The organism is Tessaracoccus luoxuelianae, from assembly GCF_055326245.1.
The window spans coordinates 57,672-237,359 of the sequence record NZ_JBUZNO010000001.1; the positions used below are offsets into that span (position 1 = coordinate 57,672).

The 179,688-nt window shown below is 68.5% G+C and carries 160 protein-coding genes, 4 tRNA genes, 1 other RNA gene and 1 pseudogene (1 of these 166 cut by a window edge); 44 read left to right on the top strand and 122 right to left on the bottom strand.

Annotation, left to right across the window (positions count from 1 at the left end; genetic code table 11):
• From ACZK39_RS00250 to ACZK39_RS00260, 3 genes are all read left to right on the top strand, one after another.
• Window positions 1–102, top strand: partial view of a cupredoxin domain-containing protein gene (locus tag ACZK39_RS00250; protein WP_463612209.1) — the final stretch only. 264 nt of this gene lie to the left of the window's left edge; 102 of the gene's 366 nt are visible here — the last part of the coding sequence; its start codon lies off the left edge, out of view; it ends in the stop codon at window positions 100–102.
• Window positions 99–1,367: a hypothetical protein gene (locus ACZK39_RS00255; protein ID WP_182799726.1), complete on the top strand. Its 1,269-nt coding sequence runs from the start codon at window positions 99–101 to the stop codon at window positions 1,365–1,367. Before ACZK39_RS00250 ends, ACZK39_RS00255 begins: the two co-directional genes overlap by 4 nt.
• Before the next feature lie 148 nt (window positions 1,368–1,515).
• Window positions 1,516–1,914, top strand: coding sequence for an Rv3235 family protein (locus ACZK39_RS00260; RefSeq protein WP_459054334.1), 399 nt, complete (start codon window positions 1,516–1,518; stop codon window positions 1,912–1,914).
• A 79-nt stretch (window positions 1,915–1,993) separates the two neighbouring features.
• Here ACZK39_RS00260 and secA read toward each other — a convergent pair whose 3' ends face one another.
• The 14 genes from secA to prfB all read right to left on the bottom strand — a co-directional run bounded on the left by secA (window position 1,994) and on the right by prfB (window position 17,026).
• Window positions 1,994–4,756 carry a preprotein translocase subunit SecA gene (secA, locus tag ACZK39_RS00265; RefSeq protein ID WP_463612210.1) on the bottom strand — a complete coding sequence of 921 codons (2,763 nt, stop codon included), beginning with the start codon at window positions 4,754–4,756 and terminating at the stop codon, window positions 1,994–1,996.
• A 133-nt stretch (window positions 4,757–4,889) separates the two neighbouring features.
• Window positions 4,890–5,498, bottom strand: coding sequence for a ribosome hibernation-promoting factor, HPF/YfiA family (gene hpf / locus ACZK39_RS00270; protein WP_182782876.1), 609 nt, complete (start codon window positions 5,496–5,498; stop codon window positions 4,890–4,892).
• Window positions 5,499–5,665: 167 nt separating this feature from the next.
• Window positions 5,666–6,292, bottom strand: a complete 627-nt coding sequence (locus tag ACZK39_RS00275; protein ID WP_459054331.1) for a ComF family protein — start codon at window positions 6,290–6,292, stop codon at window positions 5,666–5,668.
• A 61-nt stretch (window positions 6,293–6,353) separates the two neighbouring features.
• On the bottom strand, window positions 6,354–8,045 hold the full coding sequence (locus tag ACZK39_RS00280) for an LpqB family beta-propeller domain-containing protein (protein WP_459054330.1): 1,692 nt from the start codon (window positions 8,043–8,045) through the stop codon (window positions 6,354–6,356).
• A complete protein-coding gene (gene mtrB / locus ACZK39_RS00285) occupies window positions 8,042–9,499 on the bottom strand; it encodes an MtrAB system histidine kinase MtrB (protein ID WP_459056569.1) in 1,458 nt (485 codons plus the stop codon). Before mtrB ends, ACZK39_RS00280 begins: the two co-directional genes overlap by 4 nt.
• An 85-nt stretch (window positions 9,500–9,584) precedes the next feature.
• The gene (gene mtrA, locus ACZK39_RS00290) at window positions 9,585–10,286 is read right to left on the bottom strand and encodes an MtrAB system response regulator MtrA (RefSeq protein WP_370585736.1); all 702 of its coding nucleotides are present in this window, start codon (window positions 10,284–10,286) and stop codon (window positions 9,585–9,587) included.
• Window positions 10,287–10,332: 46 nt separating this feature from the next.
• The gene (locus ACZK39_RS00295) at window positions 10,333–10,893 is read right to left on the bottom strand and encodes a YqgE/AlgH family protein (RefSeq protein WP_255422242.1); all 561 of its coding nucleotides are present in this window, start codon (window positions 10,891–10,893) and stop codon (window positions 10,333–10,335) included.
• A 143-nt stretch (window positions 10,894–11,036) separates the two neighbouring features.
• Window positions 11,037–11,404, bottom strand: a transfer-messenger RNA (tmRNA) gene (gene ssrA / locus ACZK39_RS00300).
• Window positions 11,405–11,418: 14 nt separating this feature from the next.
• Complete coding sequence (locus tag ACZK39_RS00305; protein WP_182782889.1) at window positions 11,419–12,012, bottom strand: DUF1707 and DUF4870 domain-containing protein; 594 nt, start codon at window positions 12,010–12,012, stop codon at window positions 11,419–11,421.
• 64 nt (window positions 12,013–12,076) lie between these two features.
• Window positions 12,077–12,559, bottom strand: coding sequence for an SsrA-binding protein SmpB (gene smpB, locus ACZK39_RS00310; RefSeq protein ID WP_182782890.1), 483 nt, complete (start codon window positions 12,557–12,559; stop codon window positions 12,077–12,079).
• 19 nt (window positions 12,560–12,578) lie between these two features.
• On the bottom strand, window positions 12,579–14,021 hold the full coding sequence (locus ACZK39_RS00315) for a M23 family metallopeptidase (RefSeq protein WP_463612211.1): 1,443 nt from the start codon (window positions 14,019–14,021) through the stop codon (window positions 12,579–12,581).
• A 21-nt stretch (window positions 14,022–14,042) separates the two neighbouring features.
• Window positions 14,043–14,945: a permease-like cell division protein FtsX gene (gene ftsX, locus ACZK39_RS00320; protein ID WP_220489258.1), complete on the bottom strand. Its 903-nt coding sequence runs from the start codon at window positions 14,943–14,945 to the stop codon at window positions 14,043–14,045.
• A 12-nt stretch (window positions 14,946–14,957) separates the two neighbouring features.
• The gene (gene ftsE, locus ACZK39_RS00325) at window positions 14,958–15,644 is read right to left on the bottom strand and encodes a cell division ATP-binding protein FtsE (RefSeq protein WP_182782892.1); all 687 of its coding nucleotides are present in this window, start codon (window positions 15,642–15,644) and stop codon (window positions 14,958–14,960) included.
• 269 nt (window positions 15,645–15,913) lie between these two features.
• Window positions 15,914–17,026, bottom strand: a complete 1,113-nt coding sequence (gene prfB, locus ACZK39_RS00330; RefSeq protein WP_182782893.1) for a peptide chain release factor 2 — start codon at window positions 17,024–17,026, stop codon at window positions 15,914–15,916.
• Window positions 17,027–17,099: 73 nt separating this feature from the next.
• On the opposite strand from prfB, the gene ACZK39_RS00335 reads away from it, so the two are divergent.
• The 3 genes from ACZK39_RS00335 to ACZK39_RS00345 all read left to right on the top strand — a co-directional run bounded on the left by ACZK39_RS00335 (window position 17,100) and on the right by ACZK39_RS00345 (window position 18,592).
• Entirely contained in the window at window positions 17,100–17,555 is a 456-nt protein-coding gene (locus ACZK39_RS00335; RefSeq protein WP_182782894.1) for a GatB/YqeY domain-containing protein, read from the top strand.
• Window positions 17,556–17,633: 78 nt separating this feature from the next.
• A tRNA-Val gene (locus ACZK39_RS00340) sits at window positions 17,634–17,710 on the top strand.
• A 183-nt stretch (window positions 17,711–17,893) separates the two neighbouring features.
• Window positions 17,894–18,592, top strand: coding sequence for a hypothetical protein (locus ACZK39_RS00345; RefSeq protein WP_459054328.1), 699 nt, complete (start codon window positions 17,894–17,896; stop codon window positions 18,590–18,592).
• Window positions 18,593–18,613: 21 nt separating this feature from the next.
• Here ACZK39_RS00345 and ACZK39_RS00350 read toward each other — a convergent pair whose 3' ends face one another.
• From ACZK39_RS00350 to aceE, 3 genes are all read right to left on the bottom strand, one after another.
• A complete protein-coding gene (locus tag ACZK39_RS00350; protein ID WP_463612212.1) occupies window positions 18,614–20,824 on the bottom strand; it encodes a 6-phosphofructokinase in 2,211 nt (736 codons plus the stop codon).
• Window positions 20,821–21,216, bottom strand: a complete 396-nt coding sequence (locus ACZK39_RS00355) for a DUF3052 domain-containing protein (protein WP_182783108.1) — start codon at window positions 21,214–21,216, stop codon at window positions 20,821–20,823. Before ACZK39_RS00355 ends, ACZK39_RS00350 begins: the two co-directional genes overlap by 4 nt.
• Window positions 21,217–21,318: 102 nt before the next feature.
• Complete coding sequence (aceE, locus tag ACZK39_RS00360; protein ID WP_182799685.1) at window positions 21,319–24,111, bottom strand: pyruvate dehydrogenase (acetyl-transferring), homodimeric type; 2,793 nt, start codon at window positions 24,109–24,111, stop codon at window positions 21,319–21,321.
• A 189-nt stretch (window positions 24,112–24,300) separates the two neighbouring features.
• On the opposite strand from aceE, the gene ACZK39_RS00365 reads away from it, so the two are divergent.
• A complete protein-coding gene (locus tag ACZK39_RS00365) occupies window positions 24,301–27,084 on the top strand; it encodes a helix-turn-helix transcriptional regulator (RefSeq protein WP_463612409.1) in 2,784 nt (927 codons plus the stop codon).
• A 183-nt stretch (window positions 27,085–27,267) separates the two neighbouring features.
• Here the strand turns inward: ACZK39_RS00365 and ACZK39_RS00370 are convergent, their stop codons facing one another.
• From ACZK39_RS00370 to cobF, 3 genes are all read right to left on the bottom strand, one after another.
• Entirely contained in the window at window positions 27,268–28,284 is a 1,017-nt protein-coding gene (locus tag ACZK39_RS00370) for a PHP domain-containing protein (RefSeq protein WP_370585738.1), read from the bottom strand.
• Window positions 28,285–28,289: 5 nt separating this feature from the next.
• Window positions 28,290–29,696 (bottom strand): alanine/glycine:cation symporter family protein, encoded by a 1,407-nt coding sequence (locus tag ACZK39_RS00375; RefSeq protein WP_459054327.1) that lies wholly within the window; start codon window positions 29,694–29,696, stop codon window positions 28,290–28,292.
• A 90-nt stretch (window positions 29,697–29,786) separates the two neighbouring features.
• Window positions 29,787–30,524 carry a precorrin-6A synthase (deacetylating) gene (cobF, locus tag ACZK39_RS00380; protein WP_459054326.1) on the bottom strand — a complete coding sequence of 246 codons (738 nt, stop codon included), beginning with the start codon at window positions 30,522–30,524 and terminating at the stop codon, window positions 29,787–29,789.
• Between the two features lie 147 nt (window positions 30,525–30,671).
• On the opposite strand from cobF, the gene ACZK39_RS00385 reads away from it, so the two are divergent.
• The 5 genes from ACZK39_RS00385 to ACZK39_RS00405 all read left to right on the top strand — a co-directional run bounded on the left by ACZK39_RS00385 (window position 30,672) and on the right by ACZK39_RS00405 (window position 35,413).
• Window positions 30,672–31,763 carry a PucR family transcriptional regulator gene (locus tag ACZK39_RS00385; RefSeq protein WP_459056566.1) on the top strand — a complete coding sequence of 364 codons (1,092 nt, stop codon included), beginning with the start codon at window positions 30,672–30,674 and terminating at the stop codon, window positions 31,761–31,763.
• Window positions 31,764–31,863: 100 nt separating this feature from the next.
• Window positions 31,864–32,799 (top strand): ACP S-malonyltransferase, encoded by a 936-nt coding sequence (locus ACZK39_RS00390; RefSeq protein WP_459054325.1) that lies wholly within the window; start codon window positions 31,864–31,866, stop codon window positions 32,797–32,799.
• A gap of 7 nt (window positions 32,800–32,806) precedes the next feature.
• Window positions 32,807–33,796 (top strand): beta-ketoacyl-ACP synthase III, encoded by a 990-nt coding sequence (locus ACZK39_RS00395; RefSeq protein WP_182782903.1) that lies wholly within the window; start codon window positions 32,807–32,809, stop codon window positions 33,794–33,796.
• Window positions 33,797–33,840: 44 nt separating this feature from the next.
• On the top strand, window positions 33,841–34,086 hold the full coding sequence (locus ACZK39_RS00400; protein ID WP_182782904.1) for an acyl carrier protein: 246 nt from the start codon (window positions 33,841–33,843) through the stop codon (window positions 34,084–34,086).
• A gap of 70 nt (window positions 34,087–34,156) precedes the next feature.
• Entirely contained in the window at window positions 34,157–35,413 is a 1,257-nt protein-coding gene (locus tag ACZK39_RS00405; protein WP_182782905.1) for a beta-ketoacyl-[acyl-carrier-protein] synthase family protein, read from the top strand.
• Between the two features lie 13 nt (window positions 35,414–35,426).
• On the opposite strand, the gene ACZK39_RS00410 is transcribed toward ACZK39_RS00405, so the two are convergent.
• Window positions 35,427–35,951 (bottom strand): DUF3145 domain-containing protein, encoded by a 525-nt coding sequence (locus ACZK39_RS00410; protein ID WP_182782906.1) that lies wholly within the window; start codon window positions 35,949–35,951, stop codon window positions 35,427–35,429.
• A 134-nt stretch (window positions 35,952–36,085) separates the two neighbouring features.
• Between ACZK39_RS00410 and ACZK39_RS00415 the strand changes: the two genes are divergently transcribed.
• A complete protein-coding gene (locus tag ACZK39_RS00415; protein ID WP_459054323.1) occupies window positions 36,086–37,921 on the top strand; it encodes an alpha/beta hydrolase family protein in 1,836 nt (611 codons plus the stop codon).
• Here ACZK39_RS00415 and ACZK39_RS00420 read toward each other — a convergent pair.
• Genes ACZK39_RS00420 through ACZK39_RS00440 form a run of 5 tightly spaced genes read right to left on the bottom strand, consistent with a single transcriptional unit; the run spans window position 37,915 to window position 42,664 of the window.
• A complete protein-coding gene (locus ACZK39_RS00420; RefSeq protein WP_182782908.1) occupies window positions 37,915–38,601 on the bottom strand; it encodes a YggS family pyridoxal phosphate-dependent enzyme in 687 nt (228 codons plus the stop codon). The genes ACZK39_RS00415 and ACZK39_RS00420 overlap by 7 nt on opposite strands.
• Entirely contained in the window at window positions 38,598–39,554 is a 957-nt protein-coding gene (locus ACZK39_RS00425) for a VWA domain-containing protein (RefSeq protein ID WP_182782909.1), read from the bottom strand. The genes ACZK39_RS00420 and ACZK39_RS00425 overlap by 4 nt, the downstream gene beginning before the upstream one ends.
• Complete coding sequence (locus ACZK39_RS00430; protein WP_182782910.1) at window positions 39,551–40,510, bottom strand: VWA domain-containing protein; 960 nt, start codon at window positions 40,508–40,510, stop codon at window positions 39,551–39,553. Before ACZK39_RS00430 ends, ACZK39_RS00425 begins: the two co-directional genes overlap by 4 nt.
• On the bottom strand, window positions 40,511–41,590 hold the full coding sequence (locus ACZK39_RS00435; RefSeq protein ID WP_182782911.1) for a DUF58 domain-containing protein: 1,080 nt from the start codon (window positions 41,588–41,590) through the stop codon (window positions 40,511–40,513).
• Window positions 41,591–41,599: 9 nt separating this feature from the next.
• A complete protein-coding gene (locus ACZK39_RS00440) occupies window positions 41,600–42,664 on the bottom strand; it encodes an AAA family ATPase (RefSeq protein WP_182782912.1) in 1,065 nt (354 codons plus the stop codon).
• Between the two features lie 127 nt (window positions 42,665–42,791).
• On the opposite strand from ACZK39_RS00440, the gene ACZK39_RS00445 reads away from it, so the two are divergent.
• Complete coding sequence (locus ACZK39_RS00445) at window positions 42,792–43,670, top strand: hypothetical protein (protein WP_459054322.1); 879 nt, start codon at window positions 42,792–42,794, stop codon at window positions 43,668–43,670.
• 39 nt (window positions 43,671–43,709) lie between these two features.
• A tRNA-Ile gene (locus ACZK39_RS00450) sits at window positions 43,710–43,783 on the top strand.
• 22 nt (window positions 43,784–43,805) lie between these two features.
• Here the strand turns inward: ACZK39_RS00450 and otsB are convergent.
• Window positions 43,806–44,633 carry a trehalose-phosphatase gene (gene otsB / locus ACZK39_RS00455; protein ID WP_463612213.1) on the bottom strand — a complete coding sequence of 276 codons (828 nt, stop codon included), beginning with the start codon at window positions 44,631–44,633 and terminating at the stop codon, window positions 43,806–43,808.
• 68 nt (window positions 44,634–44,701) lie between these two features.
• On the opposite strand from otsB, the gene ACZK39_RS00460 reads away from it, so the two are divergent.
• Window positions 44,702–46,096: an alpha,alpha-trehalose-phosphate synthase (UDP-forming) gene (locus ACZK39_RS00460; RefSeq protein WP_182782915.1), complete on the top strand. Its 1,395-nt coding sequence runs from the start codon at window positions 44,702–44,704 to the stop codon at window positions 46,094–46,096.
• 99 nt (window positions 46,097–46,195) lie between these two features.
• Here the strand turns inward: ACZK39_RS00460 and ACZK39_RS00465 are convergent.
• Both ACZK39_RS00465 and ACZK39_RS00470 read right to left on the bottom strand, forming a co-directional pair.
• Window positions 46,196–46,271, bottom strand: a tRNA-Asn gene (locus ACZK39_RS00465).
• 83 nt (window positions 46,272–46,354) lie between these two features.
• The gene (locus ACZK39_RS00470; RefSeq protein ID WP_459054319.1) at window positions 46,355–46,846 is read right to left on the bottom strand and encodes a hypothetical protein; all 492 of its coding nucleotides are present in this window, start codon (window positions 46,844–46,846) and stop codon (window positions 46,355–46,357) included.
• Between the two features lie 105 nt (window positions 46,847–46,951).
• Here ACZK39_RS00470 and ACZK39_RS00475 point away from each other — a divergent pair, with 105 nt between their 5' ends.
• Window positions 46,952–47,851 carry a sigma-70 family RNA polymerase sigma factor gene (locus ACZK39_RS00475; RefSeq protein WP_182782917.1) on the top strand — a complete coding sequence of 300 codons (900 nt, stop codon included), beginning with the start codon at window positions 46,952–46,954 and terminating at the stop codon, window positions 47,849–47,851.
• Here the strand turns inward: ACZK39_RS00475 and ACZK39_RS00480 are convergent.
• The 13 genes from ACZK39_RS00480 to ACZK39_RS00540 form a co-directional block, all read right to left on the bottom strand.
• Window positions 47,757–49,382 (bottom strand): monocarboxylic acid transporter, encoded by a 1,626-nt coding sequence (locus ACZK39_RS00480; RefSeq protein ID WP_220490941.1) that lies wholly within the window; start codon window positions 49,380–49,382, stop codon window positions 47,757–47,759. The two genes, ACZK39_RS00475 and ACZK39_RS00480, sit on opposite strands and share 95 nt — an antisense overlap.
• The gene (locus ACZK39_RS00485) at window positions 49,379–49,741 is read right to left on the bottom strand and encodes a DUF485 domain-containing protein (RefSeq protein ID WP_182782918.1); all 363 of its coding nucleotides are present in this window, start codon (window positions 49,739–49,741) and stop codon (window positions 49,379–49,381) included. The genes ACZK39_RS00480 and ACZK39_RS00485 overlap by 4 nt, the downstream gene beginning before the upstream one ends.
• A 116-nt stretch (window positions 49,742–49,857) precedes the next feature.
• Window positions 49,858–51,690 carry a DNA primase gene (dnaG, locus tag ACZK39_RS00490; RefSeq protein ID WP_182782919.1) on the bottom strand — a complete coding sequence of 611 codons (1,833 nt, stop codon included), beginning with the start codon at window positions 51,688–51,690 and terminating at the stop codon, window positions 49,858–49,860.
• 24 nt (window positions 51,691–51,714) lie between these two features.
• Window positions 51,715–52,779: an HD domain-containing protein gene (locus tag ACZK39_RS00495; protein WP_463612410.1), complete on the bottom strand. Its 1,065-nt coding sequence runs from the start codon at window positions 52,777–52,779 to the stop codon at window positions 51,715–51,717.
• 63 nt (window positions 52,780–52,842) lie between these two features.
• Window positions 52,843–54,129 (bottom strand): citrate synthase, encoded by a 1,287-nt coding sequence (locus tag ACZK39_RS00500; protein ID WP_459054318.1) that lies wholly within the window; start codon window positions 54,127–54,129, stop codon window positions 52,843–52,845.
• An 85-nt stretch (window positions 54,130–54,214) separates the two neighbouring features.
• Entirely contained in the window at window positions 54,215–54,454 is a 240-nt protein-coding gene (locus ACZK39_RS00505) for a hypothetical protein (RefSeq protein ID WP_182782921.1), read from the bottom strand.
• 2 nt (window positions 54,455–54,456) lie between these two features.
• Window positions 54,457–55,608: a tRNA dihydrouridine synthase DusB gene (gene dusB, locus ACZK39_RS00510; RefSeq protein WP_182799674.1), complete on the bottom strand. Its 1,152-nt coding sequence runs from the start codon at window positions 55,606–55,608 to the stop codon at window positions 54,457–54,459.
• Window positions 55,609–55,645: 37 nt separating this feature from the next.
• On the bottom strand, window positions 55,646–56,722 hold the full coding sequence (locus ACZK39_RS00515) for an ROK family transcriptional regulator (RefSeq protein WP_463612214.1): 1,077 nt from the start codon (window positions 56,720–56,722) through the stop codon (window positions 55,646–55,648).
• 1 nt (window position 56,723) lies between these two features.
• Window positions 56,724–58,868, bottom strand: coding sequence for an alpha-galactosidase (locus ACZK39_RS00520; protein WP_182799672.1), 2,145 nt, complete (start codon window positions 58,866–58,868; stop codon window positions 56,724–56,726).
• Between the two features lie 37 nt (window positions 58,869–58,905).
• Window positions 58,906–59,208, bottom strand: coding sequence for an antibiotic biosynthesis monooxygenase family protein (locus ACZK39_RS00525; RefSeq protein WP_182799671.1), 303 nt, complete (start codon window positions 59,206–59,208; stop codon window positions 58,906–58,908).
• 53 nt (window positions 59,209–59,261) lie between these two features.
• On the bottom strand, window positions 59,262–60,167 hold the full coding sequence (locus tag ACZK39_RS00530) for a carbohydrate ABC transporter permease (protein ID WP_463612215.1): 906 nt from the start codon (window positions 60,165–60,167) through the stop codon (window positions 59,262–59,264).
• On the bottom strand, window positions 60,164–61,156 hold the full coding sequence (locus ACZK39_RS00535) for a carbohydrate ABC transporter permease (protein ID WP_182782927.1): 993 nt from the start codon (window positions 61,154–61,156) through the stop codon (window positions 60,164–60,166). The genes ACZK39_RS00530 and ACZK39_RS00535 overlap by 4 nt, the downstream gene beginning before the upstream one ends.
• Window positions 61,157–61,231: 75 nt before the next feature.
• Window positions 61,232–62,548, bottom strand: a complete 1,317-nt coding sequence (locus ACZK39_RS00540; RefSeq protein WP_182782928.1) for an ABC transporter substrate-binding protein — start codon at window positions 62,546–62,548, stop codon at window positions 61,232–61,234.
• A gap of 175 nt (window positions 62,549–62,723) precedes the next feature.
• Here ACZK39_RS00540 and ACZK39_RS00545 point away from each other — a divergent pair, with 175 nt between their 5' ends.
• The 4 genes from ACZK39_RS00545 to ACZK39_RS00560 are packed head-to-tail and all read left to right on the top strand — an operon-like array spanning window position 62,724 to window position 65,778.
• On the top strand, window positions 62,724–63,665 hold the full coding sequence (locus ACZK39_RS00545; protein ID WP_255422207.1) for a metal ABC transporter substrate-binding protein: 942 nt from the start codon (window positions 62,724–62,726) through the stop codon (window positions 63,663–63,665).
• Window positions 63,652–64,404, top strand: a complete 753-nt coding sequence (locus ACZK39_RS00550) for a metal ABC transporter ATP-binding protein (RefSeq protein WP_463612216.1) — start codon at window positions 63,652–63,654, stop codon at window positions 64,402–64,404. The genes ACZK39_RS00545 and ACZK39_RS00550 overlap by 14 nt, the downstream gene beginning before the upstream one ends.
• The gene (locus ACZK39_RS00555; RefSeq protein ID WP_463612411.1) at window positions 64,404–65,390 is read left to right on the top strand and encodes a metal ABC transporter permease; all 987 of its coding nucleotides are present in this window, start codon (window positions 64,404–64,406) and stop codon (window positions 65,388–65,390) included. The genes ACZK39_RS00550 and ACZK39_RS00555 overlap by 1 nt, the downstream gene beginning before the upstream one ends.
• Window positions 65,377–65,778, top strand: a complete 402-nt coding sequence (locus tag ACZK39_RS00560) for a Fur family transcriptional regulator (RefSeq protein ID WP_182782931.1) — start codon at window positions 65,377–65,379, stop codon at window positions 65,776–65,778. The genes ACZK39_RS00555 and ACZK39_RS00560 overlap by 14 nt, the downstream gene beginning before the upstream one ends.
• Here ACZK39_RS00560 and recO read toward each other — a convergent pair.
• Complete coding sequence (gene recO, locus ACZK39_RS00565; RefSeq protein WP_182782932.1) at window positions 65,775–66,497, bottom strand: DNA repair protein RecO; 723 nt, start codon at window positions 66,495–66,497, stop codon at window positions 65,775–65,777. The genes ACZK39_RS00560 and recO overlap by 4 nt on opposite strands.
• A 37-nt stretch (window positions 66,498–66,534) precedes the next feature.
• Between recO and ACZK39_RS00570 the strand changes: the two genes are divergently transcribed.
• The gene (locus ACZK39_RS00570; protein ID WP_182783113.1) at window positions 66,535–67,293 is read left to right on the top strand and encodes an isoprenyl transferase; all 759 of its coding nucleotides are present in this window, start codon (window positions 66,535–66,537) and stop codon (window positions 67,291–67,293) included.
• 5 nt (window positions 67,294–67,298) lie between these two features.
• Here the strand turns inward: ACZK39_RS00570 and ACZK39_RS00575 are convergent, their stop codons facing one another.
• The 12 genes from ACZK39_RS00575 to ACZK39_RS00630 all read right to left on the bottom strand — a co-directional run bounded on the left by ACZK39_RS00575 (window position 67,299) and on the right by ACZK39_RS00630 (window position 81,757).
• Window positions 67,299–68,258: an acyl-CoA thioesterase gene (locus tag ACZK39_RS00575; protein ID WP_182782933.1), complete on the bottom strand. Its 960-nt coding sequence runs from the start codon at window positions 68,256–68,258 to the stop codon at window positions 67,299–67,301.
• A 70-nt stretch (window positions 68,259–68,328) separates the two neighbouring features.
• Entirely contained in the window at window positions 68,329–70,878 is a 2,550-nt protein-coding gene (locus ACZK39_RS00580; RefSeq protein WP_463612217.1) for a DEAD/DEAH box helicase, read from the bottom strand.
• A gap of 11 nt (window positions 70,879–70,889) precedes the next feature.
• Window positions 70,890–72,647, bottom strand: a complete 1,758-nt coding sequence (gene leuA, locus ACZK39_RS00585; RefSeq protein ID WP_463612218.1) for a 2-isopropylmalate synthase — start codon at window positions 72,645–72,647, stop codon at window positions 70,890–70,892.
• 155 nt (window positions 72,648–72,802) lie between these two features.
• Entirely contained in the window at window positions 72,803–73,669 is an 867-nt protein-coding gene (locus ACZK39_RS00590; protein ID WP_220490942.1) for a carbohydrate ABC transporter permease, read from the bottom strand.
• Between the two features lie 3 nt (window positions 73,670–73,672).
• Window positions 73,673–74,629 carry a carbohydrate ABC transporter permease gene (locus tag ACZK39_RS00595; RefSeq protein ID WP_220490943.1) on the bottom strand — a complete coding sequence of 319 codons (957 nt, stop codon included), beginning with the start codon at window positions 74,627–74,629 and terminating at the stop codon, window positions 73,673–73,675.
• A gap of 73 nt (window positions 74,630–74,702) precedes the next feature.
• Window positions 74,703–75,974: an extracellular solute-binding protein gene (locus tag ACZK39_RS00600; protein WP_463612219.1), complete on the bottom strand. Its 1,272-nt coding sequence runs from the start codon at window positions 75,972–75,974 to the stop codon at window positions 74,703–74,705.
• 150 nt (window positions 75,975–76,124) lie between these two features.
• A complete protein-coding gene (era, locus tag ACZK39_RS00605; RefSeq protein ID WP_182799667.1) occupies window positions 76,125–77,051 on the bottom strand; it encodes a GTPase Era in 927 nt (308 codons plus the stop codon).
• A complete protein-coding gene (locus ACZK39_RS00610; protein WP_463612220.1) occupies window positions 77,044–78,354 on the bottom strand; it encodes a hemolysin family protein in 1,311 nt (436 codons plus the stop codon). Before ACZK39_RS00610 ends, era begins: the two co-directional genes overlap by 8 nt.
• A gap of 47 nt (window positions 78,355–78,401) precedes the next feature.
• Window positions 78,402–79,655 (bottom strand): APC family permease, encoded by a 1,254-nt coding sequence (locus ACZK39_RS00615; protein WP_370586092.1) that lies wholly within the window; start codon window positions 79,653–79,655, stop codon window positions 78,402–78,404.
• Window positions 79,628–80,086: an rRNA maturation RNase YbeY gene (gene ybeY / locus ACZK39_RS00620; protein ID WP_182782939.1), complete on the bottom strand. Its 459-nt coding sequence runs from the start codon at window positions 80,084–80,086 to the stop codon at window positions 79,628–79,630. Before ybeY ends, ACZK39_RS00615 begins: the two co-directional genes overlap by 28 nt.
• Window positions 80,083–81,102 carry a PhoH family protein gene (locus ACZK39_RS00625; RefSeq protein ID WP_182782940.1) on the bottom strand — a complete coding sequence of 340 codons (1,020 nt, stop codon included), beginning with the start codon at window positions 81,100–81,102 and terminating at the stop codon, window positions 80,083–80,085. Before ACZK39_RS00625 ends, ybeY begins: the two co-directional genes overlap by 4 nt.
• 220 nt (window positions 81,103–81,322) lie before the next feature.
• Window positions 81,323–81,757, bottom strand: coding sequence for a DUF5709 domain-containing protein (locus ACZK39_RS00630; protein WP_182799665.1), 435 nt, complete (start codon window positions 81,755–81,757; stop codon window positions 81,323–81,325).
• Window positions 81,758–81,875: 118 nt separating this feature from the next.
• On the opposite strand from ACZK39_RS00630, the gene ACZK39_RS00635 reads away from it, so the two are divergent.
• Entirely contained in the window at window positions 81,876–82,598 is a 723-nt protein-coding gene (locus ACZK39_RS00635; RefSeq protein WP_463612221.1) for a queuosine precursor transporter, read from the top strand.
• Here the strand turns inward: ACZK39_RS00635 and tgt are convergent.
• From tgt to hrcA, 4 genes are read right to left on the bottom strand one after another with little or no spacing between them, the layout of a single operon-like run.
• The gene (gene tgt / locus ACZK39_RS00640) at window positions 82,580–83,803 is read right to left on the bottom strand and encodes a tRNA guanosine(34) transglycosylase Tgt (RefSeq protein ID WP_182799664.1); all 1,224 of its coding nucleotides are present in this window, start codon (window positions 83,801–83,803) and stop codon (window positions 82,580–82,582) included. The two genes, ACZK39_RS00635 and tgt, sit on opposite strands and share 19 nt — an antisense overlap.
• Window positions 83,800–84,534, bottom strand: a complete 735-nt coding sequence (locus tag ACZK39_RS00645) for a 16S rRNA (uracil(1498)-N(3))-methyltransferase (protein ID WP_182782943.1) — start codon at window positions 84,532–84,534, stop codon at window positions 83,800–83,802. Before ACZK39_RS00645 ends, tgt begins: the two co-directional genes overlap by 4 nt.
• The gene (dnaJ, locus tag ACZK39_RS00650; RefSeq protein WP_463612222.1) at window positions 84,531–85,691 is read right to left on the bottom strand and encodes a molecular chaperone DnaJ; all 1,161 of its coding nucleotides are present in this window, start codon (window positions 85,689–85,691) and stop codon (window positions 84,531–84,533) included. The genes ACZK39_RS00645 and dnaJ overlap by 4 nt, the downstream gene beginning before the upstream one ends.
• Window positions 85,692–85,722: 31 nt before the next feature.
• On the bottom strand, window positions 85,723–86,727 hold the full coding sequence (gene hrcA / locus ACZK39_RS00655) for a heat-inducible transcriptional repressor HrcA (protein WP_463612223.1): 1,005 nt from the start codon (window positions 86,725–86,727) through the stop codon (window positions 85,723–85,725).
• Between the two features lie 64 nt (window positions 86,728–86,791).
• Between hrcA and ACZK39_RS00660 the strand changes: the two genes are divergently transcribed.
• Complete coding sequence (locus ACZK39_RS00660; protein ID WP_182782946.1) at window positions 86,792–87,562, top strand: MBL fold metallo-hydrolase; 771 nt, start codon at window positions 86,792–86,794, stop codon at window positions 87,560–87,562.
• Between the two features lie 13 nt (window positions 87,563–87,575).
• On the opposite strand, the gene ACZK39_RS00665 is transcribed toward ACZK39_RS00660, so the two are convergent.
• From ACZK39_RS00665 to hemW, 7 genes are all read right to left on the bottom strand, one after another.
• On the bottom strand, window positions 87,576–88,355 hold the full coding sequence (locus ACZK39_RS00665) for an inositol monophosphatase family protein (protein ID WP_182782947.1): 780 nt from the start codon (window positions 88,353–88,355) through the stop codon (window positions 87,576–87,578).
• A 28-nt stretch (window positions 88,356–88,383) separates the two neighbouring features.
• Window positions 88,384–89,229: a DUF3097 domain-containing protein gene (locus ACZK39_RS00670; protein WP_182782948.1), complete on the bottom strand. Its 846-nt coding sequence runs from the start codon at window positions 89,227–89,229 to the stop codon at window positions 88,384–88,386.
• Window positions 89,230–89,243: 14 nt separating this feature from the next.
• The gene (locus ACZK39_RS00675; protein ID WP_182782949.1) at window positions 89,244–90,056 is read right to left on the bottom strand and encodes a hypothetical protein; all 813 of its coding nucleotides are present in this window, start codon (window positions 90,054–90,056) and stop codon (window positions 89,244–89,246) included.
• Complete coding sequence (locus tag ACZK39_RS00680) at window positions 90,053–90,754, bottom strand: ABC transporter ATP-binding protein (protein ID WP_463612224.1); 702 nt, start codon at window positions 90,752–90,754, stop codon at window positions 90,053–90,055. The genes ACZK39_RS00675 and ACZK39_RS00680 overlap by 4 nt, the downstream gene beginning before the upstream one ends.
• On the bottom strand, window positions 90,751–91,128 hold the full coding sequence (locus tag ACZK39_RS00685; RefSeq protein WP_182782951.1) for a GntR family transcriptional regulator: 378 nt from the start codon (window positions 91,126–91,128) through the stop codon (window positions 90,751–90,753). The genes ACZK39_RS00680 and ACZK39_RS00685 overlap by 4 nt, the downstream gene beginning before the upstream one ends.
• An 82-nt stretch (window positions 91,129–91,210) precedes the next feature.
• Window positions 91,211–91,771, bottom strand: a complete 561-nt coding sequence (locus ACZK39_RS00690; RefSeq protein ID WP_182782952.1) for a CDP-alcohol phosphatidyltransferase family protein — start codon at window positions 91,769–91,771, stop codon at window positions 91,211–91,213.
• Between the two features lie 40 nt (window positions 91,772–91,811).
• Window positions 91,812–93,002 (bottom strand): radical SAM family heme chaperone HemW, encoded by a 1,191-nt coding sequence (gene hemW / locus ACZK39_RS00695; protein ID WP_182782953.1) that lies wholly within the window; start codon window positions 93,000–93,002, stop codon window positions 91,812–91,814.
• Window positions 93,003–93,024: 22 nt separating this feature from the next.
• On the opposite strand from hemW, the gene ACZK39_RS00700 reads away from it, so the two are divergent.
• Both ACZK39_RS00700 and hrpB read left to right on the top strand, forming a co-directional pair.
• Entirely contained in the window at window positions 93,025–95,508 is a 2,484-nt protein-coding gene (locus ACZK39_RS00700) for a glycoside hydrolase family 31 protein (protein ID WP_463612225.1), read from the top strand.
• 66 nt (window positions 95,509–95,574) lie between these two features.
• Window positions 95,575–98,061 (top strand): ATP-dependent helicase HrpB, encoded by a 2,487-nt coding sequence (gene hrpB / locus ACZK39_RS00705; RefSeq protein WP_463612226.1) that lies wholly within the window; start codon window positions 95,575–95,577, stop codon window positions 98,059–98,061.
• Window positions 98,062–98,065: 4 nt separating this feature from the next.
• Here the strand turns inward: hrpB and lepA are convergent, their stop codons facing one another.
• A complete protein-coding gene (gene lepA / locus ACZK39_RS00710; protein ID WP_182782956.1) occupies window positions 98,066–99,895 on the bottom strand; it encodes a translation elongation factor 4 in 1,830 nt (609 codons plus the stop codon).
• 174 nt (window positions 99,896–100,069) lie between these two features.
• Here lepA and rpsT point away from each other — a divergent pair, with 174 nt between their 5' ends.
• On the top strand, window positions 100,070–100,330 hold the full coding sequence (gene rpsT, locus ACZK39_RS00715) for a 30S ribosomal protein S20 (RefSeq protein WP_182783118.1): 261 nt from the start codon (window positions 100,070–100,072) through the stop codon (window positions 100,328–100,330).
• Between the two features lie 69 nt (window positions 100,331–100,399).
• Here rpsT and holA read toward each other — a convergent pair whose 3' ends face one another.
• The 6 genes from holA to ACZK39_RS00745 all read right to left on the bottom strand — a co-directional run bounded on the left by holA (window position 100,400) and on the right by ACZK39_RS00745 (window position 109,217).
• Entirely contained in the window at window positions 100,400–101,368 is a 969-nt protein-coding gene (gene holA, locus ACZK39_RS00720; RefSeq protein WP_182782957.1) for a DNA polymerase III subunit delta, read from the bottom strand.
• 55 nt (window positions 101,369–101,423) lie between these two features.
• Window positions 101,424–103,766: a ComEC/Rec2 family competence protein gene (locus ACZK39_RS00725; RefSeq protein WP_182782958.1), complete on the bottom strand. Its 2,343-nt coding sequence runs from the start codon at window positions 103,764–103,766 to the stop codon at window positions 101,424–101,426.
• A 180-nt stretch (window positions 103,767–103,946) separates the two neighbouring features.
• Complete coding sequence (locus ACZK39_RS00730) at window positions 103,947–104,723, bottom strand: ComEA family DNA-binding protein (RefSeq protein ID WP_182782959.1); 777 nt, start codon at window positions 104,721–104,723, stop codon at window positions 103,947–103,949.
• A 60-nt stretch (window positions 104,724–104,783) separates the two neighbouring features.
• Window positions 104,784–107,249 (bottom strand): leucine--tRNA ligase, encoded by a 2,466-nt coding sequence (leuS, locus tag ACZK39_RS00735; RefSeq protein WP_370585741.1) that lies wholly within the window; start codon window positions 107,247–107,249, stop codon window positions 104,784–104,786.
• Between the two features lie 105 nt (window positions 107,250–107,354).
• Window positions 107,355–108,275, bottom strand: coding sequence for a carbohydrate kinase family protein (locus tag ACZK39_RS00740; RefSeq protein ID WP_463612227.1), 921 nt, complete (start codon window positions 108,273–108,275; stop codon window positions 107,355–107,357).
• A 45-nt stretch (window positions 108,276–108,320) separates the two neighbouring features.
• On the bottom strand, window positions 108,321–109,217 hold the full coding sequence (locus tag ACZK39_RS00745) for a DUF4192 family protein (RefSeq protein ID WP_182782962.1): 897 nt from the start codon (window positions 109,215–109,217) through the stop codon (window positions 108,321–108,323).
• 84 nt (window positions 109,218–109,301) lie between these two features.
• Between ACZK39_RS00745 and ACZK39_RS00750 the strand changes: the two genes are divergently transcribed.
• Window positions 109,302–109,946, top strand: a complete 645-nt coding sequence (locus ACZK39_RS00750; RefSeq protein ID WP_463612228.1) for a hypothetical protein — start codon at window positions 109,302–109,304, stop codon at window positions 109,944–109,946.
• 425 nt (window positions 109,947–110,371) lie between these two features.
• Here the strand turns inward: ACZK39_RS00750 and ACZK39_RS00755 are convergent, their stop codons facing one another.
• From ACZK39_RS00755 to ACZK39_RS00765, 3 genes are all read right to left on the bottom strand, one after another.
• Window positions 110,372–111,313 (bottom strand): DMT family transporter, encoded by a 942-nt coding sequence (locus ACZK39_RS00755; RefSeq protein ID WP_182782964.1) that lies wholly within the window; start codon window positions 111,311–111,313, stop codon window positions 110,372–110,374.
• Between the two features lie 101 nt (window positions 111,314–111,414).
• Window positions 111,415–112,560, bottom strand: a complete 1,146-nt coding sequence (locus ACZK39_RS00760) for a peptidoglycan-binding protein (protein ID WP_370585742.1) — start codon at window positions 112,558–112,560, stop codon at window positions 111,415–111,417.
• 169 nt (window positions 112,561–112,729) lie between these two features.
• Entirely contained in the window at window positions 112,730–113,425 is a 696-nt protein-coding gene (locus ACZK39_RS00765) for a M48 family metallopeptidase (RefSeq protein WP_182782965.1), read from the bottom strand.
• Window positions 113,426–113,580: 155 nt separating this feature from the next.
• Here ACZK39_RS00765 and ACZK39_RS00770 point away from each other — a divergent pair, with 155 nt between their 5' ends.
• Together ACZK39_RS00770 and ACZK39_RS00775 are read left to right on the top strand one after the other, a co-directional pair.
• Window positions 113,581–114,825 carry an inorganic phosphate transporter gene (locus ACZK39_RS00770; protein ID WP_182782966.1) on the top strand — a complete coding sequence of 415 codons (1,245 nt, stop codon included), beginning with the start codon at window positions 113,581–113,583 and terminating at the stop codon, window positions 114,823–114,825.
• Window positions 114,822–115,118 carry a hypothetical protein gene (locus tag ACZK39_RS00775; protein ID WP_182782967.1) on the top strand — a complete coding sequence of 99 codons (297 nt, stop codon included), beginning with the start codon at window positions 114,822–114,824 and terminating at the stop codon, window positions 115,116–115,118. The genes ACZK39_RS00770 and ACZK39_RS00775 overlap by 4 nt, the downstream gene beginning before the upstream one ends.
• A gap of 11 nt (window positions 115,119–115,129) precedes the next feature.
• On the opposite strand, the gene ACZK39_RS00780 is transcribed toward ACZK39_RS00775, so the two are convergent.
• Genes ACZK39_RS00780 through ACZK39_RS00790 form a run of 3 tightly spaced genes read right to left on the bottom strand, consistent with a single transcriptional unit; the run spans window position 115,130 to window position 118,076 of the window.
• Complete coding sequence (locus tag ACZK39_RS00780; protein WP_220489250.1) at window positions 115,130–116,134, bottom strand: LacI family DNA-binding transcriptional regulator; 1,005 nt, start codon at window positions 116,132–116,134, stop codon at window positions 115,130–115,132.
• A gap of 11 nt (window positions 116,135–116,145) precedes the next feature.
• A complete protein-coding gene (locus tag ACZK39_RS00785; protein ID WP_463612229.1) occupies window positions 116,146–116,898 on the bottom strand; it encodes an ATP-binding cassette domain-containing protein in 753 nt (250 codons plus the stop codon).
• Between the two features lie 5 nt (window positions 116,899–116,903).
• A complete protein-coding gene (locus ACZK39_RS00790) occupies window positions 116,904–118,076 on the bottom strand; it encodes an ROK family transcriptional regulator (RefSeq protein WP_182782969.1) in 1,173 nt (390 codons plus the stop codon).
• 258 nt (window positions 118,077–118,334) lie between these two features.
• Between ACZK39_RS00790 and mmsA the strand changes: the two genes are divergently transcribed.
• From mmsA to ACZK39_RS00805, 3 genes are all read left to right on the top strand, one after another.
• Window positions 118,335–119,891, top strand: coding sequence for a multiple monosaccharide ABC transporter ATP-binding protein (gene mmsA, locus ACZK39_RS00795; protein ID WP_182782970.1), 1,557 nt, complete (start codon window positions 118,335–118,337; stop codon window positions 119,889–119,891).
• A 22-nt stretch (window positions 119,892–119,913) separates the two neighbouring features.
• Window positions 119,914–121,212: a sugar ABC transporter permease gene (locus ACZK39_RS00800; RefSeq protein ID WP_182782971.1), complete on the top strand. Its 1,299-nt coding sequence runs from the start codon at window positions 119,914–119,916 to the stop codon at window positions 121,210–121,212.
• 136 nt (window positions 121,213–121,348) lie between these two features.
• A complete protein-coding gene (locus ACZK39_RS00805) occupies window positions 121,349–122,467 on the top strand; it encodes a substrate-binding domain-containing protein (RefSeq protein WP_463612230.1) in 1,119 nt (372 codons plus the stop codon).
• A 62-nt stretch (window positions 122,468–122,529) separates the two neighbouring features.
• On the opposite strand, the gene ACZK39_RS00810 is transcribed toward ACZK39_RS00805, so the two are convergent.
• Window positions 122,530–122,943, bottom strand: a complete 414-nt coding sequence (locus ACZK39_RS00810) for a thioesterase family protein (RefSeq protein WP_182799643.1) — start codon at window positions 122,941–122,943, stop codon at window positions 122,530–122,532.
• 103 nt (window positions 122,944–123,046) lie between these two features.
• Between ACZK39_RS00810 and ACZK39_RS00815 the strand changes: the two genes are divergently transcribed.
• A complete protein-coding gene (locus ACZK39_RS00815; RefSeq protein ID WP_463612231.1) occupies window positions 123,047–123,730 on the top strand; it encodes a ferredoxin--NADP reductase in 684 nt (227 codons plus the stop codon).
• Between the two features lie 49 nt (window positions 123,731–123,779).
• On the opposite strand, the gene ACZK39_RS00820 is transcribed toward ACZK39_RS00815, so the two are convergent.
• The 8 genes and pseudogenes from ACZK39_RS00820 to hemE all read right to left on the bottom strand — a co-directional run bounded on the left by ACZK39_RS00820 (window position 123,780) and on the right by hemE (window position 131,806).
• A tRNA-Ala gene (locus ACZK39_RS00820) sits at window positions 123,780–123,852 on the bottom strand.
• 93 nt (window positions 123,853–123,945) lie between these two features.
• The gene (gene hemC / locus ACZK39_RS00825; protein WP_463612232.1) at window positions 123,946–125,610 is read right to left on the bottom strand and encodes a hydroxymethylbilane synthase; all 1,665 of its coding nucleotides are present in this window, start codon (window positions 125,608–125,610) and stop codon (window positions 123,946–123,948) included.
• Window positions 125,611–125,645: 35 nt separating this feature from the next.
• Window positions 125,646–126,923: a glutamate-1-semialdehyde 2,1-aminomutase gene (gene hemL / locus ACZK39_RS00830; RefSeq protein ID WP_463612233.1), complete on the bottom strand. Its 1,278-nt coding sequence runs from the start codon at window positions 126,921–126,923 to the stop codon at window positions 125,646–125,648.
• 2 nt (window positions 126,924–126,925) lie between these two features.
• Entirely contained in the window at window positions 126,926–127,891 is a 966-nt protein-coding gene (gene hemB / locus ACZK39_RS00835) for a porphobilinogen synthase (RefSeq protein WP_463612234.1), read from the bottom strand.
• Complete coding sequence (locus tag ACZK39_RS00840; protein ID WP_463612412.1) at window positions 127,888–128,592, bottom strand: uroporphyrinogen-III synthase; 705 nt, start codon at window positions 128,590–128,592, stop codon at window positions 127,888–127,890. Before ACZK39_RS00840 ends, hemB begins: the two co-directional genes overlap by 4 nt.
• A 45-nt stretch (window positions 128,593–128,637) precedes the next feature.
• Window positions 128,638–129,522: pseudogene (gene hemC / locus ACZK39_RS00845) on the bottom strand (hydroxymethylbilane synthase); the annotation flags it as partial.
• Window positions 129,519–130,802: a protoporphyrinogen/coproporphyrinogen oxidase gene (locus ACZK39_RS00850; protein WP_463612235.1), complete on the bottom strand. Its 1,284-nt coding sequence runs from the start codon at window positions 130,800–130,802 to the stop codon at window positions 129,519–129,521. The gene ACZK39_RS00850 and the pseudogene hemC (ACZK39_RS00845), both read right to left, overlap by 4 nt.
• Window positions 130,799–131,806 carry a uroporphyrinogen decarboxylase gene (gene hemE, locus ACZK39_RS00855; protein ID WP_463612236.1) on the bottom strand — a complete coding sequence of 336 codons (1,008 nt, stop codon included), beginning with the start codon at window positions 131,804–131,806 and terminating at the stop codon, window positions 130,799–130,801. The genes ACZK39_RS00850 and hemE overlap by 4 nt, the downstream gene beginning before the upstream one ends.
• A 56-nt stretch (window positions 131,807–131,862) precedes the next feature.
• Here hemE and ACZK39_RS00860 point away from each other — a divergent pair, with 56 nt between their 5' ends.
• From ACZK39_RS00860 to hemQ, 3 genes are read left to right on the top strand one after another with little or no spacing between them, the layout of a single operon-like run.
• On the top strand, window positions 131,863–133,131 hold the full coding sequence (locus ACZK39_RS00860; RefSeq protein ID WP_463612413.1) for a glutamyl-tRNA reductase: 1,269 nt from the start codon (window positions 131,863–131,865) through the stop codon (window positions 133,129–133,131).
• Window positions 133,128–134,174 (top strand): ferrochelatase, encoded by a 1,047-nt coding sequence (locus ACZK39_RS00865; protein WP_370585744.1) that lies wholly within the window; start codon window positions 133,128–133,130, stop codon window positions 134,172–134,174. Before ACZK39_RS00860 ends, ACZK39_RS00865 begins: the two co-directional genes overlap by 4 nt.
• Entirely contained in the window at window positions 134,171–134,899 is a 729-nt protein-coding gene (gene hemQ / locus ACZK39_RS00870; protein WP_255422208.1) for a hydrogen peroxide-dependent heme synthase, read from the top strand. Before ACZK39_RS00865 ends, hemQ begins: the two co-directional genes overlap by 4 nt.
• Before the next feature lie 6 nt (window positions 134,900–134,905).
• Here hemQ and ACZK39_RS00875 read toward each other — a convergent pair whose 3' ends face one another.
• The 12 genes from ACZK39_RS00875 to ACZK39_RS00930 form a co-directional block, all read right to left on the bottom strand.
• Entirely contained in the window at window positions 134,906–135,922 is a 1,017-nt protein-coding gene (locus tag ACZK39_RS00875) for an LLM class flavin-dependent oxidoreductase (RefSeq protein ID WP_182782982.1), read from the bottom strand.
• Window positions 135,923–135,929: 7 nt separating this feature from the next.
• Window positions 135,930–136,628, bottom strand: a complete 699-nt coding sequence (locus ACZK39_RS00880) for a histidine phosphatase family protein (RefSeq protein ID WP_370585745.1) — start codon at window positions 136,626–136,628, stop codon at window positions 135,930–135,932.
• Window positions 136,544–136,948: a ribosome silencing factor gene (gene rsfS, locus ACZK39_RS00885; protein ID WP_463612237.1), complete on the bottom strand. Its 405-nt coding sequence runs from the start codon at window positions 136,946–136,948 to the stop codon at window positions 136,544–136,546. Before rsfS ends, ACZK39_RS00880 begins: the two co-directional genes overlap by 85 nt.
• Window positions 136,935–137,603, bottom strand: a complete 669-nt coding sequence (nadD, locus tag ACZK39_RS00890; RefSeq protein ID WP_182782985.1) for a nicotinate-nucleotide adenylyltransferase — start codon at window positions 137,601–137,603, stop codon at window positions 136,935–136,937. The genes rsfS and nadD overlap by 14 nt, the downstream gene beginning before the upstream one ends.
• A complete protein-coding gene (locus ACZK39_RS00895; protein WP_182782986.1) occupies window positions 137,600–137,737 on the bottom strand; it encodes a hypothetical protein in 138 nt (45 codons plus the stop codon). The genes nadD and ACZK39_RS00895 overlap by 4 nt, the downstream gene beginning before the upstream one ends.
• A gap of 598 nt (window positions 137,738–138,335) precedes the next feature.
• A complete protein-coding gene (locus ACZK39_RS00900) occupies window positions 138,336–139,577 on the bottom strand; it encodes a glutamate-5-semialdehyde dehydrogenase (protein ID WP_182799608.1) in 1,242 nt (413 codons plus the stop codon).
• A 123-nt stretch (window positions 139,578–139,700) separates the two neighbouring features.
• Window positions 139,701–140,303, bottom strand: coding sequence for an SWEET family sugar transporter (locus ACZK39_RS00905; RefSeq protein ID WP_182782988.1), 603 nt, complete (start codon window positions 140,301–140,303; stop codon window positions 139,701–139,703).
• A gap of 90 nt (window positions 140,304–140,393) precedes the next feature.
• On the bottom strand, window positions 140,394–141,491 hold the full coding sequence (gene proB, locus ACZK39_RS00910) for a glutamate 5-kinase (protein WP_182782989.1): 1,098 nt from the start codon (window positions 141,489–141,491) through the stop codon (window positions 140,394–140,396).
• Window positions 141,481–142,989: a GTPase ObgE gene (gene obgE / locus ACZK39_RS00915; protein ID WP_182799605.1), complete on the bottom strand. Its 1,509-nt coding sequence runs from the start codon at window positions 142,987–142,989 to the stop codon at window positions 141,481–141,483. Before obgE ends, proB begins: the two co-directional genes overlap by 11 nt.
• A 90-nt stretch (window positions 142,990–143,079) precedes the next feature.
• Complete coding sequence (rpmA, locus tag ACZK39_RS00920) at window positions 143,080–143,331, bottom strand: 50S ribosomal protein L27 (protein ID WP_182782991.1); 252 nt, start codon at window positions 143,329–143,331, stop codon at window positions 143,080–143,082.
• Between the two features lie 12 nt (window positions 143,332–143,343).
• Window positions 143,344–143,652 carry a 50S ribosomal protein L21 gene (gene rplU, locus ACZK39_RS00925; RefSeq protein ID WP_182782992.1) on the bottom strand — a complete coding sequence of 103 codons (309 nt, stop codon included), beginning with the start codon at window positions 143,650–143,652 and terminating at the stop codon, window positions 143,344–143,346.
• A gap of 122 nt (window positions 143,653–143,774) precedes the next feature.
• Entirely contained in the window at window positions 143,775–145,451 is a 1,677-nt protein-coding gene (locus ACZK39_RS00930) for a ribonuclease J (RefSeq protein ID WP_182782993.1), read from the bottom strand.
• 47 nt (window positions 145,452–145,498) lie between these two features.
• On the opposite strand from ACZK39_RS00930, the gene ACZK39_RS00935 reads away from it, so the two are divergent.
• Both ACZK39_RS00935 and ACZK39_RS00940 read left to right on the top strand, forming a co-directional pair.
• Window positions 145,499–146,026, top strand: coding sequence for a GNAT family N-acetyltransferase (locus ACZK39_RS00935; RefSeq protein ID WP_182782994.1), 528 nt, complete (start codon window positions 145,499–145,501; stop codon window positions 146,024–146,026).
• A 115-nt stretch (window positions 146,027–146,141) separates the two neighbouring features.
• Complete coding sequence (locus ACZK39_RS00940) at window positions 146,142–147,815, top strand: BCCT family transporter (RefSeq protein WP_463612238.1); 1,674 nt, start codon at window positions 146,142–146,144, stop codon at window positions 147,813–147,815.
• A gap of 23 nt (window positions 147,816–147,838) precedes the next feature.
• Here the strand turns inward: ACZK39_RS00940 and dapB are convergent, their stop codons facing one another.
• Complete coding sequence (gene dapB, locus ACZK39_RS00945; RefSeq protein WP_463612239.1) at window positions 147,839–148,579, bottom strand: 4-hydroxy-tetrahydrodipicolinate reductase; 741 nt, start codon at window positions 148,577–148,579, stop codon at window positions 147,839–147,841.
• A 136-nt stretch (window positions 148,580–148,715) separates the two neighbouring features.
• Window positions 148,716–150,917 (bottom strand): polyribonucleotide nucleotidyltransferase, encoded by a 2,202-nt coding sequence (locus tag ACZK39_RS00950; RefSeq protein ID WP_182782996.1) that lies wholly within the window; start codon window positions 150,915–150,917, stop codon window positions 148,716–148,718.
• Between the two features lie 211 nt (window positions 150,918–151,128).
• Between ACZK39_RS00950 and ACZK39_RS00955 the strand changes: the two genes are divergently transcribed.
• Complete coding sequence (locus tag ACZK39_RS00955) at window positions 151,129–154,476, top strand: bifunctional proline dehydrogenase/L-glutamate gamma-semialdehyde dehydrogenase (protein ID WP_463612240.1); 3,348 nt, start codon at window positions 151,129–151,131, stop codon at window positions 154,474–154,476.
• A gap of 68 nt (window positions 154,477–154,544) precedes the next feature.
• On the opposite strand, the gene rpsO is transcribed toward ACZK39_RS00955, so the two are convergent.
• Window positions 154,545–154,808: a 30S ribosomal protein S15 gene (gene rpsO / locus ACZK39_RS00960; RefSeq protein ID WP_182782998.1), complete on the bottom strand. Its 264-nt coding sequence runs from the start codon at window positions 154,806–154,808 to the stop codon at window positions 154,545–154,547.
• A gap of 205 nt (window positions 154,809–155,013) precedes the next feature.
• Between rpsO and ACZK39_RS00965 the strand changes: the two genes are divergently transcribed.
• Window positions 155,014–155,493, top strand: a complete 480-nt coding sequence (locus tag ACZK39_RS00965) for a GNAT family N-acetyltransferase (RefSeq protein ID WP_182782999.1) — start codon at window positions 155,014–155,016, stop codon at window positions 155,491–155,493.
• A 10-nt stretch (window positions 155,494–155,503) separates the two neighbouring features.
• On the opposite strand, the gene ACZK39_RS00970 is transcribed toward ACZK39_RS00965, so the two are convergent.
• The 5 genes from ACZK39_RS00970 to ACZK39_RS00990 form a co-directional block, all read right to left on the bottom strand.
• Window positions 155,504–156,391 (bottom strand): bifunctional riboflavin kinase/FAD synthetase, encoded by an 888-nt coding sequence (locus ACZK39_RS00970; RefSeq protein ID WP_459054270.1) that lies wholly within the window; start codon window positions 156,389–156,391, stop codon window positions 155,504–155,506.
• 14 nt (window positions 156,392–156,405) lie between these two features.
• The gene (gene truB / locus ACZK39_RS00975; RefSeq protein ID WP_463612241.1) at window positions 156,406–157,275 is read right to left on the bottom strand and encodes a tRNA pseudouridine(55) synthase TruB; all 870 of its coding nucleotides are present in this window, start codon (window positions 157,273–157,275) and stop codon (window positions 156,406–156,408) included.
• Window positions 157,272–157,712 carry a 30S ribosome-binding factor RbfA gene (gene rbfA, locus ACZK39_RS00980; RefSeq protein WP_182783002.1) on the bottom strand — a complete coding sequence of 147 codons (441 nt, stop codon included), beginning with the start codon at window positions 157,710–157,712 and terminating at the stop codon, window positions 157,272–157,274. Before rbfA ends, truB begins: the two co-directional genes overlap by 4 nt.
• Window positions 157,712–160,636 carry a translation initiation factor IF-2 gene (gene infB, locus ACZK39_RS00985; RefSeq protein WP_459054267.1) on the bottom strand — a complete coding sequence of 975 codons (2,925 nt, stop codon included), beginning with the start codon at window positions 160,634–160,636 and terminating at the stop codon, window positions 157,712–157,714. The genes rbfA and infB overlap by 1 nt, the downstream gene beginning before the upstream one ends.
• A gap of 198 nt (window positions 160,637–160,834) precedes the next feature.
• On the bottom strand, window positions 160,835–161,161 hold the full coding sequence (locus tag ACZK39_RS00990; protein ID WP_463612242.1) for a YlxR family protein: 327 nt from the start codon (window positions 161,159–161,161) through the stop codon (window positions 160,835–160,837).
• A 34-nt stretch (window positions 161,162–161,195) separates the two neighbouring features.
• On the opposite strand from ACZK39_RS00990, the gene ACZK39_RS00995 reads away from it, so the two are divergent.
• Window positions 161,196–161,774, top strand: a complete 579-nt coding sequence (locus ACZK39_RS00995; protein WP_463612243.1) for a hypothetical protein — start codon at window positions 161,196–161,198, stop codon at window positions 161,772–161,774.
• Between the two features lie 65 nt (window positions 161,775–161,839).
• On the opposite strand, the gene ACZK39_RS01000 is transcribed toward ACZK39_RS00995, so the two are convergent.
• From ACZK39_RS01000 to rimP, 4 genes are all read right to left on the bottom strand, one after another.
• A complete protein-coding gene (locus ACZK39_RS01000) occupies window positions 161,840–162,982 on the bottom strand; it encodes a resuscitation-promoting factor (protein ID WP_463612244.1) in 1,143 nt (380 codons plus the stop codon).
• A gap of 92 nt (window positions 162,983–163,074) precedes the next feature.
• Window positions 163,075–164,949 (bottom strand): LTA synthase family protein, encoded by a 1,875-nt coding sequence (locus ACZK39_RS01005; protein ID WP_463612245.1) that lies wholly within the window; start codon window positions 164,947–164,949, stop codon window positions 163,075–163,077.
• Window positions 164,950–164,961: 12 nt separating this feature from the next.
• Window positions 164,962–165,936 (bottom strand): transcription termination factor NusA, encoded by a 975-nt coding sequence (gene nusA, locus ACZK39_RS01010; RefSeq protein WP_182783122.1) that lies wholly within the window; start codon window positions 165,934–165,936, stop codon window positions 164,962–164,964.
• Entirely contained in the window at window positions 165,936–166,421 is a 486-nt protein-coding gene (gene rimP / locus ACZK39_RS01015; RefSeq protein ID WP_182799599.1) for a ribosome maturation factor RimP, read from the bottom strand. Before rimP ends, nusA begins: the two co-directional genes overlap by 1 nt.
• Before the next feature lie 65 nt (window positions 166,422–166,486).
• Here rimP and ACZK39_RS01020 point away from each other — a divergent pair, with 65 nt between their 5' ends.
• Complete coding sequence (locus tag ACZK39_RS01020) at window positions 166,487–167,416, top strand: hypothetical protein (protein WP_463612246.1); 930 nt, start codon at window positions 166,487–166,489, stop codon at window positions 167,414–167,416.
• A gap of 3 nt (window positions 167,417–167,419) precedes the next feature.
• Here the strand turns inward: ACZK39_RS01020 and ACZK39_RS01025 are convergent, their stop codons facing one another.
• From ACZK39_RS01025 to dxr, 5 genes are all read right to left on the bottom strand, one after another.
• A complete protein-coding gene (locus tag ACZK39_RS01025; protein ID WP_182783010.1) occupies window positions 167,420–169,189 on the bottom strand; it encodes a proline--tRNA ligase in 1,770 nt (589 codons plus the stop codon).
• A gap of 214 nt (window positions 169,190–169,403) precedes the next feature.
• Window positions 169,404–170,240 carry a GNAT family N-acetyltransferase gene (locus ACZK39_RS01030; protein WP_182799597.1) on the bottom strand — a complete coding sequence of 279 codons (837 nt, stop codon included), beginning with the start codon at window positions 170,238–170,240 and terminating at the stop codon, window positions 169,404–169,406.
• A 10-nt stretch (window positions 170,241–170,250) separates the two neighbouring features.
• A complete protein-coding gene (ispG, locus tag ACZK39_RS01035; protein ID WP_182783012.1) occupies window positions 170,251–171,393 on the bottom strand; it encodes a flavodoxin-dependent (E)-4-hydroxy-3-methylbut-2-enyl-diphosphate synthase in 1,143 nt (380 codons plus the stop codon).
• A 71-nt stretch (window positions 171,394–171,464) separates the two neighbouring features.
• On the bottom strand, window positions 171,465–172,751 hold the full coding sequence (locus tag ACZK39_RS01040) for a M50 family metallopeptidase (RefSeq protein ID WP_182783013.1): 1,287 nt from the start codon (window positions 172,749–172,751) through the stop codon (window positions 171,465–171,467).
• Entirely contained in the window at window positions 172,748–173,947 is a 1,200-nt protein-coding gene (dxr, locus tag ACZK39_RS01045) for a 1-deoxy-D-xylulose-5-phosphate reductoisomerase (protein WP_182783014.1), read from the bottom strand. The genes ACZK39_RS01040 and dxr overlap by 4 nt, the downstream gene beginning before the upstream one ends.
• Window positions 173,948–174,011: 64 nt before the next feature.
• Here dxr and ACZK39_RS01050 point away from each other — a divergent pair, with 64 nt between their 5' ends.
• On the top strand, window positions 174,012–174,704 hold the full coding sequence (locus ACZK39_RS01050; RefSeq protein ID WP_459054261.1) for a phosphotransferase: 693 nt from the start codon (window positions 174,012–174,014) through the stop codon (window positions 174,702–174,704).
• Window positions 174,705–174,869: 165 nt separating this feature from the next.
• Here the strand turns inward: ACZK39_RS01050 and gdhA are convergent, their stop codons facing one another.
• From gdhA to pyrH, 5 genes are all read right to left on the bottom strand, one after another.
• Window positions 174,870–176,210 (bottom strand): NADP-specific glutamate dehydrogenase, encoded by a 1,341-nt coding sequence (gdhA, locus tag ACZK39_RS01055; RefSeq protein ID WP_459054260.1) that lies wholly within the window; start codon window positions 176,208–176,210, stop codon window positions 174,870–174,872.
• Window positions 176,211–176,298: 88 nt separating this feature from the next.
• The gene (rlmN, locus tag ACZK39_RS01060; RefSeq protein ID WP_463612247.1) at window positions 176,299–177,420 is read right to left on the bottom strand and encodes a dual-specificity RNA methyltransferase RlmN; all 1,122 of its coding nucleotides are present in this window, start codon (window positions 177,418–177,420) and stop codon (window positions 176,299–176,301) included.
• Between the two features lie 24 nt (window positions 177,421–177,444).
• Complete coding sequence (locus ACZK39_RS01065) at window positions 177,445–178,305, bottom strand: phosphatidate cytidylyltransferase (protein ID WP_182799592.1); 861 nt, start codon at window positions 178,303–178,305, stop codon at window positions 177,445–177,447.
• On the bottom strand, window positions 178,305–178,859 hold the full coding sequence (frr, locus tag ACZK39_RS01070) for a ribosome recycling factor (protein WP_463612414.1): 555 nt from the start codon (window positions 178,857–178,859) through the stop codon (window positions 178,305–178,307). The genes ACZK39_RS01065 and frr overlap by 1 nt, the downstream gene beginning before the upstream one ends.
• A 31-nt stretch (window positions 178,860–178,890) precedes the next feature.
• Window positions 178,891–179,598 (bottom strand): UMP kinase, encoded by a 708-nt coding sequence (pyrH, locus tag ACZK39_RS01075; RefSeq protein ID WP_182783020.1) that lies wholly within the window; start codon window positions 179,596–179,598, stop codon window positions 178,891–178,893.
• Window positions 179,599–179,688 lie beyond the last annotated feature (90 nt).

Genomic DNA, 179,688 nt, shown 5'->3' on the forward strand with positions numbered 1-179,688 from the left:
GGGGTCCCCACCGAGATCGTGTTCGATGCCACCATGGCGGGCACCTACGAGGTGGAGTCCCACGTCACCGACGCCATCTGGCTTGATCTGGTGGTGAAGTGATCCTGCTGCACGGGATCGCCTCCAGAGGCGACCTTCCGCTTCCGTTCGAACTCGTGCTGGGCGGGGCCGCGGTGGTCCTGATTGTGACCTTCTGGGTGGCGCTCTATGCGTGGAGGACTCCGCGCTACCGCGACCACACCGGTATCGAGTTGCCCCGGCTCACCCGGGTGGTGGATTCGCCCTGGTTCTCGCGTCCCCTTCGGATCGCGGTGGGCCTGGTGTGGCTGCTGGCCGCGATGGCGCTCACCTTCGGCGTGGACCGCATCGACAACCCCGTCTTCGGATTCGTCTACGTTCTGTTGTGGGTGGGTCTGGTTCCGATCTCTCTGATCTTCGGCGGCGTCTACCGTCGGACCAATCCGCTCCGCCTTCTGCTGAGGTTCACCGGCGCCACCGCGGCAGCCACCCCCGGTGGGGCGCAGGGGTCGCGGCTGCCGGCCGCCGGGGCGTTGATGGCCTTCCTGTACCTCGAACTCGTGCAGCCCGATGGGGCGACGCTGCCTGTGCTGCGTGGGTTCGCCGCGGCCTGGGTCGCCTGGGTCGTCGTCGGGGTGATGGTGCGCGGACAGCGGTGGATAGCCCAGGCGGATCCCTTTGAGGCCTACGCCTCCTCTGTTGCGCGGCTCTCCCCCTGGGGTCGGAACGCCAGAGGAATCCTGCTCTGGATGAATCCCCTACGGAATCTGGCTTCCTGGCGCGCACCGGCACACCTGACGGTGTTGGCCAGCGTCCTGCTGGGGGGCACCCTGTTCGACGCACTGTCGAACACCGCGTGGTGGGTGCGCGCCACTCAGGACCTGGATGTGTGGGCCTGGCCCGCTGCACTGGCGGGTCTGCTCGGCAGCGTCGGAGCGATCTACGCGTTGTTCTGGCTCGGCGCCCGGGCGTACGGCCGGGGCCGCGTGGACGCGCTTGCGCCGGGCCTGATCCCGCTGGTGGCCGGCTACGCCCTCGCCCACTACTCGACGATGCTCTACCTGGAGGGTCAGCGCACCGTGATCCGCTTCAGCGACCCGATGGGTCTCGGCTGGAACGTGTTCGGACTGGCGGAGGCCGCGCCGGGCACCGGTCTGTTCGGCTACCCCACCGTGATCGCCGTCGTGCAGGTCCTCCTCATTGTCGGGGGGCATGTGGCCGGGGTGCTGGTCACCCACGACATTGCGTTGCGCACCCATCCTGGTCGGGTCTGGGCGCATGTGCCGCTGCTGTCGATGATGGTGGCGTTCACGGTCGGCGGCCTTGTCCTGATGTTCGGCGGCGGCTGAGGCCCGTTCCCGAACCTCCCGAGGTGTTGTCCGGTTCGCCCGAGGTGTTGTCCGAGTTTCCCGAGGTGTTGTCCGCAGGAACGGAGGTGTTGTCCGCCCGCCCGTCGAGCCTGGCCCCGTCGGCAGGCCCCGGCCTAGCGTCAGGGCCATGAACTTCCCGATGCCGATCACCGTCCTCACCAGGCCTGTCCTGGTCCCCGCACCGGCTCACCAACCAGCTCCTCCGCAGGCCATGAACCTCATCCGCGTGGTGGTGGAGGCCCTGATGGGTCGCAGGCCGCTCCATCAGGTCCGTCCCCACCTGGGGCATGCTGCGTTCGAGAATCTGTCACGCTACGTGGACAGTGGCGTCTTCAAGCGCATCAAGGTGGGCCGGGTGCGCTCCCAGATGCCTACGGTCAGGGCCGTCGAGGCCACCGTCTGCGTAGATGTCAACGGCCGGTCTATCAGCTGCGTGCTTCGTCTCGACGCGAGGCGGAACTCCTGGCGGTGCACGGAACTGATCGTGCTGGCCCCCGTCGGGGTGCTGGACCAGCTGGCGGCCTAGACGTCCATATCCAGATGGAGGGGTGCCAGATCGCCCGATCCGGTGCGCCGCAGCCGAGGCATGATTGTTCAGCAGGCTCCTAGGCCCCAGGCCGTCCGTGGCACATTTTGTACTTCTTCCCAGACCCACAGGGGCAGGGCTGGTTACGGCCCACCTTGTCCGTGGCGGTGGCCGGAGCTGCGCCAGTCTGGGTGACCTCACCGGTTTCGTCCGGCGCCGAATAGGTGAGGTTGGTGTCCGAGCGCCGTTCCAGACCCTTCGCGAGCGGCGCGTCGGGCGCCGGCGTGCTCGCCCCGACTGTGGGCACCTGGACGGGCGCTCCGGTCTCATCGGTGATCAGGCCGACGCTCAGCTTCGGCTCAGCGGGACGGACCGTCACCTCCAGGTTGAACAGGAAGCCCACCACCTCTTCCATGAAGGCATCCATCATCGCGGCGAACATGTCGCCACCTTCGCGCTGATACTCCACAAGTGGGTCACGCTGGGCCATGGCCCGCAACCCGATTCCCTCGCGGAGGTAATCCATCTCGTAGAGGTGCTCACGCCACTTGCGATCCAGGACGGTCAACAACACCTGGCGCTCCAGCTCGCGCATGGTGGTTTCGCCGAGCTGCTCCTCCCGTGCCGCGTAGGCCCGCAGCGCGTCGTCGGTGAACATCTCGACCAACTCGTTCTGCTCGGGAAGCTCCTCCTCGAGCGCCTCCATCGTGATGGTGACCGGGTAGAGGGTCCGCAGCTCGGTGAGCATGGTGTCCAGGTCCCAGTCCTCCGGAATGCCGGAGGTGTGCGCGCGGACCACATCCGTGACGACGCGGCTGACGCTGTTCTTCAGCTGCTCGGAGACATCCGCCCCGTCCAGGACCCGCCGACGATCGCCGTAGATCGCGTGGCGTTGCCTGTTGAGGACATCGTCGTACTTCAGCACGTTCTTGCGCATTTCGAAGTTCTGACCCTCGACCTGCTTCTGCGCCCCCTCAATGGACCGCGACACGGATTTCATGTCGATGGGGACGTCGTCGGGCACCTTCATCATGAGCAGCGCCCGCTCCAGAAGCTCGGGGCGGAAGAGCCGCATCAGGTCGTCGCTCAGCGAGAGATAGAACCGGCTCTCCCCAGGATCACCCTGGCGGCCCGAGCGGCCACGCAACTGGTTGTCAATGCGGCGTGACTCGTGGCGCTCCGAGCCGATCACATAGAGGCCGCCGGCCTCAACCACCTCGTCGTGCTCAGACTTCACCTGCGCCTCAAGCGAGGCCAAGGTCTCGGACCACTGCGCCTCGTACTCCTCGGGCGTCTCGTGTGGGTCCAGCCCGGCCTTGCGGAGCTGCAGGTCCGCGAGAAACTCGGGGTTGCCCCCGAGCATGATGTCCGTGCCTCGGCCGGCCATGTTCGTGGAGACGGTCACCGCCGCCTTGCGTCCGGCCTCCGCGACGATCGAGGCTTCGCGCTCGTGGTGCTTGGCGTTGAGCACCTCATGAGGGACGTTGGCTCGCTTGAGCAGCCCCGAGAGCAGCTCGGATTTCGCCACGGACGCCGTGCCCAGGAGGATCGGCTGGCCCTGAGCGTGGCGTTCCACGACGTCCTTGACGATGGCCTCGTACTTGGCCTCCTCGGTGCGGTAGATCAGGTCCGGCTGATCGAGCCGGATCATGGGGCGGTTGGTGGGGATCGGGATCACCCCCAGCCCGTAGATCTTCTGGAACTCGGACTCCTCCGTCTTCGCGGTGCCCGTCATCCCGGCCAACTTGTCGTACATGCGGAAGTAGTTCTGCAGCGTGATGGTGGCCAGGGTCTGGTACTCGTCCTTGATCCGGACGCCCTCCTTGGCCTCCAGCGCCTGGTGGAGGCCCTCGTTGTAGCGTCGACCGGCGAGTGTGCGGCCGGTGTGCTCATCGACGATGAGCACCTCGTCACCGGCAAGGACGTAATCCTTGTCTCGCTTGAACAGCTCCTGGGCCTTGATGGCGTTGTTGAGGTAGGAGATCAGAGGCGTGTTGGCCGACTCGTAGAGGTTCTCGATGCCCAGCCGGTCCTCGACCTTCTCGATCCCGGGCGCCAGCACGGCGATGGTGCGCTTCTTCTCGTCGACCTCGTAGTCCACGTCGCGGCGCAGGGTCCGGACAAGCTTGGCGAAAACGGGATACCACTCATGGGTGTCCTCTGCGGGACCGGAGATGATCAGCGGGGTGCGGGCTTCGTCGACGAGGATGGAGTCCACCTCATCGACGAGTGCGAAGTGATGTCCCCGCTGCACCAGGTCCTCCCTGCGGAGCGCCATGTTGTCGCGGAGGTAATCGAACCCGAACTCGTTATTGGTACCGTAGGTGATGTCTGAGGCGTAGGCGACCCGGCGCTCCTCGGGCGTCATGGAGGCCAGGATCGCGCCCACCTCCAGCCCCAGGAAGTGGTGGATGCGCCCCATCTGTTCGGACTGGTACTTGGCCAGGTAGTCGTTGGTGGTGACGATGTGGACGCCCTTGCCGGTGAGCCCGTTGAGGTACGCGGGGAGCGTGCCGACGAGCGTCTTGCCCTCACCGGTCTTCATCTCAGCGATGTTTCCCCAGTGCAGCGCGGCGCCACCCATCAGCTGGACGTCGAAGTGGCGCTTGCCGAGTACCCGTACCGACGCCTCCCGCACGGTGGCGAACGCCTCAGGCATGATGCGGTCCAACGACTCGCCGTCCTCGATGCGGGCGCGGAAGGTGTCCGTCTCGGCACGCAACTCGGGGTCCGACATGGCTTGGAACTCCTCCTCGATGGAGTTGACCTGATCGGCCACTTTCTGCAGCTTGCGGAGCTGGGCCCCGGAGCCTATGCCGCTCAGAAAATCCATGACACCCACAGGTCGGTTCCTCTTCATCTCGAAAACACCGCGACAGCTCGCGACGGTACCGCCAGCCATCCTAACGCCCGCCACCAACGCACGGCACACGGCGGCGCCCGGACAGCTCCGGGACGCCGCCGTGGTTCGGGCCTCAGGTGAGGTTGAGGTGGATCACGCCATAGTTGTACGCCTTGCGCCGGTAGACCACCGAGGGGCGGCCGCTGTCAGCATCCTGGTAGAGGAAGAAGTCATGCCCCACCAGCTCCATCTCATCGAGGGCCTGAGCGAGGGTGAGCGGCGCCGTGCTGAACTCCTTTTCGCGAACCACGAGGGGCCCATCGCCCGTGACCACAAGCCCGGCCACCTCGCGCGTCTCGACATCGTCGGACCCGTGCCCGTTGACCTCAGCCACCGGACGGACGATCTCGGCGATGTTGCCTGCGCGGAGCCCGCGATGGGTCTTCCTGCGGTCTGCCGCCTTGCGGAGCTGGCTCATGAGCCGCTCGAGGGCCATGTCGAAGGCGGCCGTCTTGTCGTTGGAACGCGCCTCGGCACGGATCACGGGCCCACGACTGCTGCGCAGGGTCAGTTGCACGACGACGGCGTCCGAAGGATCCTTCGTGCCCTCCGAGGCGTGGAACTCGACCTCGACGCGGATCACTCGATCCTGCAATCGCTCCACGGCGGCCAAACGCTCGTTGACCAGTTCCTTCAGCTCGGGATTGATCGTGCAATGCCGACCGGTGACGACGATATCCATGCTTCCTCCGTCTGTCGTGGGGCTCTCGACGAACCCGACTCGAACACCACCCCAGGGAGCGTCCCTGAAGCTGATGCACAGAGCCGCAGGTGATCTCTCCCCTGCGGCTCGTCCATGAATCAACGCTACCCCTCCGGGGCAACGCTGTCATGGACTTGCCCGACCATTCAGCGATAGTCGGCATCCGCCACCACCGCAGCTCCCACCACGGGCACCCCGGCCGCCCTCAGGCAACGGATGGTCTCCCGCAGTGAGGCCCCCGTGGTCACCACGTCGTCGACGACAAGGGCGCTTCCGTTCATCGGCCGCGCCTCCATGCTGGAGTGGAGGTTCTCGGCCCGCTCCTGACGGGTCAGCCCCTCCTGGTCTGAGCCACTGGCCAGGCGACGCGCCACCCGCTTCGCTGGCAGCCCCATTTCCCGGGCGGCGATCCTCGCCAGGCGGTACGCGTGGTCGTATCCCCGTGCCCGGGTGGAGGATGACATCGACGGCACCGGCACCACGACGGTGCCCGGCTCCGGGTCCACAGCCCTGACCGCCCGGGCCAGCAGGTGCCCAAGCACACGGTCCAGGTGCAGCGCTCCGTCATCCTTGTATCGGGGCACCACATGGGCGAGGATCGGCCGGTAGGGGCACGCGGCATACAGGGGCACCGGGAGATCGCGGTGCACCAGGCGGACCGGAATCTCCAGAGCGGTACGGCATTCGGCGCAGAGTCCGAACCAGGCTCCTCCACAGCCCGGGCAGGAAGCGCCCAGGAACAGGTCGGCGGCGGTGTGGAGGAGAGAGGTCATGGTCCATGATGGGAGCGAACACGCCCGATTTCCCGTTATCCACAGCTGGTCGACGGAGCACTCAGCTCGCGTAGGCGATGGCCGTGATCCCTTCGGCAAGCCTTGTCCATCGGGTCCGCGCCTCGTAACGCCACGTGACCCCGACGTCGGTGCGCAGCGCGATCGAACCACCACCGAGGCGGGCCATGGCGGTGAGCTCCTCCACAGCTCCGGTGAAGGGTCCCAGTTCCTCGACCAGCGAACCGTCGACCTCGACCGCGAACACCGACCTCACTCCCCCGGCGGAGCCGGCCACCGCGATCGACGTCTCGGCGTGCCAGGCGAGCGCCATCACGTCGCCGACCATGTCTCCCGAGGCCGCCATCATCGGTAGGGCGCGCCAGTCCACGACCTCCACCTCGCCGACAGGCACGACGGTGGCGATTCCCATCGTCCGGCTCCCCTCCCCGGACAGCAGGAGGGCCGCCCTGGCCTGGGCGGGCGACACCGCGAAGTCCTCGAGCTCTCGCCCAACGGGGAGAGACAGCTTGACCTCCGTCACCGAGCCCATGCGGTCCACCGTCAACAGCCTGGGCACGCCCTCCGTGTCGTCGCCCATCAGCCAGAGAGTCCCCAGAACGAATTGTGGCGATCTGAGGTTGGTGACGGGCACCGCAACCTCCCCGAACTCGCCGCGCATGCTGCCCATCAAGAGTGTGCTGCGGGTGGCGTCGATGAGCGCAGCGGTGTCGCCGTCCAGGGACACCGCCAGGTCGGCCGCGTCGGCGACCGTGGTGCCCCACGGCTCAAACCGGCTGTCGCCGGTCACGCGTCCCGGTGTTCCTTCCCTGATGCCGAAAAGGTCGACGGTGGCGGCGCGCGAAAGGATCTGATACCCCTGCTGGCTGGCCAGCTCGAGAGCCCCGTCGGCGCGGGCCCCCGGCAACGTGAACGGGACACCGTCGCTTGTCACTACGAGCCCCGTCACGCGGGGAATGGCAGTCAATGACCACAACAGCTGCGCTCCCAGCCTCCTGCGCGCATCGTCGCCCAGCCGGTCGAAGAGGCCCTCCAGGTTGACCGTGACCACGCCGGACTGCTCGATGGTGGCGCCCTCATCTGCGAGGCTGATTCCACTGGGCATGGCGTCGGTAACAGCCTGGTCAACAGCCTCCGACGGCCCGTTGAGTAGGGCCTCGACCACCGCCGTGGGTGTGACGAGCATCTCGGGCAGGTGGATGGGGTCTGGTACCACATGGGTTCCGGAGCGGCTCATGAAGTAGAGGGGCACCCGCTCGTAGTAACGCTCGAAGATGTAGCGCGACACCATCAGCGAAGGCAACGGCGAGTCGATGCGCCACTCCCCGCCCTGGCTGACCACCCCGAAGTCGTGCTCAAGGTCGCCGGGCTCAGAGGAATAGCGGCCGTGCTCGTCGATAGTGCCCAGCTGGGTGGCGTCCAGGGTCGCGGTGGCGGGTCCACCCACCACCAGGCCATCGAAGACCACGGCATCGGTGGGCTCCCACCGCTGTGCCGCGTCCTCGGTCAGGTACTGCCTGGCGATCGAGTAATCCCCCTCGGGGGACGCCATCGCCTGGAGGAAGCCGTCGACGAGGCGGGAGGGGAGCATGCCCGCGACGGGGGGTTGCGGCGCGATGTCGATCCCCCTGGGTTCGGCGGACACCGGCACCTCCTCGACGGGCCCCGCGGTGGGGATGTGGGTGCACCCGGTGGCGAGAATCACGCTCAGCAGGGCTGCCAGCAGCAGTCTCACCGGTGCACCTCCTTCGGCTTGTCGTCGACGGGGATGACCGACAGCGGTGAGATCGTGAGCTCATGACCGGGCGCCCGGGGAAGGGTCAGGCGGAACTGGGCCCCGCGGTGGGGACGGCCCCACGCCGTCAGCCATCCACGGTGGAGCCGTGCGTCCTCCATTGAAATGGCCAGGCCCAACCCCGAACCTCCCACGATGCGCGTCCGGCTCGGGTCCGCACGCCAGAAGCGGTCGAACACCCGCGCCGCGTCCTCCGCGGCAAACCCGACGCCATGGTCCCGCACCGTCACAGCGACAGCCTGGTCGTTCGAGGCCACCACCACCTCAACTGGTTGCTGCTCCGCGTGCTCGATGGCGTTGGTGATGAGATTGCGGAGGATGCGCCGGATTCTGCGTGAGTCCACCGAAGCCGTGGTGTCGGCGCTGCGCCGCTCCAAGACCAGTTCGACACCCACTTTCTCGGCCATCCGACGGGCCGCTGCGAGCTCAGCTTCGACGAGCGAGCCCACGTCCGTTTCGTCAAGGGTCAGGACCGCCGCTCCGGCGTCGAACCTGGAAATCTCCAACAGGTCAGCCAGCATGCCGTCGAACCGGTCGATCTCGAGACTCATCAACTCGGCCGAACGTGCAGTCAGCGGGTCCAGCGCGTAGCGGGAGTCGTAGATCATGTCCGAGGCCATCTTGATGGTGGTCATGGGTGTGCGCAGCTCGTGCGAGACGTCACTGACGAAACGTTGCTGGAGGGTTGAGAGCGTCTCCAGCTCACGGATGCGCTGCTGCAACTGGGCCGCCATACGGTTCATGGACTTTGCCAGGCTGGCCAGGTCGTCGGTCCCCCGCACCGCCATCCGCTCCCCCAGTTGCCCGGAGGCCAGCCGTAGCGCTGTCTGACTCGCGCGTCGGACGGGGCGAACGACCTGGTTGGTGACGAGGTAGGCCACCAGTGCGAGGGCAGCCACCAGAGCAATGCCCGTTCCGGACACGGCGCTCTGGAGTGCGCTGAGTGTCTGCGTCTCGGTGGTCATGGGGAAGATGTAGTACACCGGGTAGCGTTCGCCGTTGGCCCCGAGCAGCACCGTTCCGATGGCCCACCCTGGCTCCGATTCGGCCGTTGGATCGGTGAAGATCACCTCGGTGGGCGTGACGAACATCCCCTCGCTGTTCTCGACCTGCGCGATGAGGGGCTCCGGCACGGACTCCGGGCGGATTCCAGCGGAGACCAGGCGCGAGGCGGGCCCCTGGATCACCACCCGGTACTGGGCTGCCTGCGCGTCTGCGAGATCTGCCAACCGGTTCAGGGACTCGTGAACGGCCACGCCGCGATTCTCCGGACCGCGCAGCTGCGCCTGCATGAAGGCGAACACGCCCGCCGCCTCGTTCAGCGAGGACGCCTTCTTCGCTGCTACGACCCCGGCGGTGGCCTGCTGGAGGAGCACCATGCCCGCCAGCAACATGAGGACGATGGACAGCCCGAGCGTTGAGATGAGCACTCGGAGCGGCAGCGACCCCCACCAGAGCCTGCGGACTCCCACCGCGGGCTTACTGCGTCGGTTCACCGGCCCTGTATCCGATTCCTCTTACCGTGATGACGATCTCCGGACGCTCGGGATCCCGCTCGACCTTCGCACGGAGGCGCTGAACGTGCACGTTGACCAGCCGGGTGTCTGCCGAGTTGCGGTACCCCCATACCTCGTCGAGGAGCGCCTCCCGCGTGAAGACGTGCGTCGGCCGCTTCGCCAATGCGAGCAGGAGATCGAACTCCAGCGGCGTCAAAGGCAGGGGGGTGCCGCCGCGACGGACCACGTGGGACGACACCGAAATCGTGAGGTCTCCGACCATCAGTGTGTCGTCACCCGCATCGCCGCTGGTGCGGCGCAGCCGTGTGCGGATCCTGGCGATCAGCTCCTTGGACTTGAACGGTTTCGCCACGTAGTCATCTGCGCCGGCCTCAAGCCCACCGACCACGTCAGCGGTGTCTGATTTCGCGGTCAACATGATGATCGGAACACCCGATTCGGCGCGGATGTCGCGGCAGACGGCGACCCCGTCGCGACCGGGCAGCATCAGATCGAGGAGTACCAGGTCCGGGCGGGACTGCCGGAACTCCTGGAGGGCAACCTCCCCGGTGCTGCAGCGAACCGTGTCGAAGCCTTCCTGCCGCAGGACGATCTGCAGCATCTCCGAAAGCGCCGCGTCGTCATCGATGACGAGAATGCGGGCTTTGCCCTTGGCATCGGTCACCCAGGCCTCCTTGCTTGCCGGTTGTCCATGGTAGCCGCGCACATCACTAGTTGAGGCTCGGCTCTTCCGTCCACGTGGACCACCGGCCGGTGGCCCCGCCCAACCGGCGCAAGACCCGACGCCAGAGCCCAGCCGGGTGACCGAAGACATCCTCGGGTCTCGCCGGGGCCCTGAACCAGGATCCGCGGATCAACTCGCTCTCCAACTGCCCGGCGGCCCATCCGGACAGGCCCACGAAGAGGCGCAACTGACTGAATGAGGACTCCATGAGCTCGGGCGGGAAGTTGAGATCCACCACGCCGATCTCATCGATGACCCGTTCCCAGCCCGGCGGTGGGGCTTCAGCTGTGGCCGGCTCGCCCAGCACGATCGCGACATTGGGGTTGACGGGCCCACCCTCGAAGACGCGGGCCGGAGGGGTCAGGTGGTCCCGGAAGCTCTCCTGGATACTGTCTGCCGGAAGTTCGGAGAGGCGGTTGAGGCACACGCCGAGGCTGCCTTCCGCGGTGTGCTCCAGGAGCAGCACGACGGAGCGATCGAAGTAGCCACCTCGACCAGGCTGCGTGGCGATGAGCAGCTGCCCGACGCCGACTGCTCCCGTGTGCATCACGGGCCCCACTCTATCGGGGCCAGACGTCGACGTGCCCGCCTGCGCTACGCAACAGGGCACGTCATTGCCTGAAGGGTGGAGGTGCGGGAGTCTCCCCTGACAAGGAGAAAGGGGCCGCCAGCGAACTGACGGCCCCACGGGGGTGGAGGTGGCGGGAATTGAACCCGCGTCCTCGAGAGATGAACCAGGGCTTCTCCGGGTGCAGCTGACAAGGCGTTTTACTCGGCTCTTGCACTCACGTCAGCATGTCGCAAACGAGCCCAGTGGCAGTAAAGTCCCGAGCTACCCCTGACACACAGGAAGCTCAGCAAGCCTTCTAGATGAGGCCAGGAACCGGACGGAAGGCACGTCCGGGCTGACCCTTCGGTCGCTGATCAGGCAGCGAGAACGAAGTGAGTGCTCTTGTTTTCGGCACTTATTGGTTTCCATGCATCGTTTACGAGATAAGCATGGATCCTCGACCCGCTTCCCCTGGAACTACCGTCCCAAGTCGAAACCAGTCACCCCCCTGTTGAGTTGTACTCACCCATGATAGCGCGTCTGCTGAAGCTGACCACGCGGCGGCTGGGGACGGGCCAACAGGACCTTCTCGAACCGGCCGGTGCCGGACTGCCCGTTGAACGCGCGGACGCTCGCGGCGAGGGTGGCGGCGAACCAGGCCAGCCACACCAGGCCCATCAGGCCCTCGAACCCGAGGACCAGGCCGATCACCAGGGCGGCGAATCCTGCCACCATCATGGTCACCTGCAGGCTCAGTGCCCTCGCCGCCTCCCACCACACCCGCGAGCCCGGCGTGGCCACGGCCTTGACGACGGCGGGGCCGACGAACGAGGTGAAGAGGCCGGACAGTTGCGCAAGCCCGGCACCGACGTTGTCGGCGGGGGCCGGAATTCCAGGTGCGGGAGCGCGGAGCGCCGCAGGCGCGATGCGGGCCAGCCCCGCCAGGGATCGGTTGAGCTCCGCCCGGTCCCGAGCACCCAACGCCTGATCGAGCCGCCGGTCGAGATCCGTCTCGTTGAGCTGACCCTGCGCGTAGCACGCCTGCAGGTGGGCGATGGCACGGTCCCGGGCCGCCTCAGTGACGTGGGTGGTGGGGTGCTGGGGGTAAGCGGTCATGGGATCAAGTGTGGTGCCCAGTGGGGGTTCAGCACACCCGGAAGGCCCCTGACCGGACCCCGACTCACCCCCGGTTGTACCGGTTCCTGCTGGCCAGCGCCCGCTCGGCCTCACGCTTGGCGTCACGCTCGGCGAGGGTGTGCCTCTTGTCCCAGTCCTTCTTGCCGGTGCCGATGGCGATCTCCACCTTGGCGTACCCGTCGTTGAAGTAGATGGACAGCGGAACAAGAGTCTTCCCGGACCCGTCGAGTTCTCGAGAGATCTTGGCGATCTCCTTGCGGTGCAGCAACAGTTTGCGGGTCCGCCGCGCCGAGTGGTTGCGCCACGTGCCGAATTCGTACTCGGGGATGTGTGCGTTGATCAGCCAGGCCTCGCCGTTGTCATCGACGGTGGCGTACGCATCGAGGAGGGTGGCACGGCCGGCGCGCAGCGTCTTGACCTCGGTGCCGGTCAGCACCAGGCCGGCCTCGAACACGTCACCGATGTGGTAATCGTGCCGAGCCTTCTTGTTCTGCGCAATCAGCTTGCGCCCGATCTCCCTGGGCATTCGACCAGTATGGCACGGGTCAGCCGAACCACCGGGCCATCGGATTGACCACCGAACCGTTCTGCCAGACCATGAGGTGGAGGTGGCAACCTGTGGAGTACCCGGTGCTGCCGATGTAGCCGATCACCTGTCCACGCGAGACCCGCTGGCCCACGCCGACGATGTAGCGCGACGCGTGGTTGTACCCGGTGGTCACGTAGTATCCGTCCACCCGCCCGTGATCGATCATCAGGCGGTTACCGTAGCCGGCGTTGTAGTAGCGCTCCGAGACCACCCCGGAGGCAGCGGCGCGGATGGGGGTGCCGCACGAGGCGCCGAAGTCTGTGCCGTCGTGCAGCTTCCAGTATCCGAGCACGGGATGCAGCCGCATCCCGTAACTCGACGTGATGCGGGCGGCCACCGGGAACATGAACCCGGACCCGGTGGAGGTGCTGGTCTTCGCGGGCGCCGGTGCCGGGGCTGCGGCGGGGGCGGGTGCCGTGGTCTTGGTCGCACTGCGCGACGCTGCCTGTTGCTTAGCCGCCGCCTCTCGGGCAGCCGCTTCACGGGCGGCCTTCTCCGCCGCAGCCTTCTCGGCGGCCTGCTTGTCGGCCTTCTCCGCGGCCGCCTTCTGCGCGGCGATCCGATCCTTGATCCGCTGCTCCACAGCGGCGTTCTCCTGGGCGAGCGCGGCCTGTCGCCCTTCCTCGGCGGCCAGCTGAGAGGTGGCGTTGGCCTCCGCGGTGCTCGTCTGAGCCACCAGTCGAGCCACCTGTGCGCGCATTGAGGCTGCGGCCTCGGCCGCGGCCTTGCTTGCCGCCAATTGATCCGCGGCGGCCTCCCGCGCGGCCTGCGCTGCCTTCTCAGCGGCGTCGGCGGCCGCCTGAGCATCCTCAAGCATCAACCTGCGCATCTCGAGCTCGTCCAGCTCAAGAGCCGACGAATCGAACAGTGTCTCAGCGAGTTGGGCGCGCTGGTTGAGGTTGGCGACCGTTACGTCGGAGAACAGCATCGCCAGATTGAGGAGGCCGTGGCTCGTCTGAGTCGTGACGAGGATCTCCTCGTTCAGCCTGCCGTTGACCGCTTCCAGAGCGGCCACGGCGGCCGCCACATCTGCCTTGGCCTGGGCCAGCTCGGCCTCCGCCTCACTCAGTTCGGCTGCGCGCTGCTGGTCCAGCTCCGCGGCGGCACGCTCGGCGGCCTCGGCCTCGGCCAGCTGCGCCTCGGCGTAGGACAACTCATTGCGTGCAGCCTCGTGGGCCTGGACCGCCGAGGCCAGCTGGGCGTTGGCGCCCTCCACCACAGCGGCCTGCTCGGCCATCTGCTGACGAAGCTGCGCCTGCCGATCATCGAGCTCGTCTGCTGCCGAGTGCATCGCCAATGATGCGGTGAGCGCCAGTGCGAGAACCGCGGCTGCGAAACCGCGCGTGATCCTGGTGAATGGGCGTCGGACGTGGGGCAGGTCGGGAAGTTCCCGGGTCACGCTGGTCCCTCCTTTGGGCTGCTAAACGCGCAGGTACTTTCTGGTGGCCAACAGCGTGGGAATGACAGACAAGGCTATTCCCACAGCCGCGATGGCAAGAATGGCAGTGACCAGGTCACCCCAGCCAATCCAGGGTAAAGCCGTGATTGAGGTTTGCGCGTTCTGCACAATGACCACCCAGTAGCCCAGCGTCAACGCTCCGGCAGCCAGGATGATCCCGATCACTCCTGCCACCAACGACTCCAAGAGAAAAGGCAGCAGGATGTAGAGGTTGGATGCCCCGACAAGGCGCATGATCCCGATCTCGCGCCGTCGGGTGAACGCCGCCATCCGGATGGTGTTGGCGATCTGCAGGGAAGCGGCCAACAACAGAAGCACGCTCATGGTGATGGTTCCCCATTGGAGGGCGCCGAGCCACTTGAACATCGGCTCCAGCACGGTGTGGAGATCCTGTACGTTCTGCACGCCCTGAAGTCCCTGCGCCTCGCTGACCACACCGGCGTAGTTCTCCGGGTTGACCAGGCTGACCCGGAAGGAGTCCTGCATGTCTTCTGCGGTGCGCGACGCTACCACGGGCGAGTCCTTGAAGACCTCCTGGAACTCCTCGAACGCGGCCTCCTTGGACTCGTAGACCACAGCGCCGACCTCAGGGTTGGCCTCGAGCGTGGCACGAATCTCCTCCCGCTGTGCCTCTGTGGTGCCCTTGCCCGGCTCGCACCGGCCGCCCTGCGTGTTCTCGGTGCAGAGAAACACGGAGATCTCGATCTTGTCGTAGAGGCTCCGCTTGGCCAGGTCCACCTCCATCGAGGTCAACACGCCAGCGCCGAGAAGGGACAGCGAGACGCCCATTGTCACGATGACCGCGATGGTCATCGCCAGGTTGCGCTTGAGCCCGGACCAGGTTTCCCGTAGTGAATGCCGCATTGTCTCTCCTGCCTAGGCCGAACCGTAGACGCCCTTGGCCTGGTCACGCACGAGCTCACCGTCGCGCAACTCAAGGACCCGGCGGCGCATCTGATCGACGATGGACGAGTCGTGGGTGGCCATGATCACGGTGGTGTCGGCCTTGTTGATCCGGTCGAGGAGCTTCATGATGCCCACCGACGTCTCGGGATCGAGATTGCCCGTGGGCTCGTCGGCGATGAGGATCTTGGGCCGGTTCACGAAAGCCCTGGCGATCGCGACACGCTGCTGCTCACCACCGGAGAGTTCCTCGGAGGGCCGGTCAGCCTTGCCGGCCAACCCCACCAACTCAAGGGTGTCTGGCACGATGCTGCGGATCTCCCGGGCGGGCTTCCCGATCACCTGCAGTGCGAACGCGACGTTCTCGTAGACCGTCTTGCCCGGAAGAAGCCGGAAGTCCTGGAACACGGTCCCGATCTGTCGCCGAAGCGCCGGCACCTTCCACTGGTTCATCGTGGTGAGATTCTTGCCCGCCACGTACAGGGTGCCCTTGGTGGGCCGGTACTCCCGCAGGATCAGACGGATGAAGGTGGTCTTGCCCGAGCCTGACTGCCCGACGAGGAACACGAACTCGCCCCGGCCTACCTCGAGGTTGATGTTGCGCAGGGCAGCCCTGTCCTGCCCTGGGTAGAACTTGGTGACGTCCTCGAACGTGATCACGCGGCACTCCGACGGTTGGGGAAGATCCTGAGAAACTCTCAGTCGCAAGGCGAGTTTAGATCACGCGGACAAGTCGGCCTAACCCGACACGCAGGCGGCTGGCGCTAGGAGTGTGCTGAACAATGCTGTCTCCGGCGAGGACGTGCCGGGCGGGATGAGGTGGCACCACTACATCTGGTGCGTGTACTTGACGTCCATATCCAGCTGGAGGGGTGCCAGATCGCCCGATCCGGTGCGCCGCAGCCGAGGCATGATTGCTCAGCAGGCTCCTAGGCCTCGACCTCGGACCGTTTGCGCCAGCGGATACCGGCGTCGATGAACCCGTCGATGTCACCGTCGAAGACAGCCTCCGGGTTGCCCACCTCGTGCTCGGTGCGAAGGTCCTTGACCATCTGATAAGGGTTCATCACATAGGAGCGCATCTGAGCACCCCAGGAGTTCCCGCCGTCGCTCTTGAGCGCGTTGAGTTCCTTCTCCCGGTCCTGCCGGACCCGCTCCAACAGCCTCGACTGCAGCACCCTCAGGGCCGCGGCCTTGTTCTGGAGCTGGGACTTCTCGTTCTGACAGCTCACCACGATGCCAGTGGGCAGGTGGGTGATCCGCACAGCGGAGTCTGTGGTGTTGACCGACTGCCCACCCGGGCCAGATGACCGGAAGACGTCGATGCGGAGTTCGGCCTCGGGAATATCGATGTGATCGGTCTCCTCCGTGACCGGAAGGACCTCCACACCGGCGAAGGACGTCTGCCGGCGCCCCTGGTTGTCGAACGGGGAGATGCGAACGAGGCGGTGGGTACCCTGCTCGACGGAAAGGGTGCCGTACGCGTAGGGGGCCTTCACCGCGAAGGTCGCAGACTTCAGTCCGGCCTCCTCCGCGTAGGAGGTGTCGTAGACCTCGGTGGGGTATCCGTGCCGGTCCGCCCAGCGCAGGTACATGCGCATGAGCATCTCCGCGAAGTCGGCCGCGTCGACTCCCCCGGCCTCAGCCCTGATCGTGATGAGCGCATCCCGGGGGTCGTACTCACCGGAGAGCAGGGTGCGTACCTCAAGCGACGAAATGTCCAGGGCGAGCTTGCGAACCTCCGTGACGAGGTCTGCCCGGGCCTCGGCGTCGCCCTCTTCGTCGGCGAGTTCGAGCATCATCTCCGCGTCGTCGAGCCGCGAGCGCAGCCGCAGGAGCCGATCCACCTCACCCTGCTTGAATGAGAGCTGTGACGTGACGCGCTGTGCGTTGCTCTGGTCGTCCCACAGGTCCGGTGCGGCCACCTCCTCCTCAAGCGAGGCGATCTCGGAACGGATCTTCTCGATGTCCGCGACCGCCTCGATCGACGCTAGGGACCGACCGAGGTCTGAGAGCTGCTGGGAGAGGTCATCGTGAGCCACAATCGATCATCCTACCGGCAGTTGGCCTCCCTGGCCCTGACACAATGGGGCGCAACAGAGAAGAGGATGACGAATGGGTGCGACGAAAGACCAATTGAAGCAGGACCTCGCGGCAGCGCTGCGCGCAAAGGATGAGGCGGCCAAGACCACCATCCGGATGGTGATGGCCGCCATCGGCGTCGAGGAGGTGGCGGGGGAAACCGCACGTCAGCTCAGCGATGCGGAAGAACTGGCGGTGGTATCCAAGGAGATGCGCAAGCGCCGCGAATCGGCGGAGACCTACGCTGCTGCGGGACGCTCGGACTTGGCCGCCAGGGAGCAGTCGGAGGCTGAATTCATCGCCGGATATCTCCCCGCGCCGCTCAGCGAGCAGGATTTGGCGGCTTTGGTGGACGAGGAGATCGGGCGTCTCGCGGAGCCGCCCACGATCAAGCAGATGGGCGCGCTGGTGAAGGCGGTCACGTCACGCGCGGAGGGTCGCGCCGAGGGAAAGGCCATCGCTGCCCTCATCCGCAGCCGTTTGGTCTGACGGCGGAGACCCACTTCGTCGGCGTCCCACTTCCACGGTGGCTGGCCTCGCCGCCATTGGCTAGGGTTGGTCCACGCCGGGCGCATAGCTCAGTTGGTTAGAGCACCTGCCTTACAAGCAGGGAGTCGGGGGTTCGAGTCCCTCTGCGCCCACCACCGCCGGAGGGAGGCACCATGGACACCGGTCGGCGCGCCCTGCCCCCCGAAGGGATGCCATCTCCGCCCCCCACCCCCAGAAGAGGCCCTCTCCCCGACCCGCCGAGGAGCCACCCGCATCCCGGCCGTGCCCGACGCGCCGTCGCCACCCCGCCGGAGGACGAGGGGGCCAGACTCGCATGGATGTCGCTGGCTGCGCTGGGCGTCGCGATGACAGTGCTGATCGGTGGCCTCTATCTCATTCTCGGCCCCCGGAGCACCGGCACCACGTCCCCGGCACCCTCCCCGTCGTCGAGCAGGGTCGAAGCGTCGACCTCGTCCACGGAGTCCTCCGACGGCGGATCCAGCCCGTCGACGGAGCCGTCACCCTCCCTGGACGAGTCGTCCCCGGGCCCCTCTCCCCCCGCTGAACTGGACCTGGGCGATGTGCGCCTCACCGTCCCGGATGGATGGGAGGTGTACGCCGACGAGGTGGTGCAGGATGATCGCAGGCTGGTGCGCCTGCGCGAGCCGGCCACAGACGTCCGCGTGCAGGCTGTCACCCTGACCACCGTCGGGGAGGATCTCACCCAGGCCTGCCGCGATCTCGTGACCGACCAGCAGCAGGCGTTCACCGGTGTCGCCGAGTCGGTGGTCGTCGATGTGCCCCTCACCGGAGGTGCCAGCGGTGTCTCGTGCGCCTTCACGGGAACCCGCACCAGCGACACGGTTGCGGCGAAGGTGGAGTTCACGATCATCCGGCGCGACGCGGACGCTCAATCACTGGTCTTCCGCGACACCGTGCCCGACAGTGTCGCCGAGGGCTCACCCGTCCTGGCTCAGCTCGCAGACATGGAGTGCGCGGCCACGGAGACCTTCGGCGTGGTCGTCGGCACCTGTTAGTGAAGCACCGATTTCAGAGGTCTACTCCTGACCGGGGCGTCGGCTCAGCTTGTCGAACACCGGCCGGAGGCTCATCCACCACTGCTCGCTGGGCCGTTGCAGGTCCCAGTCCATCGCATCGGTCACCTGCCGGAGCGGCGCCATCAGCCCAGGAGTGGGGCTGTGCGCCGCCACATAGGTGGAGGTGCCCTCCCTCAGCTGCTGATCCAGGTTCACCAGGGCCTGGTAGGCGAGACGGGTGGCGTTGATGCGATCGAACGGCGAGGGGTTGCCCCCCTGCTGGATGTGGCCGATCACCGCCTTGCGGACGGAATACATACCGTGGCCTTCGGCCTCGAACACCTTGGCCAGGACATCCGAGGTGTAGTGCTCACTCGTCTCCTCCCCCATCACAGCAAGGTAGAAGCTGCGCCCCGTCTCGAATGCGTCGACCAACGCTTCCACGTCTGTCGACAGCTCTTCCAGGGAAATCCCGGTCTCGGGGAGGTAGGCCTTCTCCGCGCCGCCGGCGATGCCACCGAGCAGAGGGAGAAAGCCGCACGTGCGGCCCATGGTCTCAACGACGAAGGCCCGCTTGCTCGCCGAGGCGGACATGCGCACCATGTCGATCGAGTTCACCACGGTGTTGAGCGCAGTGTCGGCGCCGACGGCCATCGGCCACCCGGGCAGGTTGTTGTCGATGCTGGCGGGCAGGATGGCGACCGGGATGTTGAAGGCGGGGTAGCGACGACGCTCACGCTCCATCAGGTCCACCGTCGCGTAGGCATGGAACCCGCCCATCACCAGGAGCGCGTCGATCCGATGCTCCTCCAGTGATCGCGCCATCTGGTAGAGCTCGTGCTCCTGGGCCACGTAGCGCCGCGTCCCGAAGGAGGCCCCACCTGTGTGCGCCATGCCCTCGACGTCCGACCAGTTCACCTCGCGGAGGTCTCCGCCGACGAGGCCCGGCACGCCGCCTTGGACGGCGAACATCTCATGGCCGAGATCGAGGCCGGACCTGACCGCGACGCGCGCGAGCTGGTTCATGCCGGGCGCGAGGGCGCCGGCGTGCATGATGGCGATGCGCTTCGGCTCCGACGACGGCGCGACGCTGGGCCTGGCCTCAGAGAGCATCCGGTAGATGTCGATCATCGTGGTGAAGCCGTGGCCCCGGGCCGTCACCGCCGATTCGTACTGACCCTCGGCGATGAAGTTGCTGATCCGGTGGGTGGCTTCAACGGCGCCGAGAAGTGGCGTGCCGTCGACGCTGTCCCGGCGGACGCCCACGAGCACGGGTTCGCTCTCATCATCGGCCTCGAGCACTCGCCGGACCGCCTCGACGCCGCACGCCGTCGCCATCCAGCGGTCGTAGGCGGAGGGAGTACCCCCGCGCTGCACGTGACCGAGGATCGTGATCCTGGCCTCCTCGCCGGCACGCTCGCGCAGCACCGCCTGGATCCGGTCCGCCGTGATCGGGGCGCCTTCGCGATCCGCCGCCCCCTCCGCGACCACCAGGATGGAATCGCGACGTCCGGCGGCGCGTCCGCGGGCCAGCACCTCCACCATTCTGTCCTCCCACCCCGGTCTGGGCGGAGACTCCGGTAGGAACGTGTAGTCGGCCCCGCCCGCGATCGCGCTCATCAGGGCGAGGTAGCCGCAGTGCCGACCCATGACCTCGACGATGAAGGTGCGGCGGTGCGACTCCGCGGTGGAGCTGATCGCGTCGATCGCCTCGGTGATGCGGTGCAGCGCGGAGTCCGTACCGATGGTCATGTCCGTGCCGACCATGTCGTTGTCGATGGATCCCACGAGGCCCGCGATGTGAAGTCTGGGATGCGCCTCAGCCTGTTCCGGGCTGATCCGGCCCGCCTCGGCGAGTTCGGCCATGTAGGTCGGCCAGGCGACGCACAGGTTGCGCGCCCCGGTCAGCGACCCATCTCCGCCGATGACGATGAGCCTGTCGATTCCCCGCTCGACGAGGTTCTGCGCGGCCGTCAGCTGGCCTTCACGGGTCCTGAACTCCATGGATCGCGCGGTGCCGATCACCGTGCCACCCTTGTTAAGGATCCCGGAGACATCGCTCCACCCCAGTTGCGCGATCTGCGCACCACCCTCAATGGCTCCCTGCCATCCTTCGCGGATGGCGAACACCTCGGCGCCCTCGTGGATGCCGGTCCTCACGATGGCGCGCACCGCGGCGTTCATGCCCTGCGCGTCACCGCCGGACGTCATGACGCCGATGCGCGCGGTCATCTGCGTGAGCCCTTGGGTCGGACGACCTTCGTCGCCTGCCAGTCGGCCGCCACGTTGGCCGTCTTCGTCAGAGACAGGCCCGCAATCGTGACTGCCTCCGCCACCGAGCTGGGGCCGATGAATCCCGGCCTCCCGACCTTCGGGGTGAGCAGCCAGATGTATCCCGAGTCGGTCAGGTCCGTGAGCGCGTCCACAAGTCCGTCGACGACGTCGCCGTCCTCGTCACGCCACCAGAGCAGCACGACGTCCACGGCCTCGAGGGGCTCATCGATCATCTCCCCGTCGATGATGTCCATCACGCCGTCGCGAAGTGTCGCGTCGACGTCCTCGTCCCATCCCAACTCCTGCACCACCAAGCCTGGCTCCAGCCCCAGGAGCTCCGCTCCGGTCACTCCTTCGTTGGTCGATGCGAGGCCCTTGACTTCTGCGTTGTCCACAGGGCAAGCCTGCCAGAAGACCAGGGTTCTCGCATCACACCCCCTCGATAGCTGAGATCAGGCGTCTCCACCAGCGTTGCCTGAGGACCCGGCGGTGACGTCGTCCAGCCTGTACTTGGCCGCGGCCTCGGTGGCCCACTCCGTCGGGACCTCGCCTGCAACGGCGAGACGCTGGAGGACGGCCACTGCGATCGACGGTCCGTCGATGTTGAAGTAGCGCCGCGCCGCCGCCCGAGTGTCCGAGAATCCGAAGCCATCAGCGCCGAGCGTCATGTAGTCGCGAGGGACCCATTGCCGGATCTGATCAGGGACGGCGCGCATGTAATCGGAGACGGCCACCACCGGACCGGCGGTCCCACCGAGCTTCTGCTCCACCCAGGTGGGGCCGTGCTCGCCGAAGGGATCGGAGAACCTCTCCTCGTCCAGCTGCAGACCCTCGCGACGCAGCTCTCCCCAGGAGGTGACACTCCACACGTCCGCGACGATGCCGTAGTCAGCCTTGAGAAGGTCCTGAGCCTCGAGCGCCCATGGCAGAGCCACCCCCGAGGCGAGGATCTGCGCGCGGCGCGCATCCTCTCCCAACCCGTCGAAGCTACCGGTCCGGTACAGGTACATCCCGCGCAGAATGCCCTCAACCTCGACGCCCTCCGGCTCGGCCGGCTGGACGATGGGCTCGTTGTACACGGTCATGTAGTAGATGATGTTCTCCGGATCATCCCCGTACATCCTCCGCAGACCGTCCTTGACGATGTGCGCGATCTCGTAGCCGTAGGCCGGGTCATAGGAGACCACCGCAGTGTTGGTGGACGCCAGGATGGGCGAATGTCCGTCCATGTGCTGGGTGCCCTCGCCAGTGAGCGTTGTCCGCCCCGCCGTCGCGCCGATCAGGAAGCCGCGGGCCAGCTGATCAGCCGCCGCCCAGATCGCGTCGCCGGTGCGCTGGAACCCGAACATCGAATAGAACACGTAGATGGGCACCATCGGCTCACCATGGGTGGAGTACGCCGAACCGGCAGCCGTGAACGCACCGAGCGAACCCGCCTCGTTGATGCCCGTGTGCAGGATCTGTCCGGTCTTGGACTCGCGGTAGCTGAGGAACAGCTCATTGTCCACGGGAGTGTAGTTCTGGCCGTGCGGGTTGTAGATCTTGATGGTGGGGAAGAAGGCGTCCATGCCGAAGGTGCGTGCCTCGTCGGGGATGATCGGGACCACCCGTGGAGCGAACTCCTTGTCCCGCATGAGGTCTTTGAGCAGTCTCACGAAGGCCATGGTGGTGGCCACCTGCTGGTTGCCGGAGCCCTTGCGCGACGAGACGTACGCCTTCTCCGCCGGCAGCGAGATGAACTTCTTGTCCCCACGGCGGTCCGGCAGATAGCCGCCGAGCTCACGGCGGCGGTCCTGCAGGTACTTGATCCGGGGATCCTCCTGCCCGGGATGGATGTAGGGCGGGCGGTAGGGGTCCGCCTCGAGCTGCTCGTCGGTGACCGGCACGTCCACACGGTCGCGGAAGGCCTTGAGGTCATCGAGGGCCAGCTTCTTCATCTGGTGCGTCGCGTTGCGACCCGCGAAGTGCTTGCCCAGGAAGTAGCCCTTGATGGTGTGCGCCAGGATCACGGTGGGTGCGCCGGTGAACTCAGCAGCCGACTTGTAGGCCGAGTACACCTTCGTGAAGTCGTGACCGCCGCGGGTGAGGCGCCAGATCTCCTCGTCCGACCAGTCCTTGACCATGGCCGCGGTGCGCGGATCCCGGCCGAAGAAGTGCTTGCGCACATATGCGCCGTCATTGGCCTTGAAGGTCTGGAAGTCGCCGTCGGTGGTGGCGTTCATCAGGTTGACGAGCGCGCCCTCCGAGTCGTTGGACAGCAGCGGGTCCCAGCCCCTGCCCCACACGACCTTGATCACGTTCCAGCCGGCCCCGCGGAAGAACGCCTCCAGCTCCTGCATGATCTTGCCGTTGCCACGCACCGGTCCGTCCAGGCGCTGCAGGTTGCAGTTGACGACGAAGGTGAGATTGTCCAGCTCGTCGTTGGCGGCCAACTGAAGAACACCGCGCGACTCGACCTCGTCCATCTCGCCGTCACCGAGGAACGCCCACACCCTCTGCTGGGAGGTGTCCTTGATGCCGCGGTTATGGAGGTACCTGTTGAACTGGGCCTGATAGACGGCGTTGAGCGGGCCGAGCCCCATCGACACCGTGGGGAACTCCCAGAAGCTGTCGAACTGACGCGGGTGCGGATAACTGGGCAACGCCCTGAGCTCACCGTCGACGTAGTGTGAGCGTTCCTGGCGGAAGCCGTCCATGTCGTTCTCGTCCAGGCGGCCCTCGAGGAATGCGCGGGCATACATGCCGGGAGACGCGTGGCCCTGGAAGAAGATCTGGTCTCCGCCGCCCGGATGGTCCTTGCCTCGGAAGAAGTGGTTGAAGCCCACTTCGTAGAGTGTCGCGGACGAGGCGTAAGACGCGATGTGACCGCCAACGCCCACCCCGGGGCGTTGGGCCCTGTGCACCATCACGGCAGCGTTCCAACGCAGGAGCCGACGGATGCCTCGTTCCAGCGTCTCGTCCCCAGGAAAGGCCGGTTCGCTCACGGCCGGGATGGTGTTGACGTAATCGGTGCCCGTCAGTGACGGCACTCCAATGTGACGCTCACGCGCCCGCTCAAGCAACTTGAGCATCACGTAGCGGGCGCGGTTCCGGCCTCCGGCGTCGATCACCCCGTCCAGGGACTCGAGCCACTCCGCAGTCTCTGCGGGGTCGATGTCTGGCAGATTGGTGGGTAGACCGTTGAGGATCGGCCCGGCCTCGTTCTGGCTCACGAATGTTCCTCTCGATGAAAGAGTCGACGGCATGCGCTGATGGGCCCAATGCCGGATGCCCAACCCTAGCGCGACAATTGCACGCATTTCTCGGCTCCGGCCATCCCGGCTCGCAATCTGTTGATGCTGCCATTGCCGGGGTTTGTCCGCGCCGTAAGCCTCGCGTGCGGGAGAATCGTGGACAGTCACACGCAACGTAGAACGCGAGTCAGGGGGTGAGTGATGGGGCCACTGGTGGGTCGCGTCGAGGAGCAGCGTCAGATCGCCGCCCTGGTGGCCGCTGTCCGCGAGGGCCGCACGCAGGTTCTCTTCCTCACGGGCCCGCCGGGGATCGGCAAGTCCCGCCTCGCGGGCACCATCGCCTCTGAAATGCCCACCTACACCCATCTCCTACTCGAGGCCGAACGCGATGTGCCTTTCGGTGCGATCGACCGGCTGATCGACGAGCAACTCCCTGAGACCGCCCCCGAGCTCATTGATCTGCGCAACCGCGCAGGGGTCCCCACCTTCGCCATCGGTGTGGTGAACCTCATCGAGCGGCTCGACGGTCCCTTCGCGATGATCATCGACGACCTGCATCACCTCGACGAGCCGTCCCAGGAGGCGTTCTGGCACGTGATCAGGAGGCTGGACACGGTGCCGGCGCTCTTCGTCGCCACCAGCAGGACCACGACGGGGTGGTTCGCGGAGCGCATGATCCAACACGTCACCGTCGGAAAGAGGGGGCGCCATCTCGAGCTTGGGCCGCTCAACGAGGACGGGGTGCAGGCCTTCTTCCGCAGCATCCTCTTCGCGCCCCTCAACCCGCGCCAGCTCCGCATCGTTATGGAGGCCACGGGGGGAAACCCCGGGCTGGTGGACGAACTGACGGCTCGCCTCCGCCGCGGAGGCGCCACCCTTGCCTCTGCCATCGCCGAGCTGGGAGACAGAGACAGCGCCGAGGTTGTGATGAGGATTTCCCGGTGGCTGCGAGAGGACCCGAGCCCGCACGACGTTGCCGCGGTGCTCGCCCTGGCCCTCGGCGGTCCGCTCCCCCCAGCCCAGCTGGACCGGGTCATGCGCGATCTTGGCCATGGACGCGCAGATCTCCAGGCCCTACGTGCTGCCCGCGTGCTGGCCGGCGATGATCAACGACCCAAGGTGCCCGCCGCCGTCGCGTCGTACGCGGCGCCAGCCACCATCCTGGCCACCCATCGGGCTCTCGCGGATGCGCTGCCCGGCGTCGAAGGACTCCGTCACCGCGTGTTGGCCCTCGACGGTGCACGCGATGACGCCCTGCTCACCGAGTTGCTGGCCAGCGCTCGCGCAGCAGCCCAGGTCCGTGACCTCGAACTCGCTTCGCAGCTCATGATGTGGGCCTGCAGTCTCGATGACGCCCAGCTCCCGTTGGCGTGCCTCTACGCGCTGCGCGCACGCCGTGCGGGGGTCATCAACCAACTCGAACCCCGGATCAGGGCAATGCTCCCAGGAGTGGCGCGCTCGGTTCTCCAGTGCGCAGTAGACGCCACCGCTGTGGGCGTGCGGAGGCTACCCCTGGCCGATGGACTCCCCCTCGCAGACCTGGACGACACCCTGCTGCTGCTGCTCGCCCACTCGTTCGAGCTCCTGGGCCGCAGCCGCGCCTCCATCGGCGCGCGCGACATGCCCGCGGCAATGGCTTCCGTGCGCGACGAACTGGGGCGCCGGATCGAGGCGGGTCGTGGTCGGAGGGGGCTGTCGGACGCCGACCCATCGGAGGCGGCCGACCTCCACGGGCTGCTGACGATGTGGCTGTCGTTCGCCGCGAAATGGGCCACACCCGTTGGGACGGAGCAGGTGCCGGGTCTGCAGGCTCCCTCGCTGACCGACCTGGCAGCGGACTCGGCAGCCCACACGGCTGCCCTGTCGGTGGCCGCCTCCCTGGATCTCAGCGCGATGCGCAACCTGGCTGCTCAGAACCAGCTTGATCGACTGCTCCGGATGGCGACGGCACCTCCCGGCTACGAACTGTGGCCCTCCTTGGTACGGCATCGGCTGGGCTTTCTCAGTGGCGAGTGGGATGCCGCTCAGTCCTCCATCGAGCCGGGACTGACGATTGCCCTCGAAGACCTCCGAGACGTGGGCGCTCTCCATGCGCAGGCGATTGCCGCGCTGATCCCTGTCTGTCGCGGCGAAGAGCAAGGATCACGGATGCTCGCTCATGTGGCCGAAGTGGCTGGCCCCCGCGGCTTCAACTCCGCCATGGGCGCGGTGATGGTCGTGCGTGCATTCGCCGCCACAGCCGAGGGCGACCCTTGGACCGTGGCCGAGACCCTCGGCCAGCTCTGGAGCAGTCCACTCACCGGTCAGTTCCCGGGGGCGGCCACCTCAGTCCTGCGGGTCCGTTCCCACGTTGCGATCGACGATCTCGCAGCGGCGAAGATGGCGAGGGACCAGGTGTCTGCGCTCGACGTCGCCCCGGGTGCATTGGCGTATCTCCATCACCACATGGACGCGTTGCTCGCCGTAGGGTCGCGAGACCATGCCTCTGCGTCGGCGTCGTTCGCTCTGGCCCATGCGGCGTTGCAGCGGCGACGGGAGGAAGATACGCCTCGCGGGCTCCAGTTGCTGGGTGCCGTCCTGGCTGAGGACTGGGCCCAGTTCCTCGTCGGCACCGGCGAGTGGGCTGACGACGCGGGCGTATGCCTGGGTGAGCTGGGCGCCGCCACCGCTCTTCTGGTGCAGGCGGGTGCGCGGTCGTGGGCTGAGCGACTGGAGGCGCTCCAGATGCGTCTCTCCTCACTGAGCCCCCCTCCCCGCGCCGCCCCGGTGACCGCATCCGAGACCTCTGCCCTCCTCGCCAGACTCACAGCGAGGGAGCGCGAGATCACCGGCCTGGTTCTGAGCGGCCGGACCAACAAGGAGATCGCACAGGAGCTGTTCGTCTCGGTCCGCACCGTCGAGTTCCACGTCCGCAACACGCTGGCCAAACTTGGGGCAGGGTCGCGTGTCGAGCTGCGTGCGCTCCTGCACTCTGCCCGGTCCTGACGCGACCAACGCACGTGGAACCCGTAGGAATGCCAGTACCGTCATCAGTCAGACCAGTACCGGACACTGGGGAATTCCGACCCTCAGCAGCCGCAGAATTGCTATCAGCAGATGGCCACGTCGTGATGGGTAGGTTGGGGGGACCAGTCACGACGGGGCCATAGCCTTGTCCCGGCCGCATCGTCAGCGGTGGCGCCGCGCATGTGCCAGCAGCCGGTCGACCGGCCACGTCGTGATAATCCGATCCGGATCGATCGCTACAGCGGCTGCCTTCGCCGCCCCGTAGGTGAGGAAGTCCAGTTGGCCCGGGGCGTGCGCATCCGAGTCGATGCTGAACAGGCACCCAGCTTCGACAGCCATCTCCAGGAGCTCCACGGGCGGGTCCTGGCGTTCCGGCCTCGAGTTGATCTCGACGGCCACTCCGAACATGGCGCAGGCCGCGAACACAAGTTCCGCGTCAAATCGTGACTGCTCGCGCCACGTCCCATCGGCGCGCAACTTCCGGCCGGTGCAGTGCCCCAGCACTGTGGTGTGCGGATTGGAGATCGCACCGATCATCCGCATCGTCATACTGGCCGGATCCGCCCGGAGGTCGGAATGAACAGAGGCCACGACGATGTCCAGCCCACCCAGCAGGTCGTCCGCCTGATCAAGCGAGCCGTCCTTGAGAACGTCGACTTCGATCCCACGCAGGAGTCGCATCGACAGCTGCCTCTGCACCCGCTCGATCTCGTCCCACTGGGCCAGCAGCCGTTCCCGGCTCAGTCCGTTGGCGACCCTCAGCCGCGGGGAATGGTCGGTGACAGCAAAGTAGGCGTGACCCAGTGACTCAGCAACCGCCGCCATCTCGGCGAGCGGGGAGCCACCGTCGGACCAGGAGGTGTGTGTGTGGAGGTCGCCCTGAAGTACTGCACGGAGAGTGTCACCTGCCGGATCCAGGGAGGCCCTCCCCTCCTCCCGGAGCCGCGCGAGGGCCTCCGGCAGATGACCGGACAGGGCGGCAGCCGCGACAGAGGCCGTCCTGGGACCGAATCCCGGCAACTCCCGCCAGCCTGCCTCCGTCACCGGGCGGTCGCGGGGGTCGATCGCCTCCGCGACGTCGGCGGCCTCACGGTAGGCGCGGATGCGGTACGTGTCCGCGAGTGCACGCTCCAGCCAGAACGCGCACTCGCGCAGCACCGCGACCGGGTCCACTGGCACCGAGATCAGCGGGGCTGATCCACCATGAACTCGTCGACTTCCTTGCGACCCGCCCGGAGCTTCGGATCGTTCTTGAGGTAATGGCTGGTCTCGCGCGCGATGAGGCCGGAGAGCAGGAGCAGGCCGATGAGGTTGGGCAGTGCCATGAGACCGTTCATCACGTCTGCGAACGCCCAGACCACGCCCAGCGGAACGGTGGCGCCGATGTAGACCACGATGGTGAAGGTGATGCGGTAGGCCATGGTGGCCCGTGCTCCGAACAGCCGCTCGACGCAGCGGTCGCCGTAGTAGGACCAGCCGATGATGGTGGAGAGGGCGAAGAGGATGACGCCGATGGCCACGATGTAGCCGCCCCACTCTCCGGGCAGCCCGTGGCTGAAGGCCATCGAGGTGAGCACCGCGGGACTGGCGTCGGCGTTCCACACACCCGTGGTGACCAGCACCAGGCCGGTGAACGACACGACCACGAGCGTGTCGATGAAGGTCTGGGTCATGGACACCAGACCCTGACGCACGGGGTGGGTGGTCTGGGCGGCGGCAGCGGCGATGGCCGCCGAACCCATGCCGGACTCGTTGGAGAAGATGCCTCGCGCCACGCCCATCTGCACGGTGAGCAGGAGGCTGCCGAACATGCCGCCAGCCACGCCTTGGCCAGTGAACGCCTGTCCGAAGATCAGCGCCAACGCCCCCGGCAGATCGACGATGTTGACGATCAGGATGTAGAGGGCGCCCAGGATGTAGAAGACGATCATGAAGGGAACGAGGGCCGCCGTCACGTTGCCGATGCTCTTGATACCACCGACGATCACCACGCCCACGAAGATCGCCATCAGGATCGCGGTGATCTGCGGGTCCACTCCGAACGCATTCTGGGCGTTGGCCGCGACAGCATTGCCCTGCGTCATGTTGCCGATGCCAAAGCTTGCGAGGACGGCGAACACTGCAAAGATGATGCTGAGGGCCACCCCCCACGTTCCCGGCAGCGCTTTCTTCAGGTAGTACTGGGGGCCGCCGGAGGCCTCGCCCTTGGCGTCGACGGTGCGGAAGCGCACCGCCAGGAAGGCCTCCGAGTACTTCGACGCCATGCCCACCAGGCCGGTGACCCACATCCAGAACAGAGCTCCTGGGCCGCCGATCGAGATGGCGGTGGCCACGCCGACGATGTTTCCGACCCCGACAGTGGCCGCGAGGGCCGTGGTGAGGGCCTGGAACTGGGAGATGTCGCCACCCTCTGCGTCAGCGTCCTTGCGCTCCCACAGCGCCAACCGCAGGGCGGACCCAAGCGTGCGGAACTGGATGCCGCGCAGCTTGATGGTCAGCCACAGGCCGGTGAGCAGGAGCAGCGGAATGAGCAGGAACGGCCCCCACACGAATCCCGCGATTGTTTCGAGCACTGTGGTCAGTTCTTCCATGGCGGTAGCCCTTCAATCTCGGCGAACGGCGTCAACCTAGCAACGATGGGGGTCGACGGTGAGACCCGGCCCGGCGTTTGTTACGCATTGTTAACGTGCGTCAGGAAAAGGCCGGAGGAGATACGTGTCGTGGATCCAGCCATGGTGGGCCTGGAGCCGCTGCCTCAGTTCGGCCAGGTCTCCGGCGATGGTGCGCAGGGGCCCGTTGGCCAGAACCTGATCTGGGGTGCCCAGGTAGGCACCCCAGAACACTTCGGTGTCCGGGAATTCCCCGATCAGTCCTCGGCAGGCCAACGCGGGGTCATTCATCACGACCACGTCGCCGAGCTCGGGCCGGTACTCCGCGAGCAACCTGGCCCCCGTGGTGATGTGCACGGAGGCGCCCGCGTTCAGGGCGATCTGATGCGCGGCGGCCAGCACCTGCAGGGCACTCACTCCAGGGATGACGGTGACTTCGAGCGCCAATCTGTCGCGGAGTGCGTCGACGACACGCAGGATCGAGTCGTAGAGACCCGGATCGCCCCAGGCGAGAAACCCCACCGCGTCGTCGGTCGGCAGGCCGGAGAGGATGTGGCTGTAGGTGGCGAGCCGTCCCGTATCCACCGCCCCCGGGTGCTCCCGCTTGGGGTCCAGCACCGTGATCACGCGGTGCGGCCTGTTCACATGCCGGCGCAGCAGCTCGCTGCGGAGCCAGACGAGCTCGGGCTGGTCTTCACTGTGATCCCCGACGAGAAAGACGTCCACCTGGTTCATGGCGTCGACGGCGTCCAGCGTCAGCTGCCCCAGCCCGCCGGGGCCGATGCCGATCACGAATACCTTGCGTCCCATGGCTGTCCAGCGTAGCCCCGGTGAAGCGACGGAGGACACCACTAGGCTGGCGGGATGGACTTTCGGCCAGGGACGGCGCCCGCGCTCATCTCGTCGGCCCGCGCTCGCGCCGGCCTCATCAAGCGGCTTCAGGCCTCCACCTCGGAGATGAACACCGCGACACTGGCCGCCCTCGTCGCCCGGCACGAGTGGTTCAGCCAGCTGGACGCCGAGTCACGCTCCTGGATCGGCATCCTGGCCCGCTCCGGCATCGACGGCTTCGTCACCTGGTTCGCGGGCGAGCCTTTCACCCCGGAGTCGATCTTCGACGCCGCCCCGCGGGCCATGGCGCGCCGGATCAGCCTCCAGCAGACCGTGGACCTCGTCCGCACCACCACCGAGGTGGTGGAGGAGCAGATCCAGCACCTTCTCCCCAGGGGTGACCGGCAGGCACTTCAACTGGGCATCGTGCACTACTCCCGCGAGATCGCGTTCGCCGCGGCCGCCATCTACGCCCGTGCCGCGGAGGCCCGCGGCGCCTGGGATTCGCGGATCGAGGCCACCATCGTCGACGCCGTGGTCCGCGCGGAGACCGACGAGTCCGTGCTGTCGCGGGCCTCGACTCTGGGCTGGAACACCGAGTCGAAGGTGGCGGTGGCCATCGGCGGAGCCCCGCAGGAGGCGTCCGTGCTCGACGGGCTGCGTCGCGCCGCGTCGAAGTTGTCGCTCGACGTGCTGGCGGCCCCGCAGGGCGATCGGCTCGTGGTTATCGCGGGCGGGGCAGGAGTCGGCGACCCCGTCGACACCTGCGAGCGGATCTCCAAGCTGCGGGACTTCTTCGCCGCTGGTCCCGTGGTCGTGGGGCCGACGGTGGACGGACTGGCGGGGGCTCCGAAGTCCGCGCGCGCTGCCGCGTCCGGTTTCAGGGCTGCGAAGGCCTGGCCGGAGGGGCCACAGACGCTGTTGTCGGTGGACCTCCTCCCCGAGCGCGCCCTCGCCGGCGACGGGCATGCGCGGCGCACCCTCGCGTCGGAGATCTTCCCGGCGCTGGCCGCCAACAAGGAGCTCCTGGAGACCTGCGTCGGGTTCCTGGACTGCGGCTCCTCGATGGAGGCCACCGCACGGGCCCTGTTCGTGCACCCCAACACGGTGCGCTATCGCCTGAAGCGGATCCAGGAGGCCACCGGCTACAACCCCACCGACGCCCGCGAGGCCTATGTGCTGCGGATGGCCATCACGTTGGGCAGGCTCAACGGCTGAGCGCGGATCGCCGGCTTGTGGGGTTCCCACAAAGGCCGGGTGGGCAAATTCGTGAGTCTCACGCCCGCAGCCGACTCTCCGCACGGGCACAGTGGTTGTCGTGCTCGTGATTGTTGCTCCTGGCCAAGGTGCCCAGACCCCCGGTTTTCTCCTTCCCTGGTTGGCGGAGCCCGCGTTCGCGGAGCGCCTTGCCCTCTACTCGACGGCGGTGGGTCTGGACCTGGCGCACTACGGCACCGAGGCGGATGCCGAGACCATCCGCGACACCGCCGTCGCGCAGCCGCTCCTGGTGGCCTCCGCCCTGGCTGTCGCGGCGGAGCTGCTCCCCTCTTTCGAGGGCGTCGGCATGGTTGCGGGGCACTCGGTGGGCGAGTTGGCCGCCGTTGCTCTCGCCGGTGTGATCTCCCCGACGGAGGCGCTCGCCCTCGTCCGCGAACGCGGCCTGGCCATGGCGGAGGCGTCCGCGGCCCGGCCCACGTCGATGACCGCCGTGATCGGCGGGGACCGCGACGAGGTCCTCGCGGCGATTGAGGCCGCGGGCCTGACCCCGGCCAACAACAACGGATCCGGGCAGATCGTCGCAGCCGGCACCGTCGAAGAGCTCGAGGTCCTGTCCGAGAACCCGCCGCGGCGGGCCCGCCTGATCCCGCTCAGCGTGGCCGGGGCGTTCCACACCGTCCACATGGCTCCCGCGGTGGACCGGCTGCGTGCCAAAGCAGAGGGAATGCGCGCCAGCGACCCCGTCACGCCGCTGCTCAGCAACGCCGACGGGGCGGCCGTCTCCAGCGGCAGTGAAGCGTTGGACCGGATCATCCGGCAGGTTGCCAACCCGGTGCGGTGGGACCTGTGCATGGACACGATGCGCGACATGGGCGTCACGGGCCTCCTCGAGCTGCCCCCGTCCGGTACTCTCACGGGCATTGCCAAGCGCAACCTCAAGGGGGTTGAGCTGTTCGCCCTCAACACCCCCGATCAGCTCGACGAGGCCCGCGAGTTCTGCCGCACCCACAGCCAGCCCACCCCCGAGTCCGAGTAGGTCAGACATGCCCCTCAAGTCCTCAACCGGCGCCGAGTATGCCCGCATCATGTCCGTCGGAGGTGCCCGCGGCAGTCGTGTCGTGACCAACGACGAGTTGTGCACCATGATCGACTCCACCGATGAGTGGATCACTCAGCGCACGGGCATCAAGGAGCGTCGCTGGGTCGCCGACGGCGAGGACGCTGAGACCCTCGGCCTGGAGGCGTCCCGAAAGGCGATCGAGCGCGCCGGGCTGCAGCCCGCGGACGTCGACGCCGTCATCGTGGCTACCATCTCGCACTTCATGCAGACCCCGGCGCTTGCCGCGATCCTCGCCAAGGACCTCGGTCTCCCGGCCCCGGCCGCCTTCGACATCTCGGCGGCTTGCGCCGGCTTCTGTTACGGCGTCAGCCTGGCCGAGTCCATGGTCCGCACCGGCTCCGCCAGACACGTACTGGTGCTGGGCGTGGAGGTGCTCTCCAGCTACACCGATACCACCGACCGCTCCACCGCCTTCCTCTTCTCCGACGGCGCTGGGGCCGTCATCGTCGGCCCCAGCGACGTGCCCGCGATCGGCCCCACCGTCTGGGGGTCCAAGCCCGAGGCTCACGAGGTGATCGAGGTCGACGACTGGCGCGGGGTCGAGCCCGGCGCCGGAGGTCCCTACATCCACATGGAGGGTCGCGAGGTGTTCAAGTGGGCCACCACGGCCATCGTCGAGAAGGCCGTCGAGACGCTTGAGGCTTCCGGCCTCACCGCCGATGAGCTGGACTGCTTCATCCCCCACCAGGCCAACAACCGGATCACGGATTCGATGTTGCGCCACCTCAAGCTGCCCGAGGATGTCGTGGTCGCCCGCGACATCATCCAGATGGGCAATTCGTCGGCGGCATCGGTTCCGCTGGCGATGGAGGCGCTGCTCGAATCCGGGCAGGCCAAAAGTGGTGACAGTGCACTGATCATCGGCTTCGGAGCGGGCCTCGTGTTCGCCGGCCAGACCGTGATCCTGCCCTGACCCCACGAGTGTCCAAAGAGAAGAACCTAGGAAGGAGCCACACCATGGCTAGCACTGAAGAAATCCGCTCAGATCTCTCCGAGATCGTCAACGACATCGCCGGCGTCGCAGTCGAGGATGTCCAGCTGGACAAGTCCTTCGTCGACGACCTGGGCGTCGACTCGCTGTCGATGGTCGAGATCATCTACGCCTGCGAGGACAAGTTCGGCGTTTCGATCCCCGACGAGGACGCCAAGAACCTCAAGACCGTCGGCGACGCTGTCGCCTACATCGAGCGCGCGTCCAACTGACGCATGCGAGGGGCGGCCGCACACCCGGCCGCCCCCCATCGACCCCCCATGCAGTGACGAGGAGATCCCCATGTCCACCACAGTCGTGATCACCGGTCTCGGTGCGACCACACCACTCGGCGGAGACGTCGCCAGCACCTGGACTGCGATGCTCGCCGGACGTTCCGGCGTGGTGGCGCTGACCGAGGAGTGGGCTCAGCAGCTTCCCACTCGCATCGCTGCCAAGGCGGCCGTGGACCCGAGCGAGGTTCTGGACCGCGTCGAGGCGCGCAAACTCGACCGCTCCACCCAACTCATGCAGATCGCCGGCCTGGCCGCCTGGGCGGACGCCGGCTTCGGCCTCGGCGAGGATAATCCCGTCGACCCCGACAGGCTGGGCGTCGTGTCCGCCACCGGCATCGGTGGGCTGCACTCCCTGCTCTCCCAGTGGGACGTGATGAAGGACAAGGGCGTCCGCCGCGTCTCGCCGTTCACCATCCCGATGCTGATGGCCAATGCCCCCGCGGCCAACCTCGGCCTCAAAATCCACGCCCGTGCGGGCGTGCACACCCCTGTCTCGGCCTGCGCTTCCTCCAATGAGGCGATCTCGCTGGGTCTCGACATGATCCGCCTCGGCCGCGCCGATGTGGTCCTGGTCGGGGGCGGAGAGGCCGTCGTGCACCCGCTCCCCATCGGAGCCTTCGGTCAGATGCAGGCGCTGTCTCGGCGCAACGACGAGCCGGAGCGCGCCTCGCGCCCGTGGGACGTGGACCGCGACGGATTCGTGCTCGCCGAGGGCGCCGCCCTCATGGTGATCGAGACTCTGGAGCACGCCAAGGCCCGTGGCGCCCGGATCTACGGCACCCTCGCCGGCGCCGGCATCACGGCCGACAGCCACGACCTCGTCCAGCCGGACCCGGACGGCTACGGTCAGTCCCAGGCGATGATCAAGGCGCTTCGGGAAGCGGGTCTCACCGCCCGTGACATCGTGCACGTCAACGCGCACGGAACCTCGACGCCCCAAGGTGACGTCACCGAGGCCGGCTCCATCCGAACCGCGCTGGGTGCTGAGGCGGACCACGTGGTGGTGACCTCCACCAAGTCCATGACCGGGCATCTGCTCGGTGGCGCGGGAGCACTCGAGACGGTGGCCTCCGTGTTGGCGCTACGGGACCGGATGGTTCCGGGCACGATCAATGTGGAGAACATCGAACCAGACCTGGGCATCGACGTGGCCACCTCGAACCGAGCGCTGCCCTCCGGCCCGCTTGCGGCTATCAACAACAGCTTCGGCTTCGGAGGCCACAACGTGGCCGTGCTCGTCACCAACGAGAACGTCACCGACTGATCCTGGGCGGTGGCTATACCACCTGGTGGAGCCACCGCACGGGAGCGTCCTCGCCGGCGTGCCGGAACACGTCGAGTTCCTCGTCCCACGGGACGCCCAGCAGTGATTCGAGTGCCTTGAGCAAGGGCTCGCCCCCGAGTGCCTCCGTGGCCACGGCGTGCCGGAGACGATCCTCCGGCACCAGGATGTCCCCGTGTACGCCCACCACGGCACTGAAGGCGCCCAGGGTGGGCGTGAAGCAGTATCGCTGACCGTCGCTGCCGGGCGTGGGTTCCTCCGTCACCTCGAACCTGATCCGGGTGAGCCGGCTCAATGCGCTGGCGAGAGCCGCTCCGGTGCCGACTGGACCTGTCCAGGACAGCTCCGCACGGCGGCTTCCCGGCTCGGCTGGCTGCTCCGACCATTCGAGGTCCATGCGAGTGCCCAGGACAGCACCTCCGGCCCACTCGACATGCGGGCACAGCGCAGCCAACGCGGAGTGGATGAACACCATCCCCCGCGCGACGGGCTGACTGATCGTGTCGAAACGAGCAGACATGGTCGGTACCTCCTGGTTGGGCCGGATTGCCTTCCCCTGCGATCAGGCCCGCCCAGGTGTGGGCCTATTGTGCCCACGAATGGAGGCTGCGCGCAACGCCCGGTTGCTGCGGGGGGCATGGTAGACAAGGCCCCATGCGTGATCCCATGCCGCTTGAGGCCGTGCTGAATGTCCCCGACGCCATCTCGCAGGTGCAGGCCACCGCCGCAGGCATCTACTGGCTGGCGACCATCGCCGCCGAGGACGGCCGGGTGACGGTGCGTCGCTGGGCGGCGGGCGTCGTCACGGACCTCACACCTGACTCCGTGGTCCGTTCACGGGTGATGGAGTACGGCGGAGGAGCGTACGCGGCCGACGGCGCCGCACTGGTGTACTGCGACGACCGCACCGGGCAGATCTGGTTCGACGACGGGGACGGCCGCCGCCCGCTGACGGAGCAGGGCACCGCATTCGTCTACGGGGGCCTCCACCTGAGCCTCGCGGACGGCGTCGCCGTAGCCGTGCGTGAGGACCACTCGGCCTCACCCGAGCCCCGCACCGAGATCGTCGCACTCCCCCTCTCCTCAATCGACCCCGACGGTGGCAGGGTGCTCGCGACGGGGGCAGACTTCTACGCCGGGCCGGTTCTTCGCTCGGGGCTGCTGGCGTGGTATCAGTGGAACCATCCCGACATGAGCTGGGACACCTCTGAGGTGTGGTCGGCTCCTCTGACGCAGACCGCAGCCGCCGCCCCGGTCGCCGGCCGCGCGGGGGTCTCGACGCAGCACCCCCTGTGGCTGGACGACGGGGTGCTGGCCGTCAGTGAGGACACGTCCGGGTTCTGGAACTGGCGGGTGGTGGGCGGACCCGCATGGCGCGTGGCCCACGACTGCGATGGTCCCACCTGGGTGCTCACTCCCCCGCCGGCAGCCGTCGTGGAGGATCGGGTCGTCGCCTCGGTAGTGTTCCGCGAGGGCCGCGGCGAGCTGGCCCTGTGGGACAGCGTCACCGGAGAAGTCAGCCACCCGCTTCCGGGCACGGCCGCCATCGAGTCAGTGGCCTCCCAGGACGGGACGCTCTACGTGGTGGCCCAGTGGACGGATCGCCCTGCGACCCTCGTCTCCATCCTGCGCGACGGAACGATCAGCCACGTGGCGGGGGCGGCGAGTCCCGAGCCTGCTGCCGTGTCCCCCATCGCGTTCTGGGCCGACGGCCCCGCGGGGCCGGTGCACTCCTGGCTGTACCTGCCGGAGGCCGAGAGGGCACCGCTGATCGTGTACACCCATGGCGGCCCCACGTCGATGGCCACCTGCGCCTACGACGCGGGCATCGCCTTCTGGGTCTCGCGCGGCTTTGCCGTCGTTGACGTCAACTATTCGGGCTCGACGGGTTTCGGGAGGGTCTACCGCGACAGGCTCCGTGGACGATGGGGAGAGCTCGACGTGGCCGATGCGGAGGCGGTGGTGCTTGCCCTCGTGGAGGCGGGACACGTCGATCCGGATCGCGTGGCCATCACCGGCGGCAGCGCGGGCGGTTTCACCACCTTGAAGTCTCTTGTCTCGACGGACATCTACGCCGCCGGGATCAGCCGCTACGGCATCGGGTACCTCCCAACGCTGGCCACCGACACGCACAAGGCCGAGTCGCGGTACCTCGACGGGCTGGTGGCCCCCTGGCCTGAGGGACGGTCCGTCTACGAGGACCGCTCCCCCATCAACCACCTTGAGAACCTGCGCACCCCCATGCTGATCCTCCAGGGCTCGGAGGACAAGGTGGTGCCACCGACACAGGCGAGGGAGATGGCGGAGGCCGTGCGCTCCGCCGGGCAACCGGTGGCGCTGCTTGTCTTCGACGGTGAGGGCCACGGATTCCGCACCTTGGCTGCGAGGCGCCGGTCCCTGGAGGCCCAGGTCTCGTTCCTCGAACAGATCTTCGGCATGCCCGCGAGCCCGGATGTCCCCCGCCTGGAGATCGAGAACCTGCCTCAGTAGCCGCGCGGACCGAAAACTGCGGTTCCGAGACGCACAGTGGTGGCTCCGTGGGCGATGGCGATGCGGAAGTCGCTGGACATGCCCATGCTCAGCTCGTCCCAGCCTCCCCCCACGGCGTCACGGATGCGGGACTGCGCCTCCACCAGGCTGGAGAAGCAGGCGGCCACGGCCGAGACGTCCGGGCTGTTGACCGCCATCGTCATCAGTCCCCGCGCCTCAAGAGCGTCGAATGCGGCCAGCTCACGCGCGAAGTTCACGGCGTCCTCGGACGCGATGCCGAACTTCGCCTCCTCCTGGGAGGTGTTGACCTGAATCAACACCGGGAGGCGGTGGCCCAGCTGCTCGAGGCGCCGCTGCAGGGCCTCCGCGAGCCGCAGTGAGTCGAGCGAATGCAGTTCGGCGGCGAGTTCCGCCACGGCCCTGGCCTTGTTGGTCTGGACGTGTCCGATCACCGCGAACCCGATTCCCTCACCCGCCAGCTCCGCGTGTTTGGCCGCCAACTCCTGCACCTTGTTCTCCCCGAACAGGCTGTAGCCCACGGCGTGGGCCTCGCGGATCTGATCCGGGCCGTGGTACTTCGACACGGGAAGCAGCCGCACGGCGGCTGGATCTCGGCCGGCGGCGCGGCACGCGTCGTCGATCTCCGCGCGTACCGAGGCAAGCCGCTCCGCGATGCTCATGGCCAGCGCGCCCCCAACGAGATGACGCCCAGGGCCGCGAGGACGGCGAAGATGATCGCCAATCCGGCGTAGCGGTCGGTAACCTCCGCGGGGACCTTCTCGGTGCCCACGGACTGGCGGATGGCCTCGTACACCTCGCGCAGCTGGCTGCTGCTCTCAGCCGCGTACTTCTTTCCGCCTGAGAGCCTCGCGATCTCGGAGAGCTCGTAGTGGTCCACCGCCACCCGTTGGCGTTGGCCATCCTGCTCGACGAAGCCGTTGTCAGTGCCGTACGCGATGGTGTGGACGGGCACCCCGGCCTCGCTTGCCGCCGCCGCGGCGCCCGAGGAGGAGCGGCCGATGTTGGTGGCACCATCTGAGAGGAGCACGATCGCAGCGGGCGCAACCGCCTCTGGATCATCGGGGTCCGGGGGCACCAGCTTCAGCGCATCGAGGCTCGCGTACACCCCCTCACCGACGGCGGTGGAGGGGGCCAGCTCCACAGCGTCGATGGCTCGGTCGATCACGCCGCGGTCGATCGTGGGCGGCACCGCGACATTCGGGGTGCCGGCGAAGGTCACAAGTGCCACATTGAACCGCTCTGGCAGGGAGCCGATGAACGCCTTGGCCCCAGCCTGAGCGGCGGCAAGTCTGTTGGGATCGACGTCCTCGGCTTCCATGGACCACGACACGTCAAGGGCGACCACCACGGTGGCGCGGTCCCGCGGCTTGTCCACATAATCCTTCGGGACCGCCCAGGCGATGATGAGCGCTCCCAGGCTGAGGAGGGCGAGAAGCACGGCCCCGTGGCGCTTCCAGGCGGCGTCCTTGGGCACGACCAGACGCAGCCGGCTGCTCATGGGGCGGTGGGTGGTCCGCCCCGACAGCACGACATAGAGCACCGCGATCAGGGGGATCACCAGGAGCGCCCACAGGCGCTGCGGCAGCATGAACTCGAGCGCCAGGGGAATCATCGTGGCCACCGTGCCGCCATCATGACCGCGCCGAGTGCAGCCACGACGGCGAACCCCAGCGCGAAGAACGCATACTGGGCCGTGATCGGCTTCTTCACGTCCTCAAACCCCACCACCGAGCCGATGTCACGGTAGGCCTCCACCAGCGACGCGGCGTCGTCTGCGTCCACGGCCCGCCCTCCCGTCGCGTCAGCGATCGCCTTCAGGGCAGCCGTGTCGGGTGCCACGTTCTCTCGCTGCCCGTCCAGGTCCACAAACCCATTCTGCGTGCCGTAGGCAATGGTGAAGATGGGGACTCCCCGTTCCTGCGCCTCGGCGGTGGGTCCTTCGGCCGGGGGCCCTTCGGTGTTGGTGCCATCCGAGAGCAGCACGATCATGGCGGGAGCGGGCTCGTCCTCGGCGTCGCCCGGGGGCGCCTGATCGACGGCGCGGAGCGCGGAGGTGATCGACTCCCCGATCGCGGTTCCATCCGCGAGCTCCAACGAGTTGATCGCACGCTCGGTGACGCCCCGGTCCGTGGTGGGCGGCACGACGATGGAGGGGTTGGCGTCCATCGCGACGACGGCCACGTTGTAGGCGTCCGGGATCTCCTGGATGAAGCTGACGGCCGCCTCCTTCGCGGCGGTGAGCCTGTCCGGCGGCACGTCCTCAGCAGACATCGATAAGGACGTGTCGATGACCATCACCACGGTGGCGCGCTCGCGGGGCTGGCGCTCGGTGCCCAACGGGTTGGCGTAGGCAAGCCCGAGGGCCACCAGCGAGGCCAGCGACATTGCGACTGCCAGGTGCCGTGTCCACCGGCGCTGATGCCCGACGACCCTGGCAAGGACACCGGTGTTGGTGAACCGCAGGGCGATCCGGCCCTTGAGGCGGAGCAGGATGAGGTACACGACGATGAGCACCGGCAGCAGGGCCAGCGTCCACAACCGCTCGGGGTTCTGGAAGTCCGGGATCACCTACTTGCTCACCCCCTGGGGTGGCTGATGCAGCATGCCTGCCACCCGGCGGTAGTTGAGCACGAAGCGGGCGATGTCGGCCACCCAGTCGCGATCGGTCCGCAGCTGGATGTGGCCGGCTCCGGCGCGGCGCAGCGACACCTTGATGCGCTCACGCTGCGCCTTTGTCGCGGCGTCCATTCGCCGCCTGGCCGCGTCGTCGGAGGTATTGACGTAGCGGGAGAACGAGGTCTCGGGGTCGTGGATGAGCATCTCGCCCACGTCCGGGAACTCCATCTCGTGCCTGTCGATCACCTCGACGCACAGCACCTGGTTGCGCACCGCGAGACGCCGCACGGCCCGCTCCCACGGCGGCGGCACGGCCGGGTCTAGCTCGGCGTCTCCGGGGGTGAGGAAGTCGGAGACGATCACCCTCATACCGCGGCGGCGCTGCGACCGGGTCATCTGCTCGATGCCGTCGGCCAGCTCAAGCTGTCCGGGTGCATGGTCCGGCACAATCGGCTCGGTCAACATCTTGCGCAGGAGCCCGTAGAGCGCGGTGCGGCCGGAGCGGGCGGGCAGCCGCTTGACCCGGTCCGGGAGCATCATCATGCCGCCGAACCGGTCCCCCATCCGCTGGCTGAGGAAGCCGATGGTGGCGATGGCCGCGATCCCGAGGTCCCGTTTGGTGACCCCCTCGGTGCCCCAGTTCATCGACGGCGTCACGTCGAGGAGCGCCCACACCTCGAGCTCACGGTCCGCCATCGTGTCGCGGACGTGCGGGACGGTGGTGCGTGCGGTCACGGCCCAGTCCATCTTGCGGACGTCGTCCTGACCCGGCTGGTAGACACGCGCATCGTTGGTGTCCGACCCGGCGCCCGGCAGGAGCCCAAGGTGGTCGCCGTGCAGGAACCCCTCCAACCGGCGCACGATCGTCAGCTCGAGTCTGCGCAGCGCAGCCTCCGGGGCGAGCTTGCTCAACGGGATGGTCGGGCCTGCCGGTGGCCTGAGGACGGACCACTCAGCGCCGGTCTTGTCCGGAGGCGGCAGCGGAGGACCCTGCGGGGGTGGGCCGGTGAACGAGAAGCCGGGTTGGGCCATGGGCCCTCCCTAGCTGCGTCCGGGCTGGTGCGCGTGCTGCTCGTGCGCCACCTGCCGTTGCTGCTCGCTCCACACGGGCGTGGGTGCGGGAACCATCGCCAGGATCCGGTCGACAACATCCGCTGTGCTGATGTTGTCGGCGACCGCGTCGAAGCCGAGGACGATGCGGTGGGCCATCACGTCCTTGGCGACGGCCTGGACATCGGTGGGAAGCACATAGTCGCGGCCGTTGATGAGCGCCAGGGCGCGGGCGGCCGCGACCAGGCCCAGCGTGGCACGCGGCGAGCAGCCGATCTGGATGACGCCGGTGAGGTCCGGCATGCCGAACTCGGCCGGGGTGCGGGAGGCGAGGACGAGACGGACGATGTACTCGGCCACCAGATTGTGGACGAAGACGTTGGACGCCATGTCCTGGAGATGGCGGACGAGGCTCGGATCCAACACACGCGACGCCTCAGGCGGGCTGACGCTCATCCGTCGGAGGATCTCCAGTTCCTCGTTGCCGCGCGGGTAGGGCACGTCCACCTTCAGGAGGAAGCGGTCCCGCTGCGCCTCGGGCAGGGGGTAGACGCCTTCGGACTCGATGGGGTTCTGGGTGGCGATCACGATGAAGGGCTTGGGCGCCGGATACGTCTTTCCGCCGATCGAGACCTGCTTCTCGGCCATCAGCTCGAGCATGGCCGACTGGACCTTCGCGGGTGCGCGGTTGATCTCATCGGCGAGCACGAAGTTGACGAACACGGGACCGAGCTCGATCTCGAAATTCTCGGACTTGGCGGAGTAGATCCGGGTGCCGACGATGTCCGAGGGCACCAGGTCCGGGGTGAACTGAACTCGGGCGAAGTCTCCGCCCACGACCGTGGCGAACGACCGCACCGCCAGTGTCTTCGCCACACCGGGCACACCCTCGAGCAGGCAGTGCCCCTTGGCAAGAAGGGCCACCATCAGCTGCTGGACCATGTGTTCCTGGCCGACGATGACGCGCTGCACCTGGCTGACCGCCTGACCCAGCAGGCGCGCGGCGTCCGCGACATCGCGGGGCAGCTGCGTGTGTTGCGTCGGCGTAGTGCTCACGCGGTGACTCCTTCTGGCTCGGGTGACCCGCGCTCAACGATAGCGCCCCCGTCACAGCACCCACATGGCTTCACGGAGGCGCATCGGGTGGCGCAGCGTTCTTGCGCACCGTGGTTTGATGGTACCGATGAGCACGCACGACGATCCCGCCGCGCCGGCCCCGAAGGCCGGCCATCATCCGTTGCGGGACGACGATCCCGCCCGGGTCGGCGATTTCTGGCTCGATTCGTGCCTCACTGCGACGCCGGCAGGCACGGCCTTCGCCGCTCACGAGGACGGCGGCGACTCGGTGCTGCTGATTCTGCTGTCTGCGGGCGCCGCTACGGATGCTGCCGCTCGCGCACGCTTCTCCGGCGAGGTCAACGCCATGCACATCGACACCGTGGTGGCGCGAGGCGGAGAGGGGCAGCATGAGGGGCGCATGTCCGTCCGGTTCCGGGAAGAGGGCGGCGACCCTCAGCTTTCGCAGCACCCCCCGCTGGCCCCGTGGGTCGCGCTCGCCTTCGACGGCTCGTTGGCGGCGGTCCACGAGGCGGACCGCGTGCTGCGCGCCGTCGATCTGTCCCGCATCCCGCCGCTCAGCGAGCCGGCGGGGCCGGACTACCGGCTTCATTGGATCAGCCGGACCGAGCGGGGCGCCACCCGCATGTGGCCACTCCCCTGGCCCGGCCGTACCGATCGCGCGGGGTGGATCACGGTGCTGGTGTCATTCCTGCTCATGGCGCTCCTGACGGCGCTGGCGCTGCTGCTGGCCATCCTGCTGTTCCAGAATCAGCCGCCGGTCAACGCGCCGCAGCCCATCCCGTCGATGGGTGAGGGCAGCGGAGGTTCAGGATCGGGCTCAGGCAGCCCTCAGTCCGCCTCGCCGTCCCAGGGCGATGGCAGTGGGAGCCCGTCGGGCAGCCCGGGGAACGACCCGGGGCCCTACACGCAGAGCCCGTCGATGAATCAGCCCAGCGGCAACGAGTCAGGGCCGGGCGACCCGTCGCCGAACCCTCGTCTCTGAACCTCGCCTCGGGCACGCGATATGCTGGCGGGCGACCCAGGGGCGATAGCACAGCCGGTTAGTGCAGCGGACTCATAATCCGCGGGTCGCGGGTTCGAGCCCCGCTCGCCCCACGTTCGGATCAGGCCAAGCTGATCAGGGTAGGTGCCGCGACAACGCGGCCAGCCAGGCCGCGACTCCTGCGGGACCGTCCGCCAGCACGTCGGCATGGTCGATCAACGCGGGGAGTTCGTGGGATCCGCTCACGACGATGCAGGTGGTCACACCGTCATCGCGCAACTCCCGCAGCAGATCGAAGGCAGGGAGGTCACCAAGGTCGTCGCCACACATCGCCACGACGGTGGCTCCGGTCTCCTCGATGAGTGCGCGTAGCGCATCGCCCTTGGTCATCGAGGACGAGCGCAACTCAAGGACGTGCTTGCCCGGCTCGAGGGTCAGTCCGTTGGCCTCTGCGATCTCCGCGGCGACGGGCTTCAGCGTCGCGAAGGCGGCCGTGGGGTCCGGGCAACGACGCACGTGGATCCCGATCGCCTGCCCCTTGTCCTCGAGGTGCACGCCTGGCAGTCCGAGATCCGCCAGCGCCCGTTCGATCTGCACCGTGGCCACGGCGACGCTCTGGGGCGTTTCGGGCGGGGTCTCGACGCCTGTACGCGCATCCCACCGTTCTGCCCCGTACTGCCCCATCACGATGACCCCGCCCAGGCCGGCGCGTCGCTCAAGCTGTCCGAGTTGGCGGACCTTCGCCACGGGACGCCCGGTGATGATGGCCACCTGCCCGACCTTCGGCCCCAGGCCGGCCAGCGCATCCGCGGCCTCGGGATGCATCGCCGAGGTTTCAGGGTCGTCGACGATGGGCGCAAGAGTGCCGTCGAAGTCCAGGGCCACAAGGACCGAGTCGGGGGCTGCTGTTGCGGCGGCCAGGAAGTCGTGGGCGGCTGGGGTTCGTGCATGCCAGGTCGTCATGGACCCACTCTGCCACGCAGCGATGCCCTGTCGGGCTCGGTAGGGTGGGGGCGAGTTGAGGAGGAACCATGATGGAACGTGCCAGCTTTGTCGTCGTCGCGAACAGGCTTCCGGTGGACCGGGTGACAGGAGACGACGGGTCAGTCGACTGGCGCAGCTCGCCAGGCGGTCTGGTCACCGCCCTCGAACCGGTGATGCGCCAACAGGGTGGCGCGTGGGTGGGGTGGCATGGCGCGGCGGACGAAACCGTTCAACCCTTCGCCCACGACGGCTACGACATCGTGCCGGTGCCGCTGAGCGCCGAGGAGCACGAGGAGTACTACGAGGGATTCTCCAACGCCACGCTGTGGCCGCTCTACCACGACACGGTGGCCTTTCCCGAGTTTCACCGGGAGTGGTGGGACGCCTACGTGACGGTCAACAAGCGCTTCGCGGAGGCGGCTGCAGAGGCTGCGGCCGAAGGAGCGACGGTGTGGGTCCAGGACTACCAGCTCCAACTTGTCCCGCAACTGCTCCGTGCGTTGAGGCCAGACCTGAGGATTGGCTTTTTCCTGCATATCCCCTTCCCGCCCGGGGAGATCTTCTCCCAGCTGCCGTGGCGCAAGGAGATTCTTGAGGGGCTGCTCGGGGCGGATCTGATCGGTTTCCAGGTGCCCGGGGGCGCCGCCAACTTCCTTCGGCTGGTGCGCCGGCTCACCACACACAAGGTTGAGCGTGACACGGTCCGCGTGACGTCGGGCCATCGCTGTGCAGCCCGCGCCTATCCGATCTCGATCGACGCCCAGGGCTTCGCAGACCTGGCCGCTTCCCCGGAAGTGATCGCGGAGGCCGAGTCGCTGCTCGACGAGTTGGGGCATCCCAAGCTGGTCTTCCTGGGCGTGGACCGGTTGGACTACACCAAGGGGCTCCGGCAGAGGGTCCGCGCGATGGGTGAGCTGTTCGCGGAAGGCAAGCTGGATCCGTCGGATGTCGTCTTCGTCCAGGTGGCCACACCGTCGCGTGAACGCGTCGAGGAGTACAAGCGCCTGCGAGACGACATCGACCAACTGGTGGGCCGGATCAACTCGGAGGTGGGAGGGGTCGGGCGCCCCGCAATCGTGTACAGGCACGCCGGCTACCCTCGGGCGACCATGGCGGCCATGTACAGGATCGCTGACGTGATGGTGGTCACGCCGCTTCGGGACGGGATGAACCTGGTGGCGAAGGAGTACGTGGCCTGCCACCCCAACACCAGCGGCGCGCTGGTGCTGAGCGAGTTCGCGGGCGCCGCACTGGAACTGAAGCAGGCCTATCTCGTCAACCCCTACGACCTCAACGGGATGAAGTCCGCGCTGATGCAGGCGGCCACGGACACGGTGCGTGCCCGCCAGCGGCGGATGCGCGCCCTGAAGAAGCAGGTGGAGACTCACACGATCGACGATTGGGCCCAAGCATTCCTCGGGGACCTGGCTGAGCTCAGCTGAGCACCCTTCCTGGCCCACGGACGTTGCCCGGATGTCGCACTCCTATCGACGAAGAAGCCGCCCTGACTAGTGTTTAACCTAGTCAGAGCGGCTTTCGCATGGCTCCCCGGACTGGACTCGAACCAGTAACCCTTCGATTAACAGTCGAATGCTCTGCCAATTGAGCTACCAGGGAACGGTGGTTTCCCACGCGCCTGAAGTACGTTAGCAGATCGATCCAGGTGGTGCGAATCGGCCTCGCGCCGCTCGCCGCTCGCCTCAGAAGTACTCGGTGGCAAGGCGGTCTGTCTCCGCGACCACGGCCGCCCGCGTGGCGGGATCCTCCAGGTCCGCACCACCGGCGGGCACGGCGTACCAGTGGAGCTTGGGATTCTCTCCCAGGCTCCTGCGCCCCACGATCTGCACCTGGCCCCTGGTCCCGTCCACCACGCTCTGCACGACGGTGGAGGCCTGCACGCGCTCCTGGAACAGCTCAGGCAGCCTGCCCGGATCGGTGAGCTGCGCTTCGAACCTCTCACCTTCGACGGTGCGCCAGCGGAACATGTCGGCCTCCCCGATCCAGGAGCCGCTGCCGACCTCCTCCCAGCCCCACACCCGCCACGTGTCACCGACGCGTCGGGCAAGGTGGGCCCGTGTGCCAACCAGCACCACCCCCTCCCCCATCCCATGGGCCAGCACGTCGGCACGGTGCCCGAGGGCCTCGTTGAGCCCCTCGAGGATGACAGGGTCGAGACGGTTGAACAGTTCCATGACCCCATTGTGCTCCGTGTGGATAAGAAGTGTTGTCCGTATGAAGTTGTCCACAACGCAGATCAGGGGCCGCAGTCGGGAGCCCCAGGGAGCGAGGCTGTGGCCATGGATTTCAACGCACTGCAACTCCCCGATGCATGGTTCGGCCCCGGGCAGGACCTGGCCTGCGCACGCGCGGTGGAGGCGGGGCTCTATGCCGCGCACCTTCTTGAGCTGCACGGACCAGACGCCGAACTCTGCCAGATCGTCGGCCTGGGGAGGGAGGCCATGCAGCAGTTCTGGGCCGTCGGCCTGAAGATCTCCATGCAGCAGGCCAGGCGCATCGCCGCGACCCACGACCTTCCGCCCGAGGATCTGTTCCAGGACGGGTGCGTCGCCGTTGCCGAGGCGATTCAGCGCTACGACTACACGCGCACCGTGCGCTTCACCACCTACGTCTTCGAGTTCGTGGTGAGGGCACTGTCCGAAGGGGCCCGGCACCGGATCGGGCGCCCCGCCGCCAGCCGCGCGGACCGCCGGGCCGCTCGGCTCGCGGGAGTGGAGCGGGACACCCAGGCATCCATCGGCAACAGCATCGGCATGACGGCGGCCGCCGAGGCTGCAGGCGTCTCGCTCACGGCCGCGCATCGCGCGATGGTGAAAATGGTGAGCCTCGACGACGTCATGGCGGCGGACCCCGCCACCGAGGCCAGCTTCGCCAGGGTTGAGTCGGTGGGTTTGGACTTCCTCGGACTTCTCGGTCGGCGACATCGTCGGGTGCTGGAGCTCCGGTTCGGCGTTGTCGGTGAGGCGCTCACCCTGGCGGACACGGCCCGCAGGCTGGGCGCCTCACAATCAACAGTCCACCGCTGGGAGCATGAGGCCATCGAGCAGGCGCGCGCCCTCCTCGACGGGGATCGCACCACCGGCCTCAGTGAGAGATCGCCTCACCAGCCCCGGCGCCGGTCATCGAGCGCACCTCCATCTCGATCGCGAACTCCTCGTCGCCTCGCTGCTTCGACGTGACCGTCCCGAGCCACCCTGCAAGGAAGGCCATCGGGACGCTGACCAGCGCCGGGTTGTCCAGCGGGAACCAGGAGAAGTCCACGCTCTCGCCGAACATGGAGGTGGGTGAGCCGGAGATGGCGGGCGAGAAGACGATCAGCAGCACGGCCGAGATCAGGCCGGTGTAGATCGACCACACGGACCCGCGGGTGTTGAACCTCTTCCAGTACAGCGTGTAGAGGATCGACGGGAGGTTGGCCGAGGCAGCCACCGCGAACGCCAGCGAGATGAGGAACGCGATGTTCTGCCCGTTGGCGACGATGCCTCCGAGGATGGCCAGCACCCCCACCACAACGGACGTGTAGCGCGCCACCCGGACCTCCTGCGCCGGGTCGGCCTTGCCGTCCTTGAGGATCGAGTTGTAGACGTCGTGGGCGAACGATGCCGAGGCTGTGATCGTGAGCCCGGCCACCACCGCGAGGATGGTGGCGAAGGCGATGCCGGAGATGACGCCCATGAAGATCTCTCCGCCCAGGGTCAGCGCCAGTAGCGGCGCCGCGGAGTTGGCGCCACCTGGGGCCGCAACGATGGCTTGCTGTCCCACGAGCTTGGCCGCGCCTAGGCCGAGAACGAGCGTGAACAGGAAGAACACGCCCACGAGGATGATGGCCCACACGGCGGACTTGCGGGCCTCCTTCGCGGTGGGGACCGTGTAGAAGCGCATCAGCACGTGTGGGAGCCCCGACGGCCCGGCGATGAGGGCGATCGACAGCGACAGGAAGGAGAGCTTCGTCCATTCAGTGGCGCCGTAGCGCGCCATGGGTTGCAGAAGGTCGATCCCATTGCCCGTGGTGGCGTCCAGCGCCGCCTGTTGAGCGCCGAGCGCCAGGGCATCAAGGTTGAAGCCCTCTCCCATCAGCACCAGGAACGTCATCACCGCGGCGCCGCTGACCAGCAGCACGGCCTTGATCATCTGGACCCAGGTGGTGCCCTTCATGCCGCCGATGAGGACGTAGACGATCATGAGCAGGCCCACGAGCGCGATCACGACGCCCTGCATGTTCTTGTCAGACACACCCAGCAGCAGCGCGACGAGGCCACCGGCGCCAGCCATCTGCGCGAGCAGGTAGACGAACGAGATCACAAGGGTGGACGTCGCGGCCGCGGTGCGCACCGGCTTCTGGTTCATCCGGAAGCTGAGCACATCTGCCATCGTGTACTTGCCGGTGTTGCGCATCGGCTCCGCGACCAGATACAGCGCGAGCAGCAGAGCGACGAAGAAGCCCACCGAGTACAGGAGTCCGTCGTAGCCATAGATGGCGATCGCGCCTGTGACGCCCAGGAATGCGGCGGCAGACAGGTAGTCACCAGTGATGGCCAGCCCGTTCTGGCGCCCGGAGAACTGAGCCCCGCCGGTGTAGAAGTCCGACGCCTTGGTCTTCTGGCGGCTTACGACGATGACCACCGCGAGTGTTGCGGCGACGAAGATGGCGAAGACGGCGATGTTGATCAGCGGGTTGCCGTACTGCGCGGTCTCAAGCAGGCTCATCATGCCGCACCCTCATTCACAATGCGCTCCTTGATGCGGGCTGACAGCGGATCCAACCTGCGATTGGCGTAGTTGACGTAGATGGCGGTCCAGACCCACACCACGACGAACTGGAAGAGCCCCAGCATGATGCCGGTGTTGAGACCCCGCATCCCGAGGAACGGCGAGGACATGAAATCGACGGCGTAGATGGACGCGACGACGTAGACGAAGTAGGACGCCACACCTGCGATGGTCATGGGGAATGCGAACCGACGGAAACTGGAACGTAGCTCCAGGTAGTCGGGGCTCGTGGACACCTCGACGTACACGGCTCTGGAATCGACTGGATCCAGCGGATCCACGGTGCGGCCTTGGGACATGCTTCTCCTGAAGGTCGATGAGACAACAGTGTCTCGACATGAAGAGACTTTAGGCACACGCGACATGACAATGCAATCCGGGCTTTGTCAGGTACCCCCTGGGGTGTGGCGCCGCTTCAGCCCAAACCAACCGCTTGGAGCGCCTTGCGCCGCATCTCCAACTCCGTCAGGTGGGCGAACTGGGCGCGGTGGCCAGTGGGATCCTTCACCGGGTCGGTGCGCTGGAGTCTTGACTTCAGATCGGCGATCTGGCGGTTCACCCGCGCCAGCCGGAGCCGCGCCGTGTGGGCGAGGGAATACGTCTCGTCGGCCTCCCTGAGGAGCGGCTCGACGATGAGCGCGACGATCAGTTGCCGGACCAGATCAGTGGGCGCCTGGGATCGGAGCCTGTCGATCCAGGCATCGCCGTAGTCCACCGAGGCGAGCAGCCGGAACACAGCCGCATAGCCGGGGTGGGTGAAGTCCTCAGCTTCTACCGCGTTCCACGCCGCATCGAACGTGGTGGGGTGCTGCAGCATCAGCTTCAGCGTGTCGCGCTCGAGGCGCAGCGCCGGGTCGTCCGGGCTCGGCCATTCCGGATCCGGAGCGCGCCTCTCGGGGGACTCTGCCGCGACCTGCTCGGCCGGGGCACCCCGATGGCGGACCCTGGACGCCTCCCTGCGCACCTCATCGAGATCCATGCCGAGCACGCCGGCGAGCTCCCGCAGGTACTGGTTGACGAGGGACTGGTCCCGGATCGCACCGATCAGCTCGGCACCTTCTCGTGCGGCCCCGAGGCGCCCGTCGGCGCGGTCCAGATCGTAGCTCTTGGCGATGTTGGACATCACGAAGCGGTAGAGCGGTATCCGGCGCGCCACCAACTCGCGCACCGCGGCATCGCCCTGCTGCAGCCTCAGGTCGCAGGGGTCCAGACCCGTCGGCTCGACGGCCACGTAGGTCTGGGTGATGAAATTCTGGTCGCCCTTGAACACCTTCAGCGCTGCGGCCTGACCGGCCTTGTCACCGTCGAAGGTGAAGATCACCTCGCCGTGCAACCCGTCCTGCGTGCCCATCAGACGCTGGAGAAGACGCGCATGATCGTCGCCGAAGGCGGTGCCGCACGACGCGACGGCCGTCTCCACGCCAGCCATGTGGGCCGCCATGACGTCGGTGTAGCCCTCGACAATGACTGCCTGGGCCTTTCGTCCGATCTCGCGCCGCGCCAGGTCCAGCCCGTAGAGCACGTGCGACTTCTTGTAGACCGGCGACTCCGGGGTGTTGATGTACTTGGCCGGCAGTCGGTCGTCGTCATAGATCCGTCGAGCCCCGAAGCCCAGGACGGCCTGGGCGGAGTCCCGGATCGGCCACAGCACCCTGCCGACGAAGAAGTCCCTCCCCCCCTGCCTGGTCAACCCCGCAGCGTGGAGGACGTCATCCGCGAACCCCTGGGAGTGCAGCGTCTGCCGCAGCGCCCCGCCGTGCCGGGGCGCGTAGCCGATGCGGAACCGCTGCGCCACGGCGCGGTCGAACCCTCTGCCGTGGAGGAAGTGCCGTGCCTCGATCGCCTCGGCGGACTCGAGTTGGGCGGCGTAGAACTCCTGCGCGGCCTCGTTGGCCTCAAGGATCCGCTTCCTCAGCCCTGGAACCTGCCCCGGGCCGCCGTCGTCCTCGATCCTCAGCACGATCCCCGCCCGGTCCGCGAGCACCTGGATGGCCTCCGTGAAGGAGAGGTTCTGCTGCTTCTGCAGAAACGTGATCACGTCCCCACCCTCACCGCAGCCGAAGCAGTAGTAGAAGCCGCGTGACGGGGTCACTGTGAAGGAGGGCGTCTTCTCGTCATGGAAGGGACACAGCCCCTTCAGCGATCCCCCGCCTGCGTTACGGAGGGCCACGTAGCCGCCCACCACGTCGTCGATCCGGCTGCGCTCACGGACGGCCGCGATGTCCTCGTCATTGATCCGGCCCGCCACGGGGCCACTGTACCCGCTGCCTGCTCAGGCCCCGCGGCCGATACCGCGAGGCAGTTGCGCGGGGTCCCAGCCGAGGAGGAGGCGCGCCTGCTCGAAGGCGAACCGGTCGGTCATACCGCCCACATAGGTGACCACGCCACGGAGCAGATCGTCGCCACGGAACTCCTCGGGCAACGTCGACGGCGCTGCGAGGTAGTACTCCACCAGGTCCGTCAGGACCCGCACCACGGTGTGCGACTGCGCCACGGACTCAGGGCGGGTATAGATGCGCTCGTAGTTGAAACGCCGCAGCTGACCGAGTGCCTCGGCGCTGGCCGGATCCATGCCGACCACCCCGGTTCGGGCCGTGGTGTCGATGACGGCGTTGATGAAGGTGGCCAACTGCCGGGTCCGGGTGACACCCGCCACCTCGCGAACCACCTCCGGAACCTCGCTGAGCGTGACAATCCCCGCCGACACTGCGTCCTCCAGGTCGTGCGCACAGTAGGCGATCCGGTCCGCCCAGGAGACGATCTCGCCTTCAAGGGTGGCCGGTGCGGGACGCGACCACGAGTGGTTGCGGATGCCGTCCAACGTTTCCACCGTGAGGTTGAGGTGGCGCAGCACCACGTCCGCGCCCCAAGGGCCGTGGTCGTAGCCGCCTGGCACGAACTGGTCGAAGGCGTCCTCGGACGCGTGGCCACCAGGGCCGTGCCCGCAGTCATGCCCCAGAGCGATGGCATCGGCAAGTGTCGCGTTGGCCCCGATGCCGCGGGCCATCGCCACGGCGGCCTGCGCCACCTCAAGGGCGTGGGTCAGCCGGGTGCGCTGATGATCCGTGGGGTAGACCACCACCTGGGTCTTGCCCGCCAACCTCCGGAAGGCCGCCGAGTGGACGATGCGGTCCCGGTCGCGTTCGAAGCACGTGCGGAGCTCATCCGGCTCCTCCGGACGGGCCCGGTTGCCGGCTCCACCGGCGAAGCTCGCCTCGGGTACCAGCGTGAGCCGCTCCAACTCCTCGCGCCGCTCACGACGGCGGGGGTCACGGACGGACGTGCGTACCGATGACGTGGCATGCGCCGTGATCACCCCTTCGCCGTGACCCTGCATGGTCGAGGCCCAGAGCCTGGTGCGCGGTAGCGGTGTGTCCATGGTCTCCCAACCGTACCTACCTCAGCGCTCGGACCGCGGCACCCACTCGGAGACCTGGTTGCCCACGTAGACCTGACGCGGCCGGTAGATCCGCTGCGCAGGGTTCTCGGAGACTTCCTTCCAGTGCGCGATCCACCCGGGGGTGCGGCCGATGGCGAACATGACCGTGAACATGTCCAGCGGGATCCCGATGGCGCGCAGGATGATGCCCGAGTAGAAGTCGACGTTGGGGTACAGCCGACGCGAGGCGAAGTAGTCGTCGGCCAGCGCTGCCTGCTCAACCTCGCGTGCGATGTCGAGCAGCGGATCGGTGATGTGCATCTTGTCGAGCAGTTCGTCTGCGGCAGCCTTGAGGATGATGGCCCGGGGGTCGAAGTTGCGGTAGACGCGATGCCCGAAGCCCATCAGCTTGACCCCGGACGAGCGATCCTTGACCCGGTTGATGTAGTCCTGGGGCTTCATCCCGGTGTCTCGCAGGTGCTCGAGCATCTCGATGACGCCCATGTTCGCCCCGCCGTGCAGGTGGCCCCACAAGGCGTTGACCCCGGCGGAGACCGAGGAGAACATGCTCGCTCCCGCCGACGCGACCATGCGCACCGTCGACGTGGAACAGTTCTGCTCGTGATCGGCATGGAGGACGAGGAACATGTTGAGCGCGTGCGCCACCTCGGGCGTGGCCTCGTAGTCCCGATAGGGCACCGAGAACATCATGTGGAGGAAGTTCTCCGCATAGTTCATGTCGTAGCGGGGATAGGCGATGGGTTGGCCGATGTGGGACTTGTACGAGGCCGCCGCGATGGTGCGGGTCTTGGCGATGAGCCCTGCCGCCGCCAACTTGAAGCGCTGAGCGTCCGTGAACTGCGCCTCATGCACTTCATGGGTCTGCAGTGCATTGATCATCGCCGACAGAATGGCCATCGGGTGGGCCGTGGCGGGAAACCCGTCGAAGTGCTTGCGCATGTCGCGGTGCAGCGCGGCGTTCTCGGTGAGCAGATGACGGAACTCCGCCCGCTCATTCTCGTCCGGCAGACGGCCGAAGATCAACAGCTCGGCGGTCTCGATGAAGCTCGAGCGCTGCGCCAGGTCTTCGATCGGGATGCCGCGGTAGCGCAGGATCCCCGCCTCCCCGTCGATGAAGGTGATGGCCGACTTGCAGGAGCCGGTGTTGCCGTAGCCGTCGTCGAGCGTGATGAGCCCGGTGGAAGCGCGCAGCGACGAGATGTCGATCGCCCGCTCGCCCTCTGTCCCGGTGACGACGGGGAGTTCGTGTCTCACCCCGTCGATGATGATCGTTGCCGTTTCGCCCATGGGGACCTCCTGGGACCGGGCCGGCCCGGGGGGGCCAGCGATTGCCTCAGAATAACGACGCGGTCACGGCCGTCCCCGCTGGGGTCTACTTTCGCGATTGGGCGCGGCCGAGGAACAGCATCGCGACCCCCATCACCGCGATGCCGAAGGCGCTGCTGCCGATCCGCTCCCATTCCCCGGCCTCGACACCGGTGGTGGTCGAGACGAAATAGGCGCTGACGAACAGAACCAGGACGCCGAGAAGCGCAACGACGCGCCCGATCTGCGCCCAGATCGGCAGCTTCTTGCGCGGCTCGTTGGTCGTCTCGTCCTGCGGCTCCGCCACGGTCATCCTCCGCTCACGCCGATCTCGGCGTCAGATAGATCCAGCTCACACCCGGAGGTGTCGTCGTACCAACCGTACGGCACCACCACCCGAGCCCGTGGCGACCCTTGCCGCCCACGGGCAGTACCCAGCTCCGTCTCGGGGAACCCCGCGTCGTGGTCGAGCTGAGATACGAGGTCGCGAAGCTCGTCGAGCGTCGAGACCATCGCGAACCGGCGGCGCAGCTCCCCCACGGGGTAGCCCTTGAAGTACCAGGCCATGTGCTTGCGCAGGTCCGTCAATGCGTGCCGCTCGCCGACGTATCCTGTGAGCAGCTCGGCGTGGCGCGTCAGCGTCCTTCCCACCTCACCCAGCGTGGGCCGGTGCCGCAAATCCTCGCCGCCGAAGGCCGCGGCCAGGTCGCCGAACAGCCATGGCCGACCCAGGCAGCCGCGGCCCACCACCACCCCTGCGCAGCCCGTCTCGTCCATCATCCGCAGCGCGTCCTCCGCCTCCCAGATGTCCCCGTTTCCGAGGACCGGGATGTCGACGGCCGCCACCAGCTCGGCGATCCGGGACCAGTCCGCCTCACCGGAGTAGGCCTGCGCCACGGTTCGCCCGTGCAGGGCGATGGCGGCAGCCCCCTCTTCCTGGGCGATCCGCCCGGCGTCGAGGAAGGTCTCATGCTCGCCGTCGATGCCGATCCGGGTCTTGATGGTGACGGGGACGCCGAACTCGTCGGCGGCGCGGACCGTCTGGCGCACGATGGCGCGCAGCCTGTCCCTCTTGTACGGGAGCACGCCCCCGCCACCCTTGCGGGTGACCTTCGGTACCGGGCAGCCGAAGTTGAGGTCGATGTGGGCCACTGCGTAGTCCCGCGCCAGGATCCGGGCCGCCTCAGCCATCACCCCCGGGTCGACACCGTAGAGCTGCACGGACCGGGTGGCTTCGCCCGGGTCGAACTGCAGCATGGCGCGGGTCTTAGGGTCGCCCACCACCAGGCCTCGTGAGGTGATCATCTCGCACACGTACAGGCCCGCGCCCTGCTCCCGGCACAGCTGCCGGTAGGCCGCGTTGGTGACCCCGGCCATCGGCGCGAGGACCACTGGCAGCTGGACGACGACGGCGTCGGGACGGCTGGGCGCGTGCAGACGAAGTGGCGAGATCGCGGGCATGTGACTCCTGGGTACGTCGGCGGCCACCCAGCCTACGTCAGGCCGGCGCTGTGAACCGCAGCCTGATGGCGGCCACCGCCGCACCGCGCGCGAAATCGCGGAAGTCCAGCGTCTGCAGCACCAACTCCGGCACGTCGAGGTCCTCGCGCCAGTCCGACTCGAGCACCCCGGTGACGACGTCCAAGGATCCCCCGAGCAGGTCGATGCCCTCCCCCGTCACGAGGATCCGCTCCGGGGCGAACGCGATGGCAGCGGCCCGCACCAGCCACCCGATCGCCCGCGAGGCATCCTCGACAGCTGGCCGGGCATCCGCGTCCACCAGCACCTCCTCGAAGGTCAGCCGTCGTCCCGTGAGGGCTGCGGCTGCTTCTTCGACGGCGGCCATCGACAAGACATCACCGAAGACCCGACCATCGGGGAGCCAGAGACGCCCCAGGATGCTCGCGGCGCCTTGGCGCCCCAGCAGCAGTGCATCGTCCACCACGGCGCCGCAGCCGACCCCCAACCCGAAAGTGACCACGGCGAACTGGGTCAGGCCACGCCCCATGCCGAACCAGTGCTGGAACAGGGTCAATCCGTCGATGTCGTTGATGGTGGCGCAGTCCACTCCGGTGAGCTGGATCAGCCGTGCGGCCAGGTTCCCGCCGCCGGGCCAGCCGAGCATCCGCGTGGCGTGGAGAACCCCGTGTGGCTCGACGGAGGCGGGCAGACACACGCCCACAGCCGAGACACCCGGGAACCGCCGCACCACGCCGGCCAACACCTGGGCCGTCGACTCCAAAGTGGCCGTGTCCAGGTCAACCTCCTCGGAGTGGTGCATCTCCCCCGCCAGGCCCGTGCCCACCACCCACGCATGACCGGGGACGATCTTGATGCCCAGGAATCTGGCCGACTCATCGACGATCCTGAGCGGCAGGGGCGGCCGGCCGATCTCGAACGCCGACGGAGCGCCCTGCTCAAGGACACCGGTCTCGATCAGCGGCTTCGTGATTCTGGTCAGGGACCCCGATGACAGACCCAGTAGCCTCGCCACCTCGGCCCGGGAGATCGGCCCGTGCCGCAGGACGGCCAGCGCGACGCTGCGGGTGGTGGGGTCGAGGGGCCACGGCGCCATGTCAGAGCCGGTCGAGCTCGAATATCACCGCGGTGTCCGGCTGCATCTGTGGGGCCCGGATGCCGGCGTGGATCAGTGCATGCCCGGGAAGCACCAGCGGCGCCTCGGCGGCCTCCCAGGGCACGATGTGGATCGCCGGCACGAGCTGACGGTCGATGACGGTGACGCGATAGGTGGCCTCGGGGTCGAGGCCGGGGAACTGTAGAACACCGAGGCTGACCACCGGGCTGGCCGCAAGCACCGACAACGAGAAGATGGACTTGCGGGGTGTCACCACACCCTTGAAATAGCACTCGGGCTCCCGCATGTCCACCCGCACCTGGCGGCCCCCCAGCAGCACCCCACGGTTGGCCTTGTACCAGTCGATCCACCACCGCAGCTGCCCGAGCTCCTCCTCGGTCGCCTGTGCCAGGTCCCATTCGATGCCGAGGTGGCCGAAAACGGCGGTCGCGGCGCGGAAGTCGATATCGTGCCAGCGCGCCGTGCTGTGGGAACGGCCGGACGCTATGTGACTGCCCTGAAACTCCGGAGGAAGCAGTTGGCTCGTCCATGTCAGGAGCCGCTGGCGCTCGTGGGGGTCGATCACGTCGGAGACCCAGACCCGCTCAACCCGGCGCATCACTTCCAGGTCCACCCGCGCGCCTCCGGAGCTGCACGACTCGAACTCCACATCGGGGTGCTGGTGCCGGAGAGTGTCGAGCAGCCGGTAGTAGGCGACGGTGTGGGCGTGGACGGCCGGCTCCCCGTGCGGCGCCGTCCCCGCGTCGATGAGATCGCGGTTGTGGTCCCACTTGACGTAATCGATCCGGTACTCCGTCAGGATGGCGCTCATCTGGGAGAAGACGTGTCGCCACGCGCCGTCGATCGACAGGTTGAGGACGTGCTGCTGGCGGGCCTCGACGGGCAGCCGTCCGGCGGGCTGCATGATCCAGTCGGGATGCGCCCGCGCCAGATCCGAGTCCAAGTTGATCATCTCGGGCTCGAACCACAGCCCGAACTCCATCCCGAGGTTCTTGACCCGGTCGACGAGCGGGTGGAGGCCATCCGGCCACACGTCGGGCGAGACCACCCAGTCTCCCAGGCCAGCATGGTCGTCGCGACGGGCCCCGAACCAGCCGTCGTCGAGCACGTAGCGCTCCACGCCAAGGGCGGCCGCGCGTTCGGCGAGATCGATGAGGCGGGTGGCGTGGTGATCGAAGTAGACGGCCTCCCAGACGTTCAGCGTCACGGGCCTCTCAGCGGACGGGGCGTGGGGCAGTGCCCGAAGCCAGGCGTGGAAGCGATCGGCCTGGGCGTCTAGCCCGTCTGCGTAGTTGAAGAACAGCCATGGCGTCCGGTAGTTCTCACCGGCACCGAGAACCACCTCGCCGGGCAGGAGGAGTTCCCCGCCGGAGAGGACCTGATGACCGATGAAGTCCCGCTCCGCGACGTGGAGGTGGTTCCCGCTCCAGGCCGTGTGGACGGACCACACCTCGCCGGCGCGGAAGCCGAGTCCGGGTGTCGCGGCGTGCAGGACGTAGGCGGCATCGGCCCCGGTCCGCCCGTGCCGGCCCTCCCGCCGATGCTGGCCGACGGTGAACTCTCGCCGCTGAGGGAACCGCTCCACGCCCCAGCGTCCAGCGAAGTCGAACAGCTCCGATGCCCTGCTGGGCACGGGCATCGCGAGGGTGAGCTCCTCGACGGCGAACGGAGCCTCATCGAGGTTGGTCAACTCCCCGCGCAACCGGACCAGACCCTCAGGTGTGAGTTCGAGCGTGATCGTCAGGTTGAGCAGCGACGTGGCCGAGTGCGCATGGAACTCGACGGTGGCAGGCCCCAGGTGTTCCAGCGGCTCTGCAGGGCGTCCATCAACCAGGATGTCGGTGACAGCCCAGTCGGGGGTCCAGTCCCGGCCTTCCCGGGACCCGACCAGACCGGGCCGGCCCGCCCACCCGTAGCGCCCCTCGAGCAGGATGCCGAAGCGGGGCGGGAGATCCGGGTTGTTCGGCCCCACCTGGACCACGTTGGCGAGGGCGAGAGAGTCGAACTGGTCCGTGGTGAGGGGTTGAAGCTCGTGGCCCCAGTGCACGACCTCGGGCATTCGCGACTCGGCCACCATCACCGCAATCGAGACACCCTGGGCGGTGAGAAGAAGTCGGGTGTTCATCATGGACTCCCTGGGTTCAGTTGGTGCCGCGCGGCGTTCAGTAAGTGCCGCGCGGACGGTTGTCGCCCACCTCGTCGACGGGTAGATAGGCGCTCGGCTCGTCGACCGCGCGGGACAAGAGGGGGGTGAGGATCATCTTTGCCTCGTAGCCGTTGAACGAGCGGCGGTACTCGCCCACGCTGGCCCATCGACTCACGAGGGCGAAGAGATCTGGATCGTCGAGATTTCGCACGAGGTCCATGGCTAGGCAGCCGGGCCGCGCGGCCCACCAGTCGATGACGGACCGGGCTTCGGCCACGAAGTGGGGGCCTGGGGCGGAGAATCGGGTGACGACGAGCACGGTAGTGAAGGCTACCGAGGGGAGGTGGCGATGCCACCGGCCCGCGGTAGGGGTTAGCCCCTGACGGCGCCCGAGGTGAGACCCCGGACGAAGTAGCGCTGGAGCGCGAAGAACACGACGAGCGGAAGGATCATCGAGATGAAGGCGCCAGCGGTGAGCAGGTGCCAGTTCTCGCCTCGTGTGCCGAGGACTCCGGCCAAGGCAATGGTGAGCACCGCGTTCTCGCCCTGCCCGAGGAAGATCAGCGCCACTAGCAGGTCGTTCCAGACCCAGAGGAACTGGAAGATCGCGAACGAGGCCAGTGCCGGCATCGACATCGGGATGATCAGCCGCCAGAACGTCTGCCAGTGCGACGCGCCGTCGATCTCGGCGGACTCCACCACCGACTTCGGCAACGACGCCATGTAGTTGCGCAGGATGTAGACAGCCAGCGGCATGCCGAAGCCTGTGTGCGCTAGCCACACTGTGGCGAACTGACCGTTGATGCCGAGCTGCTGGAAGATGATGGACAGGGGCACGAACGACACCGCGTTGGGCACCACGAGGAGGCCGACGATGACGATGAACAACACGTCACGACCCTTGAACTCCATGAACGTGAACACGTATGCGGCGAACGCGGCGATGAGGATGGGGATGATCGTCGCCGGGATGGCCACCGTCATCGAGTTGATGAACGCGTCGCCGAAGGGGATGGCGCCCGTGGTCATCACTTCGCGGTAGTTGTCGATCGTGATCTGAGCGGGGTTGGCGAACACGTTCCACCACCCGTTGGCGTTGGCCTCGGAGCGCGGGCGCAGCGAGGTCAGTAGGAGGCCGATGGTGGGGATGAGCCACAGCAGGCACATGATCACGACCAGTGACTCGATCACCCACAGGAACTTCCCCGAGCCCACCGACCGGCCCGATTCCTCACCACGCTTGGTCTTGACCTTCTTCGGGGCCACTACGGTGGTCATGAGTTCGCCTCCTGGAGCCGGAACTGGCGGACCTGGTATACCAGGACCGGGATGATGGCGATGATCAGGATCACTACGATGGCTGAGGCCGTGCCGGGATCACCATTCCGGAACAGGGACGCATAGAACCCGTTGACCAGCACGTTGGTGTTGTAGTTGCCGTTGGTCATCGAGTAAACGATGTCGAAGATCTTCATGACGCCGATGAGCACGGTGATGAACACCGTGATCACCGTGGGCCACGCCTGCGGGAGGATGATCCGCCAGAAGATGGCGGTCTCCGAGGCGCCGTCGATCCGGCCGGCCTCGATGGTGTCCTCCGGAACGCCCTTGAGCGCGGCCGAGAGCAGCACCATGGCGAAGCCCACCTGGGTCCAGATGTAGACCACCATGAGCAGGAAGGTGTTGAACCTGACGGCGTCAATCTGCAACCAGGTCTGGGGGGACCCGCCCAACCCCACGAGGATCGCGTTGAGCAGACCCACCTGGGACGATCCCTCGGGACGCCAGGCGTAGACCAGGTTCCAGATGGTTGCGGCGCCCACCATCGAGATCGCCATGGGCAGGAAGATGATGGACTTGGCCGTCTTCTCCGCCATGGGCTTCAGCTTGTCCACCAGCACGGCGACCAGCAGACCCGCGGCAACAATGGCTGCCGGGGCCACAATGATCCACAGCACGTTGTTGATCAGGGTGTTGATGAACCTGGGATCAGTGAAGAGGGCAGTGTAGTTGTCGAGGCCGACGAACTCCATCAGCCGGCCGTTGCGGCCGCGCCGGAAGCTGGCGATGACTGTCTCCGCGGCGGGATAGAGGAGGAAGATGCCGATCGCGGCGTAGGCCGGCAACAACAGCGCATAGGGCTTGAGGCGGAGCTCCCACTTCTTCGGGAGAAGCTCACACGCCTTGTTCAACAGCCAGAACAGCGCAACTGCGCCCAGCACACCCACCGCGACCGCGCCGAGCGCGAGGCCGAGTTTCTCAAACATAGAGGTGCTCCTGAGGGGTGGAGTCGGCGGTGACCCGAGAGCGAGCCACCGCCGACGCGGGTTGGGAAGGGGCGACTAGCTCGCCGGCCAGCTGGCGTCGATGGCCTGCAGTGTGGCGTCGAGATCGGTGCGGCCGCTGGTGAAGTCCACCATGCCGGTCCAGAAGCTGCCGGAGCCGACGGCGCCGGGCATCTGGTCCGAACCGTCGAAGCGGAACACCGACGAATCGGCCACCTCAGCCGCGACGTCCTTCAGTACCTGGTTGGGGTACTTCTCGACATCGAAGGTCTTCAGCGGGGACAGCCATGCGCCGGTACCGACCTGGGCGTCGCCGAACTCGGGATCGGTGGTCATGAAGGCCATGGCCTTCTTGACGTTGGCGTCGTTCTTGGTGAACGCGGCCGCAAGGTCGCCTCCACCCAGAACAGGGCTCTCACCTGAGACGCTCGGGGTCACGAACATCCCCACCACGGTGTCCAGCTGGGCGAAGATCTCGTCAGGGAAGAAGCCCTGCTGAGTGATGAAGTTGCCCTGCTTGCCCAGGTAGCACTTGGGCTCGGGGTCGAACATCGGGTTGAGCGCATTGGCGAAGGAGTTGGACGAGGAGTTCTGGATCCCGCCGTAGACGTTGCCCTCGGTCATGAGGACCTCCTCGTAGACGGCGAACGCCTCGCGGATCTCGGGGCTGTCGAACTTGATCTCGCCGCTGACCCACTGGTCATACACCTCGATGCCACCGGTCTGCAGGACGTAGTCCTCGATCCAGTCGGTGGCCGGCCAGCCGGTGGCCGAGCCGGACTCCATGCCGTAGCACAGGGGGGCGACGCCGTCGGCCTTGATCTGGTCGAGCAGCGCCAGCAGGTCGTCGTGGGTCTCGGGCACGGTGTACCCGGCTTCCTCGAACGCCGGCTTGTTGTACCAGTAGAAGGACTTGCCGTTCATGGCCATGGGAGCCCCGTAGACCACGTCGTCGACGGTGGCCGCGTCCAGGAATCCAGGGATGATGTCCGACTCGAGCTGGCCCAGATCCACCTGGGTGCTCAGTTCGGCCAGCTCCCCCTCCTCGGCCAACGCCTTGAGGATGCCCGGCTGGGGGAAGATCGCGATGTCGGGGGCGTTGCCCGACTGGACCTTCGAGTTGATCTGGACTTCGAATTCGTTGGACTGGATCCAGTCGAAGGTGATGCCGTTGGCTTCGCCCCAGGTGTCCATGTCCGACTGGAAGGCCGTCGACTGATCGCCCGAGAAGGCGTACATGACCTGGATGGTCTCCTTGGCGGTCTCTTCACCCTCGGCCTCCGAGGCCTCAGGGGTGGATCCGCCGCCGAGGCATCCGGTGGCCAGAAGACTCAGGGCCGCGAGGCCGGAAATCAAGGAAATCTTTTTCCGCATGACAGATCGCTCCTTTGCGTGGGAGTTGACTCATCGCCTGACGATCGTTGTCAAGCGCGCTCCTGTCGAGATATTGCCACCGTCGACACCCGCAGCGCATTACTTTCGTCAGGGAGTTATCAAATCGTGACCGTCGGGTTTGACGCCCATGCTTGTCTAATTGATAATGGTTCTCATGTCTCACATGTCTCGACTCGTCGGCGTCAGCGCCGCTGCGGTTCTGCTCCTCGCCGCCTGCGGATCCTCCCCCGCGTCCGATCAGCCCGCGCCTCACGTGGTAGCGGCCTTCTACCCACTCGAGTGGGCGGCCTCCTCCGTCCTGGGCGAACACGGATCAGTGACGACACTCGCCACCCCGGGAGCGGAGGCGCACGATCTCGAGCTCACGCCGCAGCAGATCGCCTCCCTGGCCGATGCGGATCTCGTGGTGTATCTCTCCGGGTTCCAGCCCGCGGTCGACGATGCGATCGAGCAGTCGGGTGCTGAGCGGGTCCTCGATGCGGCGACGGTGGTCGATCTGCTTCCCGTGGCCGAGGAGCATGTCCACGGCGCTGAGGAGGAGGAGCACACCGCCGATGACGGACACGACCATGGCGAGTTCGATCCCCATTTCTGGCAGGATCCCACCCGCATGGCCGCTCTCGTGGAGGAGCTGGGCGCGCAGCTGGCCGAGATCGATCCCGAACACGCTGGTGACTATTCTGCCGGTACCGCCGAGAGCGTGTCTGCGCTCGGCGTCCTGGACACCGAGCTCGCCGCCGGACTCGATGAGTGCGCCCGACGCGAGTTCATCACCACGCACGCCGCATTCCACTATCTGGCCAACCGCTACGAGCTGACCGAGATCGGCATCTCCGGGGTGAGCCCCGACGATGAACCCTCGCCGGCGCGGATCAAGGAGATCCAGGACGAGGCCAGCGCCCACGGCGTCACGACGATCTTCTTCGAAACGCTCACCTCCGACGCGGTGGCGACCTCAATTGCCGAGGACCTCGGGCTCGAAACAGCCGTGCTCGATCCGCTGGAGGGGATCACCGACCAGTCCCCCGGCACGGACTACCCTTCGATCATGCGCGCCAACCTCTCCGCACTCTCCACCGCCAATGACTGCAGCTGATCCGCTCCACGCCGAGGGACTCTTCGTCTCACTGGGCGGCATGCCGGTCCTCCGGGACGTGTCGATCTCGGTTGCGGCGGGCGAGGCCGTTGCCCTGTTGGGTGGCAACGGCTCAGGCAAGTCGACGCTGATCCGCGCATTGCTTGGCCTGGTCCCCCACCAGGAGGGCACGGTGGACTTGTTCGGGCAGTCCCTGGAGACGTTTCGTGACTGGTCCCGGATCGGGTACGTGCCTCAACATTCCTCCGTGGCGGTCGCAAACGCGACTGTGTGGGAAGTGGCGGCCTCCGGGAGGCTGGCCCACCGTCGCCCGTTCCAATGGCTGGGCAGGCAGGACCGCGACGCGCTGCACCGAGCGTTGGACCTGGTCGGGTTGAGCGCTCGCGCCCGCTGGCCCTTCAGCGCCCTGTCCGGTGGGCAGAAGCAACGGGTGCTGATCGCCCGCGCCCTCGCCACCCACCCGGACCTTCTTGTGATGGACGAGCCGCTTGCCGGAGTCGACCTGCACAGCCAGCAGGGAATCGCAGAACTGCTGTCACGCCTGGGCGACGAGGGGTTGGCCCTGCTGGTGGTGCTCCACGAACTCGGGCCGATGGGCATGGTCCTGCACCGCTCGATCACACTCTGCGACGGTCTGGTCGTCGAAGCCGAGCCCACCGGGGCCCATGAGTGCGACCCGGACGTGACCATGCCGTCCGTCGTGGGTCTGTCCGACCCGATTGCAGGAGCTTTCACGTGATCGAGATCCTCAGCCTGCCGTTCATGCAACGCGCCCTCCTCGCCGCGCTGCTCAGCGGCCTGATCGCCCCCGCCATCGGGACCTTCATCGTCCAGCGGCGGATGAGCCTGCTCGGCGATGGCCTGGGGCACGTGGCGATCATGGGTGTCGGCCTGGCGCTCATGACGGGGTGGGCGCCACTGCCCGTCGCAGTGGTCACCGCCGTGGCGGGAGCTGTCACCGTCGAGTTGTTGCGCCAGCATGGGAAGGCCTCGGGAGACCTGGGCCTGGCCATCCTGTTCTACGGCGGCCTCGCCTCGGGTGTGTTGATGGCCGGTGTCGCGGGCCAGGGCGCGGGAGGACTGTCTGCGTTCCTCTTCGGCTCACTGACCTCGGTGAGCGAGGGTGACATCGCCCTTATCATCGCCCTCGCCGTGATCATTCTGGCCCTGACCATCGGGCTCGCGCCGAGACTGTTCGCCGTCTCCGTCGACGAGGACTATTCGAGGGTCCTGGGCATCAGGGTCAAGGCCCTCAACCTCCTCGTGGTGGTCCTGGCTGCCATCACGGTGACCGTCTCCATGCGCACGGTGGGACTGCTGCTGATCAGTGCGCTCATGGTGATCCCGGTGGCCACATCGCAGCAGATCTTCATCGGCTTCACCACCTCATTCTTCGGCGCCATGGGTGTGGGAGTTGTGGCCGCGGTCGGCGGCACCATCGGCTCCTTCTACCTGGACACCGCAACCGGCGCCACCATCGTCGTCACCGCCATTCTGCTGCTGGGGTTGTCCTGGGTGTTCGGCCGGTGGACCCGTCGCTCCGCCAGGTTCATCCCCTACGTCGAGGATCACGGCCACTCCCACACCTATCGCCAGGCCGAGGCGCACGACGACTCGTTCGCGCACACGCCTGGGGTGAAGGTGATCCAGCACGGCGACCACCTGGACTACGTCCACGACGGCCACCGTCACGCCCTCCATGGGGATCACTATGACGAGCACTAAACCCACCACGCGCCACACCTGGCAGCGCGCCGCCGTCCGGGACCTCCTGGAGGGCGGTGAGGAGTTCCGCACCGCCCAACAACTCCACGACCAACTTCGGGAGGTGGGCGCCAAGGTGGGGCTGGCCACCGTGTACCGGGCACTGCAGGCCATGGCCGAGGCCGGCGAGGTGGATGTGCTGCGGACCCCGGATGGCGAGGCGACCTACCGACGGTGTTCGTCTGGTCACCACCACCACCTCGTGTGCCGGTCCTGCGGTTATTCGATCGAGATCGCCGCCCGCGAGGTGGAGGAGTGGGCAGCGCGCGTCGCGCAGGCCAATGGCTTCACCGAGGTGGTGCACGACGTGGAGGTCTTCGGTCTCTGCCGCACCTGTTCCGCGGGCTAGCGTTCGAAGTAGGGAAGCGATCGGAGCGCCTGGTCCAGGTGCCACGTGGCGTAGGCGACCACCATGCCGTCGACCCGCTTGGCAGTGGCGAGATCAGTGGCCTGGGCCACCGCCCAGTCCCCGCTGAGCAGGGAGCCGAGGTGCGTGGCGGCCGCCTGGTCCAGTTGGCCGGCCCCCGAGGCGCGGCATCCGGTGCAGACCGCCCCGCCGCCCACGGGTGAGAACCAGCGCACGTCCACGCTCCCGCAGCCGGCACAGCTCCTCGTCGACACGGCGTACCCGGCCACCGCCAGCGCCCGCAGCAGGTAGGAGTCCACCACCAGCGGCGCGGGGCGCTCACCCGCCTCGAGCGCGAGCAGCGCGCCGAGCAGGAGGCGGAACTGTTGAAGGGCGGGGCTGTGCTCCTCCGCGACGAGGCGGTCCGCCGTCTCGACCAGCACCTCCGCGGCGGTAAAGCGCGAGTAGTCGGCGGCGAGCCTGCTCGAGTGGAGTGCCTCCACCTGGGTGACCACCTCCAGCGAGCCTCGCCCCTCCGCGAACTGGATGTCGACGTGATGGAACGGCTCCAACCGGCCGCCGAACTTGCTGGAGGTCTTGCGCACCCCCTTGGCCACGGCGCGGACTTTGCCGTGGGTGCGGGTCAGCAGCGTGATGATGCGGTCCGCCTCGCCCAGCTGATGCGTCCGCAGCACCACCGCTTGGTCGCGATAGGTCGGCACAGCATCGAGTGTAGGCGGGTAGTGTCGGAGCGTGCCCATGCCCCGCCGCCGCCCTACCCCGCACCCCAGCGGAGCGAGAGCTCCGGAGATCCCCCGGGCGGCCCTCCCCAGACACGTCGCGATCGTGATGGACGGCAACGGAAGGTGGGCTAAGCAGCGGGGGCTCAAGCGCACGGAGGGGCACGCCCGCGGCGAGGCCTCGCTGCTGGATGTCATCCACGGCGCGGTCGAACTGGGCATCCCCTACCTGTCGGCGTACGCGTTCTCCACGGAGAACTGGAAGCGCTCCCCTGACGAGGTGCGATGGCTGATGGGCTTCAACCGCGACGTCATCCACCGCCGCCGGGACGAACTCAACGACCTCGGGGTGCGTATCCGCTGGGCCGGCCGCCGTCCGAGGCTGTGGGGATCGGTGATCAAGGAACTCGAAGTGGCCGAGGAGATGAGCCGACACAACGACACCCTGACCCTGCAGTTCTGCGTCAACTACGGCGGCCGGGCCGAGATCGTCGACGCGGCCCGCGAGATCGCTCGTCTGGCCCGGGCAGGCAAGTTGGACCCCGACCGACTCACCGAGGAGCGGTTCGCACGGTTCCTCGACGAGCCCGAGATCCCCGACGTCGACCTCTTCGTGCGCTCCTCCGGCGAGCAGCGCACCTCGAACTTCCTGCTGTGGCAGTCCGCGTACGCGGAGTTCATCTTCCTGGACAGGCTGTGGCCGGATTTCGACCGCCGCGACCTGTGGGCCGCCGTCGAGCAGTACTCATCCCGGGAGCGGCGCTTCGGCTCAGCCTGAGCCTCTCAGAGGTCCGGCGGCAGTTCCTTCGGCACAGGCCGGAGCAGCTTCCGGCGGATGTCGATCATGGCGCGTGCATGGGTCTCCAGGGCCACGTCGCCGGGCAGCACCGGCTGCCACGGAGGCACGGGTCGCTTCCGGCCCTTCTCATCGACTCCGCAGTAGACGATGGTGCAGTGCGTGGTCTCCCTGAGGTCCCTCGTCCGGGGATCTCCCGAGCTGACGTGCACGGAGATGTGCATGCTGGTGGTGCCGGTGTGGAGCAGCCGCGCGGTGACTTCGACGAGATCCCCGATGAACATGGGGCGGTAGAACCGCACGCCACCGGCGAAGACGGAGGCCACCGGTCCGGCGTGCCAGCGTTCGGCCACCACCTGGGCCGCCTGGTCGATCCAGTTCATGACGTAGCCGCCGTGCACCTTGCCGCCCCAGTTGACATCGGTCGGCGCTGCCAGGAAGCGCAGGGTCTCGCGGCAGGACCCGGTCTCGACGTCGTACTCCTGGCCCCCCATCTCCTCTTCGATGGCCCGGCGCGCCACGTTGATCTCCAGCGCCCGATCGTGCTGGCCCCGCTCCCACTCGTCTCGCGGCTCGAAGGGGGGAACAGGGACCGGTTTACCGTCCTCCATGGCGACGAACTGCAGGACGCACTGGGTATTGAGCACCCGCGCCGACGAACGCGGATCGCCGCTGGAGACGGTGCAGACCACCTGGAGCGACGTCCTGCCCGTGAGTACGACGCGGGCCTGGACCACCACGAGGTCGCCAACGTGGATGGGGCGCGTGAAGTGGATGTTGCCGACGTAACCGGTCACCGCATAGGTGCCGGCCCACCCGACGGCTGCGGCGTAGCCGGCCTTGTCGATCCACTCGAGCACCTTGCCTGCGCTCATCAGCCCACGGACGTTGGCGTCCATGGGTTCGGCGAGGAATCGCAGTGTGACGCCGCGCTGAGTGCCAGGCATGCAGTCGTGCCTTCCGTGATGGGCGAGGGGATGCGCGCAGCGTAGCTGAGGGGAAGGATTGGGGCGGCGATCAGTCCAGGCGCTGGAACGCAACCGCGCGGACCACTGCGGACCCAGCAGCATCGCTGGCCACCAGATCCGCCTCGGCGCGGATCATCCAGTCATGGTTGCCCTGAGGATCGTGAATCACCTGGAGCACCGTCCAGCGCTCGCGCCCCTTCTCGATCCGGAAGAGCCCCGGGCCGCGGGCGTCGCCGTCGGTGAGCAGGTCCTCATGCTCGTCCCAGTACTCCCCCAGGGCCTCGTCCCAGGCGTCGGCGTCCATCAGGATCCCGAGCGGCGGATCGACCATGACAGAGGCTTCGGCGTCCATGGCAGCCAGGGCGGCGATGTCGTCGCGGGCCGCGAGTTCGACGCGACGGAACATCGCGGTGCGGATCATGGCGGTGAAGGCGCGCTCGTTGCCGGTCACCGGCCTCGGTGGCGGCGGGGGTGCCCCCAGCGCCGCGGCTGCGACGGCCGCAGCCACCTTGTCCGGATCCGTCAGGGCCTCCCACTCGTCGAGCAGGGACGAGTCGGTCTGACGGACCGTCTCCCCCAGCCACTCGACCAGGTCGTCGAACTGCTCGGTGCGGTGCTCGTCCGGGACGGTGTGGCGCAGCGCCCGGTACGCGTCCGACAGGTAGCGCAGCAGTCCGCCCTCGCTGCGCTGGAGCTTGTAGAAGGACACGGCCTGGTTGAAGCTCATCGCCCGCTCCCACATGTCGCGCACGACGGTCTTGGGTGACAGCTTGGAGGCCTCCACCCAGGGGTGTGACTGGGCGTAGATGCCCATGGCGTGCTGGAGGAGCTCGTCGAGGGGCTTGGGCCAGGTGATCTCCTCGAGGCGCTCCATCCGCTCGTCGTACTCCACCCCGTCTGCCTTCATCTGCGCCACCGCCTCGCCGCGGGCCACGAACCGCTGAGCCAGCAGCACCTGGAACGGGTCCTCCAGCACCGCCTCGATGATGGAGACGACGTCGAGGTGGTGGGTGGGTGAGTCCGGGTCCAGCAGCGCCAGCGACGCCACCGCGAACGGGGCGAGGGGCTGGTTGAGAGCGAAATCGTCCCCGACGCCCTCGGACATGGCGCACCACCGGCCATCCGGATCCGGGGCGCTGAGCTTCACCAGCACGCCCGAGCGCAGAAGCGCCCGGGTCAGGGCCAGGGCTCGCCGCGTGAGCTCGCGCTTCCGGCCGGACGGCTCGTGCGACGCCTCGATCAGCGCACGCATGGACTGTGCACCGCTGCCTGGTCGCTGCGCGATGTTGAGCACCGTGGAATGGGTGACCTGCATCCGCGACACCAGCTGCTCCGGCTCGGCGACCACGATCTTGTCGAAGGTGTCCTCGCTCCAGGCGACGAATCCCTCGGGCGGCTTGCGGCGCACCACCTTGCGCCTGGCCTTGGGATCGTCGCCGGCCTTGGCCAACGCGCGCTCGTTCTCGATCACGTGCTCCGGGGCCTGCACCACCACGAAACCCACCGTGTCAAAGCCGGCGCGGCCCGCGCGGCCCGCGATCTGGTGGAACTCGCGCGAGCGCAGGCGCCGCACCCGCGTGCCGTCGTACTTGGCGAGCCCGGTGAACAGCACGGTGCGGATGGGGACGTTGATGCCCACGCCGAGTGTGTCGGTACCGCAGATGACCTTGAGCAGCCCGGTCTGAGCCAGCTGTTCGACGAGGCGCCGGTACTTCGGCAGCATGCCCGCGTGGTGCACGCCGATCCCGCGGCGCACCAGTCCGGACAGGATCTTGCCGAAGCCGGGCCCGAACCTGAACGCCCCGATCTCCTCGGCGATCCGGGCGCCGTCGTGCTTGGTAATCAGGTTGAGCGAGAGCAGCGACTGGGCGCGCTCCAGCGCGTCGGCCTGCGTGAAGTGAACGACGTAGACCGGCGCCTTCTGCTCCTGGATGAGGTCCACAACCCGCTCCTGGAGCGGGGTCATGGACCATTCGAACAGCAGCGGCACCGGCCGCTCCGCGTCGCTGATCAGGCTCGTGGCGCGGCCCGTGCGGCGCGTGAGGTCCTCCGCGAGCGCGGTGAGGTCGCCCAGGGTGGCGCTCATCAGGAGGAACTGGGCCTGGGGGAGCTCCAGCAACGGCACCTGCCACGCCCAGCCCCGGTCCGGCTCGGAGTAGAAGTGGAACTCGTCGGCAATGACGAGGCCGACGTCGGCGGCCCGCCCCTCGCGGAGCGCGATGTTGGCCAGCACCTCGGCCGTGCAGCAGATGATGGGGGCGTCCGCGTTGACTGAGGCGTCACCGGTGACCATGCCGACGTTGTCCGCGCCGAAGACCTGACACAGTGCGAAGAACTTCTCACTCACCAGGGCCTTGATGGGTGCGGTGTAGAAGCTCACCCGATCCGTCGCCAACGCCGCGAAGTGCCCCGCCAGCGCCACCATCGACTTCCCCGAACCCGTCGGCGTGGACAGGATCAGATTGTTTCCGGTGAACAGCTCGATGGCGGACTCGTCCTGATGGGGGTAGAGCGAGAGGCCCTGCCCTTCGGCCCAGGACGTGAACCGCTCGTAGAGGGAATCGGGATCGGTGGCGACGGGATCGGTGAGCTTCAGCAAACCCTCGCCGATCAGGCGGGGGCCATGACCCACGCCGCCGCGCGGTTCAGGGCGCTCAGGATGGCCTTCATGGAGGCGCTGGTGATGCTGGGGTCCACGCCCACGCCCCACAGGACCGTGGCGTCGTCGCCCTCACCCACCTCGCACTCGACGTAGGCTGCGGCCTTGGCGTCGCCGCCGGCATCAAGCGCATGCTCGGTGTAATCCAGCACCCGCACGTGGGCGCCGGCCTGGACCAGCGCGTCGACGAACGCGGAGACGGGACCGTTGCCCTCGCCGTCGACCTCGACGTTCTTGCGCGTGGGGCCGTCGATGACGGCCCGGACGTGGAACTGCCCGTTGCTGGAGGTGGAGCCGGCCGAGTCCAGGCGCCACGGACCGTCGCTCAGGTACTCGCGCTCAAAGATGGCGAACATCTGGGCCGGGGTGACCTCACCGCCGGAGGTGTCTGTGTGGGCCTGCACCACGCGCGAGAACTCGATCTGCAGCCGGCGCGGCAGGTCCATCTTGTACTCGTTCTTCATCAGGTAGGCCATGCCCCCCTTGCCGGACTGCGAGTTGACCCGGATGACTGCCTCGTAGGTGCGGCCCACGTCGTGGGGGTCGATCGGCAGGTACGGGGCCTCCCAGTCGATCTCGTCGACCAGCTTGCCCTGGCGGGCGGCCTCGGCCTCCAGGTGCTCCAGGCCCTTCTTGATGGCGTCCTGGTGCGATCCGGAGAACGCCGTGTAGACCAGATCACCGGCGTAGGGGTGGCGGGGGTGCACCGGCAGGCCGGTGCAGTACTCCACCGTGCGGCGGATGTGATCGATGTCCGAGATGTCCACCTGCGGGTCCACGCCCTGGGTGTACAGGTTGAGGGCCAGCGTCACCAGGTCCACGTTGCCGGTGCGCTCGCCGTGCCCGAACAGGCATCCCTCGACCCGGTCCGCCCCGGCCATCTGCCCCAGCTCGGAGGCCGCGACAGCGGTGCCGCGGTCGTTGTGCGGGTGCAGGGAGACAGCCACGTGCTGACGGTCGCGGATGTTGCGGATGAAGTACTCGATCTGGTCTGCGTACGTGTTCGGCGTGGAGCGCTCGACGGTGGCGGGCAGGTTGAAGATGATCTCGCGCCCCTCCCCCGGCTGCCACACATCGCTGACCGCGTTGCACACCTCGATGGCGAAGTCCGTGGGCGTCTGGGTGAAGATCTCCGGCGAGTACTGGTAGCCGAACTCCACATCGCGCAGATGCTTGTCCGCGTACTTCATCACCAGCTCGGTGCCGCGGGTGGCCAGCTGGACGCACTCCGGCTCGGAAATGCGGAACACCACCTTGCGGAACAGCTCGGCGGTGGCGTTGTACATGTGGATCGTGCCGCGCTGGGCGCCGACCAGCGACTCTGCCGTGCGGCTGATCAGGTCCTCGCGGGCCTGGGTCAGGACCGAGATCGTGACGTCGTCGGGGATCTTGTTTCCCTCGATCAGCTGCCTCACGAAGTCGAAGTCCGTCTGGGAGGCGGACGGGAACCCCACCTCGATCTCCTTGTAACCGATGTCCACCAGCAGCTCGAACATGCGCATCTTCCGCGACGGGGTCATCGGGTCGATCAGGGCCTGGTTACCGTCACGCAGATCAGTGGACAGCCAGCGAGGTGCCTTCTCGATGCGCTTGGAGGGCCACGTGCGATCCGGCACGTCTACGGGGATGAAGGGCGTGTAGCGGTGCACCGGCATCGGGGTGGGCTGCTGCACGGGTGTGGGCTGCGGGCGGGTGGTGAAAGCGTTCATCTGAGTATCTCCTGGGCTGTATCGGTGCGCCAGACGCGTACAAGCACCGCAGCGAGGGGATCTGGCTCAGAGATTCTGGGCCCCGCTGCGGCAGCCAAGGAGGAGGGTATGCCGTGCCACGTCGGCCACTGTAGCACCGTCGGCGAAGCTTGCCACTACTTGACGGAACCTGCCGTGAGTCCACCGATGAGCCGCCTCTCGATGAAGCTGAAGAGAATCACCACCGGGACGATCGCGATCATGGCCACCGTGAACAGGTACTGCCAGTCCTTGATGTAGAGCCCCAGGAACCGCGGCATCGACACCGTCAGCGGCTGCAGGTTCGTCTGCTGGACGAGGATGAAAGCGGCCGAGAACTCGTTCCAGGTATTGACGAACACGAACACGATCGCCGTGACGATGCCCGGCCAGACGAGCGGAAGCGAGATGCGGAACATCGTCTGCAGGCGGCCAAGCCCGTCGATCAGAGCGGCCTCGTCGATCTCCTTCGGGACCGAGGCGAAGAACGCCTGCATGATCCAGATCGCGAAGGACAGGTTGAAGGCGGCGTTGATGAGGATCAGCGCGGCCCACACCGCGTAGCTCTGCCACCCCTTGAACTGCTGGAACAGGCCCACCGCCAGCACCGTCGGCTGCAGCATCTGGGTGCAGAGCACCAGGAGGAGGAAGACCATGCGACCCGGGAACCGGAACCGGGCCACGTAGTACGCGGCCGGGGTGGCCACCAGAAGCACCAGCAGGGTGGCGCCCAGCGAGATCACCGCGGTGGCCAGCAGCGATGAGGCCGGGTCCACCTCTGAGGCCCATACGGTGAGGTAGTTGTCCCAGCGTGGCGTGGACGGAAAGTAGTCAGGGGGGATGTTGGTGATCTCGAGGCGGGTCTTCAGGGAGCTGATGAACATCAGCGCGTAGGGGAAGCCGAAGAAGGCCACGATGACCAGTGACCCGGCGGCGATGAACCAGGGGCTTGGCGGCTTGTTGATGCCGCCCCGGACGGCGCGTTGCTCTCTCACGTTGGCCATGGCTCAGGCCACCTCCTTCGTGGGCTGCACGACGATCAGGTAGATGGCGATGATGACGAGGCAGAACACGAAGTTCAGCACCGACAGCGCCGACGACACCCCTGGACCGAGCGCGCGCTGGTACTCGAACATGAGCGTCGTGGTGATGTGCCCGGTATGGAAGCCGGGGGTTTCCTGCAGCAGGCGAAGGATGGGCAGCGAGTTGAACACGTTGATGATGTTGATCAGCGCCGCCACCGCGATGGCGGGCCTCAGCAGGGGCAGCACGATGAACCCGTAGCGCTGCAGCTTGTTGGTCCCGTCCATGTGCGCGGCCTCGAGCACGTCGTCGGGGATGGCCTGGAGGCCGGCCAGGATCGTGTAGGTCGTGAAAGGGAGGGACACGTAGATGGCCACGAACACCGCGACCCAGAAGGCGCTGGTGGGGTCCTTCGTCCAGGCCCGGGCCGTCTCGATGATGCCGGTGTCCACCATGAGCCGGTTGAACAGGCCCACGTTCTCCTGAAGTCCGTAACGGAAGACTGTCGCGGTCATGACCACGGAACAGGCCCACGGGAGGATGATGAACAGCCGCAGCGCCTTGCGGCCACGAAACTCGATGTTGAGGAACTGGGCAAGGAGCAGGGAGAGCACGACGGTGACTGCGACGACCACGACGACCCACACGACGGTGTTGAGGAGAATCCGCTCCACCGGCACGCCCGGGAACGTCAATGCCCCAGCGGGACCGATGTAGTTGTCGAGGCCGATCGGATCAGGGCTGCGCTTGATGCCGCGGTTGTTGAACTTGAAGAACGACGTGTAGATCATGAGCGCCGCGGGGAAGAGGACCACGCCCGCGATCAGGGCGACGGTGGGGAGCAGCCAGGGAAGGGACGTGAGGGTCGCCCTGAGACCGGAGTTCTTCGACCGACGACGCGTGCTCGTGGGCACGCTCGTGGGCGTGGCGGTCAATGACACTTCAGTTCCTCCTCGGTGGGGCCATGGGAACGGGGCGGCACCGGATCACGATGCCACCCCGTCCTGCGTGTGGTCAGGCCTGGGCGTCGACCTGTGCCTGGATCTCGCCGAGAACCTCAGCCGGATCGCCGGTGCCCACCTTGTAGGCCGAGCCCTGGAGCGCGGTCTGGAGAGCATCCCACGTGGGGTTGCCGACAGGCAGGAACTGGACGATGGAGAGGGCCTCGAGGAACGCGGCGCCGATCTCGTCGGACTCCGCCTGCCCCTTCTCGATCATCGAGGTGGTCACAGGCAGCAGGCCTGTGCCCTTGTACCACCCCTCGTAGAGCTCGTCGGAGTACAACACGTCGAGGAAGGCCGCGGTGGCCGCCTTGCGGTCCTCGTCGCCGTTGTCGAAAGCGACGATGAAGTCGGTCACGCCGAGCGCCACGCCGTCGCCACCGTCCTTAGCCGGGATCGGGGCGAGGGCGACGTTGATGCCCTTGGCCTGCGCGTCGGAGACGATCGCCGAATGCGCCATCATCATGCCGAGCTTGCCGGCCTGGAACAGGTCGGCGACGTCGATCCGGTTGTCCTCGAGGTTGGCCTGGGTGTAGCCGGCCTCGAACATCTTCTTCATCTGGCCGAAGGCCTCGACGGCCTCAGGGGTGTCCGCCTTCAACGCGTCGCCGTCGGCCCAGTCGCCACCGGCGCCCCAGAGCCATAGCGAGGACTCCACCTGCGCCTCCTCGCGGCCCAGCGGCATTCCGTAGCCGCGGACGTCGCCGCCCAGCGCGACCAGCTTCGCCGACGCCTCTTCGAGCTCCGCCCATGTGGTGGGCGGCTCGGCGATGCCGGCAGCCTCGAACATGTCCACGTTGTAGGCCATCATGCGCGACGTCGCGATGTCTGGCGCAGCCCACTGGGTGCCGTCCGTGCCCACGCCGTTGGCGAGCAGGGAGGGCTCGATGGAGGCGAGGGTCTCAGCGGACATGACCTCATCGATGGGATAGAGGATCCCGGCCTCGGCCGACGCCGCGAACGCGTTGTCGTTGAGGATGTCGGGGTAGTCGTTGGCCTGGATGCGGGCGGACACCTTGTCGGAGAACCCGTCCCAGCCCTCGATCTGGAGCTCGACGGTGACGTCCGGGTAGGTCTCGTTGAACGCGGCGATGACTGCATCCCAGTCGGCCTTCGAGGTGTCCGAGTAGGACGGGGCCATGACCTTGATGGTGGTCTCCAACGAGCCGGCATCCACCGAGGTGGCGTCGCCTGTCGAGGAGGGGGTGGTGTCGCCGCCGCATGCCGCGAGGGTGACGGCGCTGACGATGGCCACCGCGCTGAACTTGAGGACACGCTTCTTCACGTGCGGTTCCTTCCTGTCTTTCGATCAACCAGGAATGGTTGTTGCCCGTGATACTAGGAGCCGCCCACGAGGGTGCGCGCGAATCGCCCGCGCCGTAATCAAATAGTTACCGTTAACATGCCAAACGCGCAGAAAGGCTGATCGCTGTGCTCAGAATCCGAGCCGGTTGAGGTGCTTCGAGTCGCGCTGCCACTCCTTGAGTACCTTGACGTGCAGATTCAGATGGACGCGCGTGCCGAGCAGAGCGTTGATCTGTTCGCGCGCCTGAGTTCCGATCTCGCGCAGGCGGGCGCCTTTGTGGCCGATGATGATGCCCTTCTGCGAGTCCCGCTCCACCACGATGGAGGCGAAGATGTCGGTCAGCGGCTTGTCCTCCGGCCTGTCGGGTCGGGGGAGGATCTCGTCGATGATCACCGCGATCGAGTGGGGCAGCTCATCGCGCACCCCTTCCAGCGCGGCCTCGCGGATGAACTCCGCGATGAGCGTCTCCTCGGGCTCGTCGGTGATCTCGCCGTCCGGGTAGTAGACCGGACCTTCGGGGAGCAGCGCCACGAGCGAGTCTCGGACGAGATCGATCTGATCGCCTTCGGTAGCCGAGCACGGGATTACCTCGGACCATTCGATCCCCAGCTCGGTGGCCACCTCACCGATGTCCACCAGGTGTGAGAGTTGCCGTTGCTTACTCACCAGGTCCGTCTTCGTGGCCAGAGCCACCAGGATGGGCCTGCGCGGGAGCTTGGCGATCTCACCGATGATGAACTTGTCGCCTGGCCCGATGCGCTGGTCGCACGGCAGGCAGACGCCCACCACGTCGACAGATCCCCACGTCTGGAAGACCAGGTCGTTGAGGCGCTGCCCCAACAGGGTGCGGGGGCGGTGCAGGCCAGGTGTGTCGATGACGATGAGCTGGCCGTCGTCCCGGGTCACGATCCCGCGCACTGCATGCCTGGTGGTCTGCGGCTTGCTCGAAGCGATGGCGATCTTCTGGCCGACGAGGGCGTTGGTCAGCGTCGACTTGCCGGCGTTGGGCCGGCCGACGAAGCAGGCGAATCCGGATCGGTAAACAGGCTCAGTCATCGTCGCCTTCCGGGGACTCAGTAGGGGTGAGGTCCGCCTCGGTGAGGCGTCGGGCAAGGACGGTGCCGATCTGGTGGCGCCGGCCGACGGCGCGGTCCGCGATCAGCTCGATGTCGCCGACCACCGTGCGGGCGCCGGGGATGGGCACCACATTGAGCTGCTTGGCCATGAGGCCGCCGACGGTCTCCACGTCATCGTCGTCGAGATCGACGCCGAAGAGGGCGCCCAGCTCGTCGACGGGAAGCCGCGACGAGATCCGGTAGCGTCCCTCCCCCAGGTCCGCGATGACCGGGGCATCCAGGTCGTATTCGTCGACGATCTCGCCGACGATCTCCTCGAGGATGTCCTCGATCGTGGCCAGCCCCGCGGTGCCGCCGAACTCATCGACGACCACCACCAGGTGAGAGTGACTGAGTTGCATGTCGCGCAACAGATTGCTGACTGGTTTTGAGTCAGGGCAGAAGGTGGCGGGCCGCATCAGCTCCGCGACCGTCTCCCGGCGCTCGGAGTCCGGGAAGTCGTAGACGCGCTTGGACACGTCCTTGAGATAGATGATGCCGAGGATGTCATCGAGGTCCGTGCCGACCACCGGGATCCGGGAGAACCCGGAGCGCAGCGCCAACGACAGCAGCTGGCGCAAGGTGGTGTCCTGCTTGACGAACACCACGTCCGTGCGCGGAACCATGACCTCCTTGACCAGCGTGTCGCCGAGCTCGAAGACGGAATGGATCATCTTCGACTCCCCCGCCTCGATGAGCTCCTGCTTCTCGGCGATGTCGACGAGGTCTCGCAGCTCGGCCTCCGTGGCGAACGGGCCGTCGGCGTAGCCGCGCCCGGGAGTGAGCGCGTTGCCGAGGAGGATCATCAACTGGGCGATCGGCCCGAAGAGCGAGGTGAGGCCCGAGACGAGGGGTCCGAACATCCGCATGGTTCGCTCGGGGTTCTGCCTGCCCAGGGTTCGTGGGGCCACGCCCCACAGGATGAACGACACAGCCAGCATCACGCCGATGGTGACCAGCGCGCGCTGCCAATCCATCTGGAACTGGGTGAACACCACGAGGCCTGCCAGGACGATCGAGGTGATCTCCAGCGTCATCCGGGTGAACATCACGGCGTTGATCGACGGCGCCGGATCCTGCGCGATCAGCTTGATCCGCTCGGCCCCACGCTCATCATGATCCGCCATCCGCTCGGCGCGGGCCTTGGTGGTGACACTCACCGCCGTCTCGACCGCGGCGAGGATGGAGGCGGCCAGAGCGCACGCGAGCGCGATGCCCAGTTCTATCCACTCGGACTGTGTCACGTGGGGTGTTCAACTCGCTCGGGTCGGGGATGCTGTGCGCCGCGAGTCTATCGCAGCCTGGACACGGTCACGAGGCGCCAAGCGGCCCCTGCGCCGAGCACCAGGAGTCCGCCGACGATCGACTGCCACGGCAGCGCCACCACCAGGATCAGGCACAGCACCGCGCCGAGGACCTGCCAGACCCGGGCATAGCGCCGCTCGGCCGGCGCCTGCGTGAAAGCGGCGGCGTTGGCGACGAAGTAGTAGAGCAGGACACCGAAGGATGAGAAGCCGATGGCTCCGCGCAGGTCTGCGACCAGCAGGATCGCGGTCAGCGCCGCGCCGATGGTCAGCTCGATCCTGTGCGGCACCAGGGTGCGGGGGTGCGTGTGGTCGAAGAACCGGGGCAGATCCCCCTCCCGCGACATCGCGAGCCACGTCCGCCCGATCCCCGACAACAGGCCCAGCAGCGCGCCGCCCACCGCCGCGACTGCGCCGACCTGCAGCGCAGCCAGCGCGACGGGGTGGCCGCCCACCAGCAGCGCCAGCGGTGCCGTGGACGCGGCGAGGGCCTCATCGCCCACGAGCAGCAGCAGGCTCACCCCGACGAGGGCGTAGAGCACGAGCACGATCAGCAGCGCCGTGACGATGGCCCGACCGATGGTGCGGCGTGGGTCGCGGACCTCTTCGCCCATGGTCGCCACCCGGGCGTAGCCGGCGAAGGCGAAGAACAGCAGGCCCGCGGATTGGAGGACGCCGTACCAGCCGGAGGCCCCACTTGGCAGGGTGACCAGGGCCCCGGTGGGGCCGGAGGATTCAGCCCACCCCAGGGCCAACGTCACGCTGAGCGAGAGGAGGGCGAGCCCGGCCAACACCAGTGCAGCCTTCGCCGTCCGGGTGACGCCGAGCAGGTTGACGCCCACCATCAGCCACACAGCTCCGATCGCCACCGGCACCCGCCACACGTCAGGGGCCAGGTAGGCGGCCATGGTCATCGCCATCGCCGCTACCGACGCCGTCTTGCCGACCACGAAGCTCCACCCGGCCAGGAAGCCGGGCCACTCCCCCAGCCGCTCACGCCCGTACAGGTAGGTGCCGCCGGCTGACGGGTACTGCGCAGCCAACTGAGCCGAGGACGTCGCGTTGAGCCACGCCACCACGGCCGCGAGCACAAGCCCGAGGAGCAGGGCGCCGCCTGCGGCGCGCGCCGCTGGAGCCCACACCGCGAAGACCCCCGCCCCCACCATGGATGCCACACCGATCGCGATGGCGTCGGTCAGGCCGAGGCTGCGCCTCAGCTGCGACCGCGGGCCTGATCCCACGCTGCGATGATCCTGTCGTTGAGTCCGAACATGAGGGCCTTCTCCTCCGGCTCGGCGTGGTCGTGGCCGAGCAGATGCAGCAGGCCGTGGATCAGCAGGTACTCGGCCTCACCGTCGACGCTGCGCCCGTTGTCCGGCGCCTGACGGGCCGTCACCTGGGGGCAGAGCACGATGTCGCCGAGCAGGCCCATCGGCGGCTCCTCGTCGTCCTCGGGTGCCCGCAGCTCGTCCATGGGGAAGCTCATCACATCGGTGGGGCCGGGCAGGTCCATGAACCGCTCGTGGTAGTCCGCCATGGTGGTCTCGTCGACGAGGAGGATCGACAACTCGGCCTGGGGGTGGATCCGCAGCTTGTCCAGCGCGAAGCGTGCCAGCTCGATGAGCCCCAGCTCATCGGCCTCGACGCCGGACTCGTTGTTGAGATCGATCACTTGGCACCCCGGTTCTCCGCGGACAGACTCTCGAACTGATCGTAGGCGGCCACGATCTTGCCCACCAGCTTGTGGCGCACGACGTCGCGGCTGGTCAGTGTGCAGAACTCGATGTCGTCGACGCCGTCGAGCACCTGCATCACCCCGCGCAGACCGCTCTTCACGCCCCCCGAGAGGTCGATCTGGGTGATGTCGCCCGTCACCACCACCTTGGACCCGAAGCCGAGCCTGGTGAGGAACATCTTCATCTGTTCCATGGACGTGTTCTGCGCCTCGTCAAGAATGATGAAGGCGTCGTTGAGGGTGCGGCCGCGCATGTAGGCGAGCGGCGCCACCTCGACGGTGCCCGAGGTGAGCAGCTTCGGCACCGAGTCGGCGTCGACCATGTCGTGAAGCGCGTCGTAGAGCGGCCGCAGATAGGGGTCGATCTTGTCGTTGAGGGTGCCGGGCAGGAATCCGAGGCGCTCCCCCGCCTCGATCGCCGGCCGGGTCAGGATGATCCGGCTCACTTCCTTGGCCTGCAGCGCCTGGACGGCCTTAGCCATGGCCAGGTACGTCTTCCCCGTGCCCGCGGGCCCGATACCGAAGACGACGGTGTGTCGGTCGATCGCGTCGACGTAGCGCTTCTGGTTGAGCGTCTTCGGCCGGACCGTCTTGCCTCGCGAGGACACGATGTTCTGGGTGAGGATCTCCGCGGCCAGCGCGTGGGGGTCGTCGGCCATCTGGATGACCCGCTCCACGGTCTCAGCGGTGAGTCCCTGCCCCGTGCGGAGAATGGTGACCAGTTCGGTGATCACCTCGGCGGCCTTGGCGACTTCGTTGGACGGGCCGGACAGGGTGATCTGAGTTCCGCGGACGTGCAGGTCCGCGTCGAGCTCGTCCTCGAGGATGCGGAGGAAGTCGTCGCGGGGGCCCAGTAGATTGACCAGGTCAATCGAGGGGGGAACCGACACGGTGCGGATGGCGTGCTGCTGGTCCAACGAGTGCGTGTTCAGGGCGTGATCCTTGTCTGACATGCGATCGGCGTGTCCCGCCGAACAGCCTTCAGTCTAGGGAACCACTGATCAATGCTGTTCTCGGTGAGGACGTGCCGGGCGGGATGAGATGGTGCCACTACAGCTGGTGCGTGTACTTGACGTCCATATCCAGATGGAGGGGTGCCAGATCGCCCGATCCGGTACACCGCAGCCAGGACGTGATTGCTCAGTGGTTTCCCTGGGCGCGCCGTCGGATAGTTCAGCGCTCCAGGAGCGAGAGGTCGTCCTCGTCCTCCGAGATGATGTGCATCGCCGCCTCCTCCGCGCTGGCGGCGCCGCCCCCGAATCCGACGTCCACGCCCAGCGTGTGCTCAGTACCGCCTCCGGCCTGTACCGCCATCAGGCGACCTGCCCGGGCTGCGCCAACCTCGCGGGGCTCGCGGGTGGGGTTCCAGTCGTCTTCGGCTGGGGCAGGCTCTGGCTCCTCCTGCTTCATCCGCATCTCGAGGGTCTCACCGCGGTGCATCTCCTCAGGTGTGTTCCCGAAGCCCTGCGCTGGAGACCACTTCTCCGGGGTGACGTAGCCCTCGTCCAGGACGTCCTCTACCCCGCGGTCAATCAACGAATCGGCGGGCTGCAACTGGTCGAGCTGCTCGGACTCGTCGGGCATGTACTCCATTGCAATGTCGTCCATAAATGAATCTTGCCACCCTGCGGGACCCCCCGCGGCGTAACGCGCAGGCTCCCGGGGAACTCGCCTGGACCTCGCTGAAGGCTCCAGAGCAACGGCACCAGCGGCGTATAATGCGGCGGTGCATCAGACCCAGGACGCCCCACCATCCGGAGCCGACGTGAGGTTCGCCGAGCGTCCTCGCGGGGTGTTTGACGTTGTCGTGGCCCTGTTTGTGGCGCTGCTGCTGATCAGCAACGTCTCGGCGGTCAAGCTGATCCAGTTCGGACCGGAGTGGACCCCGTTCGGGATCCCGGTGCTGCCCCTCATCACGGACGGCGGCGCGTTCCTCTTCCCCCTCACCTACGTCCTGGGCGACGTCCTCGCCGAGGTCTACGGCCTGAAGGGCGCCCGGCGGGCCATCGTCCTCGGTTTCGCGGTGTCGATACTGGCGTCGGTCACGTTCCTCGCGGTGGGCGCCGCACCCGCGGCCGCCGAGTGGCCCAACCAGGAGGCCTTCACCGCGGTGCTGGGGTTCGTGCCGCGCATCGTCGCGGCGAGCCTGCTGGGGTACCTGGCCGGCCAGTTCCTCAACGCCTGGGTCCTGGTGGCCATGAAGCGCCGCTCCCAGGACGGATCGTTGTGGGCCCGGCTGCTGGGCTCCACAGTGGTGGGAGAGGCGGCCGACACGGTCATCTTCTGCGTGGTCGCGTTCGCCGGGGTGGTGAGCGGCGCCACCCTGCTCAACTACATCGCGGTGGGCTACCTCTACAAGGTGCTGGTGGAGGCGCTCTTCCTGCCGGTGACCTACCGGGTGATAGCGATGGTGAAGAGGCGCGAGCCGAGCTACGGCCGATTGGCGTAGAACCGGCCCAGGCTCTCGTCCCGGAAGGCGTGAAAGTCCCCTGACTGCAGCGCCTCGCGCATCCGGTCCACCAGACGCACCGTGAATCTCTCGTTGTGGATCGTGGCCAGCGTGGCCGACAGCATCTCCTTGCCCTTGAACAGGTGATGCAGGTAGGCGCGGGTGTAGTGGGTGCAGGTGTAGCAGTCGCACCCGTCCTCCAGCGGTTCGAAGGATCGGCGATGCCGGGCGGTGTTGACGTTGTAGCGGCCATCGGCGGTGTAGATGGCGGCGTTGCGCGCGACACGTGAGGGGTTCACGCAGTCGAACGTGTCTGCGCCCCGCTCTACTGCGGCGAACAGGTCGTCGGGCTCGGAGATGCCCAGGAGGTGTCGAGGCTTGTCCTCCGGCAGCTCCTCCACCATCCATCCGATCGTGGTGCCCAGGTTCTCCTTCTCCAAGGCACCGCCCAGGCCGAAGCCGTCGAACGACTGCCCGTCCACGTCCAGCCCGGCGAGGTCGCGCGCGGCCCGGCGACGTAGATCCTCGTACTGCGCCCCCTGGATCACCCCGAAGAGGGCCTGGTACGGCCTGCCTTCGCGCTCGAGCGTGAGCCGCCGATGCTCCGCGAGGCAGCGCACTGCCCAGCTGTGCGTCCGCTCAACCGAGGACTCCTGGTAGGCGCGCGTGTTCATCAGCGTGGTCAGCTCGTCGAAGGCGAACATGACGTCCGCGCCGAGCTGGTGCTGAATGCGCATCGATGACTCCGGCGTGAACCGGTGCCGGGTGCCGTCGAGGTGGGACTTGAAGGTGACGCCGTCGTCGTCGACATGCGCCATCCGCGTCTTCCCCTCTGCGATGACGTCGTCGTCGGCCAGGCCGGTGGTGTCCATCGCCAGAACCTTCTTGAAGCCCGCCCCGAGGCTCATCACCTGGAACCCGCCAGAATCCGTGAAGGTGGGCCCGGGCCAGTTCATGAAGCGGCCCAGCCCGCCGGCCTCGTCGATGAGGTCCGAGCCCGGCTGCAGGTAGAGGTGGTAGGCGTTGGCCAGTACCGCCTGCGCGCCCAGGCCGGCCACCGCCTCCGGCAGCACGGACTTCACGGTGGCCTTGGTGCCTACCACTACGAAGGCCGGGGTCTGGATCTGCCCGTGTGGGGTGTGGATGACGCCCGTGCGACCCCCCGCATCCTCGAGCCGCTCGCCGACCTCGAATGAGAAGCTCACGGGCGCCTGGCCAGCACATCCAGCTGGCCGAGCGCCACGGCGGCCGCCGTCGAGGTCCTCAGGACGCCGTCGCTGATGGTGACCAGCTGCGCGCCGGCCGCCACGAACCGGTCGAGTTCCTCGGGCGCGATGCCGCCCTCGGGCCCGACGATCACCAGGCCGGTGCCCTCCTCGGGGAGTTCGACGTCTGCGATGTGCTGGGACGCGTCCTCCTGCAGGACCAGCGCCACGTCAACGCCGGCGATGGCGCCCACGACGTCCGCAGTGGACACCGCCAACACCTCGGGCACGAACATCCGCCGTGATTGCTTGGCCGCCTCGCGGGCCGTGGCTCGCCACTTGTCCAGCGACTTGTCCGCCCGATCGCCCTGCCAGCGCACGATGGAGCGGGCGGACTGCCACGCCAGGATCTCGCGGGCGCCCAGCTCCGTGGCCATCTGCACCGCGAGGTCGCTGCGGTCCCCCTTGGCCAGTGCCTGCACCACGCCCCAGACGAGCGACGGCGAGGGGGCCGCGATGACCTCGAGGATCCTGGCCACCAGTTGGCGCCGGTCCGCCTCGATCACCTCGGCCCGAACCCCGATCCCGCGGCCGTCGGACAGCAGGACGTTCTCCCCCACCGCGACGCGCTTGACCGCGACGGCGTGGTGAGCCTCATCCCCCGTCACGACGACCAGCTCACCTGGTGACAGGTCGCCCGTGAACTCGGCGAGGAAGAGGGGGTCGGTCACGAGAACCACTCGGAGAGCTTGCCGAACACTCCCTTGTGCCCCTTCGCCGCGATGGCCTCCGGGACCGATTCGTCGCGCTCCTCAGCGAGGAGGCGCAGCAGCTCGCGCTGCCGGTCATCGAGCTTGGTGGGGGTCTGGACCAGCAGTGTGACGCCCAGGTCCCCGCGGCCGCCGCCGCGCAGTCTCGGAACCCCGCGCCCCTTGATCCCGATCCGGGTGCCCGCCTGCGTCCCGGCCGGGACCTCGGCGGACACGGTGCGGTCCTCTACCGCGGACTGGTCCCAGTCGGCCTCGAGAGTCGCGACGTCCACCGTGGTCCCCAGCGCGGCCGCGGTCATCGGGAGCCTGACCACCACCTCCAGGTTGTCGCCCTCGCGGCGGAACGTCTCGTGGGGCAGCACGGACAGCTCCACGTAGAGGTCTCCGGCAGGTCCGCCGCCCGGGCCCACCTCGCCCTGCCCCTCCAGGTGGATGCGGATGCCCGTGGACACGCCGGCGGGAATCCGGACCTGCAGCGTCCGCGTGGTGCGCACCCGTCCCTCGCCGGAGCACTCACCGCACGGACGCGGGATGACCGTGCCGTATCCGCGGCAGGTGGGGCAGGCCTGGGCGGTGCGGATGTCGCCGAGGAAGCTGCGCTGGATCTGGCTGACCTCGCCCGCGCCGTCGCACGTGGTGCAGGTCACCGGCTCCGAGCCGGGCTCGCCGCCCGCGCCGCTGCACTTGGGGCACACCACGGCGGTGTCCACCTTGAGAGGCTTCGTCACGCCGAAGACCGCCTCGTGCAGTTGGAGGGAAACCCTCACCAGCGCGTCCTGGCCTTGACGGACGCGGGATCGGGGGCCACGCCCTCCTGCCGCGCCGAACATGGCGTCGACCAGATTGGAGAAGTCGAACCCCCCGGCGAACCCACCGCCGAAGCCGGAGAAGCCGGCGCCCTGGCTCATGGGGTCGCCGCCCCGGTCGAACACGGCGCGCTTGTTGGGGTCGCTCAGGACCTCGTAGGCCTCGTTGAGTTCCTTGAATTTCTCGGCGGCGCCCTCTTCCTGGGCGACGTCGGGGTGCACCTTCATGGCGCGGCGGCGGTAGGCCTTCTTGATGGCCTCGGGGGTTGCGTCCCGCTCGACGCCAAGGATGTCGTAGTAGTCCTTGCTCATATCTTCTTGCTTCAGCCTTCGGGTGGGGGATCTAGCCTTCGTTGAGGAATCTGCTCACGTACCGCGACACTGCTCGCACCGCGGAGATGTGGGACGCGTAGTCCATGCGGGTGGGTCCGACGACGCCGAGGCTGGCAGTGCGCTCCACACCGTAGCCGGACGCGATGAGGCTGCTGCCCCGGAATCCCTCGGCGGTGTTCTCTTCGCCGATGCGCACCGTCACGTCGTCGCCCGCCGCCTCGCCCAGGAGCCGCATGAGGACCACCTGCTCCTCCAGCGCCTCCAGCAGTGGGCGCAGGTTGGTCTCGAACGCCTGGCTGGAGGCGAGGTTGGGCAGTCCGGCCACCACGACGTGCGCGGCCGGCTCGGCGGCGATGGCCTCCAGGACCGCCGCGACCACCGGTCCCGCGAACGGCCGGTCATCGGGCGCGACACCCTCCAGCATGGAGGCCAGGGCCCCGGCGGCATCCGCGGGAGACCGTCCGACGATTGCCTCGGCGATCCGGTTCCGCAACGCCTGCAGCCGGCCCTCGTCCGTGAGTGGAGTCTCCAACATGGTCTGATCCACGCGGCCCGAGGACTGGACCACGATGACCATCAGGCGCTCGGGTGTCAGGAGCAGCAGCTCGACGTGGCGCACCTGGGTGCGCTGGGCCACCGGATACTGCACGATGGCCACCTGGCGGGTCAGCTGGGCCAGGAGCCGGACGGTGCGCATGACCAGATCGTCGACGTCGGCTGTGCCGTTGAGGTAGGTGGTGATGGCGCTGCGCTCAGCGGGCGACAGCGGCTTGATGTGGGCGAGCCTGTCCACGAAGAGCCGATAGCCCTTGTCGGTGGGGATGCGGCCGGCGCTGGTGTGGGGCTGCATGATGTAGCCCTCCTCCTCCAGCACGGCCATGTCGTTGCGGACCGTGGCGGCGGAGACGTCCAGCTTGTGGCGTTCAACCAGCGCCTTGGAGCCGACCGGCTCGCGGCTGGCCACATAGTCGGTCACGATGGCCTTCAACACGTCCAGTTTGCGGTCGTCGAGCATGTCACCTCCCAGCTGGCACTCATAGACGGCGAGTGCCAGTGTAGCTGCATCTATGCTGGCTGCCATGACGCTGATCTGGACCCCCGTGACTCCCCGCGTGTACGTGACCACGCTCGATCAGCACCGGGTCAACGTGGGACTCATCGTCGGTGATGACGCGGCACTCCTCATCGATGCCGGTAACACAGCCGCCGAGGGCGCCGAGCTGCTGGCCTCGGCCACCGCGCTGGCGGGTGTCCCGGTGACGCATGTGGCGCTGACGCACGGCCACCACGATCACGTCGGCGGCCTCCCAGGAATGTCGGGTGTCCAGGTGGTCGCGCACGAGGACCTGGACGACCCCGGGGTGACACGGAGGTTCTCGATGGCCCTGGCGCTGCACCTCGGCGGACAACGGGTGGAGCTGCTGCACTTCGGCGAGGCGCACACCCGCGCGGACATCGTGGCGTTCGTCCCGGAGGCGAACGTGGTGTTCGTCGGGGATCTCCTGGAGGAGGGCGCGGACCCGCAGATCGACGAGTCCACCTCGCTTGCCAACTGGCCCACCGTCCTCGACGGCGTACTCGGCGCCAGCAGCTCCCTCACCAGGTTCGTTCCCGGCCACGGGGCGGTGGTGGACCGTGAGTTCGCGTTCGTGCAGAGGGCGGAGATCGCGATGCTCTACAGCTCGTGCGAGATGCTCATCCAGCAGGGTGTGCGGGCGGAGGAGGCGGCCACCGCCGTCGAGTGGCCCTTCGGCCCGGAGACTCTTGCCCTCGCCCTGCCCAAGGCCTACGCCGAGTTGGCGGCCAAGGGTGTGGAGCCGAAACGGCAGCTGCCCATCCTCAACCTGTGATCTGATCCTGTGGTCAGCTCTGGTGAACGGGCCACGTCTCCAGAGCGGTCTGCCAGGTGTCGGCATCCCGCGCCACGATCAGCCCCCCGCTCCGTGTCTGGAGGCCGTAGTCCACGCCGTCGACCGTTCTGCTCACGCCCCCGGACTCGGTGACCATGAGCGACCCCGCGAGATGGTCCCACGGGTGCAGGGTGGAGTACACGAGGAAGTCCACGTCACCATGCAGCACCATCGGGTAGTCGAATGCGCAACACCAGGCGCTCCGGGTGACGGGGCTGAGGCGTCCAGCTGCCGTGAACCCGTGCAGAGCACGTTTGGCCGTCGCCCCTAGTGGGAGGCGCCCGTTGGGGGTCCGCGCGATGGGGGCGCCGTTGAGCGCGGCGCCTGCGCCGTGCTCGGCCACGTAGGCGCGGCCGGTCTGCGGCTGATAGATCCAGCCACGGGTGGTGACCCCGTTGCGCACCTCCGCCAGCATCACGCCGTACTCGTCGCGTCCTGAGACGAAGTTGCGCGTGCCGTCGATGGGATCGATGAGGAACGCGTGCTCTGCCCCGTGGACACCGTCGAGCAGGCTCGGGTCGGCGAACACGCCCTCCTCTCCGACGATGACTGCCGATGGGTAGACGCCACGGAGGAGCCCACTCAGATACACCTCAGCTTCGCGGTCCGCCACGGTGACGAAGTCTCCGGGATTTTTCTCCTCGACGTCACCGGCGGCCAGCTGCCGGAAGCGCGGAACCACCACCTCTGAGGCCGTTTCCTTCAGCAGGTCCAGGATGCCTTGGGTGTCCATGCGACTCACCCTATCGGCGTGTGGGCGATCACTCGTCTTCGAGATGGTCCTGGGTGACGAAGTCGATGAGAGTCTCCACCTTGGTGAGCAGCTGGGGCTCCAGGTCGCGCCAGGAGGCCACGCGCGCGAGGATGGCCTGCCAGCCGCGCGACACGTCGGCCTGATCCTCGTGTGGCAGCCCCATCGCCTTCAGGGTGCCCTTCTTGAAGTCCACATCCCTGGGCACCTGGGGCCAGGACTTCAACCCGACGCGCTGGGGCCGGACCGCCTGCCAGATGTCGATGAACTCGTGCCCCTCGACCAGCACCGTGTCGCGGTAGCCGGCCGTGTAGACCTGCTTCGCGATCCGGGATTCCTTGCTGCCCGACACGAGATGGTCGACGAGGATGCCGAGCCGCCGCCCCGGCTCGGGAGCGAATTCAGCAACAATCCCGGGGAGATCGTCGATGCCCCCCAGGAACTCGACGACGACGCCGACGTGACGCAGGTCCTCGCCCCACACCTTCTCGATCAGCTCCGCGTCGTGGCGACCCTCGACGTAGATGCGGCTGGGCAGCGCCACCTTCGCCTTCACCGGTTCGGCGGAGGCTCGCGAGCCCGAGGCCGTGTACCTGGGCTTCGACGGACCGCCCCGAAGCCGGGGCTTGAGCGCGACGGGTTGGCCCTCGAGCAGGAACCCCGGGCCGAACGGTGCCGAGCGTCGCTTACCCTTCCGGTCCTCCAGCACCACCAGGCCGTTCTCCCAGCCGACGACGGCGCCGCAGAAGTCGTCGAACTCGACCACCTGGTCGAGCTCGACGGCCACGTCGCGGGTCTGCTTCAGGTGGGCCTTCTGCCATCCGGGGGTGAGCACGTCCTTCGAGTATCTGTCCACGGGGCGCGAGGCTATCAGCGCAACTCCGCCTTCTTGGCGAACGACACCGACCCCCACACGATGGCCGCGAACGCCACCGCGAAGATGCCGAGGAACACCCCGACCGGCACGATGTTATTCGAGTCCATGGTGAGGATGTCCGGCAGCACGTCGGTCCGGACGCGCAGGGCACCGTCGAGGTAGGTCACCTGCAGCGGGATGAACGCGCCGAGCAGGCCCGCCAGCTGGCAGGCGACGTAGAAGAGGAACCACACCAGCACCGGGCCGCCGAGCCCCAGCTTGTTGCTCCACGACTCGCTGCCCACCGAGGCGGCGAAGAAGTACGACGCCAACCACTGCAGCGGGAGCAGCATCAGCAGAGCGACGACTAGGACGACGGCCCACCCGGGGGTGCCGGTGATGACGTCCCACCCCCTGGCGAGGGAGCGGTTGAGATCGGCCACCGTGCTGCCTCCGGTCACCGCAAAGCTGATGGCGCAGATGTACAGGAGGCCCAGACCCACCAGGACGGAGAGCAGGCTCAGCGCGTAGGCGTGGGCCAGCTTGACCCAGTAGATCGTGGTGCCCTTCACCGGGAGTGCGCGCGTGAGGTAGCCGGTCTTCGAGTAGGAGGAGCGGTAGAACTCGATCCCGAGCGAGATCGGCACCAGGGCAGGCACGGCCACCGCGCCGACGGCGCTGAGCACGGCGAAGAGGATGTTGAGCGGGGCGGGGAGGACGACGGCCAGCAGCGTGGAGAGGCCCGTGATGGCCAGGCCGGCCAGGACGATGAGGCAGAACCAGCGCAGCGTGCGGCGGGCCTCGTGCTTGAAGAGTGTGGCGATCATGAGCGGTAGACCTCCCGGAACAGCTGGTCGATGGACTGGTTGCGCTCGGCCCTGAGGTCGTCGACGTCTCCCGTGAGCAGGATCTTGCCGTGGCGCATGAGCGCGACGGCGTCGAGGACGGGCTCGAGGTCGTGGATGAGGTGGGTGGAGATGACCACCAGCGCGTCCTCGGGGAGGTCGCGCACGATGGCCTCGAGCAGCACGTCGCGGGCGGCGGGGTCGACGCCGGAGATGGGCTCGTCGAGCAGGAACACCTTCGCGTCGCGCGACATGGCCAGGGCGATCTGCACCTTCTCGCGCATGCCCTTGGAGAGGGTGTTCAGCTTGCGGGCGGGGTCGAGGCGGAAGAACTCCAGCAGGCTTCGGCACTTGGCCGCGTTGAAGTCGGCGAAGAAGTCGCCGAAGATGCCGATGCAGGCCTCGATGGTGTCGCCGTCGGCGAGGAAGCTCGAGTCGGGCAGGAAGCTGAGCATCGACTTCGTCTCGGGGCCGATGGGCCTGCCGTGCACGAGCACCTCGCCTTCATACTGGGTGAGGGCGCCGGCGAGGATCTTCAGCAGCGTGGTCTTCCCGCTTCCGTTCTCGCCGAGCAGGCCGACGATCTGGCCGCCGCCGAGCGTGAGCGACAGGTCGTTGAGCGCGGGCATCGGCCCGAACTTCTTGGTCAGGTGGGCGATGTGGATCGCCGGTGCGGTCATGATTGGGTTCCTTCCTGGCTGGCCGACCAGCGTCGGCCGAGGAGAGTGCGGGCGTCGTCGAGGCTCATGCCCAGACCCTGCGCCCGCCTTGCGTAGTCGGTGGCGGCGTCGGCGGCCAGGGCCAGCCGCGCCTCGGTGATCAACCCCGCGTCGTCGGTGACGAACCGGCCGGCGGTTCGCTCCGGGTGGCTGAGGCCGAGGCGGTCGAGTTCGGCCAGGGCCCGTTGGACGGTGTTGGGGTTGACCTTGAGCTCGCCCGCCAGGTCCCGGACGCCGGGGATGCGCTGCCCCGCCCTCCACTCGCCGACGACGATGCGGCGGGTGAACTCGGCCTGCAGCTGGATCCAGATCGGGCTGCTGGTGTCGAAGTCCATGTCCACCTCCTCATGTGTCGTTGTATTAGTTGCTTAATACACTAACACAAGGAGGGGCCTGGGAGAAGTGCACGGTGGCGGATCAGTGGCCGCGTCGCTCGTGGAAGGCGATGTCGCGGCCGAAGGAGAAGACGAGCAGGGCAAGCGCCACCGCGATCACGGCTTGTCCCACCCAGAGCGGTAGGAACGGCGCCAGAGCCGTCACCAGCGCCACGGCCTGAAGCGCGGCGATGATCCGTCGCGACTGACGGAAGGGCAGCGGCAGGAGCCAGGCCGGACGGATGAGCCCGCCGAGCCAGAACAGGTAGCGGGCCAATCCGATGCCCAGGGCCCAGGGCGCCCAGGGGAACACCGCGATGCTGAGGACCAGCAGCACGGCCGAGTCCGCCTCCGTGTCCCACCGAGAGCCGCGCGCGGTGACAGTGCCGGTCCGGCGGGCGACTGGTCCGTCCACGGCGTCGAGCACGACGGTGGGTAGGGCAAGCAGGAACAGCGCCCAGCCACGGTCCGGGAGCAGGCCGAGGTGGGTGAGCACCACCAGGACGGCGCAGCCGACGCCGAGGGCGGCACGCGTCAGCGTGACCTTGTCGGCCGGTGTCAGGCGCAGCCCCGCCCGCTCAGCCACGGGCGTCGGCGTGCTCATCGCCCGAGCGTAGCGTTGCGGAAGCCGGTGTGAGCCAACCTCAGTCGAGCAGGCCGAGGATCACGCCGTCGGCCAGCAGGCGGCCGGGTCGGGTCAGACGCAGCCGCAGGCCGTCGCGGGTGGCCAGCCCCTGCGCCACCACGCCGTCGACCCTCGCCAACTCCGACGGCGTCAGCACCCCGAGCGGCAGGCCGTCGGCCAGGCGGAGCTCCAGGAGGACTCGCTCGATCCGCCGGTCGTCGTCGCTCAGGACCTCGCGCGCCAGGGCCGGAGATTCCCCCGCCGCCAGCGAGGCGGCATAGCTGCGCGGATGCTTCCGGTTCCAGAACCGCACCCCGCCGATGTGGGAGTGCGCGCCGGGCCCGATGCCCCACCAGTCCGCGCCCCGCCAGTAGGCCAGATTGTGCCGGCACTCACCGCCCGCCCTGGCCCAATTGCTCACCTCGTAGTTCGCGAAGCCGAGCGCACCCAGGGTCTCGTCGGCCACCAGGTACTTGTCGGCCAGGTCGTCGTCATCGGGCATCGCCACCTGCCCGCGCTTGACCTGCATCCCCAATCGGGTGCCCTCCTCGACGATGAGCGAGTAGGCGCTGACGTGGTCGACGGGGGTGGACGTCACCGCGTCGAGGCTCGCCCGCCAGTCGTCCATCGACTCGCCGGGGGTGCCGTAGATGAGGTCGAGCGAGACGTGCTCGAAGCCCTCCTCGCTCGCCCAGCGCGCAGCGTCGAGTCCGCGGCGGGGGGTGTGCACGCGCTCCAGCACCCGCAGCACGTGCGGCACCACCGACTGCAGGCCCAGCGAGAGCCGCGTGAACCCGCCCCCGCGGAGCGCCGCCAGGTACTCCGGGGTCAACGTGTCGGGGTTGCCCTCCGTGGTCACCTCGGCGTCGGGCGCGAGCTCGAAGCGCTCCCCGATCGCCCGGAGCAGCCCGATCAACTGCTCGGCGGGCAGCATCGTCGGGGTGCCGCCGCCGAAGAACACCGTCTCCACCCGGCGCGGCCCGAGCACGCGGGCGGCGAGATCGAGCTCGGCGACGGCGGCCCCCAGGTAGGTGTCCGGCGACAGGTCGCCCAGCTCGCTCGGGGTGTAGGTGTTGAAATCACAGTATCCGCAGCGGGTGCGGCAGAACGGCACGTGCACGTACAGCGAGAAGGGCACATCGCCTGCCAGCGCGGCCTCGGGGAGGGAACCGTCGACCGGGGCCGGGTCGCCGTCTGGGAGCTGTGCCATACCGGCAACCATAATGGGCCCCATGACTTCGACGGATCCAACGCTTCGCCAGGCCACCCCGGACGACTACCGCGGGGCGCATTCGACGCCCCGTGAGGGCTCGACGATCACCGGTGACCGCTATCGGATCACGGTGCTCACCGACGGGCTGCTCCGATTCGAGTGGTCGACCTCCGGCGAGTTCGAGGACCGCCCGACCACGCTGGCGATCTTCCGCGATCAGCCCACGCCAGAGTTCGAGGTGGTGCGCACAGAGCGGGGCCTGCGCATCCAGACGTCTCGTTTCGACCTCAGCTACGACGAACAGGCACCCACCGCCGCCGGGCTGCAGGTGCAGGTGCGCGGCAAGGTGACCGCCCACCAGTCGGTCTGGCGCTACGGCGACCAGTCGACGCTGCCCGCGTGGCACCAGCAACCCGACTTCCAGCAGCGCGTGCCCGCGCGCGGCAACCTCGGCGGCACCGCCCGCACGTTGGACGAGGCCAACGGGCCCGTGCCGCTCGAGCCGGGCGTGCTGTCGGAGCGCGGGTTCGCCGTCGTGGACGACTCCGAGTCGATGCTCTTCACCGCCGACGGCTGGGTCGAGGCCCGCGAGCGGCGCGGCCGGGCGGAGTATGAGGACCTCTACGTCTTCGCGTTCGGGCACGACTTCGCCGCCGCCCTCGCCGACTTCCACCGCCTCTCCGGCACCCAGCCGGTGCTGCCGCGCTGGGCGCTCGGCAACTGGTGGAGCCGCTACCACCGCTACACCGCCGACTCCTACCTCGAGCTGATGGACCGGTTCGAGGCCGAACGGATCCCGTTCAGCGTCGCCGTCTTGGACATGGACTGGCACCTGACCGACGTCGACCCACGCTTCGGCGCCGGCTGGACCGGGTACACCTGGAACCGCGAGCTGTTCCCCGACCCCGAGTCCTTCCTCGCAGAGCTCCACCGCCGCGGCATGCGCACCACCCTCAACGTGCACCCCGCCGACGGCATCCAGCCGCACGAGGACGCCTACCCGGCCATGGCCGAGGCGATGGGCATCGACCCGTCCACCGAGCTCTCGGTGCGCTTCGACGCCGCAGACCGCACGTTCATGGAGAAGTACTTCTCGCTCGTCCACCACCCCCTGGAGGACGAGGGCGTCGACTTCTGGTGGCTCGACTGGCAGTCGGGCCCCCACTCACGGGTGCCGGGCATCGACCCGCTGTGGGTGCTCAACCACACCCACTTCCTCGACAACGCCCGCGGCGGCCGCACCCCGCTCACCTTCTCCCGCTACGCCGGGCCCGGCTCGCACCGCTACCCGGTGGGGTTCTCCGGCGACACGCACATCACGTGGGAGTCGCTGCAGTTCCAGCCCTACTTCACCGCCACCGCCGCCAACATCGGCTACGGATGGTGGAGCCACGACGTGGGCGGCCACATGTTCGGCTACCGCGACGACGAGCTGATGGCGCGGTGGACCCAACTGGGCACCTTCTCCCCCATCCTCCGCCTCCACTCCTCCAACTCGCCCTACGCGGGCAAGGAGCCGTGGCTCTACGCGGAGCCGCACCGGACCGCCATCGCCGAGGCACTCCGGCTGCGCAACCGCCTGGTGCCCTACCTGCACACCATGAACCGCACCCAGAGCCAGGCCGGGGCCTCGCTCGTGCGCCCGCTGTACCACGTGCACGGGCAGATCGAGGCGCGCCAGTTCCCCAACGTCTTCTATGTCGGCACCGAGCTCCTGGTGGCCCCGATCACCGAGCCCGCTGATCGCGAGACGCGGATGGGGGCTGCCGCCGCGTGGCTGCCCCCGGGCCTGTGGCTCGACCTGCAGACGGGCTACCGCTACGACGGCGACCGCCGGATCCAGCTCCACCGCGACGCCACCGGCATCCCGGCGCTCCTCCGCGCAGGGGGCATCGTGCCGATGGCCACCGACGACCTGCAACCCGCCGAGGCCAACCCGGAGGCGCTCACCGTCGTCGTGGCGGCCGGCGCGGACGGCAGCTTCGAGTTGATCGAGGACGACGGCGCCGGCGCCCTGGCGACGACGCGGATCTCCATCGGGGATGGCGAGCTGCGCGTCGAGCCGGCCGAAGGCGCCGTCGACGCGCTCCCCGCCACCCGCGACTGGACGTTGATCCTGCTCGGCTTCGACGACGTGCACGAGCCACATCTCGACGGCGCCGGCCAGGTGACCGAAGCCGCACGGCTCGACGGCGCGCGCCAGCTCCTGCGCGTCGCGGGCGTGCCGCGGGAGGCGGGCTTCGCCGTGCGCGCCGAGGGCCTGCGCGGCCTGGGCTCCAACCCGGTGCTGGAGCGCGTGGAGTCGTTCCTCCAGCAGTCGCAGATCGGCTTCTCCCTCAAGGAGGCCATCGCCTCGCGGGTGCGGGAGGGCGGCATCGCCACGCTGTCTGAGCTTCCGGCGCTCCGCGTGAACTCCCCCTCCGGCCTCGAGGAGCCCCACGCCCGCGCCTCGGCCCCCGTGATCGGCGCCCTCACCGAGCTCCTCCTGGCCAGCCGCGACTGATCCCGGCGCATCCACCCCGCCCTCAGTGTCCCCCCGGGGCTGCGCCCGGCACGGCACAATGGGGCGATGCCCACCCTCGCCCAGCTCGCAGCCGACGGCGCGGGCCTGCCGTTCGCGGCGGCCGCCGACGCCCTGGCTGACGCCGTCCGCACACGGGGCGTCGCGGTGGTCGAGGCGCCACCAGGCACCGGCAAGACCACGCTGGGGCCGCCCATCGTCGCGGGGCTGGTCGACGGGCGGGTCGTGGTCACCCAGCCTCGCCGCGTGGCGGCCCGCGCCGCCGCCCGCCGCCTGGCCTCCCTCACCGGCACCACCCTCGCGGAGCTGATCGGCTTCACGGTCCGCGGGGAGCGCGCCGTCGGCCCGGGCACCCGGATCGAGATGGTGACCCCAGGCGTGCTGCTCCACAGACTCCTGCGCGACCCCTCCCTGGAGGGCGTGGGCGCCGTCATCCTCGACGAGGTGCACGAACGCGGCCTCGACACCGACCTGCTCGTCGGCCTCATCGCCGAGGTGCGCGAGATCAGGCCAGACCTGGCCGTGGTGGCGATGTCGGCCACCGTCGACGCCGCCGGGTTCGCGGCCCTGCTGGGCGGCGGCGAGCCCGCGCCCATCGTGGGCGTGCCGGCCGTGCTCCACCCGCTCGAGTCCCGCTGGGCGCCGGGCCCGTCCCCCCTCGACGCGCGCGGCGTCACTCGCTCCTTCCTCGAGCACGTGGCCGCCACCACCGACGCGGCCTTCCGGGAGCGGCCGGGTGACGGCGACGTCCTGGTCTTCCTGCCCGGGGTCCGCGAGGTGCGCCACGTGGCCGCCGCCCTCCGCTCCGACGCCGAGGTGCTCGAGCTCCACGGGCAGTTGACCCCCAGGGAGCAGGACCGCGCCGTCGCAGGCCGCTCGCCCGGAGACCGCCCGAGGATCGTGGTGGCCACCAACCTCGCCGAGTCCTCGCTGACGGTGGGCGGCGTCCGCGCGGTGGTGGACGCCGGGCTCTCCCGCGAGCCGCGCCGCGACTCCGGGCGTGGCATGTCCGGGTTGGTCACCGTGCGCGCCTCCCGATCGTCGGTGGACCAGCGCGCCGGCCGCGCCGCGCGTCAGGGCCCGGGGGTGGTCTGGCGCTGCTACGACGAACGTACCTACAGCGCGCTCCGTGCACAGGTGACGCCCGAGTCGCAGACCGGCGACCTCACCGGCGCACTCCTCTCCCTGGCCGCGTGGGGAGCCCCCCGAGGCGAGGGCCTGGCCCTCCCCAGCCCGCTGCCGCCTGGGTCGGTCCGCGACGACGAGGCCGTGCTGCGCTGGTTGGAGGCCGTCGACGACGACGGACGCATCACCGCCCACGGCCGCCGCCTGGCCGAGGTCCCCGCCTCACCTCGGTGGGCCAGGGCCCTGCTCGACGGGGCCCCGGCCGTCGGCAGCGCGGTGGCGGCCGGGATGGTGGCCGCCATCGAGCTGGACGTCGACGGCGACCTGGCCGGCGAGCTGCGGGCACTGCGAGCCGGCACCCATCCGCAGACGAAGCGCTGGCGCGCGGAGGCGGCCCGGCTGGAGCGGCTCGCGCCCGATGAGGCCGGCGTAGGCGCGCCGCCCGGAGCCGTCGTGGCCCTCGCCTACCCCGAACGCGTGGCCAGGAGCACCGGCGAGGTCTACCTGCTGGCCTCGGGCACCCGCGCCGGAGCACCGCCCGCGTTGGCCGGCCACGAGTGGCTCGCGGTCGCCGAGGTCACCCGCGCGGTAGGGACGGCCGCCGGGGGCACCGGGGCCATGATCCGCTCCGCGGCCCCCATCGACGAGGCGACTGCCAAGCGGTTCGCCGCGCCGCTGCTGGTCAACGAGGTGCGCGGTCAGCTCTCCGGCAGCAGGCTGCGGGCGCGCCGGGTGACCGCGCTGGGGGCCATCGAGCTGACGTCCACCCCCGTGCCCGCCTCGGAACTCGGCGCCGCCGCCGTCGAGGGCGTCGTCCGCTCCGAGGGCCTGGGCGTGATCGGCTGGTCGGACTCGGCCGATGCGCTCCGCCGTCGGCTCGCGTTCCTCCACCGCCACGTCGGTGAACCATGGCCGGACGTCTCAGACGAGGCGCTGCTCGCCCGGCTGGATGAGTGGCTCGCGCCCGAGTTGGCGAGGGCCGCTCAGACCGGGAACCTCGGCGGTATCTCGCTCACCGCACCGCTCAGGCGGCTGGTGCCCTGGCAGGTGGCGACCAAGCTCGACGAGCTCGCGCCCGAGCGCCTCGCGGTGCCCAGCGGATCACACGTCAGGCTCGCCTACCCCGCGCACGACCACGACGGCCGGGTGGTCTGCGCGGTGAAACTGCAGGAGTGCTTCGGGCTGGACCGCTCCCCCACTGTGGCCGACGGCCGGGTGCCGGTGCAGTTCCACCTGCTCTCCCCCGCCGGGCGGCCGCTGGCCGTCACCGACGACCTCGCGTCCTTCTGGTCCGGCCCCTATGCCGGGGTCCGCTCGGAGATGCGGGGCCGCTACCCCAAGCACCCGTGGCCGGAGGACCCGTGGACGGCTCAGGCCACCGCTCGCACGAAGCGACGGATGGAGCGGTAGGGAACTACTTCTTCGGCGCCTCGGTGGTCGACAACGCGGCGACGAACGCCTCCTGCGGCACCTCGACACGGCCGACCATCTTCATCCGCTTCTTGCCCTCCTTCTGCTTCTCCAGCAGCTTGCGCTTGCGGGAGATGTCGCCGCCGTAACACTTGGCGAGCACGTCCTTGCGGATGGCGCGGATGGTCTCCCGCGCGATCACCCGGGAACCGATCGCGGCCTGGATGGGCACCTCGAACTGCTGGCGCGGGATGAGCTCCTTCAGCTTCGAGGCCATCAGCAGCCCGTAGGAGTACGCCTTGTCCTTGTGCACGATCGCGGAGAAGGCATCGACCGGGTCGCCGTGCAGGAGGATGTCGACCTTGACGAGATCCGAGGTCTCCTCGCCGTCGGGCTCGTAGTCCAGCGACGCGTAGCCCTTCGTGCGCGACTTCAGCGCGTCGAAGAAGTCGAAGATGATCTCGCCCAGTGGCAGCGTGTAGCGGATCTCGACCCGGTCTTCGCTGAGGTAGTCCAGACCACGCTGGATACCGCGGCGGGTCTGGCACAGCTCGAGGATGGTGCCGATGTACTCCGCGGGCGCCAGGATGGTGCTGCGCACCACCGGCTCGTACACCTCCGCGATCTTCCCTTCCGGATACTCGGACGGGTTGGTCACGGTGTGCTCGGAGCCGTCCTCCATCACCACCCGGTAGACCACGTTGGGGGCCGTCGAGATCAGGTCGAGGTTGAACTCGCGCTCTAGGCGTTCGCGGACGATCTCCATGTGGAGGAGGCCGAGGAACCCGATGCGGAACCCGAATCCGAGGGCGCTGGAGCTTTCGGGCTCGTAGGTGAGCGCGGCGTCGTTGAGCTGGAGCTTCTCCAGTGCCTCGCGCAGGACGTTGAAGTCGTCGCCGTCGATCGGATACAGCCCTGCGTACACCATGGGGTTGGGGTGGCGGTAGCCCGCGAGAGCCGAGGAGGCGGGACGGGTGTCGAGGGTGACGGTGTCACCCACGCGGGATTGGCGCACATCCTTGACGCCTGTGATGAGGTAGCCGACCTCCCCCACGCCGATGGCATCGGTTTTGACCGGGTCGGGGGCGATGACACCCACCTCCAGGAGGTCGTGGGTGGCCTGGGTGGACATCATCCGGATGCGTTCGCGGTGGCTCAGTTCGCCGTCGATCACGCGGACGTAGGTGACCACGCCACGGTAGGTGTCGTAGACCGAATCGAAGATGAGGGCACGTGCCGGGGCGTCCGGATCACCCTGCGGGGCGGGAACCTGTTCGACGACGGCGTCCAGGAGCAGCGACACGCCCTCGCCCGTCTTCCCTGATACCCGGAGGACCTCGTCGGGATCGCAGCCGATGATCCCGGCGAGTTCGGCGGCGTACTTCTCCGGATTGGCGCCCGGCAGATCGATCTTGTTGAGAACGGGAATGACGTGCAGGTTCGCCTCGAGCGCCAGGTAGAGGTTGGCCAGGGTCTGGGCTTCGATGCCCTGCGCGGCGTCCACCAGCAGGATGGCGCCCTCACAGGCCTGGAGGGACCGGGAGACCTCGTAGGTGAAGTCGACGTGTCCCGGCGTGTCGATCATGTTGAGGACGTGGGTGACGCCGTCCCTGACCCACGGCATCCGCACGGCCTGGGACTTGATGGTGATGCCGCGTTCGCGTTCGATGTCCATCCGGTCCAGGTACTGCGCACGCATCTGCCTGCCTTCGACGACGCCCGTCAACTGCAGCATGCGATCCGCCAGGGTGGACTTGCCATGGTCGATGTGCGCGATGATGGAGAAGTTGCGGATAATCGCCGGGTCGGTCTTGCCGGGGCGCGGAGCGGGCATGCATCTCCTCGTCGATGAACATGGGGACAGGCCATAATCTCACGGATCCGGCGATGGGGCTAAACCCACCTGGCTGGCGGCGATTTTGCTAGCCGCCAGCGCCTCAGGTAACCTTGACCGTCGCGTGTCCCACGCATGACCGAAACCATTATCACCCGTAAAGAGGCTTGCCCAGTGGCGAACATCAAGTCCCAGAAGAAGCGCAACAAGACCAACGAGATCGCGCGTCAGCGCAACAAGGCCGTCAAGTCGGCCCTGCGCACGCACGTCCGCGCCTTCCGCACGGCCGCCACCGAAGGCGACGCCGAGAAGGCCGCTGAGCTCGCCAAGGTCGCGAACCGCGCTCTTGATCGCGCAGTCAGCAAGGGCGTCATCCATTCGAACCAGGCCGCGAACCGCAAGTCGGCCATCTCGTTGGCCGTCGCCTCCCTCTGACGCACCCCGCGTCACCCGCTTCAGCGTCTTGACCGTCGGTCGTCAAGGCGCTGTTTTGCGTCCCCTGTGTCAGTGACGCCGGAGTCGCAGCACTCCCAGCACCATGCGCTCGAGGGCGAAGTCCGCGTTGGTGGCGGCTCCTTTGACCTCACCATCGGCGCGGGCCACGAGGCGGATGGCATCGGCCACGCCACCGGCCTGCCAGAGGCGTGAGTGCTTCGCGTAGTCCTTGAGCTTCCACGGGGGAATGCCCAGCTGACGGGCCAGGTCTCCCTCTGACATGCGCAGACCCTGGGCCTCCAGGTACTTGCCCATTCCGCGCAGTGCGCCCGCGAGCGCGCTGGTGATCAGCACCGGTGCCGCACCTGTGCTCAACGCCCACCTCAGGCGCTCCAGAGCGAGGCTCGGGTTGCCGGCAAGAACGGCGTCCGCCACGGCGAAGCTTGTGACCTCCGCCCGTCCCGCGAAGTAACGCTTCACCAACGCGGCGTCGATCTCGCCGCTGTCCCCGTCCGAGGCGAGCTGCTCCACGGCTGCGGCGAGGCTGCGCAGGTCGTGGCCGACGGCGGCCACCAGCTCCCCCGCCGCGTCCGGTCCGATCCTCACCCCGCGTCGACGTGCCTCGTCGCCGACGAACCTCGGGAGCTCAAATGGTTTGACGGCAGCGACGGTCTCCGTGCGGACCTTGGCCTTCTTGAGCTTGTCGATGAGCCCCTTGCCCTTCATGCCCCCTGGGTGAACCAGGATGAGACACAAATCCTCGGGCGGATTGCTCGCCACCGCCACCAGCTGATCCACGACCGAGGGCGGACAGCCGCCGACGTCCTCAATGACGGCGACGATGTGGGAGGAGAACAGCGAGCCGCCGACCACCTCGGACAGCATCGAGTCCTCCAGCTCTTCGGCCGAGATCTCGTTGACGTCCGCCTCTGGATGCGCGGCAAGCGCGCGGGCCTTGGTCTCCGCGACGAGCCTGTGCGCGAGAAGCGCCTCGGGGCCCGTGATGAGCAGGGCCGTACCCCACGCCGTAGAAGTCACAGCCCTAGCATGCCAGTGGTCCACGACGATGCGCCTCCGGTGTCGACCCCACGGGTCACGTCGTGGCGCCACGCCACCGCCTCACCACAAGAGTGGCGCCCTGCAGTCCCACGGCGACGGAGCCGTCCTGGTCCGTCCGGGCCACCTCCATCCCATGCTCGGCGGCTAGGCGCAGGGTGCTCTGCGCAGGGTGGCCGTAGTCGTTGTCGAGACCCGACGACGCGACGGCCAGTGCGGCACCGGTCGCGGCGAAGAACCGCGGCTCCTGACGGGATGAGCCATGGTGGGGAAGCTTCAGCACGTGGACCTCGAGCCCGACGCCGTGGGCGGCGGCGCTGCGCAAGGCCACGGACTGGCCAGCGGGTTCAACGTCCCCTGCCACCAGTACCCGGAGCCCACGCACCTCGACCGTCCCCACCACGGAGGCGTCGTTCTCGGGTGATCCCTCCCCCTCCGCCTCGGGCTCCAATCCCCCTGCCTGCTCCCAGGCTGAGGCGGTGCGCCACACCACGTCCCCCACAGACAGCTGCTCCCCTGCCCGCGCGGAGCGGACCTCGGCACCCGCCTCCCGGGCGGCTGACAGCAGCCATGCCGGCTGCCGCCCTGCACGGGTGAGTATCAGTCCTGGCCGGTATCGGCGGATCACCTCCTCCGCTCCACCCGTGTGGTCCGCATGCCAGTGCGTGAGGACCAGCAACGGCACTGCCCCTACCCCGAGAGCGGACAGGCAGCCCACGGTGGGGCCAGCGTCCGGACCAGCGTCGACGAGGACGACGGCGCCGGTCTGAGCCGCGAAGACCGTCGCGTCACCCTGCCCCACGTCGCAGAAGACGACCCCCCAGTCACCGGGCCACCCCGGCGGAGTGGGCCGCACCAGGCAGGAGACGAGCAGCACCATCACGACCGACGCCGCCCCCAGAGGCGTCCGGAGCAGGCTCGGCAGAAGCATCGCCAGCGCAGCCACGGCCACCATCACCACCAGCATCCCAGCGGCAGACGCCTCCCAGTCCCAGGCGGCGGAAGGAAGCGCGGCACCGCCCTCTGCGAGCCACAGGATGGGTTGCGCGCACCACCCGGCCAGCCAACCAGGACCGGCTGCCAGTGCGGGAGCCCAGCACAAGAGGGCCGCCGCCAGCCCAAGCACGGTGGTGGGGCCGACGAACGGCCCGGCCAGGGCATTGGTGATCACTCCCACCATGGAGACCTGATCGCTGATTCCGGTGACAATGGGCTGCGTGGCGAGCTGGGCCGCCATCGGCACTGCGATGGCCTCTGCTGCCCACCGCGGCGCCCACCTCGTCAGTGCCCGGACCAGGCTCGGCCCCAGCAACACAATGCCCGCGCAGGCAGTCACCGACAGCGCGAAACCTGCTGATCTGGCCAGCCACGGGTCAAGCCAGGTCAGCGCCAGGATTGCCACGCTCAGGGCGCGCATGCTGCGCCCCCCGGTCCCGACGCCGACGGCGGCCAATGCCACCAGGCCCATCGCTGTGGCGCGGAGCACCGATGGCTCCTGCCCGCACACGAGCACGAACGCCGCCACCCCTCCCACCGCGGCCGCGCGCACCCACCAGCCACGAAGCCCGACCGCTCTGACGGCGGCGAGCACGACCCCCAGCATCAGGGTGAGGTTGGCTCCGGACACCGCCATCAGATGGGTCAGGCCCGTGACCTGGAACTGGTCTCGCATCTCGTCGTCCACGCCCGAGGTGTCGCCAACCACGAGCGAGGGCACCAGTGCGGCCTGCCGCGGCGGCGACTGGGCGACAGCCTCTCGGAGTCCGTGGCGCATGGCCGTGGCCCCCGCATCGAACAGGTGGGGAGCCCGCACCATGTCCAGGAGCTCGCGGAGGCTCAGCACCGCGACGGCAGAATCATCCGGGCGAGGCTCGCCCATCCGCACCCGGGCGAGATACTCCGCCCCCGGCACCGACTCCACCAACGCGGTGCCGTTGCGTCCAGAGGCAAGGACGACGACGGGCACGGCGGCCTCGACGCGGCGGCCACGGGCCTCCACCCAGACCAGCCGGGCCCTGGCCACGACGGCCTCTGCGGTCTGCTGGGGTTCGGCGAGGATCCGGATTCTCACCGTGCCCACGGCACCGGCTTCGGCGAAGGCCGCGACGGGAGAGCTGTGTCGCTGCCAAGCCTGCACCCCGGAGGTCAGTCCGGTGACGGTGAAGACCACGACCACCACGCAGGTCCACATCCGGCCCAGTCGTGCCGCCACAAGGGCAATCAGTCCGAGCCCCACAACCATGGCCAGCAGCGGCCCAGGATCCGGACGCCAGCCGGTGGTGGCGATCCAGGAGGCACTCCAGGCCGCCGCCGCCAGCGGAACCAACCGCCAGTCATGGCCAGCGGCCCGTGGCTGCCCACCCTCATTCCCGACCTGCATGACCCACTCTCGGTAGGACCTGACGCCATTTCCCTCCGCGCCGACCAGTTGTGGATAACGGCGGTGCTGGGGCGCCCCGACCTGAGACGGGTCGGACGCTTCTGGACGTGTCGTCTATGGATGCGAACCATCGGGAGAGGAGGGCGCGGGAGCTGTCGCTTGGCGCGCACCACGTTCGCGCTAGACCCGGACCAGCAGTTTCAGCTTCTCGAAGGTCTTAGGCCCGATCCCGCTGACCTCCTGCAACTCCTCGACGGCCGTGAATCGGCCGTTCTCCTCCCTCCACGCCACGATGGCGCCCGCCATCACTGGACCCACCCCGGGGAGGGTCTCCAGTTCGGCCACCGTCGCGCTGTTGAGGTCGACAGCCCCTGGGGATCCTCCGCCCGCGATGGCGCCGGAGGCCCCGTTGAGCTCGCCCTGGGGATCCCCGGAGGTTCCGATGATCACCTGCATCCCCTCGCTCACCGGCGCAGCCAGATTCAGCTGCGCCGGATCCGCATCTGGTGAGAGCCCGCCGGCCGCCTCGATCGCATCCTGGACGATCGAGCCCTCAGGAAGCGTGATGACCCCCGGGTGAAGCACCGCCCCGGCCACGTGGACGCGCACCATGGGCGTGGGGCTGGGGCTCGGTACCGGCGCCGCTGGGGAAGAGACCACCGACACGGAAGGGAGAGGCACCTCGGTGGCCGATGACCGAGCCAAGGCCGCGACGGCGACTCCCACTCCGCACAACAGCAGGATGGCCACCACCCACAGATGCTTGAGGGTGATGGTGCGTCGGGGCGGCAGCCCGGTCGACCGGGGCGCAGGCGTCGGAGGCGGTGGGGCGGGCGGGCCGACGGGCTCTGGAACGGGCTCTGCTGCCGCGCGTCGCGGCCCGCACAGCGCGGGCCGACCCGCACTGACGTAGGCCAGCCGGGCCCTGGCCAACTCTTCGGCGTCTCGGGGCTCCATATCCCCTTGTTCGCACGTGGAGCCGCCGGTTTCTCGGCCGGGTGCACGCCTGTGGAGAACTCAGCGCGGGACTAGGCTGAGCATCTTCGGGAGCCTGGGGATCACCTTGGCGATCTCCCGGCCGTCCAGGGACCTCTGGACGCCCGGGTCCGCCAGCGCCGCCGCGAGCGCGTCCTGCTCGGTGATATCTGCGGGCACCTCGAGCTTGGCGCGGATCTTGCCCTGGATCTGCACCACCATGGTGACCGTGTCGTCGACGGTGAGGCTCGGGTCCGCCGTCGGCCAGGTGCTGGTGGCCACGGAGGGCGCGTGGCCCAGCAGCTCCCACATTTCCTCCGCCACGTAGGGCGCGACGACGCTGAGCGATTGAGCCACGAACTCCGCGGCCTCGCGCACGGCGGGGTCTGCGGGTCCAGGGGCTCCGTCGATCGCTTTACGGGTGGCGTTGACCACTTCCATGGTGCGCGCCACGGCCACGTTGAACCGGCCGGACTCCAGGAGCATCGACACCTCGGTGATGGCCTTGTGGACCGCCTTGCGCAGCGCGGGGTCGCCGAGCGCGAAATCGACGCGACGATCCGAGGCGACGTCTGCGGCGATGCGGTGCGCACGCTGCAGGAACTTCAGGCTCGAGGCCGGAGACAGGTCAGCCCAGTCGATGTCGTCCTCGGGGGGCCCCGCGAACACCATGGTGAGGCGCACAGCGTCCACACCGAACTCGTCGATCTGCTTGCCGAGATCTACGCCGTTGCCCAGCGACTTGCTCATCGCCTTGCCCTGGTTGATGACCTGGCCCTGATTGAGCAGGCGAAGCATCGGCTCGTCGAAGTCCACCAACCCCATGTCGCGCAGCACCTTGGTGAAGAAGCGCATGTAGAGCAGGTGCAGGATCGCGTGTTCGACGCCGCCGACGTACTGCGCGACCGGCATCCAGCGGCGAACGTCGTCGGGGTTGAAGGGGCCCTTGTCGTAGCCCGGGGAGCAGTAGCGGAAGAAGTACCACGATGAGTCGACGAAGGTGTCCATCGTGTCTGTGTCGCGCTGTCCCGGTCCGCCGCAGCGGGGGCACTCCGTGGACACCCATTCGGTGGCCGAGGCCAGCGGGGAGGTGCCCTTGGGCGCCAATGCGGCGCCCCGCAGGTCCGGCAGGCGGACCGGCAGCTGGTCGTCGGGGACGGGCACTTCCCCGCACGACGGACAGTGCACCACGGGGATGGGGCAGCCCCAGAACCGTTGGCGGGACAGGAGCCAGTCACGGAGCCGGAACTGCACCGTGCCCGTGCCGAGACCGTCGGCCTCCAGTTGCGCGATGATCCGCGCCACGCCGGAGGCCTTGTCCGTCAGACCGTCCAACGTGCCCGAGTTGATGTAGGCGCCGTCGCCGCTGGTGGAGACCCCGGTGAGGGCCGGATCGGTGCCGTCGACGTCGATGACGGTGCGCACCGGGAGCCCGTACTGCCGGGCGAAGTCCAGGTCCCGCTGGTCGTGCGCCGGCACGGCCATGATGGCGCCTGTGCCGTAGTCGGCCAGGACATAGTCGGCGGCCCAGATCGGAATCTGCTCGCCGTTGACGGGGTTGACGGCGTGGCACCCCAGCCAGACACCCGTCTTGGCTCGCTCGGTGGACTGCCGCTCGATCTCGGTCTCCCGCTTGACCTTCTCCAGGTAGGCCTCAAAGGTCTCCCGTTGGGTGTCGGTGACCAGATCGGCCGCGAGGGGCGCATCGGGCGCCACCACCATGAAGGTGGCACCGAACAGGGTGTCGGGGCGCGTGGTGAAAACCGTGATGGGCTCCGCGCGCCCCTCGACGATGAACCGGACGTGCGCGCCCTCGGATCGTCCGATCCAGTTGCGCTGCATAGCCAGGACGTGATCCGGCCAGCCCCCCTCAAGCTGCGCCATATCGTCGAGCAACTGCTGCGCGTAGGCCGTGGTCTTGAAATACCACTGGTTCAGCTTGCGCTTGGTGACTTCCGTCTTGCAGCGCTCGCACCTGCCGTCGACAACCTGCTCGTTGGCCAGCACAGTCTGGTCCGTCGGGCACCAGTTGACGAACGAGTCCTTCCGGTAGGCCAGTCCCCGCTCGTAGAAGCGGGCGAACAGCCACTGTGTCCACTTGTAGTAGTCCTCGTCCGAGGTGTGCAGCCGGCGGGACCAGTCGAAACTGAGCCCGTAGCGTTTGAAGGAGCGGGCCTGGGTCTCGATGTTGTTGTAGGTCCAGGTGGCCGGATGGGCATCAGCTTTGATCGCGGCGTTCTCGGCGGGCAGGCCGAAGGAGTCCCAGCCGATCGGGTGCATGACGTCAAAACCCTTGAGGCGCCAGTAGCGGGCCAGCACGTCTGCCATCGCGTACGCCTCGGCGTGTCCCATGTGCAGGTCACCGGATGGATAAGGAAACATGTCCAGCACGTAGCGGCGCTCTCGGCTGCCGTCGTCGAGGGGGGTGAAGGTTCCGTTCTCCTCCCAGAAGGCCTGCCACTTCTCTTGGGCTTGGACCCTGTCGTACTGACCCACCTCTTGGCTCACGACCATCTCCTGCAATCGGCATCTACTGCGCCTGGCGGCACGGTGGCTCAATATACCCGTCCGCCCTGAGCCGGACCCACCGTGCGCCCAGGCATCGTGGCTGCCTCAGGTGAGAAGGGCGTCCACTTCGGCGGCGGTGGGCGGCTGGGCACCCTTCCGGGTGCACACGATCGCGGCCGCGGCAACGCCGCGCGCCAGCGCCGCCTCCACATCTCCCGGGTCATCGGCGTAGGCCGACAGGAAGCCGGCCATGAACGTGTCACCGGCGCCCACCGTGTCCACCACGTCGATGCGACGCCCAGGTGTGCGGATGCGGCGACCGTCCGGCTTGACGGCCACCACGCCGTCAGCGCCGAGCGTGACGATGAACATCGACAGCCCGTACTCCCCTACCCATCCCTCCGCGTAGCCCAAGGGATCCGAATCGTCGTCGACGAGCCACGCGATGTCCTCGTCCGAGGCCTTGGCGATGCCACCGTTCTTGCCGACGGCCGACAGAAGGTCTGAGACGAGACCGAAGTACTCTGCCCTGTCCGGCAGGGTGGACGGCCGAACGTTGATATCGAAGCTCACCGCGGCGTCGGTGCTGCGAACGAAGTCCAGGATGTGCTTCGCGCCGCTGCCGATGACGGCGCCGATGGAGCCGAAGTGCAGCCAGTCCGAGTGCTCCAACTCCGGCAGCTCGCCTGCCCTCCAGCTGAATGCGGACGTGCCCGCGAAGTGGAAGTGGTAGCTGGCCCGGCCCTGCTCGTCGAGGGACACGACCGCGAGCGAGGTGGGGTCCTCCGTGGGGACGGCCAACCCGAGGTCCACGCCCGCGTGCTCGAGGTGGCTGCGCAACTGGCGCCCCAACGCATCAGTGCTCAGCCGACCAAGGAATCTGGTGTCCTTGCCGAGGCGCGCGAGGGCGGCAGCTGTATTGAACGGACCTCCACCCGATCTGGCGATCCAACGGCTCTCCGCCGGCGAGATCATCTCCTCCGGCATCAGATCGATCAGGGCTTCTCCACACACGACGAAACGCATGGCAGAACCCTACGGCACGCCCGGGGGGCCGGCGCCCCCGAGGGGTCATTCGTCCCAGCGACGCGGCGGGATCCCGCACTGGTGGAGACGCCTGAGTAGGCTCGCCACCGCATGCCGGGGATCTGACCTCGCCAGCTGCTCAAGGCATGAAGTCTGGGCAGCGCCCCGGCCGCTCAGCCAGGACGCCATCCCCAGGAGCGAGATCACGTTCGCCTGCACGTCCTCGGGCGCGACACGACGGGCCGCCACCAGATTGGGCCACACGGCATCCGCGTTCGTGATGCTGAGGCGGGTGAGCAAGGCGCCGAGCCGGTCTTCGTCTCCCAACAGGACAGCCAGGGTGCAGGCCTCGGTGGGGGTGAGCCGTTCCTCGGACTCCGCCAGGTCCGCAAGGAGGTCCATCGCATCCTCCGGGGACAAGGCGCGGACCAGGGTCTGCGCCGCCGCCACCTCCGCATCCGGCAGCGGGACGTGCTGCTCGACGGGTGCCACAGCTTCCTCCCGGTCCGCGCAGATCCTGACTCCTTCATAGACGGCCTGCGCCTCGAGCGCGCTGGTGTGGCACTCGATCTCGTGCACCTGCAGGTCCGCGTCCAGCACCCACGTGGTCTGCCCGTTGGTCACCATGGCGTCGATAACCCGCGACTCCCCCACCACTGATGCCAGCTCAGTGACGGCGAGACCCGCCTCGTCCGGCTCACCGAAGCCGATCAGCACGAACCGGCAGTCCTCCACCTGGGAGGAGGCGTTGATGATCTGATCCGCCACGTCGTCGAAGTGGTAGACGAACCAGTCGAGATCCAGGCGGGCGCAGAAGGCGACGGACTTGCCGCTCAACGCCAGGATGACGCAGGAGTCAGTGGGGTGGAAGCCCAGCAGGACGGCGGGCATGGCGAGAAGATCGGCACGCGTGGTGCCGCGGAGAACTGGTGTGCTGCTCATTGTCCATTACTCGGGAAGACGCTGGGTTGTTTCCCACCTGTCAGCGGAACTGTGGACAACCGCTCTGGGTACGCTGGCAGCACTATGAGCAACCAGCAGTGGCCGCCGCCGGGCGAGGGACGGGACAACTCGCCGTGGTCCCACCAGGATCCTGGCTACCGCCCCACACAGTTCCACGACGTGCAGGGCCGCGATCCGCGCCAGCCGTTCGGTCAGCCACCGGCGCCGCCCCCAGACCCCGACACTGTCCGTCCGCCCCGCACGCCCGGTCCCACACTGTGGATCGTCGTGGGCGTGATCGTCCTCATCGGGGCTCTCATCATGGGCATGCAGTTCCTCGGCGGAGATCCGGCTGCGGCCCCGGAGGCCTCCCCCACCCCCTCCGTCGCGGCTGAGCCGTCGCCCACCCGATCCGGCAACTTCATTCCCTTCGAGGGCAACGGCGACGGGATCTTCGAGATCGTGAGCCACGAGTGGACCGACGATGGGTTGGCGTTGAAGATCCGCGTCGAGGTGGAGGAGGGCGAGTACCAGTTCGGGCTCTTCTCCTTCACCAACGAGTCACGCGAGGCGTTCGACCCGGTGGATCCCTCCCCATTCACCGTCCGCGCCGGCGTGCCGTACGAGGCCGACGTGTTCTTCGTCATGCCGAATGCGGATTCCACCATCGTGCTGGCCACGCCGTCGGGCCGCGTGGCGCTCAACGCCCTGCCGATAGCGGCCGGGTAGGGGATCCCGCGTCGCGACGCGACTGCAGGACGTTCGAGGGGTCGAAAACCCGCACCCGACAGCAAGGGTGGGGGACGGCAGGGCGGCACTGCGCAGCGGTGCCCAACCCGACGACCACCCAACCGGCATCCCGCCCAAGCAGACCCACCCCCAACGCCGCCCCGCCGGCCCGCACCGGGACCTGACAACGCCACAAGCCGACGAGCGTGGGGAGACGGGAGACGATGCCCGGGCGGCCTCAACCACCCGACCACCGACCCGGCTGGCCGAAACATCGAGACCATGGACAACGGCCGCCCTGGCATCGACTCACGGCTCACCGCACCTGATGACCTAACTGCGTGAGGGTGGTAAGTCACGACCCTTCGAGACAGGCCACGCCGCTGCGCGGGCGGCCCTCCTCAGGGAGCGATCCGGTAGTCGGGCTAGCTCATGGGTGGGTCCGAGGCGGGCGCGTTCTCGCTGGCCTCGGCCAACACGCGCCGCTCCTCGATGGCGTCCGGGTGATCCTTGGACAGCAGCAGCACGCCGTAGACCGCGATGGCTCCCGTGACGGCCATTCCCACGGCTGGGCCTACGCCCATGCCGATGCCCTCTCCCAGCACGATGAGCCCGAAGAGGACGGCGACGAACGGGTCCACCGTCGTCATGGTGCCCACGGTGATCTCCGCGGGCCCGGATGCATAGCCCTGCTGGATCATCCACACCCCGAGTCCGTAGCAGGCCAGCATCATCGCCACCGTCGCGACGACTTCGAAACCAGCGAAGGACTGGCCGTGCTTGAGGACCAGATCCATCGCCGCCTTCATGAACCCGGAGGCGAGGCCGTAGAAGGTGGCGCCAACCGAGGACCACATCATGGCCTTCGCCCACGGGGCCGCTTTTGTCGCGAAGTAGGACAGCACACCGCAGATGGCGCACACCACGAGGAAGGCGATGAACATGGGGGCGAACTCGACCTGCTTGACGCCGGTGGCGAATAGCGACGAGAAGACCGTGAAGCCGACGACGCCGGCCACAGTGATGCCCACAGCGATCCACATCTTGTGGCTCAGCTTGTGCTTGTGGATACGGGCTGCGAGCAGCACGGACCACGGCACGGCCAGGATCCCCACCGGCTGTACTACAGCCACGGGTGCGAATGACAGCGCCACCAGGTGGATGGCCGCCCCGGAGAAGACGAACAGGAGCCCGAGCAGCCACTTCCGGATCTTGAACAACCGCAGCAGCCCAGCGAACGTGAGCGTGTTCGACGACGCGGTTCCCGACGGATCGAAGGTGGACTTGACCCCCAGGCTCTGCAGGACGGCACCGCTGGCGAACAAGAAGGAGGACACAACCTGCATCCCGATGGCTAGCCAGATCACGTGCGCGGCCTCTCAGTCGATCGTGGCTGGAAGACTACAGGCCCATAGGAAGGCCGGGGTGCGACCGCGGTCCTGCTCCGCATCGACCCCGGTCGCTACCCTCATGCGTAGACAACCACCTTGTCACCGACGCGGGCGGCGTCGAACAGCGCCGCCACGGCTGACTTGTCCCGGACGTTGACACAACCGTGCGAGGCTCCGTTGTAGCCGTTGCGCGCGAAGTCCGCCGAGTAGTGGACCGCCTGGCCGCCGCTGAAGAACAGGGCGTAGGGCATGGGTGTGTCGTAGAGGCTGGAGACGTGGTTCTTCGACTTCCAGTAGACCGAGAAGACGCCGTTGCGGGTGGGAGTCAGCTCTGACCCGAAGCGCACGGACATGGTGTCGACGATGGTTCCGTCGATCACCCACGCCAGGCGGCGCTGCGCCTTGGAGATGCAGATGACGCGCCCGGTCAGGCAGCGATCGTCCAGCGTCATCGTCGAAGGCGTTGCAGCGCGGACCACGTTGTTGAGTTCGTCCGCGGTGGGCTTGCGGGTCATGCCGTACAACCGGTCCTTGGTGCGCTGATCCACTTCCCCAGTAACGGGGATCTGGCGCTTGGCCTGGAAGCCCTTCACCGCCTCCAGGGTCTGCGCGCCGAAGATGCCGTCGATCTTGGGCGAGTACCAGCCGATCTGCTTCAGCCTGGCCTGCAGGTCCTTGACGCCGTCACCCTTGCTGCCTTGGGCGTAGATCGCGGGGCCGGGGGTCAGCACGTTGTACATCTCGTCCCGGGTGGGTTCGCGCGTCATGGAATGAAGTCTGTCCAGCGTCACCTGATCCACCGCACCGGTCACGGGGATGCCGCGCTTGGCCTGGAAACCCTCGATGGCGAGCCTGGTGTCCTCGGCGTAGACCCCCGTGATCTTGCCGGAGAACCAGTCAAGCTGCAGAAGGCGGTGCTGCAGGTCACGCACATCGTCGCCCTCGTCGCTGAGCTCAAGCAGTGCCGGGGGCGGCGGGGGTGCCGGGGGGGCCGTCTCCTGCGTGGGCGGTTCAGTGATGGAGGGCACCGGATCCGGCGAGAATGACGGGCTGGGTGCCGGCGCCGACGGGGTTGCCGGGACGGGCTCGGCCACGGGGCTGCTCGGCGCCGGGAGTGGTGTGGCGTCCGGAGAGACCGCCCCGGGTGCGCAACCGGCCAACAGCAGGGCCACGGCGGCGATCATGCCGACGGCGACCCGCCGGGCGCCAGATGGGCTGAACACGGTGCACCTCGCAGGGGGAAGATCGAACACGTCACGGGTAGCATAGTCTCCCCCCAGGTCACGCCTGGACATGACACCCTCAGGGGCGCAGCGGGTCATGGTGGTCCTTTCCTCGATCCATACCCTCCCTACGCATGGGACCGGTGCTCCGGTTGCACTCCCTGTCCGGTCAAGCGCGGCCGTGGAGCGACCGCCGCCGGACTCTCCAGTCGGGGATGAGACGGTCCATCCAGGCGACGAACCCGGGCCCATGTCCGCGCTCGTGGAGGTGGACGAGTTCGTGTACCAGCACATACTCGAGCGCTGACGGCGGATGCTCCGCGAGGGCGACGTTGAGGGTGATCGCGGCGCTGCGCGTGTTGCAGGTGCCCCATCTGGTGGTCATCCTCCGCAGACGGATGAGCGAGGGGGACCTGCCCACCCTTGGTTCCCACTCGGCTCGGAGCCCTGGAAGCGCCGCCTCGAGCTCGCGCCGGTACAGCCCTTCGAGGCCGCGCCGTCGGGCCTCCTCGTCCGACCCTCCGAGCAGAACACTTCCCGCCTCAAGCGTGGCCCCGGCTGTGACCCCGGGCACGGTCCGCAGCTCATGCCACCTCCCCCAGACCCGGGCCCGTCCGCCATCGACAAGCGGCTCGGCCACCGGCGCGGCCATCCTGACCCGTGCCTGCGCGTCGACGATCCATGCGCTGTGCCGCCGCACGAAGTCCTCAACGGCCTCCTCCGACACCCCCACGGGCGCTGAGACGGCCACCCGGGCGTCCGGGGGAAGGACCCGCACCCGGATTGTCTTGATGGGCTTGTACGTCACCGTGGTTTCGATGCCGGCCACACGGAGCCGGGAAGAGGGTTGGGCGCGTCTGGGCATGGGCGTCATGCTACGACGGGCCACCGACGAAGAGATTCAGCCATGCGGCCCCGGGAATTCACCTGAGGTTCATCTGGAGGCGTCGAAAATGAACCTCAGGCTCGCTTACATGCCCCGATTGCGCGGGAGGAGCCGCGGCGTAGCAGACTGGGCACGTGCCACCCGAGTTAATCGTGTTAACGCTCGTCGTCGTGACCGCTCTGGTCTTCGACTTCACCAATGGTTTCCATGACACGGGAAACGCCATGGCCACCTCGATCGCAACCGGTGCCCTCAAGCCGAAAACGGCCGTCGCCCTGTCGGCCGTCCTGAACCTGGTGGGCGCATTCCTCTCGGTCGAGGTTGCACTGACGGTCACCAACGCTGTGGTCAACATCCAGGACAAGACCGGCGCACCCAGGCCGGAGCTCATCGCCGACGGGGGCCTAGCTCTCCTTCTGATCATCCTCTCAGGCCTCGTCGGCGCCATCGTGTGGAACCTCCTCACCTGGCTATTCAGCCTTCCCTCGAGTTCCTCACACGCCCTGTTCGGTGGCCTCGTCGGTGCCACCATGGCCGGACTAGGCGTCCAGGGGGTCAAGTGGACCGGGGACGGGACCAAGCTCGACGGGGTGATCGGCAAGGTGGTGTTGCCGGCCCTGATGTCGCCGGTGGTCGCGGTGATCGTGGCCACTGTCGGCACCTGGTTGGTGTTCAGGATCACGCGCGGCGTGGCTGCGAAGTACCGCGAGTCCGGCTTCCGCTGGGGCCAGATCGGCTCCGCGTCCCTGGTCTCTCTCGCCCACGGCACCAACGACGCCCAGAAGACGATGGGCGTCATCACCCTGGCACTCATCGCCACCGGGACCTGGACGGATCTGGAGGCAGTGCCCTTCTGGGTGAAGCTGAGCTGTGCGCTCGCCATCGCGCTGGGCACCTACCTGGGCGGCTGGCGGATCATCCGCACCCTGGGAAAGGGCCTGGTGGAGATCGAGTCACCCCAGGGCATGGCGGCGGAGTCCTCGTCGGCGGCGGTCATCCTCGTCTCCAGTCATCTCGGCTTCGCCCTGTCCACCACGCACGTCGCCACCGGATCCATACTCGGCACCGGCATCGGCAAGAAGGGCGCCACCGTCAACTGGCGGATCGCCGGCCGGATGGGGATCGCCTGGCTGATCACGCTGCCCTCGGCGGGGCTGGTGGGGGCGCTGATGTGGCTGATCGGTCACACCATCGGAGGCCTCGCCGGGGCCATCGTCGTCTTCCTTGTCCTGCTCGCTTCATCGGCCTGGATGTACCACCGGTCGCGCCGCTCGATGGTGGACCACAGCAACGTCAATGACGAGTGGGTGGAGCAGGTGACGGACCGGGTACTGCCCAGCCACACCAAGGATCCGGACCGGGAGGGAACGAACGCATGAACACCCTGTGGCTGGCGCTGGGCGGCGCCTGGAACGTGCTGTGGGTGGGTCTGCTCCTGGGGGCCGGCCTGCCTGCCATCTTCGCCCTCGGTATCCGTGCGCTCTCCTATGGGGTGGGCGGTGACGCGGACGCCACTGATCACGTCCCGCACCCGGCAGCCAGGGTGGTGGCCTATCTCTGCTTCGCCGTCGTGCTGGTGGCCGTCACCGCTGGAATCGGCGTCATCGTGGCGCACGGTCTCGGGATGAGGCTGGTCATGGACGGACTCCTCCCCTCGTTCGTGGCCAAGTGACCCAGTAGACGCTAGAGCGCCACCTCTCCGGAGCCACGCTGCACGAGTGTGGTGGGAACCACGATCTCCCGGGGCTCCGAGGTGTCCCCGTCGAGCCTCCCGAACACCAGCTCGGCGGCCGTGCGTCCGATCAGGCTGGGATCCTGAGCCACCACCGTCACAGGCACCGCCAGGTAGGCCGCCATGGGGATGTCGTCGAATCCCACCAGCCCCACCGCCGCAAGCTTCTGCGCGGCGCTCAGCGCCTCGACGGCGCCGATGGTGATGAGGTTCTGGGCGGTGAACAACGCCGTGGGCGGATCCGCCGACGCCAACAGGCCGGCCACCGCTCTGGCGGCGGCCACTTCGTCGCCCAGGCCGCCCACCACCAGGCCGGGTCCCACCCGCAACCCTCTGTCGCGGCATTCGTCGAGGTACCCTCGGCGCCGTTCACGGGCCGTGAAGATCTCTTCGCTGTCGCCCAGAAATGCGATGCGTGTATGGCCATGGTCGGCGAGGTGTGCCACCGCCACCCTCGCGCCGGCGTAGTTGTCCGACAGCACGGTGTCGGCCACCACACCCGAGGGCCTGCGGTCCACGAACACGACAGGGGTCCCTCGGTCCATCTCGCGGGCGAGGTAGGAGTGGTCCCGGCCGATGGTGGTGAGGATGAGACCGTCGACCCTGCGCCGCAGGAACGCCTCGACGGCCTCGCGCTCACGGGTGGAATCGTCGTCGAGGCTCGAGGCGAAGACAGCCACGTGGTGAGGGCGTGCCACGTCCTCGACGGCGCGATGCAGGGAGGCAGAGAAGGGGTTGGCGACGTTGCCCACCAGGAGCCCGAGTGTGTTGGTACGGCCGCGACGGCGCAGGTTTCCGGCGTGAAGGTCCGGCTGGTAGTGGAGTTCGGAGATGGCGGCCAACACCCGTGCCCGAGTCTCCTCGGCCACCTTCGGATCCCGGTTGATCACCCGCGAGACGGTGGTGACGGCCACGCCGGCAATGGCCGCGACGTCCTTCATGGTGGGGCGTGCCACCCTGCCATCCCTCACCGCGACACCCGCCGCCTCGTCGCGCCCGTGATCGCGGAGAGGACTTCCTCGTAGCTGGCGGTCCCGGCGTCGAACGAGCCGTTGTTGCGCCCATGCCGGAGGACCTCGATCCGGTCTGCGACGGCCCGCACGTCATAGAGGTTGTGGCTGATCAGGATGACCCCCAGCCCCATGTCGCGCAGCCGTTCGACGTAGCTGAGCACCTCCGCCGTCTGGGCCACCGACAGCGAGGCCGTCGGCTCGTCGAGCACCACCAACCGCGGCTGCCGCACCAGAGTGCGGGCGATGGCGACGCTCTGCCGCTGGCCGGCCGAGAGCTGCACGAGCGGAGTGCGCAGATCTGGGATGCGGGCGTTGAGCTGGGCGAGGTAGGACCGCGCGAGGTCGTCCATCCGGTCGACATCCAGCAGCCCACCGAAGCTGAGCTCTCGCCCCAGGAAGATGTTCGAGGTGACGTCCAGATTCTCGGCGAGCGCGAACTCCTGGAACACCGCCGCGACACCCATGGCGAATGCCGCCTGGGCCGAGGCGATGGTCACCTCGATGCCCCCGAGGAGGATCTGCCCCGCGTCGGGTTGGTGGACCCCGGAGATCATCCGTGCCAGGGTGGACTTTCCAGCGGCGTTGTCTCCGACGAGCGCAACCACTTCGCCGGCCCGCACCGTCAGGTCCACGTCCACCAGTGCCAGCACCCCGCCGAAGTGCTTGCTGACCGAGCGCAGCTCGAGGAGCGGGGGGCGGGCGTCCATGCCTGTCATCCTTCCACCGATCCGGCCGGCGCGGCGTTGATCAGGTCGTGAATGGCCACCAGCGCACCCCGGGCGCACCCGTCGACGGGGAACGCAGGCTCCGCCAGGAGCTCCTCGACGGGCGGCAGCAACGGGCGGCTCCGCATCGCGTCGCGCAGCGGTCCGACGAAGGCCTCCCCCACCGTCGCCAACTCGCCGCCCCAGGTGATCCGTTCCGGCGCGACGACGGTGGCGAGGTCCGCGAGCGCCGTTCCGATGACGCTTCCGGCGTCCGCGACCACCTGGCGACAGCCCGGGTCACCGTCGCGCGCCGCCTTGACGATGGAGCGTAGATCCATGGGTCCATGGCTGAGCCGCACCAGCTCTGCCAGCGCCTCCCCGGACACGACGGTGTTGAGGCAGCCCCGCGCTCCGCAGCGGCAAATCTGGCCGGCCGCATCCACCCGTACATGCCCGAGTGCGCCGGCGCCAGCTCTGAATCCACCATGCACCACTCCGCGCAGGACCAGGCTTGACTCGGTGGTGTGCGAGGCGTGCACATAGAGAGCGCCCTCGACGCCGCGCAGGGCGCCGAGCCGCGATTCCGCCAACGCCCCGGCGTCGGCCTCCTTGACCACCAGCACCCTGCGCTGGATCCTGGCGGACAGCTCGTCGACGTCGAGCTCCTCCCAGCCGGGCAGCTGGAACGCGCCGGTGCGGCCACCGCGACCCACGCTGGAGGGCAGCGCCAGGCCCACTCCCCCGATGTGCTCCATGTCCGCCCCCACCTGGTCCGCGAGGTCGGCCACCAGCAGCGCCGCCCTGTCCAGGGTGGTGTCTGACCGGTGATCTGCCGGCAGGGGCATCCTCGTCGAGGCGACCACCTCCAGTGTGGCGTCCGCGAGGACGAGATCCAGGGACCTCCGGCCGATGTGCATGCCCACGGCCAGGGCGGACGAGGGCCTGAGTGAGACCAGCTGGGCCCGGCGACCGGAGCGTGTGGTGGCGCTGGTCTCCACCACGCCCTGCTCGAGCAGCTGCTTGACGATGTTGGACACGGTGGCAGCGGACAACCCGGTGGCGCTGGCCAGTTCCACCTGCGTGATGCGCCCGTACGCCTTCACTGCTTCAACGATGCGCGCGCTGTTGGCCTCGCGCAGCGAAGGCTGTGAGCCCGGCGCGCCGACAACCCTGTTCACGCTTGAAGGCTACCGCAGTACCCCGAATAGTGTCGCCCTTAAGTTTTGTTCCCAAACCCAAGCTGCCCAGCGCCACGGAGACGCCCGGTTCCACGAAAGGGCCTAGTCACACCCGGTGGTATCGATTGCAAGATAACATTTTGATAACGCTTGACTTTAAGAGTTGACGCCAAGGGTCCTGCGGTCGTACGTTCTATCCATCGGGGCACGGTGGCAGCGAATGGTCACAGGCCGGAGTCGAAGGAGACACGGATACGCATGGTTGACGGTCACGTGATACTTGCGATGCGCAGCATCACCAAGGAGTTCCCAGGGGTCAAGGCCCTCGACGGCGTCACCATGAATGTGCGCCGCGGCGACATTCACGCCATCTGCGGGGAGAACGGGGCGGGCAAGTCCACCCTCATGAAGGTGCTCTCGGGCGTCTACCCCCACGGCACCTACGACGGCGACATCGAGTTTGAGGGCGAGGTGGTGCGTTTCGGCGGCATCAAGGCCTCCGAGGAGCGCGGCATCGTCATCATCCACCAGGAACTGGCTCTCATCCCAGAGCTGTCGGTGACGGAGAACCTCTTCCTCGGCTCCGAAGTGGTCTCCGGGATGCTGATCGACTGGCAGGCCGCCCGGCTCAAGGCGCTTGACCTGCTGGCCCGCGTCGGCCTGGAAATCGACCCCGACACCCCGATCAAGACACTCGGCGTGGGCCAGCAGCAGCTGATCGAGATCGCCAAGGCCCTGGCCAAGAACGTCAAGCTGCTCATCCTCGACGAGCCCACCTCCGCCCTCAACGAGGACGACTCCCGCAACCTGCTGGACCTGATGCGTGGCCTGAAGGCCAAGGGCATCACCCAGATCATGATCTCCCACAAGCTCAACGAGATCGCCGCGGTCTCCGACGCGGTGACCGTCATCCGCGACGGCCGCACGGTTGAAACCTACGACGTCGTGGCCGGGGAGGTCGACGAGGACCGCATCATCCGCGCCATGGTGGGCCGATCCATCGAAAACCGCTATCCCGCGCGCACCCCGCACGTCGGGGATGTGCTGTTCGAGGTCTCCGGCTGGAACGTCGAACACCCGTCCATCCCCGGGCGCCTGGTCAGCAAGGATGCGGCGTTCACCGTCCGCGCCGGCGAGGTGGTGGGATTCGCGGGGCTGATGGGCGCTGGACGCACCGAGCTCGCCCGCTCCATCTTCGGGCGCTCCTACGGCCGGTGGCTCTCCGGCGAGATGCACCTGGCCGGGCAGCGGATCGAGACCCACACCGTCGCGCGGGCCATCGAGCAGGGCATCGCCTACGTGACCGAGGACCGCAAGACGTTGGGGTTGAACCTCATCGACGACATCAAGTCCACGATCGTGTCGGCCAACCTCAAGGACATCGTGACGCGGTTCCTGCTCAACCCGCGCAAGGAGTCCGCCGTCGCCGAGAAGTACCGGAAGGACCTGCGCATCAAGGCGCCCAGCGTGGACGTCGGCGTGGCCACCCTTTCCGGCGGCAACCAGCAGAAGGTCGTGCTCGCCAAGTGGATGTACCCCGATCCGAAGCTGCTGATCCTCGACGAGCCCACGCGCGGCATCGACGTCGGCGCCAAGTACGAGATCTACAAGCTCATCCATGCACTCGCCGATTCGGGCAAGGGCGTTGTGGTGATCTCCTCTGAGCTGCCGGAACTGCTCGGCATCTGTGACCGCATCTACACCATCTGCGAGGGCCGGATCACCGGCGACCTGGCGGCATCGGACGCCGACCAGGAAACGCTGATGCGACGAATGACCACCACCAGCACCTCGGCCGCGGCGTTGCCGGCCTGACCTGAACGGGGAACACACAATCATGAAGGCTCTCAAGCAAGTCCTCGGAGGAAACCTCCAGCAGTACACGATGGCACTGGCGCTGGTGCTCCTGGCCGTCGTCTTCGACGTGGTCTCCGGTGGCCGGATGCTCACCTCGTCGAACTTCCAGAACCTCATCTCAGGCAACGCCTACGTGCTGATCCTGGCCATCGGCATGGTGATGGTCATCGTCATCGGCCAGATCGACCTCTCGGTGGGGTCAGTGGCCGGATTCGTCGGCATGACGACCGCCCTGACCACAGCCACGTACGGCTTCCCCTGGTGGGCCGGTATCCTCGCCGGGCTGCTGGCCGGAATCCTGATCGGCGCCTGGCACGGCTTCTGGCTGGCGAAGGTGGGCATCCCGGGCTTCATCACCACCCTGGCGGGCATGATGATCTTCCGCGGCCTGGTGATCTGGATGTCGCAGTCCATCTCGGTTCCCGTGCCCGAGGAGTACCGGTTCTTCGGCGCCGGTTACCTGCCCGAGTGGGGTCCGTCCTTCACAGGGCTCAACAACTCGACGCTGCTGCTCGGCATCCTCGCGGCAGCGTGGTTCATCTGGAGCGAGTTCAAGCGCAGGGCCCACGCCCTCGAGCGCGGGGTTGAGGCTCCCATGTGGGCCACCGTCGTGCGGATCGCCCTGATCGTCACCGTCATCGGCTACGTCACCTGGCTGTTCGGCAGCGGCCGCCCCGGCACCTCGTTCCCGATCCCCGGCGTGATCCTGGTGATCCTGGTGATCATCTACCACGTGCTCACCCAGCGCACCCGCTTCGGCCGCCACATCTACGCCGTCGGCGGCAACAAGGCCGCAGCCGCGCTCTCGGGCGTCAACACCGCCAAGACCTACTTCCTCGTCATGCTCAACATGAGCTTCCTCGCGGCCATCGCCGGCATCCTGTTCGTGGGCCGCGCCACCGCCGCCGGCCCCTCCGACGGCACCATGTGGGAGCTCGACGCCATCGCGGCCGTCTTCATCGGTGGGGCCGCGGTCTCCGGCGGCATCGGCACCGTCGTCGGTTCGATGATCGGTGGCCTGGTGATGGCGGTCCTCAACAGCGGCCTCATGCTGATGGGCGTGGGCGCTGACCAGACGCAGGTGATCAAGGGCCTCGTGCTCCTGGCCGCCGTCGCCTTCGATGTCTACAACAAGCAGCAGGGACGCCCGTCCCTGATCGGCACCCTGATGCGGAACTTCCGCAGCGAGCCGGCGTCCACCTCCGAGCCGGCCGTGCCGGTGGAGACCGGCACCGCCGTGGATGCCGCCGACACAATGCCGACGACCCAGACCAAGTAGTCCACCCCCAGACCCCGCGAGCGGCGCTCCAGCGGCGCCTCTCCTCCCCAGTGCGCCCAATCGCGTACGTGACCGGGCATCGATGCCCACCCCCGAACCGGATCGGCCGGTCGGGATCTTCCGAAAGGAAACACCCATGAAGTTGAAGGCAGCAGGCATCCTCACCGGCCTCCTCGTCACCTCCCTGGCGTTGACCGCCTGCGGCGGCGGACGCGAGGGCACCACCGACCCCACCACCTCCGGACAGGCCTCCACCTCGGCCAGCGCCGGCGGCGAGGGCTTCGCCGCCGATGCCACCATCGGCATCGCGCTGCCGTGGCTCGGTACCCAGAACTGGAAGGAGGCCGAGGTCATGTTCGCCGAGCAGCTTGAGGCCGCCGGGTTCACCGCCCTGATCCAGGCCGCTGACAACAAGGTGCCCCAGCAGCAGCAGCAGATCGAGGCCATGATCGAGCAGGGCGCCGAGGTCATCGTCGTCGGCCCCGTCGACGGTACCCAGCTCGGCTCCGTGCTCGAGAAGGCGGCCGACGCCGGCATCGAGGTGATCGGCTACGACCGCCTCATCGAGAACACAACCGCCATCGACGGCGTCGTCCAGTTCGGTTCCATCCGGACCGGCGAGCTGCAGGGCGAGTCCCTCCTCGAGGGTCTCGAGGCGACGGGCCCCGGCCCCTACAACATCGAGCTGTTCGGCGGCGGCCCGGCTGACCCCAACGCCCCGAACTTCTTCACCGGCGCCATGAGCGTCCTGCAGCCGAAGATCGATGACGGCACCCTCGTGGTCGTCTCCGGCCAGCAGGAATTCACCCAGGTGGCCACCCCCGACTGGGACAACGCCAAGGCGCAGGCCCGCATGGACTCGCTGCTCTCGGGCAACTACTCCGACAAGACGGTCGACGGCGTGCTCTCCCCCAACGACGGCATCGCCCGCGCCATCCTCACCTCGGTGAAGCAGGCCGGCATGGACCTGCCGATCGTCACCGGCCTCGACGCCGAGAACGAGTCGATCATCTCGATCGCCGCCGGTGAGCAGTACTCCACTGTCGCCAAGCCCACGGATGCGCTCGTCGCCAAGACCGTCGAGCTGATCCAGCTGCTCCAGGCGGGCGAGGGCCTCCCCGCCACCGAGGACACCGCCAACAACGGCAAGGTGGACGTCAACATCTACCAGCTCGACCCCGTCGTGGTGACCAAGGCCAACGCCGCCGAGGTCTTCGCCAACGATCCCGATCGTCTGGCTCTCCTCGAGGGCTGATCCTGATCTGACGAATGAAGGGGGTGGGTCCGAAAGGACCCACCCCCTTCGGCGTTGCCGGGTCAGGGACGCGGGTGCGGGAGCCGCGACACGAACCGTTCGCGGTTCACCACCACACGGCCGTGGGTCCCCGCGCTGATCACGGCGTGCTCATCGTGAGCCCGCACGTCGAAGGCGACCTGGCGGCCATCCACCCGGGTCACGGTGACGTCGATCACCACCGTCGAACCGGGCACGGTGGGGGCCTGGTGGGACAGGTCGACATGCGTGCCGAGCGTGATCTCGCCGTCATCGAGATGGCTGTGGAGGGCCTCCATGCAGGCCCATTCGATGATGCCAACCATGTAGCCGGTGGCCAGCACCTCCGGCATGGCGGCGAAGTCCGCGGACTCGGGCAGCAGGTGCGGAACCGTCCGGTTCTCGGGGACCAGATAGCGCATCGTGTGTGACACGCCTGGGCGCAGGGACGCTTTCACGTGGCTCTCCTCAGCTCGCGGCAGGTAGCCACATGCTAACCGGCGCGCGCCGGGCGGGCGCGGGGTAGCGTCGGGCGGGACGAACTCTTCGAAGGAGAAGCTCATGTCCCTGACGCTCATCGAGAAGGCCCACGAGACTGCAGACATCTGGACCTTCCGCTTCCGGAGTGACGAGCCCTTGGTCTGGGAGGCCGGGCAGTACGTCCAGGTGGAGATCCCCCACGACGACCCGGACGATGAGGGCATTGAGCGTTGGTTCACCAACGCGGCCGCGCCCTACGAGGGCGTCATGCAGATCACCACGCGCGTCACGGGCACCACCTTCAAGCAGGCGTTGTCGCGGTTGGAGCCCGGAGACCGGATCGCACTCAAGCAGGATCCGGAGGGCGACTTCACCTGGGAGGAGACCGACGTGCCTGTGGTCTTCGTGGCCGGAGGCATCGGCGTGACGCCCTTCCACAGCATCCTCAAGCAACGCATCCATGAGGGGGAAGCCCTCGAGGCCACGCTCATCTACGGGAGCGGATCCGACGACGTGGCGTTCGGGGACGAGCTGAGCGGCTGGGAGGAGGCGGACCACTCGTTGACGCTGCACCGGGTGGTGGGCGAGGCGCTCACCGTCGAGGTGTTGACCCGTCTGGTCCCCGACCTGATGGGGTGCCTGGTGTATGTATCCGGACCTGAGCCGATGGTGGAGACGCTCGGCGAGGCGCTCCGCGAGGCCGGGCTTCCAGACCCCCAGCTGAAGGAGGACTTCTTCCCTGGCTACACCGCCGACGACATCTGAGGGCAGAGACGAAGAGAACCCCGCCTGAGGCGGGGTTCTCTGTTCTCGGTGGAGCTAAGGGGATTCGAACCCCTGGCCTCTTCCATGCCATGGAAGCGCGCTACCAACTGCGCCATAGCCCCAGTGCCGCCCGGAGGCGACTCGAAGAACGATAGCGCATCCGGAGGGACTTGAAAAATCCTGGGCGGCCCGCCGCGGCCGACCGCCCAGGGGGCTCACTTCTGCTTGGCGAGATCCCTGGCCAACGCCGCGACACCGAACTCGTCCTTCGACTTCGCCGTTGCCAGAACCGGAACGTCGAGCTGGGTGAGTGCCTGCGCGGTGGGTTCGTCCCAGGCCAGCACATGCACGCCGTCGCGATGCCCGAGGAGGTTCACATAGGCGGATGCGAACGACGGCTGGCTGAGCAGCACGGCCTGCCAGGCCCCGTCGTCCCACATCTGCTTGATCCGCGGATCCAGGTCCTCAACGTCCACCATGGTGTAGACCTCGAGGCGTTCGACGGTGTAACCCTTGGCGCGTAGGCCTACCTCGAGGTTCGTCGAGAGCTGGTCCGCGCAGACGACGACCGCCCGCTGCTCGCCCTCGGCCTTCGGGAACATCTCGACCAGCTTCTGCGAGCTGGCTGTGCCCTCCGGGCTGAGCTCCACATCTATCTCGCTCTCCTCGGCCGCCCGCTGGGTGGTTGACCCCATCGCCGCCACCCGCTTCCCCTCCGGGATGTCCCAGCCGCGCTCGCGCAGGGCCCACACCGTCTGCGCGGACGGCAGCACGATCCAGTCCGCCCAGGCGAGGATGTTGTCCGCGGAGATCAGCTTCGCCTCCTGCAGCGAGACGCAGTCCACCCGGAGCCCGTTCTTGCGCAGGGCCTGCGCGAGCCGGCCCTCCTGCCTGGCGAGGAGGACTCGGATGCGATCGTCTCCGGGCACCTCGATGAACGGGGACTCGTCGTCGTGCTCGGCCGACAGCTTCACCGAGGCGAGCGCCTCCGGCGAGAAGAACCGGTCCGCCCTGCGGGCCTTGAGCGCGGCGGCGGCATTCTCACCGGTGCGCACGGCGTGGAACTCGGAGGTGGGCAGCCCCACCTCGAGCACGTTGCGCTTGGTGCCATCGATGGAGAACACCCCGGCCTTCAACGACAGGATGCCGCGCCGCGACGCCAGAGCGCCCACCGGCGCCATATAGGTGGTGCCCAGGCCCGTCAGGACGGCTCGCTCCGCGTCGATGATGATGCGGGTCTCGATGTCGTCGAAGAGCTTCAGAGCGGAGACGATGTCCGCGTCGTCCTTGCGGCACTCGAGGGCGATTGCGCCCTGCCCGGGCGCCGTGAGGATGGGGAGGTACTCGGCGATCCTGTCGGTGAGCCCCAGCGTCTCGACGCCGGCGGCCGACAGCACGACCGCGTCGAGATCGCCGGGTTCCAGATGGCGCAGACGCTCCTCCAGCGAGCCGCCCACGTCGACGAAGGTGAGATCGGGCCTCAGCGCACGCAGCTGGGCGATGCGCCGAAGCGACGTGACTCCGACCCGCGAGTGGCGAGGCAGCGCCGCCAGCGTGATGCCGCTTCGCGTGCAGAGCACGTCCCGGTGGTCACCGCGCGGAAGAACCGCCGGGAAGATGAGGTCCTCGGGCTTCTCGCGCAGCGGAACGTCCTTGACCGAATGGACCACCACGTCCACCTGGCCCGAGCGCAGCGCGTCGCGCAACTCGTTGGCGAAGAGGCCCTGCGAGTAGCCGTCGGGCATGTGGACGGTGTCCTGACCCGCCGTCGCGACGGGCACGATCTCCACCTCGAGCCCACCGTCTCGCAGCGTCGCCGCCACCTTCTCCGAACGCGCCAGTGCAAGCGCCGATCCTCGTGTACCCAACCGCAGTCTCACCGTTGATTCCCTCCCTGAGTGACGGGGTTAGCTTCTCACGAATGGGCGGCGGCGCGTGCGGCGGCGGGGAGAGCGTCCGCGATGCGCGCCATCGCCTCGTCGTCGTGGGCCGCGGACAGGAACCACGCCTCGAACGCCGACGGGGGCAGCGCGACGCCGTGGTCCAGCATGGAATGGAAGAAGCGGGCGAAGGCGGCGGTGTCCTGCTTCTTCGCTTCCTCGTAGTCCGCGACGGCCCCCTCGCGGAAGAACACCGAGAACAGGCTGCCGGCGCGCTGCACCACGTGCGGAACGGAGGCAGCGCTCAGGGCCTCCGCGACGGCCGCCTGCAGCTCGGCGGATCTGCGGTCCACAGCCGCGTAGACGCCCGCATCGGCCAGCCTGAGGGTGGCGAGGCCTGCCGCCGTCGCCAGCGGGTTTCCCGACAGGGTGCCCGCCTGGTAGACCGGCCCCACGGGAGCCAGGAGCTGCAGCCACCGGGCAGGTCCGGCGAGCGCGGCCAGCGGCATGCCGCCGCCCACCACCTTGCCGAAGGTCACCAGGTCCGGCTCGTAGCCGCCCTCATGTCCCAGCCATCCAGACGGCGCCACCCGGAAGCCGGTGAGCACCTCGTCGAGGATCATCAGTGAGCCGTGCCGGGCGGTGAGCTCGCGGATGGCGGCGTTGAAGCCGGGCGCCGGGGGCACCACTCCCATGTTGGCGGGAGCCCCCTCCGTGATGACGGCCGCGATGCGGTCACCCGCCTCGTCGAAGACGCGGGTCAGCGCCTCGACGTCGTTGTAGTCCACGACGATGGTGTCGGCCGCCGAAGCCCGGGTCACCCCCGCGGAACCGGGGAGGCCCTGCGTGGCGACGCCGGAGCCCGCCGCGGCGAGCAGCGCGTCCGAGTGGCCGTGGTAGCACCCGGCGAACTTGACGATGGCGTCGCGGCCCGTGGCGCCGCGGGCGAGCCGGATGGCCGTCATGGTGGCCTCGGTGCCCGTGGAGACGAACCGCACCTGCTCCGCCATCGGCACCCTCGACCTGATGACCTCGGCCAGTTCCACCTCCGCCGCCGTCGGCGCGCCGAAGGACAGCCCGCGTGAGGCCGCCTCCTGGACCGCGGCCACCACCTCGGGGTGCGCGTGGCCCAACAGGGCCGGCCCCCAGGAACACACCAGGTCCACGTACTCGACGCTGTCGGCGTCCACCACATACGGCCCGCGGGCCGACGAGACGAACCGGGGCGTGCCGCCGACGGACCCGAACGCCCGCACCGGCGACGACACCCCGCCGGGAATCACGCCGCGCGCCCGCTCGAAGAGTTGGTCCATGCTCACTTCATCCACCCCGCCAGTTCAAGCGCCCAATAGGTCAACACGATGTCAGCCCCGGCCCGCACGATGGCGGTCACCGACTCTGACACGGCCGCCTGCCTGTCGATCCACCCGCGCTCGGCGGCGGCCTCGATCATGGCGTACTCCCCCGACACCTGGTAGGCGGCCACCGGCACGTCAGAGACCGCGGCGACATCGGCCAGCACGTCCAGGTAGTAGCCCGCGGGCTTCACCATCACCATGTCCGCGCCCTCCGCGAGGTCCAGTTCGGCCTCGCGGAGTCCCTCGCGACGGTTGGCCGGGTCCTGCTGGTAGCTCTTGCGGTCCCCGCTCAGCGTGGAGGTCACGGCCTCCCGGAACGGGCCGTAGAACGAGGAGGCGTACTTGGCGGCGTAGGCGAGGATCGCGGTGTCGGTGTGTCCGGCACCTTCGAGCGCTGCGCGGATGGCCTCCACCTGGCCGTCCATCATTCCCGACGGCGACACCACATGCGCGCCCGCGTCGGCCTGCGCGAGGGCCATCGACGCGTAGGCGGCCAGAGTGGCGTCGTTGTCCACACGGCCCTGCGGGGTGAGGAAGCCGCAGTGCCCGTGCGTGGTGAACTCGTCGAGGCAGGTGTCTGCCATCACGACCGTATCGTCGCCGACGGTGTCGCGGACGGCCCGCAGCGCCCGCTGCAGGATCCCCTCCTCGGCCCAGCCCTGAGACCCGAGCTCGTCCTTGTCCGCGTCCTCGGGCACGCCGAAGATCATGATGCCGCCGAGCCCTGCGGTGACCACCTGCTCGGCCACCCTGCGCAGGCCGTCGAGGTCGTGGCGGCGCACGCCGGGCATGGAGGAGATGTCAGCGGACGCCTCGGCGACGAACACGGGCAACACCAGCTGCGAGGGTCGCGGCTCCACCTCCCGCACCAGGCGGCGCATCGCGGGGGTGGTCCTGAGCCTTCTCGGCCTGATCTGGATCATGCATCGTCCCTTCTGAGGGAGGCGATCGCGTGGATCAGCCCCTCCGCGTCCTGAGTGACGGCCACCGCCGCGACATTCGCCCCCGCCAATCGCAACGCCGCCGCAGATGGCGGCCCGAACGCCACCACCGCTGTTGTGTCGCGCCAGCCGAGCAGCCTCCCAACGGCCTCGCCCGCCGACCCGGAGGTCACCGCCACCGCGTCGAAGAGTCCCTCGCGCCACTCCCCGACCAGGCCTCCCGGCAGTTCGCCGAGCGACTCCATCGTGTACAGGGGAACCATCTCGACGGTGTATCCCTTGGCCCTCAGCGCGCCCTCGAGCACGCTCGACGACAGCGCCGAGCCGGGAATCAGCACGCGGCCACCGCCCGCGGGCCAGGCCCTCGCCAGAGCCGCCGCGCTCGATTCACCCTCCGGCACCAATGCCACCTTCAGGCCCGCAGCCTCGGCCGCCGCCGCCGTCCGCGCCCCCACGGCCGCCACCCTGGCACCCGGAGGCACGCTCAGTCCGAGCTCCGCCATCACCTCAAGCGTCGCCGCCGACGTGAACGCAACCCAGTCGGCCTCCTCCGGCCATTCCTCCGCGCGGAGGGTCACCCGCCGCTGCACGGGCTGGGCCACCACCTCAGCGCCGGCTGCCCGGATCCCGTCAGCGAGGCGTCCGTCGGCCTGGGTCAGCAGGATCCTGAGCCCGGCGAGCACCGCGTCGCCTCGCCAGAGCGAGCTGTCGTCGTGCAGCTCGTGGAGCCTCGACGGACGGCTCGCGCCCAAATCAGCCACCTCGTCAGCGCCGCGCCCCTTGAGCTCCTCCGCCGCTGCCTCACCCGCCCCCGGGCCGAGCTGCACCGTCGTCCGGGTGGCTGCTGATCCGTCGACGGCGAAGACGCCGGCCGTGAGCTCCCCGTCGCGCCCCCAGGCGGCGATCGGCGCCGCGCAGCCACCGCCGAGGCCCGCCAGGACGGCCCGCTCGGCGTCCACGGCCTCACGTGTCGCGGGGTCCTCGAGTGCGGCCAACTCGGCCACCAGAGCGGGGTTGTCCGCCCGACACTCCAGCGCCAAGGCGCCCTGACCGGGTGCTGGGAGGATGCCCAGCACCTCCGTGATGTGGGCGGTGAGGCCCAGCCGCTCCAAGCCGGCCGCGGCCAGGACGACGGCGTCGAGGTCACCGTCCGCCACCCGCGCCAGGCGGGTGCCGACGTTGCCCCGCACGTCCACGAAGCGGAGGTCCGGGCGCAGCGCCCGCAGCTGGGCCACGCGCCGTGGGGAACCAGTTCCGACGGTGGCGCCCGCCGGCAGGCCGGCCAGCGTCAGGCCGTCGCGGGCGCAGAGCGCATCGCGCGCATCGGCACGCCGAGGCACCGCGGCGATGACGAGCCCGTGCACGGCCGCCGTGGGCAGGTCCTTGAGGGAGTGGACGGCGAAGTCACAGCGACCCTCCAGGAGCGCCGTGCGCAGCTCCGCCGCGAACACGCCAAGGGACCCGAGGCGGGTCAGGGACCCCTGCTCGACGTCGCCGCCGGTCCTGATCCGTTCGAGGACCACGTCGTGGCCGAGCGCGCGCAGCGAATCTGCCACCTGCCCGGACTGCGCCACCGCCAGCGCGGAGCCACGCGTGCCGAGCCGGAGCCTCATCGGCTGAGCCGATCACAGCCGGCGATCACGGAGGCGATCCCGTTGCCGTCCAGCCACGCACCCACCAGGTCCACGCCTGCCGCCTCAACCGTCTCCAGGTAGTACTGGCGGGTGGCGTGCTCCATCCGGGTGGGCATGGCCTCCCACGACACCGACGCGAAGCCGGTCACGTCGTCGTCGGCCAGGTCCATCCCGAGGAACCGGGACGCGTCCCCCAACGCCTCGGCCCTCGTGGGGATGAGCTGCTCGGGATAGGACAGGCGAAGGATCTCCTGCCCCTCGCGCCGGGCCCACGGCCACTTGAGCGAGTAGTGGGTCAGTGCCTTGGCGTGGATGGCGTCGTCCCGCTCCCCCACGAGGAGCCCCGAGCCGACCGGCCCGTCGGCCAGCCCAGGATGGGACACGCCGAGCACCGCCAGCCGCGCCGTCGCGACGGGCGGCGGCGTGAGCTCCACCCCGATCCGGGCGAGCAGCGAGCAGGCGGAGGCCGCCGACGACGCGAGGACGAGCCGGTCCGCGCGCAGCACCTCGCCGTCGGGCAGCCCCACCGCGAACTCGTGTCCGGCGTGACGCAGCGACACCGCGGGCGAGGCCAGCCGGATCTCTCCACCTGCCGCGACGATCGCCTGTTCGAGGGCCTCGATGAGCCGGAACATGCCGCCCACCGGCTGCTCGACGGCCGCCACTCCGGGTCGCCGGACCGCAGCGACCGCACCCAGCAGGGTCCCGTGTTCGGCCATCGCCTGCAGCAGGCCCGGGGCGAAGGCGGCCAGCGGCATCCGATCGGGCGACAGCGAGTAGACCCCGTGTGCCACGGGCGCCACCAGCGTGGCGAGGGCGCCGTCGCCGAGACGTGCCCGCACCAATTCACCGACGGTGACCGTGTCGGCTCCCACCTCAGCGGGCAGGTCGGCGTCCTGCCTGAGCCTCGCCAGGTCCTGCGCGGTCAGTGCGGCGAGTGCGGGATCCTCCAACGTCGAGGGGATCCCGAGCACCCCCTCCGCCATCGGCCAGACGCCGTCGGGGCGCCAGATGTGCGGCTGTCCGGCGGGCCCGGCCACCTCCAGCCCCAGTTCCTCGCACAGGGCTCGCCCGACGCCGCCACGAACCGCGTAGGCCTCCGCGCCCGAGTCCACCCGAACCCCGCCGATGTCGATGCCGGAGAGCATCCCGCCGAGCCGCGTCGAGGCCTCAAGGACGGTGACCCGACGGCCCTGCCGGGCGAGACGGTAGCCGGCCAGGACGCCGGCGAGGCCGCCCCCGACGACGACGGCGGTCACAGGCTGTGCAGGAGCGCCACCAGGTCGGTGAGCACCCCCGGGTCTGTGGTGGGCGGAACCCCATGTCCGAGGTTGACGACGTGCGCGGGAGCGGCACGGCCCCGGTCGACGACATCCCGGGCGTGGGCCTCGAGTGCGGGCCAGCCGGCGGCCAGCAGCGCCGGATCGATGTTGCCCTGCAGCGGGAGTCCGGGGAGCAGCGCGGCGGCCTCGTCGAGGGGGGTGCGGTAGTCGATGCCCATCGCCTCGACGCCGCATGCGGCCATGTCGGGGAGGATGTGCCTGGTCCCGGTGCCGAAGTGGATGCGCGGGACGCGGCCCTCCACCGATTGCAGGACCGCCGCCGAGTGGGGGGCGACGTGCCGGACGTAGTCGGCGCGGGTCAGCGCACCTGCCCAGGAGTCGAACAGCTGGACCGCACGAGCCCCGGCATCCACCTGGACGCCCAGGAACTGGCCCGACAGGTCCGCGCACCAGGCGAGCAGCCGATGCCAGGAGCGCGGATCCGCGTGCATCATCGCCCGCGCCGCGAGGTGGTCGCGGGAGCCGCGACCCTCCACCAGGTAGGCGGCCAGGGTGAACGGCGCGCCCGCGAAGCCGATCAGCGGGGTGGCCTCCCCCAGCTCGGCCACCACCAGGCGCACCGCCTCCGAGATGGGGGCGGTCTCCATGAGCGAGTGCCGGGTGACGCGGTCCACGTCGGCGGCCGTGCGCACGGGCTTGTCGATCACCGGGCCCACGCCCGAGTGGATCTCCACCTCGACCCCCGCGAGGACCAGCGGGGTCATGATGTCCGAGAACAGGATGGCTGCGTCCACATGGTGCCGCCGTACCGGCTGAAGGGTGATCTCGGCGGCCAGCTCGGGGATGAGGCATGCCTCGAGGATGGTGGTTCCCTCGCGGATGGCGCGGTATTCGGGCAGCGACCGGCCGGCCTGGCGCATGAACCAGACGGGCAGTCTTTCGGGGCGGTGTCCGCTGAGCGCGGAAAGCATGGGATTCATTTGTGGACGATTCTGCCTCATCAGCCAAGGGTGATTGAATAGGGATCACTGTGACTATGCGCGTGTTCTCGATTCAGCACGACCGGCAGGGACTGCCGGAGGTTGAACGCATCAGCCCTTGCGTTGACGACGTTGCCTCCCGCCTGACTTCCCTCCCGGAGGTCAACGGGGTCGTCGTGCTCAACACCTGCAACCGGGTCGAGGTGCTCCTCGACACCACCGGGGAGGCGTCGAACACGCGCCTGCGTGCCGCCCTCAACACCGCGTTCGACACCCCTCCCGTCTGGGACCTGTACCTCGGCGAGGCCGCGCTCGGGCACGTGTTCCGCGTGGCGGCCGGCCTGGATTCCATGGTGGTGGGCGAGCGGGAGATCGCCGGCCAGCTGCGTCGCGCGCTGGCCGCGGCACAGCAGGACGGGTCCACATCGCTGCCGCTGACCATCGCCGTCGACGAGGCACTCAAGACGTCCCGGCGGATCGCGCGGGAAACCGCGTTGGAGAGCGCCGGGCGCTCCGTGGTGAGCGTGGGCCTGGACCTGATGGGTCTCGACGACTGGCCCACCGCCACCGTCACCATCGTGGGCACTGGTTCCTACGCCGGGGCCGTCGTCGCCGCCCTGCGTGCGCGCGGCGTCGCCCACATCCGCGTGCATTCCGCCAGCGGTCGGGGCTCCGCGTTCGCCGACAGCCATGACCTCAACCACGTCGCCGCCCTCGAGGAGGCCCTCGCAGGCACGGACCTGGTCGTCACCTGTCGCGGCCTGGGTTCCCCCGTCATCGAGGTCGCCCACGTGCAGGGCCCGCAGCGCTTCCTCGATCTGTCCCTGCAGCGGGACGTGGCCCCTGAGGTCGCCGCGCTGGTCGGCGTGCGCGTCGTCGATCTGGCCTCCATCCAGAATTCGATCCGGCCGTGCTTCGCCGACGACACCCGGCGCGCTGAGGCGCTGGTCGAGGCAGGGGTTGCCGAGGTGCTGATGAAGCTTCGCTCACGCATCGTGGACCCGGCCGTCGTGGGGTTGCGGCAGGCGGTCATGGCGCTGGTCGACGACGAAGCTGCCCGCCTTCCCCAGCGTCCGCTCACCCACGACGACGCCGCCCTGGCGCTGCGCCGGTTGGCCACGAGGCTGCTGCACATCCCGTCGACGCGGGCCAGGATGGCTGCCGAACAGGGACGCACCGAGGAATACCTGCTGGCCATGGCCGAGCTCTTCGGGATCGGCGCCGGCGAGGTGGTGGACCCCGAGGCGATGGAGTCGCAGCACTGCCCGGTCACGCACCTGGCCGTCAACGACCTCGACTCCGCCGACGCCCAGGAGGCCATGTGAGTATCGCCCCGTACACCGCGGTCCTGTTCGCCTCCTACGGCGGCCCCAACGAATCGGCCGATGTGCTGCCGTTCATGCGCAACGCCACCGCCGGACGGGGCATCCCGGACGAGCGGCTCATCGAAGTCTCCAGGCACTACGAGCTGTTCGGGGGCAGGTCACCGATCAACGAGCTCAACGCTGCGCTGATGGAGGCGGTCCGCGACGAGCTGGCCCGGCGTGGCGTCGTGGTGCCGGTGGTGATCGGAAACCGCAACTGGCATCCCTACTTCGCCGACACGGTGCAGGAGCTGGTGGATGCCGGCCATGAGCGCGTGCTCGCGCTGGCCACCTCCGCCTACTCCTCCTACAGTGGATGCCGCCAGTACAACGAAGACCTGCAACGGGCCGCTGACGGCCGCCCGATCCACATCGACAAGGTGGACCCCTTCGCGGAGACCCCCGGGTTCGTCTCGGCCAACGCCCGCGCCCTCGGCGAGGCCGTGCGGCGCCTGAGGGCCCGGATCGGTGAGAACACGCTGAGGGTCCTGTTCGTGACCCACTCCATCCCGAGCGCCATGAATGAGGCGTCGTCCACGGGTGAGCCGGAGCGCCGCTACGACGCGCAGCACCTGAGGGTCGCGGCTGCGGTGGCCGCTGAGGCGTCGGCGCTGGTGGGCGAGGAGTTGGCCTGGGAGCTCACGTTCTGCTCCCGCTCCGGCGCCCCGCACATCCCCTGGCTGGAGCCCGATGTCAACGACCGGATGCCCGAGGTGCAGGCCGACGGCGTCGCGGGCGTGGTGGCGGCGCCCATCGGGTTCATCTCCGATCACATGGAGGTGGCCTACGATCTGGACACCCAGGCCAGGGAAACCGCCGCCGAGCTCGGCCTCCCCTACGAGCGGGCGGCCACCGTCGGAACCGACGCCGGCTTCGCGGTCCTGCTGGTTGACCAGTTGCTCGCGAAGGCCGCCGCCGCGCGAGGCGAAGTGCCCGCCGAGGGTCGCTGCCGGTTCTCCACCGGCCGCTGCTGTCTGCCCCGCCCCCTGGAAGGTTCCCGATGAGCAAGCACCCCGGTCGAGACGAGCGCGACGAGCAGGACGTGGACCTCGAGGCCATCAACGCCCAGCCGCTGTACGCCATGTACTCGGTGTTCGCCACCCGCGCACCGCTGCCTGCCTCCACTCTCGAGGCATCGGCGTTGGGCGCCGGCGTCACCGCTGCGCTCGAGGACACCGGGGTGAGCGTGCGTGGCTTCTACGACGTGGGCGGCTTCCGCGCGGACGCCGATCTGATGGTGTGGACGCTGGCCCATGATCCGGCCCCGCTCCAGGCTGCGTACCACGCGGTGCGGCAGAGCGGCCTCGGAGCCTACCTGTCGCCCGTCTGGTCCGTGATGGGCGTGCACCGCCCCGCCGAGTTCAACCGCACCCACGTGCCCAGCTGCTTCGCCGGCTTCGCGCCACGGCCGTGGATCACCGTCTACCCGTTCGTCCGCAGCTACGACTGGTACTACCTGGACGACGCGCATCGCTCGAAGATGCTGATGGAGCACGGCATGGCCGGGCGAGAGTACCCGGACGTCGTGGCCTCCACCCTCTCGTCGTTCGCGCTGGGCGACTACGAGTGGATCCTGGCCTTCGAGGCCGACGAACTGCACCGTCTGACAGACGCGATGCGCCACCAGCGTTCCGTCGAGGCCCGGCTGCACGTCCGCGAGGAGACGCCGTTCTTCACCGGCCCGCGTGTCGGGATCGACGAATGGATCGCCCGGCAGCCGATGGCCTGACCCGCCTCACTCCTTCCAGCCGAGCTCCCGGGCCACGGCCACCAGGTTCTCCATCCAATGGACGTTGTAGTCCACGCCGAGTTGGCTGGGCATGGCGAACAGGACGTAATCGGCCTCGGTGACGGCCTCGTCGGCGCGCAGCAGCTCAGCGACCTCCTCGACTGTGCCCACCATCTGCGGCCCAGAGCGGGCCTTCGAGCCGTCCAGAATGCCCACGCTGTCGTGGGCGTCGCCCCTGAGTCCGAAGTAGCGGCGGTCGTCGTCGTTGGTGATCGGGAAGACAGGCCGGGTCACAGCGGTCAGGCCGGGGCCGGGATGTCCCATCCGACGAAACACCCTGCGGTAGCTGCGGACCTGGTCCGCCTGCTGGACATGGAATGGACGGCCGTCGTCGGCCAACAGCAACGTGGAGCTCAACAGGTTCATGCCCTGCTCCGCCGTCCAGACCCCCGATTCCACGCTGCCCGCACCCCACCAGATCCGGTCCGGCAGGCCTGGGCTGATCGGCCGGATGGGAAGGTCCGGGCCGTCGCCGGAGAACTGGGCGGCGGCGGAGTGGGCGACCGGTTCGCCAGCGATGGCGCGGCGGAACCGTGCCACCTTGGCCTGGGCGTGGTCGGCCCAGGATTCGCCGTCGGTCAGCCGGTAGCCGAACTGCTTCTCCCCGTCGGCGGCGTGTTCCGGGCTGCCCCGGCTGACGCCCAGCTGGAGCCTGCCCCCGGAGATGAGGTCCGTGGCGGCGGCCTGCTCGGCCATGTGCAGCGGGTTCTCGTAGCGGAGGTCCACCACACCGGTGCCCACGTCGATGCGCGACGTGACGGCTGCCATCGCCGCGAGCAGCGGGAACGGTGTGGCGTGGGACTCCTCGAAGTGGTGGACCCTCACCCAGGCGCCGTCGAGGCCAACCTCATCGGCTGCTTCCGCGAAGGCGACGTGTTGGCGCAGGGCAGCGGCGGCGTCGGGCACCCTCGCCCCCACCACCGCCCGGTAGTGCCCGAAGGACAGGAACCCGATCCGCTTCATACCTGGGCTAACGCGGCGGAGTGGGGAATATTCCGACGTTGTGGGCAAGCAGCCGCCAGGCGCCGTGGGCGTGGCCGAGCTCCGAGAAGTGGGCGTTGCCGAGCCCTCCGAGGACTCTGCCGTGTGCACCCACGATGGCGTGGATGACGCGGTTCAGGAGCAGGCCGTGCGACACCACCAGCACTGTCCCTCCCTCGTGCGAGGCCGCGATCTCGAGTAGCGCCGGCAGGCCGCGTGCCACCACGTCGGCCAGCGTCTCACCCTCAGGGGAGCGCCGGAAATCCACCCCATTGGCGTACTTGGCCTCGTAGTCCGGCATCGAGGCCTTGACCTCGTCCCATGTGAGACCGGACCAGCTGCCGACGTCGATCTCCATCAGCCGTGGGTCGGTGAGGATCTCCGCCCCAGGCCGGGCCAGCCGCGCGGTGTCAAGGGCGCGCGAGAGAGGGGAGGAGTAGACAGCGTCCAGGTGGACGTCCGCGAAGACCCCGCGCACCGCCTCGGCCTGCTGCCGCCCCGCCGCGTTCAGCGGCACGTCGGCCTGTCCTTGGAAGCGCTGCTGCGCGTTCCAATCGGTTTGGCCGTGCCTGAGGAGAAGCAGGCGCGTCGAGTGCTCGAGCCTCACTGCGCCGCGTCGTCGCTGACCTCGTCGTCGTCGGGCTCGGGAAGATGGAGCTCCAGCGGGATCTGAGGGCAGTCCTTCCACAGACGCTCGAGGTTGTAGAGCGTGCGCTCCTCCGTGTGCTGGACGTGCACGATGAAGTCGATGTAGTCGAGCAGCACCCAGCGGTTCTCCCGGTCCCCCTCGCGGCGGACGGCCTTGTAGCCGGCCGCGATCAGCTTCTCCTCCACGCCGTCGACGATGGCGCCGACCTGGCGCTCGTTGCCGGCGGAGGCGATGAGGAAGATGTCGGTGATGGCGAGCTGTTCGGACACGTCGAAGGCGACGATCCTGTGGCCCCGCTTATCCGCCGCGGCCTGTGCCGCGATCTGGACGGGCTTCAGCACCTCGTCAGCTACGGTCACTGGGTACTCCTGACTGGGGGGCCGGGTAGAGCCCCCGTTTGGCGATGTATTGGACGATGCCGTCCGGCACGAGGTACCAGATGGGTTCATGGGCGTGGACGCGTTCGCGGCAGTTGGTCGACGAGATGGCCAGGGCAGGAACCTCGAGGAGGGTCACCGCGTCCTCGGGGAGGTGCGCGAGATCGTCGGGGGTCATCGGCACGCCGGGGCGCGTCACGCCCACGAAATGCGCGAGATCGAACAGTTCATCGGCCCCGTACCAGGTGAGGATCTGGCGGACGGCGTCGGCGCCGGTGATGAAGAACAGATCCGTGTTGTCGCCACGCTCTGCGCGGAGGTCCTTGAGCGTGTCGACGGTGTAGGTGTTGCCGGGCCGATCGATGTCCACCCGGGACACGGAGAACCGCGGATTTGACGCGGTGGCGATCACCGTCATCAGGTAGCGGTCCTCGGCGAGGGAGACCTCGCGGTGGCTCTTCTGCCACGGCATGCCCGTGGGGACGAAGACCACCTCATCCAGACCGAACTTGGCCGCCACCTCGGAGGCGGCGACGAGGTGCCCGTGGTGGATGGGGTCGAAGGTGCCGCCCATCACGCCGAGGCGGTAGCGGCGGGAGGACTCCGTGCGCGCCAGTGCGAGCTCGGTGGTGGTCACTTGGAGTGCGGGCGACCCGAACCCATGCCGACGATCCACGCGATCACGCCGAGCAGCGTGGCCAGCGCGAGTGCGCCCATCACCCAGCTCGGCACGGCGGGTGCGGCTGCGGCTGTCTCCAGAAGAAGGCTCATGGCGCCCGATCCTAGCAAGGGATCCCCCGGCAGTCGTCCTCTCGGCTGGTGGTCGTCCCGCACCCCCCGGAATGCGGGCCGCCCGCGAAGCGACATCGCTCCCTGAGGAGGGCCGCCCGCGAAGCGACATCGCTCCCTGAGGAGGGCCGCCCGCGAAGCGACATCGCTCCCTGAGGAGGGCCGCCCGCGAAGCGGCGGGGACCGTCTCGAAGGGTCGTGACTGCCACCTTCACGCGGATCTCGTTGTCGGGTGCGGTGAGCCGTGAGTCAATGCCCGGGCGGCCGTTGTCTAGGGTCTCGATGTTCCGGCCGCCTGGGTCGGTGGTCGGGTTGTTGAGGCCGCCCGGGCATCGTCTCCCATCTCCCCGCACTCGCCCTGTCTGTGGCGTTGTCTTGTTCGGGTGTGGGCCGGCAGGGCGGCGTTGGGGCCGGGTCTGCCTGAGCGGGACGCCGGTTGGGTGATCGTCGGGTTGGGCACCGCAGCGCAGTGCCGCCCTGCCGTCCCCCACCCTCGCTGTCAGGTCCGGGTTCTCGACCCTTCGAGGGACCCTCAGGGGTTTCGCTGGTGAGTCCGGATGCTGGACCCACCCGGGATGTCCTAGGCGCGGACCTGCCCGTCGCCCTCGATGATGTACTTGCTGCTCGTCATCTCCGGGAGCCCCATGGGGCCGCGGGCGTGCAGCTTCTGGGTCGAGATGCCGATTTCGGCGCCGAAGCCGAACTCCCCGCCGTCGACGAAGCGGCTTGAGGCGTTGACGAGCACCGCCGCGGCGTCCACCTCGGCGACGAAACGCTCGGCCGCCTTCCTGCTACGCGTGACGATGGTCTCCGAGTGGCCGGTGGTGTGGGACCGGATGTGCTCGAGCGCCTCGTCGAGGGAGCCGACCACCTTGGCGGCGAGATCCAGGGTCAGGTATTCGGCGTCGTACTCGTCCGGGTTGGCCGGGACGACGGCGTCGGAGTAGGCCGCAGTGGCGGAGTCGCCGTGGACGGTGACCCCGGAGCGGCCGAGGGCCTCAAGTGCCCGCGGGAGGAATTGGTCGGCAATGTCGCGGTGGACAAGGAGGGTCTCCGCGGCGTTGCAGACGCTGGGGCGCTGGGTCTTGGCGTTGAGCAGGATGGTGAGCGCCTGGTCGAGGTCCGCGTCCGCGTCGACATAGACGTGGCAGTTGCCGGTGCCGGTCTCGATCACCGGCACCGTCGACCCGTCGACGACTGCCTGGATGAGCCCTGCGCCGCCGCGCGGGATCAGGACGTCCACCAGGCCGCGGGCGCGCATCAACTCGCCCGTCACCTCCCGGCCGCCTTCGACCAGATGGACGGCGTCGGGGGTGACGCCTGCGGTCTCCAGACCGCTGCGGAGCGCGGCGACGGTGGCGCGGTTGGTGTTGAGCGCCGAGGACGAGCCTCGCAGGAGGGCGGCGTTGCCGGACTTGAGGCAGATGCCGGCCGCGTCCGCGGTGACATTGGGGCGGGCCTCGTAGATGATGCCGACGACGCCGAAAGGCACCCGCACTTGCGTGACCGAGACGCCGTTGGCCAACTTCCATCCCCGGACGACGTCGCCGACGGGGTCGGGGAGGGCTGCAAGGTCGCGGAGACCCTGGACCATGCCCGCGATCCGGGCGGGCGTGAGTGCCAGGCGGTCGACGATGGACTCGGGAGTCCCGGCCGCGCGCGCCCCCGCGACGTCGACGGCGTTGGCCTCGAGCAGGTTGGGTTCGGCCGCGGCGAGGGCGTCTGCCATGGCTGCCAGCGCCCGATCCTTGGCGGCGCGATTCAGCGTGGCCAACTCGATGGCTGCCTTGCGGGCGGCAGTGGCTTGGGTCCGGAATTCCATGCGCCGAGTCTAGGCCGAGTCCCACCGTCGTCTCCGGGAATCTCGCCTGACGCGGCTGGCGCACGCCGGCGCTGGCCGGACGCCGCTATGTCGCGGCGCTGTGGCGGTCGGGCTTCGCCGGGCTCAGACCGCGAGCGCGACGCGGCCGCGGGCGCGCAGGTGCCGGACGACGTAGACAGCGAGGTTGACGGTGCACACCACCGTCATGGCTCCAGCGCAGATGATGAGGGCCCAGTCGGAGGTGAACAGGCCGAACGTGAACCACATCGCCTGGACGAGCAGCATGATCGACAGGTAGCCCACCGACACGCCGGAGAGGTCCGGCGCGCTGACCATCTCACGCAACTGGGAGAACTGGCCGAAGAGCTGGGGCACCGCGATCACGAACCCGAACGCCATCGCTCCGAAGACCAACTCCACGCCGGTCAATGACGCGGCCAGCACCACCGGGAGGACGAGCTGAGGTGCGATGGCCTGCCTCCGGTCCCGAAGGACGAACACGACAATGACCAGCGCGAGCAGCGACATCACCAGGTTGGGCCACTGCATCTGGGCCTTCTGGACCAGGAAGCCGTGCACCATCCATGCGCCCGTGGTGGCCGCAGAGATCTGCCACAGCCGCAGCGACACCCCGGCGCTGGTCCTGGCACGCAGGATCCGGATCAACTGGGGAAGGTTGGACGCCACACCGATGGCTGCAGCCACCCACCCGAAGACCTCGATCACCCGTCCAGGGTAAGCCAGCGCGACTCCCCCGAGAAATCGGCGCATCGTCGCCCAAATTCGTCCGCCTCCGCTGCACGAAGGGGCGTGCGCTCAGTCCTCGGCGAGCATCATGTGGTCGCGGTGCACGACCGGGCGCTGGCCGCGATGACCATCCTCCACGCTGCTGTGTCCCATCTCGGCGATCAGTTCCGCGCTGGAGTAGCCGACGAATCCGCGACCCACAGGCTCCCCGTCCGGCCCGACGATCTCCACCGGCTCGCCCTCGGCGAAGATGCCCACCACCTCGCGCACCCCGATCGCCAGCAGGGACGCCTTCTTCTCCACCAGTGCCCGCCTCGCGCCGGCGTCGACGTGGAGGAAACCGCGGGGCTCCGCCGCGAAGGCGAGCCACAGCAACCGTCGTGGGCGGCGCTTCCGGGTGGGGAGGAACAAGGTGCCCACGTCCTCGCCAGCCAGCGCGCGCTCAAGGTGGTCTGCCAGGCTCAGCACCACGCTGACGCCCGCCTGGGTGGCGATCTCGGCCGCCTGCACCTTGGTGCGCATCCCCCCGGTGCCGACCTTTGACCCCACCCGGGACGTGTCGACCTTGAGGGTGGAGATGTCCTCGACCCGATCGATCCGACGGGCGCCGGGGGTGTCTGGATGGGCCGTGTACAGGCCGTCGACGTCGCTGAGGATGATCAGCGCATCGGCGCGGACCAGGTGGGCGATGAGGGCCGCGAGGCGGTCGTTGTCTCCGAAGCGGATCTCGTGGGTGGCCACGGTGTCGTTCTCGTTGACGATCGGGATCACCCCGAGCCGGAAGAGCCGCGAGATGGTGTTGAGCGCGTTGCGGTAGGTCCTGGGCCGCAACACGTCCTCGACAGTGAGGAGCAGTTGCGCCACGGTGACGCCGTGCTCGGCGAACGCGTCTGAGTAGTGCCTGATCAGGAGCCCCTGGCCGACGGCGGCGGCCGCCTGTTGGGTCTCCAGGTCCCGCGGCCGGCGCCTCAGCCCGAGCGGGCCCAGCGCGGCGGCGATGGCGCCGGAGGTGACGAGGACCACCCGGACCCCGCGACCGTGCAGCGCCGAGAGCACCCGCGCCAGCATCGCCACCCGGGCCGGGTCCAGGTGGCCGTCGGGCCTGGTCAACGAGGACGAGCCGACCTTGACGACCACCCGGTCAGCACCCGCGACCTCAGCCCTCATCGTCGTCGCCCACCTCCGGCGCTGGCTCGTAGCCGGTGGTGGCGAAGTCGATGCCCGAAGCCTTGGCCGCGTGGTAGTCGGCGTCCATCCGACGGCGGCGCGAGGCGGCGGGCCGAGGCGTCTCCAGGCGGACATCCTCGCCGCGACGGCTCAGGATCTCCGCGCCGGTCTCCACCTGCGGGGCGAAGTCGAACACCACTGCGTTCTCGCCTCCGATCGCGACCGCGTCTCCGGGGCGCGCGCCGATCTCGAGCAGCTTCTCCTCGACGCCCAACCTGTTGAGCCGGTCCGCCAGGTAGCCCACGGCCTCGGCGTTGGCGAAGTCCGTCTGTTTGATCCAACGCTCTGGCTTCTCGCCGCGGACCCGCCAGACGAGGCCGCCCTCGCCGTCGCCCTTCTGCACGATGGTGAACTCCGGCCCGGCCGCGCGGCGTGCGACGGGCAGCGGGCGGAGCACCTGCCTGGGCTTGGCAGCCTCGGGCAGCGCGGCGCGCCGGGCGGCCACGATCTCAGCCATGGCGAACTTCAGCTCGTTGAGCCCCTCCCCCGTCTTGGTGGAGATCTCGAAGATCCGGTGCCCGAACTTCGCCAGATCCGGGCGTGCGATCTCCGCCATCTCGTGCGCGTCCGGCAGGTCGACCTTGTTGAGGGCGATCAGGCGCACCCGGTCCTCCAGGCCCCCGTGGGCGGTCAGCTCGGCCTCGATGATCTCCAGGTCCGTCAGCGGGTCACGCCCCGGCTCGTAGGTGCCGAGGTCGATGACGTGCACGATGGCCTGGCACCGCTCGATGTGGCGCAGGAAGTCGAAGCCCAGGCCGCGACCCTCGGAGGCGCCCTCGATCAGGCCGGGCACATCGGCGACGGTGTAGGTGACGTCCCCGGCGACCACGACGCCCAGGTTGGGAATCAGCGTGGTGAACGGGTAGTCGGCGATCTTCGGCCGCGCCCGGGAGATGGCGGCGATCAGCGACGACTTCCCGGCGGACGGGAACCCGACGAGGCCGACGTCGGCGATCACCTTGAGCTCGAGCTGGACCAGCCGGCTCTCCCCCTCCTCGCCGAGCAGCGCGAAGCCGGGAGCCTTGCGTGCGGCCGAGGCCAGCGCCGCGTTGCCGAGCCCGCCCTTGCCCCCGGCTGCGGCGACGTACTCAGCCCCCGGCTCGGTGAGGTCTGCCAGCACCTCCCCTGTCTCGGCGTCGGTCACGACCGTGCCGCTGGGGACCGCCAGGACGACGTCATCGCCGTTGGCTCCGTCGTGGTGGTCGCCCTTGCCCGGCTGCCCGTTGACGGCCTTCCGGACAGATTGGCGGTGGAACTCGACCAGGGTCGAGAGGGAGTCGTCGACCCGGAAGATGATGGAGCCTCCCGTGCCACCGTTGCCGCCGTCCGGTCCCCCCAGCGGAACGAACTTCTCGCGGTGGATGGAGGTGCAGCCGTGGCCGCCGTTGCCGGCCTGAACGGTCAGCTTGACCCGGTCGACGAACGAGGGAATAGCCATGGAAAGCTCCTTATCAGCCGAGGCCGAGTGTATCGAAAAAGCAAGAACGGCCCCGGAGGGCCGTTCTTGTGATGAGTGTCCGCCGAAGGATCAGGCTGTCACGACGTTGACGACGCGACGTCCGCGCTTGACGCCGAACTCCACCTGGCCTTCGACCAGGGCGAAGAGGGTGTCGTCGCCACCGCGACCCACACCGTCACCCGGGTGGAAATGGGTGCCGCGCTGGCGCACGAGGATCTCGCCCGCGCCGACGACCTGGCCTCCGAAGCGCTTCACGCCGAGGCGCTGGGCATTCGAGTCACGACCGTTGCGCGTCGAGGACGCGCCCTTTTTGTGTGCCATAGTGTCAGCTCCTCAGCTCTCGATCCCGGTGACCTTGACCTGGGTGTACCGCTGACGGTGACCCTGGCGCTTCTTGTAGCCGGTCTTGTTCTTGTACTTCAGGATCCGGATCTTCGGACCCTTCTTCATGCCCAGCACCTCAGCGGTGACGCTGATCTTGCCGAGTCCCTTGGCATCTGAGGTGATCTTGTCGCCGTCGACCAGCAGCAGCGGCTGCAGGGTGACGGTGTTGCCGACCTCTTCGGACACCAGATCGATGTCCAGGACGTCGCCAACAGCCACCTTGTGCTGACGTCCACCGTTGCGCACGATCGCGTACACGACTGACCTACCTTCTTGTTTGCTTCAAGCCTTGCGGCGCGCCCGACCCGACAGGGGGCAAAGCACCGAGGGCCAACTGTACGTGGGCGCCCCGCACCCGGTCAAACCGGGCAATGCCCATTCTAGGTGGTGACAACCACCGGCACGATCATCGGGCGGCGACGCAGTGACCGCGCCACCCACTGGCCCACCACGCGGCGGGTCACCTGCTGCAGGCGGAAGGAGTCGTTGACCCCGTCGCGCATCGCGTCGGTGAGTGCATCGGCCACCCGCTGGCGGGCCTCGTCGAAGACGCTGCTGTCCTCGGCGATGCCGCGGACGTGAATGTCCGGGCCGCTGACGATGGTGCGGTTGTGCACGTCCACAGCCGTGATCACGGAGACGAAGCCCTCCTCGCCCAGGATCCGGCGGTCCATGATGGACTCCGAGATGTCGCCCACGAACGAGCCGTCGACGAAGACGTAGCTCGCATCGATCGAGCCGACCTTCTTGGCGATGCCGTCCTTGAGGTCGATCACGTCTCCGTCGCCGGCCACGATGGTGCGCGCAGCGGGGACGCCCGTGGCCTGCGCGAGCTTGGCGTTGGCGATCAGGTGGCGGGCCTCGCCGTGGACGGGCAGCACGTTGCGGGGCTTCAGGATGTTGTAGCAGTACAACAACTCGCCCGCTGAGGCGTGCCCCGAGACGTGGACCAGCGCGTTGCCTTTGTGGACGACGGTGGCGCCGAGTGCGGAGAGTCCGTTGATGACCCGGTACACGGAGTTCTCGTTGCCGGGGATCAGCGAGCTGGCCAGCAGGACGGTGTCGCCCGGGCCGACCTCGACGACGGGGTGGTCGCTGTTGGCGATCCGGCTGAGCGCGGCCATCGGCTCGCCCTGCGATCCGGTAGAGACGATGACCACCTTGCTCGGCGGGTACTTGTCGATTTCCTTCAGCTCGATGAGGGTCCCGGCCGGCACCTTGAGGAAGCCCAGATCCCGCGCGGTGCCCATGTTGCGCACCATCGAGCGGCCCACGTAGACAACCTTGCGGTCGTGCTTGACGGCCATGTTCAGGATCTGCTGGATGCGGTGCACGTGGCTGGCGAAGCTGGCCACGATCAGCTTGCCCGTGGCCTGATCGAAGACGCGCGCGATGGCGGGCTCGAGGTCCCGCTCCAGGGTGGTGAACCCTGGGGACTCCGCGTTGGTGGAGTCCACCATGAACAGGTCCACACCCTCCTCACCCAGGCGGGCGAAGCCGCGGAGGTCGGTCAGGCGGCCGTCCATCGGCAGCTGGTCCATCTTGAAGTCGCCGGTGTGCAGCACCAGCCCGCCCTTGGTGCGGATCGCCACCGCCAGGGCGTCCGGAATGGAGTGGGTGACGGCGAGGAACTCGAACTCGTAATTGCCGATCTCGACGATGTCGCCCTCCTCGACGGCGTCGAGGTCGAAGTTGCGGATCTTGTGCTCGCGCAGCTTCGTGGCGAGGAACGCCAGGGTCAGCTTCGAGCCGTAGATCGGGATGTCGGGGCGCTTCTTCAACAGATAGGGCACCGCTCCGATGTGGTCCTCGTGGCCGTGGGTGAGGACGAGGGCGACGATGTCGTCGAGCCTGTCGTCGAGGTAGCCCAGCGCGGGGAGGATGAGGTCGACACCGGGGTGGTGATCCTCCGGGAACAGCACACCACAATCCACCAGGGCGATCTGCCCGTCGATCTCGAAGGCGGTCATGTTGCGACCGATGTCCCCGAGCCCTCCGAGCGGGATCACCCGCAACGTTCCTGGGGCCAGTTTGGGGGGTAGTGTCACGTCGGTCATGGGCTCAGGCTAGTGGATAGGGGGGCGGCCGCCCCTACGATGGCGCCATGTCTGTCACCGACACCGTCCGCCTGGCCATGCCCGCCGAAGCCGTCGACGTCGCCCGCGTCCAGCGGCGCGCCTGGGCCGAATCCGGCCTGCTGGCGGCTGCGGGCGGCGGCCTCCCGGCAGACGAGGCGACGCGAGTGTGGCACGAGGCGATCGTCAAGCCCCCGCTGGCCCACCTGCGCGTGCTGGTGGCCATCGGCGACGTGGGCGTGGTGGGGTTCGCCGTCACCGGGCCGAGCGGGGATCCGGACCGCGCCGAGCGCGACGGGACGGTCGCGGAGTTCGTCGTCGACCCTCGGCACCGGGGCGCCGGCCACGGATCGCGTCTGATCAACGCCGCCGTCGACACGCTGCGCCGGGACGGCTATCTGGTGGCGACGATGTGGGTTCGGGCCTCCGACGATGCGCTGCGGGCCTTCCTGTCCGGCTGCGGCTGGGCTGCGGACGGTGCGCACCAGGAGATCGGGACCGACGATGGCGCCCCCGGCATCAAGCTGATCCGGATGCACACCGACATCTCGGTGTGATCGAGACAGGAGACTTGCGACCCGTCCACGGCCCGTGACAGGGTGGAGGCTTGTTTTTCGCGTAACCGAGTGACTCTGAGCCTACTGAACCTGAACCTGACCGAGGGAGCCCGCAGTGCCCACACCCCTGACCCCGCGCGCCGTCGAGCCCGACATGGCCACTGATGCGGGCGAACCGCCGACGGAGGGTGGGGGCCTCAACCGTTGGGTCTTCGGCTCGTCGGCGCTCATCATCCTCGCCGCCCTGACAGTGGCCCTCATCGCACCGCAGGCGTTCAATGACGTCGTCTCGGCCATCAACACCGTCGTGGTCAACTCGATCGGCTGGTACTACGTGGCCCTCGTCTCGGGCTTCGTCATCTTCGCTCTCGTCGTCGCCTTCAGCAAGCTCGGCACCATCCGGCTGGGCCCCTCCGACGAGGCCCCGCAGTATCCGTGGCGGACATGGTTCGCGATGCTGTTCGCCGCCGGGATGGGCATCGGGCTCGTGTTCTGGGGCGTCGCGGAGCCCCTGTGGCACCTCGCGGCGCCGCCGCCCGGATTCGGGGAGTCGGGTATCGAGGCGCAGGGTCGCCGGGCCATGGCGCAGACCTTCCTGCACTGGGGCGTGCACGCCTGGGCCGTGTACGTGGTCGTCGGACTGGCTGTGGCCTACGCCGTCCACCGCAAGGGGCGCCCCGTCTCCATCCGGTGGGCCCTCGAGCCGATCCTCGGCAAGCGGACCAACGGGCCCATCGGTGACGCGATCGACATCGCGGCTGTCGTGGGCACCCTGTTCGGCGTGGCCACCTCATTGGGTCTCGGCGTCAACCAGATCGCGGCCGGCCTGGAGCACCTCGGTCTAGTCGACGGCAGCACCACCGTCAAGCTGCTGATCATCGCCGGCATCACCGTGCTCGCGACCCTGTCGGTGGTCTCCGGGCTGGATCGCGGCATCGCCTTCCTGTCGCGCGCCAACCTGTGGCTGGCCGCGCTCCTCATGGTGGCCGTGCTGATCCTCGGACCCACCCTGTTCGTGCTGCGCGAACTGGTCTCCGGATTCGGCGGCTACATCCAGAACTTCGTGTCGATGTCCTTCCAGACCTTCGCGTTCTACGGTGATCGGGGCGAGTCCTGGCTCGGCGCCTGGACCACCTACTACTGGGGATGGTGGATCGCCTGGTCCCCGTTCGTGGGTGTGTTCATCGCCCGCATCTCCCGCGGCCGCACCGTGCGGGAGTTCGTCTCCGGCGTCCTGCTGGTTCCCACCGCCGTCACCATGCTGTGGTTCTCGGTCATGGGCGGCACCGCCCTCTACCAGCAGATCTTCGGCGGGGCAGACCACATCGTCGACGGTTCGGTGAGCACCAACACCGCCCTGTTCGACATGCTGGGCCAGCTGCCCGGCGGCTCACTCCTGTCAGGGGTGGCGATCGTTCTCGTGCTGGTGTTCTTCGTCACCAGCTCGGACTCGGGTTCGTTCGTGGTGGACATGTTGACCCACAACGGCAACCCGAATCCGCCTGTGTGGTCCCGGGTCTTCTGGTCCGTGCTGGAGGGCTCGATCGCTGCGGTGCTCATCTGGGCCAGCTCTGCCGCATTGGGCGGAGACACCTCGGGGATCTCCGCTCTCCAGGCCCTGACGATCGTGGCGGCGGCACCGTTCTCGCTGGTGATGATCGGCATGTGCTTCTCCGTGGTCAAGGCGCTCCGGCACGACGTCGCGGTGTGGGAACGGGCCGAGGAGACACTTCTGCGCCGCGAGCTGGCTGAGGAGGCCGCCAAGCTCGCCGCGGACCCGCCCCAGTGAGGTGAGGTGAGGGCTGGGGCTCGTCAGAGTCCCAGCACTGACTCCATCTCGTGCGTCAGGCCGGGGTGGTCCACAACATGGCGGATGCCTGCCACCACGCCGGGCATGAACGAGACTCGCTCGAAGGAGTCATGGCGGACGGTCAGCGTCTCTCCCGTGTCGCCGAAGAGGACCTCCTGGTGTGCCACCAGTCCCTGCAACCGGATGCCGTGGATGTGGATGCCGTCCACCACGGCACCCCGGGCGCCGTCGTCATGGACGGTGGCGTCCGGGACCGGGCCCAACTCCGCCTCCGCGCGGGCCGCCGCGATCCGACGCGCCGTCGTGGCCGACGTGCCGGAGGGGGCGTCGGCCTTGTTGGGGTGGTGCAGTTCGATGATCTCCGCCGACGGGTAGAAGGGCGCTGCCAGTGCGGCGAACTTCATCATGAGCACCGCCCCGATGGAGAAGTTGGAGGCGATCAGCACCCCCACCTCGGGGTGCGCGGCGCAGAGCTCCCGCACTCTCGCGAGGCGCTCATCGTTGAAGCCGGTGGTGCCGATCACCATGTGCAGCCCGCGCCCGAGGCACCACTCGATGTTGTCCATCACCGCGTCAGGGTGTGTGAAGTCCACCACCACCTGGGCCCGGTTGACCAGTTCCCGGGGCTCCCCCAGGTCCGCGCCACCCACGGGGGTCATGCCCTCGGCGCGGGTGACGGCCCGGACCACCTCGCTGCCCATCTTGCCGCTGACTCCGAACACGCCCACGCGAATCTCTGTCATAGGTGATCCCTTCTGGTTCTCTTCCATCTCCATCCAAGCATCGACGGCAGGGTGGCGCCACCCTCCGGGGAACGCCGCAGGGGCGGGCCCGGTTCATCCGGACCCGCCCCTGCGGTGTGTGCCTGTGTGACCGAGGTCAGTCGTTCGACTCGGCCTTCTCCTCCACCACCGGGATCAGCGACAGCTTGCCGCGATCGTCGATGTCGGAGATCTCCACCTGGAGCTTCTGGCCCACAGACAGGATGTCCTCGACGTTCTCGACGCGGGCGCCGCCGGCCAGGGGGCGCAGCTTCGAGATGTGAAGGAGTCCGTCCTTGCCAGGCAGCAGCGACACGAAGGCGCCGAAGGTCGTGAGCTTGACGACGGTGCCCAGGTAGCGCTCGCCGCGCTCCGGCAGGTGCGGGTTGGCGATGGCGTTGATGGCGGCGACAGCGGCATCCGCTGCCTCGCCGGTCTCGGCGCCGACGTAGACGGTGCCGTCGTCCTCGATCGAGATGTTCGCGCCGGTGTCGTCCTGGATCTGGTTGATCATCTTGCCCTTGGGGCCGATGATCTCGCCGATCTTGTCCACCGGGATGCGCACCGTGATGATGCGGGGAGCGAAGGGGCTCATCTCATCCGGCACGTCGATGGCCTCGTTCATGACGTCCAGCAGCGTGTGCCGGGCGTCACGGGCCTGCAGCAGCGCCTTCTGAAGCTCGAGGGCGGGGATGCCGTTGAGCTTGGTGTCCAGCTGCAGCGCGGTGAGGAAGTCCCTCGTGCCGGCCACCTTGAAGTCCATGTCGCCGAGCGCGTCCTCGGCACCCAGGATGTCGGTCAGCGCGATGTACTTCGTCTCGCCGTCGACCTCCTCGGACATGAGGCCCATGGCGATGCCCGCGACAGCGGACTTCAGCGGGACGCCCGCGTTGAGCAGCGACAGCGTCGAGGCGCACACCGAGCCCATCGACGTGGAGCCGTTGGAGCCCAGCGCCTCCGAGACCTGACGGATGGCGTAGGGGAACTCCGAGCGCGTGGGCAGCACGGGGATGAGTGCCCGCTCGGCCAGCGCGCCATGGCCGACCTCGCGGCGCTTCGGGGAGCCGACGCGGCCGGTCTCGCCCGTCGAGAAGGGCGGGAAGTTGTAGTTGTGCATGTAGCGCTTGGTGCGCTCCGGGGAGAGGGTGTCGATCTTCTGCTCCATGTCCAGCATGTTCAGGGTCGAGACACCCATGATCTGGGTCTCGCCGCGCTGGAAGAGAGCCGAACCGTGGACGCGCGGGATGACCGCGACCTCCGCCGCCAGCTCGCGGATCTCAGCCGGGCCGCGACCGTCGATGCGGACCGCGTCGGTGAGGGTGCGGTGGCGCACGAGCTTCTTCGTCAGCGCCTTGAGTGAGGCGGACACCTCACTGAGGCGACCCTCGAAGCGCTGGGCGAGCTGCTCGGTGACGTCCTGACGGATGGCGTGGGTGGCCTCGTCACGCTCCTGCTTGCCGGCGATCTGCATGGCCTCGGCCACGCGGGCGCTGGCCAGCTCGGAGACGGCCTCGAACACGTCGTCCTGGTAGTCACGGAAGACCGGGAAGTCGTAGGTCTCCTTGGGCAGCTTCGCGGCCAGTTCGGACTGGGCGTCGCACAGCGCCTTGATGAAGGGCTTGGCCGCCTCGAGACCCAGGCCCACGACCTCTTCGGTGGGGGCGGTCTTGCCGGAGCGGACGAGCTCCCATGTGGCCTCGGTGCCGCCGGCTTCAACCATCATGATGGCGACGTCGCCGTCGGCCAGCACGCGGCCGGCCACCACCATCTGGAAGACGGACTTGGACACCTGCTCGACGGAGGGGAATGCCACCCACTGGTCGTCGATGAGGGCCACCCGAACGCCGCCGATGGGGCCGGAGAACGGCAGCCCGGCGATCTGGGTGGACATCGACGCAGCGTTGATGGCGACGACGTCGTACATGACGTTGGGGTTGAGCGACAGGACGGTGACAACCACCTGGACCTCGTTGCGCAGGCCCTTGACGAACGCGGGGCGCAGCGGGCGGTCGATGAGGCGGCAGGCGAGGATGGCGCCCTCGCCCGGGCGGCCTTCGCGACGGAAGAACGAGCCGGGGATCTTGCCCGCGGCGTACATGCGCTCCTCGACGTCGACGGTGAGGGGGAAGAAGTCGAGTGCGTCGCGCGGGGTCTTCTGCGCGGTGGTGGCCGACAGCAACATGGTGTCGCCGTCCAGGTAGACGGCGGCCGAGCCATCGGCCTGCTGGGCCAGCACGCCGGCCTCGAAACGTACAGTGTGCTTGCCGAACTTGCCGTTGTCGATCACGGCTTCAGCGAATTCGATGCCTGGTCCTTCCATGGACAGGCTCCTTTCGATTGGGTGTCGCCACCCGCGCACGGCGATGCTCGCCACGCCTGCCGGTCTTCGATCGAGGCCCGCGGGTGCGCGCTCTCTGGGCGCCCGAAAGCCACTACCGAGGACCAGACGGACACGTGCGCTGGGCGGCGGGGTGGTATGAAACATATTCAGTTGTCCGGTGCAGTCTAGCCGCTTGGGCCACGATGGTTGAATGCTCAGTGTCACCACCCCGCAGTCCGTGGAGGCCGCGGTGGCCACCGCACGACGATGGGCTGCCGAGACCGCCGGCCGCTCCGAGCCCCCCGCGGCGCGGCTGCTGGCGAGGGTCCTCTCCCACCCGCGCGGCCTGGCGTTCACCCTGGATTTCGTCGACGGGGTGCTCCGCCCCGAGGATCCTACGGTGGCCGGCGCGGCGCTGGGGGCGCTGGCGCGACGCCCGGCCCCGTTCCTGCCCCTTCCGCTGCGGTGGGGCCTCCGGGCGGTCCGCATCGCACCCAGGCCCGCCCTCCCTCTGGTCCGCGCGGCCTTCGCCGCGCTGGTGGGCGACCTGGTCATCGACGTGGGGCGGCGGCTGGGCCCATCGCTGCGGCACGCCCGGCGGCGCGGCGCAGACCTCAACGTCAACCTCCTCGGCGAGGCCGTCCTCGGGGACGCCCACGCCGCCGGGAGGCTCCGCGAGACGATGCGCCTGCTGGCGCGCGACGACGTGGACTACGTCTCCATCAAGGTCTCAGCCGTCCTGGGACCGCACTCCCCCTGGGCGCACGCCCAGACCGTGGAGGAGGCCGTCACGAGACTCCGGCCCCTGATGCTCCTGGCCGCCCGCGCAGGCAAGTTCGTCAACCTCGACATGGAGGAGTACCGGGACCTGCACCTCACCCTGGACGTGTTCGCCGAGCTCGTCCTCGACCCGGAGCTGCTCGGACTGCGGGCGGGTCTGGCGGTACAGACCTACCTCAAGGAGTCCGGCCTGGTGCTTCGCCGAATCGACGAGCTGGCCAGGCGACGGGTCGCGGCTGGTGGCGCGCCGCTGAAGGTCCGGCTCGTCAAGGGCGCCAACCTTGCGATGGAGCGGGTGCAGGCCGAACTTCGGGGCTGGGAGAACCCGGTCCTGGATGGCAAGGCGGCCACCGACGCCAGCTTCCTGCGCGCGCTGGAATTCTGCCTGACCCCGGAGCGGGCCGCACGGCTCCTGGTGGGGGTGGCCAGCCACAACGTCTACTCGGTGGCCGCCGCGTGGGAGCTCGCCAAGGCGAGGGGCGTGACCGGCCAGCTCGACGTCGAGATGCTCTCCGGCATGGGGACACCGCTCCAGCACGTGATCCTCCGCGAGGTCGGGCGCCTGCGGCTCTACGTCCCGGTAGTGCCGCGCGCGGAGTTCGACTCGGCCATCTCCTACCTCGTGCGTCGGCTGGAGGAGAACGCCGCCCCGGAGAACTTCATGTCGGGCGCCGCCCACCTCGGCCGTGACGCCGGGTTCCTGGACCGGGAGGAGGCGCGGTTCCGCCGTGCCCTCACCCTCGTGAACTCCCCAACGCCTCAGCAGTGGGCCACGCAGGCCCGACCCACCGGCGGCCACGGCTTCGTCAACGCGCAGGACACCGAACCGGCGCTGCGGGCCAACCAGGCGTGGGCCGCCGGCATCCACGCACTCCTCCCCAGCCCGGGGTTGGGCGCTGCGAGGGTGAGCCACGCCACCGTGACCTCGTCCGCAGGCATCGACGAGACGCTCCGCCGCGGCAGGGACGCCGGAGCGGTATGGGCCGCCGTCCCACCGGTTGAGCGGGCCGCCGCCCTGCGCCGGCTGGCGGGTGAGCTTGAGGCGGGCCGGACGGCGCTCGTGGCGGTGGCGGCCGACGAGGTGGGCAAGCTGATCGACCAGGCCGACGTGGAGGTCTCGGAGGCGGTTGATTTCGCCCACTACTACGCCGAGCGGGCCATCGACCGCATCGAGGGCGCCCACCACGTCCCGCCTGGGCTGACCGTCGTCGCGCCGCCGTGGAACTTCCCCATCGCCATCCCCCTGGGGGGTGTGGCGGCCGCCCTCGCCGCTGGGTCGGCCGTCGTCCTCAAACCCGCACCCCCGGCCCGGAGGACCGCAGCGCTGCTCGCCGAGGCCTGCGACCGCTCGGGGCTGCCGCCGGGGCTGGTGCAGCTGGTGGTGGTCGACGACGGCCCCCTGGGTGAGTCCCTCCTGTCGGATCCCCGGGTGGAGCTCGTGATCCTCACCGGGGCCGCGGAGACCGCGTCACTGTTCCGGTCCTGGCGTCCGTCGATGCCCCTGCTCGCCGAGACCTCGGGCAAGAACGCGATCGTCGTGACGGCGTCGGCCGACCTCGACCTGGCGGTCGCGGACCTGGTGATCTCGGCGTTCGGGCATGCCGGCCAGAAGTGCTCGGCGGCATCCCTGGGGATCCTGGTGGGGTCCGTGGCGCGGTCGCGGCGGTTCCTCGACCAACTGCTCGACGCTGTGGGGTCGCTGAGGGTGGCCTGGCCGATCGACCCGGCGGCCCAGATGGGGCCCCTCACCGAGCCACCCAGGGACAAGCTGCTGCGCGGCCTCACCGGACTCGAGCCGGGCCAGCGCTGGTTGATCCGGCCCCGCCGCCACGACGACCGGCTGTGGAGCCCCGGCGTCCGCGCCGGGGTCCGCCCAGGCAGCGAGTTCCATCAGGTGGAGTACTTCGGCCCGGTGCTCGGCCTGATGGAGGCCGCCTCACTCACGGAGGCTCTCCGGTGGCAGAACGGCACCCCCTACGGCCTCACTGCGGGGCTCCACTCGTTGGACGAGCGGGAGATCAACACCTGGCTGGACGGCATCGAGGCGGGCAACTGCTACGTCAACCGCACCATCACCGGCGCCATCGTCCGCCGGCAGCCGTTCGGCGGCTGGAAGCGCTCAGCCGTGGGCCCCGGCGCCAAGGCCGGCGGGCCGCACTACGTGCAGAGCCTGGGCCGCTGGGAGGCCGATGAGGAGTGGCCGGGCACGGGCGCCGTCCCCACCTCACCGATGCTGGCGCGGTTGGTCCGCGCCTCGCGGGCCGCCCTCGGCGAGGCCGACGCGCTTCGGCTCGGCGCCGCCGCGGCGGGTGACGAGGAGGCGGCGCGGGCGGTGTTCCTCGCCTCGCACGACCCCACCGCCCTGTCCGCAGAGCGCAACGTCCTACGCTACCGGCCGGTGACAGTGACCGTCCGCGTCGAGGAGTGCGAGGAGTGGGGCGTTTTCCGCGAGGCCTCAGCCGCGCTGGCGGTGGGCGCACGGGCGGGTTTCTCTGTGCGCCGGCCGCTCAGCGGGGGTGTCGCGGCGGCGCTGGACGAGGCCGGTCTCGAGGTGAGGGTCGAGGACGACGCGCGCTTCGACGCCGCAGCCACAGGGCGGATCAGGCACCTCGGGCGGCGCGATCTGCTCGCGGACCTCGGCGGCTCGATCGACGCCACCGTGTACCCCGGCGGCCCGCTGCCGGGTCGCCTCGCCTGCCTGCCCTACGTGCGGGAACAATCCGTGTCGCTCACCGCGCACCGCTTCGGGAACGCCTCCCGGATCCAGCTCGACCTGTAGGAGGGGAGAGGAAACGGTTCAGGGCACCCCGAGATGGGGTGCCCTGAACCGTGATTAGTGGTCCGCGATCAGCGGCGCAGGCCGAGGCGTGCGATCAGCGCGCGGTAGTGCTCAATATCGTTCTTGGCGACGTAGTTGAGCAGCCGGCGGCGCTGGCCGACCATGAGCAGCAGGCCTCGGCGGCTGTGGTGGTCTCCCTTGTGAGCCTTGAGGTGCTCAGTGAGGTGGGAGATCCGCTTGGTCAGCAGCGCGATCTGCACGTCAGGCGAGCCGGTGTCCCCGGGTGCGATGGCGTAGTCGTCGATGATCTTCTTCTTGTCCACAGCGTCCATAAATATGGGTCCTTCCGGTTCGCTGCACGGCGCCCCCGTTGCGGGTGCTGTCGGGGCTCTGACGGGTCCGTGGCCGATCGAACGGCAACCTGGGAACCCTATCACCGCCAGTGCAGCTCCCCCAAACCGCTCACTGTCCGGGGGTCGGACTCCGTGAAAGGGGTAGGGTGGGACCAGTCCCCTGCAGAGTGAACAAGGAGCCCCTATGGCCGTCGCCGTCCGTCCTGCGACATCAGCAGATCTTGAGGCCCTGCGCTCACGTCAGTCGCGGCCGGAGCTCGGTCTGGTTGACGAGCACTTCGAGGCGCAGCAGCGCGGCGCACTGATCTTCGCGGTCGCCTTCGACGGCGACGAGCCTCTGGGCACGGCGGTGCTGGACCTCGACGCGGACTCGATGACTCCCGAGCTGCGCAACATGTTCGTCTACCCGGAGGCCCGTCGCAAGGGCGCCGGCCGGGCATTGAGCCAGTTTCTCGAGTCGGAGGCTCGCGCCCGCGGCTTTGCAGCGGTGTACCTCGCGGTGGATCCCAACAATGAGAAGGCCGTGCCGCTGTACATCTCGCTCGAATATCACCCCACAGGCGAGCACCTGTTTGTCGACGAGCCCGAGGTGCAGCAGGTGGATCCCGACGCTGAGCCCAGCCAGCACTACGCCATCTACAAAAAGTCGCTGACCGCCCGCTGACCGGTGGGGCTCAGCCGAGGAGCCGCCGCCTGGCTGCCTCCACGTCGGCTCCCATCTGCTCGACCAAGGCGTCGATGCCGGTGAAACGCACCTGTCCGCGGAGCCGCTCGACGAAGTCCACGGCCACCTCCACCCCGTACAGCTCGAGGTCCGTGCGGTCCAGGACGTAGCTCTCCACCCTGCGATCCGCACCGTCGAACGTGGGATTGGTGCCCACCGAGATGGCCGCCGGCATGGGCTCGCTGCCCCGTTCGTCGAGGTTGGTCAGCCACCCGGCGTAGACGCCGTCTGCGGGCACGGCCATCTCGGTGGACACGGTGAGGTTCGCCGTCGGGAAGCCGAGGTCCCTGCCGCGTTGGTCACCCACGACCACCACCCCGCGGAATCGGAAGGGCCTGGTGAGGTGTTGGGCCGCGCCCGCCACGTCCCCGGCTGCCAACAGCTCCCGGATGGCGGTGGAGCAGGTGACCTCATGGTTGATCACCTCGAGCTGGAGCGGGATCACCTCGAACCGTCCCGCGCCGAGCTCGGCGAGCGTCCGCACGTCGCCCGCGGCGCGATGACCGAAGCGGAAGTTCTCCCCCACAACCACGCGCACCGGGTGAAGAGGGATGAGGAACCGGTCCACGAACTCGGCCGGGGACATCGCCGCCACCTCCGGGGTGAACCGGATCACGCGCACCTCGTGAGCCCCGGCACCCTTGAGCAGTTCTATGCGGGTCCGGAGATCGCTCAACAGCTTCGGGGCCGCGGCGGGGCGCAGCACCGTCACCGGGTGTGGCCAGAAGGTCAGCACGACCAGCGGGTGATCGACGTCGCGCGTCGCCTCGGCCAGCACGCGGCGATGGCCGACATGTACCCCGTCGAAGTTGCCGATGACGACGACCGTTTCAGTCACAGTTGCTCAATCTGTCATGCTCCGACCAGCACCGCAAGCGGTCTCGCACCGCCGTCGGCCGGTTCATACAGGGCGAGGAGTTCCCCGGAGGGTGAGAGCATCCCGGTGGGTGAGCCCGGGACGGGGCGGGCCAGGGGGCGACCGTAGCCGACGTCGCGCGCCTCGTCGTCGGTGAGGTCCACGACGGGGAAGCTGAGGCGCGCCGCGTCCGCCATCGACATCAGCTCCGGCGGCTCGTCGGAGAGGACGACTGCGTTCTCCAGCGCGTAGTGCCCGATACGGGTGCGCCTCAGAGCTGTGAGGTGACCACCCACCCCGAGGGAGGCCCCGAGGTCGCGGGCGATCGCCCGGATGTAGGTGCCCGAAGAGCATTCGATATCCAGGTCCACGTCGAGGCGTGCCCCGTCGACGCGTACGGCCAGCACGTCGAGCCGGGCCACCGTCACAGGGCGCGCCTTCAGCTCGACGGCCTCCCCTGCCCGCGCCAGAGCGTAGGAACGCTTCCCGTGGACTTTGATGGCCGAATAGCTGCTGGGCACCTGCAGAATGTCCCCCCGTAAGGGGATCAGCGCCCCTTCCAGCTCCCACTCCGTGACGGCCGAGGCGTCCGCCACGAACACCACCTCGCCCTCGGCGTCGTCGGTGGCCGAGGACTCCCCCAACCGCACGGTGGCCAGGTAGCGCTTGTCGTGCAGGGCCAGGTGCCCGAGCATCCGGGTGGCCCGGTTGACGCCGAGGATCAGCACGCCCGTGGCCATGGGATCCAGGGTGCCTGCGTGCCCGATCTTCCGCGTGCCCAGGAGCCTGCGCAGCCGACCCACCACCTGGTGGGAGGTGACCCCCGACTCCTTGTCGACGATCACCACCCCCGAGGTCCGGGTCACTGCTCGTCGTCCTCCTCGGACTCGCGCGGCTTCCGGTACGGATCCGACTCGCCGGCGAAGGTCTTGCCGGCGGCGGCCTGAGCCGCCGCGGCATCCTTGGCCTGCACCTCCGCCAACAGGTCCTCCATGTGCCGCGCCACCTCGGGGGTGGCGTCGAGCACGAAGGACAGCGTGGGCGTGAACTTCATTCCCAGGTGCTGCCCAACGGTGGAGCGGAGCATGCCGGTGGCCGACTCGAGCGCCGCCGCGGATGCGGCACGCGCCTCGTCGTCACCCAGCACCGTGTAGAAGGCCGTGGCGTCGCGGTTGTCCCCGGTCAGCCTCACCTCCGTGAGGGTCACGAAGCCCAGACGGGGATCCTTGACGCGTCGCTCGATGGTGGTGGCGAGGATGACCTTGATCTGGTCCGCCAGCTTGGCGTTTCTTGGACCTGGCATCAGGAGCGCTCCTTCTCCACCATCTCGAACGTCTCGATGACGTCTCCGATCCGGATGTCGTTGTAGTTGTTGAGCGTGACACCGCACTCGAAGCCCTCGCGGACCTCAGTGGCATCGTCCTTCTCGCGCCGCAGCGAAGCGATAGTGCTGGTGGCCACCACCACCCCGTCGCGCAGCAGGCGTGCACTGGCGTTGCGACGGAGGGTGCCGTCGGTGACCATGCAGCCTGCGATGTTGCCGAACTTGGACGAGCGGAAGATCTCGCGGATCTCCGCCTGGCCACGCACTTCCTCGGCGAAGATCGGCTTGAGCATGCCCTTGAGCGCCGCCTCGATCTCGTCGATGGCCGAGTAGATGACCGAGTAGAACCGCATGTCCACGTTCTCGCGGTCCGCCATCTGCGCCGCGTGCGGCGTGGGCCGCACGTTGAAGCCGATGATGACAGCCTTCGAGGCCGCAGCCAGCGAAACGTTGGTCTCGGTGATGGCACCGACACCGCGGTCGATGACACGCAGCGACACCTCATCGTTGACCTCGATCTTGGACAGTGCATCCTCGAGCGCCTCGACCGAGCCCGCGCCGTCGCCCTTGAGGATGAGCAGCAGCTCCTGCGCCTCGCCCTTCTCCAGCTGCTCGAACAGCTGGTCGAGGGTCTTGCGACGGCTCGTCTTGGCCTGCTGGGCGGCGCGCATGCGGGCCTCCCGCTTGTCGGCGATCTGACGCGCCATGCGATCGTCCTCGACGACCAGGACGTTGTCACCAGCCCCGGGCACGGACGTGAGTCCGAGTACCTGAACGGGCATCGACGGCGGGGCGGAGTCCATGATCTCGCCCTGATCGTTGATCAGGGCGCGGACACGCCCGTGAGCCGAACCGGCCACGATCGAGTCGCCGATCCGCAGCGTGCCACGGTGCACCAGCACCGTCGCCACGGGACCACGGCCCTTGTCCAGGTGCGCCTCGATGGCCACACCCTGGGCGGGCATGTCCGGGTTGGCACGCAGGTCCAGAGCGGCATCCGCGGTCAGGACGATGGCCTCGAGGAGTTCGTCCAGACCCTGGTGCGTGATGGCGGAGACGTCAACGAACTGGGTGTCGCCGCCGTACTCCTCCGGCACGAGGCCGTACTCGGAGAGCTGCCCGCGAACCCGCGTGGGATCCGCCGCCTCCTTGTCGACCTTGTTGACCGCCACCACGATCGGCACGTTCGCCGCCAAAGCGTGGTTGAGCGCCTCGATGGTCTGGGGCATCACGCCGTCATCCGCCGCCACCACCAGCACGGCGATGTCGGTGGACTTCGCGCCGCGGGCACGCATGGCGGTGAACGCCTCGTGGCCCGGGGTGTCGATGAACGTGATGGGACGGACGTTGCCGTCCACCTCGGTGACCACCTGGTAGGCGCCGATGGCCTGCGTGATGCCGCCGGCCTCCTTGGCCACGATGTTGGTGTCACGCAGGGCGTCCAGCAGCTTGGTCTTGCCGTGGTCCACGTGACCCATCACCGTGACGACGGGGGGACGGGCTTCAAGGTCGTCCTCGTCGCCGATGTTCTCGCCGAACTCCAGATCGAAGCTCTCCAACAGCTCGCGATCCTCGTCCTCGGGCGAGACGACCTCGATTCGGTAATCGAGCTCGGCACCCAACACCTCGAGGGTGTCGTCTGCCACGGACTGGGTGGCCGTGACCATCTCACCGAGGTGGAACAGCACCTGCACCAGCGACGCGGGCTCGACGCCGATCTTCTCGGCAAGGTCCGTCAGGGATGCGCCGCGGCGCAGGCGCACGGTGGCTCCGTCGCCCTTGCGCAGACGCACGCCGCCGATCGCCGGCGCCTCCATCTGGTCGAACTCTTGCCTACGCTGCTTCTTCGACTTGCGTCCACGGCGACCGGCCGCGCCACCGCGACCGAAGGCTCCCTGCGTACCGCCGGTACGGCCGCGACCGCCACCGCGACCGCCTCCAGCCGGGGCACCCATGCCGCCGCCCATGCCGGGACCGCCGGCTCCACCGGCGCCGCCGGGCCCACCCGGACGGCCACCACCGGGGCGACCACGGCCGGGGCCGCCAGGCCCAGCGGGCCGACCGCCACGGGCGGCGGGGGCGCCGAGCTGGGTGTTGGATGTCTTGGGCATCATCGCCGGGTTGGGGCGGGGCATGCCCGGCACCCCTCCGGTGCCGCCGGGACGCGGCATCCGGTCACCGGCACCGGCAGGTGCGCCTGGGCGGGCACCTGGAGCGCCTGGGCGGGCGCCGGGCGCGTCGGGGCGACGACGCTGCTGCGTGCCCATCCCCTGGGCGGGAGCGAACGGGTTGTTACCGGGCCGAGGGGCGCCCGGCTTGCGGGAACCGGCCCCTGGTGTGGGGGCTCCGGGCCTGGGACCAGGGACGCCTGGGCGGGGGGCTGACGAGCCGGGTCCGGGACGCTGTCCGGGGGCGGCAGGCCGCTGCGGGGCCGGCGTAGCCGGGCGGGCCGCCTGGGGCGCCGGAGTCACGGGCGCCGCGGGGGGCGTCGTCGGCCGAGGGCCAGGGGCCGGCGCGGGTGCTGGGGTGGGCGCCGGCGGGATGGGTGCCGGTGCCGGGGTGGGCCTTGGTGCCGCGGGGCGCGGGGCATCCGTGGACGGGGCGGGCGCGGGGGCTGCCGGGGCCACGGGAGCTGACGGGGTGGCGGCGGCGGGCGTGGCGTCCGACGCAGCCGGGGCGGGCTTCGGGCGCGCGGCCGGAGCCGGGGCGGGCTTCGGAGCGGTCGTCGGGTCGGCGGGGGCGGGCGCGCTACCCAGCGCTTCCCGGATGCGGCGCACGACTGGTGCCTCCAGCGTGGAGGACGGTCCGCGAACGTACTCGCCGTTCTCTCCCAGCCAGGCCAGAAGGTCTTTGCTTGTCTTACCGATTTCCTTGGCGATCTCGTGGACGCGAGGCTTTGCCACTACTCTCCTTTGCGGCCCGACCTCCAAGGGGCGAACCTTTAGTTGTGCTGAATCATCGTTGGGTTCTCATCGAGTGGTCATGAGCGTGAGCCCACCTTCTGGTTGTCGCCCTGTCGGGCGTGGAACGATGCGGCCACGACAAAGACGTGGGCCGCTGGACATCATATCCTCCCGAAGAGGCTTGATCCAGCCAGAGTGTCAAGCCGCAGGCCAGTGCGCAGCCGGGTCCAGCTCGACGGCTGCACCGAAGGCCCTCCGGACCGCCCGGCGGCGGATCGCCAGTTCCAGGCAGCCGGCGTGAACGTAGGCTCCGCGTCCCGGGAGGCGCGGTCGGGTGCCGTCGACGGCGAGGTCGCCTCGTCGGACGAGCCGAAGGAGCCGGTCCTGATCGTCACGGCCTCGACAGCCGATGCAGGTGCGTTGGGGAGTCATCGGACCCAAGCCTACGGCCACATTGCCAGCAACACCCCAGGCACCGCACAGCGTCCTGACAGGGGGCGGCGGGAAGGTTGATCCATCGGGCATCAGGCCCGAGATCTACTCACCATCAGGAGGACACATGCAGAACAAACTGATCGCCGGCATTTCCGCCGCCGCCATGGCCGCGGGCCTGGGCTTCGGCGTCTCACAGATCGCCACCGCCGACACCACCACCCCCACCCCGAGCGCGTCGGCATCGGCCAGCGAGGACTCCTCGGCCCCCCTCGGATCACGCGAGGGCAAGGGCCGCCACGGCGACCGCGGAATGCCCGGTGCCGACGCGGCCACCCTCGCCGAGAAGCTCGGCGTGGAGGAGGACGCGCTCGAGGACGCGATGGATGCGGCCCGCGAGGGCCTGGAGTTCGTCCAACCCTCAACGGATGCCACCGACGAGGAACGCGAGGCGGCGCGGACGGAGCGGCAGGCTGCGTACGTGAGCGCGCTCGCGGGCGAACTCGGCATCGACGAATCGAGGGTGCAGGCCGCCCTCGACGAGATCCAGGCCACCCGCACAGCCGAGCGGGCAGAGGCCGACACTGCGATCCTGGACCAGGCTGTCACGGACGGGAAGCTGACCCAGGCCGAAGCGGACACAGTGCAGAAGGCGATCGACGCCGGCATCGTCTCCACCCGCGGCGGTGGGCACCGGGGCCGCTGATCGACACAGACAAGACCCGGTGGCTCAGGCCACCGGGTCTTGTCTGTGCGCCGAGGCGCAGGGTGTCAGGCGCAGCTCCACGGCTGGGTGCCGCGGATCGCGTAGAGGCGGTTCGCCACGGTGATCTGCTCCGCGCGGCTGGCCTGGTGGGGGTAGGACGCGAAGTCCTGGCCGTTGACCGAGCGCCAGGTGGCAAGGTTGAACTGCAGGCCCCCGTAGTAGCCGTTGCCCGTGTTGATGTCCCAGCGGCCGCCCGACTCGCACTGGGCGATCCGGTCCCACATGTCCGCACGGGCGAGGTTGATGGCACCGCCGGATGACGACGTCGAGGAGGACGTGGACGAGGATGACGTGGACGAGGTGGCAGGGGCGGACACCTTGGTGCCCACCGTGGTGACCTGCGTCACGGGCTTACGGGTGACCACCCGCTCGTCGAGGGCGGAGCTGACCAGTGTGCCGTCCTCATACACCTCGGTGTAGGTCTCGCTGGCGAGGCCGTTGACTCCCTTGGTGGTGATCTTGCTGGTTCCCTTGGCCAGGTCCGCGGACTTCACCGAGGTCTTCTCGAAGGGCACCGCCACCTCTTTGGTGGCCTGCTTGACCTCAACAGCGACCACGGTGATGGCTAGTCCGTCCTCCAGAACGGTGCCGGCCGCGGGGGTCACCTTGTCGTCGGAATCCGGCTTGACGCCGGCCTGGGCCAGCGCATCCGCGACAGTGCCGGCCACGGTCAGCTGGGCGGGCGCCCCCGCCACCGTCAGCGTGACGTCCTTGGCGGTGGCCAGCTCCATCGTCAGCCCCTGGCGGGAGATCGTGGTGGAACGGGACGTGGAGAGCTTCGAGTCGGCGGCGCCCAGGTTGAGCATCGACAGCGCCTCGCCAACGGTGCGGGCGGTGGTCCAGACGGTCCGCTTCTCGCCGTCGACCGTCACTTCAAGCTCGCGGCCGAAGGCGACGCTGATCTCCATGTCGTCGTCGACCTCGGTGTCCGGCCCGGGCAGGACCACATCATGCCGGCCCAGCTCGATGTTCTCCAGCTGCAGCACCTCGGCGACTGTGTCCTCACGCACCGCAATGGTGCGAGAGACGCCGTCGACGACGAGGGTGACGTCGTTCTTGTGCAGGGCTGTCGCGACTCCCGCCGCGGTCACGAGCGCGAGCGCGCAGCCGCCGGCCGCCACGGGGATCCAGAACTTCTTCGCCTTCAACACGAACTCCTCAAGTTTCAGCAGTGTGCTATCAGGCTAACCCGGAAGTTGAGAGAAAACCAAAAATAACCTGAGATTCTCTCAGTAGTGGGCTACTGTCCGGCGCGGTGTGCCTCGTACATCGCCTCGGTGTCGACGTACCACGCCAGCGAGACGTCGCGGAGCTCGCCCATCCACGCCTCATCCGCCGTCGCGGCGAGGTCGTTGAGCTCGAAGGGGTCCGCCGCGAGGTCGAAGACCTCGTCGCGCCGGTCTCCGAAGTGGTGGATGAGCTTGCGGTCACCGTCGATGACCGCCGTGCAGCGCCCCCGCGCGAGGCAGGTGGCCACCAACGGACCTTGGGGCTCTCCGCTGTAGAGCGACGGCTGATACGCGTGCCCGGAGACCAGGTCGAAGCCGAGAGCGTCGACGGCGGTGGGCAGGACTGCCAGCTGGTTCGCCGGCTGCCCCAGCTGCTCTCCCTCCCGCTGGGGGTCGTGCACCAGGAAGGGGATCCTGACGCCCTCGTCGTAGATCGTGTTGTCGTGCTGGAAGACGCGGTGCTCGCCGAAGCCCTCGCCATGATCGCCTGTCACCACGAAGACGGTGTCCTCGTAGAGTCCGAGCTCCTTGAACATGTCGATCACGCGGCCGACGAAGGCATCCTGGTAGTGGATGCCGTTGAGGTACGAGTTGAGGAGCGGATCCTCCACGAAGTCGATCGGCTCGTGGCCCTCGAGCACGTAGTCGTGGTGCCCCGTGACTGTCAGCATGCCGAGCATGAACGGCTCGCCGTCGGTGGTGGCCAGCCAGTCACGTGCGGGCCCGAGCATGATGTCGTCTTCGTAGCCGAAGTAGTTGGCCTTCCCGAAGTCGACCTTCGGCATGCTGTCCACGGAGCGGAAGAAATCGAAGCCGAGGTTGTCCACCGTCCCGCGCCTGCGCTCGAAGTGTTCGGTGGCCGACTGGAGGAACGCCGTCTCGTAGCCCTGGTCCCCCAGCAGTTCGGCCAGGCACGGCATCGGCATGCTGCCTGCCTCGGCCTCGGTGTTGTCGTGGTCAGGAGGTGCGGCGACCCCGCAGTGGACGGCTGTGAGGGCCTTCGAGGTGTGCGGAAGGAGCGAGTAGCCGCGCGACGGCGTGAGGCTGGACTCCGCAAGCGCATCGAGGACAGGGGTCACGGGTTGGCTCGTGGGAGGCAGCGTCGAGGTGGCGCGCTGCGACTCGAGGGTGATCACCACGAGGTTGCGCCCGGAGGCATCGGGCCGGGGCACCAACCGGGTCTCACCGACAGCCTGAGCGACGGCGACCGCACTGGCCGGCTCCGGATAGGCGTCCGCCTCACGGATCGGGGCGACGACGAGCTGAACGGGCGGCGCGAGCGCGAAGGCGGCCGAGACGGTGGGCGCGCTCCAGGCCGAGGCGGCCAGCAACAGAGCGGCCACTGCCACCACCACGAGCCGACGCACCAGCCGCGAGGGCTTCCTCAGGGCCCGCGAGACCAGGGGCCCCAGCAGCAGGGGCGCGACGAGGGTGTTCACCAGCACCCCGACGGCCAGGGCGATCATGCCGGGGGTGATCTGGGATTCCAGGAGACCGTGCAGCTCTCCCCCGCCGCGCCACGCGTACTCGATCTGCATCCAGGTGAGCGGGTTGCCAGTCGTCATCACATAGCTGTGGCTGACCACCAGGAAGAGCCCCAGCACCAGCGTGGCGGCGTGGGCCAGATAGAACGCGATGGTACGCAACCACCCTGGGCCGACCGCCGACAGCACCCCCCACAGGAGCACCCATGCGGACCCGAAGGCCACATCGGACCACACGCGGGCGGCCACCTCGCCGAGGTCGGCGTCCGGGAAGTACGCGCCGGTGCGCGCGAACTTCAGCCACACCCCCATGAGCGCGACGGGCAGCAGGAGCACGACGAGGCGGCCCCACTTGTGGCGGGGCTTGAGTAAACGGGAACCAAACGGGCGGTGAACAGGCATCGTTGGGACATGTTACGCCCCCGGTGCGGTATCGGGCTGAATGTCGATTCGCCACCCGGTGAGGCGGGCGGCCAACCGCGCGTTCTGCCCCTCGCGCCCGATGGCCAGCGAGAGCTGGTAATCGGGAACGATCGCGCGGCAGGCGCGCGCCTGGAGATCCATCACCGTCACCGACAGGACCTTGGCCGGCGACAGGGCCGCCGCGACAAACTTCGCCGGGTCCTCGGAGTAGTCGACGATGTCGATCTTCTCCTCCCCCAACTCGTTGGTCACGGCGCGGACGCGTTGTCCCATGGGTCCGATGAAGGCGCCCTTGGCGGAGACATCCGGGTGGTTCGAGCGCACCGCGATCTTGGTCCGGTGCCCGGCCTCGCGCGCGATCTCCATGATCTCCACCATCCCCTGCCCGAGCTCGGGCACCTCCATGGCGAAGAGCTTCTTGACCAGGTTGGGGTGCGTGCGCGACACGATCACCTGGGGACCGCGCAGTTCACGGCGGACCGCCACCACGTAGACCCTGAGCCGACGGCCGTGCGAGTAGTCCTCCCCCGGAACCTGCTCGGCCAGCGGCATCATCGCCTCGAGTGAACCGAGGTCCACCCGCACCGCCCTGGTGTCGCGGTCCTGCTGGATGGTGCCCACCACGATGTCGCCCTCGGTGCCGGCGAAGTGGCCGTACTTCTGATCATCCTCGGCCTCCCTGAGCCGCTGGAAGATCACCTGACGAGCAGTGGCCGCCGCGATCCGGCCGAAGTCATCAGGAGTGTCGTCGAAGTAGCCGATGATCTTGTCGTCGTCGTCGAACTCGGGGGCGAGCACACTCACCTTGCCGGTCTTGCGGTTGACCTCGACCTTGACCCCGCGCAGGGCGTGCGGGGTCTTGTTGTACGCGTTGAGCAGTGCGTCTTCAAGGGTCTTGATGAGGTAGTCCTCGGAGATCTCCTTGTCCCGCTCGATTGCGCGCAGCGCTGCCAGATCGACGTCCATCATGCTTCCTCTCCGTCATCGTCGGCCAGGGAGCGGTTGAGCTCCACCTGGACGACGGCCTTCCTGATGTCGCTGAGCGCGACGGTGCGGTGCGTCCCCTCGACGTCCAGAGTGACGCCCTCCTCGGTGACGTCGACGATCCGGCCGGTGGTGTCCCCCTCCGCCAGCCACAGCTTGACGAGCCGGCCGGTGTTTCTGCGGTAGTGCTTGGCGGCGGTGAGGGGGGTGCTGACGCCACGCGAGCTCACCTCGAGGGTGTAGGGACGTGTGCCCACGGCGTCGCTCTCGTCGAGCGCCGCCGAGATGGACGAGGCTGCGCGGGCGATGTCGTCGAGCAGCGGTCCCCGACCCAGCGGTCCGTCGCCGTCGACGCTGATCCGTAGTACGGAGCGCTTGCCGAGAGGTGTGACCTCCATGCTGTCGAGCTCGAGTCCGTGCTCCGCGAGGATCGGTTCAATGACCGACGCGAGCGTGTTCTCCTGCATCTTCGGCTCCATATCCGGTTGTTGGCCTAATTGTGAAGACCAAGCATACCGATAGGCTGAAGTCCATGAGATGTGGCAGGCGCGCGGTCCTGGCGGCCCTGCTCGTTGCGGGCTGCGGCCTGGACCCCACCATTTCCCAGCCGTCGCTCCCTGCGCCCGAGCCGGATCCGACCCCCAGCCAGACCGCCGAGGCCGCTGAGGCCGCAGCCGCGGTGGCGGGGCTGGTTGCCGCCATCGAGGCGGGTCGTTCCGCCGAGGGCGCCCCGGCGACCTATCCCGCCTGGGCCGACGCCGCCGTAACCGCTCTGGGCGCCGTGCTGGACCGCCTGCGGGCAGCTGACCCGGTGGCGGGGGGAGAGCCCGTCTTCGACCTGCCACCGCACTCCCCCGAGACCCCGCCGCCCGCGGGGCTTGAGGAGTCGCTGGCGGCGGCGTCGACGGCGGCGGAGACCTCGCTGCGCCGCGCCGCGCTGGCCGCACAGGCCCAGCCGCTCAGGCTGCTGTACGCCTCCGCGGCGTGCACGTCCCGCGGATTGACGACGGTGGGGGCAGCACCCGTCGAAGGCGAGGCGGAGCCGCGTCACTTTCAGGGCACCACCGTGGCCGCCTCGCTCCCCATCGCCCTCAGCCACTCCTGGGCGCTGATCTACGGGCTCGGCGTGGGGATCGGCCGACTCGACGGCGACGACCCCCTGCGCGACCTCGGAACAGCCCGGCTGGCCACCGCGAAGGAGTTGCGCAACGAGCTGCGCAACGCGCTCCCGGGGGTCGCACCTGTGCAGCCCGCGACGTTCGAGCTGCCCACGGCGATGACCACCAGCGAGGAGATCCGGGCGGGATGGGGGGCGCTGGAGCTGGGGCTCCTGGAGGGCCTCGGCCGGCTGGTGGCAGCGGGAGGGCCGGGCCGTGAGCGTTGGCTGGAGCTCATGGTCGGGGCCGCCGATTCCGTGGGGGCCATGGGCCGGCCCCTCCCCCACTGGCCAGGCTGGGTCTGAGGCTCAGCGCCCGGCTGCCAGCAGAACCTGGGCAACGATCTCGGCCACGGGCAGCTCCTGCCGCCCGCCGGTTCGCCGGTCGCGCAGCTCCACCACACCGTCGGCCAGTCCGCGACCCACCACGACGATGATGGGCATCCCCATGATCTCGGCGTCGGCGAACTTCACGCCCGGGCTTGCCTTGCGGTCATCGAGGAGGACGTCGACCCCGCGGCCCGACAGCTCTCCCGCGATCCGCTCGGCCTCGGCGAACACCGCCGCATCCTTGCCTGTGGCCACCACCTGTACCTGGAACGGCGCCAGCGCCAGCGGCCAGCAGAGGCCCTTGTCGTCGCAGGTGGTCTCTGCCACCGCGGCCACGGCTCGCGAGACGCCCACGCCGTAGGAGCCCATCGTGACCGTGACCAGCTTCCCGTTGGAATCCAGGACCTTCAGACCCAGCGCGTCGGCGTACTTGCGCCCGAGCTGGAAGATATGGCCCATCTCGATTCCCCTGGCCAGGGTCAGCGGCCCGGAGCCGTCCGGCGCGGGATCGCCCTCTCGGACCTCCGCCACGTCCAGGACCCCATCGGCCACGAAGTCGCGGCCCGCGGTGACGCCCACCAGGTGCGTGTCCTTGAGGTTGGCGCCGGTGGCCCAGAACGTGCCCTCCACCACCCGGGGGTCCACGAGGTACTCGATGCCGGTGGCCGAATCCTTGCCGAGCACCCGGGTCCCGTCCAGCGACACCGGGGAGATGTAGCCCACCACCAGGTCTGGGAACTTCGCGAAGTCCTCGGCGCCGAAGGGCTCGGCGACGGACGGCTCGAGGGCTGCGGCCAACCGCTTGAGGTCCACCTCCCGATCCCCGGGGAGCCCGACGGCGAGCGCGCGCGTGGACCCGTCGGCGTCAGTGACCCGGAACAGGATGTTCTTGAGCGTGTCGGCACCGGTCCAGGAGCGATCGGGACGGTCGCGGTTGAGGATGTCGACAACGGCGGCGATCGATCCGGCGTCCGGGGTGTCGATCGGCGCCATGGCGGGTGCGTCCTCGACCGGCAGCGGCGCGGGAGCGGCGAACCGCACGGCCTCCACGTTGGCCGCGTAGCCGGCGGGCGAGCGGACGAAGGTGTCCTCGCCGTTGTCGGCCACTGCCAGGAACTCCTCCGAGCGTGAGCCGCCCATGGCGCCCGCCATGGCGGAGACGATGACGAATTCGAGGCCGAGGCGCTCGAAGATCCGCTGGTAGGCGTCGCGGTGCCGGAGGTAGCTCGCCTCGAGGCCGGCGTCGTCGACATCGAAGGAGTAGGAGTCCTTCATGATGAACTCGCGACCCCGGAGCAGGCCGGCCCGCGGGCGGGCCTCGTCGCGGTACTTGGTCTGGATCTGGTACAGCGACAACGGCAGGTCCTTGTAGGAGCTGTAGAGGTCCTTGACCATGAGGGTGAACATCTCCTCATGCGTGGGGCCGAGCAACAGATCCGCGCCCTTGCGGTCCTGCAGCCGGAACAGGTTGTCCCCGTAGTCAGACCAGCGGCCGGTGAGCTCATAGGGCTCACGGGGCAGCAGCGCCGGGAAGCGGACCTCCTGGGCGCCGATGGCGTCCATCTCCTCCCGGACGACGGCCTCCACCTTCTGCAGCACCTTCAGGCCCAGCGGCAGCCAGGAGTACACCCCGGGGGCGGCCCGTCGGATGTAGCCGGCGCGCACCAGCCAGCGGTGGCTGGGCACCTCTGCGTCGGCTGGGTCGTCGCGGAGGGTGCGGACGAACAGGCTCGACAGGCGAGTGAGCATGGGTGGCGCCTTTCTCGGGGTGGACCGGGGGTCAGCCTAGACCATGGCCCTAGGGAACCACTGACCAATCATGTCCCGGCTGCGGCGCACCGGATCGGGCGATCTGCCACCCCTCCATCTGGATATGGACGTCGAGTACACGCACCAGATGTAGTGGCGCCATCTCTTCCCGCCCGGCACGTCCTCACCGAGAACAGCATTGATCAGTGGTTCCCTAGAAGTGGACCGTGGCCAGTGCCCCCACCTCGACGAACCCCAGCCGCTCGTACGCCCTGATTGCGGGGGTGTTGAAGTCGTTGACGTAGAGGCTGATCCGCGGGAAGCGCCGCATCGCCAGGTGGAGCATGCCGGAGAGCGCGGGGACGCTCAGCCCCTGCCCGCGCAACTCCGGATCCACCCAGACCCCCTGGAGTTGCGCCTGTCCCCCCAGCTTGGGGCCGAGGTCCGCCTTGAAGATCACCTTGCCACGCTCGTCGACGATGCCGTAGGCGTCTCCCTCGACGAGGCGCTGCCTCACGAAACGCTCATAACCGGATCCGTACTTGAACGGCGAGCTGCCGATCTCGTCGGTGTACATGTGGACCGAGGCGTCGAGATAGCTGGCGTAGTCGTCGACGGTCAGCTTCCGGACCCGCTCATCCGCGGCAACCTGCGGGTCGGCATCCAGCAGCATGAGGGGTTGGCGCGCCCTGATGTTGGCGACGGGGCCCCACGAACCACGCCAGCGCTCGGTCAGGCCGAGGTGGAGCCCGAGCACCGAGATGGCCGGACCCAGAATGGAGGTGCAGCGACGCACCGGGCCGAGCTGCCCCACGAACGCGGGCAGGGCCCCGGGATCGAAGCCGGCGACGAAGACGGTGCCGCCGTCCAGCAAGAGGGCTGAGACCTCTCCGCCGCGCTGATAGGCGTAGACAGTTCCGAGGCGACGGCGGTCTATCCCGTAGGTGGCCACCTTGGAGGCGAGGAACAGGTTCTCCACCGGGCTCCGGGCGAGGAACTCCAGGGCCTCATCCCGGTCGGCGCTGCCCAACGCGCGCACCCGGGAAGCCATGGGCGACAGCTTAGGAGACGGAGACGCTCGGCGCGCCCACCTCGCCCATCTCTGCGGCCAGGCGCTGCGCCTCGATGATCAGGGTCTCGACGATCTCGTCCTCAGGTACCGTCTTGATCACCTCGCCCTTGACGAAGATCTGGCCCTTGCCGTTACCCGAGGCCACACCCAGGTCCGCCTCGCGGGCCTCGCCCGGGCCGTTGACGACACAGCCCATGACCGCCACGCGCAGCGGCGCCTGCATGCCCTCGAGCCCCTTGGTCACCTGCTCGGCGAGCGTGTACACATCCACCTGGGCCCGGCCGCAGGACGGGCACGACACGATATCGAGCTTGCGGGGCTTGAGGTTGAGCGACTCGAGGATCTTGAGGCCCACCTTGACCTCTTCCGCCGGAGGGGCGGACAGCGAGACGCGGATGGTGTCGCCGATGCCGCGGCTGAGCAACGCCCCGAACGCGACCGACGACTTGATGGTGCCCTGGAAAGCCGGCCCGGCCTCCGTGACGCCGAGGTGCAACGGGTAGTCGCACTTCTCCGACAGCATCTCGTAGGCGCGCACCATCACCACCGGGTCGTTGTGCTTGACCGAGATCTTGAAGTCGTGGAAGCCGACGTCCTCGAACAGCGAGGCCTCCCACAGCGCCGACTCGACCAGCGCCTCCGCGGTGGGTGCACCATGCTTGGCGAGCAGGCGCCTGTCGAGCGAGCCCGCGTTGACGCCGATCCGCAGTGACACCCCGGAGTCAGCCGCCGCCTTCGCGATCTCCGCGACCTTGTCGTCGAACTGCTTGATGTTGCCCGGGTTCACGCGCACCGCGGCGCACCCCGCGTCGATGGCCGCGAACACGTAGCGCGGCTGGAAGTGGATGTCGGCGATGACGGGGATCTGCGACTTCATCGCGATGATGGGCAGCGCCTCGGCGTCGTCCTGGCTGGGCACCGCGACGCGGACGATGTCGCATCCCGTGGCCGTCAGCTCCGCGATCTGCTGGAGCGTGGCGTTGATGTCCGTGGTTTTTGTGGTGGTCATCGACTGGACGCTGATCGGCGCGTCGCCGCCAACCATGACCTTGCCCACCTTGATCTGCCGGGTCTTGCGGCGGGGGGTGAGAACGGGGGCCGGCGCGGGGGGCATACCGAGGTTCACGGGCATGGCGCACAGCCTACCCGCATCGCGCACACCGCTGGTCGCACGGCGATGCGGTCCGGATCACCGCACCCCTCCTAGAGGATCTGGATCGGCGAGATGATGTCTGCAAGGATCAGCACCACGCCGCCGAGCAGGAGGAAACCGCCGACGAGGTAGGTGACGGGTAGGCCCTTGGCCGTGTCCGTGTGGCCGGGGTCCGGCCGGCCCATCAGGCGGGCTGTGTGCCTGCGGAGCCACTCCCAGATAGCCGCGGCCACGTGGCCGCCGTCGAGTGGCAGCAGCGGCACGAGATTGAGCAGCGCGACGAACAGGTTCACAGATCCCAGCAGCGACAGCCAGGTGGCCGCCTTGTCCGCCACCTCGAGCTCGTCGCTGGCACCGATCTCCCCTGCCACGCGGGAGGCGCCCACGATCGACAGAGGCGAGTTGAGGTCACGCGGCTGCCCGGTCACCAGGTCAGCCGCAACGTTGTAGACCCGCACGGGGAAGCTGGCGAGTGCGACGACCGACTGTTTCGTCATGGTCCACATCTGGGCGGCCGTCGCCGCCACACCTCCACGCCGCTGCTCGATGGTTGGGCTCACCCCCAGGAACCCGGCCTCGACGGTGCGGGAGGGGTCCAACCGGTCAGGCACGAAATTCAGGACGGTGCGGACCTCTGGCAGCTCGATCCGTTGGCCATCGCGCTCGACGACGACGCGCGCCGCGCCGTCGCGGTTGTCCCGGATCAGGTCGCCCATCTGCTCCCAGCCGGTGAGCTCGGCGCCGTTGAACGCGAGCAGGATGTCGCCCGGCTGCACCCCGGCCAGGACAGCGGGGGTCTCCGGGTCACCGGGGCGGCAGGTGCGGTCCGCGCGGTCCACCGGGACGGCGCATTCGGAGACCGAGGCCACCGTCAGGGTTGCCGTCGGGACCCCGTAGGCCAGGTTGATCCCGAGGAAGATGGCGAAGGCGATCAGGATGTTCATCAGTGGCCCGCCCAGCATCACCACGATCTTCTGCCAGGTCTTCTTCTCGTAGAGCAGCCTGCCCTTGTCAGCCGCGGTGATGTCCTCGTACTCGACGGCGCGGGCCTCATCAGCCATCCGGGTCAGCCACCCACCCGGCTTGGCTGAGGGACGCCGGGGCGGGTACATGCCCATCAACCGCACGTAGCCGCCGAGCGGGATGGCCTTGATGCCGTACTCCGTCTCGCCCCGGGTGGTGGACCACAGCGTCTTGCCGAACCCGACGAAGTACTTGCTGACCCGGACCCCGAACAGCTTGGCGGGCACCAGGTGCCCCACCTCGTGGAGAGCGATCGAGGCCATGATGAGGGCGAAGAAGAGGATGGCGAACAGGACCGTGAGCACGGCGGTCATCGCGCGACCGCCAGCTCGGACGCCCTGGTGCGCCCCCACCGGTCCGCGGCGAGGACCGCCGGCACCGTGAGCGCGTCGTCGCCCACGTGTCCGGTCTGCAGGTGCTCCTCGACGCACGCGGCCACGATCCTGGTGATGTCCGGGAAACCGATGGTCCCTGCGCAGAAGGCGTCGACGCACGCCTCGTTGGCGGCGTTGTACACGGCGGGTGCGGTACCGGCCGCCTTGCCGGCCCTGCGAGCGAGCTCGACGGCGGGAAAGGTCTCATGGTCCAGGGGCTCGAACGTCCAGGTGGCCGCGCTGGTCCAGTCGCACGGGGCGGCGGCGTCAGCGAGCCGCTCCGGCCAGGTCAGCGCGATACCGATGGGCAGGCGCATGTCCGGCGGCGACGCCTGGGCGATCGTGGAACCGTCGTGGAACTCCACCATCGAGTGCACGATGGACTGCGGGTGCACGGTGACGACGATGTCGTCGAAGCCGACGCCGTACAGCAGCGCGGCCTCGATCAGCTCGAGGCCCTTGTTGACCAGGGTGGCGGAGTTGATGGTGATCACCCGTCCCATGTTCCAGGTGGGGTGCGCCATCGCCTGCTCCGGAGTGACCTCGGCGATCTGCTCCTGGTTCCAGCCTCGGAACGGGCCGCCGGAGGCGGTGAGGATCAGCCGGCGCACCTCGTCTGCCCGTCCGGCTCTCAGCGCCTGGGCGAACGCCGAGTGCTCGGAATCCACAGCGACGATCTGGCCTGGGGCAGCGGCCTGCACGACCAACCTGCCGCCGATCACCAGCGACTCCTTGTTGGCCAGCGCCAGCGTGCTTCCCGCGGCCAGCGCCGCGAGCGTGGGGCCGAGACCGGCCGCCCCGGTGATGGCGTTGACCACGACGTCGACGCCCGCCCCGGCGAGCTGCGTGGAGGACTCTGGGCCGAGCAGCAGCTTCGGCAGCTGGTACTGGCCGGTGCTCCATCCGCGACGGTCCGCCTCGGCATACAGCGCACGTTGGAGCTCCTGGGCGGCGCTGGCCCTGGCCAGCCCCACGGTCTCCGGCTCGAACTCGATGATCTGGCGTGCGAGCAGCTCCAGATTGCCTCCCGAGGCCGAGAGCGCCAGCACCCGGAACTGGTCCCTCCTGCTGGAGATCACCTCCAGGGTCTGGGTGCCGATGGATCCGGTGGAGCCCAGCAGGGCGATGGTGCGCACCAGGTAAGTCTATGCGCCCGCCGTCGGCTGAGATCCGGCGGCGATGTCGTGCCAAGATCGTCCCATGCCCCTTGCCACCCCTCCCCCCGCCGGAACCCCGGTCCCGTTCGCCATCACCCGATGGGCCGCGCAGAACCGGCGCCGCGTCGACGAGTTGGTCTGGCTCAACGAGCTCGGCGGGCTCACCGCCCGCGTCGTCGGTCCTGACACCACCCCCTTGTTCGCCAAGTGGAGCCCTCACGACCTCCTCCCGGAGGCCGAGCGGCTCTCGTGGTTGGCCAGCCGGTTCCCGTCCCCCCGGATGGTGGAATACGAAGAACTCGACGACGGCTGGTTGATCGTCACCATGGGGCTGCCCGGTCACTCCGCGGTGGACGCGCGTGGGCAGGCACACCCCGACCGTGCGGCGGCCGCCATCGGGGAGGGGCTGGCGATGCTGCACAGCCTTGATCCGAGCGACTGCCCCTTCGGTCCGGCCGACTGGATCGGTGTGCAGGACGACGTCGATGTGCTGGTGGTGGCTCACGGCGACCCGTGCGCCCCGAACACGCTGGTCGCCGACGACGGAAGGTTCGTAGGCATCGTCGACGTCGGCGACCTGGGCGTGGCGGACCGCTGGGCTGATCTCGCCATCGCGTCATGGTCGCTGGAGTGGAACTTCGGCCCCGGCCACGAAGACGCGTTCTGGGCCGGGTACGGCGAAGCGCCGGACCCTGAACGGATCCGGCGCTACCGCACCCTGTGGGGCGAGCCGTGACTGGGGAACCACTGATCAATCATGTCCTGGCTGCGGCGCACCGGCTCGGGCGATCTGCCACCCCTCCATCTGGATATGGACGTCAGGTACACGCACCAGATGTAGTGGCACCATCTCATCCCGCCCGGCACGTCCTCACCGAGAACAGCATTGATCAGTGGTTCCCTAGACCAGACCGAAGGCCTGCATCGCCGAGGCGACCCTCTCGAAGCCCGCGATGTTGGCGCCCACGACATAGTCTCCGGGCGAACCGTAGGATTCGGCCGTCTCGGCACACAGGTCGTGGATGTTGCGCATGATCGCAGTCAGGCGCTCCTCGGTGTACTCGAAACTCCAGGAGTCGCGAGAGGCGTTCTGCTGCATCTCCAGCGCCGAGGTGGCCACGCCTCCGGCGTTGGCCGCCTTGCCCGGACCGTAGAGGATTTTCGCCTCCTGGAACACCTTGATGCCCTCGGGGGTGGTGGGCATGTTGGCGCCCTCAGCGACGGCGATGACGCCGTTGCGGACGAGCGTGGCGGCGTGGTCGCCGTTCAGCTCGTTCTGCGTGGCCGACGGCAGGGCGACATCCACGGGCACGTCCCAGATGGAACTGCCGTTGGAGTGATAGCTCGCGGAGGAGCGGCGCTCGGCGTAGTCGCTGACGCGGCCGCGCTCGACCTCCTTGATCTGCTTGAGCAGGTCAAGGTCAACGCCCGCCTCGTCGATGACGTAGCCCGTCGAATCGGAGAACGTGATCACCGTGCCGCCGAGCTGGTGGACCTTCTCGATGGCGTAGATGGCCACGTTGCCGGAGCCGGAGACGCTGACCTTCTTGCCGTCGAACGATTCACCGCGTGTCTTGAGCATCTCGTCGGCGAAGACCACGGTGCCGTAGCCGGTGGCCTCGGTGCGCACGAGCGACCCGCCCCAGGCGATGCCCTTGCCGGTCAGGACGCCCGACTCGTAACGGTTGGTGATGCGCTTGTACTGGCCGAACATGTAGCCGATCTCGCGACCGCCGACGCCGATGTCTCCGGCGGGGACGTCGGTGTACTCGCCCAGGTGGCGGTACAGCTCGGTCATGAAGGACTGGCAGAAGCGCATGACCTCAGCGTCGGTCCTGCCGCGCGGGTCGAAGTCAGAGCCGCCCTTGCCGCCGCCGATCGGCAGCCCGGTGAGCGAGTTCTTGAAGATCTGCTCAAACCCCAGGAACTTGATCACGCCGAGGTAGACGCTCGGGTGGAAGCGGAGGCCCCCCTTGTAGGGTCCGAGGGCGGAGTTGAACTCCACGCGGAAGCCGCGGTTGACGTGCACCTCGCCCATGTCATCCATCCACGGGACGCGGAAGATGATCTGGCGCTCCGGCTCACAGATGCGCTGGAGGATCTTGGAGTCGAGGTATTCGGGGTGCCGCTTGATGACGGGCTCGAGGCTCTCGAAGACCTCGCGGACGGCCTGGTGGAACTCGGCCTCCCCCGGGTTGCGGGCCACGACACTCTGGAAGACGCCCTCCAGTTGTTGCTCCATCGATACTCCTTCGGATTGAGTTCAGCGGGACGATAGTAGCCACCCGCCCGGCTGCGTCGAGGGGCGGGTCCCCCATCCGGACAATGAGTTACTGGGATACGGAGGCGGCCAGCTGGCCGCAGGCGCCGTCGATCTCGGAGCCGCGGGTGTCGCGGAGGGTGACGGGGACGCCCCGTCGCTCCAGGGTCTGCATGAAGGCGCGCTCGTCCTCCTTGCGGGAGGCCGTCCATTTCGAGCCCGGGGTGGGATTCAGCGGGATGAGGTTGACGTGGACCCAGCCCCAGTCGCCGCGCTTCTTCAGCAGCGTCGCCAGCAGGTCCGCCCGCGCCACGGAATCGTTGATGTCGCGCATCAGCGCGTACTCGATCGACACCCGACGCTTCGTGGTGCGCGCGTACTCCCACGCGGCGTCCACCACCTCGCCCACCTTCCACCTGGTGTTGATGGGCACGATCTCGTCGCGCAGCTCGTCGTCGGGGGCATGCAGCGACACGGCCAACGTGAGGGGCAGCCCTTCGGCGGTCAGCTGCTGGATCTTCGGGACGAGGCCGACGGTGGAGACCGTGATGCCGCGCGCGCTCATCCCGAATCCGTCGGGGCTGGGTGCGAGGAGGGTGCGGATGGAGCCCAGCACCGCCTTGTAGTTGGCCAGCGGCTCCCCCATGCCCATGAACACGATGTTGTTGAGGCGCCCCGATGCCCCGGGCACCGCGCCGGAGGCCAGCATCTGGTTGGCCGCGAGGGCCTGCACCGTGATCTCCGCCTGGCTGAGGTTGCGCTGGAGGCCTCCCTGGCCCGTGGCGCAGAATGGGCAGGCCATGCCGCAGCCGGCCTGCGACGAGATGCACAGCGTCGAGCGGCCTGGGTACCGCATGAGCACGGACTCGAGGAGGGAGCCGTCGTGCAGGCGCCACAGTGTCTTGACGGTGGTGCCGCGGTCCGCGGTGCGCTGGGTCACCTGATCGAGCAGACGCGGAAAGAGCTGCTCCCCCAGGTCATTGCGGATGGAGGCCGGAATGTCGGAGAAGTCGGCCACACTGTCTTCCAGTCTGTCGAAGAGGTGCCGCGAGATCTGGTTGGCACGGAACTTGGGCAGACCGAGCCGCTGGGTGGCGTCGATCCGCTCGTCGACGCTCAGATCCAGCCAATGCTTGGGGGCCTTACCCCTGGCGGGCGCATCGAAGACGATGGGCAGCTGTGTTCCGGACATTGGTCACCTTTTCGATGGAGAGCCTCAGCCGCCGAGGGCGAGGTGGAGAACGAGCCAGCCGACGGGGACGGCCACGAGCATCGAGTCCAGACGATCCATGACACCCCCGTGGCCAGGGAGGAAGTTGGACATGTCCTTGATCCCGGCGTCGCGCTTCAGCAGGGACTCGACCAGATCACCGACGGTGGCTGCCAGACTCACCAGTACTCCGAGCGGGACACCGACCCACCACGGCGCTCCGAGGAGGAACACCGAGGCCAGGACGGCCACTGCGGTGGTCACCGCGACACCGCCGGCCAGGCCTTCCCAGGTCTTGCCCGGGCTGATGTGCGGGGCGAGCTTGTGCCGTCCGATGAGGGAGCCGACGCCGTAGGCGCCGGTATCTGAGGCGACGACACATGCGATGACGGTCAGGATCCGCAGTTGACCATCCGGCGCCGCCATCAGGAGCGGCACGAACATGCCCAGCAACGGGATGTACGCGATCACCAGGGCGCTGGCCGCGACGTCGCGGATGAAGCCCTCGGCCCCGCGGAACAGCCGCCATGCCAGAGCGACGATGGTGGTGGCGCCCAGGCAGATGATGACGAACGAGGTCGGGGTGACCCGCATGTCAGTGACGGCCGCGAGGTAGCCGCCGACCACGCTGAGGGCCGTGCCCGCCACGATGGGCAGGATCTCGGCGCGCATCCCCTTCCTGAGGAGCGCCCGATGAACCTCGACGGCCGCGGCACTCAGCCCGACGGCGACCAGCCCGATGAACAGCCAGGGGAACCAGATGAGCCCCACGGCGAAGGACACGAACAACGCGACGCCCACCCCGATGGCCACCGGGAGGTCCCGGCCCGCCTTCGGGGTGTGCGTCTGGTTGTCGCTGGTGGTCATCAGACCTCGAGCAGCTCAGCTTCCTTGTGCTTGAACAACTCGTCGATGCTCTCGACGAACTTCTTCGTGGTGGCGTCGAGCGCCTTCTCGGCGCGCGCCAGGTCGTCCTCGCTGATCTCGCCGTCCTTCTGGGCCTTCTTCAGATGGTCCATAGCGTGCCGACGGACGTTGCGCACCGCGATGCGGCCGTCCTCGGCCTTGGCCTTGGCCATCTTGATGTACTCGCGGCGGCGCTCCTCAGTCAGCTGGGGGACGAGGATACGCACGGAGTTGCCGTCGTTGCTGGGATTGACGCCGAGGTCCGCGTCGCGGATGGCTCGCTCGATGGCGCCGATGGCGCTCCTGTCGAAGGGGGTGATCACCATGGAGCGCGGGTCAGGTGAGGTGAAGCTGGCCAGCTGCTGCAGGGGCGTGGGCGCTCCGTAGTAGTCCGCGGTGATCTTGTTGAACATGGCGGGATGGGCCCGCCCCGTGCGGATCGTGGACATGTCCTCGCGGGTGTGGTCCACGGCGTGCTGCATCCTGGTGGACGCGTCGTTCTGGGTTTCGACGATCATGACAGTGCTCCTGAGGTGACTGAGGTGGCTAGCGCGAGACCAGGGTGCCGATCGGCTCCCCGGCGACGACTCGCCCGATGTTGCCCGGTGTGGAGAGGTTGAAGAAGACGATACTGAGGTTGTTGTCGCGCGCCAGCGAAATGGCTGTGGCGTCCGCGACCTTCAGGTCCTCCATGAGGAACTGGTCGTAGGAGAGGCGTTCGAACTTCGTGGCCTCTGGGTGGGTCTTGGGATCCTTGTTGTAGACGCCGTCGACGCCCTGCTTGCCCATCAGCAGCACCTCCGCCCCGATCTCGAGGGCCCGCTGGGCGGCCACCGTGTCGGTCGAGAAGTAGGGCATGCCGGAGCCGGCGCCGAAGATGACCAGCCGCCCCTTCTCCAGGTGTCGTTCGGCGCGCCTCGGAATGTAGGGCTCCGCCACCTGGGCCATGTTGATCGCCGACTGCACGCGGGTCTCGATGCCTGCCTTCTCGCAGAAGTCCTGCAACGCGATGCTGTTCATCACAGTGCCGAGCATGCCCATGTAGTCCGCCCGGTCCCGCGCCATCCCGTTCTGCGACAGCTCGGCGCCGCGGAAGTAGTTGCCGCCGCCGACGACCACCGCCACCTGGGTGCCGGAACGCACCACCTCAGCGATCTGCTCAGCGATGTTGGCCACCACGATGGGATCCACGCCGAGCTTTCCTCCACCGAACACCTCCCCCGACAGCTTCAGAAGGACTCGTCGATAAGCCACTGGGCCTCCTCGTTCTGGCTGGGTCGCCTCATGCGCGTGCGCCGCGACCCGAGCGGGTCGCGGCGACAGGCAATCTCCCTCCCCGTTCGA

What these genes read in the sequence shown, in the direction of transcription:
- ACZK39_RS00260 (WP_459054334.1), top strand. Translation starts at nt 1,516, where the DNA reads ATGAACTTCCCGATGCCGATCACCGTCCTCACCAGGCCTGTCCTGGTC.
- hpf (WP_182782876.1), bottom strand. Translation starts at nt 5,498, where the DNA reads ATGGATATCGTCGTCACCGGTCGGCATTGCACGATCAATCCCGAGCTG.
- ACZK39_RS00275 (WP_459054331.1), bottom strand. Translation starts at nt 6,292, where the DNA reads ATGACCTCTCTCCTCCACACCGCCGCCGACCTGTTCCTGGGCGCTTCC.
- mtrB (WP_459056569.1), bottom strand. Translation starts at nt 9,499, where the DNA reads ATGTTGCTGGCGGGCATGGTGCTCCTCCAGCAGGCCACCGCCGGGGTC.
- ACZK39_RS00295 (WP_255422242.1), bottom strand. Translation starts at nt 10,893, where the DNA reads ATGCACACGGGAGCAGTCGGCGTCGGGCAGCTGCTCATCGCCACGCAG.
- ACZK39_RS00305 (WP_182782889.1), bottom strand. Translation starts at nt 12,012, where the DNA reads ATGACCGCTTACCCCCAGCACCCCACCACCCACGTCACTGAGGCGGCC.
- smpB (WP_182782890.1), bottom strand. Translation starts at nt 12,559, where the DNA reads ATGCCCAGGGAGATCGGGCGCAAGCTGATTGCGCAGAACAAGAAGGCT.
- ftsX (WP_220489258.1), bottom strand. Translation starts at nt 14,945, where the DNA reads ATGCGGCATTCACTACGGGAAACCTGGTCCGGGCTCAAGCGCAACCTG.
- ACZK39_RS00335 (WP_182782894.1), top strand. Translation starts at nt 17,100, where the DNA reads ATGGGTGCGACGAAAGACCAATTGAAGCAGGACCTCGCGGCAGCGCTG.
- ACZK39_RS00345 (WP_459054328.1), top strand. Translation starts at nt 17,894, where the DNA reads ATGTCGCTGGCTGCGCTGGGCGTCGCGATGACAGTGCTGATCGGTGGC.
- ACZK39_RS00350 (WP_463612212.1), bottom strand. Translation starts at nt 20,824, where the DNA reads ATGACCGCGCGCATCGGCGTCATGACGTCCGGCGGTGACGCGCAGGGC.
- aceE (WP_182799685.1), bottom strand. Translation starts at nt 24,111, where the DNA reads ATGCCGTCGACTCTTTCATCGAGAGGAACATTCGTGAGCCAGAACGAG.
- ACZK39_RS00365 (WP_463612409.1), top strand. Translation starts at nt 24,301, where the DNA reads ATGGGGCCACTGGTGGGTCGCGTCGAGGAGCAGCGTCAGATCGCCGCC.
- ACZK39_RS00375 (WP_459054327.1), bottom strand. Translation starts at nt 29,696, where the DNA reads ATGGAAGAACTGACCACAGTGCTCGAAACAATCGCGGGATTCGTGTGG.
- cobF (WP_459054326.1), bottom strand. Translation starts at nt 30,524, where the DNA reads ATGGGACGCAAGGTATTCGTGATCGGCATCGGCCCCGGCGGGCTGGGG.
- ACZK39_RS00385 (WP_459056566.1), top strand. Translation starts at nt 30,672, where the DNA reads ATGAACACCGCGACACTGGCCGCCCTCGTCGCCCGGCACGAGTGGTTC.
- ACZK39_RS00395 (WP_182782903.1), top strand. Translation starts at nt 32,807, where the DNA reads ATGCCCCTCAAGTCCTCAACCGGCGCCGAGTATGCCCGCATCATGTCC.
- ACZK39_RS00400 (WP_182782904.1), top strand. Translation starts at nt 33,841, where the DNA reads ATGGCTAGCACTGAAGAAATCCGCTCAGATCTCTCCGAGATCGTCAAC.
- ACZK39_RS00405 (WP_182782905.1), top strand. Translation starts at nt 34,157, where the DNA reads ATGTCCACCACAGTCGTGATCACCGGTCTCGGTGCGACCACACCACTC.
- ACZK39_RS00410 (WP_182782906.1), bottom strand. Translation starts at nt 35,951, where the DNA reads ATGTCTGCTCGTTTCGACACGATCAGTCAGCCCGTCGCGCGGGGGATG.
- ACZK39_RS00415 (WP_459054323.1), top strand. Translation starts at nt 36,086, where the DNA reads ATGCGTGATCCCATGCCGCTTGAGGCCGTGCTGAATGTCCCCGACGCC.
- ACZK39_RS00420 (WP_182782908.1), bottom strand. Translation starts at nt 38,601, where the DNA reads ATGAGCATCGCGGAGCGGCTTGCCTCGGTACGCGCGGAGATCGACGAC.
- ACZK39_RS00425 (WP_182782909.1), bottom strand. Translation starts at nt 39,554, where the DNA reads ATGATTCCCCTGGCGCTCGAGTTCATGCTGCCGCAGCGCCTGTGGGCG.
- ACZK39_RS00435 (WP_182782911.1), bottom strand. Translation starts at nt 41,590, where the DNA reads ATGGCCCAACCCGGCTTCTCGTTCACCGGCCCACCCCCGCAGGGTCCT.
- ACZK39_RS00445 (WP_459054322.1), top strand. Translation starts at nt 42,792, where the DNA reads ATGAGCACGCACGACGATCCCGCCGCGCCGGCCCCGAAGGCCGGCCAT.
- otsB (WP_463612213.1), bottom strand. Translation starts at nt 44,633, where the DNA reads ATGACGACCTGGCATGCACGAACCCCAGCCGCCCACGACTTCCTGGCC.
- ACZK39_RS00460 (WP_182782915.1), top strand. Translation starts at nt 44,702, where the DNA reads ATGATGGAACGTGCCAGCTTTGTCGTCGTCGCGAACAGGCTTCCGGTG.
- ACZK39_RS00470 (WP_459054319.1), bottom strand. Translation starts at nt 46,846, where the DNA reads ATGGAACTGTTCAACCGTCTCGACCCTGTCATCCTCGAGGGGCTCAAC.
- ACZK39_RS00475 (WP_182782917.1), top strand. Translation starts at nt 46,952, where the DNA reads ATGGATTTCAACGCACTGCAACTCCCCGATGCATGGTTCGGCCCCGGG.
- ACZK39_RS00480 (WP_220490941.1), bottom strand. Translation starts at nt 49,382, where the DNA reads ATGATGAGCCTGCTTGAGACCGCGCAGTACGGCAACCCGCTGATCAAC.
- ACZK39_RS00485 (WP_182782918.1), bottom strand. Translation starts at nt 49,741, where the DNA reads ATGTCCCAAGGCCGCACCGTGGATCCGCTGGATCCAGTCGATTCCAGA.
- ACZK39_RS00495 (WP_463612410.1), bottom strand. Translation starts at nt 52,779, where the DNA reads ATGCAGGGTCACGGCGAAGGGGTGATCACGGCGCATGCCACGTCATCG.
- ACZK39_RS00500 (WP_459054318.1), bottom strand. Translation starts at nt 54,129, where the DNA reads ATGGGCGAAACGGCAACGATCATCATCGACGGGGTGAGACACGAACTC.
- dusB (WP_182799674.1), bottom strand. Translation starts at nt 55,608, where the DNA reads ATGCCCGCGATCTCGCCACTTCGTCTGCACGCGCCCAGCCGTCCCGAC.
- ACZK39_RS00515 (WP_463612214.1), bottom strand. Translation starts at nt 56,722, where the DNA reads ATGGCGCCGTGGCCCCTCGACCCCACCACCCGCAGCGTCGCGCTGGCC.
- ACZK39_RS00520 (WP_182799672.1), bottom strand. Translation starts at nt 58,868, where the DNA reads ATGAACACCCGACTTCTTCTCACCGCCCAGGGTGTCTCGATTGCGGTG.
- ACZK39_RS00530 (WP_463612215.1), bottom strand. Translation starts at nt 60,167, where the DNA reads ATGACCACCGTAGTGGCCCCGAAGAAGGTCAAGACCAAGCGTGGTGAG.
- ACZK39_RS00535 (WP_182782927.1), bottom strand. Translation starts at nt 61,156, where the DNA reads ATGTTTGAGAAACTCGGCCTCGCGCTCGGCGCGGTCGCGGTGGGTGTG.
- ACZK39_RS00540 (WP_182782928.1), bottom strand. Translation starts at nt 62,548, where the DNA reads ATGCGGAAAAAGATTTCCTTGATTTCCGGCCTCGCGGCCCTGAGTCTT.
- ACZK39_RS00545 (WP_255422207.1), top strand. Translation starts at nt 62,724, where the DNA reads ATGTCTCACATGTCTCGACTCGTCGGCGTCAGCGCCGCTGCGGTTCTG.
- ACZK39_RS00550 (WP_463612216.1), top strand. Translation starts at nt 63,652, where the DNA reads ATGACTGCAGCTGATCCGCTCCACGCCGAGGGACTCTTCGTCTCACTG.
- ACZK39_RS00560 (WP_182782931.1), top strand. Translation starts at nt 65,377, where the DNA reads ATGACGAGCACTAAACCCACCACGCGCCACACCTGGCAGCGCGCCGCC.
- ACZK39_RS00570 (WP_182783113.1), top strand. Translation starts at nt 66,535, where the DNA reads ATGCCCCGCCGCCGCCCTACCCCGCACCCCAGCGGAGCGAGAGCTCCG.
- ACZK39_RS00575 (WP_182782933.1), bottom strand. Translation starts at nt 68,258, where the DNA reads ATGCCTGGCACTCAGCGCGGCGTCACACTGCGATTCCTCGCCGAACCC.
- leuA (WP_463612218.1), bottom strand. Translation starts at nt 72,647, where the DNA reads ATGAACGCTTTCACCACCCGCCCGCAGCCCACACCCGTGCAGCAGCCC.
- ACZK39_RS00590 (WP_220490942.1), bottom strand. Translation starts at nt 73,669, where the DNA reads ATGGCCAACGTGAGAGAGCAACGCGCCGTCCGGGGCGGCATCAACAAG.
- era (WP_182799667.1), bottom strand. Translation starts at nt 77,051, where the DNA reads ATGACTGAGCCTGTTTACCGATCCGGATTCGCCTGCTTCGTCGGCCGG.
- ACZK39_RS00625 (WP_182782940.1), bottom strand. Translation starts at nt 81,102, where the DNA reads ATGTCAGACAAGGATCACGCCCTGAACACGCACTCGTTGGACCAGCAG.
- ACZK39_RS00630 (WP_182799665.1), bottom strand. Translation starts at nt 81,757, where the DNA reads ATGGACGACATTGCAATGGAGTACATGCCCGACGAGTCCGAGCAGCTC.
- dnaJ (WP_463612222.1), bottom strand. Translation starts at nt 85,691, where the DNA reads ATGAGCAAGGACTACTACGACATCCTTGGCGTCGAGCGGGACGCAACC.
- hrcA (WP_463612223.1), bottom strand. Translation starts at nt 86,727, where the DNA reads ATGCTCGACGACCGCAAACTGGACGTGTTGAAGGCCATCGTGACCGAC.
- ACZK39_RS00660 (WP_182782946.1), top strand. Translation starts at nt 86,792, where the DNA reads ATGACGCTGATCTGGACCCCCGTGACTCCCCGCGTGTACGTGACCACG.
- ACZK39_RS00665 (WP_182782947.1), bottom strand. Translation starts at nt 88,355, where the DNA reads ATGGACACCCAAGGCATCCTGGACCTGCTGAAGGAAACGGCCTCAGAG.
- ACZK39_RS00675 (WP_182782949.1), bottom strand. Translation starts at nt 90,056, where the DNA reads ATGATCGCCACACTCTTCAAGCACGAGGCCCGCCGCACGCTGCGCTGG.
- ACZK39_RS00680 (WP_463612224.1), bottom strand. Translation starts at nt 90,754, where the DNA reads ATGACCGCACCGGCGATCCACATCGCCCACCTGACCAAGAAGTTCGGG.
- ACZK39_RS00685 (WP_182782951.1), bottom strand. Translation starts at nt 91,128, where the DNA reads ATGGACTTCGACACCAGCAGCCCGATCTGGATCCAGCTGCAGGCCGAG.
- ACZK39_RS00690 (WP_182782952.1), bottom strand. Translation starts at nt 91,771, where the DNA reads ATGAGCACGCCGACGCCCGTGGCTGAGCGGGCGGGGCTGCGCCTGACA.
- hemW (WP_182782953.1), bottom strand. Translation starts at nt 93,002, where the DNA reads ATGGCACAGCTCCCAGACGGCGACCCGGCCCCGGTCGACGGTTCCCTC.
- ACZK39_RS00700 (WP_463612225.1), top strand. Translation starts at nt 93,025, where the DNA reads ATGACTTCGACGGATCCAACGCTTCGCCAGGCCACCCCGGACGACTAC.
- hrpB (WP_463612226.1), top strand. Translation starts at nt 95,575, where the DNA reads ATGCCCACCCTCGCCCAGCTCGCAGCCGACGGCGCGGGCCTGCCGTTC.
- lepA (WP_182782956.1), bottom strand. Translation starts at nt 99,895, where the DNA reads ATGCCCGCTCCGCGCCCCGGCAAGACCGACCCGGCGATTATCCGCAAC.
- ACZK39_RS00725 (WP_182782958.1), bottom strand. Translation starts at nt 103,766, where the DNA reads ATGCAGGTCGGGAATGAGGGTGGGCAGCCACGGGCCGCTGGCCATGAC.
- ACZK39_RS00730 (WP_182782959.1), bottom strand. Translation starts at nt 104,723, where the DNA reads ATGGAGCCCCGAGACGCCGAAGAGTTGGCCAGGGCCCGGCTGGCCTAC.
- ACZK39_RS00740 (WP_463612227.1), bottom strand. Translation starts at nt 108,275, where the DNA reads ATGCGTTTCGTCGTGTGTGGAGAAGCCCTGATCGATCTGATGCCGGAG.
- ACZK39_RS00745 (WP_182782962.1), bottom strand. Translation starts at nt 109,217, where the DNA reads ATGAGCAGCACACCAGTTCTCCGCGGCACCACGCGTGCCGATCTTCTC.
- ACZK39_RS00750 (WP_463612228.1), top strand. Translation starts at nt 109,302, where the DNA reads ATGAGCAACCAGCAGTGGCCGCCGCCGGGCGAGGGACGGGACAACTCG.
- ACZK39_RS00765 (WP_182782965.1), bottom strand. Translation starts at nt 113,425, where the DNA reads ATGCCCAGACGCGCCCAACCCTCTTCCCGGCTCCGTGTGGCCGGCATC.
- ACZK39_RS00775 (WP_182782967.1), top strand. Translation starts at nt 114,822, where the DNA reads ATGAACACCCTGTGGCTGGCGCTGGGCGGCGCCTGGAACGTGCTGTGG.
- ACZK39_RS00785 (WP_463612229.1), bottom strand. Translation starts at nt 116,898, where the DNA reads ATGGACGCCCGCCCCCCGCTCCTCGAGCTGCGCTCGGTCAGCAAGCAC.
- mmsA (WP_182782970.1), top strand. Translation starts at nt 118,335, where the DNA reads ATGGTTGACGGTCACGTGATACTTGCGATGCGCAGCATCACCAAGGAG.
- ACZK39_RS00800 (WP_182782971.1), top strand. Translation starts at nt 119,914, where the DNA reads ATGAAGGCTCTCAAGCAAGTCCTCGGAGGAAACCTCCAGCAGTACACG.
- ACZK39_RS00805 (WP_463612230.1), top strand. Translation starts at nt 121,349, where the DNA reads ATGAAGTTGAAGGCAGCAGGCATCCTCACCGGCCTCCTCGTCACCTCC.
- ACZK39_RS00815 (WP_463612231.1), top strand. Translation starts at nt 123,047, where the DNA reads ATGTCCCTGACGCTCATCGAGAAGGCCCACGAGACTGCAGACATCTGG.
- hemL (WP_463612233.1), bottom strand. Translation starts at nt 126,923, where the DNA reads ATGGACCAACTCTTCGAGCGGGCGCGCGGCGTGATTCCCGGCGGGGTG.
- hemB (WP_463612234.1), bottom strand. Translation starts at nt 127,891, where the DNA reads ATGATCCAGATCAGGCCGAGAAGGCTCAGGACCACCCCCGCGATGCGC.
- hemE (WP_463612236.1), bottom strand. Translation starts at nt 131,806, where the DNA reads ATGAATCCCATGCTTTCCGCGCTCAGCGGACACCGCCCCGAAAGACTG.
- ACZK39_RS00860 (WP_463612413.1), top strand. Translation starts at nt 131,863, where the DNA reads ATGCGCGTGTTCTCGATTCAGCACGACCGGCAGGGACTGCCGGAGGTT.
- hemQ (WP_255422208.1), top strand. Translation starts at nt 134,171, where the DNA reads ATGAGCAAGCACCCCGGTCGAGACGAGCGCGACGAGCAGGACGTGGAC.
- ACZK39_RS00875 (WP_182782982.1), bottom strand. Translation starts at nt 135,922, where the DNA reads ATGAAGCGGATCGGGTTCCTGTCCTTCGGGCACTACCGGGCGGTGGTG.
- ACZK39_RS00895 (WP_182782986.1), bottom strand. Translation starts at nt 137,737, where the DNA reads ATGAGCCTTCTTCTGGAGACAGCCGCAGCCGCACCCGCCGTGCCGAGC.
- ACZK39_RS00900 (WP_182799608.1), bottom strand. Translation starts at nt 139,577, where the DNA reads ATGGAATTCCGGACCCAAGCCACTGCCGCCCGCAAGGCAGCCATCGAG.
- proB (WP_182782989.1), bottom strand. Translation starts at nt 141,491, where the DNA reads ATGAGGGCTGAGGTCGCGGGTGCTGACCGGGTGGTCGTCAAGGTCGGC.
- obgE (WP_182799605.1), bottom strand. Translation starts at nt 142,989, where the DNA reads ATGGCTATTCCCTCGTTCGTCGACCGGGTCAAGCTGACCGTTCAGGCC.
- rpmA (WP_182782991.1), bottom strand. Translation starts at nt 143,331, where the DNA reads ATGGCACACAAAAAGGGCGCGTCCTCGACGCGCAACGGTCGTGACTCG.
- ACZK39_RS00930 (WP_182782993.1), bottom strand. Translation starts at nt 145,451, where the DNA reads ATGACCGACGTGACACTACCCCCCAAACTGGCCCCAGGAACGTTGCGG.
- ACZK39_RS00935 (WP_182782994.1), top strand. Translation starts at nt 145,499, where the DNA reads ATGTCTGTCACCGACACCGTCCGCCTGGCCATGCCCGCCGAAGCCGTC.
- dapB (WP_463612239.1), bottom strand. Translation starts at nt 148,579, where the DNA reads ATGACAGAGATTCGCGTGGGCGTGTTCGGAGTCAGCGGCAAGATGGGC.
- ACZK39_RS00950 (WP_182782996.1), bottom strand. Translation starts at nt 150,917, where the DNA reads ATGGAAGGACCAGGCATCGAATTCGCTGAAGCCGTGATCGACAACGGC.
- ACZK39_RS00955 (WP_463612240.1), top strand. Translation starts at nt 151,129, where the DNA reads ATGCTCAGTGTCACCACCCCGCAGTCCGTGGAGGCCGCGGTGGCCACC.
- rpsO (WP_182782998.1), bottom strand. Translation starts at nt 154,808, where the DNA reads ATGGACGCTGTGGACAAGAAGAAGATCATCGACGACTACGCCATCGCA.
- ACZK39_RS00965 (WP_182782999.1), top strand. Translation starts at nt 155,014, where the DNA reads ATGGCCGTCGCCGTCCGTCCTGCGACATCAGCAGATCTTGAGGCCCTG.
- rbfA (WP_182783002.1), bottom strand. Translation starts at nt 157,712, where the DNA reads ATGCCAGGTCCAAGAAACGCCAAGCTGGCGGACCAGATCAAGGTCATC.
- ACZK39_RS00990 (WP_463612242.1), bottom strand. Translation starts at nt 161,161, where the DNA reads ATGCCCGATGGATCAACCTTCCCGCCGCCCCCTGTCAGGACGCTGTGC.
- ACZK39_RS00995 (WP_463612243.1), top strand. Translation starts at nt 161,196, where the DNA reads ATGCAGAACAAACTGATCGCCGGCATTTCCGCCGCCGCCATGGCCGCG.
- ACZK39_RS01005 (WP_463612245.1), bottom strand. Translation starts at nt 164,949, where the DNA reads ATGCCTGTTCACCGCCCGTTTGGTTCCCGTTTACTCAAGCCCCGCCAC.
- nusA (WP_182783122.1), bottom strand. Translation starts at nt 165,936, where the DNA reads ATGGACGTCGATCTGGCAGCGCTGCGCGCAATCGAGCGGGACAAGGAG.
- rimP (WP_182799599.1), bottom strand. Translation starts at nt 166,421, where the DNA reads ATGCAGGAGAACACGCTCGCGTCGGTCATTGAACCGATCCTCGCGGAG.
- ACZK39_RS01020 (WP_463612246.1), top strand. Translation starts at nt 166,487, where the DNA reads ATGAGATGTGGCAGGCGCGCGGTCCTGGCGGCCCTGCTCGTTGCGGGC.
- ACZK39_RS01025 (WP_182783010.1), bottom strand. Translation starts at nt 169,189, where the DNA reads ATGCTCACTCGCCTGTCGAGCCTGTTCGTCCGCACCCTCCGCGACGAC.
- ACZK39_RS01030 (WP_182799597.1), bottom strand. Translation starts at nt 170,240, where the DNA reads ATGGCTTCCCGGGTGCGCGCGTTGGGCAGCGCCGACCGGGATGAGGCC.
- ispG (WP_182783012.1), bottom strand. Translation starts at nt 171,393, where the DNA reads ATGCCCGTGAACCTCGGTATGCCCCCCGCGCCGGCCCCCGTTCTCACC.
- ACZK39_RS01040 (WP_182783013.1), bottom strand. Translation starts at nt 172,751, where the DNA reads ATGACCGCCGTGCTCACGGTCCTGTTCGCCATCCTCTTCTTCGCCCTC.
- ACZK39_RS01050 (WP_459054261.1), top strand. Translation starts at nt 174,012, where the DNA reads ATGCCCCTTGCCACCCCTCCCCCCGCCGGAACCCCGGTCCCGTTCGCC.
- gdhA (WP_459054260.1), bottom strand. Translation starts at nt 176,210, where the DNA reads ATGGAGCAACAACTGGAGGGCGTCTTCCAGAGTGTCGTGGCCCGCAAC.
- rlmN (WP_463612247.1), bottom strand. Translation starts at nt 177,420, where the DNA reads ATGTCCGGAACACAGCTGCCCATCGTCTTCGATGCGCCCGCCAGGGGT.
- ACZK39_RS01065 (WP_182799592.1), bottom strand. Translation starts at nt 178,305, where the DNA reads ATGACCACCAGCGACAACCAGACGCACACCCCGAAGGCGGGCCGGGAC.